Genomic DNA, 219,487 nt, shown 5'->3' with positions numbered 1-219,487 from the left:
CGTTCGGCTGCGTAGCAGTCGTGAAACCTGAGCACACGACTTTCATAAAGTACCGCATCGCCTGATTTCACGACTGCTTCGCAGCCGAACGCAGCCTCGCGCTGCTCGGCAGCTGCTACAGGGGGGCGATTGGGTTGGGGTTAAAACCGCCCGGATTCAATTTCAATCGGGTGGGTCGCCATCCATTCCTTGAGATGAGCGATAAAGCTTCGGACGGTGGGCGCGATATTTTCTCTTGAGGGGTAGACCGCATAGATGCCGCTTGATGGCTCGACGGTCCAGTCAGCGAACGCCTCCAGCAGTTTTCCAGAGCGCAAGTCATCGCCGACATGCCAGTCCGCGAGCAACGCGATGCCATGCCCGTCGAGCGCCATTTGACGCACGACTTCCCCCAGGCCTGACTCGAAACGGCTGCGCATCTTGACTGTTTTCTCAACGCCGTCCCGAGCCAGTGTCCAGCGATTCTCCTTGCCGATTATCAGTCCGTCATGCATGGGCAAGTCCTTTGGCGAAAGGGGCATGCCGTGCTTTTCCCAATACGCCGGGGCGGCACACACCAGGCGCCGGGAGGATGAAATCTTTTGTGCGATCAGGGTTGAGTCGGCCATGACGCCGTGGCGAATCGCGAGGTCAATGCCTTCGGCGACCAGATCCACCAATCGGTCCGTCGGGTCCAGATCCACGACGACTTTCGGGTAACAAGACAGGTAGCTACTGACGACGCCCGACAAGTAACCCAAGGCAAATGTTGCCGAGGCGGTGATTCTCAGGCGACCGCTGACCTCGGTTTCATCGAATAGGCCGCGTTCGGCTTCCTGGACGCTGGCGAGGATGGATTGAGCATGTTGATAGAGTTTTTGCCCATCCGTTGTCGGGCTCAGTTTTCGCGTGGTGCGATTGAAAAGTCGTCGGCCGACGCGATCCTCAAGGGAGAGCAGGCGCTTGCTGCCGCCTGCGGCCGTCATTCCGAGGCGTTCAGAGGCGGCACGGATTGAGCCTTCCTCAAAGACGGCGGTGAATAGGCGCAATTCGTCGATGGAATCCAGCATTGGATTAGCAACCATTAGGACCGAAAGATTCAATAACTATCGCCTATTGCTTTCATTTTTTCGATGATAACTTTTGACCCTCCTGCAACTGCACATCGAAATAATGAGGGTCACGTCATGAGCAATACCCATGTAGCACTGGTCGTTGGATCAAGCGGCATCATTGGCAGTGCGCTGGTTGAGGCACTGGCCGGTGCGCCAGACTGGAAGGTTCGAGCCCTGCGCAAGACCTCCGTCGAAGGCGTCGAGACAATCGATTGTGATCTGAGTGATCCTCAAGCGACCCAGGCCGCGCTGGCTTCTGCGTCCGACACCACGCATGTGTTTTACGCCGCCTTGCAAACCGACCCGGATCTGGCTCGCGAATCCGAAATCAATGCGGCCATGCTGCGCAACGTGCTGGATGGCTTGAAAGCAGTCGGCGCGCCGCTTCAGCGTGTGGTGCATTACCAGGGCGCCAAGGTCTATGGCGTTCATCTGGGTGCCGGCGTGGCGCCATTTTACGAGGACGACCCGCGCCACATTGCGCCGAACTTCTATTACGCGCAGGAAGATGTGCTGCGCGAGCGTCAAGCCAGCGAAGGACTCGACTGGACCATCCTCAGACCCGATGTGGTGGTGGGCGATATCGCCGGTAATCCGATGAATATTGCGATGGTGATCGGCGTATTCGCGGCGCTGAGCAAAGAGGCCGGTGTGCCATTGCGCTTTCCGGGTTCCATGCGCACCTACCGCGAAGTGGTTGCGCAAGTGACCGATGCCCATTGGCTTGCTCGCGCCAGCCTTTGGGCGGCCCTGGCACCGACGGCGCGCAATGAAGCGTTCAATCTGGTGGGCGAACCGTTCCGTTGGGAACGCCTCTGGCGCAAAGCGGCGCAAGCATTCGGCATGGACGTCGCGCCGCCACAACCGTTCTCCCTCGCCAGGCACATGCCCGGTAAAGCGCAGGACTGGGAGCGTCTGGCCCAAACTCATGACTTGAACACGATGCCTTTCAATAAGCTGGTGGGCTGGCCGTTCGGTGATTTCATCTTCAACACTGAGTTCGACATGATTAGCGACATGAACAAGATTCGGCGTGCGGGTTTTACCGAAGTCGTCAACAATGAGGAGATCATGATCAACGCGTTGAAACGGCTTGCACAGAAAGGGGTTATTCCCGGTTAACCCGTCACTCGGCTATCACCGACGAGAGGATGCAGCGATGACTGAACGCCATGAGGAACACAAGGAAACGCTTTCCAACGGATGCAGGATCGAGGTGAAAGCCGAAATATTGAAAGACGGCTCCCTGAAGATGTTCATCGGAGTCTACCGGCCGGACGGCTCGGTCATTGAAGAGGACAATCACCCGTCTCCCCATATGCTGGACATGGAGGCGGCTTTGGACTGGGCAATCGAAAAAGCCAAGGACATCGGCAACCAACAACATACGTTGTAAGAGCGGTGAATCACCGCTCCGATCATCGTCCTTACGGCGTGCCGAACATGGCTGTCCAGTAAATCCCCGCATCGCTCTTGGGATCAACCGCATAGGCCGCGCCCAGTTCGCGGAACTTCGGGTTCATCAGGTTGGCGCAATGACCGGCGCTGGCCAGCCAGCCATCGACGACCTTGCGTGGGGTGTCTTGCCCGGCGGCGATGTTCTCGCCGATGTCCTGATAGTTGTAACCCGCCAGCTCGGCGCGGTCGCCCGGTGTGCGGCCGTCGCGGTCCTTGTGGTCGAAGAAATTGTTATTCGCCATCGACCGGGTGTGTTCTTGGGCCGCGGTCGCCAGCACCGCATTCCAGGCCAGCGGTGTGGTCGCGGCAAACGGTTGACCACCGCACTGACGGGGTTGTGAACGCGCGGCATTGAGCATTTCCAGGAGCTTCTGGCCTTCAGCCGCGGCGTCGCCCAGGCGTGCGGTCAACAGCGGGCGTGCCAGCACGATGCGCCAGTCGCGGCCCTCGTGGCTGACACCGACGTCGATGAACTGCGGGTTCAGCACCACCTGGCAGAAGCTCTCCTTGATCGCCGTTATGGCGGACTGCGCATCACGCGGTCCGGACAAGGTGATCGCCTGCACATTGACCATCGGGTACGACGCCCGGGCCATGGCCTGCTGCAAATCGACAGGCCCGCTGGCCGATAGCACCAGACGCTGATCGTTGGTCAGCGGTGGCAATTCCGGTGACGCCTGACCGCCGCAACGCTGCACCTGGCTGCGGTAAACGTTGATCGACTCGACCAATTGCGTCTCTTCGGTCGCCATGGCCGTGGCGGCGAACACCAACCCCAGCGACAACACGACAAAACGCATAGCGGATGACAGGACGCGCATGGAAATCTCCCTTGATTTGACTGCGCCCATGATGCGCGATTCCACCCCATGCCGCGCAATGCCTTTTTGCGGTTTGTTGCCTGTCTGCTGACATGATTTGGCTACTACACTGAAGCCAAGTCGCCAAATGGGCACTTCTCTCGACGCCACACAGAGTGTCTCTATCATGTCCTTCAAATGGTCCGTTGTGTTTCTCGTGGTTACCCTTGTCGCAGGCCAGGTTATTGCCGACGACCAGCAGCAAAAAAAGGAAGTGGCTGAAGACAAGGCTCAAGTGCTTGAACACAAGGCCGCAGAGAAGGGCGGCGATCTGCCCGTACCGAAATCGGAGGCGATCACTCAGTCCGAAGTCCAGGCGGTCGATCCCGCAGGCCAGTCTCCGCTGGACGACGCGATTACCTGCATGGCCCGCTCCATCTACTGGGAAGCCAAAGGCAAAGACACTGCCGAAATGGAAGCGGTCGCCAACGTGGTGATGAATCGCCTCGGCCACGAAGGTTTTCCCGACACCGTGTGCGCGGTGGTCAAGCAAGGTTCTGAAACCAAAAGCTGCCAGTTTTCGTGGTGGTGCGACGGGAAATCGGACACGGTCCAGGAAGAAACCCAATACGCCCTCGCCAAGGAAATCGCGCGTAAGGCGCTGAACAAACAGCTGCCAGACCGCACCGGTGGCGCGATGTATTTCCATGACCGCACGGTGAAACCGGACTGGTCCAAGGCATACACCAAAACCTTTGAAACCAAGATGTTCCGGTTTTACAAACCGCGCGATGGATCGGCGAAGTAGGCCGAAAGCAATCTCCTTTTTGATCAGCGGCTGATTCCATTTTCGAGGGTATGGGGGTTTACTACGATGGCTTGAAACCCGTCATGCCACGAAATCGGACAGCCGCCATGCACACCATCGGACTCATCGTTTACCCCGGCTTCCAGGTGCTGGGCCTTGCCATGTGCGCCACCTTCGAGTTGGCAAATATGGCGGCCGACGAGCCGGTGTACAGCATCGCGTTGCTTTCCGAGCAGGGCGGTTCAGTGAAAACCTCTGCCGGATTCGGTGTGGAAACCAGCGCATTCGACCAACGCACGTTCGATACGCTGTTGGTGATGGGCGACAACCTGATCCGCCCGACATCGCCGGGCATGGTGGCGTTTTTGCGCAGTGCCAGTCTGACCACTCGACGCCTGGGTTCGATCTGCACCGGTGCGATTGCGCTGGCCGAGGCGGGTTTGCTGGATGGTCGGCGGGCGACGACTCACTGGTGTCATGCGCCGGCCTTGCAGCGTGCGTACCCGAAAGTGAAGGTCGAAGAAGACCGCATCTTCATCAATGACGGCAATATCTGGACCGCCGCGGGCATGAGCGCCTGTGTCGATCTGGCGCTGGCCCTGGTGGAAAAGGACTTGGGCGCGGACGTCGCACGGCGGGTGGCCCGGCAACTGGTGGTTTATCACCGTCGCGCAGGCGGGCAATCGCAGTTTTCCGTGATGCTCGAACTGGAACCCAAGACCGATCGCATCCAGGCCGCGTTGACCTACGCCAAACACAACCTCAAATCAGCATTGTCGGTAGAAGAACTGGCCGGCGCAGCCAATCTCAGCCCCCGGCAGTTCAGTCGTGTATTCCATGCCGAAACCGGTCAATCCCCGGCCAAAGCCATCGAAAACCTGCGGGTGGAGGCGGCCCGGCTGATGATGGAAACCGGTCGGCATTCCATCGATGTGGTGGCCATGGATACCGGTTTTGGTGATCGCGAGCGCATGCGCCGGGCGTTTATCCGCGCGTTCGGCCAGCCGCCGCAAGCGATCCAGCGCGCCCATCGCACCTGAACTCTCGGTCAATGTAGGAGCTGTGTGGGGTCTGTGTGGGGTCTGTGTAGGAGCTGTCGAGTGAAACGAGGCTGCGATCTTTTGACTTTGATCTTTTTAAAAACAAGATCAAAAGATCGCAGCCTCGTTTCACTCGACAGCTCCTACACAGCTCCTACAAGGCTTTGTCCTAAAAGGTGGTGTATTAGGCATTTGAGACGAAATATGATTGCCGTAATCTCGTTGAAACCCAACCCTCAATGAGATCACCGCCATGACCCTCGTTAAAGCCGCCGCCGTACAAATCAGCCCAGTACTCTACAGCCGTGAAGGCACCGTCAATAAAGTCGTGCAGAAGATTCTTGAACTCGGTGACCAAGGCGTTCAGTTCGCCGTGTTCCCGGAAACCATCGTGCCGTACTACCCGTACTTTTCCTTCGTGCAGTCGCCATTCGAAATGGGTGCTGAGCACTTGAAGCTGCTGGATCAGGCCGTCACGGTGCCTTCGGACGCCACAGATGCCATCGGCGCCGCCGCCAAACAGGCCGGCATGGTCGTGTCCATCGGCGTCAACGAACGTGACGGCGGCACGCTGTACAACGCGCAGTTGCTGTTCGACGCTGATGGCACGCTGATCCAGCACCGCCGCAAGATTTCCCCGACTTATCACGAGCGGATGATCTGGGGCATGGGCGATGGCTCCGGGCTGCGCGCCGCCGACAGTGCGGTAGGGCGCATCGGCCAACTGGCGTGCTGGGAACATTACAACCCGCTGGCCCGTTACGCCTTGATGGCCGACGGCGAACAGATTCACGCCTCGATGTACCCGGGTTCCTTTGCAGGTCCGCTGTTCACCTCGCAAATGGAAGTCAACATTCGCCAACATGCCCTCGAATCGGCGTGCTTCGTGGTCAACTCCACGGCGTGGCTCAACCCTGAGCAGCAGGCACAAATCATGGCCGACACCGGCTGCCCTATCGGCCCGATTTCCGGTGGCTGCTTCACGGCAATCATCAGCCCGGACGGCGTGGTGCTGGGCTCGCTGCAGGAAGGCGAAGGCGAGGTGATCGTTGACCTCGACATGAGTCTGATCGACAAGCGCAAACGCATGATGGATTCCCGCGGCCATTACAGCCGCCCGGAGTTGCTGAGCCTGCTGATCGACCGCACGCCAGCGGCCCATGTGCATGAGCGTGGTGCTCATCCGCAGTTGGCGGTGATCGATGCTGTGGAAGAGATCAGCCGCTGATTGGCTTGAGACCGCGCCGCCCCCTTCGCGGGCAAGCCTCGCTCCTACAGGTCATACGCCACATCCATGATCTGTAGGAGCGGGGCTTGCCCGCGAAGAGGCCATCACAGGCGCAAACAAAAAAAGGGACTTGTCTTTACAGCTCCTGCCCCAAAAAGATCAACGTATTGCCATGGGCCTCAGCCGCCGCGCGCTGGTTGTAGCTGTCGCGATGCGAGCAGTTGAAGCCATGCTCGGCCTCCGGGTACACGACAATTTCCACGTTGTCGTTGTTCTCGAAACGCTCGGCGATTTTTTCCACGGCTTCCAGTGAAATGTGGCTGTCTTGCTCACCGAAGTGCATCAACAACGGCACCTCGATTTCATCGGCGCGGTCCAGGTGGTTCTGGATGCCGCCGCCGTAGTAGGCGATGGCCACATCCACCAGGCCGTTGGTGGCGGTGAGGTAGGACAGCAAGCCGCCAAAGCAATAACCGATGGACGCGATCCCGCCTTCCAGGCCAGGTTGCGCATCCAGCGCGTCGATGGCCAGTTTGATGTCGGCCTGTGCCTTGTCGATGTCGGTGGCGTTCATCAGCTCGACGGCGCGTTTCCAGCCGGCTTCGTCATAAGTCAGCTCGATGCGGTGGCCGTTGCGCCAGAACAGGTCCGGCGCGATCACCAGGTAACCATCGGCGGCGTATTGCTCCGCGACCGAGCGGATGTGCTCATTCACGCCGAAGATCTCCTGGATCAGCACGATCCCCGGGCCTTTGCGGGTATGCGGAATGGCCAGGTAAGCGCCGAATTTACCGTCGTCGCTGTCGATCTCGATCCATTGGGTGGTCACGCTCATGGTGGCTCCTGTCTACACAAGTGAGAGGGGGAAAGCTTATTGCGGTGGTGTGGCCTGAAAGCTGGGCAATGCCTGAATCCGTTTCCACCAGTCATCGAAGCCGTTGACGGCAAACACCTGTGGGGCATCCGGCGTCATCGCCATGTAAGCACAGGCCGGTGCCAGGTAAAAGTCACCGAGGCTCGGATCCTGACCTGCGACGAAGGGGTCGGAGCCTTTGATTTTCATCAATTCACGCAGGACCATTTTCGAGGTTTCGATGCCTTTACGACGGGATTCTTCATTCTTCCCGCCGATGAAATCGGGGAACAAGTGATAGCCGAACACCGAGCCTAGCGCACCGTAGCCATAAGAATCATAAATTCCCATGACCATATGTGTGCGGGCGCGGTCGTGGGCATTGTCGGGAGTCAGCGAAGGCCCTGGCAGCACTTCGTCCAGATAGGCCACGATCGCGTCGGTTTCGATGATGCGGAAACCGTCGTGATCGATGACCGGCACCTTGCCGAACGGATGGCGGGCCAGGTGTTCGGGCAGGTGCGGTTCGCCTTTCATCACATTGACCTGCAACTGGTCGAAATCCGCACCTTTTTCCGCAAGCAGCATCTTCACTGTGCGCACATACGTACTGCCGTCAAAACCGTAGAGAGTGAGGCTCATGGCGAATGCTCCGTGTTTATGGGAGTGGAGGACGCGCCCGGGCTCTGGTCTGTCAACGGTTATGGCGACGCCAGGCAAAACGAGCCAGCAGTGCATCCAGGCTGAGCTTGCCGGCACCCGAGAGCAACAACGGCATAAGGGCGGCGAGGTAGATCAGCGGCAGTTTGAAGTTGCCGTGGCCCTTGTTGCTGATGGAGTAACCCTGGGCAAGCTCACTCAATGTAGACCAATCGGCCGGCCAGTGAACGGCGGCCGTCGCGACGATGGTGACGACGATCAGAATGATGGCCGAAACCCGCGTTCCGAGGCCGACCAGGATGGCCAGGGCGCAGATCAGTTCGGCCCACATCGACAGTTCCCAGTTCAGCGTGGCCGGTACGTGGTTGAACGGAAACGGGAAGGCGTCCTGGATGTCGGCGAACCAGTTATCGCCGTTCCATTTTTCCAGGCCCGACTCGAAGAATTCCCAGGCAATGAACAGCCGCAGCGTCAAAGGCGCGAGCCAGCTGCCGGCACGGTCGAGGTTCAGGTGCAGGCCTTTGACGGCCGATGAAAGTGAGGTGTTCATGAGCTTGATCTCCGTTCAGTCAGGTGTGCGGGGCAGCAATGGCCCCGCGGCAATGAATTACTCGCCGGAACCGCACTTGCCTTCGCCACATTTGCCTTCAGCGGGTTTTTCCGCGGTGTCGGCCTGTGCCTGGCTGTAGCCGTGGGCCAGTTGTTTCATGCTGAACGCCTCGGATTCGGAAGCCGAAGCCACGTTGGACAGGGCCAAGCCGCCGGCGATGATCAGGCCGAGGGTCAGGGAAGAAGTCGAGAGCTTGAACATGGTGATACTCCGTAGCGTTGAATGAGTTGAGCGCTTTGATCGGCTTGGCCGATCGACAGGCACAGTTCATCAAGCGGGTGTATCTGCGATGTGTCTTTGGTGCGGGGTTTTATGGACGGGGTGTGTCGCAGGCGGGTCTGTACACACTCCGATACACAGCCCCTGAGTTAACCCACCTGTAGGAGCTGTCGAGAGAAACGAGGCTGCGATCTTTTGATCTTGATCTTTTTAAAAGCAAGATCAAAAGATCGCAGCCTCGTTTCACTCGACAGCTCCTACAGAGAAGTTTGGGTTTCGTCAGGAGCAATCTGTGATCCAGCGCCAACCAGCAGCGTCTAGCCTCCGTGTCCCCGCAATCCCATGGGGCGAGACTTCGGAACCCGGCATGCAAGCGCTGTTGAACGAGATCCTTGACGCTGTCCGGCCGCTGATCGGTCAGGGCAAGGTGGCTGACTACATTCCTGCCCTCGGCACAGTGCCGGCCAATCAATTGGGCATTGCCGTGTATGGCAACGACGGCGAGCTGTATTGCGCGGGCGATGCCGAGACGCCGTTCTCGGTGCAGAGTATTTCCAAGGTGTTCAGCCTGGTGCAGGCCATCGATCACTCCGGCGAAGCGATCTGGGAGCGCCTCGGTCACGAGCCTTCCGGTCAGCCGTTCAACTCGCTGGTGCAGCTGGAATTCGAGCGCGGCCGCCCGCGCAATCCGTTCATCAACGCCGGTGCCTTGGTGATCTGCGACATCAACCAGTCACGCTTCGCCGCGCCGGCGTTGTCGATGCGCGATTTTGTCCGTCGGCTGTCCGGCAACCCGCAGGTCATGGTGGACGGCAAGGTCGCCGAATCCGAATACCAGCACCGCGCGCGCAACGCGGCCATGGCGTACCTGATGCAATCCTTCGGTAACTTTCACAACGACGTCGAGGCCGTGCTGCGCAGCTACTTCAGCCATTGCGCGGTGCGCATGAACTGCGTGGACCTGGCCCGGGCGTTCTGCTTCCTGGCCAACGACGGATTCTGCAAACACAGCGGCGAACAGATCCTCACCGCCCGCCAGACCCAGCAGGTCAACTCGATCATGGCCACCAGCGGGCTGTACGACGAAGCCGGCAACTTTGCCTATCGCGTCGGCTTGCCGGGCAAGAGCGGCGTCGGCGGCGGGATTGTCGCGGTGGTGCCGGGGCAGTTCACGGTGTGCGTCTGGTCGCCGGAATTGAACGCCGCCGGCAACTCGCTGGCCGGGATGGCGGCGCTGGAACTGCTGAGCCAGCGGATTGGCTGGTCGGTGTTTTAAGCCATTCGGGGCGGCGCAGTTAATGACGCTCCGTGGATTTTCCTATACATTTTCCAGCCGCTCCCTGCATGGTGAAACCGCTTCATGTCTCTTGCGCTCGAACGTCTAGTCGCTGGCACGCCGATCCCTTTTGCCGGTAATCGTGTCACTGTCGTCAGCCCCGAACTGGCCGCGCGCTTTCAGCCCGGTGACCATTTGCTGGTGGAGCAGGTCAGCGGCGAGTTGTTGCTGATTCCGGTGGCTGACCAGCAAGCGGCGGCTGTTGCGATTGAGCGTGCGGAGGCCGCGTTCACCGCGCTGTCCAGCGTCTCAGATCAGGCGATCAGCGCGTTCTTCGATCTCTTCGCTCAGCGCCTGGAAAATCCGGATTGCTGGGCCTTGATCGAGGCCGCGAACCTGGCTGACATCGAACGCGCCAAGGCTCGTGGACGATCCACCACGCGCTTGCTGGCCGACGAACGCATGCGCCGTGACATGATCGCCGGCCTGCGTGCCTGGCGTGATGCGTCGGCGACTCGCGGCAAGGTCATCAGTTGCGTCGAGCATGACGGCTGGAAAGTCGAGCAAGTGGTGTCACCGCTGGGCATCGTCGCCTTCGTGTTCGAAGGACGGCCGAATGTATTTGCCGACGCCGCCGGTGTGTTGCGCACCGGCAACACCGCCGTGCTGCGCATTGGCAGCGATGCGCTGGGCACGGCTCAGGCCATCGTCACTCACGCACTGAACCCGGCCCTCAGCGATGCCGGTTTGCCGACCGGCGCGGTGTCTTTGGTGGAAAGCGTCAACCACGCCGCCGGTTGGGCGATGTTCGCCGACCGCCGTTTGTCGCTGGCCGTGGCCCGGGGTTCGGGGCGTGCGGTCAGTCAATTGGGCAGCATCGCCCAGCAGGCGGGCACCGCCGTCAGCCTGCACGGCACTGGTGGCGCCTGGCTGATCGCCGACAAGGATGCCGACGCCCAGCGCTTCGCCGCCGTGGTGCGCAATTCTCTGGACCGCAAGGTCTGCAACACCCTGAACGTCTGCCTGATCCAGCGTGACCGCGCCGCTGAACTGGTGCCGTTGTTCCTCGACGCGCTGCAACAGGCTGGCACCGCTCGGGGCCAGGGCTGCAAGTTGCATATCGTCGAGGGCAGCGAGTCGTGGTTGCCGACTGACTGGCAAACCGGCAGCGTTGAGGTATATCGCGCCGAAGGCTACCAGACCGAAGCACTGGCCGAATCCTTGCCCGAGGATCAGTTGGGCCGGGAGTGGGAATGGGAAGAAACCCCGGAAGTCAGCCTGAAAATCGTTGATGACCTGGACAGCGCCATCGCCTTGTTCAATCGCTACAGCCCGCAATTCACCGTGTCGCTGATCAGTGAAGACGGGGCGGCGCATGAGCGTTTCTACAACGCGGTCAACGCACCGTTTGTGGGCAACGGGATTACCCGCTGGGTCGATGGACAGTACGCGCTGAACAAGCCGGAACTGGGGCTCTCGAACTGGGAGAGCGGCCGTCTGTTCGCTCGCAGCGCGATTCTTTCGGGAGATGGCGTGTTCACCATTCGTAGCCGCATGACCCAGACGGATCTGTCGGTCAAACGCTGAGCATTCCGGGCACAGGCGGCGATCGCACTATAATTAAGGGTGTGTTTGCGTCTGTGTTCTGAGTGAGGGCTGCGTCATGAAACTTCATTCTTTTCGGAATTACTCCCACGGTCTGGAAACGGTCGTGCACGACACGTGGATCACTGGCCGGGTGAAGTCGGCCCTGGCCTTGGCCGAACCGAGCCTTGGCTTGCAGATCCATGTCAAAACCCTCGCGGGGACGGTGGCCTTGAGCGGTCGCGTCAACACCCATAAACAGTGTGAGCAGGCGGTTGCGCTGGCCCGTTCGGTGCCGGGTGTCGTCGAAATCGATGCCAGGGACTTGCTGACCCACGTGTTCACGCCAGGCAGCAATCCAGCCGCCCCCAACGCCGAAGAAACCGCCGAACGTCGGCCATCATCGGAAGACCAGGACGACCACTGATCAGAGCGACCTTGTGCGCAGCGCTTCCGTGAACCGGGAGCGCTGCGACGCGGGCATTTCAGTTCAAGCAACAATGGATTGCGTTTTTTGGGTGTTCTCTCAGCTGATGCAAAGGCCGAATATCGGCCGATCCCTGAGAGGTATACCTGATGAAACGCGTCCTCATGTTGTTGGCCAACGGTGTCGAGCCGCTGGAAATGGCGGCTTTTACCGATGTGCTCGGTTGGGCCAATCTGCTTGGCGACCAACCGGTGGAATTGATCAATGCCGGCCTGCGGTCGCAGATCGTGACAACCTTCGGGCTGTCGCTCAATCCGGCTTGTTTGTTGAGCGAAGTTGACCTGGACAGCTTCGATGCCTTGGCATTGCCCGGTGGTTTCGAACCGTCGGGTTTTTATGAAGAGGCCTTGAGTGAGCCGTTTCTGGCGGTTATCCGGCACTTTGTCGCGGCCGGGAAAATCGTCGCCAGTGTCTGCGTGTCTTCGGTGTGCCTGGGCGTTGCCGGGGTACTGAAAGGCAAGGACGCCACGACCTATCACCAGGTGGGCGGCAAGCGCAAAAACCAGTTGGTGGAAAGCGGTGCCCACTTCGTCGACTGGCCCGTGGTGGTCGATGGCCGCATCATCACCTCAAGCGGTCCCGGCACGGCAACGGAAGTTGCCTTTGTGCTGCTGGAACAGCTGAGCAGCGCCGCGAACGCCGCGCATATCCGGCAGAAAATGCGTTTCCCGACGCCGTCTCGCCAGTGGTATGAAACGCCGCAAGTGCCTTGATCCGACACGCCCTTTATCTGCTCCGTACATCCGACGACCCGCCACAGGACGATACGGCGAACTACGCTTGAACGCCTGAGCCACAAACGCCAGTACAGGCTTGTGGGCAAAGACACCTGTTTACGAAGGCGTAGAGGTCGTCATGAATCAGTCGCAGGAGCAGGGCGCGTCACCCTGGCACGCGGGCGAGCGGCAGTTGCAGGAAAGCGTCGGTGTGGCCGAGCGCATGGAGGTGTTCGGGCGCAAGGTGGTGCGTGATTACCTGCCCGAGCAACATCAACTGTTCTACGCGCAGCTGCCGTATTTGCTGGTGGGCGCCGTCGATGAGCATGGCGTGCCATGGGCGACCCTGATTGAAGGGCCGCCCGGATTCGCCCATTCGCCTGATCCCCACCAGTTGTTACTCGAACGCCTGCCCGCCGAGGGCGATCCCGTCCGGCCCGCGCTCAAGGCAGGTGCCTCGGTGGGGCTGCTCGGTATCGATCTGAAAACCCGCCGACGCAACCGAATGAATGGCCGCATCAGCACCGCCAACCTGGACGGTTTTGCCGTTGCCGTCGAACACGCCTTTGGCAACTGCCCGCAATACATTCAGCTGCGTGCCGTCGAACCCGGTTCAGTGGGCCGCGCTTCGTCTGCGGTGGCGGTCGAACGTTTCGATGAGCTCGACGAAGCCGCCCGGACGAACATTAGCAACGCCGATACCTTTTTCCTTACCAGTTACGTAGACCTTGATGACGACCCGAAAAAGCGCTCGGTGGATGTCTCGCACCGGGGCGGCAATGCCGGCTTCGTGCGGGTCGAGGGCAACGTGCTGACGATCCCCGATTTCGCCGGCAACCTGCATTTCAACACCTTGGGCAATCTGATGCTTAATCCGCAGGTGGGGCTGCTGTTTGTCGACTTCGAGTCCGGTGATGTGCTGCAAATCGCAGGGCGTACCGAGATCATTCTGGAAGGCCCGGAAATAGCGGCGTTCCAGGGCGCCGAACGGCTCTGGCGAATGACCGTGGAACACGTCGTGCGTCGCGCCGGTGTGCTGTCGTTGCGTTGGCAATTCGAAGGGTTCTCGCCCAATAGCCTGATGACCGGCAGTTGGCAGCAGGCCGAAGGGCGTTTGCATGCCGACGCCTTGCGCGATCAATGGCGACTGCTGCGCGTGACCCGCATCGTTGAAGAAAGCACCCGTATCCGCTCGTTCTACCTGGAGCCGACCGACGACGCGGGCTTGCCGCGTTTCGAGGCCGGGCAGCATTTGCCCGTGCGTTTTTGCCTGGCAGAGGGGCAGGCGCCTTTGGTGCGCACGTACAGCCTGTCGAGCGCACCGTCGGACAGTTTCTTCCGCATCAGCGTCAAGCGTGACGGGTTGATTTCATCGCATCTGCACGAGCGTGTCCGCGTGGGCGATCTGATCGAGGCCCGCGCGCCTCAGGGCCGGTTCACGGTGAAAGCGGATGAGCGACGGCCGTTGGTGCTGCTGGCCGCCGGTGTCGGCGTGACGCCATTGTTGTCGATGCTGCGCGAAGTGATCTACGAAGGCGAACGCATCCGCCGCACTCGACCGACCTGGTTTATTCAAAGTGCCCGCAGCCTCGCCGAGCTGGGGTTTCGTGACGAGTTGTATGAACTGGCCACCCGTGCCAAGGACTCGGTGCGAGCGCTGCGCCTGCTCAGCCAACCTGAGGATCATGCCCGCGAGGGTGAGGATTTCGAGGTGGCGGGGCGCGTTGATATCGAGTTGCTCAAGGCGTTGCTGCCGCTGGACGATTACGATTTCTACCTGTGCGGGCCTGGTGCATTTACCCAAGGGATTTACGACAGTTTGCGGGCCTTGCGCATTGGTGACGAGCGCATTCATGCGGAGACGTTCGGGCCTTCCACGCTGGTCCGTTTGCGCGACCAACTGAGTCCGGCCCCGGCTCAAGTGCCGGCAGCGGACAGCCCGGTGAAAGTGGTGTTTTCAGGATCGGCCAAGGAGGCCCGTTGGGAACCGGGTGGCGGGAGTTTGCTGGAACTGGCTGAAAGCCGTGGCTTGAATCCGGACTTCAGTTGCCGTGGCGGCTCGTGCGGAACGTGCCGCACCCGGTTGCTCAGCGGGCAGGTGCATTATCTGAACATGCCCGCCGAGCTGCCGGCGCAAGGGGAGGTATTGATCTGTTGCGCGGTGCCGGCCAAGGGCGATGAGCCCTTGGTGCTGGACATCTAGCGCGGCCACCCATCAAGCGGCTTCGATGGCTTTGCCATACACGGCGCAGGTGGTCGGGTGTTCAGCCAGTGACACAAAGCGGCGGCTGCCGGCCTCCAGGGCGTCGATCGAACCGGTCTCAATGTCGTAGACCCAGCCATGCAGGTTCAGCTGACCCTTTTCCTGGGCCAGGCGCACGCTCGGGTGTGTCTGGATGTTGGCCAGTTGCGCGATGACGTTCTCCCGGACCATCGAACTCACCTTCGCCGCATCATCGGCGTGAGGGCGGGATTCGTTGATGACCTTGGCGGATTCCGCGTGTTGCAACCAGCCACTGACCGCCGGCAGGTGATCCATGCATTTGCACTTGGCGATGGCGGTCATGGCGCCGCAATCGGAGTGGCCGCAGATCACAATGTCCGTCACGCCCAACACCGCGACTGCATATTCAACCGTGGCCGAGACACCACCCGGGTGCGGGCTGTAGGACGGCACGATGTTGCCGGCGTTGCGGATCACAAACAGTTCGCCGGGTTCTTGCTGGGTCAGCAGTTCGGGGACCACGCGGCTGTCGGAACAGGTGATGAACAACGTGCCGGGATGCTGGGTGGTGGCCAGGTGTTTGAACAGGTCGGTGCGTTGCGGGAACGCTTCGTTCTGGAACTTCAAAAAACCTTCGATGAGCGCTTTCATGGTGACGTCCTCATAAGTGATGAACAGTGGCGACTCAGTTTGAGCAGCCGGTGCCGAATTCGCTGTATTGCAGAATGTGAGTCGAGCCTTTGGAGTCGAGGTAAGTCATCTCCACCGGAACCACGCCGCAGACATCGGCGGCCGGGGTAATTGCCACGACGTGGGCGATGTCCAGGTTCATGCCGTATTGGTAGGCAACGGCGGCGTCCTGGGCTTGAGCCTGGGCCGATACGCCCGCGATCAACGAAAGAACCAGCAGCATTTTTTTCATGGGGCATCCTCCAGACAAATGGGGTGAGCTGACAAAGTGTTTGGGTATCGGGTCTGGCCCGCACCCGAGTGCGGGCCGGTATCAACTTAGAAAGGACGCAGTGGCAGAAACTTGCCGTCGAGGGTGATGACTGCGCGGTGGCCGCCTTCCGGGTCTTCGACTTTCTTCATGTCGAGCTTGAAGTTGATCGCGCTGATGATGCCGTCGCCGAACTGCTCATGAACCAGGGCTTTGAGCGTGGTGCCGTAGATCTGGATCATTTCGTAGAAGCGGTAGATGGTCGGGTCGGTCGGCACGCCGGAGAGGCTGCCGCGCAGTGGAATGATCTGCAGACGGGCTACCGAATCGGCGTCCAGGTCGAGTTTCTCGCCAACCACTTTGGCGGCGGATTCCGGCAGCGGGTGCTGGCCGAGCAGGGCAGCGGTGACGTAGGCCAGGCTCAGGCCTGTGCCTTCTGCCATGTCTTCGAAGGACAGGTTTTTGCGCGCTTTAGCGTCCAGAATTTTGGCGGTCAGTTCGAGGTTGGTGTCGTTGTAAGCGTGGGACTGTTGCATGGTGTTTCTCCTATCGGGGTTGTGTTGCTTGGGTGTGAAGCAATCTTCTGCCGATTGATCCATAGCGTCCAAGACCGATATACAATGCTGTGCATAAGCCTTGCCTATAGATGGTGTTCCCATGCTGCTGCGACATCTGCGTTACTTGCTGGCGGTTGCCGACCATGGCGGCTTCACCCGCGCCGCCGAGGCGCTGCACGTTTCACAACCGACCCTGTCCCAGCAGATCCGCCAGCTGGAAGAAACCCTGGGCGTAAGCCTGTTCGACCGAACGTCACGCACGGTCAAGCCGACCGATGCGGGCGAGGCTTACATCGAGTGTGCACGTCGAGTGTTGGTGGAGCTTGCGGCCGGCAAACGGGCGCTGCATGACGTGAAGGATTTGTCGCGTGGCACCTTGCGCCTGGCCATGACGCCAACGTTCATGGCGTATCTGGTGGGACCGTTGGTGCGCGACTACGTGGCACGGTTTCCCAACATCCATCTGCAGGTTTTCGAGTTGTCGATGGATGACATCGAGTCGGGGCTGGCGGATGACTCGCTGGACATTGCCATCGCCTTTACTCAGGTGAGAAATGCCGACATCGAATCGATCCCGGCGTTTACCGAAACCCTGGGGGTGATGGTGGGGCGGGATCACCCGTTATATGAACGGCAGGTCGCGTTATCCGCTGAAGAGGTGGCGCAACTGGACTTTGCGCTGTTGGCCCAGGACTTCGTCACCCGCACCCGCATCGATGACTATTTTGCTCAGGAGCAGATCACGCCCAAAGTGGTGATTGAGGTCAACTCGGTGAGCACCTTGCTGGAGGTGATTCGACACACGGCCATCGCCACTATTCTTCCTGAGCCGATCGCCACTCAGGATCGGGCACTGCGCAGAATTCCGTTGCTGGGGGAGGCGCCTACGCGCGGGGCGGCGTTGCTGCGGCGCAAGAACAACTATCACAGCGCGGCGTCGGTGGCGTTTATGAATCTGGTGTTGGGCGTGGTGGTGACGGAGTCAGTCGTCCAGTGATTGGCAGACGCCATTAGGCGCCTTGCCCGTAGAACTCACGGTCACCGAGTCGTCATCGGCGAGAACGATCGAAATCGTCACGCCCGAACCCTTGGCTTCGAAGCTGCGTTCTTTGATCATGGCTTTGGTTTCGGCTTCTACGTTGTTGATCGACACCGGTCCGTCCTGATCCGCGTGAACGATGATTTTCCCGGGGCATTCCACATCGAATGAGGGAACACCTTCGATCTTGTTGGCTTGAGCAATCGTTGCGGTGGACAGCAACAGCAGAAATGCCAGGGTATTTTTCATCGCAATCTCCAAGGGCACAGCAGCGAATACGATTAAAGATAGCTGTATTTGCCGCGCACGAGACAAACAAAAAAAGGCCCCGCTCGATACTACGAGCGGGGCCTTTTTATTGATGAGCAGCAGAGGGGGTATCAGTAGAACCGGTCAATCACCCGAACTTCATTGTGGTTCTGCATCGAGGCCCACGCCTGTTTCAGCGTTTGCAGAACGTTACCGATGAAGTCCTTGTCGGCCGCGGCTTTCTTGCCGACATAGCCCTGGCCGCGACGGTACATTTTCAGTCGGGCCAGCAGGTTCTGGTTGTTCTGGTCGAACTCTGCTTCATGGGCGTGCGGCGACAGGCAGTCGATATGAACTTGGCCCGATTTGCTGATCCACAGAATGTGGCTGTCGTGGCTGTCTTTTTGCGCAGCGAAGATACGAGCCAGTTCATCGATAGTAGGTTGATTGTTCAGATTCATAATATGCCCCTTGACCATTTGGTGATCTTTCAAAGTTGATTCGCTAATACAGGTAGCCCATCGGTTAGTTGATCCCTGGCACCGAAACCAGGACGTCAGCGGTCAGCCGTCGATTCAACGGGGTCTCGCGTCTGTTGCATGTAGTCGTGTTGAATAACTGCTACGCAATAGCGTCACAACGAAGAGAAGCAGCGAAAACCTGGAGGCCACCGCCGACTTTTGAGGGTCGGCCACAAGCTTCATGAGGATTGATCGCCAGCGCTTCTCGTCCTTGTACTGGACGTTCGGGCCAGGTCAGCTTCTTCAATCTGCCTTGTGGGCAGCGTGTATCCGGGAAAAACAGCTCGGCGGTCAGACGAGCTTGCTCAAACATGTTGCCTTACTCCCGATCGGGGAGATGTCTGCATCATGCAAGGGCAAATCGGAGGCGTCAACCGTTATGTAGTGATTATTTTTAGTCACTACATATTGTCGGACAAAGCGCTTTGGAATTAAAAAGGGGAGTCGCAGCGTGCCGGTCAGGACGATGGCAAAGGGCGTTGAAAGCGATAGAAGGTGCAGGGGTAACCGTCTACCGGCAGTTGATGCAAGGTGAATCCATCGCCCGCGAGCTCGGGCATCACCTTGGCCCAGAACCGCCATGCAGGCAGGTTCGCGTCGATGTGGAAAATTTGCCATTGTCCGGGGAACCGGCTCAAGAGGGTGGACACGACAAACTTCGCGACACCTTGGCCACGAAAGCGCCGACTGACAAAAAGGTAGCCGATGTTGTGCTCGGCACCGTCGATATGAACGTCGTTGTCCACAGTCACGAAACCGGCGAGGTCACCGTCCACCTTGATCAGGAACGGTCGGGTCGCGGGGTTGCGCCAGTAATCCCGTTTTAGCTGGATGTTGAAAAAGCCGTGTTCGCCGAGCTTCAGCGGCAGCCACTCGCTGAAGTCATGCATGTAGAACTGCATCAGGTTTTCAATCGTTTCCAGTTCGTCGCGGTGTGCGGCGTGCAGTTCAATCGAAGGCATGTTGGCTCGCTCCAGATCGCAGGGCCGTCCGTGGCCCTTTCGACATCACTCAGTGGGGCGCGAAGTCGTACGTCCCACCGGTCTTCAACGCCGCCGCGTAAGCAGGACGTGCCTGGAAGCGTTCTACCCAGGCCGATACATGAGGGTAGTTGCCCAACTTGCCCTGAGCCCGGGCAATCTCGCCGATAAAACTCATCTGGATATCGGCAGCGCTGAACTCGTCACCGAGCAAGTAATCGGACTGGCTCAATGCCGTGTCGAGGTAGCCGAGGTAGTTGGCCACTTCCGAATTGATACGCGGATGCAGCGGCGCACCGGCTTCACCCAGGCGCCCGACGTACAGGTTCAGCATCAGCGGCAGCATGGCCGAGCCTTCGGCGAAGTGCAGCCACTGAACGTATTCGTCGTAGGCGGGGGTCGATGGATCGGGTTGCAGGCGGCCCTGGCCATGACGGCGGATCAGGTAGTCGATGATGGCGGAAGATTCGATTAGCTTTTGCGCGCCGTCTTCGATGACCGGCGATTTGCCCAGGGCGTTGATCGCTTTCAATTCCGGCGGTGCCAGATTGGTTTTCGGGTCACGCTGATAGCGTTTCAGCTCATAGGGAATGGACAGTTCTTCCAGCAGCCAGAGAATCCGTTGGGAGCGGGAGTTGTTCAGGTGATGCACGATAATCATAAACAAGGTTCCTGTAGCAGCTGTCGAGTGAAACGAGGCTGCGTTGCTTTTCAGAAAATGGGGCCATCGCCAAGCTTGAAGAACACTAGACCATCACAGCCCATTCGAAGTGCCCTCACGCATTGCTGGCCGGTTTCGCCGCGCGTTTGGTGCCCGTCGCTGGCTTGCGCTTGGCCGGCTTTCGTTTGTTTTTCCACGGTGTGGCGCCTCGACCGGCCGGGCTCGCCGGCCCGCTGATGGTCAGGCTGAGGCCGGCGCAACGGGCGACTTGCTTGCTCATCCACGCAGCCTGCTTGGTGACGAATTCTTCCAGGCTCATCTCGCCGCTTTGCACCATGTCCAGCGCCTGTTCCCAGATGGCCGTGGTGCCGGGGTCGGCAATCGCGCGCGGCACCGCATCGATCAGGCTGAAGGCGGCCGGGGTTGCGGCCAGGGCCTTGCCGTTCTTGATCAGATATCCGCGGTCGAGCAGGCCCTGGATGATCGAGGCGCGGGTGGCTTCGGTGCCGATGCCGGTGGTGTCCTTGAGCTTCTGTTTGAGCAACGGGTCTTCCACCAGTTTGGCGACGTTCTTCATCGCTTTGATCAGGTCGCCTTCGGTGAATGGCTTGGGCGGTTGGGTCCAGAGGTCCTTGAACTTCACGTCGGCCACCGCGCAGTCCCGCCCTTCGGCCAATGCCGGCAACGTCTGCGGTGCCGGGGCCTCACGACCCTTGGCCGGGGCGAGCGCTTCGGGCAGGGCGCGTTTCCAGCCGGGCTCGACGATCTGCTTGCCGACGGCACGCAAGGCTTCACCGGCGCAATCGAAGTCGGCCTGGGTGCGGTCGTATTCATGGTTGGGCAGGAACTGCGCCAGATAACGCGCGCGAATCAGGGTGTAGACCGCCCGTTGCTTGCCCACCAGCTTCTCAAGATGCTTGGCCGCCGCTGTCGGGATGATGCCGTGGTGAGCCGTGACCTTGGCATCGTTCCAGGCGCGTGAGCGGCGCTGTGGCTCCAGATAATCGTTCAAGGCGTTCAGGGACGGATCGGCCTGCCGGAGCGCGGCGAGGATGCCTGGGGCTTCGCTGTGCTGGCTCAACGGCAGGAAACCGCAGTCGCTGCGCGGGTAGGTGATGACCTTGTGGGTTTCGTAGAGCGCCTGGGCGATGTCGAGGGTTTCCTGGGCGCCGAGCCCGAGCTTCTTCGAACAGACTTCCTGCAAGGTGCCCAGATCGAACGGAAGGGGCGCTACTTCACGCATTCGCTCGGTGCGCAGCTTGATCACCCGGGCACTCGCCGCGCTGCTGATGGCGGCGGCCGCTTGCTGGGCCAGCGCCTGATTCAGGCAGCGATCCTGATCGTCACAGACGTCGGATGCCGCACGCCACTGAGCGGTGAACGCCGTGCCGTCGTGCAACAGCTGCACGTCGATGGCCCAATAGGCGACCGGTACAAAATCGGCAATGCTGCGATCGCGATCCACCACCAGCCGCAGGGTCGGCGTCTGCACCCGACCCACCGGCAACACGCCCTGATAACCGGACTGCCGGCCCAGCAGCGTGAACAAGCGGCTCATGTTCATCCCGATCAACCAGTCGGCCCGGGAACGCCCCAGCGCCGAATGATAAAGGCTGAAGGTCTCGGCCCCCGGTTTGAGCGCCGCCAGCGCCTTGCGGATCGACGCGTCGTCCAGTGCCGACAGCCACAGTCGCCGGATCGGCCCGCGATAGCGGCAATGCTCGACCAGTTCCCGGGCAATCATCTCGCCCTCACGGTCGGCGTCGGTGGCGATCACCAGTTCATCAGCTTCGCCGAGCAAGCGTTTGACCGCTTTGAACTGGCTGGCCGTGCGCGGTTTGACCGTCATCTTCCATTTTTCCGGAATGATCGGCAGATCGGCCAGCACCCAGCGCTTGTACTTCGCGTCATAGGCATCCGGCGGCGCGGTTTCCAGCAGATGGCCGATGCACCAGGTCACCGTGACACCCGTCCCCAGCCAGCAACCGTCGCCCCGACGCTTGGCGCCGAGTACTGCCGCGATGTCTTTGGCCTGGGAAGGTTTTTCACAGAGGTACAGCTGCATAACCACCATCGTTCATCAAGTGTGCAAGAGGCGCACAGAATGGCCGGTGATGAGCAACGGATCAATCTTTATCTGTATGGATGTACAGCGGATGCGTTGCGATTGATTGCCGGGGTGAGGGATGTTCATCGGCCACCGAGCGGATCCGCGCATGATCGGTTGTTCAGGTGGTCCACACCTCTAGCGTAACGGCGCCGTGATTGTTGAAGTACATGAACCGGGCGTCATTGGCGAAGCAGTAGAGTTGACCGGATGTCGGCGCGACCCAGCCCTGCGGCCAGCGGAGCCCATCGCCAATGGCAAAAAAGCTGTCGCGATCCTTGCCAATTGCACCCACGAGCGTGAACCAGGCGGCGTCCGCCGATTGACAGCGAATGAAGCGCTCGAAAGGTCGCAATTTTTCAATGCGCAAACCGTTGGCATCGTGCGGCTGGTTCCAGTCGGTCCAGGACCCTGACGCGCGAAAGAAATAGCGTTCTCCAGCGGTGAGCTGCACTCGTGTCTCGAACCAGGGATCGCCCGCTTCCACAGGGCCGCGATAGAGCAACTTTTCGGCCCCCGGCGGGGCAATTTGCGATTCAGGCATGGTGAAGACCCTCAGGTTGCCGAGACTCGAAACCCCATGCCACGAACGCTTATCTGCGCAGTAGGGAAGTGAACGCTGACATGCATCGTAGACGATATTTCAACGTCGCCAGGTTTCTGGTCCGCGTGCCTCACTGACAGCCGCACCGTCCCGTTCGGCTGTGAAGCAGTCGCGTCGGCGAAATTTGAGTTATACCTGACACTTCGCTGTCTCAGATTCTGGGGCCGCTGCGCAGCCCAGCGGGAGCCAGCTCCCTCGCCACATGAGCGGGGCGCAAATCTTGCCCCACAGGTCTATCACCGTCATGAGGAACGCATTCCATGAAAAGCTCCGGTCCCAGTCCTGTCATCACCATCGCCGAGGAGCCTGGCTTCCTGTTGGTGAAGTTTCACGGTATTCAGGTGGCCGCCTCCTCACGTGCGCTGGTGCTGCTCGAGGCCAATTATCCGCCGGTGTATTACGTGCCCTGGGAGGACATCGACGAACAGTATTTTGCCCGCACCGACCACACGACCTATTGCCCGTACAAGGGCGACGCCACCTATTACAGCCTGCAAATCCCCGGGCATGAGGGCGCTAACGCGGTTTGGCGCTATGAAGACCCCAAAGTGTCGGTCGATCAGATTCGCGGGTATGTGGCGTTCTATCCGGATCAGGTTACGTTTGAGATTCTCAAAGACGTTGAGTGAGGCTCGCGAAAATGCCACGGCGACCCCTGTAGGAGCTGTCGAGTGAAACGAGGCTGCGATCTTTTGACTTTGCTTATTTAAAAACAAGATCAAAAGATCGCAGCCTCGTTTTACTCGACAGCTCCTACAGGAGATGGGTGTTTTCGGCGGCCGTGTTTAGCCCATTCGTGCAGCTTCGACCAGTGTGGATTCATCGATCTGGCTGATCGACGTCACTCCGGTCAGCGTCATGGCCACGCGCATTTCCTTGGCGAAAATATCCAGCATGTTCTCCACCCCGCGTTGTCCATCGGCGGCCAGTGCATAAGCCATGGATCGCCCGAGCAATACGCCTTTCGCGCCCATGGCCAGCATCCGCACGACATCCAGCCCCGAGCGAATTCCCGAGTCGACCAGCACTGTCAAATCATTACCCACCGCTTGCATGATCGGCGGCAATGCCTTGGTGGTGGACAGCACGCCGTCCAGCTGCCGCCCGCCGTGGTTCGACACCACAATGCCGTCCGCGCCAAAACTGACCGCGTCCTTGGCATCCTGAGGGTCGAGGATGCCCTTGATGATCATCGGGCCTTCCCAGAAATCACGAATCCACTGCAGATCAGCCCAACTGATCGACGGGTCGAAATTGTTGGCCAGCCAGCCCATGTAGTCTTCGAGCGTGACGGCTTTGCCCAGGTACTTCGAGATATTGCCCAGGTCGTGCGGGCGGCCCATGACGCCGACGTTGAACGCCCAGTCCGGTTTGGTCATGGCCTGAAGCATTCGCCGCGACGACGCAAACGGCCCGGACATGCCCGAATGCGCATCCCGGTAACGGGCGCCGGGGGTAGGCATGTCGACGGTGAACACCAGGTTTTTCACCCCGGCGGCCTTCGCACGCTCCAAGGCGTTTTTCATGAAGCCCCGGTCTTTCAACACGTACAGCTGAAACCAGATGGATTGCTGGGTCTGCGCCGCGACTTCCTCGATCGAACACACCGACACCGTTGAAAGGCACAGCGGGATGCCTTTGTTCTCTGCCGCTCTGACCGCCTGCACTTCACCCCGGCGGGCGAACATGCCCGTCAGGCCGACCGGCGCCAAAATGACCGGCATTGAAAGCGGTTGATTGAAGAGGGTGGTTTCAAGGCTCAGGGTTTCGACGTTTTTCAGGATGCGCTGACGCAGGCTGATGCCCGTGAGGTCGGCACTGTTGGCCCGGAGCGTGTGCTCTGCGTAAGCCCCGCCATCGATGTAATCGAACAAGAAGCGGGGGAGTTTGCGGCGTGCTGCCTCGCGGTAGTCGGATGCGGATGAAATGATCATGGGGCCTCGGTCTGAAATGGGTCGGGGCTGTGACGGCATCGAGCCGTGGAATCAGGTTAGCGTATGCAACGAAAGGTTGTTTTATCCCGGCCTAACTCTCCAGCCGCTTGAGCCGGGAAGCCAGTGTCGTGGGCTTGATGCCCAGCAGATCCGCCGCGCCCCCTTTGCCGAAGAGCTTGCCCTTGGTCGCGGTGAGTGCGGCTTGCATGTTGCTGCGCTCCAGTTCTCGAATTTGCGCGTCGGTCAGAATGGTCTGGTGCGTGAGGTTCAGGGAAACACTTCCCTGATCGAGTGTCGATTCATCCGGCAGATCCAGGTTGAGATCAGCGCCGATCGAGGTGATCAGCGCGCGCTCGATGACGTTCTGCAATTCGCGAATATTGCCCGGCCACGAATAGCGTTGCAGGCGCTCGATGTCGCTGTTGCGCAGGCGCCTGCCGGGCATGTTCAGGCGTTTTCCGGTCTGCTTGAGGAAGTGCGCCGCCAGCGGCGCAATATCAATCGGACGGTCACGCAGCGCCGGCGACTGGATCGGGAACACGTTGAGCCGGAAGTACAGGTCTTCACGAAAATGTTTCGCCGCGACTTCCTGGCGCAGATCGCGGTTGGTCGCGGCGATGATCCGCACATCGACCTTGCGCGTGCGCTCTTCGCCGACCCGTTCGAACTGACCCTCCTGCAACACCCGCAGCAATTTGCTTTGCAGCTCCAACGGGATTTCGCCGATTTCGTCGAGAAACAGCGTGCCACCATCGGCCAGTTCAAAGCGCCCGACGCGATCCCGTACGGCGCCGGTAAAGGCGCCACGGATATGCCCGAAGAACTCGCTTTCAAACAGTTCCGCAGGGATCGCCGCGCAATTGACCCGAATCAGCGGGTGGGCATTGCGGCGACTGGCCTGGTGGATCGCGCGGGCAATCAACTCTTTGCCGGTCCCGGACTCGCCATTGATGAGCACACTGGCATCGGTGGGAGCGACCACGTCGATCTGCTTGATGATCTTCTTGATCGGCTCGCTCTGGCCGACGATTTCGCGGAAGTTGTGCTCGATGTGAATCTCTTCCTGCAAGTAGGCGTTTTGCTCCTCAAGTCGATCCTTGAGCACCTTGAGTTCTTCAAGGGCGCTTTGCAGTTGGTTTTCGGTGCTGCGCCGTTCAGTGATGTCGCGAAACACCACCACCGCGCCGACGATTCGGCCATCGGAAATCACCGGGGTACTGGTGAATTCCACCGGGAACGAACTGCCGTCCCGGCGCCAGAACACTTCCTGGCGTCCTTCATGAACCACGCCGTCGCGCACGGCTTTGTAGATCGGGCACTCTTCCACCGGGTAATGGCTGCCGTCGGCATGGGTGTGGTGGTGAATGCGATGGATGTTCTTGCCGATCATGTCCTGCGGTTCCCAGCCCAGCATGCGTGCGCCCGCCGGGTTGACGAAGGTCGCCAAACCTTCGCTGTTGATGCTGTAGATGCCGTCGCCGACCGAACTGAGCAACAGCTGGTTATCGCGTTCGCTTTCCTGGAACAGGTTGAGGATGTTGCGCCACTCGATCAGCCCGCCGCGCATGGTGCGCTCGGTGTGGGCCTGGTCGCGCTGGTATTTCTCATGGCTCAGCTCGCGCATCACCAGGATCAGCTGTTGCTCACCCTTAATCTGCAGGGTGGTGGCGGAGATTTCCAGCTCGATGCGTTCGCCGCTCTTGCAGTTGCAGCTCAGCTCTTCGGTCCAGCCACGACCTTTGTCCATCACGGCCTGGGTGAATACGATCAGGTCAGCCAGTTGATGGCCGAACAGCTTGCTCACCGGCAGCTCCAGCAACTCCTGGCGCGGGTAGCCGAGCAAGGTGCAGGCGGCGATGTTCAGGTCGCCCAGGCGATCGGAAAACGGATTGAGCAGCGCAATGGCTTCGGCGCAATGCTCGAACACCATGTGCCGCGACGAATACGCCAGATCGGCCCAGCCGCTGAGAGAGTCTGCTTCGTTCATGGTTTCGTTCATTGCTACGAAATCTCGTGATTGGCCGCTACGAATATTCGTATTTCTACGGGAATGCGTGATTCACCGATAGCCTCAGATTCGCCCTGAAAAAGCGGATCAGATGGCGATTCTCAACCTAATCAAGCACTTACCACTGCACGGAAATTAGTTTTATTTTCTGGCACGGCGTTCGCTCTATCTCCTGCAACCCGGCAGCCAAAACAGGCTTCCGTTCAAGCACCAAGCAACTGGAGAGCGACACTATGCCAACCGTGGATATTCCCCATTACAAAGACGGCGACTTCCTGGTCAATTACGAAGAGAAAGTCTTCGAGGACATCAAGGCCGAGCCCGGCGAAAAAGTCCTGATCACCTTCCACACCATCGCCTTCGAGGGCTCCATCGGCCTGGTCAATATGCTTCAGGCCAAGCGCCTGCTGCGCAAAGGCTTCGAAACCAAAATCCTGCTGTACGGACCTGGCGTGCAACTGGGCGTGCAACGGGGTTTTCCGACCCTGGGTGCCGAAGCGTTCCCCGGTCACCTGGCGGTGAACAAGCAACTCATCCAGTTCATGGAAGAGGGCGGCGAGGTCTACGCCTGCCGCTTCGCCCTGCAAGCGTTGTACGGCCAGACCGAAAAGGCGCTGATCGAAGGCATCCGCCCGATCAACCCACTGGACGTCATGGACCTGCGCCTGCTGATGCGCCGTGAGGGCGCGATGATCATCGATACCTGGACGGCCTGACAGCGAAACCTTTGTGGGAGCGAGCCTGCTCGCGATGGCGGTGTGTCTGATACACCGCGCCGCCTGAATCGCAGGCAAGCCAGCTCCCACAGGACCGCGTCGATCTTCCGAGCACAACTTACTTCAGGACCCATCATGCCCATCATTCGCGCAGCCGCCGTACAGATCAGCCCGGTGCTTTACAGCCGCGAAGGCACCGTGGACAAGGTTTGCCAACAGATCATCGCCCTCGGTCGACAAGGCGTGCAGTTCGCCGTGTTCCCGGAAACGGTGGTGCCTTACTACCCGTATTTTTCGTTTGTGCAGCCGGCGTTTGCCATGGGCGCACAACACCTCAAGCTGCTCGATCAGTCTGTCACTGTTCCATCCGCCGCGACCCTGGCGATTGGCGAAGCCTGCAAGCAAGCAGGGATGGTCGTCTCCATCGGCGTTAACGAGCGTGATGGCGGCACGATCTACAACGCGCAATTACTCTTCGATGCCGACGGCAGCCTGATTCAGCATCGACGCAAAATCACCCCCACCTACCACGAGCGGATGGTCTGGGGGCAGGGCGATGGTTCCGGCCTGCGCGCCACCGACAGCGCGGTCGGGCGCATCGGTTCGCTGGCTTGCTGGGAGCATTACAATCCGCTGGCCCGTTATGCCTTGATGGCCGACGGCGAGCAGATCCATGCCGCGATGTTTCCCGGCTCGTTGGTGGGCGATATTTTTGCCGAGCAGATTGAAGTCACCATCCGCCATCACGCTCTGGAGTCCGGCTGCTTCGTGGTCAACGCCACCGCGTGGCTGGATGCCGATCAGCAGGGCCAGATCATGCAGGACACCGGTTGTGGCCTCGGCCCGATCTCCGGGGGCTGCTTCACCGCGATCGTGTCTCCTGAAGGCAAATTACTGGGCGAGCCGCTGCGCTCCGGCGAAGGCGTAGTAATTGCCGACCTCGATCTGGCCTTGATCGACAAGCGCAAACGCATGATGGATTCGGTCGGGCATTACAGCCGTCCGGAACTGCTCAGCCTGCTGATCGACCGCACGCCGACGGCCCACGTGCACGAGCGCGGCGCGCACTTTGCGGCCGTGGCCACCGAGGAGCTCGATCATGCAAACCAATGAGTTGCTGGCCGAGCTGCAATGCCATGGCGTGCGCTGGCCGGCCGCGCAAAACGGCTTGTCTCGACAAGGTGGCGCCGGGCCTTCTGACCATAAAGCACTGAGCTTCGGCAGCCGGACCATGATGGTGCCGATCCTCAACCAGGCCTCGCAGGATTCGCCCTATCAAGCGCAGCCCAACGCCGATGGCAGCCAGGCGCTGATCTTTCGCGAAGGCTTGCAGGTCGGCCAAGTGCAGATGCCCGGTGTGCCGAAGTTCTACGGTCTGAGCACTGCGGACGGCATTCCCTATTGGAAAATCGCCACGCTGCACAGCAGCGATGTCCTCGCGACCACGGTGTTGCAACACTGCATTCGCTTCAATGATCGCGGCAGTTCGTGTCAGTTCTGCGCTATCGGCCAATCGCTTGCTGCCGGCAAAACCATCGCCCGCAAACGTCCGCAACAACTGGCGGAAGTGGCCAAAGCCGCAGTGGAACTCGATGGTGTCAAACACATGGTGATGACCACCGGCACCCCGCAAACCCCGGACCGGGGCGCGGCGATTTTGTGTGAGTCTGCGGCTGCGGTCACCGCTGCGGTCGATCTGCCGATTCAGGCCCAGTGCGAACCGCCGGACGACGATCGCTGGTTCCGACGCCTGGCCGACAGCGGCGTGGTGTCCCTCGGCATGCACCTGGAAGCGGTCACTGATGAAGTGCGCCAACGGATCATGCCGGGCAAAGCCGAAGTGCCCTTGAGTCGCTATTTCGACGCCTTCAGCGCGGCAGTCGAAGTCTTCGGACGCGGCCAGGTCAGCACCTACATCCTCGCCGGCCTGGGCGACAGCGAAGCGGCCATCAGCGCGATGAGCGAGCGTTTATGCGCGCTGGGTGTATATCCGTTCGTGGTGCCGTTCGTGCCCATCGACGGCACGCCGTTGGCCCATCACCCCAAACCCGACAGCGCGATGATGGCCCGCCTGTATCCGCAGATCGGCGCGAGCCTGCGCCGTCACGGTTTGCACTCCGATCAGATCAACGCCGGTTGCGCCAAATGCGGCGCGTGCTCGGCCCTGAAAAGCTACGAATAACCCGGAGAATTCCCATGCCGAATCTCGCCTATGCCTTGGTCGACAGTACTTTCGAACCGTTTCGCGCGGGAGAGTTGCTGGTCAAACCCGCCAGCGAACAGTGGGAGAAACAGGCCTATTTCGCCTTGCGACGTTCGGTGTTTTCCGATGAGCAACAACTGCTGATACAGGACAAGGACAGCCATGATTTCCAGGCGATCGCCATCGTCGCCCTGGCCGGTAATTGCGGAATCGCCGATCAGGTGGTGGGCGCGGTGCGCATCTATCAGCCGGAGCCGGGCCTGTGGTTTGGCGGGCGGTTGTGCGTGGCCCCGGCGTATCGGCGGCACAGCATGATTGGCAAAGCGCTGGTCAACGAAGCCGTGTCGCGGGCCAAGGAGCTGGGCTGCGAGGTTTTTCGCGCCACGGTGCAGGCGCAAAACGAAGTCTATTTTCATGGCCTGCGCTGGCAAACCCTCGAACAACTCGAGTTGCTCGGTCAGCCGCATTGTTTGATGCAGGCGGATCTGCCGAACTACCCGCTGATGCCGCGTCAGGTTTCGTTGCGCGCGCTGAAGGTGGCTCGACATGACTGATCTGACAGCGCTGCTCGATACCTTGCGCAACACCCCGGCGATGCGCTCGAAACAGGCGATCCAGCACCCTGCGGCGGTGATCGGCGGCGCCGGACAATCGCTGACCCGCGAGCAGCTTTACGCCTTGCCCGGCGATGACACCGCTGCGATTGCCTGCGGCGATCATTTTCAGCTGCTGGCCATCGAGGGCATGTTACCGGCCGTCGTCGAGGCGTCGCCGTGGTTTGCCGGATGGTCGGCGGTCATGGCCAACGTCAGCGACATCACCGCCATGGGCGGTCGCGCGACGGCGGTGGTCAATGCGTATTGGCATCACGACAACGTCGCTGCCGAGCAAATGCTCGTGGGGATTCGTGCCGCTTGCGAGGCCTATGGCGTGTTGCTGGCCGGTGGGCATACCAGCCTCACGGCGGGTAATCCGACCGCGCTGGCGGTGGCGATTACCGGCATTGCACAAAAGCTGCTGTCGACCCTGCATGTCGCCCCCGGTCAGGTCATCGCGATGGCGGTGGACCTCGAAGGCGTCTGGCATGCCGACAGCACCTATTGGAAAGCCTTCGAAGGCGTACCGGCCGAGCGCCTGCGCAGCAAGCTCGACGTGCTGCCGCGTCTGGCCGACGCGCAACTGCTGCACGCGGCGAAAGACATCAGCAACGCCGGGGTGCTCGGTAGCCTGTTGATGCTGCTGGAAACCACCGGCTGCGGCGCGACCATCGATTTGGCTGCGCTGCCGTGCCCGCAGGATGCCGACCTCGCACGCTGGCTGCAGGTGTTCCCCAGCTACGGCTTCCTGATGACGCTGGATGAACGGGACTGGGCGCAAGTGCAGACCGCGTTTGCTTTCGAAGGTGTGCGCTGTGAACGCATCGGCCAAGTCGACTCCAGTGGCGCGATGAACGTCCGGCTCGGCCAGCAGCGTGGCGAATTCTGGAACTTGCGCGAGCAAACCTTCACCGGCTTCAGCTACCGCGACCTCGACCTGACGCCCTTAACACTCACTCATCAGGAGCACTGACATGCCCGCCGTCAATTTCAGAATCCGCTGGCCCAATGGCAAGGAAGCGACCGGCTACTCGCCCTCGACCGTGATTTATCAATACGTGGAGGAGGGCGCCAGTTATCCGCTGACAGACTTTCTGCAACGCATCGAAAGCGCCTTGAACAATGCCTCGGAACGGGTCAAGCAGGTCAAGGGGTTCTATTGCAGTTCGGCCATGGACACCTTGAGTTCGCTCAAGGGCCAGGCCATTTATCTCGACGAACCCAGCCTCGTGGCCGGGCACGTGGACATTCTCAGCATGCGCACCGAAGGTGCCGGCCAAGTGCTCGGCGCTGGGTGGAGTTCATTCTGATTCATCGTTTTTTCCCTTAACTTTTTCGTGACCGAGTACCGGAGCGCGCCATGACCAGCCACCTCACCTCAATCAAACCTCCACACCACAGCGTGATCGTCGTCGGCGGCGGTCAGGCCGGGTTATCCGCCAGCTACTACCTGCAACAGCAGGGTATCGATCATCTGGTGCTGGAAAAGCACAGCCTCACCCACACTTGGCGCAATCAGCGCTGGGATGCCTTCAGCCTGGTGACACCCAACTGGCAATGCGCATTGCCGGGTTACACCTATATCGACGACTTCAAGGGCGGCGATCCTCACGGATTCATGAAGAAGGACGAGATCAACCAGTACCTGGCCGGCTTCGTCAAATCGGTGAATGCCCCGGCCCGTGAAGGGGTCACGGTGCAACGCGTGGTTCCCCGTAGCCAAGGGGGATTTGAGGTACACACCTCACGAGGCGAGTTTACGGCCGATCAGGTGATTGTCGCGTCGGGCGGTTATCACACGCCGATCATCCCGCGTCTGGCCGAACGCTTGCCGGCCGGCATTCATCAGATCCACTCCGAGCAATACCGTCATCCGCAGGCCTTGCCCGCCGGCAATGTGCTGGTCGTCGGTTCGGGGCAATCGGGCGCGCAAATTGCCGAGGACCTGCACCTGGCAGGTCGCCAGGTTTATCTGGCGGTAGGGGATGCGCCACGTTGCGCACGTTTTTACCGCGGCAAAGACGTGGTCGATTGGCTGGCGGAAATGGGCTATTACGAGATTGGTGTCGATACGCACCCGCTGCGTGAAGGCGTGCGCGACAACACCAATCATTACGTCACGGGGCGCGACGGCGGGCGAGACATTGACCTGCGCAGCTTCGCTCGCGAAGGCATGGAATTGTTCGGTCGCCTGGACGGGTTGCAGGGCACGCACTTGCAGTTTGCCGACAACCTGGGCGAGAGCCTGGACAGCGCCGATGCGGTGTACAACCGGATCAACGCGTCGATCGACAAGTACATCGAACAGCACTCGATTGACGCACCGTCCGGTACGCCTTACCAGCCGGTTTGGGTGCCGGAGCAGGAGCGCAGTGAGCTGGATCTGGTGGACGAAGGCATCACCAGCATCATCTGGTGCATCGGCTTCAGCCCGGACTTTACCTGGGTCGAAGCCCCGGTTTTCAACGGGCGCGGTCACCCTGGCCACCAGCGTGGCATAACGGCGCAACCGGGTTTGTACTTCCTCGGGCTGCCGTGGTTATACACCTGGGGTTCTGGACGTTTTTCCGGGGTTGCTCAGGATGCGCGGTATTTGGTGGATCACATCAAAGCGTTGCACATTGATCCAAGGATGCAGGCAAAGCGAACCATTGCCCTGTAATACTGTTCACTCAAGCGCGGGACCCCACATTTGTGGCGAGGGGGCTGCCCCCTCGCCACGAGGGGCTTGCTCGACTGAAGATTGTCTTAAGTGAACAACACCGCCCGCATGGCGGGCGATGTTGGTTGAGCATTGCCTTTAGTTAGTATCCAGATCCACGTTCTTGGTCTCACGCAGACAAATCATCCCCACCACCAGGCTCACCGCGGTAATCACCACCGGGTACCACAGCCCGTAGAAGATGTCCCCGGTGTACACCACCAACGCAAACGACACGGTTGGCAGGAATCCACCAAACCAGCCGTTGCCGATGTGGTAGGGCAGGGACATCGAGGTGTAGCGAATGCGCGTCGGGAACAGTTCGACCATCAGCGCCGCCAGCGGGCCGTAGCACATGGCGGAGATGATGATCAGCACCACCATCAGTGCCACGATCATGGCCTTGTTGACCTGTTGCGTATCGGCTTGCGACGGATACCCCGCCAGCGTCACCGCGCCACGCAGCGCCGCTTCGTCGAAGCCATCCAGTTTCACGTCACCGACGCTGACCTGCACGGCGCTGCCGGCAGGTGCCGCTTCGGTTTTGTAGGGCAGGCCCTGTTTCACCAGGAAGGTTTTGACCTTGTCGCACGGGCTGTCAAATTTCGCCTTGCCCACCGGGTCGAACTGGAAGGTGCAGGTGGCCGGGTCGGCCAGCACGGTGATCGGTGCCTGGCGACTGGCCTGGTCGATGGCCGGGTTGGCGTAGTGGGCGATGGATTTGAAGATCGGGAAGTACAGCGCGGTGGCCAGCAGCAGGCCGATCATCAGCACCGGTTTGCGCCCGACCTTGTCCGAGAGCCAGCCAAAAAAGATGAAGAACGGCGCGCCGATAATCACGCTGACGATCAGCAGACTGTTGGCCAGGGCCGGGTCCATTTTCAGGAACTGAGTGAGGAAGAACAGCACGTAGAACTGCGCCGCATAGAACGTCACCGCTTGCCCGGCGTTGATGCTGAACAGGGCAATCAGCACGACTTTGAGGTTTTCCCATTTGCCGAAGGAATCACGCAGCGGCGACTTGCAGAGCTTGCCTTCCTCTTTCATTTTCACGAAGGCCGGCGACTCGTGCAGGCTCAAGCGAATCCAGGTCGAGATGCCCAGCAGCACGATGGAAAACAGAAACGGAATACGCCAGCCCCAGACTTCAAACTGGTCGCCGGTGAAGTAGCGGCAACCGAGCACCACCAGCAGCGACAGCAACAGGCCGAGGGTCGCGGTGGATTGAATCCAGCTGGTGTGGAAACCGCGTTTACCCATCGGTGCGTGTTCGGCAACGTAAGTCGCGGCACCGCCGTACTCACCGCCCAGGGCCAGGCCCTGAAGCATGCGCAGCACCACGAGGATGATTGGCGCGGCGATGCCGATGCTTGAGTAGGTCGGCAGCAACCCGACGCAGAAGGTCGCCAGGCCCATGAGAATGATGGTGGCGAGGAACGTGTATTTACGCCCGATCATGTCCCCCAATCGCCCGAACACCAATGCGCCGAACGGCCTGACGATGAAACCGGCGGCAAACGCCATCAGCGCGAAGATGAACGCCGTGGTGTCGTTGACCCCGGCGAAGAACTGCTTGCTGATCACCGCCGCGAGGGCGCCATAGAGGAAAAAGTCGTACCACTCGAAAACCGTCCCGAGCGACGACGCGAAGATGACTTTGCGGGTGTCGGGGCTGGTGTCGACGCTGCGCGCGGCATCCAGCGGCTGAACATGTTCTGACATATCGGTATCCCTCACAGTGATTGTTTTTGTTGTTCCACTGTCGGCGCCGGCCTTGTGGGCTGGCGCCGCTACTGTCAATTCGACGCTACCTGCATCGATTTCCCTGCCGCCCCGATCCCTGTAGGAGCTGTCGAGTGCAACGAGGCTGCGATCTTTTGATCTTCGCGTCAGATCAAGCACCGCGTGATCAACGCTAACTGCATCAATTTCCCTACCGCCCCCACTCCCTGTAGGAGCTGTCGAGTGAAACGAGGCTGCGATCTTTTGATCTTCAAGTCACGCGGTGTTTGATCTGTCGTAAAGATCAAAAGATCGCAGCCTCGTTGCACTCGACAGCTCCTACACAGTTCATACATTGATCGCGTAGGGCATTCAGTCGTTCGTGACCAGTTCCTTCTCCGGGGTGATGTTCCTTGTGTTGGGGTTAAGGATCAGTTGCGCAGCCTTTTCGGCAATCATCAGCGTAGGCGAACAGGTATTGCCCGAGGTGATGCGCGGCATGATCGACGCATCCGCGATGCGCAGGCCGGGAACCCCGTGAACCCGCAACTCGGCATCGACCACCGCATCCCCATCATTGCCCATCCGACAGGTCCCCACCGGATGGAAAATCGTCGTGCCAATCCGCGCAGCGGCTTCGTGCAATTCTTCTTCGCTCTGCAAACTGTCACCGGGCAAGTACTCGACCGGTTTGAACGCTTGCAGGGCAGGGGCGGCGACAATGCGTCGGGTCAGGCGAATGGCATCGGCGGCCACCCGCAAATCCTCCGGATGACTCAAATAATTGGGCTGAATCAACGGCGCTTCCTGCGGGTCAGCAGAACGAATCTCCACGCGCCCCCGACTCTGCGGCCTCAGATCGCAAACCGACGCGGTAAAAGCAGGGAAGGCGTGCAACGGTTCACCGAAGCGTTCCAGCGACAACGGCTGCACATGGTATTCAAGATTGGCCGACGTCTGCTCCGGCCCCGACCGGGCAAACGCCCCGAGCTGACTCGGCGCCATCGACAGCGGGCCGCTGCGGTCATACAGATAACGCAGGCCCATGTCCATCTTGCCCCACACGCTGCCGGCGATCTGGTTCAGGGTGCGCGCATTTTCCAGCTTGTAGATCAGCCTCAATTGCAGGTGATCCTGCAGATTACCGCCCACACCGGGCAGCTCATGGGCCACACCGATGCCCAGTTTTTCGAGCAGAGGGCGAGAGCCGATGCCGGAGCGTTGCAGGATGCTCGGTGAACCGACGGAGCCTGCGCACAACACGATTTCCTTGCGCGCCTTGAAGGTTTTCGCCTGACCTTGATAACGGGTGCTGACCGCCGAGGCGCGGCCGTTTTCCAGCAGCACGCGGTCCACTTCGACATCGGTCAGCACGGTGAGATTGGCGCGGTTGCGGATCGGTTTGAGAAACGCCTTGGCCGCGTTCCAGCGAATCCCGCTTTTCTGATTGACCTGAAAATAGCCGCAGCCTTCGTTATCGCCCTGGTTGAAGTCATCGATGCTGGCGATGCCAGATTGCTCGGCGGCGCTGCGGAACGCGTCCAGAATCGGCCACGACAGCCGTTGACGCTCGACCCGCCAGTCGCCGCTGGCGCCGTGAAACTCTGAGTCGCCGGCAAAATGGTTTTCGCTTTTCTTGAACAATGGAAGGACGTCGTTCCAGCTCCAGCCCGGATTGCCGTCAGCCGCCCAGCCGTCATAGTCGCCGGCCTGGCCGCGCATGTAGATCATGCCGTTGATCGAGGAACAGCCGCCCAGCACTTTTCCGCGCGGGTAACTCAGCGCACGACCTTGCAGGCCGGGTTGCGCTTCGGTCTTGAAGCACCAGTCGGTGCGCGGGTTGCCAATGCAGAACAGGTAGCCCACGGGAATGTGAATCCACGCATAGTTATCGCGGCCGCCGGCTTCGAGCAGCAATACGCGGTGTTGCGGGTCGGCTGACAGCCGATTGGCCAGCAAACAACCGGCCGGCCCGGCGCCGACCACGATGTAGTCGAATTCATCTAGGGAAGTCTGCATCCCTGACCTCGTATTGTTGTTCTTGTTGTCGGTCATCCTAGTTGTTAGCTTTCGTCAAAAGAATGTTAGTTTTTGCGCAGCCGCTGTGCGTTTTCAGACAGCGCCTCACACAGCGTAGACCCAAGGACGACTCATGTTCGACTGGAATGACCTGCGGTTTTTTCTCGAGTTGCAGCGCAGCGGGCGTTTGCTCACCGCCGCCCGCCGTTTGAACACCACGCACGCCACCGTCGCCCGGCACATCGAGGCCATCGAAAAGAGCCTCGGCACCGCGCTGTTTGTCCAGCACGCTCAAGGCTACGAACTGACCCCGGCCGGCGAAGCGCTGCTCAAACACGCCGAAGCCATGGAAAACGTCGCGTTGCTGGCGCAAGAGGAAATCACCCAGTCCACCGCGCCACTGGGCAAAATCCGCGTCGGCGTCACTGAAGGGCTGGGCATCATGTTCCTCGCCAGCCGCATGAACGGCCTGTTCGAACGCTACCCCGGACTGGAAGTGGAATTGGTGGCGGTGCCGCGCTTCGTCAGCATCCTCAACCGCGAAGCCGAGATCAGCATCCACCTCGAACGCCCGGCTGCCGACATGCTGGTCACGCGCAAACTCACCGACTATCGCCTGGCGCTCTACGCCAGCCAGACGTACCTCGACAAAGCGCCGCCGCTGCTCAGCCGCGAAGACCTCGGTCGCCACGCGTGGATCGGCTACGTCGACGACCTGCTGTTCAGCCAGGAACTGATGTTCCTCAACAGCTTCTGCCGCAACCCGCAGGTGGTGTTCCACAGCACCAGCGTCATCGCCCAGCAACAAGCGGCGCGCTCAGGGCTGGGGATCGCGGTGTTGCCGTGCTACATGGCCAGCGCCGATCCGGAGCTGGTGCCGTTGTTTCCCGATGAAAGCATCGAGCGCAGCTACTGGATCAGCACGCGGCGCGAGCTGCACAAATCGGTAAGGCTGCGGGTGATGTGGGATTACGTGGTGGAGCTATGCGAACGCGAACAAACCTTGCTGCTAGGCCCAACCTGACCGCCCCACACAACCCCCTGTAAAACTGTGTAGGAGCTGTCGAGTGAAACGAGGCTGCGATCTTTTGATCGTGCTCTTCATCGGTCTCCCAGACACTAATGCCTCAGAGCATGCCGATACTCGTGGTTCTGAAAGCCAACTTAACGATGTTGTTGGGATCGTTCTGCCACTTCACATCTTTCGGGTCGTTCGGATCGATAGGGCCTTTCTCTTTGCGCACAATACACTTCCATTCCACGTCTTTGCCGTCGTCCTTGCCTGGAAAAAGGACCTTGCCGGTCCAGGTAGGGTAGTCGGGTTTATCGTTGAGTTTTACGGCCTTGAGCGGATCCCAGTTCCCTAAGTCCGGATGGTTGCCGACAACATAAACGCTGTAGCCCTGCGTCGTGTTGCCGTTAAGGCACTTGAATTCCACTTCGTCTGCTATGAGCGCCCACAGGCCACCTTGGGCATCGCGGAACACTGGCAGCATCGCCAACAAGCAAAGGCCTAACGACAACAGGTAACGATTGCGAAACATGATGAACCCCTCAATTCACTCCAGTGGGATCAGCGTATCCCCGGCCAAACTAAAAATGACCTGTAAGAACTGACAGTTCTTTAGAGTGCTTCGCGATAGCCATCCTCTTTGCTTATCAACCAAGCGCTTTTCCCCACTGGACCGCACCGCCGTCTGGCCTTCAATTCGTGGACAGCGACTCATTTTTTCTTCATGAAGGCCGATGAAGTTCAGACGATTTCAATGGATGCCGTTCATGAACAAGGCTGTTGTTTTACTCGCACTCATGGTCGCCCTGACAGGATGCCAGACCACACCGCCCAGTCCTCAGGAAGAACTTCAAACCAGCCTGCGTTGCAGGCTTCTTCGGGATCAAAAAACCATTACCCCGGAGCAGGTCGAATACATCCGCGAATCCGGCGAGAACGGCTTTCTCTCGTGCACGCTCATGCTCGGCGATCTGTACGAGCGTGGCCATGGCGTGCCGCAGGACCTACAAAAAGCCAGGGCGTTCTATCAGGCCGTCGCCGTCGGGAAAGCGGCAGGCTATGCACAACTCGGTCGCATGGCAGAAGAGGGCGTTGGTCAGGCCCCCGACCTTGTTGAAGCCAGAGGTTTCTATCAGCGTGCCGTCGCCAAAGACAGGGATCCCAACAATGAAGCCAAGCTGGCTGAATTCATGGAGTACGGCAAAGGGGGGCCACAAGATCTCAACGGGGCGCTGGCGCATTATCTGAACGCCGCCAAGTACGTCGACGATGCGCCATGGCAGGGCCTACAGCGGCTACGGGGCAAAGGCTTGGCCCTGACAGCTGAACAGGCAATGCAATACAACAAAATATGGATCGGTAGCCTCAAGAACAGTGTCGTCAGAAAGGCACTGGACGATCAGGCAGCCCTGGCGAAGCAGTTCAAGCCTGGCGACGCCAGCCAACCGGTCACGCTACAACTGACAGGCACCCCTGGTTCGCTTGTGCCCCAGGTCTCAGTGCTGGAGAGCTCGGGGAATAGCGCGATTGACCAAGCGGCGTTGAAAGCCATGAGCGACTACCGATTTTTAGACGAGCCAATATTGCCGGTCGGTCAGAAGACGTGGCAGGCGTCGGTCAGCGTCGAGGCGGGGGTGAAATGACGGGTTCCAGAGAGCAGGCCGCAATGGCAATGCGGGCTGCTTGAAAGCAAGGAGGGTGGTTGCCGGAATAGCACTTGGCGTCCAATCTTAGGCGTGACGACAAGGAGCGTTATCCGACACTCCGTCGCAAATAAGGGAGCTTGCAGCATGAGCGAAGATGCAAAAGTAAAAGGCCCGGCGTCGTACTTTCCGTCCATCGAGAAAAAGTATGAGCAGCCCATCAGCCATTGGCTCGATCTTCTCGGGACAGTGAGTGGCAAGAAGCATATGGAAATGGTGGCGTGGCTGAAGGATGAGCATGGGATGGGGCATGGGCATGCGAATGCGTTGGTGGCGCATTATTTGGCGAGTGCTAAAAAGTGAGTGAACTGTAAACGGCTTGCTGCGGCGTATGACTGTTAGAGGGACGCTGGATGTGCCGCCGTCTTCGCGGGCAAGCCCGCTCCCACAGGGTTTGGTGTCGTTGTTGAGTGCTGCGGTCGACACAAATCCTTGAGGGAGCTGGATGTGCCGCCGTCTTCGCGGGCAAGCCCGCTCCCACAGGGTTTGGTGTCGTTCGCGAGTGTTGTGGTCGACACCGGCCCCTGTGGGAGCGAGCCTGCTCGCGATGGCGTCAGCTGGCTCACCGCATCCTCTCCGGATCACTCAAGCACTCGGCGGCAACTCGCGCGTGGTGCGCTGTAGCGGGTCGCGCGGCTGGCTGTCGGGAATGGACAGCGTCGCGCGCAATCCACCTTCCGCTCGATTGACCAGCGTGATGCGTCCACCCAGCCGGGTCGCGATGGTGTTGACGATGGTCAGGCCCAGACCCGCTCCATGAGCATTCCCACGGCTGTAGAAACGTTCAAACAACCGCCCACGATCCGCCTCGTCAATGCCGGGCCCCTGATCCTCGACGCTCAGCGAATAGAACCCGTCCGCCTGACTCAGCTGCACCGTGATAACACCGTGTTCGGGAGAAAAGTTGGCCGCGTTGCTGATCAGGTTGTTGAGGGCGATGTCGATGGCGGCAGCGTCGGCCACCACTTCAAAAGGACGATCCGTGACGTCGAAAGCCAGCTCAAGGTTTTTACTCAGCAACCAGGGCGTCAGTTGCACAAGGCTGTCGCGCACGGTGTCGGCCAGGTCGATGCGCTGCAGCACCGGGGCCATGCCTTTGGGTTCGAGGCGGGCCATGGTCAGCAATTGATTGACCAGCCGGCTGGTGCGGTCGACCCCGGCGATCAGGAATTCCAGGGATTCTCGGCGCTCCTGTTCAGTGCCGGCCTCCAGCAGGTTTTGCGCATGCACGCGCAGCACCGCCAGGGGCGTGCGCATTTCGTGGGCGGCGTCGGCGATGAAGCGTCGTTCTCGGCCCAGCACTTCCTGAATCTGCGCGAGCATGCGGTTGAGCGCCGCTTGCATCGGCTCCAGTTCACTGGGCAACGGGGTCAGTTGCAGCGGCTCCAGCGAACCGCTGTGCCGCGCGCGCAAGGTCGCCGCCATGTCTTCCAGCGGCTTGAGGCCCCAGCCGATGGCCATCCAGATCATCGCCGCCAGAATCAGGCTGCCCAGCACGTTGGGCCACAAGGTATGCCGCACGATCCGGTCCACCAGGTCCGAGCGCACGTCGTCCCGTTCGCCGACCCAGATTCTCAAGTCATTCTGTTTGTCTTCCAGCAGGAACGCGCGCCAGTGGCGGTTGTTCAGGTCGACCACGTCGCTGAACCCGGGTTTGGTCGGCGGCGCGTTGAAGGAGGGCGCGCTGGCCGTGTGCACCAGCACTTCACCGTTGCGGTTCCACACCTGAAAGGCCAGTTTGGATTCATAGGGATGGCCGTCGACCCGAGGCTCCGCCTCACCCAGCGCCTTGTTGAAGGCCTGATACAGATCGGCGTGTTCCTTGCTCGCCATCGGCATGCGCATCACGCCCTGCAACAACCGGGCGTTTTGCGCGAGTTGAGCATCGTAGACTTCGGCGATTTCGTGATTGCTGTCGTGCAGGTTGAACAGGCTGATCACCGCGACACCCACCAGCATCAGGCCAATGATCAGCGTGAGAGTGCGGCGCCGGATCGACGTCATCGACGCTCCTCCACCAGGTAACCGACACCGCGGATGGTGCGGATCAGGTCGGTGGAGAATTTTTTGCGCAGGTGATGGATGTGCACTTCGAGGGTGTTGCTTTCGGCTTCCTCGTTCCAGCCATACAGCAATTGCATCAAGTGATCGCGGGTCATGACCCGGCCCGGCGGCGAGAGCAATTCGTGGAGCAACTGATATTCCTTGGGCGTCAGCGCCACCGGCTCGCCCTGATAACTGACTTGCTGGGTGCCGGGGGTCAGGCTGATGCCGGCATGCTCGATCAGCACCTGGGCGCGGCCGGCACTGCGGCGCAACAAGGCCCGCAGACGAGCCTTCAATTCCGCCAGATCAAACGGCTTGATCAGGTAATCGTCGGCCCCGGCATCCAGACCGGCAATGCGGTCTTCGGTCGCGTCCCGCGCGGTAAGAATCAGCACCGGCAGGTTGGAACCGCTGTCGCGCAAGCGCCGCAGCACTTCCAGCCCGTCCATGCGCGGCAGACCGAGGTCGAGCACCGCCAGGTCAAAGGTTTCACTGAGCAACGCATGCAAGGCGCTGGCGCCGTCCTTCAGCCAGTCGACGGTGTAGCCTTCGCGGCCCAGGGCCTGATGAATGCCCTCGCCAAGGGCCACGTCGTCCTCGATCAGTAATAAGCGCACACGAACTCCTGTCAGTCGAGTTTCTTGTTCACGTCCACCAGCAACGCTTCGATCTCTTTGCGCCGCCCGGCATCGGCCGTTTCCCGGCCTGGCCTTGGTGCAGCCAGCAAGGCCTTTTTCAACGCGGCTTGCGCTTCGTTGTAACGTTTTTGACGGTAGAGGTGATCACCCCAGAAGTACAGACTATCGATGCCGTTCGGGTTGAGTTGCAAGGCCTGTTTGAGCAACTGTTCGGCCTTGTCCGAGTCACCGAAACCGATCGGCCAGCCTGGGACGCGGTCATACAACGCGCCAAGGCTGGTGTAGGCCGAACCTTGCAGGGCTTTCGGGTCCAGCGTCATGGCTTTCTCCAGATCGGCTTTCGCCGCTTTCACCTTGCTCAACGCACCGAGGCCACCTTGCGCACCGGCCCAACTGCTGCTGACGATGCCGGACCAGATCCACGCTTCCGCCACCGATTGGCGTTCCTGGGTGAACGCCGACGCCTGGGCCGCCAGTTTCTCGAAGGCGGCGGTGCGTTGCGCTTCGGGGACTTCGTATTGAATGTGCGCCCAGCTTTGCTGGATGCCCTGCAGGCGTTGCTGATCGGCAGGCTCCAGCGCCCACACGCTCTGGCTCAGGGCCCCCAGCAGCAGGCACGCGATGATTTTTTTCATGGTTTGAGGTTCTCGTTGTCGGGCTTCTGACTCAGGCGACGGATCAGCGGCAATTGCTTGCGCAAGCCCCGGTCCACCAGATTGGGCAGCAGACTGTTCAGGCGCACAAAAAAGCGCTCCGGCCAGCCCAGGTACAAGTCGCGACGGTCACCGGCAATCGCATGAATCACGGCGCTGGCGACGGTTTGCGGATCATCGACGTTGGCCTTGAGCGCATCGTTCAACGCCTGCGCCGCCGGGCTGTTCATGCTGGTGCGGGTGGCGCGCGGGGCGACGTAGAGCACGCTGACCCGGGTGTCCGCCAGTTCCCGGCGCAGCGCCTCGGAAAACCCGCGCAAGGCAAACTTGGTCGCGCAATAACTGGCGTAACCGGGGTAGCCGATGGAGCCGTAAGTCGAACCGACGTTCACCACCATCGCGCTCTCGGCTTGCTTGAGCAGCGGCAGCAGGGTTTTGGTCAGGCAGATCGGCGCGCTGATGTTCACCGCCAGCATGGCGTGGATGTCGCTGTCTTCCAGCTGTTCGAGCATGGCGAAGTGATTGACCCCGGCGGCGTTGATCAGCAGGTTGACCCCGCCAATCGCTTCGGCCGCGCTCAGTACCTTGCGCCGGTCGGACAGCACGGTCAGGTCCGCGCCGACCCAGCACAAATGTTGCGGATAGCGCTCAAGCAAAGGCAGCAGCGGTTCCTGATGCCGGGCCACCGCCAGCACCCGGGCGCCACTGGCACACAGCGCGGTCGCAATCGCCAGGCCGATGCCGCCGCTGGCACCGGTCAGCACCACGCGAGCTTCATGCAACTGCATGCAGAGTCTCCCCGTCACGCGGCAAGCCACGGAACATGTCGGTGTACAGCGTGTAAACCACTTTGGACGCGTGAATCACCGCCGCCTGATCGGCCGGATCGTCGAGGGTGTTCATCAACCGGCGATAGGTCTGCATGTGCTCGATGTCCAGCGAGCCATGGGAACTCAGGTAACTGAAGGCGCTCTCCGGCAACGCCAGACGCTCGCGAATGCTGCCGGCGGCGTGGGTGGCCAGGGCGATGCTGGTGCCTTCCAGCACGTTGACCATGCCGAACAGACCGACCGGGTTGTCGCGGGCAATCAAGTCGTAGAGAAAGCTGACCATCAATTCGATCGGCAGGGACGGGCGACCATCGCGCACGGCGTTACGGTCGCCGCCGCAAGCTTCGATATCGTCCAGCACCCATTGCTCGTGACCGTATTCATCCTCGATGTATTCGCATACCGCTTCACGCAGCCATTCCAGACGCGACGGCAATTTCGCCCCGCAGGCCATCATCAACGGCACGGTGTGGCGCACGTGGTAATAGGCTTGCGCGAGAAACGCCCGATAGCTTTCGAGACTGACCTTGCCCTCAAGGGCATCGCGGATGACCGGCAGATTGAACAGTTCATGGCGTTCGTGTTGCGTGGCTTCTTGCAGCGTGTCGAAAAAACTCATGATGCGGATTCCTCGGAAAGTACAGATTCAGTCAGCTGCGCCCGGTAACGTTCGACGATGGCGTCACGGCGCGGGCGGCCATTGGCGGTGAGCAGGCCATTGGCGGGGGTGAAGGGTTGATCGAGGCGGGTCCAGTGATGGACTTGCGCATAACCGGGCAAAGCCTCGTTGGCCTGGGCGACGGCAGCGGCCAGTTCGCCGTCGGTGCATTCCGGGCGATGGGGCCAGAGCAGCGCGTGGTTGTGCGGCATGGCTTCGCCGTAGACGAAAGCCTGGGCGATATGGCGGCGCTGGGTCAGCTCGGCCTCGACCCACTCCGGGTTGACGTTGCGCCCGAAACTGGTGACGAACTGATGCTTCTTGCGCCCCTTGAGGTAGAGAAAACCGTCAGGGTCAAACTCGCCGAGATCGCCGGTCGGCCACCATTCTTCGGTGTGCGGCGCCTCGCCCAGATAACCGAGCAAGGTCGAACCCTTGACCAGCACTTCGCCGTCTTCCGCCAGGCGAATCTCGACGTGGGGCAGGGGCTTGCCAACACTGCCGGCGCGGCGTGCTTCGGGGCGATTGAGGCACACCACCGAGGCGCATTCCGACAGCCCATAACCTTCATAAACGGGTAGGCCGATCCGTTGCGCACGATGCAGCAACTCCTCGGACACCCGCGCGCCACCCACCGCGGCGAAACGCAACGCGTAGGGGCTGAAGGCTTTCTGCTCGGCGGCGCTGACCAGCATCAGCAACAACTGCGGCACCAGGATCAGACTCTCCGGCGCCCGGGTCGCCAGGCAACCCAGCAACTGCGGCACATCAACACCGCTCGCACCCTGAATGCCCAAGGTTTTCTGACTGGGCAAACTCAACGTGGCACCGGCATACAACGCTGCGTAGCACCCGAGGTTTTCCAGCAAAATCGCCAAGGGCAACAGCGCCAGGTGATGCTGCGGATCGCTGGGTTTGCTGGCCTGATTTAGCTCGCGAGCGACCGTCAACAGGCTCTCGGCGCTGAGGCACACGCCTTTGGGCGTGCCCGTGGTGCCCGAGGTGAACGTCAGTTTGGCGGTCCCTTCCGGCATACGGTTCGGGCCGCTGAACGTGCGGCGCCAGAACTCACCGCTTTTCTCGTAACCGACCGCTTGCAACTCGTCGTCCAGCGCAGGTTCGGCAATCACCCGTTCCGCCTGACTCTGTTCCAGGCAATGAGCGCGTTGCGCCGGACTGAAAAACGGCGGCAGCGTCAGGCACGTCAGGCCTTCAAACAGCGCCGCCAAGTCCCAGAGCATCGCTTCGACGCCATTCTCCAACGCCAGCGCGATCACCTTGACCTGCTCATCGCGCAGGCGTTGCTGGCGATAAACCACTTCGGCGTACAGCGTCGCGTAATCCACTTTCAACTGATCACCCCACAACGCAATGGCGCTGGTCTTGCGCTCGGCATGGCTGCGCAGCGTCTGTTTGAAACGCTCGGTTTCAGGCGACATGGCTGGATTCCTCAAGGGACGTCGGCAACCCCAGGCGATTGAACATCCCGATGTTGCGCAAATGAATGAAACCGGCGCGGATGTTGCCGACGTGCACCCAAGGCTTGCTCTCGTAATAACTGCCCCAGTGCTGGCGCTCATCCCCCAGCCGCTCGGGATCGGCCGCGCACAGCGTCACCGGTTTCAAGCCGAGGCGATGAAAGCTGTTGACCAAGCCGATGTTGCCGGTGAACGCCACCCACTCCAGGCCGCCCATGGCCAGCAAGTAAGTGATGGCGATGATGCTCATCCGCGCACTGCCGGTGTCGCTGGCGGCCAGATTGCCGACCTCGACGATGCCGGCGCGATCCACCGGACGGTCCGCCGCAGCGCTGATCAGCGGCTCGATCGACTCATCCAGATAACGTTCCAGAAACAACGATTCGGCGTTGGCCATACGCACACCGGCCACTGCGCTGAGCGTGCCTGCTGCATCGCGCATGCCGAACAGCTCCGGCATGAAATGGCGAATGTCGGCGCCGTGGGCCTTACGAAAACGTTGCTGGATAAAGGCTTCGAAGACAGGCCGCTCGACATCGTCCGGCAACGCTCTGGCCAGGTTCATCGGCGGGGTCTCGGCCTGGCCGAAGCGCAGGGGTAGAGGAATGTTCCATTCAAAATCAGGCATTGGAAGACGCCTCCCGGGTCAGTGTGGGAGGAGTATCCGAGGCATTTCTTAACGGAGTCTGAAGGTGACAAAAAGAGCGATCGGCGCAGTCTTCAGATTGCCTTAAGACTGGACGGGCAGGGTGTGGCCCGTTGGTGCGGTGACACACCGGACCCCCGGCCGCATGAATGACTTGGCAGCCGGCAATGACTTTTATGAGGCCCGTTATGACCCGCGACTCAGCAGTACAACGCTATGGAAAACTCTCAATCACCTTGCACTGGCTGATGCTGGCGTTGTTCGTGGGCGTGTATGCCTGCATCGAAATCAAAGGCCTGCTGCCCAAGGGGCACGCTTTGAGGGGAATGTTTCTCGGGCTGCACGGCCTGTTCGGCTTGAGTATATTTGCCCTAGTGTGGGTGCGACTGCTCGGACGCCTGACGCCTCGGCCACCGATTACCCCGGCACTGCCCAAATGGCAGACCGGCGTTTCGCACCTGATGCATTTGGCGTTGTACGTATTGATGATCGCCACGCCGTTGTTGGCCTGGCTGATGCTCTCGGCCGGCGGCAAGCCGATGCCCTATTTCGAGTTCTACCTGCCATCGCCGGTGGCGGTTGATCCGGACCTGGCCAAGCAATTCAAGTACTGGCACGAACTGCTGGGCAGCGCGGGTTACTGGCTGATCGGCTTGCATGCAGCGGCGGGGCTGTTTCATCACTATTGGGTCCGCGACAACACCCTGACCCGCATGCTGCCCGGCCGATCCAGTAATCCCATCAACCAGCGCCAGCGATAACCCCGAACCCGGTGCCGACCAGACACCGGACCCGCTAATTACCACCCCGAGCCCCCGGACCTAACACAATCCCCTGTGGGAGCGGGCTTGCTCGCGAAGGCGTCAGGCCAGACACCATCGATTCCAGCCGAGGATGTTTTCCCCGACTAATGCTGATACGCGTACTGGACGACTGAAACCCCTTTAGTCACGGGCTACCAACTTATTATCCAAGCCGTAGACAGCCCCCATTCAAGCTAATGCTCGATTTGCTGCGTTCAAAGGTATGAGCGGAATAGATCTGTCGGCTGGAGGTAAAACACATTCCAATCCTTACAACAAACGAGCTAACGAAAAAACAACCCCTACCAATCCCCCTTAGCTTAAACTTTTCTCAGATTTGAAACTATATCGGGCATTTCGCGCTATTAAGTTTATCGTGAATAATTATATTCGATGTTTTTTGTGTGGCTATTATAAATACATTGGATTCGTTGCTCGTGATAAAGGTGAAAGGTTATGAATAAATTAATTGTCTACTCGTTAGTTGTATTGTTCATGACAGGCTGCTCATCTTCTGGTCATCAAGCTTCAGCTGACGCTCACGCCGATGCGCCGGCAAACGCGAAACAACTAAGCGCAAGCGAGATTCACTCGACGGTAATAGGTCGCAAGCATTCGAGTGTGACGTCTACCGGTTATCCTTTTTCTCAAACGTTAAACCCTGACGGAACTGCAGTGATCCAGATATCCACCGAACAGATGCAAACCGGTCGATGGGTTATGACGGAGAATGTCATCTGTGTGAGCTATCAAAAGTATGGCAAGGAATGCAATAAAGTACTCACTGATGGGACGGTCATCTGGTTTGTCGATAGTGTGAGTAATAAAACCAATAACAAATTTACCGTTAAATAAACACTTCGGTTTTTGTCTTTGGTTTTAAGTTCTCTCAGAGTAGCGATCAGTGGAGGTGCGGTATGAGTATTGAACGTTGGAGTTGCATCTTCCTGTCGCTTGTCTTGTCCGGATGCGCTTCGTCTGGTGGCAATACAGTGAAGCCGGTGTCAGCTTCAGCGGTCGCGCTTGATGATGCACAAGTCCGCAGTACCCTGGTTGGAAACAAACTCAACAATTTCGGCACTTCGGGTTTGCCCTATTCGTTGAGTTTTAATGCTGATGGGACCGAAATATTCCAAATGTCCGGTAAACAACCCGAAACGGAATATTGGACGGTCAATGATGGGGTGATTTGTTTCACTTCTCCCAAGATTCCCAAAGAGTGTTATCGCCTGAAAAAAGACAAGGATGACTACTGGCTGGTACATCCTCAGACGGGGGCAGTCCACTATCACTACACATTGACTCCGCAGTGAGCTTGCTTTTTTCGGAGTGTTTGGTTTCAATGTTGAGAATCCTCATTGAAGAAAAAACAGAATGGTCACACTTTCTAAGGCAGAAAAAATCAAGCGCTCAAGTATTATTGATATGGCTATAACGTTCACTGCCATGACTAGAGTGTTTGAAAAAAACTCAAAGCCTGAAATTGCAAAAAAGCTAGAACAAGTCTTAGCGAAAATTGAAAGTGTCGAAACCCAGGAAGATTTTGAGACGCTTCATTCGGATTTCTGCGTTTGGTTTGTCAATACAATTCGAACAGCTGAAAAGAATTATGAAAATAACAAGGTTAAGCCAAGTATGCCTGCATCCTATGGGCATGCAGCGAAGGTGTTTGATATTGTCTCCAAGGTTTACGTGTATTACTCCTCACTTCCAAGCTGCACTGTAGCTTCAATACTAATCCCCTATTTGCATGGGGCGATCGATACCCAAATCTTGACAAGCCTAAAATCCAAGTATCCAAACGAGCTAATATCAGCGTCAAGCATTGAAATGATCGACAAAGTGGGGTACGAAAAACTACAAAAACTTATAGGCAAGCACATCATTGATGATTTTGATAACGGTATTAATCCGGTGCAGTACGATGATATACAGTGGTATGGGCTCAATCGAAAGTAATCCTGGCTAGCCATTGCGCCGGCGCACATTCATGTCTAGTCCCGAAATAGGTTTACACCTGTTTCACTCCACCAACATGCTCAAGAATTTCACGGCGTATTGGCTAACTCCCTCCGCAAAACCTCACTGGGATCACGCAAGTGGTCATGGTGGGAGCATTGGCGGTGAACCAAGCGTTGGATAACGTCGAGCCGAAGGAGTAATCGCAAACCCTCTGTGACGAGCGACTGGTCCGTCGCCACAGAGGGAGGTGTGATAGCGATGTTGAAATGCCATCACTGAAATAGTATGTTACTGAAAATCTATCTACGGTTCACAAGGAAGACACCATGTCGCTCAAAGGAAAGATCATTTCCGGCTATCTCGTCATTGGCCTGATCTACGCGCTTTACTCCTGGATGTTCACCATCTACTCCCACGCCGGCTTCGCCTACAACCTGGGCAGAGGCCTGATCTGGCCTGCCGCGATGTTCCCTGCTTTCGGTGCATTTATCGGCGTCATTGTCCTGCTCGTGGTCATCGGCGCGATTCATTTGAATCGCCGCTAAGCGACCTGCACCTCCAAACTGATCAAGGACAAATGCTCATGCGCATGAGAAAGGTAACGCTGCCTGTGTTGTTGGCAGCGGCACTGGCAGGCTGTGGGGCCAGTAAGGACAAGGCCGAGGAGCTGATCGAGACCAGCGGCTTGACCAAAAATTACAGCACCATCGTGGAAATGGCATCGGCCAGTTACGCTTCCCGCTACCCGATGCTGGAACGGGAACAGATTCGCAACGTCGTGCGGGACAAACTCGATCCGGACGAATTGAAAAGCGAGATGGTCGACATCTATGCCGATCACTTCGACAACGACGAACTCGATCTGATGATCCGTGCCAACAAGCATCCCGAGCAAGCCATGGCCATCATCCTCGGCTCCAAACAAGGCCGCGCGTTGGCCGAAAAGGTGATGGATGTCCAAAAAACCATTGCTCAAGACATGCAAGAGGCAATGGTGGACAGCGATGATGCAATCATCGATGAGTTGGATGATATGAAGGACGAGTTGAAGGGCTAGAGCTCATCATCGTGCCTGGTGTCGTGCACAGACGTCTTGCAGGATTTCCAGGCCGTGGATTCAATAGATGATCCGTCTCCCGCTCGAAGTGGCGGGGCGGATTATCAATGCCCAGTCAACGCATGCGCCTGTAGCAACTGTCGAGCCTGCGAGGCTGCGTCCGAGGGCGCGAGAATAATCCCGACCCGATGCCGCCCAGACACCGGCCATACCCATTGCCACCCCCCAAAACCTCGAATACAACCCAAATCCTCGAATTCAACCAAATCCCCTGTGTGAGCGAGCCTGCTCGCGATGGCGCCAGACCTGACACCATCAATTCCAGCCAAAAATTTTCTGCCCGACTTTTGATGCCTTAAACATGTTCAAGGGCCCACGTTTAAAGACACTCTGTGTTACGTCCTAACGGCTACAACGCCTTGCGTCATTACCTACGCGTGCGCCAGAATCCGCCGGCTTGTGCGCCTGTGGGGCTGGCTATATCGTTTCCCGGTCACTGAAAAACAGTGATTGGGTTTGGTAGCCCGGTTTCGTATCACTGCGCATAGCATCACCTTTTATGGTGGCCATGCGCGGGGTCCTTTCGAGGGCGCCGGGAACTGATACGACCGGTCTACCAACCCGCGTATGGCCGCCACCTATTCGTTGGTAGCGAGGGTGATGGCTCCCTTTTTTATAAACTCGTATCAGGAGTTTTATTTATGATCAAACCAACGCCAAACCCACCGGACACCGATCCGGCATCCCCCTACGAATCGCTCGATTCCAAAAAATTCCACGAAGCCGCCGAACGCGCCCTCGACCACTACCTCAACCCAGGTGCCAACATCATGGCCAGCACCCACGAACCCGAACCCATGTTCCTCGCCAACCCCAAATACGACACCGAATCCCTGCTGGCCAACGCCAGCGAATCACTGGGCTCGGCGACGACCATGCTCAGCAATTTTGCGGCGTTGCTGGACAACTCGCACCGCAAGACGCTGCTGGGGATTACGCAGGTGGTGATGTTGGGGGAATTGGCGGTGAATCAGGCGTTGGATAAGGTTGAGGTGAAGGAGTAATTTCAAACCTCTGTGGCGCTGGATGAGTTCTTCGTCACAGAGGGAGCCATGATTTATTTTCCAGAAGTAGACGGACTAAAAAATCCGTCTTCTTTTTCCGCGCAAATTTTAAAAGAGCCTGCGCATGAAATTACTCAAGTATGTGATTACGAATGACTCTGGTTTGGCCCCTAACCCCTTCTTCGGCGTATGTTCGCTCGCGCTTTGCACCCCTAATCACATGAATGCAAATCTGTCGCCGGGAGATTGGGTTGTTGGTCATTCGTCCAAAGCCACTGGTCATCGGCTGGTTTACGCCATGCAACTGACAAAGGTGTTCGGCATGGATGAGTATTTTAATCAATTCCCGGAGAAGCACCCGAATCCCTATGGCAGTAATGAGCAACAGTGCGGCGACAACATGTACTTTCGCAAGGATGGACGCTGGTTGCGATTGCCGTCGGCTGAGCACAATAGCGTGGAGTCATTTCGGCAGGATCAGGGGCGTCGAGTTTATCTGGCGGAAGGTGAGGATCGCTTTTGGTATTTTGGCGCAGCTAACCCGATGCCGACACTCCTGGAGTTTATCGATCAGTTTCCGTGGCTAATTCAGGGCCGGCGGGGCTTTGAATATTTCCGTGATATAGAGCGTATACAGGCGTTTAGTAAAAGGCTGACATCATTGGGGCGAAGCGGTCTGCTGGGTAAACCCCGCGATCAAGTAGCGACTCCGACTGATCGACACTTGATATCAATTTATCCCACGCCTGTCTGGCGTGATGCGGAGTCGAATGCGGATCATAGCCAACCGACCCTAGCACGCTGCACGCGCAGTGTGGATCGAGCATGTGACATCAAGCGGGGCTGTTGAGCAAAGGCAAAAAGGGGACGAGAGATGAATTTTTCCCGTTTTTTCGTTCTTTGTGCAGTCCACTTCGAATCGAGTGCAGGGCTCACGACAGACAGCAATCGTTCAAAAGTTGCCTAACGTTCTGAGTGGAAAGCAGCCAGAAATGGTCGGCGGGTTTTTAATAATGTTCAGCAAGTCTCTTGAACCTCGTGCATTCGGGTTCAAAGCCTGCTGGAGATCTCTTTCCAGATGTAGGCGTAGTTGTATTTCAGCCAACGAACCAGCACTTTATCGAACTGCCGGCGAAACCAATTACGTTCTCTTGCTGCCAGTCTTGTCTCTATCGATTCCCTGAGTATGTCGGGATCGAAGCCGGTCCACACCGGTGGTACAGCGGCCACTAGATTGGTGAAACAGACCGGTGCGACTTCTGAATAGAGGATTTCGTACAGAATGTCAGGGTCAACGCCTCTGACCTTCTGCGCTACAAAGTCATACTCGACTGGAAAATCGTTGAATGGCTCGGAGAGTGCGGCTCTGACCTTTGTCAGTTGCGGTTCAGTCAGAAGATGTCCCAATGCGAAAACTCCTCCAGTTCTTCATCCAGTGAGCTCGCAACCGCTTCACCCGCGAAACCGCCAGCGACTGTTCCAGCCAAGACGATCGCAATCGCGCAAATGGGCATGGCAGGGCGGCAAAACGTGCTGACGCCCATCCCGGCGAAGATACCGCCCAACGCACCCACACCCGCACCCACAATGATGCCTTGGCGCGCCGTTTCTTTGGGTTTGTTTTCAGCATCCATGGTGGTCAGTGATAACGAGTACCAGGTCGTGTAGCTCTCGTTTGGGAATTGCCCGGAGATCGATCACGCTAGGATGTGTCATGGACATTTATGTCCCTGTGGCTTGGCTAAATCCTACTTGCAAGCTTTCAATCGCTCTCCATCAGTGCCACTGCCTTCACTGGTGTCAATCTCGCCGTTACGGTCGAGATGTATTTCCGTTGTGGGCCATTGGGGCGTAATGCTGATGCAACGGTTCAGGCCCTTCGCGTTCCACCAGTCGAGACGCATGAAGAACTCATCGTCAGGAAAGATATGTCCTGCATCACCCATTGTCTTTCCGGGCAGCAGTTCACCGCGAACGATGGTGTGCTGTGTGTTCAGGACGTAACTAATTTTCTTGGTGCCGTCTTTTGAGTAGAAAATGACAACTCGCGGGATAGCGACGTACCAACACGCCACAGCACCAATAAGAACTAGCCCTATCCACCGCCCAATATGCCGTGGTCGCTTTTCACTTGCAGACATGTTTTTGAACCCCTGTACCCCAGTCAGCGATTGGCACTGCCAACACTTTTTCCATGATGATTTGTGCAGTGACACCGCCGTTCGGATACTCCTTGTAAAGCTCCATTCCCAGGATGATCGACACCCTATCTGGAGCATCGTCCCATGCTCGCATCCCTTCGACTCCTTCCGTCTTTCGTGGGCCATCAAACCTATTGGGGTCTTTGAGGAAGCGCCAACTGTCTGAGCCTATTTGCTCAACACCAGCGCCGTCCAATTGCATGCTGTCGGAGAGTCCACCGGCTAAGCCGACATACCCATAATGGATGTTCGACCAGATGTCGTAGTAGAAGTCATACGCCCCTTGTTTGTGCCAAGGTGCACCAAACAATTTGGCCAATTTGGGCTTGTGATCCCAATCCTGACCCTGACCCACCTGTTTCGTCCAGATGGCGAAAGCCATCGCCTTTTTTCCAAGTGCCATATTGTAAAACTGGGGATCTTGCCCTAGGCGCAGGTAGAGCGGAAGCTCCATGAACTTCTTGGTTTCCGCCTCAGGATCGAAGCTGTTTAGTTCTTTCATTTCCAAGACTGCTGGGTCTTTGATATTGCGGTTCATCTCATCGGCGATGTAATCGGCCAGTTGCTCCATCATGTCAGGGTCTTTGCACGTAGAAGGTGCTTCAGGCTCTGTCTTCGCTTCGGGTTTTTCGGTGCTGGCTTGCGGATCTACCAAGGCATTCGCCGCCAGAGCCTTCTCTTTCAAATTTGGATCAGAGAGCAAGGTCGCCATCTTCTCATCGTCCACGGTGCCATCTGGACGGAACGCTCCCAGCGCCATGAAGTTGATGATAGTTGCACCGCCAGCATCGCCCATTACAAACCCGCCACCTACATCGCCTGACCCGGTGATGATGGTTCCGCCATGGCTGGTAGGGCTGCCAAGGTGAGCCATAGGACGGCCATTCACTTGAATCGATGGAAACCCTGTGGTGATTACGGCGCCACAACCACACGTATCACCAACACGTGCGGAGCCCATAAAGTTGATATTTACGTCGCCACTTGCGGAGGCAATCGGGGTGGTGCCATGGCCAGGCAAAGGACAGACATGCTTGTCACCCAGTCGTGCAGAAGAAATCATGTATCGTCCTTGAGTCTTTGCGAGGTGTTCCAGCTTGGAGCTGGGTAGTCTGACTTTATCGGGAAGCTCAAACAATGGCTGCAAGACAAATCCGAAAAGACTTGCTGAAAACCTTCCGCGTTCCGTGTCAGTTGCTTTCTAAAAACGATACCGGGTCGTGGTAATCGCCCCTAGTTCGTAAACACATCCGACTGACTCCTTTTGGCCAGTCGCTGCCAATCGTGAAGGGCAGCAACCGGCCAGAAGCAGACAAAACCGTGGCAAATGGATGGCATGGGCCGCTATGCTGAGTCTTTGCAAAGTACTGAGCTTGCCGTCACCAATAAGAATGTCAGTAATTAGGATAGTCACATGCATCACATCATCGGTTTATACACCTCGAAAAAAACAGAGCAATTGTGGCGGCTAGAGTCTCAAGACCAAATTGTTTTCAGATCTGATTGCTTTCATTCCCTTGGTTATTTTTACCTGATAGCTCCTGCTTTTGAACAATATGCTCAAAGAGATGCAAGGGTAAGCATTACGTCAATGAACGTAAGATTTTGCCTCAGAGGTGACGATCTAAATAACGCGGTGGAAATTTTGAATAATTTCGAAATGGCGCTATATCAGCGACCCACAAGCTGGCGGGAATATCTAGGTGAAATTCAGTACCCCAGGCAACCACGGCGGCCAATTCAACCGCTGTTATTCAGGGAGCGACTATCTCGACTCGTCCACAAGCTGCGAGCGTTAGTGCTTAAAGCTCAAGCCCAGGATGCGGGCCTTGTGTATGGGAACGGGGTCTGTTACCGCTCTCTGCGCGGTATAAAATTGCCGTCCGGTACTGTTGTGTATTCTTAGATCCTGGTTAACGGTACAAGCCTTTCTTTTTGCTTGGGACGTGATAGAGCTCGCCCTTCAATCAAACCAGAATATTTACTACGAAAAATTATATGAAAAAGCTAAGTAACGATTTCAGTGGGGCACTCCGAACATTTGCATACTTCATGGCAAGTGGAACCCACTACATGCTAAAAAACGTGGAGTACCTAGACGTTTATGGCTCAGAACCAAGTGCAATTGAGATGGTGTTCGCAATATTTGCGAACGTGATAGAAATGGACAGTGAAGGGAATGTGCTCAATTTCACCCACGCCCAAAAGAGAGCGACTGACTACCTAAGGTCCTACTGCGACTCATCTTTCAAAGTGACGCCACCTCTTGAAGACTGGGAAACCGAACTTTATGGGCCGCCCCCACTCGGACGCTAAGAGCGGGCTTTAATCTGTTGCGAAAAAAACACATATTGGAAATTTCTCCCTCTTTACTGAACGACCGCTTTTGGCCAATTGCTGCCTGTCGCAGAAAGGCAGTATCCGACCCATAGGCGCCGTTCGTCGATTGAACAACGGGATTGATGACGGGGCCGTTGAAAGTCAAGGGCCTGAAACCTGGGTCGAGAGCTACCCGCTATGATAGATAGCTCTAGGCCATGGAGGCATTTGTATCGGAAGCCGCTAGCGAACATTCACGCTACGCCTGCTAGCGGAATTCGCGCTATGGACTATTGTTTGTGCCAGCATATTGGAATCACGATCTGAAGCGCAGGTTGATTTCGAGCCAATAAGGATGGGCTGCGGTGTTTTCAAAAGCTGATGGCTCGGTACAGCCACTGCTTAATCATCTTTTGGGCGAGCAGGTACAACGGAAGGTTTACGACATGTCTAGATGTACAGCACCGGTACATGGTCATCGTTCGGCAAGTGCAAGAGCAGCGTGTCCCGCATGTGGCAGCGGATATAGCGGGTACGGATCGCGATCGTATTCATCCTCGTCCTACGCACCATCCTATTCGTCCCCGTCTCATGGCGGGGGTGGTCGCAGTAGCGGCGGTTCATCCAGCAGCGCAAAGCCGCGCTGGTCGAAAACCGGATCCTCTGTGGCCTACACCTCCGCCGAGGTAAGAACGCTCACACCGGTACGCGAAAATGTCGAGAGGCGTGCGACAGTACCTGATCTACGTGACGTCTTTCTTTGTCACGCCTGGGACGACCGGAAAGGATCCGCGAAGGAGCTGCATGATGTACTCGAGTCGCTCGGTGTTTCCGTTTGGTTCAGCGAGAAAGATGTCCTTCTAGGCTCTTCCTTACTGCGTGAAATTGATAAGGGATTGGCGAAGTCTCGAGTAGGAATTGTGCTGGTGACCCCTGCTTTGCTGCGGCGCCTAGCAGCCGAAGGCATCGCTGACAAAGAGCTTTCCGCGCTCCTCGCAAGGGATCTGCTGGTTCACATCATTCACGACACCACATACGAATCGCTGCGCGAAGTCAGTCCTCTACTCGGTTCGAGAAGCGGCCTGAGCACTGCTGAAGATACGTTTGCAGATATCGCAGCCAAGCTCGCCGAGTTGGTCGCCCCGTAGCTTCACTGTCCATGCGTAAGGCTTTACTTACAGACCCGTTATCAATCGAAGGAGTTGAACACATGAGTATTAAACCCGGCCCCAAACCGATCGCTGAATCCACCGGCAAAAAGGACCAGCGCCGTAGTGTTACTGAAGAAAACAAACCCAAACATCCTGATCTGGAAGTACATAAACACAAAAAAGGTGATTGACCTTAAAAGCGGTGAGAGGGGGGGGGAGTACGTAGGCTTGCCCCCTTCTGGCCGTATTCCGCCTATCGCGTCCGACTGAAAACGGCCATTAGCTGTCATTCCTGACGTGCAACAATCAGACGTAAGCAGTCGGTCACGAGAGTTTGCTTCTGGCCGATTGATGCCTTTCGCGTCCCCTTGCCACGAGGCAGCGCCCTCAGGTTATGCGAGGATTTCGAAGGAGGTGCTGGCGAGGCGTTCCCCGTTCACCAGGATGTGCACTGCGTGTTTCCCCACATAGTGCTTCCGAGTAGTCAGCTCCTTGATCTGCTGCCCACGGCTAACCCGTTCAATCGCCTCACCAGCCAACGTCAACACCTTCAGCTTGAACACCTTCGCCGAAGTGCTGCCATTGGCTTTCACATAGTCAATCGCATAATCAATCACCAACCGCTGACTCTCCGCCACCGTGGATTTCACCGCAAACGACAACGTAATCTTCTCCCCCAACCGAATCACCGCCGGCTCCACCTTCACCCCAACAATCTCAACCTCCGCTTTCCCACTCGCCCCAATAATCGCCAACGCCCGCTGATTCCCCTGCTTAATCAAACTACGCAACGCATGCTTGGCAATCCACGCGGTGTGTTTGTTCTCCAGCGACCACCCCTCGATCAAATCCAGCACCCACTCCGGATGGTCCTTGGTAATGTCATTCAGGTGATTGGCCACCGACTTGCGCACGTAAAGGCTGTCATCTGCCTTGAGGTTGTCCAGAATCGCCGCCGCCAACGTCGGATCACTCTGAATCTGTTCCAACCGAAACGACCACGGCAATCGCGGTCGACTGCCTTCACTGGCCAGGCGCCGAACATGCTCATTCTCATCCCGGGACCATGCCTGCATCAGCGCCAATGACCGTTGCAGATCGCTGCGCAGAAAATACCGGATCGCAAATTCCGCAGACCCAAACGCGGTGAAGTATTTGAGCGCGTCCATCGAGCGCTCGAAATCATGCGCGCCATACATCGCGACGTAATGCGGCAGGGAGATGCTGACGAAGCCGCTGTTCAGGCGGGGGGCGAGGGCGCGCAGGACTTCGAGGGATTCGTCGTAGTCCAGCGGCAGCACGGCGTGCAGGCATTCGCTGACGCGGGCCATGCGTTGCATGATCGACAGGTCGGCGAGGCCGTCGTTGGCCAGTTTCAGGAAGGCTTTGGCGTTGAAGGCCGGGTAGACCGCCGTCATTTCGGTGGCGATGTGTTTGAGGCGTTCGGCGTTGAAGATTTCCTTCAGCGCCGGGGCAGGTTGTTCGGCGGCGGTCATGGTCGGGTCCGTTCGAGGGGGCCGGTCAGGTTATCGGGGTACTGATGAAGGCCTCAAGCTTTTCTGCTTGCGCGGTGAATTCCGCGATATTTGCAGGCTCAGGGGCCAAATCATTCCCCCGGTGGACCGACGTTATATTCCTCGTCGGTGACTTTTTCCATCCAGACGACACTCACACCGTCCAGCGCTTCCTGGACTCCAATGTGGGTCATGGCGGTGGTGGCGCTGGCTCCGTGCCAGTGTTTGTGGCCCGGCGGGCACCAGATGACATCTCCGGCACGAATTTCTACGATCGGTTCGCCTTCACACTGCGTCCAGCCGCAGCCTGCGGTGACGATCAGCGTCTGACCCAGCGGATGGGTGTGCCAGGCGCTACGAGCGCCGGGTTCAAAGGTGACGCTGACGATGGACGCTCGGGCCGGTTCAGGAGGGGAGTTGAGTGGGTCCATTCGGACGGTGCCTGTGAAGTACGCTTCAGGGGCTTTTATCGAGGGTTGCGAGCCTGCGCGCTTGAGGATCATGATCCGGTCCTATTGATAAATGAACAGGAAATTTTATGGGCCTCATGCTCCGCATACACTCTCTGCATGTCCTGGAGTAAAGCGACCCATGGAAGCCAACCGTTTTGGTGACATCGCTGCATTTGTCTGCGCCGTAAAGGCTGGAAGCTTTACCGCGGCGGCGGCCTCTCTCGGTCTGACCCGGTCGGCGGTGGGAAAAAGTATAGTTCGCCTGGAAAGTCGGATGGGCGCACGGCTTCTCAATCGCACGACGCGCAAACTGAGCCTGACTGACGAGGGGCAGGTGGCCTTTGAGCGCTGGCGTCAGATTCTCGAAGACCTGGATGAAGTGGAAGCGACCATGGCCTTGCGCCGCGGGCGACCCACCGGGACCTTTAAGCTCACGGCACCGCTGTCCTTTGGTCAGCGCCACATTCTGCCGATTCTGGATGCTTATCTGAAGCAGTGGCCCGAACTGCGGGCGGATGTCTGGTTTACTGATCGCTTTGTTGATCTGGTCGAAGAGGGCATCGACATCGCCATACGAATTGGCATGCCCAAAGATGACTCACAATTGTTTACCCGTACCGTGGCGTGGCAGCAATTCGCGACGTGTGCATCGCCTGCTTATCTGGCCCAACGCGGCGTGCCGCAAACGCCCGCTGAACTGGTCGGGCATGACACCATCGCTTTATTCAGTGGCGAGCGGCCGACCGTCTGGCGTTACCAGACACCTGCCGGCGTTCATCTGTACGAACAGCCGGGGCGACTGAACATCGACAGCTCAGAAGCCACGCGAGAAGCGGCGCTGGCAGGCATCGGCCTGATTCATCTGCCGACCTACATTACGGGGAACGACCTGCGCGATGGAACGTTAGTGGAAGTGTTGAAACCCTATCGCGCACCTCCTGATCCCATCAGAGTCGTCTACACCAGCAAGCGTCACCTGTCCCCCCGCGTTCGCAGGTTTATTGACCTGTTGATCGAGCGTTGGGAAGCAGGAGTGCCTTGGGAAAGATAGCGATATTGGGGACTCAGAGGACCGTGTAAGGGGCGCGAACTGCTGTTTATCCAGCCTGAGGAATCAATAAATATGTCAGTCATCGTCACTCACGGGACTGCCATTATGACTACCGCCACACACTTCTCGCCGCCAGCTCAACCTGCCACGTTACCGACCGCGCATCCTTCGCTTGAGCGCCATCCCGGGTTTCAACGCTTGTTTAAACCGCAGGCGCTCACGATTGGCTTGATCTTGCCGCTCGAAACCCACCCGGGCAGACCGGCGCCGACCATGCGTGATCACGTGGAGATGGCGCAACGCGCCGAAGCGCTGGGCTTTGGTGCCTTGTGGATGCGCGACATACCTTTCTACGACCCGGATTATGGCGATGTGGCGCAGATCTTTGAGCCACTGGTCTACATCGGTTACCTGGCCGCCGCCACCCGCAGCATTGTCTTGGGCACCACGGGTATTGTGCTGCCGACCCGTGATCCGATGTATCTGGCCAAGCAAGCGACGTCCCTCGATCAACTCAGTGAAGGTCGACTGGTGTTGGGACTGTCCTCGGGCGATCGATACAGTGATTACCCGATGCTGGGCATCGATTATGAATCCCGTGGCGATCGCTACCGTGACGCCTTTTCGGTGTTTCGAACCCTGATCGAGCAGAGCTTTCCGCGTTTCCGCTCCGAGCGATTCGGTGGCTCATCGGGAAACCTGGACCTGGTGCCGAAAGCGCCGTATGGCCGCGTCCCGTCAATTGCTGTCGGCCAGGCGCAACAGAGCGTTGAATGGTTGGCTCAGCACCTCGATGGCTATCTTGCCGGCGTCCAAAGTCCGGAGCGGTTGGCATTGTTGGGCGAAAGCTGGCACGCCGCCGTGCAGGAGGCCGAGAACCGCAACGCCTTTAAGCCGTTGGGCCTGGGTGGCTATTTCGACCTCAGCGACAACCCGGATCAGCCATTTCAGCGCATTCAGGGCGGCTTCCGCGCAGGGCGCAACGGCCTGCGCAATTACCTGGAGCAAGCGCAATCTGCCGGCGTTTCGCATATCGCGCTCAACCCCAAGGTCAGCCGTCAACCCTATGGCGAAATCCTCGACGAACTCGGCGAGCACGTTCTGCCGTACTTCCCGTCACATGCCTGAGATCACGCGGAGGAATCACTCATGTCATCACTTTTTGAATCTTATGTCCTCGCGGATCAGTTGTTGCCGAATCGCATCGTCATGGCGCCGATGACCCGCGCTCGCGTCGAGGGCACCGTGCCGTCTGAAGACATGGCGACCTATTACGCCCAGCGCGCCGGAGCCGGCCTGATCATCAGTGAAAGCGCGCAGGTTTCTCCACTGGGACGTGGCTACCTGTACACCCCGGGGATCCACAGCGCAGCGCAAATTCAAGGCTGGAAGCGCGTGACTGATGCGGTTCATCAAGCCGGGGGGCGCATGTTCCTCCAGCTCTGGCATGTGGGGCGTGTCTCGCATTCTTCCTTGTTGGAAGGACGCTCACCTGTCGCGCCTGTGGCCATGCCGGCCAGTCAAACGTTGGTGCATGCCTACGACAGCGACGGCAAGCCTGCGCAAGTTCCGGTGAGTGCGCCCGTGGCGTTGGATGCCGAGGGGATTCGGCAGGTCATTGCAGACTTTCGCCTGGCCTCGGCCAATGCAATGTCGGCAGGTTTTGACGGCGTTGAAATTCACGCCGGCAACGGGTATCTGTTTGAACAGTTCATCAACGGCGGCTTCAACACACGTGAAGACCGCTACGGTGGTGCACCGATTGCGAATCGTCTGCGATTGCTGCTTGAGACGGTCGATGCGGTGAGTGCGCAGATCGGCAGTTCGAAGGTGGGTGTGCGCGTGTCGCCTTTTGCCCACCTGGCGGATCTGCACCCGTTCGATGGCGAAGAGGCCACTTGGCTCGCTCTGGCCGGAGCACTGTCCCAACGCCAGATTGCCTACCTGCACGCCAGCCATCTCGACACGCCGGACTTTCAAAAAAACTTCCGCGCAGCTTACGACGGCACCTTGATGGTGTCGGGCGGGTTCACCCTTGAAACCGCGCAGCAGGCCATCGAAGAAGGATTAAGCGACCTGGTGGTTTTTGGCCGACCGTTTATAGCCAACCCCGATCTGGTCAATCGCTTGCGCCATGGCTGGCCACTGGCCGAAGCGGGAAGGGAGGCTTACTACGGCGGGGGAGCGCATGGCTACATCGACTATCCCGCGTACTCGTCGCAAGTCGCAGAAAGTGCCTAGCGGACCCGTAGGTGTTCGGCGTTGAAGATTGCCTTCAGCGCCGGGGCAGGTTGTTCGGCGACGGTCATGCTCGGGTCCGTTCGAGGGGGGCGGTCAGGTTATCGGGGTGCTGATGAAGGCCTCAAGCTTTTCCGCCTGCGCGGTGAATTCGGCTATACGCGGGAAGCGTGAGGCATCGACCTGATCCGGGGTCACGAGGTTGGTGAAGCTCCAGGCGACAGCGAGGGTGATGCCGTCTTGTCCGATCAAGGCACCGTTTGCCAGAGGCTGTTTTTCCAGCTCGCGCTCAAGCGCTGAATAGGCTGCGGCGAGTTGGCCTTCGACGCGTTCAACCCAAGGCTGGTATTGATTCTCGGCGGGGCGCAGGTTGCGTTCGTAGTAAAGCTGCACGGACTTTTCGCACGCCGCCAACCCGAGCCCAATCAGGCGCCATGCGCGCAGTCGCTGCTTGAGGTCGGCGGGCATCAGGCTTTTGTCGGGGCCGGCGAGGGCTTCGAGGTAGTCGATGATCAGCGTTGAATCGATCAACACTTCGCCGTCATCCAGCACCAGGGTCGGCGCCTTGACCACGGGGTTGATCTGCTGGAAGTGTTCGAAGTGGCGGAACACCGACACCGATTCGTGCTCCAGGTCGATGCCCAAATGCTTGGCGGAAATGGCCACGCGCCGCACGTAGGGCGAATCCAGCATGCCGATCAGTTTCATTGAGCCGCTCCTTCAGGTGTCCATGTCGGGATGGACTACCTTAGCTGAGGTTCGGCGACCTGCAAACGGCGCCGGGCTAATCCTCGAAACCGACCTGCTCGTGGATCTCGTCCACCTTCAATTCCAGTCGATAGGCCACGGCGATAAACAGCGCCTGGCACAGGCACAACGTCGCACTCAAGGAGCGGAAGGCGAACGAGCTGCCTTCGTTGACCAGCAGCACGGTGTTGGCACGTTTGGCCAGCGGCGACAGGTTGCTGTCGGTGATGATCAGGGTTTTCGCCTGGTTGTGCTGGGCGATTCGCAGGCAGTGTTGGGTTTCCTTGCCGTACGGGGTGAAGCTGATGGCGATCACCAGGTCATTGGCGCGCACGCTGCGCATCTGCTCGCGGTAGCTGCCGCCGAGGCCTGAAACCAGGTGGATGCGCTTGTTGGTGTGTTGCAGGTTGTAGACCAGATAATCGGCCACGGCGAACGAGCGGCGCACGCCGACCACGTAGATGTTGTCGGCATTCACCACCAGGTCGACGGCTTTGTCGAAAGCTTCGTCATCGAGTTCCTGCCCCAGCCGCTCGATGCCGGACAAGGTTGCGTCGATGCACTCGCGGGCGAGGTCGCCGCCGCTGGCTTTCTGCGACTTGTTGGCGATCATGCTGCGAATGCGCTGCTGGTAGTTCTGCACCGGCGTGGTCTTGTGCGTGTACGCCTCGCGGAACAGGGCCTGCATTTCGCTGAAACCGCTGAAGCCGAAACGCTGGGAAAACCGCACGATGGCCGACGGGTGCACTTCGCACTCGCGGGCGATGTCGCTGATGCGGTCGACCATGATCCGGTCGCTTTGCTGGCTCATGTAGCTGGCGATGCGTTTGAGCTGGCGCGGCAGGCTTTCGTATTCATTGGTGATCAGCTGCAGCAGACGCTCGGCATTGATCGGGGGGCTGACGAGATCGCTGTCGGGCGTGCTCTCGGTCGTAGCCGGCTGATCGGTGCGGGACATAGGGAATCCTTCTGGCTTGTTCTTATAGGGCTGACTTGTGTGTAGGCCCCTGACAATAGGTTGGCTGTGCGCAGTCTACAGGGTAGGCCGGAATAAAATCTTGAGCTTGCGGCCGGCGTGAGGTTTGCTGAAACGATGCACTGTGTCTGGAATGCTTTTGTAAAAGTTTATTGGAAAAAATATTCCAAGTAAAAATTATTTGGAATAATTATTGATTGTTCGGCCCCGGTCGTTTTAGTCTGCATCCCACCAAGAGCGTTCGGCGCCTCCATCGCCCCGAACGCAGGCTGATAAAAATAACAGGAGCCAGCATGGGCCAGACTCGTTTTGCCAGTGGGCGTCAATTGGATCTGATTTGCCTGGGGCGCCTTGGCGTCGACCTCTATGCGCAGCAAGTCGGGGCGCGGCTCGAGGATGTTTCAAGCTTCGCCAAATACCTTGGGGGATCGTCCGCCAACATCGCGTTTGGCACCGCTCGGCTGGGCCTGAAATCGGCGATGTTGAGCCGGGTAGGGGACGACCACATGGGCCGGTTCCTGCTGGAATCCCTGGCGCGTGAGGGCTGTGACGTCAGCGGCGTCAAAGTCGATCCGGAACGCCTGACCGCGATGGTCCTGCTCGGTCTCAAGGACCGCGAAACCTTTCCTTTGGTCTTCTACCGCGAAAACTGTGCCGACATGGCACTGCGGGCCGAGGACATCAACGAAGCCTTTATTGCCTCCAGCAAAGCCTTGCTGATCACCGGCACCCATTTCTCCACCGACGGCGTCTACAAGGCGAGCATCCAGGCGCTGGATTACGCCGAGAAGCACAACGTCAAACGGGTGCTGGATATCGATTATCGGCCGGTGCTGTGGGGGCTGGCGGGCAAGGCTGATGGGGAAACCCGCTTCGTTGCCGATCAGAACGTCAGCCAGCATGTGCAGAAAATCCTGCCACGTTTCGACTTGATCGTCGGCACTGAAGAAGAGTTTTTGATTGCGGGCGGCTCGGAGGATTTGCTCACGGCGTTGCGCAATGTCCGCCGTTTGAGCGATGCAACGTTGGTGGTCAAGCTTGGCCCGCAGGGTTGCACGGTGATTCACGGGGTGATTCCGGTGCGTCTTGAAGACGGGGCGATTTACCCTGGCGTTCGGGTGGAAGTGCTCAACGTGTTGGGGGCCGGCGATGCTTTTATGTCGGGCTTCCTCAGCGGTTGGCTGGAGGATGCCAGCGATGAGCGCTGCTGCCAGTTGGCCAATGCCTGCGGCGGTCTGGTGGTGTCGCGCCATGCCTGCGCCCCGGCGATGCCGACCCGCGCCGAACTCGATTACCTGTTCAACAGCCCGGTGCCGATTACCCGGCCGGATCAGGACGCGGTGTTGCAGCGTTTACATCAGGTCAGCGTGCCGCGCAAACAGTGGAGGCAGCTGTTCATCTTTGCCTTCGATCATCGTGGGCAACTGGTGGAGCTGGCGCAAAAGGGTGGTCGCGACCTCAACGCGATCTGTGAACTCAAACAACTCTTTATCAAAGCCGTGGAGCGGGTTGAAACCGATTTGCGTGAGCAGGGTATTGACGCTGATGTTGGCTTGCTCGCCGATCAACGCTTCGGACAGGACTCGCTGAATGCCGCCACCGGTCGTGGTTGGTGGGTGGCTCGGCCGGTGGAAGTGCAGGGCTCACGGCCGTTGGCGTTTGAACATGGGCGCTCGATTGGCAGCAACCTGATTGCCTGGCCGCAGGAACAGATCATCAAGTGCCTGGTGCAATTTCATCCTGACGACGAGCCGTTGCTGCGTTTGGAACAGGAAGCGCAGATCAAGGGTTTGTATGAGGCGTCCCAGGTCAGCGGCCATGAACTGCTGCTGGAAATCATCCCGCCCAAGGATCATCCGTCGACCCATCCGGACGTTTTGTATCGCGCGCTGAAACGCCTCTACAACCTGGGGATTTACCCGGCGTGGTGGAAGATCGAAGCGCAAAGTGCCGAGGAGTGGAAACAGCTGGATGAGCTGATTCAGGAGCGTGATCCGTATTGCCGTGGCGTGGTGTTGCTGGGCTTGAATGCTCCGGCGTCTGCGCTGGCCGAAGGGTTTCAGCAGGCGAGCCAGAGCCAGACATGCCGAGGATTCGCCGTGGGCCGCACGATTTTCCAGGAACCGAGCCGCGCGTGGCTGGCCGGTGAAATCGACGACGAAGCGCTGATCCGTCAGGTGCAGGACACCTTCGTCGAACTCATCAACGCCTGGCGCACCGCCCGCGCCTGAGGATTTAACGCAAATCCAATGTGGGAGCGGGCTTGCTCGCGAAGACGGCGGCACATTCAACGTTGATGTCGCCTGACACACCGCTTTCGCGAGCAAGCCCGCTCCCACAGGGTTTTGTGTCGCTCTTACTGGTTAGGTACAACAACAAAAGGTGCAGCCATGCCCGCTATTCCGCGCTTGATGGTTTGACGCAATTCAAAATGTGGGAGCGGGCTTGCTCGCGAAGACGGCGGCACATTCAACGTTGATGTCGCCTGACACACCGCTTTCGCGAGCAAGCCCGCTCCCACAGGGTTTTGTGTCGTTCTTACTGATGTGTGTACAACAACAATAGGTGCAGCCATGCCCGCTATCCGAATTGGCATCAACCCGATCTCCTGGAGCAACGACGACTTGCCGTCCCTCGGTGGCGAGACGCCGCTGAGCACCGCTTTAAGCGAAGGCAAGGAGATCGGTTACGAAGGTTTCGAACTCAACGGCAAATTTCCCAAGGATGCCAAAGGCGTCGGCGACGTGCTGCGGCCTTACGATCTGGGGCTGGTATCGGGCTGGTATTCCAGCCGTCTGGCCCGCCGTTCCGTGGCGGAGGAAATCGACGCCATCGGCAGCCATGTCGATCTGCTGGCGAAGAACGGCGCCAAGGTGCTGGTTTACGGTGAAGTGGCGGACTCGATCCAGGGCCAGCGCATTCCCTTGGTGGAACGCCCGCGTTTCCACACCGAACAGGCGTGGCAGGAATACGCCGACAAGCTCACCGAGCTGGCGCGTTTCACCCTGTCCCAAGGTGTGCGCCTTGCCTATCACCACCACATGGGCGCTTACGTCGAATCCCCGGCCGACATCGACAAGCTGATGGCGTTGACCGGCAGCGAAGTCGGTCTGCTGTTCGATTCGGGCCATTGCTACATGGGCGGCGGCGAGCCGTTGCAGGTGCTGCGCAAACACATCAATCGCATCTGCCACGTGCATTTCAAAGACGTGCGCAAACCGGTGGTGCAACTGGCGCGCAACAACCTGTGGAGCTTTCCGGACTGCATCATTAACGGCACTTTTACCGTGCCCGGCGATGGCGACATCGACTTCGCCGCGCTGCTCGATGTGTTGCTGGCCAACGATTATCACGGCTGGCTGGTGGTCGAGGCCGAGCAGGATCCGGCCGTGGCGCCGAGCTACGTCTACGCGAAAAAAGGCTACGACACCTTGCGTGCGTTGCTCGATGAGAGGGTTAAGCGATGAGCCTGCTGGTCAAAAGCAATACCCACGGCCGGACGATGGTCGAGTTGGGCAAAGGTGAATTGGAATACGTCGGCTTCGCCGCTTACCGCTTGAGCCTCGGCGAAACCTTGCCGGTGGCGGCGGGCGATAAAGAACTGTGTCTGGTGCTGCTCAGCGGTCGCGTCAGCATCAAGGGCGAAGCGCCGGGGCAGGGCGCTTTCGACTGGGACAACCTCGGTGATCGCCAGTCGGTGTTCGAAGACAAATCACCCTTCGCCGCGTACTTGCCGCCGGGCAGTCAGGCCCAGATCGTCGCGTTGAGCGATGTGCAGATTGCCGTCTGCGCCGCACCGGGCTCAGCCGAAAAGGGCCTTGGTCCAAGGCTGATCAAACCCGACACCATGAAGCGCAGCGTGCGCGGCAAGGGCGCCAACACCCGTTACGTCTGCGACATCCTGCCGGACACCGAGCCCGCCCATTCGCTGCTGGTGGTGGAAGTGCGCACGCCGTCGGGACACTCGTCGAGCTACCCGCCGCACAAACACGACACCGATGATTTGCCGCACCAGAGCTTTCTCGAAGAAACCTATTACCACCAGATCAACCCGCCCCAGGGCTTCGTGTTCCAGCGCGTCTACACCGACGACCGCAGCATCGATCAAGCCATGGCCGTGGAAAACAGCGACCTCGTGGTCGTGCCCAAGGGCTATCACCCGGTCAGCGTGCCGTACGGCTACGAGTCGTATTACCTGAACGTGATGGCCGGCCCGAAACGCGTCTGGCAGTTCCATAACGATCCGCAGCACAGTTGGCTGCTTGATCTCTGAACTAAAAAGCCTGATTTCACTTTCTGCACGGAGAACAAGAACAATGAGCGACGCCCCGGTCATCGGCCATTACATCGACGGTCAAGTGCAAGACAGCGGCAGCGAGCGGTACAGTAATGTTTTCAACCCGGCGACCGGCGAGGTGCAAGCGCGCGTCGGGCTGGCCAGCGAGAAAACCGTCGACGCCGCCGTTGCCTCGGCCCTGAAAGCGTTCGCGGCCTGGTCCGAGCAATCGTCCCTGCGCCGTTCGCGGGTGATGTTCAAGTTCAAGGAATTGCTCGACCGTCATCACGATGAACTGGCCGAAATCATCAGCCGCGAACACGGCAAGGTGCTCTCTGATGCCAAGGGCGAAGTCACCCGTGGCATCGAGATCGTCGAATACGCCTGCGGTGCGCCGAACCTGCTGAAAACCGAGTTCAGCGACAACATCGGCGGCGGCATCGACAACTGGAACCTGCGCCAGCCACTGGGCGTGTGCGCCGGCGTCACGCCGTTCAATTTCCCGGTGATGGTGCCCCTGTGGATGATCCCGCTGGCGTTGGTCACCGGTAATTGCTTCATCCTCAAACCCTCCGAGCGTGATCCGTCCGCCAGTTTGCTGATGGCCCGCCTGTTGACCGAAGCCGGGTTGCCGGACGGCGTGTTCAACGTGGTCCAGGGCGACAAGACAGCGGTCGATGCGCTGTTGCAACACCCGGACATCGAGGCGATTTCCTTTGTCGGTTCGACGCCGATTGCCGAGTACATCCATCAGCAAGCCACCTCGCGCGGCAAGCGGGTTCAGGCGCTGGGCGGGGCGAAGAATCACATGATCGTCATGCCGGACGCGGATCTGGATCAGGCCGCAGACGCCTTGATCGGCGCGGCTTTCGGCTCGGCCGGCGAGCGCTGCATGGCGATCTCGATTGCCGTCGCGGTGGGCGATGTCGGCGACTCGTTGATTGCCAAGCTGCTGCCGCGCATCGATCAGCTCAAGGTCGGCAACGGCATGCAGGGCGACAGCGACATGGGGCCGTTGGTGACAGCCGAACACAAGGCCAAGGTCGAAGGCTTCATAGATGAAGGCGTGGCCCAAGGCGCGCAGCTGATTGTCGACGGTCGCGGGTTCAAGGTGCCGGGCGCGGAGAATGGCTTCTTCGTCGGCGCGACGCTGTTCGATAACGTCACCACCGAGATGAGCATCTATCAGCAAGAGATCTTCGGCCCGGTGTTGGGCATCGTCCGCGTCCCGGATTTCGCCAGTGCCGTCGCTTTGATCAACGCCCACGAATTCGGCAACGGTGTGTCGTGTTTCACCAGCGACGGCGGCATCGCCCAGGCGTTCGCTCGCACCATCAAGGTCGGCATGGTCGGTATCAACGTGCCTATTCCGGTGCCCATGGCCTGGCACTCATTCGGCGGCTGGAAGCGCTCGCTGTTCGGTGATCATCACGCCCATGGCGAAGAAGGCATCCGCTTCTACAGCCGCTACAAAAGCGTGATGCAGCGCTGGCCCGACAGCATCGCCAAGGGCCCTGAGTTCAGCATGCCGACAGCCAAATAATTCACCTGTGCGGAGAACAACAATAATGAGCAAGCCCTTGCGTTTCGCCCTGAACCGTATGGTCGCCCCACGTTTGTCCCTGCCCGCGTTCATCAACCTGGCGGTGGCGCTCAAGGCCGATGCCATCGAGATTCGTAACGACCTCAAGGGCATCGAAATCGAGAACGGTACGTCGGCCGAGCAGGTCCGTGAATTGTGCGAGGCCCAAGGCATCACCGTGCTGTCGATCAACGCGTTGTATCCGTTTGATGTGTGGAATGACGAGCGTCGGGTACAGGCCTTGAAACTGGCGGCCTATGCGCGTGATTGCGGTGCGCAGGGTTTGGTCATGTGTCCGCTGAATGATCGCGCCGATACGCGCAATGAAGCCGAACGCGCCGCCGGGTTGCGCACCGCATTGACTGAACTGGCGCCGATCCTGCGCGATTACGGCATTCTCGGTTTCATCGAACCGCTGGGGTTTGAAGAATGCTCGCTGCGCCTCAAACGCACGGCGGTGGAGGCGATCAAGGCTGTCGGTGGGCTGGATGTGTTCCGGCTGGTTCACGACACCTTTCACCATCACCTTGCGGGCGAGTCCGGGTTTTTCCCCGAACTGACCGGGCTGGTGCACATCTCCGGTGTCGAGGAGGCCGAGGCGCCGCTGGCGACCATTCGTGACGGCCATCGCGTGCTGGTGGGCGAGGGCGACATCCTCGGCAACGCAACGCAAATCGAAACCTTGCTCAGCAGCGGATACAACGGCTACCTGTCATTCGAGCCGTTCGCTGACAGCGTCCACGGCCTGACCAATATCCAACAGGCCCTCGGCGCGAGCATGGAACACCTACAAAAATCCCTGACCTGACCCACCCTCTGTAGGAGCTGTCGAGTGAAACGAGGCTGCGATCTTTTGATCTTGTTTTTTAAGATCAAGATCAAAAGATCGCAGCCTCGTTTCACTCGACAGCTCCTACAGGGAATCGGGTTTGAATTTGAAAGGTATGGTTATGACCACAACAAGACTGACCATGGCCCAGGCCCTGGTGAAATTCCTCGATAACCAGTACATCGAGGTCGATGGCGTCCAGAGCAAATTCGTCGCCGGGATCTTTACCATTTTCGGCCACGGCAACGTGCTGGGCCTGGGCCAAGCCCTGGAGCAGGACAGCGGCGACCTGATCGTCCATCAGGGCCGTAACGAACAAGGCATGGCCCATGCCGCCATCGGTTTCGCCAAGCAACACCTGCGGCGCAAAATCTACGCCTGCACCTCATCCGTCGGCCCGGGCGCGGCGAACATGCTGACCGCCGCCGCGACGGCCACCGCCAACCGCATTCCCTTGCTGCTGTTGCCCGGCGATGTCTACGCGTGCCGCCAGCCGGACCCGGTGCTGCAACAGATCGAGCAGTTCCACGACCTGAGCATCAGCACCAACGATGCGTTCAAGGCCGTGAGCAAATACTGGGACCGCATCAACCGCCCCGAGCAGCTGATGACCGCGGCGATCCACGCCATGCGCGTGCTCACTGACCCTGCCGAAACCGGCGCCGTGACCCTGGCCTTGCCGCAAGACGTGCAAGGCGAGGCCTACGACTATCCCGATTACTTCCTGCAAAAACGCGTGCACCGCATCGAACGTCGTCCGGCCACCGAAGCGATGCTCGGCGATGCCTTGGCGCTGTTCAAAGGCAAGCGCAAACCGCTGATCATTTGCGGCGGCGGGGTTCGTTATTCCGGTGCCAATGCAGCGTTGCAGGCGTTTGCCGAGCGCTTCGATATTCCCTTCGCCGAAACCCAGGCCGGCAAGAGCGCGGTGGTGTCCAGCCATCCGCTGAACGTCGGCGGGATTGGCGAAACCGGGTGTCTGGCGGCGAATCTGCTGGCCAAAGAGTCGGACCTGATCATCGGCGTCGGCACCCGCTACAGCGATTTCACCACCGCGTCGAAATCCCTGTTCCAGCATCCGGACGTGCAATTTCTCAACCTCAATATCAGCCCGTGCGATGCCTTGAAACTGGACGGCGTGCAACTGCTGGCGGACGCGAAAACCGGTTTGCTGGCACTGGCCGAAGCGCTGGGCGATTACCGCTCGGCGTGGGGCGATCAACCGCGACAGGCCAAGGCGCAACTGGACGAGGAGGTCGATCGGCTTTATCAGATCGAGTACCAGACCCAAGACTTCGCCCCGGAAATCAACGACCACATGGACCCGGCAGTCCTGCGCGAATTCATCGAGCTGACCGGTTCCTGCCTGACCCAGAGCCGCGTCCTCGGCGTACTAAACGAAACCCTAGACGACGACGCGGTGATCGTCGCTGCCGCTGGCAGCCTGCCGGGTGACTTGCAGCGCAGCTGGCGCAGCAAGGGCGTGAACACTTATCACGTCGAGTACGGTTATTCCTGCATGGGTTACGAAGTGAATGCTGCGCTGGGCGTGAAGCTCGCCGAGCCCGAGCGCGAGGTCTATGCGCTGGTCGGCGACGGCTCCTACATGATGTTGCACTCGGAGCTGGCGACCTCGATTCAGGAGCGCCGCAAGATCAACGTGGTGCTGCTCGACAACATGACCTTCGGCTGCATCAACAATTTGCAGATGGGCAACGGCATGGACAGCTTCGGCACCGAATTCCGTTTCCGCAATCCGGACACCGGCAAGCTCGATGGCGGTTTCGTGCCGGTGGATTTCGCCATGAGCGCGGCGGCCTACGGCTGCAAGACTTACAAAGTGAACACCGCTGACGAGCTGAAAGCCGCGCTGGTGGATGCGCGCTTGCAGACCGTGTCGACACTGATCGACATCAAGGTTCTGCCCAAAACCATGATTCATGGCTACCTGTCGTGGTGGCGGGTCGGCGTGGCGCAAGTCTCCACCAGCGCCCGCACCAATGAAGTAGCCAAGACCCTGAATGAACGACTGGCCAAGGCCCGTCAGTACTGATTGCCCTGAATCGAACACCAAGGAGTCCTTACATGTCATTAAAGTTAGGTGTCATCGGCACCGGAGCCATCGGCCAGGATCACATTCGTCGTTGCAGCCAGACCTTGCTCAACAGCCAGGTGGTCGCCGTCACCGACATCAATTTGCAACAAGCGGCCAAGGTCGTTGCCGACCTGAAACTGACCGCCGAGGTCTACCCGGACGGCCACGCGCTGATCAACGCGCCGGAAGTCGAGGCAATCCTCGTCACCTCCTGGGGCCCGAGCCACGAAGCGTTTGTGCTGGCAGCGATTGCCGCGGGTAAACCGGTGTTCTGCGAGAAGCCGCTGGCCGTCACCGCTGAAGGCTGCCGCAACATCGTCGAGGCCGAAGTGGCTCACGGCAAGCGCTTGGTTCAGGTCGGTTTCATGCGCCCCTATGACGAAGGTTATCGCGCACTTAAAAAAGTCATCGACAGCGGCCAGATCGGCGAACCGCTGATGCTCCACTGCGCCCATCGCAACCCGACCGTGGGCGAGAACTACAAGACCGACATGGCGATCACCGACACGCTGATCCATGAACTCGACGTGCTGCGCTGGTTGCTCGACGACGATTACGTGTCCGTACAAGTGGTGTTCCCACGCAAGAGCAGCAAGGCCCTCGCGCATTTGAAAGACCCGCAGATTGTGTTGCTGGAAACCGCCAAGGGCACGCGGATCGATGTGGAAGTGTTCGTCAATTGCCAGTACGGCTACGACATCCAATGCGAAGTAGTGGGGGAGACCGGTATCGCCAAACTGCCGGAGCCATCCCAGGTTCAGCTGCGCAGCGGGGCGAAGCTGTCCAACGCGATTCTGATGGACTGGAAGGATCGGTTTATCGCGGCCTATGACGTGGAGTTGCAGGCGTTTATTGATGGCGTGCGCGCCGGGCAAGTCGGCGGCCCATCAGCATGGGATGGCTTCGCCGCCGCCGTCGCCGCAGACGCCTGCATCGAAGCCCAAAACAGCGGGGCAATTGTAAAAGTCTCCCTCCCAGACCGCCCCCACTTCTACGCCTGACCCCAACCCCTGTAGGAGCTGTCGAGTGAAACGAGGCTGCGATCTTTTGATCTTGTTTTTAAAAATCAAAGATCAAAAGATCGCAGCCTCGTTTCACTCGACAGCTCCTTCAGGGGCAGAGGTGATAACAATAAGAAGGAGTTGAATCATGCGCATCGGACTTGTCGGTTACGGCCATGGCGGCCGCTTTTTCCATGCTCCGCTGATCAGCAGTCTGCCAGCGGCGAAGTTCGTGGGCGTGGTCACCCGTTCCCCGGAACGCCGACAACTACTGGCAGCCGAGTACCCGGGCGTGCCGGCCTTCGACAGCATCGGCCAACTGGTGGAAGCCGGCGTCGATGTGCTGGTGATTTCCACACCGCTCAAAGGTCGCCCGGCGTTGGTGCTCGACGGCATCGAACACGGCGTGGCGGTGGTCAGCGACAAGCCGTTCGCCGCCGATGCGCAGCAAGCCCAGACCCTGATCACCATGGCCGAGCGCCAGGGCGTGCAGCTCAGCGTCTACCAGAACCGTCGCTGGGACTCGGACTTCCTCACCGTGCGCAAACTCATCGAGTCCGGTGCCTTGGGCCACGTCACTCGCTTCGAATCGCGGATCGAACGTTATTCGCCGCAATCGGTGAACAACGGCAGTGGCGGTGGCTTCCTTCGCGACCTGGGCAGTCATCTGGTGGATCAGGCGCTGCTGCTGTTCGGCCCGGTGAGCCGTGTCTACGCCGAGCTGGATCACCTGGAAAAAGGCCAGGTCTTCGACAACGGCTTCTTTATGTCCCTGACCCACGCCAACGGAGTGATCTCGCACCTGGGCGGCAGTTGCCTGCAAAACACCCCGGGCCCGCGTTTCCGCGTGACCGGCACTCAGGGGTGTTACAGCGTCGATGGCCTGGACGGGCAAGAAGTGTCGGCGCTCGCCGGGCTCTCGCCGAAATCCGAGGGTGAGCGCTGGGGCGTGGAAGAGCATCGGCGCTGGGGCTGGTTCGAACAGGGCGAAGTGCGCGAACGCGTTCCGTCGGAGCGTGGCTGCTGGAACCAGTTCTATTTGCAGCTACAAACCGCGTTACAGAGCGGTGGCCCACTGCCTGTGGACGCCCGTGATGCACTGGCGACCACCCGCGTTCTAGACGCTGCGCGGCTGAGTTTCGAGCGGCGTCAGGTGGTGGAATTGGGGCCGTTTGAGAGCCATGGAGCAAAATTAGAATAAAATTCTAAAATGAGTTGATATAGAAATAATATTCCAATAAAGTCATTTCCAGCGAACTGCCTCTCGCTCGTTTTCACAGCTTTCCCGCTTGCCTGCTTACTGAAAATCGTCACGCCTCATCCATAAAACCAACAAGAATGTGGAGAAAGACTTTTCATGAAGACCAAGATCCGTTTTGCCTCACTGGCCTTGTCCCTGATGTTCGCCAGTGGTGCTGCCCTCGCCGACATGAAGATCGGCGTCAGCATGTCTCAGTTCGATGACACCTGGCTGACCTACCTGCGTGAATCCATGGACAAGAAAGCCAAGTCCTATCCCGACGGCGTGCAGCTGCAATTCGAAGACGCCCGCAGCGACGTGGTCAAGCAGTTGAGCCAGGTCGAAAGCTTCATCAGCCAGAAAGTCGATGCCATCGTGGTCAACCCGGTGGACACCGCCGCCACCAGGAAAATCACCGAAGCCGCCGTCAAGGCCGGCATCCCGCTGGTCTACGTCAACCGCCGCCCGGATGACCTGAAGCTGCCCAAAGGCGTGGTCACGGTAGCCTCCAACGACCTGGAGGCCGGTGAAATGCAGATGCAATACCTGGCCGACAAGATGGGTGGCAAGGGTGACATCGTGATTCTGCTGGGCGACCTCGCGAACAACTCCACCACCAACCGCACCAAAGGCGTGAAAGAGGTGCTGGCCAAATACCCGAACATCAAGATCGAGCAAGAACAGACCGGCACCTGGCTGCGGGACAAAGGCATGACCCTGGTCAACGACTGGCTGACCCAGGGCCGCAAGTTCGATGCGGTCGTGGCCAACAACGACGAAATGGCCATTGGTGCCGCGATGGCCCTACAACAGGCCGGCGTCGACAAGGGCAGTGTGCTGATCGCTGGCGTCGACGGTACGCCGGACGGCTTGAACGCGATCAAGAAAGGCAGCCTGGCGGTCTCGGTATTCCAGGACGCGAAAGGTCAGGCCGACGGCTCCATCGACACCGCTGTGAAAATGGCCAAAAACGAGCCGGTTGAACAGGCTGTGTGGGTGCCATATCGCTTGATCACTCCGCAAAACGTCGACACGTTCAAATAGCCGTCCGCCCCATAACAACAATAAGCACGCAAGGTTGCCACCGCGACCTTGCTGATGGAGTACCTGATCATGTTCGCTTCAGCGACTGCTTCGAGCACCCCGTTGGTGGGTATCCAGCCAACCGCAACATCCGTCGATGAGCCGTACCTGCTGGAGATCATCAACGTCAGCAAGGGTTTTTCCGGTGTGGTGGCGTTGTCCGACGTGCAGCTGCGGGTTCGTCCCGGTTCCGTGTTGGCGCTGATGGGCGAAAACGGCGCGGGCAAATCGACCCTGATGAAAATCATCGCCGGCATCTACCAGCCGGACGCTGGCGAACTGCGCCTTCGCGGCAAGCCGGTGGTGTTCGACACGCCGCTGGCCGCGCTGCAGGCCGGGATCGCGATGATCCACCAGGAACTCAATTTGATGCCGCACATGAGCATCGCCGAGAACATCTGGATCGGCCGCGAGCAGCTCAACAGCCTGCACATGATCGACCACCGCGAGATGCACCGCTGCACTGCGAAACTGCTCGAACGCCTGCGGATCAACCTCGACCCGGAAGAGCAGGTCGGCAACCTGAGCATCGCCGAACGGCAGATGGTCGAGATCGCCAAGGCGGTGTCTTACGACTCCGACATTCTGATCATGGACGAACCGACCTCGGCCATTACCGACAAGGAAGTTGCGCACCTGTTCTCGATCATTGCCGACCTCAAGAGCCAGGGCAAAGGCATCATCTACATCACCCACAAAATGAACGAAGTGTTCGCCATCGCCGATGAAGTGGCGGTGTTCCGCGACGGCGCCTACATTGGCCTGCAACGGGCCGACAGCATGGATGGCGACAGCCTGATTTCGATGATGGTCGGCCGCGAGCTGAGCCAGTTGTTCCCGGTGCGCGAGAAGCCCATCGGCGATCTGCTGCTGTCGGTGCGCGACCTCAAGCTGGACGGTATTTTCAAAGGCGTGTCCTTCGACCTGCATGCGGGCGAGATCCTCGGCATCGCCGGGTTGATGGGCTCGGGCCGCACCAATGTCGCAGAAGCGATTTTCGGCATCACCCCGAGTGACGGTGGCGAGATTCGTCTGGATGGCGAAGTGGTGCGCATCAGCGATCCGCACATGGCGATCCAGAAGGGCTTCGCGTTGCTGACCGAGGATCGCAAGCTCAGCGGCCTGTTCCCGTGCCTGTCGGTGCTGGAGAACATGGAAATGGCGGTGCTGCCGCATTACGCCGGCCACGGCTTCATCCAGCAGAAAGCCTTGCGCGTGTTGTGCGAAGACATGTGCAAGAAGCTGCGGGTGAAAACCCCGTCGCTTGAACAGTGCATCGACACCTTGTCCGGCGGTAACCAGCAGAAAGCCTTGCTGGCGCGCTGGCTGATGACCAATCCACGGATCCTGATCCTCGACGAGCCAACCCGCGGCATCGATGTCGGCGCCAAGGCCGAGATTTACCGGCTCATCTCATACCTCGCCAGCGAAGGCATGGCGGTGATCATGATTTCCTCGGAGCTGCCGGAAGTGCTCGGCATGAGCGACCGGGTGATGGTCATGCACGAGGGCGACCTGATGGGAACCCTCGACCGCAGCGAAGCGACCCAGGAACGAGTCATGCAACTGGCCTCGGGCATGTCCGCGGTTCACTAAGGCAAGCTCCCTCGCCACACAGATTTCTATTGAAGGTGGGTTATGAACGCGATACTGGAAAACAAGCCAGCAACGGCACCGGTCAAGAGTCGCCGGCGCTTTCCGACCGAGTTGAGTATTTTCCTGGTGCTGATTGGTATCGGCCTGGTCTTCGAAGTGTTCGGCTGGATCGTGCGCGACCAGAGCTTCCTGATGAACTCCCAGCGCCTGGTGCTGATGATCCTGCAAGTGTCGATCATCGGCCTGCTGGCGATTGGCGTGACCCAAGTGATCATCACCACCGGTATCGACCTGTCCTCCGGCTCAGTGCTGGCCTTGTCGGCGATGATCGCTGCCAGCCTGGCGCAGACCTCGGACTTTGCCCGGGCGGTGTTTCCGTCGCTGACTGACTTGCCGGTATGGATACCGGTGATCGCCGGGCTCGGCGTCGGACTGCTGGCGGGCGCGATCAACGGCAGCATCATTGCCATCACCGGGATTCCGCCGTTCATTGCCACCCTCGGCATGATGGTCTCGGCGCGTGGCCTGGCGCGTTACTACACCGAAGGCCAGCCGGTGAGCATGCTTTCGGATTCCTACACGGCCATCGGACATGGCGCCATGCCGGTGATCATTTTCCTGGTGGTCGCGGTGATCTTTCACATCGCCCTGCGTTACACCAAGTACGGCAAGTACACCTACGCCATTGGCGGCAACATGCAGGCGGCGCGCACCTCGGGGATCAACGTCAAGCGGCATCTGGTGATCGTCTATAGCATCGCCGGGTTGCTGGCCGGGCTGGCGGGGGTGGTGGCCTCGGCGCGTGCCGCGACCGGGCAGGCCGGGATGGGCATGTCTTATGAGCTGGATGCGATTGCTGCGGCCGTGATCGGCGGCACCAGCTTGGCCGGCGGCGTCGGGCGCATCACTGGCACCGTGATTGGTGCGTTGATTCTCGGGGTGATGGCCAGCGGGTTTACCTTTGTCGGGGTGGATGCGTATATTCAGGACATCATCAAGGGACTGATTATTGTGGTGGCGGTGGTGATCGACCAATACCGCAACAAGCGTAAACTCAAGCGCTGAGTCGTAGAACAGACAGCCAATGCGCCACGCCTGACCCGCGTGGCGCAGCCGTTTGTCTTCTCTATACAGCCGCTCGATTGAATTTCTTGCTATAAACGCACTCCGATAATCACCGCAAAGGCTGCCATAGAGCACTTTCCGGGCTTTGTCGGACAAATTCGCTGTCTTTTCAGTTGCTGAGGCCTCAAGTCGGCCTTAGACTGCCGGCCCTCGTAAATTGAGTGCCGGGTGGCGCTTGGAATAAACGGCGCCTTTGCGACGGCCAGACCTGGTCCGCCGGAACGCTCCCTAATTCGCCTTAATGCACGTTTTTTTATAGAGATATCAATGACAAAGGACAAGTTGCTGGCCATGCCGGCGGATGACTACATGAATGCCGAGCAACATGCTTTCTTCTCCGAGCTGTTGCAGAACATGAAAGTCGAAACCCATGAGCGCATCGAACAGAACCGCATCGCCATCGAGAGCCTGGACACCCCAGCCGATCCGGCCGACGCAGCTTCCGTCGAAGAAGAGCGCACCTGGCTGGTGAACGCGATCGATCGCGACCAGCGCATGCTGCCTCAGTTGGAACAGGCTCTGGAACGCATCAAAGAAGACAGCTTCGGCTGGTGCGACGACAGCGGCGAGGCCATCGGCCTGAAACGCCTGCTGATCAGCCCGACCACCAAGTACTGCATCGAAGCTCAAGAGCGTCACGAACAGATCGACAAGCACCAGCGTCAGGCCTGATTTCGTAGCGCCCCGCATCGCGGGCAATCCCGCTTCCACGGTTCACGATGAACCTGTAGGAGCGAGGCTTGCCCGCGATGCTTTTTTGCGTCTGCAAAATCTTGCGAACTTCTATTGATCTGCTGCAACGCCCACTACTAATGGACCATAGATAATGGCCTTGTAGTGGCGTTTAATGCATGCACAACAATTAGAAGAACCTTGGGGTGACGAAGATGACGAGAGACGGATCTCTGGTTGCGGCAGTGCCTGCACCAGTGTTTTTGCCGAAAAACCTTTGGCTGGCGCCAACCCTGCAAAGCATCGCCTTGATGCTCTTGCTGTGCGGCATGGCGCTGGGTGGCTGGTCGCTTTACCTTTGTTTGCCATTGGCGGTGCTGGTGATCTGGCTGCCTCGCCTGCGCACGCGCGCCAATCCCGAAGCAACCCCGGCGGACGGCGCCAGCGCCATCGCTGAGTTGACTCGCGATCTTTCCTACACCACCAGTCATAACGCCTTGTCGGCCGCAGGCGTCGCCTTTTCGGTCAAGCAACTGGCGGACAAACTGCAATCACAACTCGACGCGGCGGCGCAAATCGTCAGCAACGCCGAAGTAATGATCTCGACCGAACAAGCCACTTCCAAGCTCAGCCGCGAAGCCCTCGGTGCCGCCAGCGAAGCTCATCAGAGCAGCGCAGCAGGGCGCACGGAACTGATCGAGTCCATCAGCCGCATGCATCAGCTCAGCCAGCGCGCTAGTAACAGCCGCGAACTGATTGAGGCCCTGAGCCTGCGCAGTGACGATATTCAACGGGTCACCCTGGTGATTCAGTCCATTGCCAGCCAGACCAACCTGCTGGCCTTGAACGCCGCAATCGAAGCGGCCCGGGCCGGGGAACATGGCCGTGGGTTTGCGGTGGTGGCGGATGAGGTTCGCGGTCTGGCGGCGCGCACGGCGACGGCGACTGGCGAAGTCGGGGAGATGGTCGCCGATATCCAGCAACGTACGGCGCAGGTGGTGGAGCAGATCCGCCAACTGTCCAGCGACCTCGACATCGGCGTCGAGCAGGTCGAACACACCGGCCAGCACCTGGAAAACATTGCGCGTCTGGCCGCTGGCGTTGAGCATCAAGTCGGGGAGATTGCCAAGGGGGCGGACACCAACCGCGAACAGCTCGACAGCCTGTTTCATGCCATCGAACAGATGCGCAGTGACCTGGCGGTCAGTGACCAGCAGACAAAGCGTCTGGCTCAGGCTGCCGTGCAAATGGAAGGTCAGGCCGAAACCATCAGCGAACGCCTCGCCGAAGTCGGGCTGGATGACTACTACCAAAGGATTTATGACCTGGCCCGCGAAGGCGCGAGCCAGATTGCGGCGCGCTTCGAAGCGGATATCGACCAGGGTCGGGTCAGCCTCGATGACCTGTTCGATCGCAATTACCAGCCAATTCCGAACACCAGTCCGGCCAAGTTTCAGACGCGCTTCGATCGCTACACCGATCAAGTCTTGCCGGCCATTCAGGAACCGCTGCTGCCACGCCATGAAGGCTTGGTGTTTGCCATCGCCTGCACCCAGCAGGGTTACGTGCCCACCCATAACACCATCTTCAGCCAGCCGCTGACCGGCGATGCGCAGATCGATACGGTGCAAAACCGCACCAAGCGCAAATTCGCCGACCGCACCGGCATCCGCTGCGGCAGCCATCAACAGCCGGTGTTGTTGCAGACCTACACGCGCGACACTGGCGAACTGATGCACGACCTCTCGGTGCCGATCATGCTTAAAGGCAGGCATTGGGGTGGATTGCGGTTGGGGTACAAACCCGAGAGTCCGCGCTAGAGGTGAACCTGTAGGAGCTGTAGAGTGAAACGAGGCTGCGATCTTTTGATCTTGCTTTTAAAAGCGAAGATCAAAAGATCGCAGCCTCGTTTCACTCGACAGCTCCTACAGGGGAATGCGGGTGCTGGTCGCCCGAACACCAGTCCCGCCAAGTTTCAGACGCGCTTCGATCGCTACACCGATCAAGTCTTGCCGGCCATTCAGGAACCGCTGCTGCCACGCCAGATACGGTGCAAAACCGCACCAAGCGCAAATTCGCCGACCGCACCGGCATCCGCTGCGGCAGCCATCAACAGCCGGTGTTGTTGCAGACCTACACGCGCGACACTGGCGAACTGATGCACGACCTATCGGTGCCGATCATGCTTAAAGGCAGGCATTGGGGTGGATTGCGGTTGGGGCACAAACCCGAGAGTCCGCGCTAGAGGTGAACCTGTAGGAGCTGTCGAGTGAAACGAGGCTGCGATCTTTTGATCTTGCTTTTAAAAGCGAAGATCAAAAGATCGCAGCCTCGTTTCACTCGACAGCTCCTACAGGGGAATGCGGGTGCTGGTCGCCCGAACACCAGTCCCGCCAAGTTTCAGACGCGCTTCGATCGCTACACCGATCAAGTCTTGCCGGCCATCCAGGAACCGATGCTGCCACGCCAGATACGGTGCAAAACCGCACCAAGCGAAAATTCGCCGACCGCACCGGCATCCGCTGCGGCAGCCATCAACAGCCGGTGTTGTTGCAGACCTACACCCGCGACACTGGCGAACTGATGCACGACCTATCGGTGCCGATCATGCTTAAAGGCAGGCATTGGGGTGGATTAAGATTGGGTTACAAGCCCGAGAGTCCGCGCTAGAGATGACCCTGTAGGAGCTGTCGAGTGAAACGAGGCTGCGATCTTTTGATCTTGCTTTTAAAAGCGAAGATCAAAAGATCGCAGCCTCGTTTCACTCGACAGCTCCTACAGGGGGATGTGAGCGCTGAACGGGATGCTGGCTAGTGAACCTGATGCATACGCAGGTTCAGGTCGTCGACCACCCGCGCCCAATCGGCGTCTTCACGTAATTGTTCTTTGAGGAAGCCGGCTTGTTGCGGCGTCCAGAACTCGGCATCGATCAATTTCTTGTCGTCGGCCAAAGGCGAATGGCGGGCGATGAAATCGTCGATGGCTTTCTCGCTGGAATCCAGGCCGAGCTGGTCGAACAAACCTTTCAAGTCGTGTGTAGGTGAATCCATCTTTATCTCCTTGCGGTCGCGATCTGAGGTGCGGCTTCATTGCATCTGAGGGGGCCGCGCGTCAGGAGTTCGAAAGCGATTTGGAAAGCAGGAGAGAGCATAGACGGCAAATCCGTGGATCAGGCTTTCAATGCACCGTTATCGACGGCAAGTTTCAGCGCTTTGGCAGCTTCCTGGGCGGCAACGGCGGCTAATTCCGAGGTCTTGAACCAGCGATCCTTCTCGATTTGGTGATACGTCTCCTTGGTCAACGGCGGTTTGGGGCGCATGACAATGACAGCCTGGAATTCGCCTTCAACCTCTTTGGCTTCGCCCCGGATAAAAAACTCACCGATATCAAATTCCGTCACGTAGCTGCCTTCCCTTGGAAATATGTTGTTGTATTGAACGCCGTCCGTCATGAAGACGGATTTCATTGGCCGGGCAGTATGGCAGTAGTTGCCTGCCGGCGGCTGAGTTAAGTCGCCGGTGTGACGAAACGTCTATAGGCATGAGCGCGGATGTATACGTCAGTCGCATGACTCAAGTGAGCGGGCGAGGGCGCAGGCTTCGTTATGGCAGCCACGGAAACCTCTTACACGACCCGTGGAAATTTCCTTGATATGAAAGAAGGCATTACCCGCCAGCACCACCTGAAAGCGCGGCAACGGAAGGCTTTCAGGCTGCAACTCTTGGGCCTGGAACATCGCCGGGTGTATGGGGTCGGAGCTGTTTACGCGCGTTGCCTGGGAGGAAGCGAAGTGAGTCATGGTGCACATGTGAAGTCCTTTTCATTGTTTTGCCGACGTGTGTACGTCGTTTTGGGTAGTCTCGGTGAGCATGGCTGCTCTAGAATCACCAACACCGGTTGGCGAATGGTGTTCATCTAAAGCAATTTTTTACTGGCGATATGTCGGAAAAGTGCTTTTTTTAGAGAGAATTTTCCCTAAAGTTGGTAATCCGGTTTCCTCTGGCTGCAAGAAGGGCGTTTTCCTTCAACACCTGACGACTTTCACAGAGGACGGCGCGAGGGGTATTCCAGTAATCTCACTGACCTCGCGAGGCATGAGCACTCTGCTCGGCTCAGGATTTCAATTCGGGTCTTACGGTAAAACTTCGGCATGGCCGCTTTTTTCTGCTGTGCGCTTTTTCTGCGTGCGGCATCAATTTCAGATGTGGGGATGTTTCCTTGGCAGTAAGTAATCTCGATATGCATGCTTTGTTCGTGCTGGGTGATTTGCGCGCAAAGCTGGTTAAACAGTTCCAGTCACGTTTCGTTTACATCACCGAACAAAACGCCGAAGGCATTTACATTGCCGAGATCGATACCGAAGAGGCGTTGGTCGTCGATGACAAGCCAGGGCTCAAGCTCAAGGTCGGTGATCATTTCAGCGCTTCGGTATTGCCCAGTCGTGAAGGTGGCAAACTCGACATCAAGTTCCGTGAAATCAAACTGACGGTGTACGGGCTGGGCGATTACGCTTTTGTCACCACCGCAGACGGTCACGCGATTGTGTTCAAGGAAGGTCATAGCGTGGTGATGGTCTTCGCCGCCCACCAGCAATTGCAGGAAGGCCTGACCAAAACCCTGAAAGCCGTGACCGCCAAAGCCGCCAAGTGGCGCAAGGGCGAACTGGTCACGTTCAAGGCCAGCGAGTAATGACCCTGACCCGCGCCGATTTCCACGAACAGAATCAGGCCAGCGCGCAAGTCGAAGCGCGGCGGCTGTTCGAGCAGAAGGCTGTTCTGCAGGGAGGCTGGCTGAGTTGGGTCGCGTCACAGATCTACACGCTGCGCCCGGCGGCGTACGCCAGCATGGTAAGAAGAGAGCTGGCACGTTTGCAGGAAACTTCCGAAAATTAAATCACGCCCCTCGAAAGCAGGAACCTCTACTACAGTCAGTTGACTGAGTATTCAGAGGCTTGCGGTCTTCTGTCAGGCCATCCTGCTATTGCTGTGAACAGCACGAGGTGCAAAAGCATGAAAGGATTTCGACGGTTGCTGGCCGTTGCCCTGGCCACGTTGGGTGTTTTGAGTTCGCCCGTTTCGGTATCCGCAGCTCAGGCGCCGATCCACTTCGCCGACCTGAACTGGGAAAGTGGCAGCCTGATCACCGACATCCTGCGGATTATCGTCGAGAAGGGCTACGGCCTGCCTACCGATACCTTGCCTGGGACCACCATCACCCTGGAAACCGCACTGGCCAACAATGACATTCAGGTCATTGGCGAAGAGTGGGCCGGTCGCAGTCCGGTCTGGGTCAAGGCTGAAGCCGAGGGCAAAGTCGTGAGCCTGGGCGATACGGTCAAGGGCGCGACTGAAGGCTGGTGGGTGCCCGAATATGTGATCAAGGGCGACCCGGCCAAGGGCATCAAGCCGCTGGCCCCGGGTTTGCGCAGTGTCAGCGATCTGCCCAAGTACAAGGATGTGTTCAGCGATCCGGAAAGCCCGGGCAAGGGACGCTTTCTCAACAGCCCGATTGGCTGGACGTCGGAGGTGGTGAACAAGCAGAAACTCACCGCCTATGGCCTGAACGACAGCTACGTGAATTTCCGCAGCGGTTCCGGGGCAGCGCTGGATGCAGAGATCAGTTCGTCGATCCGTCGTGGCAAGCCGGTGCTGTTTTATTACTGGTCACCGACGCCGTTGCTCGGGCGCTTCAAGCTGATTCAGCTGGAGGAACCGCCGTTTGATGCCGAAGCCTGGAAAACCCTGACGGACGCTGATAATCCCAATCCGAAACCGACACGCTCGCTGGCCTCGAAGCTGTCGATCGGCGTGTCCACGCCATTCCAGAAACAGTATCCGCAGATTGCCGATTTCTTCAGCAAGGTCGATTTTCCGATCGACCCGTTGAACAAGGCACTGGCTGAAATGAGCGAAAAACACACCCCGCCACGGCAAGCGGCGGAGGCGTTCATGAGGGCGCACCCGGAGGTGTGGCAGGCGTGGTTGCCGAAGGATGTGGCGGATAAAGTTTCTGCTGAGCTGAAGTGATACATGGGCGCTGATGCCGCCTTCGCGAGCAAGCCCGCTCCCACAGGAGTACGCGGTCCACTGTGGGAGCGGGCTTGCTCCGGGCGGCGTTCCGACGAAGCTTTTGCTTTTGCTTTTAAAACCTCGTCTGCACCGCCACTTCAAAAGTCCGCGGTGTCCCGAGGTAGTACGCCGGCGACACATGCGCAAACTCGGCATACACCTCATTGGTCAGGTTTCGCACCCGGCCGGTGACGGTAGTGTGCCGGTCGACCTTGTAACTGAGGAACGTGCCGAAGAGCGTGTACGACGGCACAGTCATGGAGTTCGCGCTGTCGGCAAACACCGAGGCCACGTAACGCGCATCGACACCCCCTTGCCATTGCGGCGAGAAGTCATAGGTCAGCCACAGATTGCCTACCCGGTCCGGCACGTTGGTCGGCGTGTTGCCCTTGCGTGAAACCACCACGCCTGCCGCATTCTTCTCGGTGAATTCGTCGTACTGCGCATCGACCCAGGCGAAGTTGCCCTCGACCAACAGCTTGTCGGTGATCCGCAACGAACTGGCCAATTCAATCCCCTTCGATGTCTGCTGACCCACGGGAATGCTGAGGGTCGGGTCCAGCGGATCGGTCACGGCGAAATCCTTGCGCTCGATCGTGTACGCCGCGACTGTTGCTGAACCGCGCCCGTCCAGATAATCGAACTTGCTGCCGACCTCCCATTGCTTGCCGGTCGACACGTCGAAATCCTGCGTGCCGTTGGGCTGTTCCGCGGCGGTGCTGTATTGCACGTAGACGTTGGCGGAAGGAATGAACTGGTAGGTCAGGCCGAGCCGTCCGGTCACTGGCTCCCAGCTACGTTTCAAATGCCGTGGATTGCTGGCGGTCACGACCCGGTGATTGGTCACGTCCAGGTCGATGTCGTCGTAACGCAGGCCGCTCAGCAACGTCAGTTTGTCGGTCAGCGCCAGACGGTTTTCGGCGAACAGGGCTTTGGTCGTCACCTCGTTGGTCTTATCGCTGACAAACCCCGGGTTGGTGCCGGGGATGTCATAGAAGTGCCCCGGCTGGAAGTTGTTCGGGTCGACGGTGCTGGCGCCTTTGACGTTCAACGGCGAGTTGGTGGTCTGGTTGACCTTGTACTCGAAACCGCCGGACCAGGTGGTGTCCAGGCCAAACAGCGTGTTGTCGTGGCGCAGCTCGAACTGGTTGCCGTTCTGTTCGCCTTGATGCCGGACCTGATACGCCGTGGACCGGTTCACCGCGCTGTTGTCGGCGTTGTACTGATAGGTTTCGAGGTTGCGGTAATCGCGCTGGCTGTCGAGGTGGTACAGGGTGTTGCGCAGGGTGGTGCTGTCGTTGATTCGGTAGTCGATGATCGAGCGAACCCAGATCGTGCGCTGCTCGTAGCGGCCGTCCTCGACGTTGTAGTTGTTGAAACGGTTGTGTTTGTCGATTTTCAGTTCGCCGGCCTTGGGGTTGAGAACGGGTGTGCCCCAGTAAGGACTGTCTTCGTGCTCATCCTGATATTCCAGCGCCAGGGTGTGGGACAGGTTGGGCGTCAGGTCGCTGAGCAGCGAGAACGCGACACTCCAGGCATCGCGCTCCTGACGGTCAATGTAGCCATTGCCGGTGTTGTGGCTGACGTCGAGCCGCGCGTAGTGCTGCACATCAGCGCCGGCCTCGCTGAGCGCGTGGTTGAGGCCGAACGCGGTCTCGGTGGTGTCATAAGTCCCGTAGCTGACACGACCTTCGACCGCTTGCTCTTCGCGGGTCGCGAGTTTGGTCACGTAGTTCAATGATCCACCCACGGAGCCGGCGCCATTGATCAGCGACGACGGACCGCCCACCAGTTCGACCCGGTCATAAATCCACGCATCCACTGGCCGGGCGAGGCCGCCGGAGACGTTGATGCAGTTGAACATCTGGGTGATCTGGCTGCTGGTGAACCCGCGATAGGAGACGAATCCGCCGAATCCTGGCGGTGCGCTGGCATTGACGCCGGGCAAGGTGTTGGCAGCGTCCTGGAAGTTTTGCGCGCCGTGGCGCTCGATGTCGTTGCGGTTGGCAATGGCCACCGACGCCGGGGTTTCCCGCACGCTCAACCCCAGGCGCGAGGCCATGCCGCTGGATTGATCGAGGCTCAGCCCTGGCTCGGTCGTCGCTTCGCCATCAATGGTAATCGGCGCGAGGTCGACGGTGGATTGTGCCCAGGCATTAACAGAGAGGCAGCCGAACAGGCTCGCCAGTAACGGGTTTACTAACAAAGAGACGTGTTTCATCGATGAATCCTGAATGCTTGACTAGGAAACAGCGCACAGGCGAACGCCACGCGTTGGCGCAGTGGGCTGATCGGAAAAGGCTAAGAAATTCAGGCGAGCGGCGGGGCGCGGGGATTGGCCGAGGGCCAGGTGAAGCGGGAAGGGAGGTCGGCGTTGGCGACAACGGCCAAGGGCGGGCTGTGTTGCTCCGGGAGGATCGCCAGGGTCAGGCTGGAGTTGAGCGCCGGGCCCATGCCTCCGGTGGAACACAGCGGGCAACCGAAGGCCTTGGACAGGGTCGGCAGGTTGTCGTCGGAGGAGTTCGGGGAGACTGGCGCCTGGGTGGCGGGATCCACCGTACAGAACTGGCCGCCGATGCCGTTGAGCTGCATCCCGACCATTTGCCCGTGACCGATACTGCACGCGAACACGTTGAACAGGACGCAGCAATAAAGCATCCAGGCCATCAATGTGCGATCAGTTCGGGCGATTTTCATGGAGCGGCACTTTATCACCGTCGATGACAAATACCCTTACAAAAACGTTCAAGGAGGTTCATCCTGCTGCGACATTTCACGCTGGATGTCTGAATATGAGCCTGATGATCGCGCAAGGGATGGCTTCCATCTTTCTGTTGATCAGCCTGATCCACCTGTACTGGGCGGCGGGTGGCAAGTTGGGAAGCGAGGCGGCGGTCCCGCGAATATCGCCAGAGGGTGGCGGGGAACCCAGACCGGCGTTCAAGCCGTCGGGTTTTGCCACGTTACTGGTCGCGGTGGGATTGCTGTTGATTGCGATGCTGGTGTGTCTGCGGGTCGGGCTGTACTTGCCGGCGGTGCAGCACTGGGCATTGCAATGGGTGATCAGCGCCATTGCGATGCTGATGTTTGCCCGGGCGATCGGCGATTCGAATCTGGTCGGGTTCTTCAAGCAGGTCAAGGATTCGAAGTTTGCCCGGCTCGATACGTGGGCGTATTCGCCGTTGTGTGTGGTGTTGGGGGCTGGATTGTTGGCAGTTGCCTGGATCTGAAAAGCTTCGCGGGCAAGCCTCGCTCCTACAGGATCGCGCAAAACCTGTAGGAGCGAGGCTTGCCCGCGAAGAGGCCCTGACATCCAACACAAACCTCTGAATTAACTCCCGCTTTCCGTGCGCCGGCTACTTACTTCCGCTGGCACATCATCTCCTGCCATGCGCTTGCGAAACAGCGCCGCCCGCGCCAGCAGCAGCGTGGTCACCGGCACCGTGATCGACAACAGGATCGGAATCAGCCAGGCATGCAGCACCGGCCCAGACTTGAGTGCCGAAAAGTAAATGATCGACGCCAGTGCCACACACCACGCACCCAGGGTCGAAGCCAGCGCTGGCGGGTGCATGCGCTGAAAATAATCCTTCATGCGCACCAGGCCAATGGCGCCGATCAGCGCAAACACGCTGCCAAGCACCAGCAGGATCGCCACGGGAATTTCAACCCACAAAGACAGTTCCGCGTTCATTCGATCACCTCGCCACGCAGCAGGAATTTGGCCAGGGCAAACGAGCCGACGAAGCCGAACAGGGCGATCAGCAGCGCCGCCTCGAAGTACGTGTCACTGGCATAACGAATGCCCAGCGCCAGCATCATCAGCATTGCAATGATGTACAGGTAGTCCAGCGCCAGAACCCGGTCCTGGGCCGACGGGCCTTTGAACAGGCGAATCAGGGTCAGGATCATTGCCAGGGAAAAAATGAACAGGCTCAGCAGGATCGCGTTCGACAGCAATTCGCTCATTCGAAGATCTCCATCAAGGGGCGCTCATAGGTCGCCTTGAAGTGCTCGATGAACAGCGCTTCATCGTCCAGATCGAACACGTGCAGCAACAGGATGCTGCGGTCCAGCGCCAGTTCCGACCAGACCGTGCCGGGCACCACCGTGCAGATCATCGACAGCGCCGCGAGGCCGTTGGCATCGCGCAAGTTCAGCGGCACTTTGACGAAACGCGAGCGCGGTGGGCGGCGACCGGCGTTGAGTACGCCCCAGGCCACGACCAGGTTGGACACCAGCACGTCGCGACCGACCAGAAAGAACAACCGCAGGATTACACCGGGCCGACGAATGCGGATCGGCAGCGGCCGCAGCTTGCGCATCATCAGCGGCGCGCAGAACCCCAATACCGCGCCGAGCAACAGGTTGCCGGGGCTCATCGACAGGTTCAGCACCAGCCACAACAGCCACAATGCCAGCGACAACCACGGTGCCGGAAACACACGCTTCATGGCTGCACCTCCAGCATCGCCGCCCTGGCTTCAGGGCTCGGCACCACGCGCGTACCCAGCACCGCCATGACGTATTGCTGCGGATTGTTCAACGCATTAGCGGCCGCTTGGGTGTAACGCAGCAGCGGTTCGGCCTTGAAGGTCAGTGCAACGCTCAGCCCCAGCAGGACGATGATCGGCACGCATTCGAAGCGGCGCAGCAACGGTGAAGGCCGTTCTTCGGGTGTCCAGAAACGCTGGATCCCCAGGCGCGAGAAGGCAATCAGCGACGCCAGCCCGGACAGGATCAACAACGCCAGTAAACCCCACGCTGCGTTCGACACTGGTTCATCAGCGCCGTTGCCCAGCCCCAGCGGATTGAGCAGGGCGCTCAGCAGGCTGAGTTTACCGATAAACCCGGACAGCGGCGGCATGCCGATGATCAGCAGCGCGCAGGCAATGAAGCTCAAGCCGAGGAACGCCACGGTCCAGGGAATCACCTGACCGACCACGGCTTTCTGTTCGTCGTCGAGGTTGATGCCTTTGGGCGGTTGCAGGGATTCCATCGGACGTGGCAGCAGGTCGCCGTCGTCGAACAGCGGCATTTCATTGGCCGAACGGGAACGCTCGATCAGCTCGGCGAGCAGGAACAACGCGCTCAACGCCAGGGTCGAGCTGACCAGATAGAACAGCGCCGCGCCGATCAGGTTCGGCTGGGCAAAACCGATGGCCGACAGCAGGATCCCCGCCGACACCAGAATGCTCAGGCTGGCCATGCGCTCCAGCCGTTGTGCGGCGAGGATCGCCACGCCGGCACAGACGATGGTCGCCATGCCGCCGTAGATCAGCCAGTCGCCGCCGAAGTACGCCGATGCCCCGGCCTGGCCGGAAAACAGCAGGGTCCACAAACGCAGCAAGGTGTAGACGCCGACCTTGGTCATGATCGCGAACATCGCCGCCACTGGTGCGCTGGCCGCCGAATAGGCCGGCACCAGCCAGAAGTTCAGTGGCCACATCCCGGCCTTGGCCAGGAACGCTACCGCAAGAATCCCCGCGCCGGCATGCAGCAGGCCGCGATCGGCTTCCGGGACCAGCGGGATTTTCAGCGCCAGATCAGCCATATTCAGCGTGCCGGTGACGCCATAGATCAGCGCCGCGCCGATCAGGAACAGCGAGGAAGCCAGCAGGTTGATCGAGATGTAATGCAAGCCCGCCGACACCCGCGACCGGCCCGAACCATGGAGCATCAGGCCGTAGGAGGCCGCCAGCAGCACCTCGAAGAACACGAACAGGTTGAACAGATCCGCCGTCAGGAACGCGCCGTAGAGGCCCATCATCTGAATCTGGAACAGCGCGTGGAAACTCGAGCCGGCGCCGTCCCAGCGCGCCATGGCGAACAGCAAGGCGCTGACGCCGATGATCCCGGTCAGCACCAGCATCAATGCCGACAAGCGATCGACCACCAGCACGATACCGAATGGCACCTGCCAGTTGCCCGGCAGGTAGACGCCGATCGAGCCGGGCACGCCCGTGGTCTGCGTCCATTGCAGCAACAACACGGAAATCCCCAGGCCCAGCAGGCTGGAGAACAGGTTGATCTTGGCCTTCAACGGGCGATGCTTCTCGCCGAGCATCAGCATGAGGGCGGCGGTCAGCAGCGGCAGCAGAATCGGTGCGGCGATCAGGTGCGTCATCGCAGTCATTCTTTAGGCTCCCGGCCATCGACATGGTCGGTCCCGGTCAGGCCCCGGGAGGCGAGCAACACCACCAGGAACAGCGCTGTCATGGCGAAGCTGATCACAATGGCTGTCAACACCAGCGCTTGCGGCAGCGGGTCGGTGTAGTGCAACAAATCCTGCGGCACGCCGTCCTTGATGATCGGCTCCTTGCCGATAAACAGGCTGCCCATGCTGAAGATGAACAGGTTGACGCCGTAGGACAGCAGGCACAGGCCCATCACCACCTGGAATGTCCGTGGTCGCAGGATCAGCCAGACGCCGGACGCGGCGAGTACGCCGATGGCGATTGCGATGACTTCTTCCATCAGACGGCTCCTTTGGTGGCGACGGATCTGGGCAGGGCCGCAGTCTTGTGACCCCGTACCGATTGGTGGGCGAGGGCGGTGAGGATCAACAGCGTCGAACCGACCACCACGGCGTACACGCCGATGTCGAAGAACAGCGCACTGGCGACGTGAATGTCACCCAGCACCGGCAGTTCGAAATGCCAGGTGTGGGTGGTCAGGAACGGATACCCGGCAGCCATTGCGCCGAGCCCGGTGACCGTGGCGAACAGCAGGCCGGTGCCCATCCAGCGCAGCGGCCGCAGGCTCATTTGCGCCTCGACCCACTGGGTGCCGGCGACCATGTATTGCAGGATGAACGCGACCGACATCACCAGCCCGGCGACAAAACCTCCGCCCGGTTGGTTGTGCCCGCGCATGAACAGGTAGAAAGACACCACCACTGCAATCGGCAGCAGCAAGCGCACCAGCACCGCCGGGACCATCATGAAGCCGAGCGCGGTGTCGCTGGCCTGACGCGGGTTGACCAGGTCGGTGACGACGTCGGGCGCGAGCAGGCGCTGCTGGGCCGGCAATTGCAGGCTTTCTTTCGGTGGGCGGAAGCGTCGCAGCAGGGCGAAGACGGTCAGGGCCACGGCCGCCAACACGGTGATTTCACCGAGGGTGTCGAAGCCACGGAAGTCCACCAACATCACGTTGACCACGTTGCTGCCGCCGCCCTCGGGCAGGGCGCGGCTGAGGTAGAACGAGGAAATATCGTTGGGCGTCTGGCGCGTCAGCATCGCGTAGGCCAGCAACGCCATGCCGCCACCGACGACGGTCGACAACAGCAAGTCGCGGATACGGCGGATGCGTGCCTTGCGCAGGGTACTCGGCAGCGGCGACACCTCTTCGATCCGGCGCGGCAACCAGCGCAGACCGAGCAGGATCAGCACCGTGGTCACCACTTCGACCACCAGTTGCGTCAACGCCAGGTCCGGCGCCGAGAACCAGACAAAGGTCACGCAGGTCATCAGGCCGCAGACGCTGACCATGGTCAGGGCCGCGAGCCGGTGATACTTGGCCTGCCACGCCGCGCCGAGGGCACAGGCAATCGCCAGCAGCCAGAGGGTCACGAACACGATCGACCCCGGAATCTTCGGCCGGTCGCCCCAGCTCAGGCTGCTGTGCAGCATCGGGATCAACCCGGCAAACACCGCCGCGAGGACCACCAGGAACAATTGGGTTTGCAGGCGCTTGGTGCTGACCCGCCGCTCCAGCCGACGGGCCAGGCGCATCATGATCACCAGGCTGCGTTCGAACTGGCGCTTGCCGTTGAATCGGCCAATGATCGGCGGGTATTTGAAACGCCCGAGTTTGAGCTGATTGCGCAACAGCAGATACAGCACGATGCCGCACGACATGGCGATCAGGCTCATGATCATCGGCGCGTTCCAGCCGTGCCAGATCGCCAGGCTGTATTCGGGCAAGGTTCCGCCGACCACCGGCAGGGCCGCCGCGGCCAGCAAGGGGCCGACCACTTGCGCCGGGAAAATCCCCACGATCAGACACGCGAACACCAGCAACTCAACCGGTGCGCGCATCCAGCGTGGCGGTTCGTGCGGGGTGTGGGGCAGGTCGGTGGCGGTCGGGCCGAAGAACACGTCGACGGTGAAGCGCAGCGAGTAGGCGACGCTGAAGGTGCCGGCGATGGTCGCCACGATCGGCAAGGTCATCTCGACCCAGGCCGTTGCATTGATGAACACGGTTTCGGCGAAGAACATCTCTTTCGACAGGAAGCCGTTGAGCAGCGGTACGCCGGCCATCGAGGCACTGGCGACCATCGCCAGGGTGGCGGTGAACGGGATTAGCTTGATGAGGCCGCTGAGCTTGCGAATGTCCCGGGTGCCACTTTCATGGTCGATGATCCCGGCAGCCATGAACAGCGACGCCTTGAACGTGGCGTGGTTGAGGATGTGAAACACGGCGGCCACGGCGGCCAGCGGGCTGTTCAGGCCCAACAGCAGGGTGATCAGGCCGAGGTGGCTGATGGTCGAGTAGGCCAGCAAACCCTTGAGGTCGTTCTGGAACATCGCGCAGTACGCGCCGAGCAACAGGGTGCAAGCCCCGGCACCGCTGACGATGTAGAACCATTCTTCACTGCCGGACAGCGACGGCCAAAGTCGCGCGAGCAGGAACACTCCCGCCTTGACCATGGTCGCCGAGTGCAGATAGGCCGAAACCGGTGTCGGCGCCGCCATCGCGTGGGGCAGCCAGAAGTGAAAGGGGAATTGCGCGCTTTTGCTCAGGGCGCCGATCAGGATCAGGGGCAGCAGAATAGGATAGAGGTGGTTCGCACGAATCAGGTCGCCGGCGGCCAGGACCTTGTCCAGGTCATAGCTGCCGACGACATGGCCGAGCAGCATGACCCCCGCCAGCAAGCACAGTCCCCCGGCGCCGGTGACCATCAGCGCCATATAGGCGCCGCGTCGCGCATCGGCGCGGTGGTGCCAATAGCCGATCAACAGGAAGGAAAAGAGGCTGGTCAGCTCCCAGAAAAACACGATCTGGATCAGGTTGCCGGAAATCACCAACCCGAGCATCGCGCCCATGAACGCCAGGAAAAACGCAAAGAACCGCGGCACCGGATCGTCCGGCGACATGTAATAGCGGGCGTATAAAGAAACCAGCGTGCCGATGCCCAGCACCAGCATCGAGAACAGCCAGGCGAAGCCGTCCATGCGCAGGACGAAGTTCAAGCCCAGGCTGGGCAGCCAGAAGAACTCTTCACGAATGACGCCGCCATCGGCGATTTGCGGGTACAGGAGGGCAACCTGCACGGTGCCTATCAAGGCAACCAGGCCAGCCAACAAAGATTCGGTGTTACGCGCGTTGTGTGGCAGCAAAGCCGCCAGACAGCTGCCGATAAAAGGCAGAAGCAGTAGAACTATCAGGGACATAGGCTTCTAATCTGCGGAAGTTTGTGAAGCATCATACGTGCCAGCTCCCGGATCACCAAACGCCCAGCTGTCGCAGAATCCTTCAAGGTAGACGCAAAAACCCTGATTCACATTGTTTCAAAGGACTGTTTCAGCAGCAGGTCCGGCCTCTTCGCGAGCAAGCCCGCTCCCATACTGGATCTGCTGTGTTCACATAACCTCGGCACAACACAGATCCAGTGTGGGAGCGGGCTTGCTCGCGAAGGCGATCTACCATACTCCACAGATACTGCGGCTTAACCCTGAGTTTCGCGCTCCAGCTCTTCCTCAGCCGCAGCAGTCTTACCCTTGGTCTTCAACTCACTGACAATCACCGTCGCAACAATCAACCCCGCACCCACCAACGCAATCGCCGGTAACCGCTCCCCGGCAATCCGCCCGACAATCCCGGCCCACACCGGCTCCCCCGCATAAATCAACGTCGCCCGGGTCGGCGAAACGCTTTTCTGCGCCCAGTTCATCGCTACCTGAATCGCCGCACTCGCTGCACCCAGGCCCAACGCGGTGCTCAACAGCAACCAGGAAAAATCCGGAATCACTTCCTGGGTCGGCACCACCATCAGGAACGCCAGTACCGACGTGGTCGCCAGTTGCACCACCGTCACCCGGCGCACATCGACCTGGCCGGCATACGTGCTGATCAAAATGATCTCCGCCGCAATCGCCACAGCGCTGATCAACGTGGCGATTTCACCCGGACTGAAATTGAACGAAGCGCCGGAAGGTCCCGACAGCAACATCAACCCGGTAAACGCCAGCATGATGCCGATGCTCGGCATCAGCCCCGGACGCCGCCCCAGCACCAGCCATTGCAGCAACGGTACGAAGGGCACGTACAACGCGGTAATAAACGCCGACTGACTGCTGGGAATGCTCTGCAAACCCACAGTCTGCAAGCCGTAACCGAGCATGATCGCCACGCCGATAAACGCCCCGGCCTTGAGTTCGAACAGGGTCAGTTCCCGCAGATGACGCCAGGAGAACAGCGCAACAATGATTGCCGCGGCGGCAAAGCGCAGGCCGACAAAAAACATCGGCCCGCTGACGGTCATCGCATGCTGCACCAGCAAGAATGTCCCGCCCCAGACCATGGTGATCAGCACCAGCACGCACTCGGCCTTGCTGAACCGCGAGAAACGGGAAGAAGTGTGAGAGGCATTCACAGACGTCATGACCTTGCGCGCTACCTGAGGGGGACGCACAATGCGCCGAATGTTGCGCAGTATACTGCCCAACCCCACCGAGTGAGCAATATAGTGCACAAAGATTCTACCCCGCGGGCTTCGGTCCTCCAGCACGTCAGCCAGAACGTCCGACGCCTGCGCCATGCCGCCGACATGAGCCAGACCGCGCTGGCCGAAAAGTCCGGGGTCAGCCGCCGCATGCTGGTGGCGATCGAGGCCGGCGAAAAGAATGTGAGCCTGACCACCCTCGACCGCGTCGCCGAAGCGCTGAACGTGGCGTTCAGCGATCTGATCCAGGCCCCGGATGCCCGCGACCCGAGCCGCATCAACGAAGTGGCCTGGGCCGGTAAAATTCCTGGGAGCAAAGCCGTTCTACTGTCCAAAGCCACCGCCACTCGTGAAGTGGAACAGTGGGAATGGTGTCTGCAACCCGGGGAGGTTTACCCGTCGCAGCCGGATGCGGAGGGCTGGAGCGAACAGATCTACGTGTTCGAAGGCTGCCTGACGTTGATGCTGGGCGATACGCCGCAGCACATTGCGGCCGGTGAGTTCTACATGTTCCCCAGCAACCAGCCCCACGCCTATCGCAACGATGGTCCGGTGGCGGCGCGGTTTGTGCGTAATGTGGTGATTTGATTTCTGGCTGGATGCGATCTCTGAAAGTGATACAGACCTGTTAGTTCTGACAGTAGACAGGTCCTGTGGGTGAGCGCTCAATTCAATCGAGCGCGCGTCATTGCCAATCGCGGTAATGACGTAGCCCAAACTAAGGAGAGTTTAGATATGACTTATGAATTGAAAGAAATCTCCACGACTTCGCAATTGCCGGCGGCCGCAATCCTTCAGGCAGAAGGGTCGGTTATTTACAGAGAAGCGGTAAAAAATGGAGGTACGTTCCGGGTGCCCGCCATCCCACAGGCTCGAGTCGGTGACACTCTATCCGTTAAATTGGTGGCTAACGGCACCTGGTTTACGGATCTGGTATTTAACGCAGTTAACCTGGGCAAACCACTGGATTTTAACGTGCAGTACCGTTCTTTTTCTCAAGGGAACTCAGCCGTTGCCAGTTATTCGTTGCAGCAAGGTGAAGACAAGTTTTTTTCACCAGAGACGAGTTATGAACTGAAAGACTGATCGTCCCCTCAGGCGATTGGCCGCACCCTTTGCCGATCCAGCACTTAACAGGGAACCTGATGACAGGTTCTGTCCGGAGAGTGCCGACTTGCTATCGAGTCATCTGGATCGGCTTTTCGTTGATTTCGATATTGCCAGGCACGACTGTCCGCCTATCAACAGTTAACAAACAGTTTGTTTCCTTTCAATGGGTACAAAGGTTCAATGTTGTCACTTAACCTTTTGAAAAATAAGTAATTCAGTTTCAGGCACGACTTCTGCAACAGGCTTTGGGCACTCACCCGGAACCAAGGAGTCGGCCCATGACAGCCCAACCCCCTCGCACCGCCCACGTCATCCACTCTGACGCCGAAGCCATCGCCGTCGCGCACAAGCTCGCCGCACGCTTCGCCGTCGAGGCCAGTGTCCGCGACCGCGAGCGACGCCTGCCCGTCGCCGAGCTCGACGAGTTTTCCGCCAGTGGCCTCTGGGGCATCACCGTTCCCAAGGCCTACGGCGGTGCTGGCGTGTCCTACGTGACGGTCGCCGAAGTGATCAAGATCATTTCCGCCGCCGACTCATCCCTCGGCCAGATTCCGCAAAACCACCTTGGCGTGCTCGACATCCTGCTGCAAACCGCCACCGAAGAGCAGAAGCGCTATTACTTCGGCAAAGTCTTGCAGGGTTACCGCTTCGGCAACGCCTTCTCCGAATCCAAAAGCAAAAACGCCGGGGCCTTTGAAACCCGTATTCGTTTCGACAAAGACACCGCGCAAATCGACGGCGAGAAGTTTTACTGCACCGGCGCCTTGTTCGCGCACATCGTGCCGGCGGTGGCGGTCAATGAAGAGAACAAGGCCTTCATCGCCTTCATCGAGCGCGACAACCCCGGCCTGACGGTGATCGACAGCTGGGACGGTTTCGGTCAGCGCACCACGGCCAGCGGTGGCGTCACCCTGAATGCGGTGAAGGTGCCGGTGAGCGCCGTAATCCCGGCCCACAAAGCCTTCGACGAACCCACCGCCGACGGCCCGATCTCGCAAATCATCCAGGCCGCCGTGGACACCGGCATCGCTGTCGGCGCCCTGGAAGAAACCAAACGCTACGCCCGCGAATCCCGGCCATGGATCGACAGCGGGCAGGATCACGGCTGGCAGGACCCGTTCAGCATCGCCGCGATTGGCGACCTCGAATGGCGCGTCCACGGTACCGAAGCGATCCTCAAGAAGGCCGGGCAAGCCATCGACGCCGCGTTGCTCAACGCCAATGAAGACACCGTCGCCCACGCTTCGGTGGTGGTCGCTCAGGCCAAAGTCCTGTCTGCCGAGATCGCCTTGCTCGCCAGCAGCAAACTCTTCGAACTGGCCGGCACCCGCTCGGTGCTGGGCAAGTACAACCTCGACCGTCACTGGCGCAACGCCCGGACTCACACGCTGCACGACCCTGCACGCTGGAAATACCACCTGATCGGCAACTACTTGCTCAACGGCGTGAAGCCTGCGCGCCACGCCTGGAACTGAGGAGCCCACCATGAATGCCCTAACTCAACCGATTGTTGCCGACCAGCCGCTGGCCAAGAGTCAGCATGACCTGCACAACGCCCGCAACCTGCTCGATGCGACCCTGCGTTTCGTTCGTCAGCAAAAACTACCTGCGGATGACCCTTACGTCATCAGCCGTTTCGGCGATCTGCACATCCGCATCGAAGTCGCCGCCGCGCTGCTCGAACGCGCCGAAGCGTTTCTTGACGGTCATGAAGACGATACGGAAATCAGCGTCGCGATTGCCGAGTCGCATCTTGCCAGCGCGGAGGCGCTTAACGCCGTCAGCAACGCCGAATTCGAACTCACCGGCCAACGCACGGCGTTGCATGGATCACTGCACGATCCGCTGCGCTGGAAACTTCACCTCATTGGCAACTTCCGCCTCAACGGCATCCATCCCCCAAGCTTCAGGAGCGTCGTTTGATGGCCCGTGAAATTCGTCTCAACGCCTTTGACATGAACTGCGTGGGCCATCAGTCGCCGGGTTTGTGGGCGCATCCGCGGGATCGCTCTTGGCAGTACAAGGACCTCGAATACTGGACCGATCTGGCGAAAATCCTCGAGCGCGGCAAGTTCGACGGTTTGTTCATCGCCGATGTGCTGGGCATCTACGACGTCTATAACGGCAACGGGGATGCAGCGATTCGTCAGGCGGCGCAGGTGCCGGTCAACGATCCACTGCAACTGATCCCGCCGATGGCGCTGGTCACCGAGCATTTGGGGTTCGGGCTGACAGCGTCGTTGTCGTTCGAGCATCCGTATCCATTCGCCCGGCGTTTGTCGACGCTGGATCACCTGACCAAGGGCCGTGCGGGCTGGAACATCGTCACCTCGTATCTGGAAAGCGGCGCGAAGAACCTCGGGCAGAAAGCACAGACCGAACACGATGCGCGTTATGACTTCGCCGAAGAATACCTGAAGGTTTGCTACAAGCTCTGGGAAGGCAGTTGGGAAGAGGGCGCGATCCTGCGCGACCGTGAGCGGCGGATCTTTAGCGACCCAAGCAAGATCCATGAAATCCAGCATGTCGGTAAACACTTCCAGGTGCCGGGGATTCATCTCTGCGAGCCTTCGCCGCAACGCACTCCGGTGCTTTATCAGGCAGGCGCCTCTAGCCGCGGCAAGCAGTTTGCGGCGGAGCATGCCGAGTGCGTGTTCGTCGCGGCGCCGTCGAAAGTGCTGCTGAAGAAAACCGTGGCCGACATTCGTCGTCGCGCCGCCGAAGCGGGGCGCGATCCGTCGAAGATCCTGATCTTCAACCTGCAAACCGTGATCCTCGGCGAGACCGATGCCAAAGCGAAGGCCAAGTTTGAGGAATACAAGACCTGGGTCAGTTACGAAGGCGCGATGGCGTTGATTTCTGGCTGGACCGGGATCGATTTCAGCCAGTTCAAACCGGATGAGCCGCTCAAGCATGTGCACACCAATGCGATTCAGTCGGCGGTGGATGCGTTCTCGACGGCGGATCCGAACAAGGTCTGGACGCCTAACGAACTGGCGGATTGGGTCGGCATCGGCGGGTTCGGGCCGTTGTTTGTCGGCAGCCCCGAGACGGTTGCCGATCTGTTGCAGGAGTGGGTCGAGGAGACCGACGTGGACGGGTTCAACCTGGCTTATGCACTGACCCACGAAACCTTCATCGACGCCGTGGAGTTGCTGGTGCCGGAGTTGCAGAAGCGCGGGGTGTACAAGACCGAATATGCGCCGGGGACCTTGCGCGAGAAGTTGTTCGGGGAAGGGCCGAGATTGCCGGAGATTCATCCGGGGAGTGGTTATCGGGACCTGGCGGGGTTGCGGCAGCAGGAGAAGAAAGTGGTGTCGGCGTAGGCCCCTTCGCGGGCAAGCCACGCTCCCACAGGGTTTTATGTCGCCGGCGATATTTGTGATCAACACAAAACCCTGTAGGAGCGATGCTTGCTCGCGAAGAGGCCTGCATATTCAACAGGGATGTTGCCTGATCCACCGCCATCGCGGGCAAGCCACGCTCCCACAGGGTTTTATGTCGCCGGCGATATTTGTGATCAACACAAAACCCTGTAGGAGCGATGCTTGCTCGCGAAGAGGCCTGCATATTCAACAGGGATGTTGCCTGATCCACCGCCATCGCGGGCAAGCCACGCTCCCACAGGGTTTTATGTCGCCGGCGATATTTGTGATCAACACAAAACCCTGTAGGAGCGATGCTTGCTCGCGAAGAGGCCGGCACATCCAGCATTGATGTTGCCTGATCCACTGCCATCGCGGGCAAGCCACGCTCCCACAGGGTTTTGTGTCTTCCGCAACGATCGCTGGCAACACGAAACCTGTAGGAGCGATGCTTGCTCGCGAAGAGGCCGGCACATCCAGCATTGATGTTGCCTGATCCATCGCCATCGCGGGCAAGCCACGCTCCTACAGGGTTTTGTGTCGTCCGCAACGATCGCTGGCAACACGAAACCTGTGGGAGCGTGGCTTGCTCGCGAAGAGGCCATTACATTCAACATTGATGTTGCCTGATCCACCGCTTTCGCGAGCAAGCCCGCTCCCACATTGGGACGGTGGTGTTTTTAAGATTTTGGCCCGGCGGACCACCGCACGCTTTTGCCCATGAACAGGAGGTCAAACCCATGAGCGTGCATGAACTCAAGCGTCCGCCAGTCGCGGATTCTGCCCAATGGCGGGTCGATGTGCCCAAGGCGTTGGAGCAACTGCGCCACTGGGCGCAGGTCAGTCCTTTGCAGCCGGCGTTGCGGCACAAGCGCCACGGTCAGTGGTTTGTCTGGCGCTGGATCGATGTCTTGCGCGATGTCGAGCGCTTGGCCGACGGTTTGCGTCAGCACGGCTTCACCGAAGACTCGCGGCTGGCGCTCAGCGGTGCCTTCGAACCCGATCTGTTGTTGCTGGCACTCGCCGCTCAACACATCGGCGGCGAGCTGCTGACATTACCGGACAACCTCGACGCCGAATCACTGCACAAAACCCTGTGGCGCAGCCGCCCGACCCATGCCTTCGTCCAGGGGCGGCAGACGCAGCAACTCTGGCTCAACCACGGCCAGACACTGCTGGATTTCGCCGCGCTGCTCGGCCCGACAGAGCCCCCGCAACGCCTGAACCGCTGGGCACAAGGCGCGCAACTGTGGAGCGAAGAGGGCACGCAATGGCAGGTCGGCCTGACCGTCGTGCTTGATCAATGGCTCAACAGCGGCCACTCCCTGGCTTTCCCGGAAAGCCCCGGCAGCGCCAGCCGCGATCGCCGTGAAGTCGCGCCGTCGGGGCTGGTGCTGTCGGCTGAACGCCTGCAACGGCTGGCCGCTGAAATCGACAGTCGTCTGGCCCCCCAAGGCACTTGGCGTCGACGCCTCTGCGACTGGGCCATCGCCCACCCGCAAAAGCCGCTGCAACGCCTGATCAAAAACCGCGTCCGTCGTCTGCTGGGGTTCCACAACCTGCATTTCATCTGGCAAGCCACGCGCACCCCGGACGTTCAACCCGCGCCGACCTGGCTCAACGAATTCAAACGGGACATCGCATGAGCTCGACCGATTCCATCCTGCAAGTCAGCGGCATTTCCCTTTCCTTCAAAGGCGTGAAGGCGATCAACGGACTGTCCTTCGACGTGCGCCGTGGCGAGATCTGCGCGTTGATCGGCCCCAACGGCGCGGGCAAGAGTTCGCTGCTTAACGTGCTGAACGGCGTCTACCGGTTTGACGCCGGCTCGATCATCTTTGAGCAGCAACCCTTCAAGCGCATCGACCCGTTAACCGCCGCGCGGCGAGGCATCGGCCGCACCTTCCAGAACAACGCACTGTTCAAAAAGATGAGCGTGATCGACAACATACTCACCGGCCTGTCCCGGCACCTGCGCAGCAACTTCATCGAGCAGGCGCTCAATCTGCCGCGCGCCCGCCGTGAGGCTGAGGACTTCCGTCGACAAGCCCAAGGCATCCTCGAATTCCTCGAACTGCAAGCGCACCGCGATGTGCCGGTGGGCAACCTTTCTTACGGCCTGCAAAAACGCGTGGAGCTGGGCCGCGCCCTGATCGCCCGCCCGCGGCTGTTGCTGCTCGACGAACCGATGGCCGGCATGAACGCCGAAGAGAAGCAGGAAATGGCCCGCTTCATCGCCGACATCAACCGCGACCTCGGCACCACCGTGGTCTTGATCGAGCACGACATGAGCGTGGTCATGGGCCTCTCCGACCATGTGGTGGTGCTCGATTACGGACGCAAAGTCGGCGACGGCACACCCGCGCAAGTACAGGCCGATCCCGAGGTGATCGCGGCGTATCTGGGAGTGGTGCACTGATGACGTTCTTCTTCGAAACCCTGCTCGGCGGCTTGCTCGCCGGGACCATGTATTCGCTGGTCGCCATCGGCTTCGTGCTGATCTACAAGGCCAGCGGCGTGTTCAATTTCGCCCAGGGCGCGATGCTGCTGTTCGCCGCGCTGACCTTCGTCAGCCTGCACGATCAAGGCGTGCCGTTTGCCTTGGCGCTGTTGCTGACCGTGGTGGTGATGATCGTCGGTGCGCTGCTGATCGAACGGCTGGTGTTGCGGCCCTTGGTCAATCGCTCGCAGATCACCCTGTTCATGGCCACGCTCGGCCTGTCGTTCATTATCGAAGGACTGGCCCAGGGCTTGATGGGTTCACAAGTGCGGGCGCTGGATCTGGGCATCGACGACGTGCCGCTGTTTATCGGCGGAATGATGGTCAGCCAGTTCGACCTGATCGCAGCGGCGGCCGCCATCGTGCTGGTGACGGTGTTGGCGCTGCTGTTCAACAAGACCCGCATCGGCGTGTCGCTGCGCGCAGTGGCCGATGACACCACCGCCGCGTTGTCGATCGGCATCAACCTCAATTGCATCTGGCAGATCGTCTGGGCGGTGGCGGGCATTGTCGGCCTGGTGGCAGGGTTGCTCTGGGGTGCGCGCCAAGGTGTGCAGTTTTCCCTGTCGCTGGTGGTGCTCAAAGCCTTGCCGGTGCTGATCATCGGCGGCTTCACCTCGATAGGCGGGGCAATTGTCGGCGGCTTGATTGTCGGCGCGGCGGAGAACCTCGCGGAGGTCTACATCGGCCCGCTGATCGGCGGCGGCATCACGCCGTGGTTCGCCTACGTCCTGGCTTTGGCCTTCCTGTACATCCGTCCCGCCGGCCTGTTCGGCGAGCGCGCCATCGAGCGAGTCTGAAACCATGTCGATTTCCCTTACCCGCGAAACCGCGCCGTCGGTGTTGATCCAGCGGCGTGTGCCGATTGGACTCAGCGCTTTGCTGTTGATCGCCTTCGTCGTGGTGCCGCTGACCGGCAACGACTATTGGCTGAACGCGATTCTGATCCCTTTCCTGGTGCTGTCCCTGGCCGGGCTCGGCTTAAACCTGCTCACCGGCTACACCGGCCAGACCTCGGTTGGCGCGGCCGGATTCATGGCCGTTGGCGCCTTTGCGACCTACGGTTTTTTGCTGCGTTTACCCGAGCTGGGCTTGCCAGTGGCGCTGCTCGGCGGCGGGCTGATCAGCGCCGTGGTCGGCTTCGTCTTCGGCCTGCCGAGTTCGCGGATCAAGGGTTTTTACCTGATGGTCACGACGCTGGCGGCGCAATTCTTCCTCGAGTGGCTGTTCGTCAAATTCCCCTGGTTCTACAACTACGGATCCTCCGGGACCATCTCCGCGCCGAAACTGGCGTTGTTCGGCCATGACCTGAACACGCCGCTGGGCCGCTATCTGCTGACCCTGACCACCGTGCTGTTGCTGACCTGGGTCGCGGTGAACCTGGTGAAAAGCCAGATCGGCCGCAACTGGATGGCGATCCGCGACATGGACACCGCCGCTGCCGTGATCGGCATTCCGGTGGTGCGCTACAAACACCTGGCGTTCGCCGTCAGCTCTTTCTATCTCGGCATTGCCGGGGCGCTGTGGGCCTTCGCCTATCTGGGCACGGCCAGCGCCAGCAGTTTCGACATCAACCGGTCGTTCCAGATCCTGTTCATCATCATTATCGGCGGCATGGGCAGCATTGCCGGCAACTTCGTCGGCGCGGCATTCATCAGCCTGTTGCCGATCCTGCTCAGTCACGCCGGGCAAGCCTTGTTCGGCGGTTCGGTGGACGCCGGGCAATTGCAGAACCTGCAAAAAATCATCTTCGGCGTGCTGATCATCCTGTTCCTGATCAAGGAACCGGAAGGCCTGATCCGCCTGCTGCGCAACTTTCGTGAGCGGCTGGGCCACTGGCCGCTGCGCTTTTGAATTCCTCCCACTATCAGAGAGACAACATGCGTGCATCCTTGAAACGTTCCCTGGCCGGCGCCGCGTTGACGCTGGCGGTTTTCAGCAGTGCGGTGCCGATGGTCCAGGCTTCGCCGGATCAACAGTTCTTCCCCTTGGCGACGTACCGGGTCGGCGCCTACGCCTCCAGCGGCGTGCAGGTTTGGGCCGGCATGCTCGATTACCTGAACTACATCAACGAGGTGGAAGGCGGGATCAACGGCGTGAAACTGGTCTGGCAGGAATGCGAAACCGAGTGGACGGCGGAGAAGGGCATCGAGTGCTATGAGCGCTTCAAGAAAGGCCTGGATGGCGCGCCAGTGGCGATCTATTCACCCAACGGCGCCCCGGCGGCCTATGCGCTGAGCGAGCGCGCCGAAGTCGACAAGATCCCGTTGATCACCCTCGGCTACGGCCGCACCGAAGCCACCGACGGCACGGTATTCCCCTACAACTTCCCGGTGATGTTGACCTTCTACAGCGAGGCCTCGAGCCTGATTAACTACATCGCCCAGCGCGAGGGTGGTTTCGACAAACTCAAGGGCAAGAAGATCGCCACGGTCTACCACGACTCGGCATATGGCCGCGAAACCCTCGGTCCGCTGAAGTTGCTGGCGGAGAAGTACGGCTTTGAAAACATCCAGATCCCAGTGGCCGATCCCGGCAACGAACAATCGTCGCAATGGCGGCAGATTCGCCAGGTCAATCCGGACTGGGTGTTCCTGCGCACCTGGGGGGTGTCGACGCCGGTGGCGGTCAAGACCGCGGCACGGTTCGGCTTCCCGGTGGACCACATCGTCGGCGACATCTGGGCCAGTTCCAGCGAGGACGTATTGCCCGCCGGCGACGCTGCCAAAGGTTATCTGGCGCTGACGCCATACCCGGCCGGCACGGATTTCGAGATCCACAAACGCCTCAAGCAGCACATCCTCGACAAGGGCAAAAGCGACCTCAAGGACCTGAAGAATTTCGGCAGCGTCTACTACAACTCCGGGCTGGTGAACGCCGCCGTGATGGTCGAAGCGATCCGCACCGCCCAAGGCAAATTCGGCAAGCGCCCGCTCAACGGCGAGGAAGGGCGCTGGGGCCTGGAACACCTGAACATCGACGACGCGCGGCTCAAGGACATGGGCTACTTCGGTTTGATGCAGAACCTCAAACTGTCCTGCAAGGATCACGAGGGTGGCGGTTCGGCGCGGGTTCAACAGTGGGACGGCGCCAACTGGACGCTGATCAGCGACTGGATACCGGCTGATCGTGCACTGTTGCGGCCATTGATCGATGAGAAATCCGCAGCGTTCGCCAAGGAAAAAGGCCTGACGCCACGCACCTGCACCGGGGATGAATAAGCCATGAGCCAAGCCGCCAGCGACATTGCTGTCCAGGACCTTTTGCTCGTCAAAGACATCGAGGTGATTTACGACGGCGCGATCCTGGCCGTGGCGGGCGTGTCGCTGACGGTGCCCAAGGGTGGCATCGTGGCGTTGCTCGGTGCCAACGGCGCGGGCAAAAGCACCACGCTCAAGGCGATTTCCGGGCTGGTGCGCGCCGAGCGGGCGCAGGTCAGTCGCGGGGTGATCGAGTTTCTCGGACGCGATACGGCAGGTGTCGATCCAAGCCTGCGGGTGCGCCAGGGCATGGTCCATGTGCTGGAAGGTCGCCATGTGTTCCCGCAACTGACGGTCGAGGACAACCTGCGCAGTGGCGGGTTTGTCCGGCGGTTGAGTCGGCAGGACATGGCCCGTGATCTGGAGCGCATCTACGCGTGGTTTCCGCGCCTGAAAACCAAGCGCAAGACCCAGGCCGGGCTGACCTCCGGCGGCGAGCAGCAAATGGTCGCCATCGGTCGGGCGTTGATGACGCGTCCTACTTTGGTACTGCTTGATGAACCTTCCATGGGTTTGGCGCCTATTATCGTCCAGGAGATTTTCGAGATCGTCGCGCAACTCAATCGCGACGAGCAGGTGAGCTTCCTGATTGCCGAGCAAAACATTAACGTGGCACTCAAATACGCATCGACGGCCTACGTGTTGGATACCGGTCGAGTGGTGCTGTCCGGGAGCAAAGAGGCGCTGCTGGCGCGGGGCGATCTGCACGATTTCTATTTAGGTAAACATTGACCAGTGAGAACGCCATGACTCAAACCCAACGCGGACAGGCGACCGACGCCATCCGCCACGCGGACATCCTGATCGTCGGCGGCGGCCTCAGTGGCGCGATGCTGGCGGCGCAGTTGCTGCGATTGCCTGGCAAGCGTTCGCTGCTGGTGATTGAACCGCGTGCCGAACTCGGCCGGGGCGAGGCGTACAGCGCGGTCGAGCTGGGCCATACGCTCAACGGCAATGCGGCGCGCATGAGCGTCGACCCGGACAACGCCGATGACCTGACCCAATGGCTGACCGAACACATCGCGGCCGGTGGCTGGCCGGAGTCGGATGAGCAGCATGTGCCGGTCAGCGAATTGTTTCCGCCTCGGGGGCTGTTCGGGGTGTATGTGCAGCAGCGTCTGGCCGAAGCGCAAGCGGTGGGGGCGGTGCACGGTTCGACGGTCGAGCATGTGCGGGCCGAAGTGGTGGATCTGCAAGCCGGCGACGATTCGGTGCTGCTGACCTTGAGTGACGGGCAACGTTTGCAAGGCGCTTACGCGGTGCTGGCGACGGGGATGTTTCCTGCGGCGCGCACGCCGCAGACCGAGTCCAGTGGTTTGAACGCGGCTGCGCTGGATCCGTGGGATGTCGAGGCCATGCGCCGGTTGGACCCGCAGTCGACGGTGTTGATCATCGGTTCGGGCCTGACCATGGTCGATGCCGTGGTGTCGCTGGAACAGGCCGGCCATCGCGGGCCGATCGAAGTGTTTTCCCGTCACGGCTTGCTGCCACACGTGCGTCGGCAGCCACCGGCCTGGGTGGATTTTCTTGCTGAGGATCCGAGCATTCGCACGCCTCGACAGCTGGTGCGCGAACTGCGCCGGCATTGCCGGGACGCTGTCGCTCAAGGCATCGACTGGCAGGCGCCGCTCGACACGGTGCGGGCGCATATTGGCCGGTTGTGGAATCAGGCGACGGACCTGCAGCGGCGGCAATTTGTGCGGCATGTGCGGCCCTGGTGGGAAAGCCATCACCACCGCTCGCCACCGTTGAGTGCGGAACTGGTGGAACGGCTGCACAACGAAGGCAGGTTGCGGATTCAGGCGGCGTCGTTCAAAGGGCTGGAATCGACGGTTGAAGGGCGGGTGAGTATTCGCATCCGTCGTCGTGGCGAGGTTGAAACCACGGTTGTCAGCGGCGCGGCGTTGATCAATTCCAGCGGTATCGAATATGACTGGCGCCGGGTGGCTCGACCGTTGCCGCAGCAACTGCTGGCGCGTGGGCTGATTCAACCGGGGCCGTTGGCGTTGGGGATTGCGGCCGCCGTTGATGGCGCGGTGCTGGACGCCGACGGGCAGGTCGCACGACGATTGTTCGCCATGGGCCCACCGTTGCGCGGCATGTGGTGGGAAAGCACGGCTGTCACCGACGTGGCCAGCCAGGCCAAAAACCTCGCCGCCCGCCTGGCCAAAACATAGCCCGTGTAGGCGCTGTGTAGGAGCTGTGTAGGAGCTGTGTAGGAGCTGTCGAGTGAAACGAGGCTGCGATCTTTTGATCTTGCTTTTTAAAAGATCAAGATCAAAAGATCGCAGCCTCGTTTCACTCGACAGCTCCTACACAGCTCCCAGATGCAAGAAACCCCGGATCTAGCCGGGGTTTCCTGTTTCAAGCGGCCCAAAGCCGTTAATCAATAACGCTGATACTTCGAACCAAACTCAGGGCGGTTTTCAGCGACGTAGAGTTTGCTGGCCTGGCTGACTTTGTGATCAACGCCGACAGTGTTCACGTTCACTGTTGCCGGTTGGCTGACTTTAGCGGCTGCGACAACTTGCGAGGTGGCGTGTGGGGCGGCGATGGCGGAAGTAGCGCCAAGGACCGACAGGGCGAAACCAAGACCGATGATGCTTTTCATGATGTTGCTCCAGTAGGGTGGGGAGAAGATGTGGCCACTGTAGGGCTGGAGCGTCGCGATGAGAAAACACCATTGCGCATAGTTGTTATCACGCGCGTTGATCCACGGTCAGCGGGGCAGGTTATCGCTGAGCCAACGTTGCTTGAGTTGTTCGAGGCGTCCGTCGCGGTTCATTTCCTCCAGCGCCTGTTGCCAGCGCGCCACCTGACGGGCATCGGTCAGCGGAGAAAAAGCGATGTAGGTGCCTTGCTTCATCAGCGGCATCTGGTAATGCAATTGACTCGGCGCCAGGCCTTCTTCCCGCGCCAGGGTGGTGATGGAGAGGGTGTCCGCCACCACGAATTCGGTACGGCCCAGGCGCGCCAGGCGCATCATTTGTTCGGGTGTTTCCACGCCGTATAGATTGTTCAGACCCTGCTTCTGCAAATAGCTGTAGACCAGCCATTTTCGCGGGACAACGATGCGGCCCAGGCTGCCGGCATCCTGCAAGTTGCGCACCGGTTGTTGGGCGTCATTGGCGGAATAGAGCGCTGTTTCCACTTCCATCAACGGGCCGACCCACTGGTACTGGCCATCGCGCTCGGCGGTGCGCAACACGGTAAACACCGCGGTGGCCGGCTCGGTGGTGGCGACCCGCAAGGCGCGCAGCAAAGGGACTTGTTGAAAATGCACCTGGTCGCCGGCGCTTTCGGCCAGCGCCTGGACCACATCCACACCGAATCCCACCAGTTGATTACCTTGCTGGAAATGCAGAGGCGGATGGTTGTCGGTGAGCAGGTTCAGATCGGCCGCCACCGCAGTGAATGTCAGGAAAGACAGCAGGCAACCGGCAATGCGCTTCATGAATCGTCCTTGATTGAATGAGGTGCAAATCTTAGTACGGGCTCACTTAACTGTCTCCAGAATTTGTCGGACTATTTCGTCAGATTTGAGGATTTTTTGGTGTCGTGCATGGGCCATCGGCAAAGCACAATCAAAATGTGGGAGCGGGCTTGCTCGCGAAGGCGGTGCATCAGACGGCAATGAGGTCGACTGACACTCCCTCTTCGCGAGCAAGCCCGCTCCCACATTTTGATCTCTGCTGTGCTGTAGATTTTGCTCAGTAACGCTGATATTTCGAACCGAACTCAGGGCGGTTTTCCGCGACGACCACTCCCCCTTGTACGGCATTCTTCGGGCTGATCAGCGCGACACGTTCACGCAGTTCTTGCAGGCGATCAGCACCGCCTTCGGCGACGCGGTTCTCGATCAGGCGATCGGAGCCACCTTCAGCCACACGATTTTTTTGCAGGTTTTCAGAGCCATATTCAGCGACGCGATTCTGTTGCAGCCGGTCCGAACCACCTTCTACCAGCAGCTGCTGGACCTGGCTCTGGGATGCAGCGCTTGAGGTATTCGCCGACGCCAGGTTCGACAGGCCGAGACCGCCTACCAGTGCCAGACCGAGTGCCAGGGACGAGACTTTCGAGAAGTTGAACATGGTTGATTCTCCGTGCGCTTGAGTTTTGTGTGGGTCGGTAGCTGCTGCTATCCGGTGAACACAGTTAAACGCCGGGGTGTATCGGTGATGTGTGCTTGAACGCGCTGAAATCGGCTTCTACGTATCTGCTCGGGGTTCTTATACAGACCGATACAAAACCCTTCGATTTTCTACAGGGGTTGTGGCGGGAGGGTGAGTTCGGCGCACAAGCCGCCGCCTTCGCGATTACTCAACGTCAGCGAGCCGCCGATGGCCAGGGCCAGTTGCTGGGCGATGGCCAGGCCCAGGCCGGTGCCGCCAGTGTTGCGGTTGCGCGAGTTTTCGACGCGGTAGAACGGCATCAGCACCTGCGCCAATTCTTCTTCGGCAATGCCCGGCCCGCGATCCAGCACCTTTATTGAATGACTGCCATCGGCCTTCGTTACCACCTGCAACTCGGCAGCACCGGCGAACTTCAGCGCGTTATCCGTCAGATTCACCAGCACCCGACGCAAGGCATGGGGGCGAGTGTCGATGACTCCGGCGTTGTCGCCGTTCAGCTCCACGGCCTTGCCCATGTCCTGATAGTCGTAGACCAGGCTGTGGAGGAAGGAATCCAGATTGATCCGGCAACTGGCTTCAGTAGAACCGTGAACGCTGCGGGCATAGGCCACGCCTTCGCGCACCAGGTGCTCGATTTCGCTGAGGTCGTTCGAGAGTTTTTCTTTTTCGCTGGAATCGTCCATGAATTCGGCCCGCAGCTTCATACGGGTGATTGGGGTTTGCAGGTCATGGGAAATCGCCGCCAGCAATTGCATGCGCTCTTTCAGGTAGGCGGCAATACGCGCCTGCATGGCATTGAACGCCTTGGCGGCATGGGCGACTTCGGTCGGGCCTTTTTCGTCCAGATGCACCGCGTGGGTGTTCGGGTCGAGAGTGTCCACCGCCTGAGAGAGGCGGGTGAGGGGGCGGATGGCGACCCGCACCGCGAGCCAGGTGCAGATCAATAAAAGGGTCAATTGCACCAGCAACACCATCGGTAACCATGAAGACAACGGCATCACCGACGGCCGGACGTCGATGGTCAGCGGGCTGCCGTCGGCGAGTTTCAGGTGGGCCTGGAAATGCTGCTGCGCGCCTTCGATGCGAGTGAACGACAGGACATATTGCCCGCCGACAGCGTCCTGGATGGACTGCACCGCGTCGTGGGCATCCTTGGGATTGATCGGCGTGCCCGGCAGGCCTTCGCCCAGCGAGTAGCGATAGGTGCGGCGTTCGAAGCGTGGCACCCAATCAGCGCGTTCAGCGGCCGGCAAACGATCGAGGATCGAGACCGCGATCGACACGTCGTTTTCCAGATTACCCAGCAACATCGCCTCGGCGCTGCGATAACGTTCGTAGAACTGCACGCCGAAGGACAGGCCGTGGGCGACGATCAGGCCCGCCAGGAAAATCAGCGACAAGCGGGAGGCCAGCGTCCGCGGCCAATGCAGTGCGAGACTCATGATTCTGCGCCGAGCAATTCCACAGGGTATGAGAACACGTAGCCTTCGCTGCGCACGGTCTTGATGTAGGTCGACTCCCGGGAGTCATCCATCAACCGTTGACGCAGGCGGCTCACCAACAAGTCTATGGAGCGGTCGAACAGGTCAGCGTCGCGGCCCTGGGTGAGGTTGAGCAACTGGTCGCGACTGAGCACGCGCTGCGGGTGATCGAGGAACACCCGGAGCAAGCGGTATTCGGCGCCACTGAGCGCAACCATCGTGCCGTCTTCGTCCAGCAAGTGGCGGGCGGTGGTGTCGAGGCGCCAGCGGCCGAAGCCCAGCAACCGACCGCTTTCGGTGATGAGCAGGTTGGGCGGCAGCATCCGGGTACGGCGCAGCACGGCGTTGATCCGCGCCAGCAGTTCGCGGGCGGCGAACGGTTTGGTCAGGTAGTCGTCGGCGCCCATTTCCAGGCCGAGGATGCGGTCGGTTTCGTCGTTGCGGGCGGTGAGCATCAGGATCGGCGTGGCCTTGTGCTTGCCCGAGCGCAACTCGCGGCACAGCAGCAGGCCGTCATCGCCGGGCATCATGATGTCGAGCACGATCAGGTCCACGGTGTTGGTTTCCAGAAAGCTGCGCATCTGCCGGCCGTCGGCGACCACCGTGGTGCGCAGGCCGTTCTTTTTCAGGTAATTACCGACCAGTTCGCGGATCTCACGATCGTCGTCAACGATCAGGATGTGGTTCACGTGTTCCATTGCTCAACCCTCTTGTTATTCGCACGTCGCGCATTCTAGGGAGCCGCTTCGCACCTGCCTGCCGGCCTTTGTATCTCACTGTATCTGGAGGTGACTTTGATACATGGGCATACAAGACGGCTTTTTTCAGGTGCGGGTGTATCGAATTGTATCGGGTGCCTTGTGTGACACCTTACGCCTTAATAGTCCCGGTTTTACGACACATGGCAGATACCTCGGGCCGGTTAAATGGGTTCCATCGAGACAGGATGACTTGCCTCGCTCCACTGCCCATTACGACTCTGAGGACACGATCATGAACTGGAACAAATTGGTTGCCGCTGGCTTCTTTGCTGTCCTGAACGTTGCGGCGTTTTCGGCGCATGCGGATGTTCAGGCTCGCAGTAGCCACCTGGATATCAAGCAGGTGATTTCTACTGTAGAAGACGGCGGGGCGAATTGCGGGATTGTGAACGCGCGGATGACGTATCTGGATTCGAGCGGTACGCAGAAGGTGCTTGATTACAGCAAGTTCGCGGCGTGTGGGAATCAGGGCGGTTGACCTTGGCGGCCTTCGGGCCGACCAGGTGCCCCCTGGGTCTACACCGTCCCAATGTGGGAGCGGGCTTGCTCGCGAATTCGGTCTTACATTCAACATTTACGTCGGATGGCACACCGCATTCGCGAGCAAGCCCGCTCCCACAAGGGGGCAGTGTCGTGCACAAAACCGGCGTTCGACACCGCTTTACTGTGGGAGCGAGCAAGCTCGCTCCTGCAGTGGATTGGGTGCTGGTCAGGCGCTGTTTATCACGCGACCACCTGGTAACACGGAACATACGCCGCGCCACCCGGCAGTTTCATCCGGTGCTGTGCGACAAAGGCCTTGAGCAGTTGATCCAGCGGGTGCATGACCGCTGCATCGCCACGGATCTGGTACGGCCCGTGTTCTTCGATCAGGCGGATGCCCTTGTCCTTGACGTTGCCGGCAACGATGCCGGAGAACGCGCGACGCAGGTTGGCGGCCAGTTCGTGGGGAGGCAGGTCGCGGCTGAGTTTCAGGTTGGCCATGTTTTCGTGGGTCGGGTCGAACGGGCGCTGGAAACCTTCGTCGATCTTCAGCAGCCAGTTGAAATGGAACGCGTCGTTGCGCTCGCGGCGGAACTGTTTGACTGCCTTGAGGCCTTGAGTCATGTGGCGCGCGACTTCGGCGGGGTCGTCGATGATGATTTCGTAGTGTTGCTTCGCGGCGTCACCCAATGTCGCGCCGACGAACGCGTCCAGTTGCTCCAGATACGGCGCCGCATGTTTCGGCCCGGTGAGGACGACCGGGAAAGGCACCCCCGCGTTGTCCGGGTGCATGAGGATGCCGAGCAAGTACAGGAACTCTTCGGCCGTACCGGCGCCGCCCGGGAAAATGATGATGCCGTGGCCCACGCGCACGAAGGCTTCCAGGCGTTTTTCGATGTCCGGCAGGATCACCAGTTCGTTGACGATCGGGTTCGGCGCTTCGGCGGCGATGATGCCGGGCTCGGTCAGGCCGAGGTAGCGGCCGCCGTGGATGCGCTGCTTGGCGTGGGCGATGGTCGCGCCTTTCATCGGGCCTTTCATCACGCCGGGGCCGCAGCCGGTACAGATGTCGAGGCTGCGCAGGCCCAGTTCGTGGCCGACTTTCTTGGTGTATTTGTATTCTTCGGTGTTGATCGAGTGGCCGCCCCAGCACACCACGATCTTCGGCTCGACACCCGGGCGCAGGGTGCGGGCGTTGCGCAGCAGGTGGAAGACGTAGTCGCTGATGCCCTGGGAGGTGCTCAGGTCGATGCGCTGGGCGTCGAGTTCGTTTTCGGTGTAGACGATGTCGCGCAGGGCGCTGAACAGCATTTCTCGGGTGCTGGCGATCATTTCGCCGTCGACGAAGGCGTCGGCCGGGGCGTTCAGCAGTTCGAGGCGCACGCCCCGGTCCTGCTGGTGGATGCGGATTTCGAAGTCTTTATAGGCTTCGAGGATGGTCTTGGCGTTATCAACGTGAGCGCCGGTATTGAGGATGGCCAGGGCGCACTGGCGGAATAAGGTGTAGGTGCTGCCGGATCCGGCTTCGCTCAGTTGCTGTACTTCACGTTGAGAAAGGGTTTCCAGGCTGCCTTTAGGGCTGACGGAGGCGTTGATTACTTGTCGTTGGGTCATTCAATGATCCTTAAAACGATGTCATTCATACCGGCAAATGACATCCGAATAGTGTGTATCCATGAAAGAAGATGGCACGAACTGCGCGGTATCGCCATGTTCCCCGATTGACGATGAAAAGATGAAGAGGCGCCCAGCATAGCTAAATCCTGCGCAGGGGCGATAATGCCCCGCAGTCTTTTCGCTCACCGAACCTTTTACCATTGATGCAAGGAACCCCGTCACGATGTTCGAAATCCAGCCGATGAACGCCGAACGCTTTCGACAACAGACGCGACGCAGCACGGTGATTATTGCCCTGATATTCCTGGCCCTGGCGATGGTGCTGTCCACCACGGCGGTGGCGTTGTTTGGTGAGCCCGGGGGCGACAACCTGCGGTTTAACGTCGGCGGCGTGTTTGTCGCGGTGCTGGCGATGGCGGCGCTGATGCGCGGTACGTTCTGGTCTCAGGCGTGGATGGCGCCGGCGGTGTACGGCTGGCAGCTCAAACGCAGCCTTATGAGCATCACCAATGTGATGCATCAGGTGACGGCGGCAGTGGAGGCGGGTGATCCGACGGCCATGAAGCTGCTGCGTTTCTACCACCTGGGCCTGAGCCAGATGCACGAACTGGATGGCAACTCCAGCGATCATGGCCAATTGAGCCGGGAAATGGAGCAACACAAGGCGCGGATGGAAGCGCTGGGCCTCGACACTGAACAGACGCAGTTGGATCCTGCCTGGCTTGAAGCGGTGAAGCAGACGCCGAAGTAAGATCCGTGGTGTGGCTCGTCACCCCGACATAAACCCTTCACAACGGTAACAGATCGCCTATCTTGTTTCTGATGGGGCACCGCGATCCACGATTGGATGGCGCTAAAAGGGCGAACGGGAAAAGTCGCCATGTCATAACGATTCAGGGAGCGTCATGGGACATCCGTCCATCAACGACCGAATTGAACACTCCCGGCCCATTGCGCCTTGGGAGCCCGAGCCGATTGAGTCCGGGCTCAGGGTCCGCTACGCGGTTGTTTTGCTGGTGGCCGTGTGCCTGTCGATGACGGCCATCGTGATCTGGGAAGCCTGGACCTCGCGTCAGTACCATTTGCATGACAAAGAAGTGGCGATGTCCAACCTGGCCCAGACTTTGGCATCGCAAGCGCAATCGTCGATCAAACAGGCCGATACGCTGCTGTTTACCCTGGTGGACCGCATCGAAAACGACGGCGTGAACCCGGCGCAGTTGCCCAGATTCAGACGTTTGCTCGCCACCCAGCGCAGTGAGCTGGCCCAGCTCCATGGCTTGTTCGTTTTTGACGAAAAAGGCGGGTGGATCGCCAATTCCAACGGCGCGGACATGCCCGGTGCGAACAATTCCGACCGTGAATATTTTATCTACCATCGTGATCATCCTGACCGAGGCCCCCATATCGGTCCGTCGATCAAAAGTCGGTCGACCAGCGAATGGATCATGACCGTGTCACGGCGGATCAACCGTCCGGATGGCAGTTTCGCCGGCGTGGCGCTGGCAACGATCTACCTCAACCATTTCCTCGGGCTGTACGACAGCATCGACATGGGCAAGAACGGTGTGATCAACCTGATCGCCGACGACGCCAGCATCATCGTTCGCCGGCCATTCAACGAAGCAGAAGTGGGCACCAGCGTCGCCAAGGGGCCGCTGTTCATGCAGCTGTTGCCCAAGGGCAATTCCGGCACAGCCACCGTCAAGTCTTATGTGGACGGTGTCGAGCGCGTGGTCGGGTTCCGACGGGTCGATGGTTATCCGCTGATCGTCTTCGCCGGCCTGGACAAGCAAGACGTCCTGGCCGTCTGGCGCGAGGAGTCAATCCTCAGTGCTGGCATCGTGTTGCTGCTTCTGGTGTTTCTGGGAGGGCTGGGCTTTCGTCTGATTCGTTTCATGAAACAGCAGAATCACATTCAGAGCGTGCTGCTCGATGCCCAGGAAAAGCTCATAGAGGTCAACCGCAGCCTTGAATTGCTGGCACTTGAAGACGCACTGACCGGGCTGTCCAACCGGCGCCAGTTCGATCTGTTCATCCTCGCGGAAATGGGCCGTGCCCGACGCACGGTGACCCACCTCGCGATGCTGATGATCGATGTCGATCACTTCAAGAGCTTCAACGATCGATATGGGCACGTGGCCGGCGATGAGTGCCTGCGCAAAATCAGCGCGATCATCAAGGACAACATCAAGCGCCCCGGCGATCTGGCTGCCCGCTATGGCGGCGAGGAGTTTACGGTGGTGCTGCCCGGGACCGATTATGTGGGGGCGTTTCTGGTCGCTGAAAAAATCCGCCGCGCGGTCCAGCAGGCCGGCATCGAACACAGCGAATGCCCGGAAGGGATGGTGACCGTCAGCGTCGGGGTGTGCGCCTACAACCCGGCCTCGCAGGATCAGCCCGACGACCTGGTCAGCGCTGCGGACAAGGCCTTGTATGTGGCCAAGGCCAGTGGGCGGAACATGAGCGTCATTTCCAACTGAATTCAAACGAAGCGGTCGCTGCCCTGGACCAGTTGGGTGGACAGGTACGATTGCTTGAGTTTTTCCAGCCACCAGCCCAGTGCGCGACCGTCATGATCGCCACGCCAGCCGGCGTAGAGAATGTTCGGTTCGCGCGGATCGGCCATCTGTTTTTCCACCAGCGTGCCGTTTTTCAGTAACGCGCTGACCCGATGCCTGGGCAACCAGCCCACGCCCAGTCCGTCGCACTGGGCAAGAATCTTTGCGCGCATGGTCGGCACCGCGAGGACCGGTTGGCCACCGGAAACACCATACGTGCTGCCCTCGGTAGCTCGGGATGAATCGGCCACGACAATCGCCCGGTGCTGCGCCACCATGGCCCGTGAAATAGGTTCTCTGTACCTGGCCAGCGGGTGTTTGGGCGAGACCGCGAACACCCATTCCATTTGCCCCAATTGCATCCAGCGCAGGCTGGGGATGGCCGGCGGTTCATTGGTGGCGCCGATGATCAAGTCCGCGCGGCCTTCACGCAGGGCTTCCCACACGCCTTTGAGTACTTCATGGGTGATGCGCAGCGGCACGCCGGACTCCAGCGCATCGAACTCGTGAATCACCGGGATCAACGCTTCGAATTCAAGCAATTCGTCGGTGACGATCCACAACCGGCTCTCCCAGCCGTTGGCCACTTGTTGCACCCGTTGCGTCAGCCGGGCGACATCCTGCATCAGCCGCGCCGCTTCGTTCACCAGCAACTCACCGGCCGGGGTCAGCTGCAAGCGGTAACGGCGCCGATCAAAGAGCAGCGCATCGAAGCGCTCCTCCAGTTGACGCGCGGCGTAGGACACCGTTGACGGCGCCTTGCCCAAGTGCGCGGCGGCTCGTGACAGGCTGCCGGTTTCGCGGATGGCTTCGAGCAACGACAGGTCTTCAATCGACAGCATTCTCTATCCTCGGCGAGTGTTTCAGGCGGCCCGGCGTAACTTCCACAACCTGATCAGCCGAAGATAGACCACGACGTTGATCGCCAGCACCACGCTGCCCAGCGCCAGTTGAATCGTGGGGGTCAGCCCGGCCGGGTAAATGACCGGCCAAACATAGTGCTCGATGAAACCACCACCGTAACCGGTTTGCCCGGCGGCCTGGCGCATGAGGTTTTCCCATTGCGTCAGCGGGCACGTCAAGTGGAAGACTTCCACGCTCACACCCCACGCCGCCGCAGGCAGGTGCCACCAGATCAGGGGGCGCCATTTGAGCACCAGCAGCCCGCCGAACAACACGAACAGAATGAACAGCAAGTGAAACAGCACCAGCCCATCGGCGGCGATCCGGTAAAGCATGTCGACTCCCTGACGCGTTAGGCGAATGGCTCCATGGTACTCGGGTTCACTTCATTTCGGCTGTTCAGAACCCTTCGGCGAGCATTGCCCGCAAGTGCGCAAGATTGTTCAAGCCATCGACCGCAACTGCTGGCACAGTCTGGCGTCTTTCCCTGGTTGTAGAGCGTTATGTCGAACTCACTCATGCCGCGCAGTGCCTTTCTTCGCGGCGCCGCAGCGATCATGCCGTTGTCCCTGGCGACGGCGCCCTGGGGGCTGTTGGCCGGGTCCATGGCCATCGAGGCCAATCTCACGCCGCTGCAAGGTCAGGGCTTGTCGAGCATCGTGTTTGCCGGTGCCGCGCAACTGGTGGCCATCGGCATGCTCAAGGGCGGTGCCGGGATCTTTTCGATTCTGCTGACCACGTTGCTGCTGACCTCCCAGCATTTGCTGTACGGCATGAGCATGCGTTCGGTGATTTCACCGCTGCCGGGTCGCTGGCGCGTGGGTTTGGGCTTTTTGCTCACCGATGAGCTATTCGCCCTGACCAGCCAGCATGACAAACAGCAGTTCAATCGCTGGTACGCCTTGGGCGTGGGCCTGACGTTCTACATCGCCTGGAACCTGTTCACACTCGCGGGCATCGTTCTGGGCAGCAGCATTCCCGGCCTCGAACACCTGGGGCTCGACTTTTCCATCGCCGCGACCTTTATCGCCCTGATCACCCCGGTGGTGCGCAATGTTCCCACGGTGGTCTGCGTTGCGGTTTCGCTGTTTTGTTCGGTGCTGTTCAGCTACTGGCAATGGGGCTCGGCGCTGGTACTGTCGGGGTTGGCGGGCATGACCGCCGGTTTCATCTGCAACAAATTCCATGAGGGGCGCACATGATGGTCTGGGCTGTGATTATCGGGATGGGCGTGCTGGTCTTCCTGAACCGCTACGTGTTCCTCGAACCTCGATTGCCGGTGCGCTTGAGCAGCAATGCCCGGCAGTTTCTTGGTTTTGCCGTGCCGGGGATGTTGACCGCGATCTGTGGGCCGATCGTGTTCATGCCTGAAAAACAGCTGAATCTGCAGTGGGACAACCCGTACCTGATCAGTTCGCTGGTGGCGGTGGGATTGGTGCTGTACACCCGCAATACCTTGCTCAGCATGTTGTTGAGCATGGGGTTTTTCTTTTTGCTGCGTTGGTGGCTTTGAGCTGTCCTTTGGAAATTGTTCTACGCTTAATGGGTACTCCTTCAGGAAGAGAGGTGAGCATGGCTAACGAACCCAAGCGTACGGACCTGGATGAAGAAGAGGATGAACCCACCGAGGAAGAGCTTGAGCGGCAAAGGCGTTCAACTCAGACTTGGAAGCATGACGACAGTCGAGACCTGTCAGACCGGGACGAAGAGCGTCCGCTGAAGCCCTGACTGATCTTTGTATAATCGGACATCCACGGCCGAGGGCGGCTACCGCGGCATCCCAGTCGCACCGGTCCCCTGTAGGACCTGTAGGAGCTGTCGAGTGAAACGAGGCTGCGATCTTTTGATCTTGATCTTTTTAAAAGCAAGATCAAAAGATCGCAGCCTCGTTTCACTCGACAGCTCCTACAGGGAATGGGGGCGCAGTTTTTAACCACTCATCAGATCGCTTCATTCCAGCGAACCTTCGTGATGCCCAATTGTTGAGCGGTCAAGCGCGCCGCTTCAAGGGAGGCGTGTGCGGCGATCTTTCGGTCCGATTGCGGAAAGGCATGCGCAGACGCCGAATGAATCGCGTCCACGTCGGAGAACTGTTCGGCCAGTTTGAAAAAGTGCTGACGAACGCCGTAGAGCAAATAATGCACGGCATAGGGAACGAGTTCGCTCATGTATTCCTCCTTAAATCCGCAAGGCTTTGCTTCTGTCTTCGAATGGGGCAATGAAAAAGTCTGCGGTGTCATCCGTGCGCAGAGAATGAGGGTTGAAAAAAAAGAGGCCCGGTCGGGCCTCTTCTTCAGAGTGCAACGATGTCCGGTTCGTTCAGTCTTGAGCTGAACTGAGCCGGGCATCACTTCAAAGATCTTCCAGTGGCGGAAAATCCGGGTGGGAGGCCCGATAGCCCAACTTCTTGTCGATCCAGGCATTCAGCTCGTTGACCATGACCGGCGGTTTGCCGGAGTAGGCTGCGAGGGTTGAACGCAGGACGTCGTTGATATTGGGGATGGAACGCAGGTTTCGGGTTTTTATGTATTGCCCGATAAAGCAGTCAAGTTGATAGCGTTCTGTCATCGACAGGTACACGCACTCAAGACCGCTGACTTGATTAATTACAAGATCGTCGCGCAACTTAGTTCTCTGCAAGGCTTGTTAAATTTAGGAATTTCCTTAGTTATTGACTCTTTGGTCAACTGAGTACTGCCGAGGGAAATGCGGCGCGCATGCTATCTGTAGCGTTACTAAATGTATGTACGATGATTCAATTGTCGGACAAGCGGTTAATGCGTCCTTTTGCCGCATTCGGGCGAGTGTTTCTACTATGAAACAGTCTGTGTAACGTTTATGTCGTTTGGTTATTTAGGCGCAGGAATGGATCCACTTTAAATAAGCCTATTAATCAACATCTCACCCTGGTTCCTGACATTTCCCACTGCCTTGTCGACCCTGTACCACTCGAACACTTCGCTGGCTTCACCCTGCATCAGCACCATCTGCTCGGCGCGCTCTTTGGGTGTAGCCGGGTCCAGCCATTCGCGCGCCAGTTCCGCTGACAACACCACCGGCCGCCGGTCATGAATGTCGAGCATGCCGCCGACGCTGTCCGCCGTGATGATGACAAAACCGTCGTCTTCCTTTTGCTCACCCCCGGCAGAGGGAAACTGGCCGATCGCCGCGCAGCAGATCGGCGCCCGATCCCGTCGACGAATCAGCCACGGTTGCCTCGTTGAATCACCGGCATCCACCCATTCGAACCAGTTGTCGATCGGCACAATCGCCCGGTGTGGCCAGATCGCCCGGAAGAACGGGCCGTGAGCGACTTTCTCCACCCGCGCATTGATCGGCGCCGCGCGATCCTTCGCCCAGTGCGGACGCCATCCCCAGCGCACCGAGTCGGCATGCAGCCCGTCGGGCTCAAGGTGCAGCAGGGCGAGCTGGGTGGTGGGCGCGGCGTTGTAGCGGGCCAGCGGTTCATCCCCGACATGGTTGATCAGCGCGTCGGGAATGCTCAGCACCGCGACAAAGTCGTGAATGCCACGGTACTGCGACAGGCGTCCGCACATCGGCTGATCTCCGGCTGGAAAAAGCGCTGGCTGGAGCGTTGAGCTTAGTCCTCAAATCACATGGGCACGCTGCAACTCGGTCAACGACAACGCCTTCAGTTGCGCGAGCAGCGGGTCTCGTCGGTCACGCGGATGGGGCAGCTCCACGGCCAGTTCCTGACGAATGCTGCTCGGGCGATTGTCCATCACCAGGACGCGATCGCTGAGGTACAGCGCTTCATCGACATCGTGGGTCACCAGCAACAGAGCAATCGCGTGACGCTCGGCCAGTTGCAGCAGCAGGTCCTGGAGTTTCATCCGGGTAAAGGCATCCACCGCGCTGAACGGCTCATCAAGCAACAAGACCTGCGGTCGCGAGTAGAGGCCGCGGGCAATCGCCACCCGTTGCGCCATGCCGCCGGACAAGGCTTTGGGCAGGGCCTGAGCAAATCCGCCGAGGCCGACTTCTTCGATCAGTTGCGCGACCCAGGCCTTGTCGTAGTGACTGTCGGCGCTGAAACCGATGTTTTGCTCAACCGTCAGCCAAGGCATCAATCGGGGTTCCTGAAACACGAACGCGACGTCTCCTGCGTTGTTGCGCAGCTCACCCTGGAAGTCTTTTTCCAGGCCGGCGACGATCCGCAGCAACGTACTTTTGCCGCAGCCGCTGGGGCCCAGCAGGCTGACGGTTTCCCGGGGCTGCAATTGCAAATGGACGTTCTTGAGGACCGTGATGGCGGCGAAGGTTTTGCGCTCGACGCGAATGTCCAGCAGGTGGTCGGTCATGGCTCAATCCTCTGCGCTTTGGCCGTTGAAGGTGTCGCGCCAGGCCAGGAAACGTTTCTCCAGGCCGGCGAGGAGGCCGTCGCTGAGTTTGCCCAGCAGCGCCAAAACGATGATCGCGGCCAGGACGATGTCCGGGCGTGACGTTTCGCGTCCGTCGCTGAGCAAATAACCCAGGCCCTTGGTGGCGGCGATCAGCTCGGCGGCCACCAGAAACATCCAGGCCAGGCTCATGCCGCTGCGCAATCCGGTGAACAGGCCGGGCAGGGCGGCTGGCAACAGGATTCGCCGGACCAGGCGCCGCCGGCTGAAGCCGTACATTTGCCCGACTTCCACCAGTTTGCGGTCGATGTCGCGGATCGCCGCGACGCCGTTGAGGTACACCGGAAAGAACGCGCCGATGGCGATCAGGACGATTTTCGAGGTCTCGTCGATGCCCAGCCACAGCAGCAACAGCGGCACCCAGGCCAGGCTCGGAATCGAGCGCAAACCGGCGAACGTCGGTTCCAGATACGCTTCGGCTTCTCGGCTCAAGCCGACCCACGCGGCAAACACCAGGGCGAGGCTGGCGCCGATGGCGAAACCCAGCAGCACCCGCAGCAGACTGGCGCTGATGTGTTTCCACAGCGCGCCCTCGGCCAGGTCGCTGAGGGTCAACGCGACCTCGCTTGGGGCCGGCATTTGATAGGACGGCAGCCAGCCGATGCGCACGACGAATTCCAGCACGAGGATGATCAGCACCGGCAGGGCGAGGGCCTTGAGGCGCAGTTTCCAGGCGTTGTTGAGGCGTCGGGGGGCGGGTAATGCCAGGAGGGCGGGCAGGTCTTTGGTTTTGCTGGTCATTGGGTTCTCCGGTTACGGAAAATCAAGATCAAAAGATCGCAGCCTCGTTTCACTCGACAGCTCCTACAGGGGAGAGGGTGTGCGGATCCATCCGCATTTATCCGATCCATGTAGGAGCTGTCGAGTGAAACGAGGCTGCGATCTTTTGCTTTCGTTTTATTGACGCGCCACGGTTTCCTTGAAGCCGGTGTCGATCAACTGATCGATCACCTGGTCGACATTCACCCCACGGCGAACCAGTTCTTCAGAGACCAGGATCGGTGCCGCAGCCTTGGAGGCAATCACATCCCTGGCGGTCAATTGCGGGCTGCTCAGGTCCGTGCGCGACAGTTGCAGCTTGGCCACTTCCAGCGGCAAACCGGATTCATTGGCGAGCAACTTCGCCAGTTCTTCAGGGTTTTTCACTGCCCAGTCACGAGCCTTTTCATAGGCGCTCAGCACGGTTTCGATGGTCTGCGGATGTTCCTTGGCGTAGGTGTCGGTGACGCTGACCACACCGTAGCTGTTGAAATTCGTGTTGCGGTACAGCAGGCGCGAACCGGCCTGGACTTCGCTGGCCGCCATGTGCGGATCAAGACCAGCCCAGGCGTCGACATCACCTTTTTCCAGCGCGGTGCGACCGTCCGGGTGCTGCAAATGCACCAGCTCGACATCGTCCTTGGTCAGGCCAGCCTGTTGCAGGCTGCGCAGGGTGAACAGGTACGGGTCGGTGCCTTTGGTGGCGGCGATTTTCTTGCCCTTCAGATCCGCCACGGTTTTGTACGGCGAATCTTTGCGCACCACCAACGCGGTCCATTCAGCGCGGCTGTAGACGTAGACCGATTTGATCGGACTGCCGTTGGCGCGACTGAGCACGGCGGCCAGGCTGGCGGACGATGCGAAGTCGACACCGCCACTGTTGAGGTATTCCAGCGAGCGGTTGCTGCCCTGGCTCAGCACCCAGCTGACCTTGGTCTGTGGCAGGGCCTTTTCGAGGAAACCGAAATGCTTGAGCACCAGGCTAACCGGCGAGTAATAGGCGTAATCCAGATGCACTTCGGCTGGCGCGGTGTCGGCTGCCTGCGCCACGGGTTGCAGGGTCAGGGCGAGGGCGCAGGCGCTCAGCAGGAACCTGAGGTCAGGAAAGCGGAAGGTCGGTTTCATGGAACGGCTCCGGGCAAGGCGGCGAGATTCTTATATCCAGATAATTATTTTTTACGAATGCTTCCTGCATAAAAGGAATATTGCAGGCTCTGTGCCATGTCGCGGATTTGCAGGTTTTTCGGGGCTTTGGCGGCGTGGGTGTCGCTTGGGAATGTCTCGGTAAAAACAGTCTGTTGAGTCACTGTTGCTGGGCGGACAGTTATTTTTGCGGGTCATGAGCTTATGCATAAATCGAATTTATAAACGGTGCTGCAAGAGCGTTAGGGTCTATAAAAATACGTTCCTGGAGCCTTCGATGAACCTGTCCCGATTCGTGCGCGGTCTGCTGACCAGCGCGTTGTTTGCCGCGCCACTGAGCTACGCCGCAGAACCCGTCGTGTTGCACGTCGGTGATCAGAACTACTACAACGTGCGCGCCTCGGTGGAGGCGTCGGGTGTGCTGGAAGGGGCGCCCTATACCGTCGACTGGAAGCATTTTCAGGCTGCCGCTCCGCTGGCCGAAGCGCTGAACACCGGCGCCCTGGATGTGGGCTTTCTCGGGGACTCCGGCTTCCTGTTCCTGGCGGCCAAACAGGCGCCGGTGAAGTTGATTGGCGTGTCGCGGCAGAACCCCGACACCATCGCGTTGCTGGTGCCCAAGGATTCTCCGGTGAAGACCATTGCTGATCTGAAGGGCAAGAAAGTCGCCTATTGGCCCGGTGCCTGGAGCCAGCAACTGACCCTGCGCGCCCTGGAGAAAGCCGATCTGCCGGAAGACTACGTCGACTTCATCAAGCTGATGCCCATCGATGCCGCTGCCGCGTTGCCGCAAGGCAGCATCGATGCGTTCCCGGTGTGGGAACCGTACATTTCCCAGCAGATTCTGTTCTCCGGCGCGCGGCCGATTCTGACGGCGAAAAACCTCATGCCGGGCCTGAGCGCCATCGCCGCGTCGACACCGTCGATCGACAGCAAGCGCGAAGCCATTGCCGACTTTCTGGTGCGCCTGAAAAAAGCCCGGGCCTGGGTCGACAACCATACTGACGAATACGCCGACCTCTGGGCGAAGAAGGCCAACCTCGACCAGAACGTGTCGCGCCATTGGCTGCGGCAGGCGCACATGACCGTCGGCCCGGTAGATGCGCAGGCTGCCAAGGATCTGCAGAGCACCGCGGACTTCCTGTTCAAGGTCAAGGCGCTGCCGACGGCATTGGCGACCGCGCCGATTATCGACAACTCGTTCCAGCAGTCGCTGGCGCAGTAAGCCACGCGGGTGAGCGCTGGAACCAAACACTGTGTACCCTGATCCAACTTCGGCCTGCAGCCACCTGCGGGCCGACAATGGATCAATGGGCGAAGGGTTTTTGCCGTTTAACGTGATGACCGTAAAGGTCTGGCCCAAGGCAAACCATGAAACAGCTGTTCAAGGTTCTCACTGCGCTCGCCATCGCTGTCGGGTTGGCGGGCTGCATCGCCGCACCGATCGAACTGACCCCGCAGACCGAACAGCGTCTGCGCGAGCAGCCACCGATCCGCTTTCTGCTGACCTTCGACGACGGCCCCAGCGCGTCGAGTTTCTGGAACCCGAGCATGACCGTGCTCGACAGCCTTGCGCAGAACCCGGTGCAACCGGGGATCAAAGCGGTGTTCTTCGTGCAGACCGGCGCGCCACGGGCCGGCAATAGCGACATCGGACGCGGGGTCATGCGCCGGGAACAGGCAGAAGGGCATGTGCTGGGTTTCCACACCGCGACCCACTCGCACACCAATCACCGCTCGCTCAGCCCGCAAGCGCTGGAGCAATCGCTGAGCAAAGGCAGTGCCGACATCGCCGCGATCACCGGCGTGCCGACCACCCTGGTGCGTCCGCCGTTCTGGAATTACGACAAACGTGTGTTCGCCGCCTACCAGCGCCACGGCATGCACGTGTTGCTGACCGACCTGAGTGCCAACGACGGCAAGATCTGGGGCTTCAACGCCAGCCCCCGACGGCGGGCCAACATGCTGCTGCAACTATCTGAAGTTCGCGAGCGCATTGCGCTGGGTGAATTGCCGACGGTGGACGGTGTGGTTCCGGTGGTGGTGACTTTCCACGACCTGAATCGCTATACCGCCCGGCATGCCCGCGAATACCTGCAAATCCTCCTCGACAGCGCTCGTGCCACTGGGGTGACGGTGGCGCAAAAGCCGTTTTACGACGAGACGGCGGCGCTTCGGCGGGCGGCGATTGCGCGGACCGTCACCGACAGTTCCGAGCCCGTGAAATTACCGGGGATCTGGAACTGGCTGTGGGATGGGGATTCCCACTGAGCATCCGCCAGACACTGTAGGAGCTATGTAGGAGCTGTGTAGGAGCTGTCGAGTGAAACGAGGCTGCGATCTTTTGATCTTGCTTGTAAAAAAACAAAGTCAAAAGATCGCAGCCTCGTTTCACTCGACAGCTCCTACACAGCTCCTACACAGCTCCTACATAAGCATCATGGCTTTAGATGGGGGGCAGGAGTTCATCAATCATCTTCAAGCAATGATTCAACCCCGGCGTCACATCGCCCACGCGTCGGCTGAGGATGATCGGTGAGGTTGCGTTGTCTTCCAGCAATGGGGTGAACCCAATGTCGTCGCGGTGCAGCAACTGCACGGACGCGGGCACCAGCGTGACGCCGATTCCAGCCCCGACCAATCCAATCGCTGTCTGCAGTTCATTGGTCCATTGCGCCACGTGGATGCTCACGCCATAGGATTCGAACAGTGCAATCACATGATCGGCGTAGCTGGGGCGCGGATTGCCGGGGTATAGCACAAAGGGTTCCTTGGCCAGTTGGCGAAGGCTGATCGGCCCGGCCAGCAGCGGATGGCCGGCGGGCAGGGCAGCGACCAGGCGGTCTTCGGTCAATACTGTCTGAATGATCGCCGGGTCGTCGATGCGAATTCGCCCGAAACCGATGTCGATACGCCCGGCCTTGAGCGCCTGCACCTGTTGCAGCGTGGTCATTTCCGAAAGCCCGAGTTCAAGCTCCAGGGGCTCGCCACTGCGCAAACGGCGGATCAGTTCCGGCAGCACGCCATACAGCGTCGAGGGCGCAAAACCGATGCCCAGCCAGGTCTTTTCACCCAGACCGATCCGCTTGGTGTTGTCGCTCACCTTGGCCAGTTGTTCGAGCAGGGCGGTGGAGTGTTCATGGAAAAAACGCCCGGCGTCGGTCAACTTCAGCGGGCGGCCGCGTTCGAGCAATAACACCCCGAGTTCATCTTCCAGTTGCTGGATCTGCCGGCTCAGGGGCGGCTGGGCAATGTGCAGCAGCTCGGCGGCGCGGGTGAAGTTGAGGGTTTGAGCCAACACCTGAAAATACCGCAGGTGACGCAGTTCCATGAGGCCTCCAGGCATCGATCAGTTTAATACCTTTAAGGTATCGAGCCAGACCAATTCTATATTGGCCGTGGGCAAAAAGCCGTACGAGAATCCATTTCAGAACTTCAAGAACCTGACGGGTATCGACATGCGTGCAACTGCCATTGAATCGATCGAGACGATCATCGTCGATCTGCCGACCATTCGCCCGCACAAACTGGCCATGCACACCATGCAGAACCAGACCCTGGTGATCATCCGCGTGCGCTGCGCCGATGGCATCGAAGGCATCGGCGAGTCCACCACCATCGGTGGCCTGGCCTATGGCAACGAGAGCCCGGACAGCATCAAGACCAACATCGACAGACACTTCGCGCCCCTGCTGATCGGTGAGGACAGCGGCAATGTGAACGCCGCGATGTTGCGCCTGGAGCGCAGCATCCGTGGCAACACCTTTGCCAAGTCCGGTATCGAAACCGCCTTGCTCGACGCCCACGGTAAACGCCTTGGTCTGCCGGTCAGCGAGTTGCTGGGCGGCCGCGTTCGTGATGCGTTGCCGGTGGCCTGGACCCTGGCCAGCGGCGACACCGACAAGGACATCGCCGAAGCGGAAAAAATGCTCGACCTGCGACGCCACCGGATCTTCAAACTGAAAATCGGTGCCGGCGAAGTCAATCGCGACCTGGCTCACGTGATCGCCATCAAGAAAGCCCTGGGCGACCGCGCCAGCGTACGGGTCGATGTCAATCAGGCCTGGGACGAGGCGGTCGCACTGCGCGCCTGCCGGATCCTGGGCAGCAACGGCATCGACCTGATCGAACAGCCGATCTCGCGCAACAACCGCACCGGCATGGCGCGCCTGAATGCCGTGAGCCCGGCGCCGATCATGGCCGACGAATCCATCGAGTGCGTGGAAGACGCCTTCAATCTGGCGCGCGACGGGGCCGCTTCGGTGTTCGCCCTGAAGATCGCCAAGAACGGCGGGCCCCGCGCCGTGCTCAGGACCGCCGCCATCGCCGAGGCCGCCGGTATCGGTCTGTATGGCGGCACTATGCTGGAAGGAGGGATCGGCACGCTGGCCTCGGCCCATGCCTTTATCACCCTGAATAAACTGGCCTGGGACACCGAGTTGTTCGGCCCGTTGCTGCTGACGGAAGACATCCTCAGCGAACCGCTGGTCTACCGCGATTTTGCGCTGCACGTGCCGCAAACACCGGGCCTTGGCCTGAGCCTGGATGAAGAGCGCCTGGCGTTTTACCGCCGCGACAAAACATCCACTTCCGTTCATCAAGCCTGAGGAGAGCATCATGCTATTCCACGTAAAAATGACCGTGAACCTGCCGGTCGACATCAACCCGGATCTTGCCACCCAGCTGAAAACCGATGAAAAAGCCCTGGCCCAGCGCCTGCAAGAGCAAGGCAAATGGCGTCACCTGTGGCGTATCGCCGGGCACTATGCCAATTACAGCGTTTTCGACGTCGACAGCGTTGAGGAACTGCACGATCTGCTGATGCAATTGCCACTGTTCCCGTACATGACGATCGAGATCGACGGGATGTGCCGGCATCCTTCTTCCATTCGAGACGATGACCGCTGAACCCAGCCTGTTCAGTTCGCTACGCTAATAATTACAAGATGAGGAACCGCCAAAAATGAACGTCAAGATTTCCCACACTGCCAGCGCCCAGAAGTTTCTCGAAGATGCCAGCGGCTTGCTCAACGATGCTGGCGATCCGCGGGTCAAAGCCCTGATTTACCGCATTCTGCGTGATTCGGTGAACATCATCGAAGACCTCGCCGTGACCCCTGAAGAGTTCTGGAAAGCGGTCAATTACCTCAATGTACTGGGCGCGCGTCAGGAAGCCGGTTTGCTGGTGGCCGGGCTTGGTCTGGAGCATTACCTGGACTTGCTGATGGACGCCGAAGACGAGCAGGCGGGGAAGGCGGGCGGTACGCCGCGGACCATCGAAGGCCCGTTGTACGTCGCGGGTGCGCCGATGTCTGAGGGTGAAGCACGACTGGATGATGGCGTCGATCCGGGCGTGGTCCTGTTCATGCAGGGCCAGGTGCGCAACACCGCGGGCGAACCGTTGGCCGGCGCGGTGGTGGATGTCTGGCACGCCAATACCGGCGGCACTTACTCTTACTTCGATACCACGCAAACGGAATTCAACCTGCGCCGCCGCATTGTCACCGATGCCGAGGGTCGCTATCGCTTCCGCAGCATCGTGCCGTCGGGCTACGGCTGCCCGCCGGACGGTCCGACCCAGCAATTGCTCAATCAACTGGGCCGTCATGGCCAGCGTCCGGCGCACATTCACTTCTTTATCTCCGCGCCGGACCATCGTCACCTGACCACCCAGATCAACCTCGACGGTGACCAATACCTGCACGACGATTTCGCCTACGCCACCCGCGACGAGCTGATCGCCCACATCACCTTCAGCGACGATCCGCAACGTGCGGCGGCCCATGGCGTCAGCGGCCGGTTTGCCGAGATCGACTTCGATTTCACCTTGCAGACCTCTGCGCAACCGGATGAGCAACAGCGTCACGAACGGCTTCGTGCGCTCGAGGATTGATAACCTCGACCCGCAGAACCTTTGTGGGAGCGGGCTTGCTCGCGAAAGCGGACTGTCAGTCAACGTTGATGTTGAGGCTGATGACCCCTTCGCGGGCAAGCCCGCTCCCACAGTGGACGGTGTTCGGCCTGAAGGAATGCGGTCAAAATGTGGGAGCGAACTTGCTCGCGATAGGGCCGGAACCTTCCACAGGTCAGCCCACTGACACACCGCTGCAGGCTCTGCCTTAGAATGACCCGACGCAGCTCATAACAACAACGAGAGTGACCCGATGATGCACGCGCAACTACTGAGTCAGCGCAGCAGAATTTTCGACCATGCCGACCCTTACGCGGTGTCGGGTTACGTGAATCAGCATGTCGGCAACCATTGCATCCTCATGCCCAGGGCCGGTCGTCCGCTGGCCAGTCTCGATCATCGCAAATTCGCCAGCCTCGACCTGTGCCGCATCAGTTACGGCGCCAGCGTACGGGTGACCTCGGGTGCGCTGGAAACCATCTATCACCTGCAAGTGCTGCTGCGCGGCAACTGCCTGTGGCGGGGTTACGGTCAGGAGCACTATTTTGCGCCGGGTGAATTGCTGCTGATCAACCCCGACGACCCGGTGGACCTGACTTACTCCGACGATTGCGAAAAATTCATCCTCAAAGTGCCTGTCCGGCTGTTTGAGTCGGTGTGCGAGGAGCAACGCTGGCGCTATCCGGGGCAGGGCGTGCGGTTTCTGGAGAACCGTTATCAGCTCGATCAGCTGGAAGGGTTCGTCGGCCTGCTGGCGATGATCTGCCAGGAAGCCGAAGCCACCGAGCAGATCCCCCGGGTGCAGGAACACTACACGCAGATCATCGTCAGCAAGATGCTCAGCCTGATGAAAACCAACGTCATCCGCAGCAGCCTCGGTTCGTCGTCGGCGACGTTCGAGGGGATTGCCGATTACATCGCGCGCAACCTCAAGCAGGACATCGACAGTGAAGAACTGGCGCGCCAGGCCAGTATGAGCCTGCGTTCGCTGTACGGCTTGTTCGAGCGCAACGCCGGCACCTCGCCGCAAAACTACATCCGGCAGAAGAAACTCGAACGCATCAACCTGTGCCTGAGCGACCCCACCTGCAACGTGCGCAACGTCACTGAAGTGGCCATGGATTACGGCTTCCTGCACCTGGGACGGTTCTCCGACAACTACCGCAAACAATTCGGCGAATTGCCGTCGGATACCCTCAAACGCCGGCACTGACCCAACGGCTTCCCCCAGTCTCTGTAGGAGCTGTCGAGTGAAACGAGGCTGCGATCTTTTGATCTTGATCTTTTTAAAAGCAAGATCAAAAGATCGCAGCCTCGTTTCACTCGACAGCTCCTACACAGCTCCTACAGGTGGAGCTGGAGTCTTGCAGTAAACGGATACACGTCTGCACCCATCGGATAGTCCCCCGCATCCCCCCGACCTAGCATGGTCCTGCCTGAATAAAAACAATGGAGGCGGCGGCCATGTCCCTGCGACCCGAATACCTTCACGCCCTGCTGGAAGATGACAAAGAACAAGGCATCTACCGCTGCAAGCGCGAGATGTTTACCGATCCACGGTTGTTCGACCTGGAGATGAAACACATCTTCGAAGGCAACTGGCTGTACCTGGCGCACGAAAGCCAGATTCCCAATATCAACGATTTCTACACCACCACCATGGGGCGCCAGTCGATCTTCATCGCGCGCAACAAGGAAGGTGTGCTGAACGCCTTCATCAACGCCTGCAGCCATCGCGGCGCGACGCTGTGCCGGCACAAGACCGGCAATAAAAGCTCGTACACCTGCCCGTTCCACGGCTGGACCTTCAACAACTCTGGCAAGCTGCTCAAGGTCAAAGACCCGGCGGCTGCGGGTTACCCGGCGAGTTTCAACTGCGAAGGCTCCCACGACCTGACCAAAGTCGCGCGTTTCGAGTCCTATCGCGGCTTCCTGTTCGGCAGCCTCAACGCCGATGTCGTGCCGTTGGTTGAGCACCTGGGCGAGTCGGCCAAGATCATCGACATGATCGTCGACCAGTCCGCCGATGGCCTCGAAGTGCTGCGTGGCTCCTCGAGCTACATCTACGAAGGCAACTGGAAACTCACCGCCGAAAACGGCGCCGACGGCTACCATGTCAGCTCCGTGCACTGGAACTACGCAGCCACCCAGAATCAACGCAAGCAACGCGAAGCCGGTGACAGCAACCCGACCATGAGCGCCGGGACCTGGGCCAAGCAGGGCGGGGGTTTCTACTCGTTCGACAAGGGCCACATGCTGCTCTGGACCCGCTGGTCCAACCCAGAGGATCGCCCGCTCTACGAGCGCCGCGACGAACTGTCCCGAGACTTCGGCCAGGCCCGCGCCGACTGGATGATCGAGAACTCGCGCAACCTGTGCCTGTACCCGAACGTGTACCTGATGGACCAGTTCAGCTCGCAGATCCGTATCGCCCGGCCGATATCGGTCGACCGCACGGAAATCACCATTTATTGCATCGCCCCCAAAGGCGAGAGCGATCACGCCCGTTCGAGCCGGATTCGTCAGTACGAGGATTTCTTCAACGTCAGTGGCATGGCTACCCCGGATGATCTGGAAGAATTTCGTTCGTGCCAGACCAGCTATCAGGGCAGCGTCACGACGTGGAACGACATGTCCCGCGGCGCCGAGCACTGGGTCGAAGGCGCCGATGAGGCGGCCAAGGAAATTGATCTGCATCCGCTGCTCAGCGGCGTGCGTACCGAAGACGAAGGCCTGTTCGTGCTGCAACACAAGTATTGGCAGCAAACCATGCTCAAGGCCCTGGCCGCCGAACAGTCCGGATTGATCGCCGTGGAGGCCGTGCAATGACCATTACCTATGACGCCGTGCGCGATTTCCTCTACCGCGAAGCGCGCTACCTCGATGACAAGCAATGGGACGACTGGCTGGAAATGTACGCCGCCGATGCGTCGTTCTGGATGCCGTCCTGGGACGACAACGACGAGTTGACCGAAGACCCGCAGCGCGAGATTTCGCTGATCTGGTACGGCAACCGCACCGGCCTGGAAGACCGCGTTTTCCGCATCAAGACCGAACGCTCCAGCGCCAGCGTTCCGGACACCCGGACCTCGCACAACATCAGCAACATCGAGCTGCTCGAACAGGCTGACGGGCTGTGCAAGGTGCGCTTCAACTGGCACACCCTGAGCTTTCGCTACAAGACCGTCGACAGCTATTTCGGCAGCAGTTTCTACACCCTCGATGTGCGTGGTGAAAACCCGCTGATCAAGGCCAAGAAAGTGATCCTGAAGAACGATTACGTTCGCCAGGTCATCGATGTCTACCACCTCTGAGGCGGCCGTCATGACTCATTCCATTGCATTCAATTTTGAAGACGGCGTCACCCGGTTCATCGACGCCAATGTGGGCGAAACCGTGGCCGATGCCGCGTATCGCCAGGGCATCAACATTCCGCTGGATTGCCGCGACGGCGCGTGCGGCACCTGCAAGTGTTTTGCCGAGGCCGGTCGCTATGACTTGGGCGAGGAGTACATCGAAGACGCGCTCAGCGCCGAGGAGGCCGAGCAAGGTTTTGTCCTGACCTGCCAGATGCGCGCCCAGAGCGATTGCGTGGTGCGCGTGCCGACTTCATCGCAGGTGTGCCGTACCCAGCAGGCCAGTTACGACGCCACCATCAGCGCCGTGCGGCAGCTGTCCGACAGCACCATCGCGCTGTCGATCAAGGGCGAATCGCTGAGCAAACTGGCGTTCCTGCCGGGGCAATACGTGAACCTCGGAATTCCCGGCAGCGAGCAGACTCGCGCGTATTCGTTCAGCTCGTTGCAGCGTGACGGCGAGGTCAGTTTCCTGATCCGCAACGTGCCCGGCGGCTTGATGAGCAGCTTCCTCACCGGCATGGCCAAGGCTGGTGACAGCATGCGTCTGGCCGGGCCGTTGGGCAGTTTTTATCTGCGTGATATCCGCCGGCCGTTGTTGCTGCTGGCTGGCGGTACGGGCCTGGCACCGTTCACCGCGATGCTGGAAAAAATCGCCGAGCAGGGCAGTGAACATCCGCTGCATTTGATCTACGGCGTGACCAACGATTTCGATCTGGTGGAACTGGATCGGCTCGAAGCGTTTGCCGCACGAATCCCGAACTTCAGCTTCAGTGCATGCGTCGCCAACCCCGACAGCCAGCACCCGCTCAAGGGCTACGTGACCCAGCACATCGAACCACGCCATTTGAACGATGGCGACGTCGACGTCTACCTGTGCGGCCCGCCGCCGATGGTCGAAGCGGTCAGCCAGTTCATTCGCGAACAGGGCGTCGCGCCGGCGAACTTCTACTACGAAAAATTCGCCGCCAGCGCGGCATAAGTATTTGTCAGCAGTGATTCAAATTCCCTGTAGGAGCCAGGCTTGCCGGCGAAGGCGTCCTCAAGTGCGCCTTCGCCAGCAAGCTTGGCTCCTACGAAAAGCGACTCACCGCGAAAGCGATCTTCGCCACGAGGTATGTATGAACAGATTCAAAGACAAAGTCGCGCTGATCACCGGTGCGGCGCAAGGCATCGGTCGGCGGGTGGCGGAGCGGATGGCCGCCGAGGGTGCACGGTTGATTCTGATTGATCGCTCGGACCTGGTGTTCGAGGTGCAGCAACACTTGGGGCAGGGCAGTCAGGTGCTTGCCTTGACCGCCGACCTTGAGCAATACAGCGAATGCACCCGCGTGATGCGTACCGCCGTCGAGCGCTTTGGCCGTCTGGATGTGCTGGTGAACAACGTGGGCGGCACGATCTGGGCCAAGCCTTTCGAACATTACGAAGAGCAGCAGATCGAAGCTGAGGTCCGTCGTTCGCTGTTTCCGACATTATGGTGCTGCCATGCCGCGCTGCCGTTCATGCTGGAACAGGGCAGCGGCGCCATCGTCAACGTGTCTTCCATCGCCACCCGCAGCATCAATCGCGTGCCGTACGGCGCAGCGAAGGGCGGCGTCAACGCGCTGACTGCTTGCCTGGCGTTTGAAACTGCCGGTCGTGGGGTTCGGGTCAATGCCACCGCGCCCGGCGGCACCGAAGCACCGCCGCGTGTTGTCCCGCGTAACAGCGCAGAGCAGAGTACCGAAGAAAAGGTCTGGTACCAGCAGATCGTCGACCAGACGCTCGATAGCAGTTTGATGAAACGCTACGGCACGCTGGATGAGCAGGCAGGCGCTATCCTGTTTCTGGCCAGCGACGAAGCGTCGTACATCACCGGCATGATCATGCCGGTGGGCGGCGGCGACCAGGGCTGAGACGACTGCACAAACCTACAGGCGACGCTGAAAGGCTCTGACAATCTTGAGCGTGGCGTCGCTTGTGTTCAGGTTCTGAACCGCGTCCAGCGGATACCACATGCAATCGAAGATCTCATTTTGTGGCCGTGCTTCGTCCGAGTTGAGCACCGACGCCTCATAGACATGGTGCCGGGTGCTGCCCGTTTCCAGCTCCATCAGGTACAGCAAGCCATTAACTCCCAGCCCAGTTTCTTCCTGGAGTTCGCGCATGGCTGCGCCCGCAGTGGTTTCACCGCGTTCGACTTTTCCTCCGGGCAAGGTCCAGCGACACCTGGGTTTGCGCACCAGGAGAACATGCCGATCCTGCTCGCAAATGACTGTTGCCCGTACTTTCATGTGTTACTAAACCGCCGCTTGTCATAAAACAGTCATAAAAATGCAATATTCAGGCCGAGGCCCGTGTTTCAAGGGTTGGAGTCATGGGGGCTGCAAAAAGTGCAAAGGGATGTCGTAAACCCGGCGCGACGTCTGGTCGGCACTTGGGCAAGGGGCGGGTGTAAGGTAGCCAAGTCAATCGTGGCTTATCACTGCCGAAAAGGAGGTGACTATGAGCGTTCCGATGCTGAATAAGATGCACATGAACGGTTATGACGTACTCAGCGTAAACAACGGCCCCTGGCGGGTATGCACCAAAGGCGACCGGCTCGGTGCTTTTGGCAGCAGAGAGGAGGCACTGGCGTTTGCGGCTGCTCTTCCTGCCTACAGAGCAAGAGCGGGTCGATCGACTCCAAGCCAGAAATCAGAATGAGCGAACGTTTGAAGCCCTGGTACGCCGGGGCTTTTTTTGTGTTGAAACCAGGGCCAGGAGGATTTTAAGCGCGACTTTTGAGTGATAGTGTGGCCGCTTTGAATTCAAGGAAGAAAGCATGTTGAAAGGTCACTGGGCTGCTCTGGCAATGTTGTCTGCTTTTTCCCTCGTGGGTGTCAGTCAGGCTCACGCCCAGACGCAAGGCGAGATCCACACCAATCAAAAGGTCTGCGATGTATTCCGTACATTGGCCGGATCGATCATGCAGTCCCGGCAAAATGGCGAATCGAAAGAAAGCCTGCTGGCGGTGAAGTCGGGTAATCCTGATCATGACAAGTTAGGCGCCATGTTGATCAACGAAGCGTACAGCCAGCCCGTCCTCGATTCTCCAGAACTCAAAAGCAACGCGATCACCACTTTCGCGGATAAATGGCGCGATACCTGTAATAAGCCGGTGTCTGGCTAGTAACCGCCACCGCCGGAACTGTGTGAGGGTTCCCTGGCTTTCTGCTGTGCATGACTCCATTCCGCGCAGGTCATGAAACTTTTGTGGTCGACTTTGCCCCGATCATCGAAGCTGATGTTGTACGGTTTCTGTTGGCCGGCCTGCTTCAGCTTGTAGTCAAAGCAAGTACCAGGCACGACCGTGCGCTGGGTTATCGATAAAGGCTGGCCGCCAATCTGCTGAACCTGATCCTTGCTCATGCCGGTCTCGACTTTCGCGACCAGCGGCTGGTCACGATAAACGTGCGAATCCGTGCTGCAGCCACCCGTCGCCGCCAGCACGACGACTAGCGCGAATAGAGGCTTGTTCATGACAGGGCTCCCGTCAGTGAGCTTTGGTACGACTGATGATCTTGGCTTTCACTTCTTCGGCATAACCCGCCAGTCTCTGTTCATCGCCCTGAAACAACTCACACAGTCTAAGCGTTGCTTGCGCATCCACATCATTGCCCGCCAGCCGTAGCTGCTCTGCGATGCGCAAGAGTTCAACCGCCGACCACCTCAAGTCCGACGCAACGCCTTGCAGGTCACGCCGCAGTTCGTTTTCATCTTCGTTAAGCCACATGATGACCTCCCGCTAATAGCCCGCTACAAAAGAGTAGTCCCAATTAACGGTCGGGGCGTTTGTTCGTCTGCTGCTCAAGGGATAGAAGGTGTGCCGCTTGTCGGGAGGATGAGCGCGAATGAACAGGCGTGGTGTCGTACTGAGGTGGCGAATTTCCGCTGGGGCGAGGCAACTTCAAATGACCAGTACCGATGATTTCAGATTCCATGCACATGAGCTGATGGTTGATCTGGACGCAGCAACTACGGAGATGATGAAGCTCATTTCGGCTCATCAGTTGAGCGGGGCGGAGTGGGAGCGGGTCACACAATGGCAGCATGAAGCGTATGAACGATGGATGTCGTATTTGAATGAAAGGTCCTATCCAGCCCATGGTGACCCTGAACCGACCCCCTGAGCGTGATTCAAGAGATGGATGTCTAGACCGCTACGCGCTACATTTCCCGTTTTTCAGGATAAGGAAGCGTCATGCGGATGTTGATTGGGGGAGTAGCGATGGCGATGCTGGCGGGTTGTTCATTGCCGGCATCCCTGGTTCCAGGAGAGCCTAACGTCAGCAAGTACAGTGACAAGACACCCAAAGACTACGCAGCGTGTCTTTTGCCGCTATGGCAGAAGGAGGTCTCCAGAACGACTCAGACTGCGATTTCCAATGGCTACCGGATCAACGCGCCAAGCATCATTACGGCTGACGAGATTCTGGACATCGTGAAATACAAGGACGGCAGTCGAGTCTCGCTGTATCAGGGGCCCCCATGGGCCAAGTCGGACGCGATGCGTAAAGCGGTTCGCAGCTGCTTGTAACTCCTGCTTCATATGAGTTACGTGGATAAATACCGTACGTCGGAACCGAGGAACGGTCATTCATTCGAAAACTTCCAACTGAAAACGGTCCACGGGAGTTTGGCGATGAATGATGATCACAAGAAAAAAGAAGCCCTGGCGGCCTGGCACAAGCTCCTGAACGAGCCGGAAATTCGCATGGATTGTGAAGAACAGTACGACGAGTTGCTCAAGGCGGCTGATGAAATGGAGCGTACCGGGCTGATCAACGCCGTGGAATGGCGCAAATTGGTGCAGGAAGCGGGCAATGCCTTTTCAAAAGCGATAGAGGGCGTGGGCGGCGGCACGTAGCCGGCCGCACACTTGTACTTACGGCAACTCCTCCCAACTGACCTGTATCAAGCCATTTTCCTGTGCGTGGCTTCGCAACGCATTGAAGTCTTGTTGATCGTGATTGTCCCCATACGAAAGCCCGATCCCGGAATGGAGGCAGGCGTAGTACCAAGCGTCTGCCTCGGTCATGTGGGAGTCGGGTTGAACAAAAATATGCCGAGTCTTGTTGAAGCCATACGTAATTTGAAAATGTCGAGGGCGGGTCATCCGAATCTCCAGGTGCTGCCACTACGACATTGATGGCTTAGTGCCAGTTCCCTCTGTTTTCGGACTTTTGTCAGCGTTAACAAAAAGCGAAGTCTTTTACTCAATCGTCATGCATGCGCTCATGGCGCGTTCTCGCGAGGGCGCCCTGCCAGCATGCACTGGAGGCATTCAGCATTGAGCTGCGAACATTCGTTATCGGCCTCTGTTCGTGTCGGGTAGGTCGTCGGCAGCCTCCGCTTTTCTTCATTGTCATAAAGGTTGAACCCGATGGGGGCGGTTTTGCAGTAGAAGCGCGTTCCGTTGCGCGTTGATCCCGTTTCCGTGGGTATTGCAGGAACAACAACGAATCTTGGAATCATCCTCGCGTACTCCTTCCGAATTCACCTTAACGTGTAGCGGCTACTGGCCATCACCGCAAGGGAGCGTTTGAAGTATCCGATGAACAGGCCGGTCTACCGTCAGGCATTCGGGCGGCGGCGATCGACGCCAGAAGGGTTGCCGGTGTTTATCAGCCTTCGCTCTGCCAGGACGTTATGAAGTGCCTGGCGAGCGTCAGGGTCCAGTTGATGTTCTCTTTCCTTGAGTTCAAGGAGGATAGGGCTGGACCAAGTGCGGTAGGTTTTTTCGGCTTTGTGAATGGACGTCATTTATCCTCCTTGATCACGCGCCCGCTGGGGTAACAGGGCCATTCGAGTCGGTAGAAACCCTAGTCGAGGAAACACCATTGCGCCAGTGAATTGCACTGCAATGGTGCGCCGGTTCGGGCATGACGATTCAAGGAGAGCCACATCAAGGGTGGCCTTTGTCGGATCAAGGAGATCGATCACCCTGAGGGTGGCTTTCTCCGAGCCCGATCGCCGCGCACTTGAATGGCGGCGGCGACATCAGGCTGGTGGAATCTCGCTCGGTTAACCCTTGAGCTCGCTCGGATCGCTGACCAACATCACCTTGCCCTGAACAGCGGCCAAGGTGTATTCGAGCAATGACCTGCCCCGTCCCAGTGTCGCTGCCTTGTCCTGCTCCAGCGCCTGTTGCAGAACGACGAGGAAATTCTGCGTCTTCGAGGACGAAGCAGGGATCACATTGTCCTCTTCCAAATGCCCCTTTATGTATTTGGAAATGCGCGTGGACTGGCTTGCCGAATGGCTGACGGACGCTTCGACCAACTCACCGTCGACGTAACCAATGCGGCTCGTGCTGCTGGCCTGATCGTTGATCTGGTAGTACCGGTAATTCTGCGATTCCGAGTCAGTGGTCAGTTCCAGCTTTTGCCCGGCATACAGTGGCTTGTGGTACTGGGCTGTCAGATGAGATTGCTGGTTCTGCACAAGGGTGCGGTTGAGCCGATTCAGACCTTTGGATTGCGTGGCTTGGGATAAGTCGTAGCTAAACGAATCGAGCTCGGCAGGCCGCGCAGGATTGCCGTTTACAGTCTTCTCGCTGACCGTCGCGCTGAAATCGGCCAGGCCGGAGAGCAAGCTGCGGTCGGTGTCTGTGAGAGTGTTCGAACCTGCCGGCTGCTGAGCGGTAGCGGCGAGGCTTTCCGAGTAATTTGTGTGAACGGTCTTGAACGCACTCTCGAACATCGACAGCAGTCGTGAGTCGCCGTCGCCTCGATCGCGCGCCGCTTCTATTTGACGCAGGTAACTCTCGAGCGCCTTGGCCTTCTGAGTGCTGTTGCCGAGAATCGCAGCATTTTTCAAGTCCACGGCGATGTTGAGATCGCCTGCCGCGCCGCTCATGCGTACCTGGCGCTGGCTTGCATCGGCATGCAGATCAAGGGTCTGCGTGTCGTTATCGCTGAGCTTGAACCGTGTGACCAGGTCGACTGAAGAAAACACCTTGGAGTCGAACTGAATCAACGAGTCCAGCTTGAGTTGCGGTGGCACCGCAGTGAGCCCTTGAATGGCCGATTCAAAGCCATCCGCCATTGCGCCCAGCGCAGCCAGTTCTTCTTTGCTCAGATCACCACCCTCGACCTGCGCCTGCACCGCCAGCGCATTGTCCTGACTGGACAGAGTCAATTGGACGGTTTTGCCACTCGCTGTTTTCAGCGTGAAGCTGATGGAGTTGTCCGCGACACCACTGTGAAGTTTGGCTTGGGCAGCCGCCAACTCCCCGGCTTCAAGAGGCCTTCCAGTCGATGAGCGAATCACTGACTGGGAAATGTTCTTGCCGGTTTCCGCCAACTGCAAAAGCAGTGACGCGCCGAGGTTCTGGAACCGGCCGGCAGTCGACGAATTCCCGAAATTGCCCCGCATGTGCAAAGACACTTTGTCATGCTGCGTGTATTCCCAGGAAAGCGGCGCGTCAAGCTCCGCTATCACACCCCGAGAGGTATACGTCTGTGCATCGATGGCTTTGTTGTCTTGCAGCAAGGTGACGATCGACGACGGCGAAGACACGGTGATTGTCGATTCGGCGGGCTGGCCGACGGGCACGGAGGCCGCCACTTTCGCGACCACCAGTGGCTGTGTGGCGGAGATAGAAGATATTACGGTCACGGGCGCTCCATGCGGATTAGGTCATGGGTAATTTGTCGGCGGTGGGTGTGACAACTTGAGGTTTGGGCTCTTTCGTTTCCGCCGTTCGTCCAGCGCTTGGCACTTGCGCTGCTCCTGTCGTCTCTCAAGTACAAGCACGGACATCCCGCGCGTCAGAACGGAGAGTGAGCATGGACATTGATGAAAATGCACCTGGAAACATTTCCCAGGCGGGCGTAACGAGGGGTACGGATAACGAAACAGGCCATGATCCCAAGGGGAAGGAATCGGACGTTCCGCTGCCTGCGGACGACGAGGCACCTGTCGATGAAGAGAGGGTAGAGGTGAATGCCAACAACTCGATGTCGGGCGAGCATCCCAGACCGTAATGATTGATTTGAGTTAATGAGCCCGGCCAATGAGTCGGGCTTTTTGTTTTTTTGATGTTGATGCGTGGATTGCGCTCTAGCATCGAAATGGCATGCAACTATCAATGGCGGAGGATCAAGTTGAACCATGACAGTCATGGAACACATGCCGAACAGAGCCGGTTTCTCCAAACCCCAGAAACGACAAAGCCCTGAATATCAGGGCTTTGTCAGTACAAATATGGCGGAGGCGATGGGATTCGAACTTCTGGACCTGTTACAGTCGACGGTTTTCAAGACCGCTATACAGACGTAATCAGGCCGCCGCACTTAGCGATTTATCGTTCCATTACTTTCATTTTTCAGCACCTCTACAGAGCGCATTCTGCAAGGGGGCTGCTTTGAGTTATGGAACGGTTTTTAGGGTTATTTTGAGGGCCTTGCAATGGCGCCAATCCGACGATAAACACGCTCGGTGATGTCGCCTTTGGTGTAGCCCAGCAGCAAACTCGCCTCGCCGACTTCCATTGCCGCCAGTTGCGCTTTCTCTCGCGCTATGTCCCAGCGCTTTCGCAGCATCGTAGCGGTCATCCGTTTCCCGTGCCGACTCACAATCAGGTAGTTCGAGACGTGCCGGGCGTTTCGCTCGGTTATCTCGGCGATCAGCCGGCCCAGGCTGTTCGCTTTGCCGTCAGTGGTCATCTGGATACGCAGCTTCTTGTGCGTCTTGTTCTGCTGAACTCCCAAATATCCCCCCTCTGCATCATCCTTTCGCATCACCAGGACGTCTGCCGGTCGCTGCCCGGTCAGATAGGCCAGGTCCATCGCGTCTTTCAGCTCTTGAGCTGCCTTCTTGTAAACCGCATCCCACACCACATCATTCGCGTAATAGTCCCGTGGCGTTTCCTTGTTTTTGCGCACGCCCTGGCACGGGTTTTCCTTGGTAGTCAGCCCCCACTCCCGGGCGATGTTGAACACATGTGAAAGGGTGGCTATCTCCCGGTTTGCCCGGACCTTGGCCGTCCGCGCATCCCGATACCCGGCAATCGTTGCCGGGGTTATCGAGTCGATCGGGGCACTGTCGAACATCGGCCGGAGCTGCTTGATCTCCGACAGGTTGTCCTTTTGAGTTCGTGGCGCCTTTTTCGAGACGACGTCGCGGATATATCGGTCGAAGATGCCCTTCATGGTGCGCAAGTCGAGCGGTTTTTCCTTGGCTTCGAGTTCGGCCCATTTGATCCTGGCCTTGTCGAGGTCCTTGCCCAGCGGAATATCTTTACCGAGCAGGTCCCGGTAGTAGTAGGCCGTCCAGGTACTACCGTTTTTGCGTTTTCGAGATCGTTTATACATCCGAGGGGGCAGGTGGTGATGCTCAGTCTTGCGGGGGCGCATATCAGTTCACTCGCGAAAAATCAGGCGTCCATGTTCAGATGATGTCTATCCCGGTCGAACTCATTGGAAGCGCTAAGTGGGAGGAAGCCGCCGGCAGGCAGTACCAAGCCTTTAAAAAATGGCGTGAGTACCTTCATTGCATGGCTGATGGGCGGGCACGTGTTGAGACATTGAAAGTCGCTTGACCTTATGACCCCGAGTAGATGAGCCAAGCCATGTAGGCAAGGGCGGGGAGGATCATGGCGTCACCTGCTTGAATGAGATTGCCCAGACCCACGGATTTGCGTCCCAGTTGCCGCCGGTTGAGTTCCAGAGATTGGCGAAGGCCCAGCGTGGCGCGCCCAGGCATTGTTCATGGCTGGTGGTCTTGTCCCACATCCAGCCATCTCGCTGCTGGTGGGTGGATTTCGGCGCCGGGCAAGTGCCGACATCAGTCCAGCCCGTTCCGGAGTGACCGCACTGGCGGCCGTAGTCGGTGAAGAAACATCCCTCGGCAATTGCTTGCTCATCGCTGATGTCCTGCAACCGCTCGACGCGGACGTCGGTGATCTCTAGCAGGATACGGCTGTCGCGGCGGAACATATGGATGCTCGGCTTCCAGTAGCTGCGATCGGACCCGAACCCATCATCATCACACCAAGCCCATGGACCGTCCGCCCGGTAAATTGTTACGAGATCAGCGCCTTCAATAAATTGTTACGAGATCAGCGCCTTCAATCGCAATGTGCGGGCGTCCGGGCCAATTGTCTTGCCCGTTGGCGTTGTAGGTACGACCCCAGGTCTCGCGCACACAGCCGGTCGCCGCGAAGGCCATACGGGCAGGGTGCGTATTCTTCCAGCTCCTTGGCGCACTCTTCTTCGGTCGATCCAAATACGCAGAAGCCGTAGCGCGGGTCACGCTGGCCGATTGCGCTCCAGCGCTGGCGATCGCCGACCGGAATTGAGGTGTCCTCGGTAGGGATCTGACCGCCTTTCACTGGCCGGCGCGTGACCGTCTTCCAGCCTTCCTGGATGGCGCGCACCATCGGGGCCGAGAACAAGATCGGCCGTTCCTTGATCGTGTTCATACCTCCACCTCGCGGCGAGCCCACTGCACATACGGGCCGTCTTCGGTGTCGAAAATACCGAGCAAGAACCAGTCATCCGTCGGTGCTTTCGGCTCCCACCCAAGGCAGTGACAGGCTTCATCATCCCAGTAAGGATGGGCTTCCAAGTCCGATTCCATGTGCCAGCCGACCACTTTCAGACCCTGGCCATCGAGCCACGCTTTGTAGGCTTCGTGGTCTTCGTCGAATTCTGGGATGCCCGGGTGGTAACAGTACCCGTCCTCGTCGCGCACAACATCAACGGGGCCAATCAACTTTTCTTCAGGCATGACTATTCCTTTGCCGCTATAGCGGCTGACTATGAAGGGGGGAGATTTTGCTTATGTGTAATGTATTGATATCATTTTGAGATCGAGCCGTGCGGCGCAACGTTGAAGGCAGGGAGCTTCAAGTGAGTCTCTTAGAGAAAAGTTTGATCGTTTTACTGATATTTACGACTGTACTCGCCTTCTATTTTTTTGCTAAAAGCAGGCGGAGCGGAGATGCAGATGAGCTGAGTCCACTTGATAGTGGTTTGATCTCATGGTTCGCATTGCTATTTGTGTTCGTTATTTTTTGTGCGTTTATCTATTTTGGTGAGAATAAATACAACGTTCCGGAAAATATTGGGCAGATCGGAGATTTTATTGGTGGGTTAACAAATCCAGTGTTGAGCTTTCTTGCATTGCTAGTACTTCTCCGCACCACATCGATCCAAACTAGAGAGGCAAGGAAAACAACGAATTTCATGGAAAAGCAGCAGGTTATTTTAGAGAAGGAAAAATTCGAAAGCACATTTTTTCAGCTTTTGTCACAGTTGGAGTCATATTGCGAAAGTCATTTTAGGGTTATGACTGATGGGAGTAATACTGCTCAGAGGCTGTCACGTAAGATACGTTCAAAGTCAGCAGAATTTAATAAGCTTGATGTTGATGTCCAAATTTCCAAGGCGAAGCTGCACGTTCGCGAAGTAACTGCAACTACAGAGTGCGCGATTCTTTATAATCGTGCTATGCGAGTTGTCAGGTTTATTGATCGATCTGATTTTTCTTCAGGCTTCAAAAGGAGTTATGCAAGTATACTTAGAGATACGATATACCCAGCAGAGTGTATCGTTATATCAAGTATGGGCTATCAGCTAGATGACGAAAAAGAACTGCTGAAGGAATGGCGCATTGTCGATTTGAATGAGGGTTTTTTTGCCTGTACAGAGATTGAAAAATATTTTCTAGGAGATCGTTAATCGAAGGATAGCTCCTGCTTGGGTAGCTTCTTATTCATCCTGCAATCTCCATCGATATCAGATCATGGGCATTCACAACCGTCATGCCGAGGCGTTCAGCGATCAGCACTTCGAGCCGGGCGCCCTTTGAATGCTCCCAGCCCGGGAGCGTGGCCACGGTGTCGCAGTCCATCAGGGCGGCGATGTTGCGGCGCATGCAGTCGTTCCAAGAGCCGCCGTCAGGGTTGAGTTCGGCGGGGTTAGTGACGGCGTGACCGGCATCGCGCAGGTTGGCGGTCATTGCGGCGAAGGCGGGGAAGTTGAGGGCGGGCAGGCCGGTCATTGGCCCGCTGAAATGGCTCGCCGTTGCGGCTGGCCGTTTCGAAGTCCACCAGCTTGTACCAAGGCGCGTCATCGGGCTGGCCGTACACGCGGCACCACTCCATCCAGACGATGTTGACGCTCCAGCGCTTGGCGATCTCATCGATGAAGACCAGAGTTTCATCGCGCTCCTTTCCGGTGTTCTGGAAGAACAGGTGAACGTCCGGCGGCAGAACTCCGCCATGCGCCTCGAGGATTTTGTAGACCATGTGCCCGCTGGTGCGACCACCGCTGATGCCGATCTGGGCCGGGCCCGTGATCAGGTAGGGGTTCATAATTGCTCCAGACAGCCGATTGCCTCGCCGGCTGGCGTGATTCGTTGAAGTGGGGTATTTGTGTTCGGCCCGGCATGGGGCCGGGCTCAACTAAAAGGGGCTTAGCTTGAAAACCATCATCAATTTGCTCAAAGATCCTGAGCTGCGTAGCGCGACTTTGGAGCTAGTCGAAACCGTTGTCGGGATGGCCGTATCGAACACCTCCACGCTTACCCGCTCCGAGCGAGTTGGCTATGTCGACGGCATAGTGCCCTATGGCATTCCCAAGAAAAATGGCAGCCACAATCACACGTACAATAAAGGTGAGGACAGAACCCCTGCCCAAAAAGCCGCAGACATCCTCCGCCGAAAATCTTGATACCTTCCCAGTCCACGTGCTGCAGATTGATGCGCCGCCCTCCGTGATCGGATGCGCCAGTGAGAGGGTGGGTACAACTATTGATTTGTGGCATGCTGCTGCGCCAAACAAACACGGGTGTCAAATGGATTCGATTACTTCAGTTTTACCCATTGCCGGTCCTATTACCGCGGCTTTAATTGGCGGGGCGATTTCTTTCATAGTTACAATTATTGCGAAAGATCAAAAAACTTCAGAGTTTCGCCAGGCTTGGATTGACGGGCTCCGAGAGGATGTCTCTCTTCTTGCTGGAAATTGGTTTTGGATCATGGATGCGGCAGAGTCGTCTCGAGATAATGGTATCGATGCGTCCACTTTCATGGATTCTAAGCATGACAAAATCGCGGATATGGAAACAAGGGCAGCTCGGATCGTCTTGCGTTTAAATGTGAAAGAACACCAAAAAATGATTGGCTTGCTTAAAGAAGTTCGGGACAGCGAAAATAACTTAAATAATGATCATGAAGAGCGGATGCAGGCGCTCATTGCCGAAACTCAAGTGATCCTAAAAAAGGAGTGGGCTCGAGTAAAGCGCGGTGAACTCTCTTTTCAGCTTCTGAAGTGGATCTCTTTGTCGGGGGCAGTAGCTGGAAGCGTTGGGGTTTGTTGGCTATATTTTGGATCTTAATGCTCTAGCTTATCTTCGACTTGATAAGAAAGGCCAAGCCTTCACGGGGCTCAATAATCTCGTCACCCGGGTCGCGCTTAAGCTCGGCCAAACTATCACTCCGAAACATCCGCGCCACGTTTTCGCTGATCTGCACTTTGTGGCGCGGACTTTCCATCGCTTGGAATGAGAGGGTAGGCCCGAGCGCATGAGCGTTCAGAATCAGGTTCTGCACCGCCTCGTTGATTTCCTCGATGCCGTTCCAGGCCATCAGTTCATCAAGCTTCTGCCGGGTGCCGAGCCTGACCCGATGCCGCAATTCCCTCTCGTCGTACTGCGTCCGCTTCTCGGCGGCCTTCGCCGATCGTTCTCGTCAACTCTTGGCCATGGCCTGCTTCTTCAATTCCGTGGGCCGGTAGACCCAGCCATGTCTGTCGTCGGCGCTGGCGCACCTGGTTGTTGAATCGTCTCACGCTGCAACCTTGACCTGATTCCAAGCCCCGACCGCTTCAAATATCCGAGCCGCGTGAGCCTCGTCGAGCGATAACGAGTCGGGAATAGCGATCCAACCGGAAGCTACCATCTGGCTTTGATTGGCTGAGTCGCGCAGCTTCTTGTAGCAATGCTCGATCACCTCTTCCAGATGGTCGGAGAGGTTGACGCCGTCGGGCGCCACCTCAATCGACTTGCTGTAGCGATCGCCGCGAGCATCAATACAAAGTGCGCTGAGGTAGATCGTCCACCGGTGAGAAATGCCGCACACGGCTTGGCCAATCTTCCCGGGAGCGATGTTCTTCAGCGACTTGTAATTGATCGTGCCCTGGTGACCGCAGGGATCGATGTTCACCACGGCGACGTGGTTGGTGGCCAGCAGCGAACGACACGAACGGTCGTTGCGGGCCTTGAGGTTGCCTGAGCCCGGACACTGAGCCGGGCTTTTTCGTTTGCGGAATTCAATCTTCCCAAGATATCCGTGTAATATCGCTTTGGCATCATTTGGCCGGCTTAGCATGATAGGGATATGGGTATGAACAGAGCTGCAATTGCGATTTTGCTTTCTTTGACTTGCGCTTCAGCAACAGCCGCAACCAACGAATGGCAAACTGGCTGGGGCCAAGGGAAGACAGAGTTTTTTGCTGGCGATGAGGCAAAGAGTTATCTAAACTTCGCCTGTGACGAAAATGACGAGATGAGCCCGGTAAGCGGCTCGGCAACTATTTCGGGTAAGGAGTTCTACTCGCACAACGATAAAGGCGGTTTCGACGTTATCGTTGACGGTGTCGAGTACAGCAATCCATTTTATGTTGAGTGCAACGCCTGTTCCGGGAACTTTCCTGGGTTTTGGGCTGCAATGCGTAAGGCAAAAACAATTGAGTTGAAGGCTGAAGGCTTGACCAGTTCGATCCCAACCAAAGGGCTCAGCAAATTGACCAAACCTTATGCGTTGAAAGAGAACCCTTGCGGGACTGGTGCTTGGTAAGTCATCTGTATGTGAGAACCCGGCCATTGAGCCGGGTTTTTTATTGCTTGCTATGAGTTGCTTATTTGGCAAGTGTGCTAATTGCTTGGTATTTAACTAGTTTCGTAACTATATCCCAGTAATTTACTGCACCTCATCGACAACTCATTTTTGTACTATTACCAAAACTTGAAGGCGACGTTCTCGTACTGTTGATAAATTACTGATCCCGCGGTTGCGATCGTGATTCCGGCCAGTACGAAGAAACTGAACCAATGGAAAGGTGCAGACCAAGGTTTGGACTTGAAGCTAAGTGCTAACCACTTAAACGCGTAGTACGTGAGCAACAAAATCAAGCAAACCATGACCATGTTGAAATATGCACGCCCGCGATACAAAAGCCCTAGTTCAGTCATAAGGTCTTGTAGGTAGGGTATACCTAGCGCGAGTGATACAACGAGAGCGAGATGTTTGATTCCATCAAAAAGCGTCTTGATATCGTCTAGGTGGTTTTTGCGTTCAGTTTCATCTTTACACATTACTTCTTCCTTAGATGCGGTTATACGCCTGGCAATGATAGCTAAAAGCCATCTGGAGGTCATGTGCGGATTTAACCCAACCTCAGCATATGCTTGGCCTTTTACAATTTTGGCTCCACCACACCCATAGCACTGAGCTGGGAGTGCTGCTGGGGCTGATTCAATTCACGTCATGCCAACGGAGTCGAGCGCATGGAGTATTTGCAGCGCCTGTTCGACAAGATCGACAGGTTCGAATTACTGATCGCAGGATTGGTCGGCGCCATTGTTGCCAGTTGGTGGCACAAGGACGATCTATCGGACTGGCATGCCTGGCTGGTGTTTCTTACTACTGGTGTTGCCTGCTCGCTCTATCTGACGAGCATGGTGAGCGCGTACCTGAATGTCACCGAGCCGAAGATCGTGGCCGGGATTGGCTTCCTGCTAGGCACTTTCGGTGGCTCGCTCCTGGCAGCCATCAATCGCGCCATCAAAGCCGCAGACCTCTGGGCACTGATTCGCCAGCGGTTCGGCGGAGGTAATCCACCATGAACCTTGAACTTATCAACTCGATAGCCTGTGGCCTGATTTCGCTATGGGCGACCTGGTGCGTACTGAGCGGGAAGGTGCGGGACGGCATCCTCGGCAAGCTGATTTATTCGACGATCGCCATCAGCGGCTTTGTCGTAATGGCTCGTAGCAAGAACATATTCTTTGGCCCGACCTCTGCCGGTCTGACGCTGCATGTGTCCTTGGCCCTGGCTGGCGCCCGTCACATCTTTATGGTCACGTACTGGCAGCCGGTGAAAGCCTGGCTCTGCCGCACGCTGAACTGCGAGCACTGCATGGCCTGCGACAAAATCGGAAAAGCATCCGAGAGAAAAAGCCCATGACGCTTCTTCGGCTGGTTCCGACGTGGTTGTGGGTCGTCCTCTTTGCGCTGGTATCCATCGGCTACCTCTCCTGGCGGCTGGATACCGTGAAGGCTGATCGCGCAATCGTAGCGGCCGAGCGCGACACAGCCAACGCTAGGGTGACTTCTCTCGGCAACACTCTACGCCTGCAGCGCCAAATAACTGATGACATCAACCGAGTCTCCGACGATGCGAAAGCAAAGGCTGAACATGTTACGGCTGCCGTTGTTGCTGACGGCCGCGCTCGCAGCTTGCAGCAGCAAATCACCGATCTGCTCGCCGCCCGAAAGTCCTGTGCTGCCAAGGTTGCCAGCGGAAGCAAGGCAAGAGCCGACCTTACCGTTCTGCTCGCGGACTTGCGTAGAGGCGCTGACGAAACAGCGGGAAGCCTGGCAGAAGCGCTTGATCGAAGCCGAATAGCTGGCTTTGCGTGTGAGGTGTATGTAGACGCCCTAAGCAAGCAGTAACTCTCGGCACGTTTCGCGAATGCTAGACGGCCAGGATGGTGAGCTGATTTGTGGGTTAATCGGAGCGATTCGGCCTCTCCATCTTGTAGAGCAGGTACTCCTGAGTACGATCGGTGAGCTGTCTGGTGGCGCGATGAGAGAGGTACCCGCCGATTTTTTCCATGGCTCGCTGAGATCGAATGTTTTGACTGTCTATGTGAAACCAAACAGTGTCCACCAATTGAAATGCATGAGCCAGCATCAAGTGTTTCAACTCTTTATTGGTTTCGCCTCCCCATTTATCGCGAGCTAGAAAGGTGTATCCGATAGCAACTTCTCGTTTTTTTTCATCGAACTCGTAATAGCGAGAGGAACCAATCACCTGGTTGTTGCTGCGATCGACAACGATAAGCGCGCACTTTGAAGCAAGCGCCTCTTTAAACCATTCGCGAAACACTGGTTCTTGATAGCGCATTGGGCTTGGATGCTGAACCCAAATCAGGGGATCGGATGCGACGCTGTACAGCGATGCGAAGTCATCAGCCTCTAGTGGGCGAAGCACAAGCGACTCACCAACGATTGAAGGAGAGATTGGTAGCGATTGCATCATTTTTTGCCCAGAAGGTTCGAATATGCCAAATCGTAGCTTGAGGTTCAGCAGATGAGCAACGTCACCCGCCTGCGCCATGTTCTTCCGATGAGCCCGGACATCAGCAAAGCCGTAGCCGATCTTGATAGCGCCATCGCCAAAGCGGTTGGCGATGCCAAGGCTGCCGGCCTACCTCAGGGGTTGGTCGTGTCTCTCTTGCACGGGCATGCCCAGGTGCAGACGAACATCATGGTGAGCTGAATGACGACCATTGCATACAAAGACGGCGTGATCGCCTATGACTCTCGGATCACCGCCAACACCACCATCACGAATGACGACTACGAAAAGTGCCATGAGGTGAAGGGCGTCAAGTTGGTCCTGTCTGGCAAGACGTCCGATTACGCCAAGCTGATCGACGCTTATTTTGGCGGGGCTGTATCTGGCGACCTTCAGGCTTCGGCGTTCATCGTCGATGCACAGGGGCTGTGGTATGCCGGACGCAACAACGAAGATGGCTTCTGGAAAAGCCCGATCGTTGGCGACGGGCCTTATGCCATTGGAAGTGGTGGCGATCACGCCTTCACCGCAATGGATATGGGCGCCACTGCCTGCCAAGCCGTCGAGATGGCCATGAAGCGTGATAGCTGCACTGGCGGCAAGATCAGAACGCTGACAATCCAGCCTGCCGAACCTGCCGCTGGATGAATTAGCGTTTAGAGGGGGCCGACAGCTTCAGGCAAAGCAGGGAACCAGAGCCAATCCTCTTCCTGGAGCGGACTGTTGAAGTTTCGTTTCACAACGAACACTAGGTCGGTGCCTTTATTTCCAGTCACAGAAATTACATGAGCCGACTGCCAGCCTTTGAATGGTTCGACTTGCAATCCCAGCCAGCCAGCGCGCAGCACGACTCCACCTGTGCCGTCCGCGCCAGTGTAGAGAGAGCGCTCACCAGGGCTGAAGTGAAATGGTACTGTCGAAAGTCGGACGTGGTCGTCTGACGGAGGCAGCAATGCATTACGTTTACAGCCTCTACGATCCCTCAATTTCTACCAATCTCCTGGAAGAGGTATTTCGAATCATGACAGCTCTTCAGTCGCGGGCTCTGGAAGGGTGAGCATCGCGTCTTTTACCTTCTGAGATATGCTATCGAGGTTAGCGAGCACTTGCTTTAGATCGGCAGATGGCGACGTGAGAGGGATTAATCCTGAGACCAGTTTAAGGGCTGAGTAGGTGATGATAAGGCTCACTGACAACTGCTTCAGATTGTGAAGGGTGAATTCTTTTATAACTTGGGAATCGTCGCTGTTTCGCCTCATCACGTTGGAAGCATTGGCTGTTTCTACACCTTGTTCGGATGGGTACCACTGCCAATGCGCTACCTCGTTGCGTAATTGAGATAGCTTCCGATAATCACCGATCGCCAAAGTCAGACGAGAATTGAGGTCGGGGTTGATCGCTGGGGATCTTGTATTGGCGAGATCCAAAATGGCTTTCGTCATTCCTCCAGCCTTTAAATTCAGCGAATGCACAAGTATGTACGCGGTTGACCGGGATGTTCCGGAGAGAGTCATAAATAACTCAAGAAGCGGGTCGTCACAGAGCGCATGATTGATAACGATCTGTCCGATTTCCTGCTTCATAGCATTGCTAGGCCCAGCCTCGTATCCCCATTTTTCGCCGTCTTCGCTCACATTGACCTCCAGGTCATAAACGCGCCGAAATTGGCGCAATCCCAGTCCTTGGGCTTGCAGGCGAAGGACTGGGAAATTCTTTCTATTTGTTCAATCTGCGAATAGCGTCTTCTAATCCAGATAATGCTGCCAGCGACCATGAGTAATGCTGAGCTGAACTGTGATTATTTGTAATGTCGTAACCCAGCATCGCTGCCGAATGCCAACGAAGTCGGCTTACGTTTTCACCCGCGTGAGGCGCTTTTTCTTCAAAGAAACGATCTAGCTGATCTACCAATACTGAGATTGCAGCAAATGCTGCCGCGCACGCGAAAAGTTCGTCCGTCTCCCGAGAAGCTTTCATGAGCTCGGCGATCTTGGCGAGTACAAGTTTCGGGTCGTTCATGTTCAGTCCTTTTTTTGGGGGGGCTCCAATGAATGCCGGAAGCTACTACTGAAAGCACGCCCCGCGTTACTGGGGATTCGTACAGTCGGGAGCCCAGCTTGCCGAGTTACGCCTGGATGACTTCAGACTGCTTATCGAGAAGTGCGAGAAGCATCTGGTCGTGTGACGCCCGTGTTGCCCTATAGAACATGCACCGATCTAGAAGAATCCGTTTCATGCTCCGAGCCGACACAAGGTGTCTGGGCTCAACAGAGATCGTCGCGGTCTTGCCGCTGCTACTGTCGGTCACTTCTAAATGGTATCGCCCAATCAAGCCGTCGTCGCGTGTGGTGTGGCCGAGGCATTTAAAGCTGAAAGTGGTGTCTGTCATGCCGTCCTCCGAATTCAGGGTGTGGATGGTAGCTACCTTCGGCTCGCAAAGAACTTGAGTTTCCGCTGCATGAAGGCAGGAGGCTACTACGGAGGATGGTGGGGCGTTACTGTCATTCCATCCACACTAGATACCCGAACAGGATGGAGGTAGGCTCGCTGGCTTCTAAGTGAGGGAACACCATGGTCAACGCAGTGTCATTCAGCTTGTCGGAGTCGGAGTTCGCATCTATTCCGGCCACCAGGCGCCTTGAGAGGGGCGCGCGGGCGCACGAACATGGTTCATGGATTGGAGTCGATTTTCTTATTTTATGCTCTCAGCATTGCCCAATTTGGGTGGCGAAAATTGAGGATATCGTTCTTTCCAGAGAAGACGGCGGTCCGCTGAGTTTCAGGTTTTCTGAGATCAGATCTGTAGCAGGAAAAAGCGCGGCGTCTGAATACGGGTCAGCTTTCAAATCATATCGTTTCGACGGATATAGCCCCAAATTGACAGCATTTGAAAATGACTCGTTCTTTACGATTGGTGACCCTGTCCCTTTCATTGCGGAACCAAGCACATACGGGCCGCTGAGCATGGAAAAGGCAGTTGCTGACCTGGCGAAAACATACGGCGTCAGCCCAGAGCAGATAGAAATCACAATTCGCTCCAAGCCCTCCATGGCTAACGCAAAGACGTAGGATTTATTAGGTGGCCCAGCCCTCCCGCTGGGCTTTTTCGTTACTGGCACCCCGGTGCTACAGTGCTCCACTTTCAGGACGAGGAAGAATAATGCGGATTTTCAGAATCGCCGCCGCTGCCGTTCTGGTGTTGGTGCTTTCAGGATGCGCCGGAACAAGTTTTTCGTATGACGAGGCCAGGAAGGTAAAGGTCGGCATGACTGAGGATCAGGTTACCCAGATCATGGGCCCACCGTACTCAGTGGTTTCCCGGGCCGATGGCCAGATGTGGATTTGGAGCCATGCAAACGGGATGACAGGTGCGAGCCGCGTGATTTCCTTCAGAATGGTGGACGGGAAGGTCATTGAGGTGCCAACCATTCCGTCGAGCTTCAAATAAAGCAGCTTCAACCAAATAAAATGAGGGAACGACATGCGGATTTTGATAGGCGCTGCGGCTGTGATGCTGTTGGCGGGGTGTTCGACATCACCAGTTCCTTCTTCCCAAGCATCGCAGGCACCAGCCCAGCAGCTTCTGAAATTTCAAAGCAAGCCTACGGGTAGCTTCGGAACAGTGCAGGTGATACGCGACTCGGGGCATACAGGTAGTTTCTGCTCGATGGCTGTCTTTATCGACGGTGAGAAGGTTGCTTTGCTTGACCCGGGGCAGAAAGCAGCATTTTTTGTACCGCCAGGTCCGTTGACTTTGGGTGCCGCATATTCTGGAGCAGGAATGTGTGGGATGGGCGCCGAGCGTATCGAGCGAGATGCGGTAGCAGCGCAAAACTCAGTGAAGAAGTACCGAGTGTTTACTGGTGGCGATGGGCAGATAGATATTTTGCCTACGACGCTGTGAGATTTAAAAACCGTCCGTGAGGCGGTTTTTTATTGCCTGGAGAAAAGCATGGGCGCAGCACAGCAGCTTGATATCTAAGGCGCAAGGGCGGATCGGACAAGCCGAAAACCCCAACCGTGGCACCCGACAGTCTGCGCTCGGTGGCCATGGCCAAGATTCTGATTGCTATCGGCGAGGGCGAGTTCGCAGAGAATCCGACCGCTCAGGACATCTATCTTGACAACACACCGCTGCAAGATCCCCAAGGCAATATGAACTTCCCCAACTTGAAGTAGGAGTTTCGCAACGGGTCGGTCGAGCAAGGCTACATCCAGGGCATCCCGTCGGTAGCGAACGAGTTGATGCCAGCGGCAACGTGAATGGCTATCGCATTGAATACAAGGTTGAGCTGGCTACCGATGGTGGCGCCTATCAGCAGGCGCTGAGCGAAGCCGTCGACGGTAAAAGAACACATGCCATGCGGCACTGATTTCTTCAAACCCCAGAAACGACAAAGCCCTGAATAATCAGGGCTTTGTCGTATCAAATATGGCGGAGGCGATGGGATTCGAACTCATGGACCTGTTACAGTCGACGGTTTTCAAGACCGTTGCCTTAAACCACTCGGCCACACCTCCGTTTGCGTTGCGGGCGCCATAATACCTGAATGAAACACACTGTCAAACTCTCTGCATGGCTTGTTACAGAGCGTCTGTTATGATCTTTGCGACTGAACGTTTCAAACCAACAGGAGTGTCGCCATGCGCGAACAGGATTACGCAGTTAATAACAGCGTGCAGGCTGAGCAGCTAGAGGTTAGCCGCGTCCTGCGCAACACATACGGCTTGCTCGCTCTCACCCTCGCATTCAGCGGCGTGATGGCGTTCGTGGCTCAGCAGATGCGTGTCGGCTACCCGAATATTTTCGTGGTGCTGATCGGTTTCTACGGGCTTTTCTTCCTTACCAACAAACTTCGTGACTCGGCCTGGGGCCTGGTGTCGGCATTTGCCCTGACCGGTTTCATGGGGTTCCTCCTCGGCCCGATCCTCAACCGCTACCTGGGCATGCAGGGCGGCGCTGAAGTCGTCAGTTCGGCTTTCGCGATGACCGCGCTGGTGTTTGGTGGTCTGTCGGCTTACGTGCTGATCACCCGCAAGGACATGAGCTTCCTCGGTGGTTTCATCACGGCAGGCTTCTTCGTGCTGCTGGGCGCGACGCTGGCGAGCTTCTTCTTCCAGGTCAGCGGTCTGCAACTGGCGATCAGCGCAGGTTTCGTGCTGTTCTCCTCGGTCTGCATTCTGTTCCAGACCAGCGCCATCATTCACGGCGGCGAGCGTAACTACATCATGGCGACCATCAGCCTGTATGTATCGATCTACAACCTGTTTATCAGCTTGTTGCAGATCTTCGGCATCATGAGCCGCGATGATTAATCGCAGGCTTTAAGTAAAAAACCCGCTTCGGCGGGTTTTTTATTGCCTGAAATTCGGGCTCATTCCGTGACGATAATGCTGCCATCGGCCTGCTGGCGGTAGATGGTATAGGGCAGGAGCAACGTATCGAGGGCGCCGGAAATAACGACATCGATGAGGACAATGGCCGGAGCATTGCCATGCTCCTGTGCATCCCGTCCTTTTTCCAGGGGAGCATTGAGTATGCAGAAATCGTAGGTCACGCCGCTGTAGATGCGGGGAACGGCACCGCAGTAACTTTTGTGCTCCTTGAGACTTTTCGAAGCCACTTCATCGCCGCGAACCACTGTTTGAACCGTGCCGCAACCCGCCAGCATGACTGCCGCGAGTAAAACCACCTGAATTTTCATACCGCCAATCCTTCGCCGGAAAACTGTCAATTTACGCGTTTCCTGGCAAAACCGCACTCATGCCATCGGTGGCAAGCGGCGTTTGACCGGGGTTTTCTTGACGATGGCGGTGTTGGTTTCGGCGTGGGTGTTGAGGCGATCGAGCAGGGTGTCCAGTTGTTCCATCGAGCGCACATGCAGGCGCGCGATGAAGCAGTCGTCACCGGTGACTTTGTCGCACTCGGTGAATTCGGGGATGGCCTGAATCTGCCGCTCGACTTCCTGCAACTGGCCCGGCAGCGGGCGGATCCGTACGATGGCCTGGAGTTGATAGCCGAAGCACTTGGGGTCGATTTCGACGGTGTAACCTTTAAGCACCCCACGCTCTTCGAGTCGACGCAGGCGTTCGGCAACACTGGGCGAGGACAGGCCGCTGATCTGTGCCAGGGCCTTGAGCGAACGGCGTGAATCTTCCATTAATGCGCTGATGAGCACTTGGTCGATGTCGTCGGTCATGGAAATCCCCTGTTAGGCAGTTGACGGAATACGCCTTGATAAAAAAGGCAGAAGGCGAGTTTAGCCTGCTTTTTGCGCTGGAGAAGCCCTTCGGTGGATTGGCATAATTTGGGCTCAATCACAGGAGTCTGATGATGGACAAAACCATACGTCGCGGTTCTTTCGAAATGACCGCCGCCATGCTGATTTCCGGGACCATCGGTTGGTTTGTGCTGGTGTCCGGGCAGCCCGTGCTGGACGTGGTGTTCTGGCGGTGCGTGTTCGGCGCCGGCACGCTGTTGCTGATCTGCGCGGCATTCGGCTTTCTGCGCCCGGGCATCCTGACCCGCACCACCTTCCTGCTGGCGGTGCTCAGCGGCGTGGCGATTGTCGGCAACTGGGTGTTGTTGTTCGCCTCTTATTCCCGTGCGTCGATTGCCATCGGAACGGCGGTTTATAACGTCCAGCCGTTCATGCTGGTCGGGTTGGCGGCGCTGTTCCTGGGCGAGAAAATCACCCTGCAGAAGCTGTTCTGGCTGGGAGTTTCGTTTCTCGGGATGCTGGCGATTGTCAGCGCGCATGGCGAGCAGGGCGCAGGAGGCAACGATTACCTGATGGGCATCGGCCTGGCGTTGGGCGCTGCGTTTCTGTATGCGATTGCGGCGTTGATCATCAAACACCTGACCGGCACGCCACCGCATTTGATTGCCCTGATCCAGGTCAGCACCGGCGTGCTGCTGCTCGCGCCATTTGCGCACTTTTCAGCGTTGCCGCAAGCGCCAAGTGCCTGGGCCAGTCTGGTGACGCTGGGCATTGTCCACACCGGCGTAATGTATGTGCTGCTGTACGGCGCGATTCAAAAACTGCCGACTGCACTGACCGGCGCGCTGTCGTTCATCTACCCGATTGCAGCAATTTTTGTTGACTGGTTTGCCTTCGGCCATCGCCTGGAGCCGCTGCAATGGATCGGTGTTGCCGCGATTCTGCTGGCCGCCGCTGGCATGCAGCAGGGCTGGGGCCTGAAGCTTCGCCGGGCAGTCACACAATAATCAGATGTTCCAACGCGGTGCTGTCTTGGCCAGTCGCTGGCGCATCTCGCCGATGTTCGACGCGAACTGGCGGATCAACAACCGATAGCCGTCCAGCGCGTTGTAGACCGGCGCGTCAAGACTTGAATCAACCGGCACTTCGACGGGGCGACTGAGCCGCTGCGAGGCGCCGGTTTTCAACGCCCTGGCCATGCCGATCAGTTGCACGCGAATCTGCCGGTGTTCGGCTTTGAAACTCGATTGCAGATGCGCCATGGCGTCGCGGTCGTTGGCATCCGGCCGGGTGTTGCCGAGGATCTCCAGGGTGCTGACGCACATCCGCAAATTGCGCTGGATGGCATCGAGTTCGGTCATGGAAATCTTCACTTCCTTGGACACCGACGGCATCAGCGAACGCAGCTGCACCATCGCTGTGTTGAGGCGATTCATGATCTTCAGGTGTTCGTCATCGGAGACGGACTGACCCTCGATGATACGTCCGTAAATCGTCGCGCAATCGCGCAACGAGTTGGCCAGGTTGTAGCGCCAGGAATAAACCGCATACGACGGCAGCGCGAACGAAAAGGCCATGGCCAGGGCCACGCCAATCAGAATATCGACACCGCGCCACAGTCCGTCAGAGATCGGATTGTCGCCATGCCCGGCGACGATAAACACCGTGATCCCCGCCAGCAGCGCCGTGTAACCGCCCTTGCCGATGGCGTGATACGAGAAAAAACCGCACACCACCGACATCACAAAATAAGTCAGCCAAGGCATTCCGAGCCAGGCCTGTTGCGCCACCAACAACAAGCCGATCGTGGCGCCGATCAATGTGCCGACGGCGCGCTCGGCGGCCTTTTTGCCGATGTTGCCGTGGTGCTGCAAGCCGCCGATCACCACCAGCATCGTTACCGACGCCCACTCACCGTGAGGCAGGTTGATGCCGGTGGTCAGCATGATCGACGCCAGTAACCCCAGCGACACGCGGACCGCGTGGATCAGTTTGGCGTGGCGGTAGCGCCGGTACGGGTCCAGCAACGGACGCAGCAGCCGGCGCAGCAGTGGTGGCAGTCGATGGGCTCTGAACGTGTTCAGGCTCGGTGTCCTCAGAAGATGTAATCGGTGGTCAGGAAACTCGAACTGCGTCCGCTGATGATCTCGCTGATGAGTTCCTTGTTGGTTTCCTGGAATTTGGTCGCCACCAGCGTCCTGATCGAGAACACCCGCAACGCGTCATGCACCGACAGCGTGCCTTCGGCGGAATTCTTGCGGCCGTTGAACGGGTAGGTGTCCGGGCCGCGCTGGCACTGGGCGTTGAGGTTGATCCGGCCGACCTGGTTGGCAAAAGTGTCCACCAGTCGACCGACCGCCACCGGGTTGGTGCCGAAGATACTCAACTGCTGGCCGAAGTCCGATTCCAGGACGTAGTCGATCACTGTATCCAGATGCCGGTAAGGCACGATCGGCACCACTGGGCCGAACTGTTCTTCCTGGTAGACGCGCATCTGCGGCGTCACCGGGAACAGCACGGCCGGGTAGAAGAACGACGCCCGCGCTTCACCGCCATTCGGGTTCACGACCTTGGCGCCTTTGCTGACCGCATCGGCGACCAGCGAGTGCAGGTAATCGACCTTGCTCGCTTCCGGCAGCGGCGTCAGCGCCACGCCGCTTTCCCACGGCATGCCCGGTTTCAGGGTGGCCAGTTTGGCGTTGAATTTCTCGATGAACGATTCGACCACGTCTTCATGGACGAAGAGGATTTTTAGGGCGGTGCAACGCTGGCCGTTGAACGACAGCGAGCCGGTCACCGCTTCGTTGACCGCGTTGTCCAGATCGACCTCCGGCAGCACGATGCCCGGGTTCTTCGCATCCAGGCCCAGCGCCGCGCGCAAGCGGTGGGGTTTCGGGTGGAGTTTTTTCAGGTCGCTGGCGGCTTTGTTGGTGCCGATAAACGCGAAGATATCGATCTTGCCGCTGGCCATCAGCGCGCTGACGGTCTCGCGGCCGCTGCCGTAGATCACGTTGATCACCCCGGCCGGGAAGCTGTCGCGGAAGGCTTCCAGCAGCGGACGAATCAACAGCACACCCAGCTTGGCCGGCTTGAACACCACGGTGTTGCCCATGATCAGCGCCGGAATCAGCGTGGTGAAGGTTTCGTTCAGCGGGTAGTTGTAAGGGCCCATGCACAAGGCGACGCCCAGTGGAACGCGGCGGATCTGCCCGAGGGTGTCCTGTTCCAGCTCGAAGCGGCTGGAGCGGCGGTCGAGTTCCTTGAGGGCGTTGATGGTGTCGACGATGTAATCGCAGGTGCGGTCGAACTCTTTTTCCGAGTCCTTGAGGTTCTTGCCGATCTCCCACATCAGCAGCTTGACCACCGCCTCACGCTGTTCGCGCATGTGGCCCAGGAACGTTTCGACGTGCTGGATGCGTTCGGCCACGCGCATGGTCGGCCACAGCCCCTGGCCCCGGTCATAGGCGCGGACGGCGGCGTCGAGTGCGGTCAATGCGGTTTCAGCGTCGAGCAGTGGCGTGCTGCCTAGGATCACTTGTTCGTCGCCGTTTTCGCCGGTCAGGTACACCGGGCTGCGGACCTGGGCGAGGGGGCCGGACCAGGTTTTCAGTTCGCCATCGACCAGGTATTCACGCTGCTCGGTCTGGCCGTCGAGGCGGTATTTTTCCGGGATGTCGCTTGAGTCGGGAAACAGGTTGCCAAGGATATGTGCTGTGGTCATGTCGCTACCCCGTCTGGAATGGGTGATGAACTGATGAATCGTTTTAGCAGACCTCGGCCTCGCTTGTCATGACTCATCTCATCGTTCGGCGATTCAGGGTTTTCGATTGTGCAACTGCAGTCACCTTCGGTCATGGCCTCAGATGCCCCCCTTGTTGGCCCCCAATGCCCTCAACCCGTGCGCGTCGGTGCCTTAGTGTTGACCTGTGCCTGATCACAATAAAAAAGGTGCTCCCGCGAGGGATGCCAACGAGAGGACAACCATGCGGGCCAGTCGAGTCTCTGAAAAGCCTAGCCTTTGTTTGGCGTTGATGGGCGGCGTCTTCGCCGCGCTGCTCAGCGGTTGTGGCGATGAGCCGAAAAGCCCGGCCACCCACAACGAAGCGGCCGCCTCCATGCCTGCCGACGCCGCACTGGCGCAGGTCTACGACAACAGTTGCAAGCTCTGCCACGCCAACCCGGCGGCCGGCGCGCCGATGACCGGCGACATAAAAGCCTGGGAGCCGCGGGTGCAGCAGGGCGCCGACACGCTGCTCGACCATGCGATCAACGGTTACAACGGCATGCCGCCGATGGGGATGTGCATGCAGTGTTCGCAGGAAGAGTTCATGGCGCTGATTGCCTTTATGTCCGGCCAGACCATCCCACAATAAGAACGGCAGGGTGCGATTCATGACGATGGACTTAACACGGCGTCAGTTGCTGCAACGGGCAAGTGTCATTGGCGCCTTCACCGCGCTGGGCTCAACCTCCGCGTTGGCCGAGTTCCTCCGTGCACCGCGGCTGATTCCCTGGCGCAACTGGTCCGGCGGCCAGAGTTGCCTGCCGGCCGCGCGTCTGGCGCCCAAGACTTTGGACGAGCTGACTCAGGTGATCCGCCAGGCCCCGGGCAAGGTTCGTCCGGTCGGCTCGGCGCATTCCTTCAGCGCATTGGTGCCGACTGACGGCACGTTGCTGTCCCTGAGCTATTTCACCGGGCTGCTCGATCACGATGCCCAAACCCTGCAGGCCGAATTCGCCGCCGGCACACCGATGTCGCGCATGGGCACGCCGCTCAAGGACATCGGCCAGGCCCTGCAGAACATGGCCGATATCGATTACCAGACCCTGGCCGGCGCGATCGCCACCTCGACCCATGGCACCGGCAAAAACTTTCAGTCCTATTCGGCCCACGTCTGCGGCCTGCAACTGGTGAACGCCAACGGTGAAGTGCTGGACTGCGACAGCACGCGCCATCCCGAGGTATTCAGCGCTGCGCGGGTGTCCCTCGGCGCGCTCGGCGTGGCCACCAAAGTGCGGCTGCAAAACCGCCCGGCGTATCGCTTGCGGGAGCGCCAATGGATCGCCAAGACCGAAGAGCTGCTCGAAGACCTCGACAAGAACACCCGGGAAAACCAGCACTGGGAAATGCTCGTGGTGACCCATTCCGACTACGCCTTGTCGATCGCCCTCAACGAAACCACCGACCCGGCCACACCGCCGATCCCGCCGGATGAAGAGGGCGGCAACGAGTTCGTGACGCTGATCGAGAAGATCGACAAATACGCCAGCGACTTCCCCGATCTGCGCCGCACGATGCTCAACAACCTGCGTCACCTGGCCAGTTTTGATGACCGGGTGGGCGACTCGTTCGACATCTACGCCAACGTGCGCACGGTGCGATTCAACGAGATGGAGTATTCAGTGCCAGCGGAGCACGGCCCGGCCTGCTTGCGCGAGATTCTGAAGCTGATTCAGGACAAGGACCTGCGCACCTGGTTTCCCATCGAATACCGCTATGTCAAAGCCGATGACATTCCGTTGAGCATGTTTGAAGGCCGCGACAGTTGCTCGATCTCGGTCCATCAGCATTACCAGATGGATCACCACAACTTCTTCGCCGCCATCGAGCCGATTTTCTGGAAGTACAACGGCCGGCCCCATTGGGGCAAGTTGCACACGCTCAACGCGAAAAGCCTGCAACCGTTGTACCCGCGCTGGCAGGAATTCATTCAGGTTCGACAGGAACTCGACCCCAGCGGCAAATTTCTCAACGCGCATTTATCGTCGATTCTGGGGGTGAGCTGATGGCCGTCAATCGTCGTAATTTTCTGCTCGGAACCGTCGGTGTCGGCGCCTTGATGGCGGGGGTTGGCGCGTGGCTGCGACCGGGGGACCGGGGCGGTCCGTACAGCGACTATTTCCGCGCGCTGAACGATGAACTCAAGGCCTACGGGCCGATGCGGCCGGTGATGCTGATCGACCTGGATCGGCTCGACCACAACATCGATGTCGTGATGCTGTCGGTGAAGCGCGGTGGCAAGAACCTGCGTCTGGTGGAGAAATCACTGCCATCGCCGGGGCTGCTCAGGTATATCGCTAAGCGCACCGGCAGCCAGCGCTTGATGTCGTTTCATCAGCCGTTTCTCAACCATGACGCGGTGCAGTTTCCCCAGGCCGATATTTTGTTGGGCAAGCCGCTGCCGGTGCGTTCGGCCGAGTTGTTTTACACCTCGCACACCGGGCCGTTCGACCCGTCGAAGCAATTGCAATGGCTGCTCGATACGCCGGAACGCTTGCAGCAGTACCTTGCATTGGCCAAGGGTTTGGGCACGCGATTGCGGGTGAACATTGAACTGGACGTGGGTTTGCATCGCGGCGGTGTGGGTGATCTGACAGTGCTCGGGCAGATGCTGACGCTGATCAGCGCGAACCCGCAGCACCTGGAGTTCGCCGGGTTCATGGGCTACGACCCGTTCGTGGGCATGGGTGTGCCGGGGATTCTGGGTTCGCCCGAGGAACTGTTCGCCAAGGTCATGCTGATTTACAACCGCTGCGTCGACTTCACCCGTCAGCAATACCCGGGGTTATGGCGTGAAGGGCTGACGCTCAATACCGCCGGCAGCCCGAGTTATCGCATGCACGAACAGGAAAGCCTGAGCAGCGAAGTGTCGGTGGGCACGGCGATGCTCAAGCCGACGCACTACGATTTGCCGTCGCTAATCGAACATGTGCCGGCGGCGTTTATCGCGACACCGGTGTTGAAAAGCACTGGCCCGGTGAACATTCCGGCGCTGGATGACAAGTCGAGATTGTTTTCGTGGTGGGACGTTAATCAGCGCGAGACGTTCTTTATCTATGGCGGTAACTGGATGGCGGAGTTTGAATCGCCACAGGGTTTGCAGAGCAATGGGGTGTATGGCCGCAGCTCGAATCAGGAGATGGTCAATGGTTCGGCGGCGGTGGGGCTCAGGGTTGAGGATCAGGTGTTTTTACGGCCGACCCAGACCGAGTCGGTGTTGTTGCAGTTTGGGGATTTGTTGGCAGTTCGGGGCGGACGAATCGTCGACGCCTGGCCCGTCTACACCTGACCCCCCCTCGACCCCCCCAACACCCAAACCCAAACCCGTCCCCCAACCCCAATGTAGGAGCTGTCGAGTGAAACGAGGCTGCGATCTTTTGATCTTGCTTTTAAAAAGATCAAGATCAAAAGATCGCAGCCTCGTTTCAATCGACAGCTCCTACACAGCTCCTACAGGGGCGGGGGTGTTAGTCAGAACGCATACGGAATACTGACTTTGGCCCAAAGCATCTCGCCCTCAGGCCGGTTCTCCACATCGAATTCCTTGGCCCAGCGTATCTCCGCGCTGGCGTACTTCAAAAAGGTCAGGTGCAACGCCGGCCCGATCGCAAACACCTGCCCGCGCACGCCGTCATTCACGTCCTCGCCATTGAACTGCACGGTGTGGCCGAACTGTTTGTCGTCAGTGGTCTGCTTCAAGTAGTAGCCGTTCAGCCCCAGCATCAGGTTGTCGGTGATCTTGTAGCTCGCGGAATAATCGAAGTGAAAAATCTGCCCCGACTTGTAATCGGTGTCCTTGTTTTTTTCGTTGAAGCTGTACGTCGTCTTCATCGACACCTCGGTTCTTTCCGTCGGCAGCCAAGTGAAGGAAAACAGCGGTTTGTAGGTGTAGAAATTGTTGCTGGTGTTGGCCAGGCGATCGACGCTGTATTCGCCGGTGGGCACGGTGATTTCCACGGCAGCACCGAGGGTCAGGTTCTTGCCCATGTCCCAGAGAATGATCGGCGCGAAAGTGGTGTCGCCCATGCCTTCGCGGGTGTCCTGCAAGCCGAATACCGAGACTTCCTGTTTCAGCCACGGCTGCCCGATGTAGCCGGCCAGCCGCCCCCCGAAAACCCGCACAGGGCTGAGGTAATCCAGGCGCGGAACGACTGCCGTGGATTCGATCTCGACATTTGGCACCTTGCCGCCGAGTGAGCTGATGTTGAGCTTCGTGGATTTGTAGTGGTTGTAGTAGAGATTGAACACAACCATGTTGTCCGGAAGGCTGTCGACCTCCAGCGGCAGCATGAAGAAACCGTCGGTGCCTGGGCCGATGTTGTCGACGCCGGCCTCGGTGGCCAGGGCTGGTTGAATGGCGCAGACGCCGGCCATGCTCAGGGCCAGCAGGGGAAATCTCGTGCGGGTCGGGTTCATGTGTGTACTCATTATTATTGTTAGCGGGCGAACCGGCGGCCACACGCAGGCCGCCCCATAGAAATAAGCTGTCTGCGCCATACGGGGCAGGGTATTGGCGGCCATTAGGGGGACTTCTGCGGACAGGCTTTAAACCCTGTGCTACTTTCTTTCGACATAACCGGTAACAAAAATAAGAATGCAGCCTGATCCGGAATGTCTAGCCCCATGCAGATGAAAGTTATCGATCCCACCTTTGAACTGGCGCTGGTGTCGCCATTTCTGCTGCAAACCCTGGCCGAAGTCGCCGAGCAAAAAGGCGTCGATCCCGACAGCCTTTGTCGAGGCCTGGGTTTTACCCTTGAAGACCTTCAGGACCCGGCGCAACGCATTTCCTATCGGCAAGCCGTGGCCATGATTCAGCGCGCCCTCAAGGTCTTGCCCAATCAGGGGCTGGGTTTGTGGGTGGGCGCGCAGAATGTGCTGGGCACGCTCGGGTTGCTCGGGCATGTGCTGTCGTTGTGCAAGACCTTGCGCGATGCCTTTGCGCTGGGCATTCGGCATCAGCACACCTCGGGTGGCATCGTAGTGTCGAGCGTGGAGGAGGCGGGCGATCGGGTGTTTGTCGACGTCGAATGCCGCTTGCCGTTCGCTGACGTGCAGTTGTTTGCGGTCGAGGAGTTTTTCGCCAGCCTGTTGGTGTACGGCCGGGCGCTGGCGGGCGCCGATTTCAAGCCAATGGCGGTGGAATTCATGCACGCGGCGCCAGACTATCTCAGCGAATACCAGCGGCTGTTGGGGCCGGACGTGCGTTTCGGTTGCCGGCAAAACCGCATGGTGATCGCCGCCCATTGGCTGGACGTGCACCTGCCCAATCACCATTCCCTGGCGTTGCGTCAGGCGGTCAAATTGCTTGAGCTGGAAGCCGCGCAGGTTCATCAGAAGATGGACTTGATCCAGGCGGTGGAGCGGGCGATTTCCCGGGACTTGACCGAGGGCAGTCACATCGAGAAGATCGCCAGCGACCTAAACATGAGCAGCCGCACCTTGCGCCGCCGTTTGACCGAACACGCGCTGACCTTCGAGACGCTGCTGGAGCAAGTACGCCAGGCCCGCACCCTGAGTCTGCTGGCCAACCCGAACCTGTCTATCGAGCGCATCACCGAAGAAGTCGGCTACAGCGACGTGCGCAGCTTTCGCCGGGCGTTCAAGCGCTGGACCGGCATGAGCCCGAGCGCGTTTCGCAACGAACCCCCACTCTCACTAACAACCAATCCCTGGTAGCAGCTGCCGAGCAGCGCGAGGCTGCGTTCGGCTGCGAAGCAGTCGTAAACCCTATGTGCAAAGTATTCCTGACGCACCGCAGTGCCTGATTTCACGACTGCTGCGCAGCCGAACGCAGCCTCGCGCTACTCGGCAGCTGCTACGGGGAGTGCACACAAAGGCTCATCCCCGGTTAAACTCCGCGCTCTTTTTCAAGGAGTTCATATGAGTTACTACCAGCCGGGCATTCTCGCCACCCCCGTTCCGCCTCAAGCCCGTCATATGTTCTTCGCCCTCGAGTCCGCCGAAGCCTTGCCGGCCGCGCTCGATAACTTGATGCAGCTGGTGGATGGAAAGTCGGTGGTAGTTGGCTTTGGTGAATCCCTGGTCAAGGCGCTGCACGCGCAGATCGATGGCTTGCGACCGTTTCCGGCGCTGACCGGTGTCGGCGTCGATAACCCGTCGACCCAACACGCACTCTGGTGCTGGTTGCACGGCGTCGACCGTGGTGAGTTGCTCAATCGCAGCCACGCCATCGAAGCCGCACTGGCACCAGCGCTGCGCCTGGTACAGACGAACGAAACCTTCCGCCACATAACCGGCCACGACCTGACCGGCTACGAAGACGGCACCGAAAACCCGCACGACGAAGCCGCCGTGGCCGCTGCGCTGTTGGGCGAAGGCGCTGAAGGCCTGGTCGGTGGCAGCTTCGCCGCGATCCAGCAGTGGCAGCATGACCTGAAGGGTTTCCACGCGATGCCGTCCCATGAAAAGGACAACATCATGGGCCGTCGCTTGAGCGATAACGAAGAGCTGGATGATGCGCCGATTTCCGCCCACGTCAAACGCACCGCCCAGGAAAGCTTCGCCCCCGAAGCGTTCGTGGTCCGTCGCTCGATGCCGTGGATCGAAGGTGATCGCGCCGGCCTGATGTTCCTGGCGTTCGGTTTTTCCCTCGATGCTTTCGAAGCTCAGCTGCGACGCATGTGCGGGCTGGAAGACGGCATCACCGACGGTTTGTATCGCATCAGCCGCCCGATCACTGGCGGCTACTACTGGTGCCCGCCGCTCAAGGACGGTCATCTGGACCTGCGCGCGTTGCGCATCGGCTAAGGATCAAGGAGAGAACATGGACGTCGTACGCTGGGGCATGATCGGTTGTGGCAGTGTCGCTGAACGCAAGAGCGGACCGGCCTTTTACAATGCGCCCGGCTCGGCGCTGGTGGCGGTGATGGGGCGGCGTCTGGAAGCGGTCACCGACTACGCCGCACGCCACGGCATCGCCCGGGTCTACACCGACGCGCAAGCGCTGATCGATGATCCCGAGGTGGACGCGGTGTACATCGCCACGCCCCCCGACAGTCACCACACCTATAGCTTGATGGTCGCTGCGGCGGGCAAGCATTGCTGCGTCGAAAAACCGATGTCGCTGAATGCCGGGCAAAGCCGCGAGATGCAAAAGGTTTTTGCCGACGCCGGATTGCACCTGTTCGTGTCCTATTACCGACGCTCGCTGCCGCGTTTTCAGCAAGTGCGGCAGTGGCTGGAGGAGGGGCGGATCGGCGAGGTGCGGCATCTGACCTGGACGCTGACCAAAGCACCTTCGCCTAACGATCTGGGTGGCGTCGACAATTGGCGCACTGACCCGGTGATTGCCGGTGGTGGCTACTTTGCCGACCTGGCCAGCCATGGCTTGGACCTGTTCCAGTATCTGCTCGGCGATATCGTCGAAGTCGCCGGTTTCACCGCGCGGCAGGCGGGTTTGTATCCCGCCGAAGACGCCGTCAGCGCCAGTTGGCGGTTCGCTTCGGGGGCCCTGGGCATGGGCTGCTGGAATTTTGTGGCGGATCGCCGTGAAGACCGGGTCGAGCTGATCGGCAGCAGAGGTCGGATCAGTTTTTCAGTGTTCGATGAGTACCCGGTGCAACTTCAAGCCGATGAACAAATCAGCTTGCACATCGAGCATCACGAACACATTCAGTGGCATCACGTGCTGGGCATGAACGCTCACATCCGTGGCGAGTCGCAGCATCCGGCGGTAGCCGAACACGCGCTGAAAACCGATTGGGTGATGGACCAGATCCTCCAGCGCACCTGAAATCTCCCGAATTCACTCACGAAACGGGATTCGCCGGAGCCGCCGACCACCGAGAGGCGGCGTCGTGGCGAAGTGCCGGTTATCAGCCATTGCGATGCGGTCCGCCGAGCGGTCTATGCTTGCCAGTGCGCCCATCGTAATGGGAGAACTCTGATGATCAACGTACGCACTGCCCGCATGCTTGCCGATTACAAGCAATGGGCCGATCAGCGCCTCTTTGACAGCCTGGCCGCTTTACCACCGGGAGAGGTCAACAAAGAGCGTGTGTCGGTGTTCAAGAACATGATCGGCACCCTGAACCACATCTACGTCGTGGACTGCATCTGGCAGGCTCACCTCGAAGGCCGAGGGCACGGCTTCAAAACCTCACACGATCTGCTGCATCCCGACCTCGCTGATTTGCGCATGGCGCAAAAGGAGATCGATCACTGGTATTGCAACTGGAGCGCCCGGCAGACCGAAAGATCGCTGGATAAACCCGTCGAGTTCACGTTTGTCTCGGGCGAGAGCGGCACCATGAGCGCCGGGGCGATGCTGCTGCACGTGGTCAATCACGCCAGCTATCACCGTGGCTGGGTGATCCAGATGTACTTCGACATTCCCGCCATGCCACCGATGACCGACATGCCGATCTTCCTGCGCGAGACCGATCCGGATTTCAACTCGCTCAGAGCACCGGCAGTTCAGCCGACATGTGTTGGGCAATACGCGAGCGCAACCAACGTTCTGCCGGATCGTTATCGTTGACCCCGTTCCAGACCATGGACAGCTCGGACAGCACGATGTCAAACGGCGGGTCGTCGGCACGCAACTGGTTGCTGCCCTCGATCAGTGCACACGCCGCGTAGTCCGGCACCGTGGCCAGCATATCGGTGCCGGCCAGCAAGGCGCGCAGCCCGGAGAACTGCGGCACCGCCAGCACCACCCGACGCGAGCGGCCGATGCGCGCCAGATCGTTGTCGATGGCACCCGTCAAATCCCCGGAAAACGACACCAGCGCATGCGGACGTTCGCAATACTCATCCAGCGTCAGCGTGCCCGGACGGTTATCGCCACGCAGAATCTTCACGCTCAAATCCCGCAACTTCTTGCGCTTGGCATTCGCCGGCAGCTCGGTGGTGTAGCTGATCCCGACGGAAATCTCCCCGGAGGCGAGCATCGGTGACATCAACAGGTAATTCACCCGACGCACCACCACCACGACGTTCTGCGCCTCTTCGCGTATCTGCTTGAGTAGCGGAGGAAACAGACCGAACTCGGCGTCGTCGGACAGGCCAATGCGAAACACATCACGGCTGGTCGACGGATCGAAATCCTTGGCCCGGCTCACCGCACCGGAGATGGTGTCCATCGCCGGCTGCAACTCCTGAAGAATCGCCAACGCACGCTGGGTCGGCTCCAACACCCGGCCGTTGCGCACCAACAGCGGGTCGTCGAACAGATCGCGCAATTTGGCCAGAGATGCGCTGACAGCAGGTTGACCGAGGAACAGCTTCTCCCCGGCCCGGGTCAGGTTCTTCTCGAACATCAACGTTTCGAAAATCACCAACAGGTTCATGTCCACGCGGCGCAGGTCGTTGCGGTTCATGTCCGGGTACTCGCAGGGCTTTGGGGTCTTTTCAGTAAAGCACCAAACGGATCAAAAGATCGCAGCCTCGTTGCACTCGACAGCTCCTACACGGTTTCGCGTACACCTGTAGGAGCTGTCGAGTGCAACGAGGCTGCGATCTTTTGATCTTAAATAGGCGAACAACGCATTGCATTGGATGCCAGCAGCCCGGCAATTTCATCCTCGGAAAACGCAAACTCACGCAGCACTGAACACGAGTGCTGGCCATTGTCCGGCGCCGGTGCATACGGCGTCTGCGCCGCCTCCAGGCTGTTGACCGGAAACCCCGGCACCCGCACCACGCCATGCTGCGGGTGGTGCAGTTCCACCAGCATGCCGTTGCTGGCGATCTGCGGATGGGCCAGCACGTCGTTGTAATCGCTGACTTTCGAACAAAGGATGTCGGCCTCGCGCAGCACCTCAAGCCAATGCGCAACAGGCCGGGTGCGGAACACGTCGGTCAGTGCCGCGCACATGGCTTCACGGTGAATGACGCGTTGCGCCGAGCTGGCGAAGCGCGGGTCGTCGATCCACTCTGGATGCCCGAGCACACCACACAAGGTCGGCCAGCGATTGCCGTTGTACGCGGCGACCATCAGCCAGCCATCCGCCGCTTCAAAAGCTTCGTTGGGGGCGGAATAGGGCGCGGCGCTGCCGATGCGGGTTGGCAGTTTGCCGTCGCAGAGGAAGCTCGCCAGCGACGCCTGCTGCAGCGCCAGTGCCGAGTTCATCAGGCTGACGTCGAGGTGGCCGCCCAAACCATCCCTTTCCCGGGCATGCAGCTTGGCCAGCACGGCCATGCACGCCATGTAACCAGTGACGACATCGACCACCGGCGCTTGCACCTTGGACGGCGCCGAGTTCGGCGTGCCGATCAGGCTCATCAGGCCGGAATCGGCTTGCAGAATGCCGTCGACCCCCGCGCGGTCTGCATACGGACCTTCTTGTCCGTAAGCGGAAATCGAGCAGTAGATCAGGTCTGGTTTCAGCGCGGCCAGGTCCTCATAACCCAGCCCCAGTCGAGACATGACGCCGGGGCGCATACTTTCGACCAACACGTCGGCTTGCAGCACCAGGCGTTTGATCACCGCCGCACTGTCCGGGTGTTTCAGGTCCAGGCTCATTCCGAGTTTGCCGCGATTGAACGCGTGATACAGCGCGCTATCCTCGCCAACCCACGCCGGGCCGAGGGTGCGGCCCAACTCGCCTTCGTGGGATTCGATCTTGATCACCCGTGCGCCCATGTCGGCCATCAGCATGGTTGCCGTGGGGCCGGCGGCGATCTGGGTGAAATCGAGGACGGTCAGGCCGTCCAGAGCTGTGCGTAACATGTTCGCCTCCTCGGACTCTTCAGCGGCCCGTGTAATGCGGTGCGCGTTTTTCGGCAAACGCCTGCCGGCCTTCGAGGCGATCTTCGGTGTCGCGCAACACGCCCCAGTACAGTTCGGTCAACCGCTGGGCGTCGCTGTCGCTCAAGTGCGCGGTGCTGCGGGCCAGGGTTTGCAAGGCCTGGATCGCCAGTGGCGCCTGACGGGCAATCTGCTCGGCGAGGACCATCGCCCGTTGCAGCAGCGCTTCGTGACTGTCCAGACGCTCCGAAATCAGGCCGATGGCCTGGGCCTGCCACGCATCGATACGCGCCCCGGTCAGGGCCATTTGCATCGCGTGGGCGGGCGGCACAGCGCGCATCAAACGATGCAGACCACTGACCGCCGGAATCGAACCGACGGCCGCTTCCGGCAGACCGAACGTTGCGCTGGCGCTGGCAATGCGCAGGTCACATTGCAGCGCCAGTTCCAGACCGCCGCCCAGGCAATGACCATTGATGGCGGCAATCAGCGGCTTGTGCAGGTCGAGGTCGGCGAGGTCCATTTTGCGGATGTAGAGCCCGGCGTCTGCGGCGGGCTCGTTGGCCAAAAACAATGCCTCGGCGTACGAAGCTGACGAGGCGCGTGTACTTTTCAGGTCGGCGCCGACGCAAAACGCGCGATCACCGCTTCCAGTGATCACGGCTGCACGCAGTTCCTTGCGGTCGCGCACTTCACGCAGATGGCCGCGCAGGGCCTGGAGAGAATCCAGGTCCAGTGCGTTCAGCGCTTGCGGGCGATTAAGGGTGATCAGCGCCACGGCGCCGTGTATTTCCAGAGTGACTGACATGGCGTTCACCTCACACACTGGCCGAGGACAGACTGCGTCCGCCGCACACATACAGGGTTTGCCCGGTAACGTAGCTGCTGGCCGGGGCGAGGAAAAACTCCACGGCATTGGCGATGTCGTCCGGGGTGCCGATACGTTTTACCGGCACCGTGTCCTTGAGTTTTGCCTGCACCTCAGGCGCGAAACTCTGGAACAGCGGCGTGTCGACGATGCCGGGTGCGATGGCGTTGACGGTGATGCCCTTGGCTGCGAATTCGATGGCCAGGCTGCGGGTCAGGCTGACCACGCCACCCTTGGCCGCCGAGTAGTTGGCCTGGCCAAAACCGCCCAGCCAGGCCCGGGACGACATGTTGACGATGCGCCCGAAGCCTTTCTCCAGCATCAGCGCAAGGGCCGCTTTGCAGCAGAGAAATTGCGCCCGCAGGTTGGTGTCGACCACCAGGTCCCAGTCCTGTTCGGTCATGTTCAGGAAGCGTTTGTCGCGCACCACACCGGCGTTGTTCACCAGGAAATCCAGACGGCCATGGGCTTCGCGAATCTGCGCGAAAGCGGCGTTGACGGACTCGCCTTCGGTCAGGTCCAGCGCAATCCCGGCGACCTTCAAGTCCTCGGCGTGCAACGCGCTGACGCTGGCGTTCAGCGCCTGTTCGTCGCGATCCAGCAGGTAGACAAACACGCCCTGGTGCGCCAGTCGTTGGGCAATGCTCAGCCCGATACCGCGAGCGGCACCGGTGACCACGGCGACTTGGTCGACCGCAAAATTTTGATTGTTCATGGCTTCAGACTCCCAGGATGTGCACGGCCGACGCCGCGTGGTCGACCCCGGCGATGCCGCCGCCGGTGCATTGCGCCAGGCCCAGGCGCGGTGTGCCGGCTTGGCGGCTGCCGGCGCGGCCTTGCAACTGCCAGAGCAACTCGACCATTTGCGCGACACCGGTGGCGCCTAATGGATGCCCCTTGGCCAACAGGCCGCCGCTCGGATTGACCGGTACACGACCACCGAGTGAAGTAGCGCCCGAGTGCAACAGCGCGACCGCTTCGCCCGGTGCGGCCAGCCCCAGCGCTTCGTAATACAACAGTTCGGCGATGGTGAAGGCGTCGTGCAGCTCGACCACGCCGATATCGGCGGGTGCGACACCGGCCTGTTCATAGGCCAGGCGTGCGGCGCGTGCGGTGATTTCGGCATCGAGAATGTCTTCGTCACCGCTCTCGCGCAGGCCCGAGACAATGATCGAACCCAACACCTTGACGTCTTTGGCGTGAGGGCCGGGTTTGTTGCCGAGGACCAGCGCGGCGGCACCGTCCACTTGGGATGGGCAGCATTGCAACAGGGTCAGCGGGTCGGCAATCATGCGCGAGGCGAGCACTTCTTCGAGGCTGACTTCGGTGCGTTGCTGGGCGTATTCGTTGAGCGAACCGTGACGGCGATTCTTCACGGCTACAGCGGCCAGATCGGCAGGTTTGGCGTCACGCTCGTGGAGGAAGCGGGTGGCGCGCATGGCGTAGACCGCCGGCAGCACCATGCCGGCTGTGGCGTAGAGGTCGGTCATGCGGTCATTGCGCTGCATCGGGATCATGCCGCCGCCCAACGCGGTCAACTGCTCGATGCCGAACACCAGCACGCGTTCGTATTGACCGGCGAGCAAGGCGTGACGCGCCAGATGCACCGCCGTCGCGCCGCTGGCACAGGCGTTTTCGATGTTGTAGACAGGAATGCCTTTAAGGCCCAGATCGCGCACGATCACTTGCCCGAGAATCATCCCGCCCAGCACGTTGGCGCAGTAGACGGCCTGAATGTCGCCGAGTTGCAGACCTGCATCGGCCACTGCATCAAGGATCGCCCGTTGCGCCAGTTCCGGGGCCATGACACCGGGGTGACGGCCGAAGACGGTCATGGCGCCGCCCATTACATGCATCTGGCTCATGGACGGGCCTCCTGGGATTGGAACACGTAGCCGAAGGTGTCGTCGGCAATGACTCGGCATTTTTCGCCGATGGCGGGGATGCCGGGGCTGCCAATCAGGCGCCCGAACAAACGCACCGTGCCGGGCAGGTCGACATAAGCGAGTACGAACGGTGGCAGGCCGCTTTTCGGGCTCGGGTGCATGATGGTGAAGCTGTAGACCTGGCCTTCAACGTCGAGCACGGTGTCGTCGAACTGGCTGCTCAACGGAGACTCGGCCGGTACGCACGGGAAGAAAATTTCGCCGCTGTGATGATGGCGCGAGGCATGAAGACCGGGTGGCGTGGTAGGTGCCCAAATGGACGCGGAAAAACTCATGATGACCTCCTGTTGTTATGGGCTTGCGAACAAGCTCTGGAGGTCATGGTCGGGCAGGGCACAAGGCCCGACAAACGATATAAAAACCCGGTTTGGTTGAGAAAAAATCAAACCATCGGTCAGACAATCAACCTGTGTGTCTGATTGGAATGCAAACAAAACTGTGGGAGCGGGCTTGCTCGCGAAGGCGGTGTATCAGGCAGCATAAATGTTGACTGACACACCGCCTTCGCGAGCAAGCCCGCTCCCACAGGGATTGGTGGCGTAAATGAAACTCAGCCTTGCAGCGTGACGCCCGCCATCTGCTCCAGCACCTGCACCACATGGGTCATGTCCCGCGCCGGATCACCTTCGCTCAAGGCCTGATCAAAGAACTGCTTCACCACCGAAGAGGTAAAGGCCGGCACTCCAGAGCTTTCCGCCTCGGCCAGAAACAACCGCACATCCTTGCGCATCAGATCCAGGCGGAAACCGAAATCGAATTCCCGGCGCATCACGGTGCCCGCCAGGATCTGTTCGCTGGTGAAACTGCGCGCGGTGCTGGCGTTGAGCATCTCCACCATCTGCCGTGGATCGAGCCCGGCCTTGACCCCGAACAGCATGGCTTCGCTGGTGGCCACCAGGGTCGCGGCGACGATCATGTTGTTGACCAGTTTCAACGTCTGGCCCAGCCCCGGCTCGGTGCCGATGTGTTCGACCTTCTTGCCGAAGGCCGCAAATACCGGCGCACAGCGCTCGTAGGCTGTGCGATTACCACCGACCATCACCGACAGCGTGCCGTTTTGCGCACCCGCGACACCCCCGGCCAGTGGCGCATCAAGGGCGTCGATGCCACGCTCGGCCAACGCCGCGTGCAGGCATCGGGCCAGGCTCGGGCCGGTGGTGGAGTGGTCGACCAGAATGTTCACTTTCTGGCCGTGGATCACGCCGTCGACACCGAGTACCACGCTTTCGACGATGTCCGGCGTTGGCACACACACCAACACGATATGCGCGTGGTCCGCCACTTCCCGAGGCGTGGCATGGCTGCGCGCACCGCGTTCAAGCAACGGCGCGAGGGCCTGGGGATTGGGATCGAACAGGTCAAGATCAAAGCCTTTGTCGAGCAGATGGCGAGCCATTTTCTGGCCCATTGCACCGAGGCCGATGAAGCCGACGGAAAACGTATTGAGGGTGGTCATGGCAGGTCTCTTTTTTATGGAGGGAGACCTCATGCTAGACACGTCGACAATTGACCGACAAAGCAGTTTTACGCCGCGGTGCGTTGACTAAAGCTCAAGCCAGATCGCGGGTGATGCGCGCCTGTTCAAGGACCCATTCACGGAAAATCCGCAGGTCTTCGCTTTCCTCGCGGTGCTTGGGAATCAGCAGGTAATAGGTGTACACGCCCATGTCCACCACCTGCTCGAACGGCCGAATCAGCGTGCCATCCTGCAGTTCCTTGCTCACCAGAAACAGCTGCGCCATGGCGATGCCCTGACCGCCGACAGCGGCGGCGTACACCATCGACGAGCTCTGGTAAGTCATACCGGCGTGGGCATCTACTTCGCGACTGACCCCGCAGGCTTCCAGCCAATACCGCCAGTCTTCGAGGCGGGCAATCGAGTGCAGCATCGTGTAGTTGGCGATATCGGCCGGCGTCTGCAGCCCCGGGCCATGCTGCAGCAACGACGGGCTGCACACCGGGGCGAGCTGGTTATCGCTGAGGACATGACAATTGCAGTTGGGCCACTCACCGGAGCCGAGGCGGATGGCCGCGTCGATGTCTTCCTTGTAGAAGTCCACCGGCTCGAGGGAGGCGGTCAGCAACACTTCGATCTTCGGGTTCTGCGCGTGGAAACTCGCCAGGCGCGGGATCAGCCACTGCATCGCAAACGTGGTGTAGGCGCGCACCTTGAGTTGACGGCGCAGTGGCGGAGACATGAGTTTTTTGGTGGCCCCGCGCAGGTCTTCGACCACTCGGGCCACGGCGCGAAAGTATTGCTCGCCGGCGGCGGTCAGGGTGATCTGGCGGTGCCCGCGCACGAACAGATCGAGCTTGAGGAATTCTTCCAGCGTGCGGATCTGCCGGCTGACTGCGCCGGGGGTGACGTTCAATTCATCGGCGGCCAGGGTGATGCTCAAATGCCGGGCGACAGATTCGAACGCACGGATGGCATTCAGTGGAGGCAGACGTTCCATGGTAAGCAACTCTTGTTCTTATGGGAGGAGCGGCGCGCAGTGTACGTAACCCAGAGCCTAAACCCACTTGATTAAAACTCAAGGCAAGGGCGTGTTTTTCTCGATTGTCGGTCAGCAGCGCGGCTTTCAGGATCGACCGTCACGCGCCGGTCTGGCGCGTGGCCGAACCTGACAACAATAAGAGAAACACATCCATGAAAAGCCCCTTTTCCAACGCCCGGAAGGGCTTCCCGCTGGTGTCGGAACTGGCGTTGTGCAGCGCCGCCAGCACCCTGATGAACCCGGCGTGCGCCGATTTCCTTCAGGACAGCAAAAGCAGCCTGGAGCTGCGCAACTATTACTTCAATCGTGATTTCCGCCAGTCCGGCGTCGCTCAAAGCAAGGCCGAGGAATGGGCGCAGGGGTTCATCCTGCGGCTGGAATCGGGTTACACCGACGGCATGATCGGGGTCGGTTTTGACGCCATCGGCTTGGTCGGGATCAGGCTGGATTCATCGCCGGATCGCTCCGGCACCGGACTGCTCAATACCGCGCGTGGACCGGGCGGGCGAGCCGAGGATGACTACGGCGAACTGGGCCTGACCGGCAAATTGCGCATGGCGCGCAGCACCCTTAAAGTCGGCACCGTGCTGCCGCGGATGCCGGTGGTCATGTACAACGATACACGCCTGTTACCACAGACCTTTCGCGGCGCCTGGCTCAACAGCGCGGACATCGACAAGCTGTCGCTGGACCTTGGAAGGCTCGACCAGACCAACCTGCGCAACTCCTCCGACAATGAAGACATGAGCGTTTTCAACGGTGGCTCGCGCAATATTCGCCTGGGTCGCCACGCCACCAGTGACCGTTTCGACTTTGCCGGGGCCACTTACCGCTGGGCGCCGGCGCTAAGCACGGCCTATCACTACGGTGAACTGGAGGGGATTTATCAGCAGCATTACCTGACCCTGAACCACAAGTGGACGATCAGCGAAGGGCAGACGTTAAGCTCTGATTTACGCTGGGCGCGCAGCCTCGACGAGGGCGGCAGCAATGTCGATAACTCGGCGCTGGGTGCGATGTTTACCTATAGCGCCCGAGGCCATTCAGTGGGCCTGGGGTATCAGCGCATGAGTGGCGACACCGGTTTTGCCAATATGAATGGCACTGACGGTTATCTGGTCAACCTGGTGCTGATCAACGATTTCGGTAATCAGGACGAACGCTCATGGCAGGCGCGCTACGACTACAACTTCGCTGCCGTGGGGATGCCCGGGCTGACTTTCATGACCCGCTACCTGTCGGGTGACGACGTCACTGTGCGCACTCGCGCGGATGGCGGCAAGGAATGGGAGCGGGATTCGGAGTTGGGCTATGTGATTCAGAGTGGGCCGCTGAAGGACCTGGGGTTGAAATGGAAAAACGCCAGCGCGCGGAGCAATTTCTCCAGTGATATCGATGAGAACCGGTTGATCGTTACCTACTCGTTGGCGCTTTGGTAACCGCCAAACAAAACGCGACCGAAAGGTCGCGTTCCTTGCTCCGGATTCACTCGGCCCTGTAGCAGCTGCCGAAGGCTGCGTTCGGCTGCGAAGCAGTCGTGAAATCAGAAAACGCGGTGTTTCAGAATGACCGCGTTCTCAGGTTTTACGACTGCTGCGCAGCCGAACGCAGGCTTCGCCAGCGGCTACAGATCGCGGGTTTCTTATAGGCGGATAATCACCGATTTGAGCTGCGTGTAATGCGACAACGCATCCACTCCCTGCTCACGCCCATACCCGCTTTGCTTGAACCCGCCGCACGGGGTCTGGACAAATCCGCCGCTGTATTCGTTGACCACAATTCGCCCAGCCTCAAGGTTGCCGGCAACCCGATGCACGCGGCCAATGTCACGACTCCAGATCCCGGCGCCCAGGCCGAACTCGCTGTCATTGGCGATACGCAACGCGTCCGCTTCATCCTTGAACGGAATCACGCACACAATCGGCCCGAAGATTTCTTCCCGGGCCAGGGTCATGTCATTGGTCACGCCGGTGTAGACGGTCGGCTCGATGTACCAGCCGTTTTCGAAACCGGGATGGCTCGCCACCTTGCCGCCGATCGCCGGGGTCAGGCCCTCGCGTTCGGCGATTGCAAAGTAACTCTGGATTTTCTCGAACTGGGCGTGGGTGGTGATCGGGCCGGAGGTCGCATCGTCCTGCGGACCGACGCGCAGCTTGCCGACCTCGGCCACCAGTTTGTCGACGAAGCGATCGTAGATCGATTCCTGCACCAGCAGCCGTGTCCCGGCGGCGCACCATTGGCCGCTGTTCCAGGTGAACGCGAGGGTCGAGCCTTTGGCGGCGGCGTCCAGATCAGCGTCGTCGAACACGATGTTGGCCGACTTGCCACCCAACTCCAGGGTCAGCGGCAGGATCCGCTCCGCTGCAATATGCCCCAGCTCCTGACCGGCACGAATACCGCCAGTGAAGGAGATTTTGCGAATGTGCGGGTTATGCGCCATGGCCGGGCCGATGATGCTGCCCTTGCCGACGATCACGTTGAACACGCCCGGCGGAATGCCGGCCTCGATGGCCATGCGTGCCAGTTCCACCAGCGATGCCGAAGTATGCTCGGACGGTTTCGCCACCACCGTGTTGCCGGTGGCCAGCGCCGGGGCAATCGCCCGGGCCGCCTGATGCAGCGGGGCGTTCCACGGCAGAATCACGCCGATCACGCCGAACGGATCGCGGCGGGTGTAAACGTGGTAGTTCGGGCCCTGGTTGATCACTTCACCGTCCATGACATTGACGATGCCACCGTAGAACTCAAAGTACTGCGCCGTGAGGTCCATCAGTGTCGCCATCTCGCGCCCGGGCTTGCCGGTTTCGGCCCGTTCCAGCGCGCCGAGGGTGCTTTCGCTGGCACGGATCAGACGCCCGAAATCGTTGAGGATGCGCCCGCGATCAGCCGGGCGCATGTCGCGCCAGGCTTGCAGCGCCGCGGCGGCGGAGTCGATGGCGATGGCCACGTCCGCCGGGCCGCTGCTGGCCACTTCGTTGAGTTTTTCGCCGGTGCGTGGGTCGATTTTGTCTTCGTACTGGCCGTCCAGCGGCGGCACGGAGCGCCCATTGATGAAGCTGTTGGTCTGCTCAAACATTGCGGGGTTCTCCTCGCGAAACTTTTGTTGTCGATGCGGTGCATGGGGGAGGTCGTGGGCAGCCCCATGATTGCCTGCATTTACCCTCGCTCGCCCGGGCGCCTTCAACCGAGTTTTACAGGGGCATGCGTTGAGAAAACCTCAAGGCAGTGGGTTGATATTTAGTCAACCGAACCGCCCTGAAAACTCGCTACACGAGAAGCTGACGGTGCTGGATATTTCTCCCGTAGCAACACTGAGGCCGCGTCTAAAGGTCAACAATAATAGCGCCCACGGGAGCCATAACCATGAGCAACTACCCTACGGTGGACAGCGAACTGCCGTCCGCATCCAACGCCACTGCCACCTCCGCCACACAAGGTCGACAACTCAACAGTGCCGAGAAAAAAGCGATTGTCGCCGCCACCCTGGGCACCATCGTCGAGTACACGGATTGGGTCATCTACGCGACCTTTTCCTCCATCCTGGCCAAGCAGTTTTTCCCTGCCGGTGACGGGGCAACCGCCTTGCTGTCGGTGCTGGCCGTGTTCGCGGTCGGCTTCATCATGCGCCCGATCGGTGGGGCGGTGCTGGGTCAACTGGCTGACCGCTACGGTCGCAAGAAAGGCCTGACGCTCTCCATCCTGCTAATGTCCGTCGCCTCGCTGGTGATCGGTATCTGCCCCAACTATGAAAGCATCGGCATTGCCGCGCCGATCATCCTGGTGCTGGCGCGGTTGGTTCAGGGCTTTTCGGCGGGCGGTGAATTCGGTTCCGCTTCGGCGTTCCTGATCGAGTCGGCCCCGGCACATCGACGGGCATTCGCCGGGTCGTGGCAGTGGTTTGCAATCAACGCTGGCACGCTGGTGTCGTTCCTGCTCGGCTTCGCCCTGGCGTCGATGGGCAGCGACACTGCGCTCTATGATTGGGGCTGGCGTGTAGCGTTTGTGATTGCCGCGTTGATGGGCTTGATCACGCTGTGGATTCGCCTGTCGGTACGCGAAACCGAAATCTTCAAATCGCGCATCGCCAGCCACGGCAAAAAACGCCCGATTCGTGAACTGCTGTTCAGCCATCGCCGCGATGCCATGCGCGTGATCGGCATCGCCATGGCCGGCAACCTGCTCAACTACGTGTGGATGGTCAGCTATCCGAACCAGGTGCACCTGATCACTGGCATGTCGATCCGCGACACCTTGCTGGCCGGGGTGATTTCGGTGGGCGTGTCGCTGGTATTGCTGCCCTTCGCCGGCAAACTGGCGGACCGCGTCGGGCGTCGTCCGGTGCTCATCGCCTTCGCCATCGCCTCGATCCTGTGGGCCTGGCCGAGCTTTGGGCTGCTGCATGTCGGCATCAGCCTGATGGAAGTGACGCTGATCCAGACCGTCTCGATGGTGATCATGACCGGCTTCGGCGCCGCCTCGGCGGTGACCATGGCCGAACAGTTTCCGGCCGAAGTTCGGGTGACCGGCATCGCCTTGCCGTACGCCTTGTCGGTGACCTTGTTCGGCGGCACCGCGCCGTACCTGATGGCCGCGATGGCGGGTTGGGGGTATGGCGGGTTGTTCTGGATTTACCTGGCGGTGATCAGTGCGATCAGTGCCGTGGTTTACTTGCGGATGCCAGAGACGCGGGGGCAGCCGTTGCGCTGATCACGCGCACAATCAAAAGATCGCAGCCTCGTTGCACTCGACAGCTCCTACACGGGTTTCGCATTCCCCTGTAGGAGCTGTCGAGTGAAACGAGGCTGCGATCTTTTGATCTTTTCAATGGGCGCTCTCAGCACGTCCGGAATGAAAGATCGAGATCAATCCACACACCGCAAACAATGCGCCCACCGCCGCCAGCCCCGGCCAACCGTGATACTCGGCGGCACTTGAACCCAGTGCCGATCCCAACGCGCCGCCGGTGAAGTAGGTAACCATGAACACCGTGTTCAAGCGGCTGACTGCCTCTGGAGCCAAGGCCAGGATCCGTGCCTGGTTGGCCAGTTGGTTAGCCCGATTACCGATGTCCAGCGCAGTGGCACACGCCAGGATCAGCCACCAGAAACCGGCTGAACCGCCCAGATACAAAGCGATGAAGGCCAGCAGCACCGCGCCGGTTCCCAGGTAGCTGAGCTTGATGCCGTAGTGTTGCGTGAGTCGTCCGAGCCAGGAGGCGGCCACAATCCCGACAATCGCCGAGAGCCCGAACAACCCGGCCTGCCCGCTGGAATAGTGATAAGGCTCAAGCGCCAGCAACGATGCCATCGAACCCCAGAACACGTTCAACGCCCCGAAAATCAGGCCGCCGCTCACTGAGGAGCGACGCAACGTCGGGTGATCGCGCACCAGTTTCCACATCGATTTCATCAGGTCCAGATAGGGCAGGGCGCTGGACGGCGCGGTCACCGGCATGCGGATCAGGATCGCCATAAACAGCAGGACGTTCATCGCGGCGGCGGCGAAGAACATGCCGCGCCAGCCGATCCAGGTGCTGACAGCGCCGCTCAAGGCCCGCGCCAACAGACCGCCGGCCGACAAACCACTGACCATCATGCCCAACACGCTGCCGCGTTGCTCCGGGCGCGCGAGGGCGGTGGCGGCGGGGATGATGATTTGTGCACTGACGGCAGACAGGCCGAGCACGACGCTGGCCAGCAGCAAAAAGGAGTAGGTCGGCGCGATGGCTGAGGCGATCAGGCTGAGAAAGTTAAGGCTGAGCATGCCGAGGATCAGCGAGCGCCGGGTCACGCGGTCGCCCAACGGCACAAACAGCAACAAGCCGAGGGCGTAACCGAGTTGAGTGAGCATGGCGATCTGGCCGACATGCGCGCCGGAAATGCTGAACGTCGCGCCAATCAGCGGCAGCATGGTCTGGTTGTAATAGATGGTCGCAACCGAAAAGCCGCAACACAGCGCCAGAGTGATTGCCAGGCTGGCAGGCAATGCGGTTTTACTGTCAGGCATCTGGTGTTCCCCCGTGAATGACAAGCGAGTCGCTGTTGTAGTCGGCGGAAGGGAAACGGGTCAAAGCACAAAACCGCAGGCCCGCTTGAGCAAATCTCATGCGTGATAGATCAAAAGATCGCAGCCTCGTTGCACTCGACAGCTCCTACAGGAAATACGCATTCCAATGTAGGAGCTGTCGAGTGCAACGAGGCTGCGATCTTTTGATCTTAAGCGCCCGGCTCCGTCAGCACCTTCCTGAACGTCTCCACCAACGGTCGCAAATTGATCCGGTGCCATGCCGCCCAAAGTGGCGTGGTAAACGAAATCCACGGCACTTCCCGCAGCACCACGCCAGGCGGTGCGTTGCGGCTCAAGCCGTTCTGAATCATCGCAATCCCCAACCCCGACGCCACCAGCCCCAACGCAGTGAAAGGCTCGGTGGCTTCCATGCGAATGTCCGGGGTGAAACCGGCGCGGATGCAGGCGCTGACGAAGTCTTCGCGGCTGGCGCAGTTCTGACGGTGTTGCACGCCGATCCATTCCTGATCGGCCAGGTCGCTCGGCGTCAATACAGGCTGTTTAGCCAAGGGGTGATGTTCGGGCAGGGCCAGCAGCATCGGGTCGTCCAGCACTTGAAAACCCAGCAGGTCCGGGTCGTCGGCGACGGGCGGTTCGCCAACAAGGGCGATGTCCAGACTACGCTGACGCAGGCCCTCCAATTGTTCGGCGGAGCTCAGGTTGTACAACGCAACGTGCACGCTCGGTCGGTCGACGCGTAGCACCCGCAAGGCATTGGGCAGCACGCCGGCGTGCATGGCGTTTTCGATGTAGCCGATGCACAAGCCGCCTTCTTCGCCGCGCCCGAGGCGTTTGCCCAGGGATTCGAGGCGGCTGGCATGGGTCAGCAGGGCGCGGGTTTCGGCGAGGAACGTCTGGCCGTCGCGGGTCAGGCGGATGCGCTGTTGGCTGCGCTCGAACAGGGTCAGGCCCAGGCGTTCTTCGAGCTGGGCGATCTGCCGGCTCAGGGGCGACTGGGAAATGTGCAAGCGTTCGGCGGCGCGACCGACGTGTTCTTCTTCGGCGACGACGACGAAGTAGCGCAATTGGCGAATGTCGATCATGTCAGACCTGTCAGGACTTAAGTGCTGCACATTATGTCTTGGACGGTCCGACCATCGCAATCTAGGATCTGCTCAACGGTCAGGCAACTGACCACTGAAACTGACGAGGATTGAATCATGAGCTTGAAAGACAAACTGCCCGGCACGCTGGGTTTCGGTACCGCGCCATTAGGCAACATGTTCCGCGCGATTCCTGAAGACGAGGCGCAAGCTACCGTGCACGCCGCCTGGGATGCCGGCGTGCGTTACTTCGACACCGCGCCGTTCTACGGCTCGGGCCTGTCGGAGATTCGCCTCGGCACCGCCCTGGCCCAATACAACCGCGACGACTACGTGCTGAGCAGCAAAGTCGGCCGGGTCATTCTGGATGAAGTCGAAGACGCCGCGGCCCGCGACCTGGGCGAAAAGAGCGGCGTGTTCGAACACGGCCGCCCGAACAAGATCGTCAACGACTACAGCGCCGACGCGACGATGCGCTCGATCGAAGACAGCCTCAAGCGCCTGCAAACCGATCGCCTGGACATCGTCTGGGTGCATGACATCGCCCAGGACTTCTACGGCGATCAGTGGCTGGAATACTTCAACCAGGCCCGCACCGGCGCGTTCAAAGTGCTGACCCGTTTGCGCGAAGAAGGCGTGATCAAGGGGTGGGGCCTGGGCGTGAACAAGGTCGAACCTTGCGAACTGACCCTTGATCTGACCGAAGCCCAGCCGGACGGTTTTCTGCTGGCGGGTCGCTACACTCTTCTCGACCACGACCGGGCCTTGCAACGTCTGATGGACGCGGCCCTGGCGCAGAACGTTGAAATCGTGGTCGGCGGTCCTTACAGCTCGGGCATTCTGGCCGGCGGTACGCACTTCGAATACCAGAAAGCCAGCCCGGCGATCGTCAACAAAGTCGAGCAAATCAAACGAATCGCGGCTGCCCACGGTGTCGACATCAAGGCTGCTGCGTTGCAATTCTCGCTGGCCAACCCGGCCGTGGCGGCGGTGATCCCGGGCTCCAGCCGTCCAGACCGGATTGCTGAAGACGTTGCCGCACTGTCGGCGGTGATTCCCACTGCTTTCTGGCAGGCGATGCGAGACGCGAAACTGGTGAGCGAACGCGCTCCATTGCCAATCTGAGGAGTTTGAGCATGAAGATCGATCTGACTGGAAAACTCGCCATTGTCAGCGGCAGCACCGCCGGCATTGGCCTGGGCATCAGCAAGGCGTTGGCCGAGTCCGGCGCCACGGTGGTGGTGATCGGCCGCGAGACGGCCAAGGTCGAACAGGCGCTGGCGAGCATTCGCCAGAGCGTGCCGGGCGCGCAACTGCGTGGCCTGACCGCCGACCTCGGCACGGCCGAAGGGGCCGAGCAGCTGTTCGTCGCCGAACCACGCGCTGACATCCTGGTGAACAACCTCGGGATCTTCAACGAGGTGGATTTTTTCGACACGCCGGACAGCGAATGGACGCGCTTCTATGAGGTCAACGTGATCTCCGGTGTGCGCCTGTCCCGGCATTACGTACCGGACATGGTCAAGCAAGGCTGGGGCCGGGTGATTTTCCTGTCCTCGGAATCCGGCATCGCGATCCCGGCCGACATGCTCAATTATGGCGTGACCAAAAGTGCCAACCTCGCGGTGTCCCACGGTCTGGCGAAACGGCTGGCGGGCACAGGCGTGACGGTCAACGCGATCCTGCCGGGTCCGACGCTGACCGATGGCCTGGAGCAGATGCTCAAGGACGCCACCGCCGAATCAGGACGCAGTGTCCGCGAAGAGGCCGACGCATTTGTGCGCAAGGCCCGGCCGACGTCGATCATCCAGCGCGTGGCCAATGTCGAGGAAGTCGCCAACCTGGTGGCCTACATCGCCTCGCCGCTGTCCTCGGCCACGACAGGCGCGGCATTGCGGGTCGACGGCGGTGTCGTCGACAGCATGGCGATCTGAATTTTATTGATTGAGAGAGAGCATTACATGGCAAAGGCATCAGCGTTTATCGATATTCCGGCTTCGGCCGATCAGGTGTGGCAATTGATTGGTGGCTTCGACACGCTGCCGGACTGGCTGCCGTTTATCCCGAAAAGCGAATTGAGTGAAGGCGGGCGAGTGCGCAGCCTGCAAACGTCGGACGGCGCGGTGGTGGTTGAGCGGTTGGAATCGTTTGATAACGCCGGCAAAACCTACAGCTACTCGATTTTGCAGGCACCGTTTCCGGCGACCGAGTACTTGGCGACGATCAAGGTCGAGGCTCAGGGGCAGGGCGCTCGGGTGACGTGGTCGGGTCGGTTCTTGCCGGTCGGGGTGAGTGAGGCCGAAGTCGAAGCGTTGTTTACCGGGATTTATCAGGGCGGACTTGAGGCCCTGCGGGCCAATTACCCAACCTGAAAACACCACAATTCCCCTGTGGGAGCGGGCTTGCTCGCGAAGGCGGTAGATCAGGCGACATCATCGTTGACTGAAAGACCGCATTCGCGAGCAAGCCCGCTCCCACAGGGGATCTTCTTTGTCTGGGAGATTGGGTCAGGTTTGGGGAATCAGATCCTGTCCGCAATCGAGCACCAACCGTGCACCCCCCAGCTCACTGGTGCCCACTTCAAGCGCAAAGCCATGCAGGCTGACAATCGCCGCAACGATCGACAACCCCAGCCCGAACCCGCTTTTCTGATTGCCACCCTCGGCACGGTAAAAGCGCTGGAACACCGCTTCACGCTCGCTTTCCGGAATGCCGGGCCCTGAATCAAGCACTTCGATCCGCGTGCGCCCACCTTCATTGATCCCCCGCAAAATCACCTCGCCACCGGGCGGGGTAAATTTGATCGAATTGCTCAGCAGGTTCGCCACCGCTTCAAACAACAACGCCCGATCGCCGTTCAACATCGGCAGCGACGCCGGCAGTTGCAGCGTGAACACCAGCTCACCTTCTTCCGCCAGCGGCAGGTAAAAGTCGTGCAACTCTTGCAACAGCGGCACCGGGTCCAGCTGCACAAAACCGGAACGTCGCTGGCGATCCTCCAGCTCGGAAATCCGCAACAACCCGCGAAACCGCGCCATCAAGGTGTCCGCTTCACCCAGTACGGAGTCGAGCTGCACGGCCAGGGTCGAGCCGTCATCCGCCTGTTGCTGAATCCTGTATAACTGCGCCCGCAAGCGGGTCAGCGGGGTGCGCAGGTCATGGGCTATGTTGTCGCACACCCCCTTGACCTCGTTCATCAGGCGTTCGATGCGTTCGAGCATGGCGTTGACGATGGCGGCGAGCATGTCCAGCTCATCGCGGCGGTTGGACAGCGGCAACCGCCGGGTCAGATCACCGGCGACGATGGCCTCGGCGCTGGCCTGAATCGCCCGAATCCGCCGCAACGGCCGCCGGCGCAACAGGTGCCAACCGGCGATGCCGGGCAGGATAGTCAGCGTCACACCCCAGAGCAACGCGTGCAGAATGATCCGGGTCACGGCAAACAGCGAACCGTTATCGCGCACCAGCACTAGCCAGCGGCCGTCCTTGGTCTGGGTCGCGACGGCGTCGCAACTGTCGGCGGGCAGGCTGGGGTCGTCGGATTCGGCGCAGTCGCCGAGCATGTGGATCTTGCCATCCAGCGGCAGGCCTTCGGGCATGTGCCGCAGCGCGCCGCTGAGGTAGCGGTGCTGCGAATCGAACAGGCCGTAGGCGTCGATGCCACGAATGTCGAAGGTCATGCTGACGGCGAGGGCGTCGGCCAGTTGCTCGCCCTGAAAGTGCGAAAACAGATGCTGACGCTGCATCAGCGAGTGTTTGGCCAGGTTGTCCAGGTACGCGGACACTTCGTAGTACATGACCCCCATCAGAATCCCGCTCCAGATCACGAACAGCGAACTGTAGAGCGCGAGCAAGCGGCTGCTGGAAGAGCGCCAGCCGTTAGAGGGGTTCAGCAATGACATAACCCGAGCCTCGCACGGTCCGAATCAGTGGGACTTTGCCAGGCGGGTCGATCTTCTTGCGCAGCCGACCGATGTGCACGTCGATCAGGTTGGTGCCGGGGTCGAAGTGATAACCCCAGACCTCCTCGAAAATCATCATCCGCGACAGGATCTGCCCGGTGTTGCGCATCAGGAATTCCAGCAACTTGTACTCGGTGGGCAACAGCGTCAGCAGCTGATCGTCGCGGCTGGCTTCGTGGCTGATCAGGTTCAGTTCCAGATCGGCGACCCGCAGCGTGGTCGCCTGGGCGGTCACGGTGTTCTGGCGACGCAGCAGCACCTCAACCCGCGCGGCCATTTCATCGGTGGCAAACGGCTTGGTCAGGTAATCATCACCGCCGGCCCGCAAGCCGCGTACTCGCTCATCGACGTCGGAGAGGGCGCTGATCATCAGGATCGGCGTCGCCACGCCCATCGTCCGCAGCGTGGTGACGATGGCCAGGCCATCGAGTTCCGGCAACATGCGGTCGAGGGTGATCAGGTCGTAGTTGCCGCTGACCGCACGCTCCAGGCCTTCGCGGCCATTGTTGACCCAATCGACGTCGAGGCCGTGGCTGCTGAGTTCGGCGACGATTTCCCGGGCGGTCACGGCGTCGTCTTCGATGGTCAAGATGCGGGTCATAGGGCTGGCCTGATAATCAGTTCATGGCAGAGTGTGGGGGCATTTTGCCAATAAATGCTTGCGGACTTTCTAAATAAAACTTCACGTAGAGAAAAGATCAAAAGATCGCAGCCTCGTTTCACTCGACAGCTACTACAGGGAAACGCATTCCAATGTAGGAGCTGTCGAGTGCAACGAGGCTGCGATCTTTTGATCTTCAATGCATAAAACCCGCTGTGATAGACCTTTCCTTGCAAATTGCATGGAATCTGGAAGTTCAAAATTAATAAGTCATTGAAATACAAAGATTTATTTAAAGTTGGCGACTGGCACGGTGACTGCACTTCCTCCTTCGAAGAGTTGTAACACCATCTTTCCTGCCTGGAGCGATACAACAATGAATAGATCCTCTGATGGTTTCTATCCTGCCGCAGAAGAATCAAGCACGCTCTCGGGTGTGTCATGGGGAGCGATCTTCGCCGGTGCCGCTGCAGCGGCGGCGTTGTCGCTGATTCTGGTGCTGCTGGGTTTTGGTCTGGGATTCTCGGCCGTTTCGCCTTGGGCCAACGAAGGCGTGAGTGCCAAGGGCCTGGGGATTTCAACGATTATCTGGCTGGCCGTTACGCAAATCGTCGCGTCCGGACTCGGTGGTTACATCGCCGGTCGCCTGCGGGTCAAATGGGCCAACATGCACGGTGATGAAGTCTATTTCCGTGACACGGCGCATGGCTTCCTGGCTTGGTGCGTTGCAACGTTGGTGACCGCGACGCTGGTCGTTGGCTCAGTCAGCAGCATCGTCAGTGGCGGCGTGCAAGCCGGGGCGAGTGTGGTCGGTGGCGCTGCCAGTGTGGCGACTCAAGCTGCTGGCACTGCCGCAGCCAATACCAACAGTGACCAGTATGGTTACTTCGTTGACAGTCTGTTCCGCGATGATCGTCCAGCCGCCGTCAGTGATGACGCTGCCCGTAGCACCGTGACGCGCATCTTCGTTCGCTCCCTGAGCAACGACGGTCAGCTGTCTGCCGAAGACCGGACTTACCTGGCCCAGTTGGTCGCCCAGCGCACCAACCTGACCCAGGCCGATGCCGAACGCCGTGTCGATGAAGTCTACGCCCGCACCCAGAAAGCTGTGGCCGACGCCAAGCTCGCTGCACAACAAGCGGCTGACACCGCTGCCAAAGTTGCTGCCTGGACTTCGCTGTGGATGTTCATTGCACTGCTGATCGGTGCGTTTTTCGCCAGCCTCGCCGCTACCTTCGGCGGTCGTCGTCGGGATGCCGTGGAGTATGTGGAAATTGACGCTTATGTGACCACCACTTCGGTGCCACCAGTTCGCTAACCCAGGAGAATTACCATGCGCTCATTACTGCTGTTCTTTCTTGGCGTGCCAATCCCGATCATCATCCTGATCGCCCTGTTCATGCATTGATCTTCTGAGGCTCATGCCTCTGCCGCTTCCGCCTTCGGGTGGAAGCGGCGTTTTGCTTTCTGGGGCTCTCGGTCCCTGTAGGAGCTGTGTAGGAGCTGTGTAGGAGCTGTGTGGGAGCTGTGTAGGAGCTGTCGAGTGAAACGAGGCTGCGATCTTTTGACTTTGATTTTTTAAAAAACAAGATCAAAAGATCGCAGCCTCGTTTCACTCGACAGCTCCTACAGGGGCCGAGGTGTTTGTTGGATCTGGATCAATATTCTCTTCTGCAATATCGCCTACCGTAAACGATCCAAGCCCCTCCTGCGGCTTCGGCTACAGTGCATCGACGCGCACCCTGTTGCGCTGTCGAAGTACCAGTGCGAGCTTTTTATGTAGCCGTTGGCCCGCAAGGTGTAGTGCAGCAAGGAGCTGTGGAACCTCACCTGAACTCATCATGGATGAACATCGCAATGCCTCGTTTAGACAGAACGTTTGATATCCAGCCGCTGCTGCGCGCGGATATGACTGTGCTCATCAATGGCCAGGCGGTCAGCGCCGCCCTCGGCGAAACCGTCCTCTCGGTCATTCAATCCCTTGGCTTGCGCCAGGTGGCCCGTAACGATCACGACCAAATCAGCGGCGCCTATTGCGGCATGGGCGTGTGCCAATGCTGCCTGGTGAAAATCAATGGCCGGCACAAACGTCGGGCCTGCCAGACCGTGGTGCGTGACGGCATGAAGGTCGAAACCCAAGTCAACCGCATCGCTGAGCAGGAGGGCGTATGAGTCTGCTTCCGGTGATCGTCGGCGGTGGGCCGGCGGGGATGGCCGCAGCCATTGAACTGGCCCGACACGGCGTGCGTTGCACCTTGCTTGAAGAAGCTTCGCGACTGGGCGGCGTGGTTTATCGCGGACCGTTGCGCGATGGTGTGCAACTCGACTATCTGGGGCCGCGTTACTCGGAAGCGCTGGCCTCCTTGCATGGCGAATTTCAGGACCACTCGGCGCTGATCGACGTGCGCGTGAACCACCGGGTGATCGGCGCCGAAGGCACGCGCGCGTTGGTGGTGCTGGACAGCGAGGAGCAGTTGCAGGAAATCGACTACCCGCAACTGTTGCTCGCGGCCGGCTGCCATGAACGCAGCGTGCCGTTTCCGGGCTGGACCTTGCCCGGCGTGATCCTGCTGGGCGGTCTGCAATTGCAGATCAAAAGCGGTGTGGTCAAGCCGCAAGGCCCGGTGGTGATTGCCGGCACCGGGCCTTTGTTGCCGCTGGTGGCGTGTCAGTTGCACGCGTCCGGCGTGACCGTCGCCGGTGTTTATGAGGCGTGCGCGTTCGGCAAGATCGCTCGGGAAAGCCTGTCGCTGCTGAACAAGCCGCAGCTGTTTCTCGATGGCTTGAGCATGCTCGCGTTCCTCAAACTGCATGGCATCCCGATGCATTACGGCTGGGGCGTGGTGGCGGCGCAGGGTGAGGGCGAGTTGAACTCCGTGACCGTGGCGCCGTATTCCAGCACTTGGGTGCCGGACCTGAGCCGTGCCGAGCAGATCGCTGCGCAAACCCTGGCGGTTGGCTACGGTTTCATCCCGCGCACCCAACTCAGTCAGCAGATGGGCCTGAACCATGGCTTCAGCGACGACGGTTACCTGCGAGTCAGCGCCAATATCTGGCAGCAAAGCAGTGAGCCTCACGTGCACCTGGCCGGCGACATGGGCGGAATTCGCGGTGGCGAAGCCGCGATGCTCGCGGGACGGATCGCGGCCACGTCGATCCTGTTGCAACGGGACGTGCTGGACGCGGAACTGGCCCTGGTACGGCGCAACCGCTATTTGTCGAAACTCAAGGCCATCGTGCGTTTTCGCGTGGCGGTCGACCGCTACACCGAGCGCGGCGCCGGGCAAACCGCGCTGCCGGCCGCCGACACGGTGATCTGCCGCTGTGAACACGCAACCCGCGCCGACATCGACCGGGCGCTGGAGCAGGGCGTGCAAGACCTGGCCAGCCTGAAAATGCGCACCCGTGTGAGCATGGGCGATTGTCAGGGGCGGATGTGCGTCGGCTATTGCACCGACCGCTTGCGCGAAGTCACAGGTCGGCAGGACGTGGGCTGGTTGAGGCCGCGCTTTCCGATCGATCCGATTCCCTTTTCTGCGTTCCACTCCGTCGGCACGGAGGCCGCACATCATGAGTAAGTTCTATGACGTGGTCATCGCCGGTGGTGGTGTGATCGGGGCGTCCTGCGCCTATCAGTTATCGAAACGCAAAAACCTCAAAGTCGCGTTGATCGACTGCAAGCGCCCGGGCAACGCAACCCGCGCTTCCGCCGGCGGCCTGTGGGCGATCGGCGAGTCGGTTGGGCTGGGCTGCGGGGTGATTTTCTTTCGCATGATGTCGGCCAATCGCAAGCGCGAAGCCCAGGGTTCGGCTGTGGTGGTGGATTCCAGTACGCCGCACATTTTGCCGCAGTCGTTCTTCGATTTTGCCTTGCAGTCCAACGCGATGTACCCGGCGCTGCATCAGGAGTTGAAAGACAACCACGGGATGGATTTCAAGTTCGAAAAGACCGGCCTGAAATTCGTGATCTATGACGATGAAGACCGCCTCTATGCCGAGCACATCGTCGCCTGCATTCCGCACCTGGCGGACCAGGTGCGCTGGCTCGATCAAGCGGCGTTGCGCGAGGCCGAACCGAGCGTCAGCCATGAGGCGAGCGGGGCGCTGGAGTTTCTCTGCGACCACCAGGTCAGCCCGTTCCGGCTGGCCGACGCCTACACCGAAGGCGCGCGGCAGAACGGCGTCGATCTGTACTTCAACACCAACGTCACCGGGGTTTTGCATCATGGTTCCCGCATCAGCGGTGTGCAAACCGCCGAGGCCGGGGTGTTTCACTGCAACACGCTGATCAATGCGGCGGGTGCCTGGGCGGCGGATCTGAGCGAGCAGGCCACCGGGATCCGGATTCCGGTGAAACCGGTGAAGGGGCAGATTCTACTCACCGAACGCATGCCGAAAATCCTCAACGGGTGCCTGACCACCAGCGATTGTTATGTGGCGCAGAAGGACAACGGCGAGATCCTGATTGGCAGCACGACGGAGGATAAAGGCTTCGACGTGACCACCACCTACCCGGAAATTGCCGGGCTGGTGCAGGGCGCGGTGCGGTGTATTCCCGAGTTGGCGGATGTGAACCTCAAACGGACCTGGGCGGGGTTGCGGCCCGGGTCGCCGGATGAGTTACCGATTCTTGGGCCGATGAAAGGGGTAGAAGGTTATCTGAACGCCTGTGGGCATTTCCGCACAGGGATTTTGACGTCGGCGATTACCGGGGTGTTGCTGGATAAGCTGGTGAACGGTGAAGCGTTGCCGTTGGATATCACACCGTTTTTGGCGGATCGGTTTGGTGGCGAGAGGGTTGAACTGAAGAAGTTGGCCTGACGTCAGACCGCGTTATCGTTCTTCGCGAGCAAGCCCGCTCCCACATTAGACCGTGCCTGTCCGGACAACTCGGTCAAGTGTGGGAGCGGGCTTGCTCGCGAAGACGAACTTAATGTCACCAGAAAACTTAAACCTTACCCGCTTCCCGCTCCTCCAGCTGATCCGACTCAAACAACCGCGCCAATTCCGCCCGGGCTTCCTGCGCCGTCTGCAGCACTTTGGCCGCATCGTCATACACCGCATGCTGAGCCTCCAGCACCTGTTCATCGTGATGCTTGAAGCGCTTGATCCGCGCATCGGCCTGCGCCTGGGTCAACCCCAGCCCGACCAGCGTACGACGGCTCATTTCCAGGCTTGAGTAGTAGGTCTCGCGAATCGCCTCGGCGCCCAGATCCACCAAGCGGTGCACATGCTGACGGTTACGTGCCCGGGCGATGATCTTGATGTGCGGATAGAGCTTGTGCACGATCTCGGCGGTCTTGATATTGGTGTCCGGGTCATCAGTGGCAATGATGAAATATTCCGCCTGCTCGACCTTGGCCGCGCTGAGGATTTCCGGGCGCATCGGGTCGCCGTAGAACACCGGCACGCCGCCGAAACTGCGGGACAGTTCGATGGTTTCCACCGAAGTGTCCAGCGCCACGAACTTGATGTTCTGTGCCCGCAGAATCCGCGCCACGATCTGGCCCATCCGGCCCATGCCGGCGATCACCACACGCGGTGCGTCGGTGTCGATTTCGCGGAATTTCTCCGGCACCACCACGGGCTGCACTTTTGGCGAATACAGACGTGCGCACAGCAGCAACAGCAGCGGCGTGACGGCCATGGACAGGGTGATCGTCAGCACCAGCAAGTCGTACAGGCGCGGTTCGAACAAACCCTGGTCGCGACCAATCTTGAATACGACAAACGCGAATTCACCGCCGGCCGCCAGCACGATGCCGAGGCGAATCGCGCTGACCTTGCCCAACCCACCGGCCAATCGACCGACCACAAACAGCAGCGGCAACTTGATTGCGATCAGCAGCAGGGTCAGTCCCAGCACCGCGATCGGCGCGCTGAGCAACAGGCTCAGGTTGGCGCCCATGCCGACGCTGATGAAAAACAGCCCCAGCAACAGACCCTTGAACGGTTCGATCTGCGCTTCCAGTTCGTGACGGTATTCAGAGTCCGCCAGCAGCAACCCGGCGAGGAACGCCCCGAGCGCCATCGACACGCCGACCAGGTCCATCAGCCACGCCGTGCCAATCACCACCAGCAACGCAGTGGCGGTGGACACTTCCGGCAAACCGGATTTGGCCACCACGCGAAACACCGGGCGCAGCAGATACCGCCCGCCGATCACCACCACCGCGATACTGCCCAGCACCCGCAAGCCGTGATTCAAATCCTCGGCCGCCGTGCTGGTGTGATCGCCGCCCGCCAGCAGCGGCACCATGGCAATCAACGGGATCGCGGCGATGTCCTGGAACAGCAGAATCGCAAACGCCAAGCGCCCGTGTGGGCTGGTCAGCTCCTTGCGCTCGGCCAGGCTTTGCAGGCCAAACGCGGTGGACGACAGCGCCAGGCCAAGGCCGAGCACGATGGCGCTGTTCAACGACTGGCCGAAGACAAACAGCGCCAGCACGCCAATCACCGAACCGGTCAGCAGCACCTGCGCCAGGCCCACGCCAAACACCGATTTGCGCATCACCCACAAGCGACGCGGCGACAATTCCAGACCGATGATGAACAGCAGCAACACCACGCCGAGTTCGGAAATATGGCTGACGCTTTGCGGATTGCCGATCAAACCCAGCACAGACGGACCGATGATGACCCCGGCAAACAGATAACCCAGCACCGCCCCCAGTTGCAGACGTTTGGCCAAGGGCACGGTGAGCACCGCCGCGAACAGAAAAACGACAGCGGCTTGCAACAGGTTGCCTTCGTGGGGCATGACAAAAACTCCATTAACTCAGCACGGCGGGGGCGACAGGATAAAGGTTGGAACCAGACGCGTCAGCAAAGAGCTGGAGTCATGCTGTTACAACTTGCATCAATTGGTTACATTTATAAGATAATCTGATCAATCTGTCTGTCCCCCCCGAGTGCACGCAATGGCGATCAACTTTGACCTTAACGATCTGCAAGCCTTCCGAGCCGTGGTCGAGCAGGGCAGCTTTCGCAAGGCCGCTGATACTGTGCGCATCTCTCAGCCAGCACTCAGCCGGCGCATCGAAAAACTCGAAGACGCTCTCGGTGTGCGCCTGTTTGAGCGCACCACACGCAAGGTCAGCCTGACGCAGGCCGGACGCGGTTTTATGCCCAGTGTCGAGCGCTTGCTCGATGACCTCGACATCGCATTGCTGGGCATCAGTGAAGTGGCTTCGACCCGGCTCGGTCATGTCACGGTCGCCTGTGTACCGTCGGCGGCTTACTACTTCATGCCGCGCGTCATTGCCCATTACCACCGCCAGTTTCCTCGGATCAAAGTCAAGGTGCTGGATTCCAGCGCCCACGACGTGCTCAGCGCGGTGGTCAATGGCGAGGCGGATTTCGGTCTGAGTTTCATGGGCACGCTGGATGCCGAGGTCGAGTTTGAGCCGCTGGTGCAGGAGGGTTACGTGGTGGCCTGTCGGCGCGATCACCCGTTGGCCGGGCGCAGCAGCGTGACCTGGGATGAGTTTTATCAGCAGGATTACATCTCGCTGGACAAGACGTCCGGCAATCGCTTTCTGCTCGATCAGGCACTGACCGGTATCGTGCCGCAGCGGCCGAGCATCTGCGAAACCCGCCATGTCACGACGATGATCGGACTGGTGGAAGCGGGGTTGGGTGTGGCAGCGGTGCCGTTGATGGCGATGCCGGCCGCCGATCATCCGCTACTGACGCGGGTGCCGCTGACCGACCCGCAGGTGATGCGCAGTGTCGGTCTGATCAAACGCCGGGGACGAACCCTGACCCCGGCAGCGTTGGAGCTGGAACGGCTGGTGGTGGAAATGAAAGTGCAGCCGCTCGTTATCAGCGGCTGACCGAGTCCAGCCCGGTTGCTTTCACGTCCGGCTGAGCGGCGGTGGAGGCCATATAGTCAAGCAGTGCCTTGGCTTCGGCCGGGTGTTGTGCATTCATCGGGATGCCGGCTGCAAAACGTGTCACCGACTGTACCGACTCCGGAAGCTTCGCCACAAAACTGACCCCCGGTACTGGCAGCAATTCGCTGACTTGCTGGAATCCCAACTGGTAATCGCCCGTGGCAACCACCGAACCGACCGGAATTCTGGGGATCATGGTTGATTTGGGTTTCAGTTGATCTTCGATGCCCAGACGCTTGAACAGTTGATCCTCGATGTAAACGCCGCTGGCGCTGTCGGAGTACGCCACCGACCGAGCGTCGAGCAAGGTCTTTTTCAGGCCGTCGACAGAACTGATGTCTGGCTTCGACGCGCCTTCGCGCACCACCAGGCCGATCCGCGAGTCCGCCAGTTCCACCCGTGAAGCGGGGTCGACTTTGCCTTGCTTGATCAAGTCGTCGAGGGCGTAGCCGACCATGATCACGACGTCGGCCTTTTCACCTCGGGCGAGTCGATTGGGGATCGCTTCCGGCGCCTTGCCCATCGACGGGCCCAGGACGGTGTTGAGCGTGTTGTCGGTGGATGCGGCGAATTTAGGGCCGAGGATCTTGTAGGCCGCGGTAAAACCGCCGGAGGTCATCACGCGAATCTCTTCCGCCTGCGTGACGGTACTTAGACCAAGGCTGGCCACCAGGGCCAGCGCGGCAATATTGAATAGCTTCTTCATGGGTATTTTCTCGAAAAGGGCAGGTTCAAGACATCGCCGGTTGCAGGCGACCGGTCGAGCGACGATAGAGATACAGCGTCGCGCACAAGGCGCAGAGCGCGGCAAAACTCATCCAGTAGCCAGGCGCAGCCTTGTCGCCGGTGTACTGAATCAAAAAGGTCGACATCGCTGGGGTGAAACCACCGAATACCGCCGTGGCCAGGCTGTAGGCCAGAGAGAAACCGGCAACCCGTACCTCGACCGGCATGATTTCCGTGAGCGCTGCGATCATCGCTCCGTTGTACAAGCCGTAAATGAATGACAGCCACAGCAACACCAACAGCATGTGCATGAAACTCGGCGCGTTCACCAGAAAGGTCAGCGCCGGATAGGCGGTGGCAAGGGTCAACAACGCCATGGCGATCAGCACCGGACGCCGACCGATACGGTCGGACAAGGCTCCGCCAAGCGGCAGCCAGAAGAAGTTCGACACACCCACCAGCAACGTCACTAACAGCGCATCGGACGTGCTCAGATGCAGCACGGTTTTGCCGAACGTCGGTGCGTATACGGTTATCAGGTAAAAGGCGGCGGTGGTCAGCGCGACCATCATCATGCCGGCGAAGACGATCACCCAGTTTTGCGCCAGTGTGCGGAACACATCGCCCATGCTCGGACGGTGCTTGCGTGCGGCGAACTCTTCGGTTTCTTCCAGGTTACGGCGCAGGAAGAAAATGAACGGCACGATCATGCACCCAACGAAAAACGGAATTCGCCAGCCCCAATCGGCAATCATCGCCGGCGCCATCCACTGGTTCAGACCATACCCGAGCGCGGCGGCGACAATGATCGCCACTTGCTGACTGGCCGACTGCCAACTGGTGAAGAAGCCTTTATTGCCGGGCGTGGCGATCTCTGAGAGGTAAACCGAGACACCCCCCATTTCCGCACCCGCCGAGAAGCCCTGCAGCAATCGACCGATCAGCACAATGGCCGGTGCAAACAACCCGATGGTTTCGTAGCCGGGCACCAACACAATCAGTATCGTGCCGCTGGCCATGATCGACAGCGTCACAATCAATCCTTTGCGCCGGCCCACATCGTCGATGTACGCACCCAGCACCACCGCACCCAAGGGGCGCATGAGGAAGCCCGCGCCGAACACTGCGAAGGTCATCATCAGAGAAGCGAATCCACTGCTGGCCGGGAAAAATACGGCGGCGATTTGCGTGGCATAAAAGCCGAAAAGGAAGAAGTCGAACTGTTCGAGGAAATTGCCTGAAGTGACCCGGAATATTGCACTGGCGCGAGAGCGCCCGGAAGGTATTGAGGTTGTCATTGAGCTGTACTCCACCGCTTTTATGACGTGCATTGCCTGGACGCAGTGCACGGTTCTTATTGAGGCGAATGGTGGAACAGGGCGATCGATATGATAAGTGCATTGTTGGCATGCATTGATGCGTGAAGCGGATCAATGAATGCTGAAGGAATGATTCACCGTACGCGCAGTCGGAGTTTGGGTATGCCATCAACGGAGGATCACCCATGAACAGCAAAACCCTCATCGCCGCCTTGGCCATTGCCGCTGGCTTTGCCGGTATCAGCCCCATCGTTCAGGCGGATGACCCACCACAAAAAACTGTCCAGCCCGGGGTCAACAACTCCCGTGAGCTGGTGGTCGGCGACCGCGCCCCGGACGTGTACCAACGCACCGACAAGGCACTGCGCAACTGGAAAGCCAAAGGTCTGAAAGCACCGGAGGAACAGGCGCAGTGGGTGCAGATCAATGACAAGTACATGATGGTGATGATCACTAATGGCACGATTGTGGACATCACGCCGGTGGAGCGTTAGTCCACCGAAAGACTATTCGCTGTGAGCCCGCGCGGGGCTTTCAGTGCCCAACCGATACTGATTATTCCCGCTGCGTTTCGCCTCATACATCGCCAGGTCCGCAATGTGAATCAACCGGTCCATGCTCGGTGCGTGGTCCGGGAACACCGCCACCCCCAGGCTGGTGCCGATGTGGCGCTGGTCGTTGCCGATGGTGATCGGCGGTGACAGTTCGACGAAGATTTTCTGGCAGATACGGCGAGCCTCGTCTTGCAGGCTGACGTCTTGGGACAGCCCCTGAAGAATAACCACGAATTCGTCGCCGCCGATCCGGGCGACGGTGTCGGTTGAGCGCAGGATGGTCTTCAACCGCGTAGCCGTCGTGATAAGCACCCGGTCGCCGGCCGCATGTCCGTAGTGGTCGTTGATTGCCTTGAACCCATTCAGGTCGACAAACACCAACGCCACCCGCGTGGCGCTGACGCGGGCCTGTTCAAGCGCTTCGCAAAGACGCTCTTCCAGCACCAGGCGATTGGGCAGGCCGGTCAACGGGTCGTAATGCGCCAGGTGTTGCAGGTAACTGGCCGAGGCCTTTTCTTCGGTGATGTCACGCACGACGCCCATCATCTTGATGGTGGCGTCCTGGTCGTTCTTGACCACGTTGCCGGTTTCCCGCAGCCAACGAATGCTGCCGTCGGGCCAGACCACGCGGTATTCCTCGTCATGGTTTTCACCGGTTTCCAGGCAGCGCAGTTCCCCGGCCCGGACTTTGGCCCGGTCATCCGGGTGCACGCAGGCGCAGAAAAGGGCGTAGGAGGGTGTTACCTCGCCGGTCTTGAAGCCGAACATCCCGTAGATCGCGTCTGACCAGTAGAGCTTGTCGGTGTCGACATCCCAGTCCCAGGTGCCGATGCGGGCGAAGTATTGACTGCGTTTGAAACGTTCGGCGTCGCCGTCCTGGCGGATGTGCAGGCCTTCGGACAGGCTGGCGATCAGTGCGCGTTGCTCAGTCAACTGCTTCAGCAGCGAGCGTTCGCGGCAGATCAGCGTGACGATCAGGGCAAGCATCACCGAGCCGATGGCTGCGCTGGTCCAGACGTCATTCATTCAGAAATTGCCATCGTGTCGTATTGTTCCGTGTGCCTTGGTGTTGCTTATCTTAGTTGAGGTTAATACCGAAAACCGTTCCGAATGGGTTGCCAATGGCGCACATTTCTGGGAAAACGGCGCCCATTGGGCCCTATCGTGTGCGCGAACAATAGAGTGAACGTGATGAATGATGAACTGCAGGTAATCGATCTAGAAGTGGGCGAGGGCAAAGCCGCCGTCAAAGGCGCGCTGATCACCACCCAATACCGCGGCTGGCTGGAAGACGGCACTGAATTCGACTCTTCCTACAGCCGTGGCAAACCTTTCCAGTGCGTGATTGGCACGGGGAAAGTGATCAAGGGGTGGGACCAGGGAATTATGGGTATGCAGGTTGGCGGCAAGCGTAAATTGCTGGTGCCGGCGCATTTGGCTTACGGCGAGCGCACGATGGGCAAGATCACGCCGAATTCGAACCTGATTTTTGAGATTGAATTGCTGGAAGTGCTGATGCGGGATGATTGATTGGCGCGCGGGCTGAAGGGGCATGTGCAGCGAGGGGGCAAGCCTCTCGCCGCATTTAAACGGTTTTCCTCACTACTCCCGCACACCGATGAAGAGGTCCAGGTCAGTCGGTAGCTGCACATCGATTGCCATGGCTATTTGCTGGATTTGCTCGGCGGTCAGCAAGCAGTCCCCGTATACGCTTTCTTCAAGATTTTTCCAGCCGAGTACACGCATCATTGCGTTTTCAAACTCAGGTAGAACGGTCAATTCGTACTTTAAGACGTCACCCTCGTGATCACCTTTTGAAAATCCACTGATCCAAAAAACATAGTGGGTCTCCTGATTTGTTCCCGGAAAGTCCTGCGGAGTGTCGCGGGCGGGGTGCCCGTCGCGTGACGATAGGGTTTGAATCGGAGGTATGTTTGTTTTGCTAGCCATGAGCGTCCTTGTTTCAACTTTTTGAAAGCGAGGCGGACGCTATCTCAATGGGCGTTAAATGGATGTAGGCATTTTCTGAATGTTGAGTTGTTGTTGCAAAAGGTTCTGCTCGCTAAGGCGCTTGTGGTGAGGGATTCCCCCTCACCACAGATCCCCGTTAGCCTTTCGGATCGATGTTATCCAGCGCCCGGTTTACGGCGAGTTCTCCCAGCATGACGACTTGCGCAATCCCCAGCGCCTTGTTGCGATGCGGGCCTTCCAGCAGGTCGGCGAAGTCGCTGAGCATGACGCTCGCGGAGGCCATGGATTCGCAGGCATTGGCCAGCAGGCTTTCGCTGTCCATGTCGGGGGCGACCATGAACATGGTGCCGGGTTTGCGCGGGGTTTTGGCGTCTTTGAGGGCGGCGGGGTTGAGGTAGTGATCGAGGGCGCGCTCGGCGGCTTCGTGGAATTTTTTTGAATCGAGGGATTCGTAGGGGGAGGCCGGATCTGTATCGGTTTCTGATTCAGGGGGATTTGGAGTGTGCTTAATCATTTGCTTAGGTGCCTTAGTCGATGCTGAAACCACCTCGCGACTAAACAAAGGGGGTGGCAGCTGTAGGCAGGTTAGTCGACCGGGACACCAAAGCTTTAACCGGCGCACCCGAAGGTGCCCTGCGCACAGCTGCCATTAAGCGCAGGCGTGGGAATACCTGACTGAACGGAGTGCGTGCTGCTTTGGAAATCACCGGGCGACTAAACCCGATCACTGATGAGCAGTGACAGGAATCAAGTTACCGACGAGCCCCAAGGCGCACAAGCCGGCGGATTCTGGCGCAGTTGTAGGCAAAGGCGCAAGGTGACGTAGCCTCTTGCGACAGTTACAAATGATGTAGTGATCAAGCGGCTAAACACCCCGCAATGACAGACGTTCAGACCTGAAACGTCTCCCGATACGCATACAACCCCGGCGTTCCCCCGGTCATCACAAACAGCACATTGTCACCGCGCTGGAAACGTCCTTGCCTGAGATCACCAAGCAACCCGGCAAACGCTTTTCCGGAATACACCGGATCAATCAACAAGCCTTCGGCGCGAGCCATCAGGTGCACCGCGTCGAGCATGGCGGGCGTCGGCAGGCCGTAACCGTCGCCCAGCTGACTGCCATCAATGACAATCTCCGAAGCCTGAACCACGGCGTTGCTGCCCAGCAACGTCAGTGCGTCCTGAGTCAACTTCACGGTCCTGTCCGCTGACGTGTCCCGGTCAGACAAGACTGAATACGACTTGACGATCGACGTCCCCCGATCCAGCAAATGGAACCCTGCCGCGAGCCCGGCATGGGTGCCAGCGCTGCCATTGGGCACGACCACCTGATTAAAGATGACGCGCAGTTCCGTTTCCTGCTGTGCGATCTCCGCTGCGCAGCGGGCGTAACCGAGACTGCCCAGCGGCGTTGAGCCCCCAGTCGGTATTACCAGAACGGTGCGCCCGGTCTCCCGAAGTTGCGCGGCGCGTTTCTCGGCTTCGGCGAGTGAGTCACTGCCACCCGCAAGCACCCGTATGTCAGCGCCAAACAACTGGTCGAGCAGGACGTTGCCGTTCAGCTCGTAGTCCACTTCGGATTTTGGCACCGACCGGGTCAGGATCAGTTCGCAGGCGATGCCCAGGCGGGCACACACAGCGGCGGTCAGGCGCGCATGGTTGGACTGCAGGCCGCCGATGGTGATGACCGTATCGACCCCGGCCGCGAGCGCCGCGCCGAGGTGAAATTCGAGTTTGCGCAGTTTGTTGCCGCCACCGCCGATCAACATGTGATCATCGCGCTTGAGAAACAGGCCGATGCCTTGCGCCTTCAAACCCAGCAGCTGTTCCAGGCGTTCGGCCCGCTGAATCGGCGTGGGGCCTTGCAACAGATCGGCCCGCGCAAAAGAATTCAGTGACGTGTCCAGTAGGGTTTGCATCAATGGCGCCTCGTTATGCACTTTATTAAAGTGACTCTAGGGGCAAAGTCCCGGGTGATAAACGCATCGCCGGTTATTACTCCTTTAACCTGATGTATTGAATGCAAGGCAGGGTGATGAGCAAACTCAGGCAAATGGAAGTCTTCGTCGCCGTCGTCGAGGCGGGCAGCTTCGCTGATGCGGCCAGTGAAGTCGGCATGTCGGCGGTCATGGTCGGGCGGCATATCCAGGGCCTGGAAAAAAGCCTAAATACCAAACTGATTCAACGCACCACCCGGCGGCAATCCATCACCGGTGAGGGGCGTTTGTTTTATCAGGAAGCCAAATTGGCGCTGGAGCAAGTGAACTACGCGTTCAGTCGAGTGGAAGCGTCCAGCCCGGAACCGAGCGGCCTGTTGCGGATCACCGCGCCGATGAGTCTCGGCGTTTCCCTGGTCGGGCCTCTGGTGGCCGAGTTCATGCAACGTTATCCGCAGATCCAGGTCGAGCTGATTCTGAGCAATGAAGTGGTCGATTTATACGAAACCTCATTCGATCTGGCGTTCAGGATTTCCGAACTGATCGGCGTCAACCTGCTGGCCACACCGTTGCCGCCGTATCGAATGGTGATCTGCGCCTCGCCCCGGTATCTGGAAAAATGGCAGGAACCGCAGTCCCCGGAAGACCTGCACCGACACCGGATTCTCACCCACACCTCCTGGAACAACCGGTTTGCCTGGCCGCTGCGAAACGGCGCCAGCGAAGTGCCCTGGCCTGAAGGCGCGGTGTTGAAGAGCAATGATGGTCAGGTGCTATTGCAGGCGGCCGTGGCCGGTGAGGGGATCTTGATGCAGCCTGATTTCCTGGTGTCGGCGGCGTTGGCCAGCGGTGAGTTGGTGCGGATTATGGACGCTTACGTTCCGCCGCCAAAACCGGTGCAGATGGTGTATCCGCGCTCCAGGAAGTCGCTGCCCAAGTTGCAGGCTTTTATCGACTTTGTGGCGGGTCGACTGGCGTCCTGAAGCGCAGATAAATGCAAGGGCTAGCGCACGGTGTAACCGCTGTCGACTACCCAATCCTGACCGTAAACGTTACGTGCGCCACGGCTCAACTGGAAAAGGATGACGTCTGCCACGGCACCCGGTTCCAGAAACTTTCCATCGAGCAGCCGCTGGTTGACGGTGTTGGCGACATCGCCCAGTTCCGCAGGCTTCAAGCCAAGGGTCGACCAGATCGGGGTGGCCGTGGGGCCGGGCGATACGGTGTTGATGCGGATGCCGTGAGGCGCCAATTCTACGGCCAGGGTCCGCACATGGGCCATCAGCGCTGCTTTCGAGGCAATGTAGGCGGCCAGTCCGGGGAAGGTCACATTGGCCAGGAATGTGCCGATGAACACCACCGAAGCGGACGCCGCCAGGTGGCCGCGCAGGCAGGCCAAGGTGTTCAGCGCACCGGCGCCGTTGACCGCCCACTGTCGGTCGAAGGCAGCTACATCCAGGCCATCGGCCAGTTGCGCGATGCCGGCATTGGGCACCACGAAATCCACGGGCCCCAAGGCTTTGGCGCGAGTACTCAATCGGGCGAGGTCTTCTTGACGGGTGATGTCTCCAGCCACCCAGATGAGTTGGTCATTGAAGCGTTCCGCCAATTCGCCCAAGCCACCGAGCTGGCGTGACATCGCCAAGACGCGAGCACCTTGCTCCAATAGTCGTTCGGTCACAGCCAGGCCAATGCCGGAACTCGCGCCAGTAACAACGGCCAAGCGATTGTGAAATTCGTTGAGCATGCAGCAATCCTCTTCCTGATAATCCAGCCTGTGTTTTAGGGTGCGATCTTTGGTTGATCGAAAGCGTAAGCATGGGTTAAAAAAACGGGCCAGTCAGGGATGTCAGGCAGGACGCGGGTTGTGGGTGGTCTGTTGTTAATTTGACTCTTTTGAAAAATGGTCATAACGACTGCGATGTAGTCATAAAGACTTGAGCAGTGGGTCGCTAAAGCCCGGAATCCGCCCGTTGAGTGAAGGCCGGTACTTCCAGGCCAATCGATCAAGCGCAGGCTGATGCAGCAGAATCTCGCTCAATGTGGCGCTGGCAATCCCCAATGCCAGCAGTTGCCCGGGACATTGATGCCGCCCCGCGCCAAACGTAAAACTCTGCCGATGCGGGCGATCCAGAATAAAGGCGTCGGGACTGTCATTGAGCTGCGGATCCCGATTGGCCGACGCCAGCAACACCAGAATCACATCGCCTGAATTGAGGTGTACACCCTCGATTTCACACGGGGCCGCGACAAACCGGCGGGTGTTCTGCACTGAGGGATCGAAGCGCTGAACTTCGGCGATCAAGTCTTCAACCGGCGTCGAATCGCGCAGTAACGACGGGTTCCGGATCAACGCCACGATCGCGTTTCCAATCAATCCGGCGGTGGCTTCATAGGTTTGAGAAAACAAGCCAATCAGATTGGCAATCAGCGCGTCGACGTCGGCCGTGAAACGCTGGCGAATCCCGGTGAGCAATGCGCTTTTGTTGTCCGGATCATCCAGTAATTCAACGAAATAACCCTGCAACTGTTCCGCCGCGGCATGGGAAACCTTCAGTTGTGCCGGATCACTCAGCGGCGACAGACACGCCACGAAATCCGCCGTCAGCTCACTGATCGCCCGACCCTGAGCCGGCGAAAACCCCAACAACGCCGCCACCACGCAAACCGGGCCGCGAAACATCGCGTTGTACAGTCCATCGGCATCCGGCGTGATCAACCGCGCGCCCACCAGTGCATTGACCTCTTCTGCATCAATCAGCGCCAAACCCGGCTGAATCGCCGACCTCGGGCAACGCTGTCGCTCACCCTCATTCATCCGCATCAATTGGCCAAACACCTTGCCGGCCATGCCGTCGGCAATCGATTTGGGCACCGGGTCATTGGACGGCCGAACGTGACAATCCGGATGCGCCAGCACCGCCGCAACGGCTTGGGCGCTGCTTGCTACCCATAATTTCAGTCCTTGGTGAAACACCAGACCACCCTCGGCGCGCAGCCGGGCGTAATAGGGATAGGGATCGGCATGAGTCGCAGCGATGATCGGGTCCATGGGTCGCAGCCTTGTTCGTGGTGGGAGAAGTGTTGCTACTATCTCCAGTTCGAAAGGGCCTTGATTCGTCCGGGAGCGAAATATGAACGCGGAACAACACGACATCGGCGTCTCTCAAGTGGCCGCAGCCATCGCGGAGCCGGCCCGGACGAAAATCCTCTGTTCGCTGATGGATGGCCACGCCCGCACCAGCACCGAGCTGGCGGCGATTGCCGAAGTCAGCGCCTCCACCGCCAGCGCGCACCTGGCCAAGCTCAAGGAGCTGGCGCTCCTGCGTTTGCACGTGCAGGGTCGCCATCGCTATTACAGCCTCGCGGACAAGCGCGTGGCCCAGGCATTGGAAGCGCTGATGGTGATCGGCCAGAACACCGCGCCGACCTTCAACTCGCGAACTCCGGATCGCCTGCAATTTGCCCGCACCTGCTACGACCACATGGCCGGGACGCTGGCGGTGTTGCTGCATGACCGGATGCTGGAAAAAGGCTGGTTGCTGGAAACCGACGAGCAGGTGTATTGCCTGAGCGAGAGTGGCGAGGCGTTGATGCAAGGGCTGGGTATCGAAGTCAACGACCTCAACACCTTGCGCCGCCGCTTTGCTTGCCCGTGCCTGGACTGGAGCATGCGTCGGCCGCATTTGGGCGGTTCGCTGGGGGCGGCATTGCTGCAAGCGGCGATCAAGCGCAAATGGGTGACGCAGGATCTGGACAGCCGGGCGCTGGCGTTGACCGCGCTGGGGCGCAAGGAGTTTGGCGCACGCTTCGACCTGACGCTGGCGCAGCCAACTGTGCAATCCAACCGCGAGCAACGCCAACAGCTACCTGCTCAGGATGTGATCTGACCCGACCAAGGGTTCGCTGATGGCTTGTGCCTTGGGGATCGACCCTATACTGTATATCCACACAGTAAAAGGCGTGCCCCATGGAACTCATCGACAAGCTCAGCATTCTCGCCGACGCCGCCAAGTACGACGCGTCGTGCGCCAGCAGTGGCGCGCCGAAGCGCAGTTCCGAGGGCAAGAGCGGCCTGGGCTCGACCGACGGCATGGGCATTTGCCACAGCTACACGCCGGACGGCCGCTGCGTGTCGTTGCTGAAGATTCTGCTGACCAATTTCTGTCTTTACGACTGCCAGTATTGCGTCAATCGACGTTCCAGCGACGTGCCGCGCGCACGCTTCACGCCGGAAGAAGTGGTGACGCTGACCATGGATTTCTACCGGCGCAACTGCGTCAGCGGGCTGTTTCTCAGTTCCGGGATCATTCGCTCGGCGGACTACACCATGGAGCAGCTGATCCGCGTGGCCAAGCTGCTGCGTGAAGACCACGAGTTTCGGGGTTACATCCACCTCAAGACCATTCCCGAAGCCGATCCGGCGCTGATCGAGGAAGCGGGGCGCTACGCTGATCGCTTGAGCGTGAACATTGAATTGCCCACCGACGCCAGCCTGCAAACCCTGGCCCCGGAGAAACAGCTGGGCTCGATCAAGCAAGCGATGCAAACCATCTACACCGGTGTCCAGACCGTACTCAACGAACCGCGCGCACCGAAATTTGCCCCGGCCGGGCAGAGCACGCAGATGATTGTCGGCGCCGATGACACCGATGACAGCACCATTCTCCACAGCGCCCAGGCGCTTTACGGCAACTTCAGTTTGCGGCGGGTCTATTACTCGGCATTCAGCCCGATCCCCAACAGCCCGAAAAGCGTGCCGCTGGCCGCGCCACCGCTGATGCGCGAACACCGCTTGTACCAGGCGGACTTCCTGTTGCGCAGCTACGGCTTTACGGCTAGCGAGTTGTTTAAGGGGCCCGGGCACCTGGCGCTCGACATCGACCCGAAGCTGGCGTGGGCGCTCGAGAACCGCGAGGTCTTCCCGCTGGACCTCAATCGCGCCGAGGCCTCGTTGATCGCGCGCATTCCCGGTATTGGCCTGCGCACCACTGAGCGGCTGGTGGAGTTGCGCCGTCAGCGCCGCATTCGTTACGAAGACCTGGCCCGAATGCGTTGCGTGCTGGCCAAGGCCAAGCCGTTCTTCATCACCAGCGACTATCACCCGCAGCAGGCCGAAGTCACCAGCCATTTGCTGTATCAGCAGTTGCGCGACCGGCCGCAGCCGCAACAAATGGGGTTATGGGGATGATCAGTCTGGATTGCGATGACCTGTTCGACACCTGGCGCCAGCAGGCACGCTGGCTGCTCAGTCATGAGGTGGACCCGAGCCGGGTGAGTTGGGCCAGTGAAGGCGTCTGCGATCTGTTCGCCAGCGACGATGCGCCACCTCAAATCCAAGGGCCGTTTCACGCACGAATACCGCGAACGCTGTTGGACACACTTGAACGAGCGTCCCGATATCGGGGTGATCAGCGCTGGAGTCTGCTGTACGAAGTGCTGTGGCGGGTCAGTCATGGTGACCGCACCGCGATGCTGGCCGGTGACCAGCTAGGCAGCGAATTTCATAGAAGAATCAAACAGGTACAGCGTGAAGCTCATCACTTGCATGCATTCGTGCGATTCGTGGCGATGCCTGAAGGTGAGGGGCCGCAATACGTTGCCTGGCATGAACCGGCCCACGACATCCTGCACAGTGCCAGCGAGCATTTTATCGGGCGCATGGGCCGGCATCGCTGGCTGATTGCGACGCCCAGGGACGGGGTTTACTACGACGGCGAACAGTTGATCCATCAACGCCAATGCCCGATCGAATGGCAGCAGCTGGCACAGAACGTCGACGATCCGCACAGCGACATGTGGTTGACCTATTACAGCCACATCTTCAATCCGGCGCGCCTGAACCCGAAAGTCATGCAAGGGCATTTGCCGGCCCGATTCTGGAAAAACCTGCCGGAAGGCGCGTTGATTCCGGGGTTGATTACCCAGGCCCGCACGGGTAAGCAACAGGATGGTCAGGCGAGCGGAATCAAGGGCAGGGGAGGCAAACGTATTGCGCGGGGAGAAGCCGAACGTCGCTCATAAAAAAGCCCCCCATCGCCAAGCGATGGAGGGCTTCGATGCTGCTGGGGTCAGATCAAACCTTGACGATCCAGCCTGCTGGCGCTTCGACGTCACCCGTCTGTACACCGGTCAGCTCTTTGTAGAGCTTCTGGGTGACCGGGCCGACTTCGGTTTCGCTGTGGAACACGTGCAGGTGGTCGTTGTAGCTGATGCCGCCGATCGGAGTGATCACGGCTGCGGTACCGCAAGCGCCGGCTTCCTTGAAGTCGGACAGCTTGTCGATGAACACGTCACCTTCAACCACTTCCAGGCCCAGACGGGATTTGGCCAGTTCGATCAACGACAGACGGGTGATGCCCGGCAGTACCGACGGCGAGTTCGGCGTGACGAACTTGTTGTCGTGGGTGATCCCGAAGAAGTTGGCCGAGCCGACTTCTTCGATTTTGGTGTGGGTCATCGGGTCCAGGTAGATGCAGTCGGCAAAATGCGCCTTCTTGGCCTGGGAACCTGGCATCAGGCTGGCCGCGTAGTTGCCACCGACCTTGGCTGCACCGGTGCCTTGTGGGGCAGCGCGGTCGTAGCTGGAGATCAGGAAGTTGTGCGGGGTCAGGCCGCCCTTGAAGTAGGCGCCGACCGGAATGGCGAAGATCGAGAAGATGAACTCGGGTGCTGTACGCACGCCGATGTTGTCACCCACGCCGATCACGAACGGACGCAGGTACAGCGCGCCGCCGGTGCCGTAAGGCGGGATGAAACGCTCGTTGGCACGAACCACTTCCTTGCAGGCTTCGACGAACTGCTCGGTGGACACCTGTGGCATCAGCAGGCGGGCGCAGCTGCGTTGCATGCGAGCGGCGTTCTGATCCGGGCGGAACAGGTTGATCGAACCGTCCTTGCAACGATAGGCCTTCAGGCCCTCGAAGCATTGCTGGCCATAGTGAAGGGCAGTGGAGCCTTCGCTGATGTGCAGCACGTTGTCTTCGGTCAGGGTGCCTGTGTCCCACTCGCCATTACGCCAGTGCGACAGATAGCGCTTGTCTGTCTTGATGTAGTCAAAACCCAACTTGTCCCAATTGATGCTTTCGTTACCCATGACACCCTCTATCACTTAACAACCGCCGAAACGGTTCAAGGCTTCTGACGTTTTTCTGGATGGGGACAACAATACTTCATTCCGGGCCTAAATCGCAGCCCAGATTGCGATCCCTGTGGGAGCGAGGCTTGCCCGCGAAGAACGATGAAGCGGTGTTTCAGATACACCGTGGTGTCTTGTTCGCGGGCAAGCCTCGCTCCTACAGGTTCGGTTTACAGGTCCGGTTTACAGGTGCAGCGCGTGGCCAAGGGCGCGCAGCGCAGCTTCTTGCACCGCCTCGCCGAGCGTCGGATGCGCATGGATGGTGCCGGCAATGTCTTCCAGCCGTGCGCCCATTTCCAGGCTCTGGCCGAACGCGGTCGACAACTCCGAAACGCCCACACCCACCGCTTGCCAGCCAACAATCACATGATTGTCACGCCGGGCCACGACACGCACGAAGCCGCTTTTCGATTCCAGGGTCATCGCCCGGCCATTGGCCGCGAACGGGAAGCTGGAAACAATGCAGTCCAGACCGGCAGCCTTGGCTTCGTCCGGCGTTTGACCGACCACCACCAGTTCCGGGTCGGTAAAGCACACGGCAGCGATGGCAGTCGGGTTGAACTCGCGGGACTTGCCGCTGGTCAGCTCGGCAACCATCTCGCCCTGGGCCATAGCCCGGTGCGCGAGCATCGGTTCGCCGCTCAGGTCGCCGATGGCGTACACATTGCGCATGCTGGTCTGGCAACGGTTGTCGATCTTGATCGCCGAGCCATTCATGTCCAGATTCAACGCTTCAAGGTTCCAGCCCTGGGTGTTCGGTTTGCGACCGACGGCCACCAGCACCTGATCCGTTTCCAGGTTCAGGGTGTCGCCACCCGGCTCCAGAACTTGCAGCGTATTGCTAGCCGAATCAAAGCCTTGGACGCTGTGCTTCAAGTAGAGCTTCACGCCGAGTTTTTTCAGTTCTTCGTGTACTGGCTGGGTCAGTTCGGCATCGTAGGCCGGCAGAATACGCTCCTGCGCCTCGACCACACTCACGTCAGCGCCAAGTTTGCGATACGCAATCCCCAGCTCCAGACCGATGTAACCACCACCGACCACGACCAGGCGTTTCGGCACGGACGTCGGCGCCAGCGCTTCGGTGGAGGAGATGATCGGTCCGCCAATCGGCAGCATTGGCAGGTTCACGCTTTTCGAACCGGTGGCCAGCACCAGGTGCTCGCACTGGATCCGCGTGTCGCCCACATCAACGGTCTTGCCGTCGATCACTTTGGCCCAGCCTTGAATGACCTGGACTTTGTTCTTTTTCAGCAGCGCCGCGACACCGGTGGTCAGGCGATCAACGATGCCGTCCTTCCACTCGACGCTCTTGCCGATGTCGAGGGTCGGCGCCGACACGCTGATGCCCAATGCCGAATGCTGGCTGTGATGCTGCGTCTGGTGGAACTGTTCGGCGACGTGAATCAACGCCTTCGATGGAATGCAGCCGATGTTCAGGCAGGTACCGCCCAGCGATTCGCCTTCCACCAGAATGGTCGAGATGCCCAGCTGGCCGGCACGGATCGCCGTCACATAACCGCCAGGGCCGCCGCCGATAATCAGCAGCGTGGTGTTCAAAGTTTGCATGCCTGCTCCAGTTAAAAAGAGTCCACAAACAGGGTGGCGGGTTGTTCGAGCAGGCCACGAACGGCCTGGATGAATTGCGCCGCGTCCATGCCATCGACCACGCGGTGATCGAAGGAGCTGGAGAGGTTCATCATCTTGCGAATCACGATCTGGCCTTTGACCACCATCGGGCGTTCGACGATTTTGTTGACGCCGACGATCGCCACTTCCGGCAGGTTCAGCACCGGGGTGCTGACGATACCGCCCAACGCGCCGAGGCTGGTCAGGGTGATGCTCGAGCCGGACAGTTCATCGCGGGCAGCCTTGCCATTGCGCGCGGCAGTCGCCAAACGGGAGATTTCGGCGGCGTTGTCCCACAAGCTGCGGGCTTCGGCGTGACGCACCACCGGCACCATCAAGCCGATGTCGGCTTGCGTGGCGATGCCTACGTGGACGGCGCCGAGGCGGGTGATGACCTGCGCTTCGTCGTCGTAACGGGCGTTGATCTGCGGGAAGTCGCGCAAGGCGACGACCAGGGCGCGGACCAGGAACGGCAGCAAGGTCAGCTTGCCACGGGTCGCACCGTGTTTTTCGTTCAGGTGTGCGCGCAGCTCTTCCACGGCAGTGACGTCGATTTCTTCGACATAACTGAAGTGAGCGGCGCGTTGCGTGGCGTCCTGCATGCGCTGGGCGATCTTGCGGCGCATGCCGATCACCGGGATTTGTTCTTCGTCGTTACGCTGGGCGTAAGCGGCAGCCACGGTCGATTGCGGCTGCTGACCCTGGGCCAGGTAGGCGTCGAGGTCTTCGTGCAGAACGCGACCGGCAGGCCCGGTGCCACGGACCAGACGCAGCTGGATGCCGAGGTCCAACGCATGTTTGCGTACGGCCGGAGACGCCAGCGGGCGTTCATCGGCTTCGCGAGCGACCATCGGGCCTTGGCAAACGGCGGCTCGTGGCGCTGCAGCCGCGACCGGTTTGCTGGCCACCACGGCTTCAGCTTCAGGCGCTGCAACCGGGGCTTCTTTAACAGGTGCAGGCTGGGCCGACTCTTTAACGTTGCCCGCGCCTTCGACTTCAATGCTGATCAGAATGCTGCCAACCGCCATGACTTCGCCCGGCTGTCCGCCCAGCGCAATCACCTTGCCGTGCACCGGCGAAGGGATGTCGACCATCGCCTTGTCGGTCATGACATCGGCCAGCACCTGATCTTCGACAACCATGTCGCCGACCTTGACGTGCCACACCGACAATTCAACTTCCGCAATGCCTTCACCAATGTCCGGCATCTTAATAACGTGCGTGCCCATTCAGACCTCCATAACCCGTTTCAAAGCCGCGCCCACTCGGGACGGACCAGGGAAATACGCCCACTCTTGCGCGTGCGGGTAGGGGGTGTCCCAACCGGTGACGCGTTCGATCGGCGCTTCCAGGTGGTGGAAGCAATGCTCTTGCACCAGGGCGACCAGTTCGGCGCCGAAGCCGCAAGTGCGGGTCGCTTCGTGAACGATCACGCAACGGCCGGTTTTCTTCACTGACTTGACGATGGTGTCCAGGTCCAGCGGCCACAGGCTGCGCAGGTCGATGACTTCAGCGTCGATGCCGGTTTCTTCGGCAGCAACTTGCGAAACATAGACGGTGGTGCCGTAGGTCAAGATGGTCACTTCCTTGCCGGGACGGGCGATGGCGGCAACGTCCAGCGGCACGGTGTAGTAACCGTCCGGCACTTGCGCGGCCGGGTGTTTCGACCACGGGGTTACCGGGCGGTCGTGGTGGCCGTCGAACGGGCCGTTGTACAGGCGTTTTGGCTCGAGGAAGATCACCGGGTCATCGTTTTCGATGGAAGCGATCAGCAGGCCTTTGGCGTCGTACGGGTTGGACGGCATGACCGTGCGCAGGCCGCAGACCTGGGTGAACATCGCTTCAATACTTTGGCTGTGAGTCTGGCCGCCGTAGATGCCGCCGCCGCAAGGCATGCGCAGTGTCATCGGTGCGGTGAACTCGCCGGCCGAGCGATAACGCAGGCGCGCAGCTTCGGAAATGATCTGGTCCGAGGCCGGGTAAACGTAATCGGCGAACTGAATCTCGGCCACCGGACGCAGACCGTAGGCGCCCATGCCCACGGCGACGCCGACGATGCCGCTTTCAGAGATCGGGGCATCGAACACCCGGGAGGTGCCGTACTTGTTCTGCAGGCCTTCGGTGCAGCGGAACACGCCGCCGAAGTAGCCCACGTCCTGGCCGAAGACCACGACGTTGTCGTCACGCTCAAGCATCACATCCATGGCCGAGCGCAGGGCCTGGATCATGGTCATGGTGGTCGTGGTCATGGCGGTTTCCAACTCGATATTATTGTTGTGATCGTTCATGTCAGATCCCCAACTCTTGACGCTGGCGCTTCAAGTGCTCCGGCATCTCTTTATAGACGTCTTCGAACATGGTCGCGGCGCTCGGAATCTGGCCGCCGGCGAGGGTGCCGTACTGCTCGGCTTCTTTTTGCGCGGCAATCACTTCGGCTTCCAGTTCGGCGCTGACGGCGACGTGTTCCTCTTCGGACCACTGACCGATCTTGATCAGGTGTTGCTTGAGGCGCGCAATCGGGTCGCCCAACGGGAAGTAGCTCCAGTCGTCGGCAGGACGGTATTTGGACGGATCATCGGAGGTCGAGTGCGGACCGGCGCGGTAGGTGACCCATTCGATCATGGTCGGGCCGAGGTTGCGGCGGGCGCGTTCGGCGGCCCAGGCAGAGGCTGCGTAGACCGCGACGAAATCGTTGCCGTCGACCCGCAGGGAGGCAATGCCGCAACCGACGCCACGACCGGCGAACGTGGTGGCTTCACCACCGGCAATCGCCTGGAACGTCGAGATCGCCCACTGGTTGTTGACCACGTTGAGGATCACTGGCGCACGGTAAACGTGGGCGAAGGTGAGGGCGGTGTGGAAGTCGGATTCAGCGGTGGCGCCGTCGCCGATCCAGGCCGAGGCGATTTTGGTGTCGCCCTTGATCGCCGAGGCCATGCCCCAGCCCACGCCCTGTACGAATTGGGTGGCGAGGTTGCCGGAAATGGTGAAGAAGCCATAGTCCTTGACCGAATACATGATCGGCAGCTGACGGCCCTTGAGCGGATCGCGCTCGTTGGACAGCAGTTGACAGATCAGGTCCACCAGCGGCACGTCTCGCGCCATCAGAATGCTTTGCTGGCGGTACGTCGGGAAGCACATGTCATCGACGTTCAGCGCCAGGGCCTGGCCGCTGCCGATGGCTTCTTCGCCAAGGCTCTGCATGTAGAACGACATTTTTTTCTGGCGCTGGGCGACCACCATGCGGTTGTCGTAGATCCGCGTCTTGAGCATGGCGCGCATGCCTTTACGCAGGATCTCGGAAGGAACGCCTTCAGCCCATGGACCGAGGGCATTGCCCTGGTCATCAAGCACGCGGATCAGGCCCTTGGCCAGATCGGCAGTGTCGGCCGGTTCAACGTCGATTGGGGGTTTGCGCACCGTGCCGGCGTCGGTCAGACGCAGGTAGGAGAAGTCGGTTTTGCAGCCAGGACGGCCCGATGGTTCGGGAACGTGCAGGTGCAGCGGTTCGTACGCTTGGTTCATGGCTTCTACGCTCGATCTTGTGAATTTCTTGTAGTGAGCTGACCGTCATTCTTCGATAAAAGAAATCTTGTCCTACAACAATCATAGGCCCGGCGCAGAAGAATATTTATCTCTGTTTCGTTGCGTTGGAGATCATTTGAGGATAAAAAATCTGCATAAACATAAAAAGCAGGTGGTTTTGTCTCATGCGCAAACTGGACCGTACCGATATCGGCATTTTGAACAGCCTTCAGGAGAACGCCCGTATCACCAACGCCGACCTCGCACGCTCGGTCAACCTGTCGCCGACCCCGTGCTTCAATCGGGTCAAGGCAATGGAAGAACTGGGGCTGATTCGCGAGCAAGTGACGCTGCTGGACGCCGACCTGCTGGGGCTGCACGTGAACGTGTTCATTCATGTCAGCCTGGAGAAACAGGTGGAGGAGGCGTTGCAGCATTTCGAGGAGGCGATTTCCGATCGACCGGAAGTGATGGAGTGCTACTTGATGGCCGGTGACCCGGACTATTTGATCCGGGTGCTGGTGCCGACCATTCAGTCGCTGGAGCGCTTCATGATGGACTTCCTGACCAAAGTGCCGGGCGTGGCCAACATCCGTTCAAGTTTTGCGCTTAAACAGGTGCGCTACAAAACTGCGCTGCCGTTGCCGGCGAATGGGTTGACGCTGGCTTAAGGGCCGGATCAAAAGATCGCAGCCTCGTTTCACTCGACAGCTCCTACAAGGGTTTGCGTATACCTGTAGGAGCTGTCGAGTGAAACGAGGCTGCGATCTTTTGACCTCAAAGCTTATTGATCGGGATCTTCAGGTACACGACACCATTGTCTTCCGCCGGCGGCAAATTCCCCGCACGCACATTCACCTGAATCGCCGGCAGCAGCAACGTCGGCATGCCCAGCCCGGCATCGCGCTGGGTGCGCATGGCGACGAACGCCGCTTCATCGATGCCGTCATGAACGTGGATGTTGCTTCTGCGCTGTTCGCCCACCGTGGTCATGCACCGGGATTCGCGACCTTCGGGCGGGTAGTCGTGGCAGACGTAGAGCCGAACGCTGGCGGGGAAGGCCAGCAGCTTGTGGATCGAGGCGAACATCTGGTTGGCGTTGCCGCCGGGGAAGTCGCAACGGGCCGTGCCGACGTCCGGCATGAACAAGGTATCGCCCGCCAGGATCACATCACCGTCGATCAAATAGGCCATGTCCGCTGGTGTGTGCCCGGGCACATGCAGGGCCGTGGCCTTGAGGTTGCCGATCTTGAACGATTCGTCCGGCGCGAACAGATGGTCGAATTGCGAACCGTCGCTGCGAAATTCCGGCTCAAGGTTGAACAGGGTCTTGAACACGCCCTGGACTTTGCTGATCGACTGGCCAATGGCGATTTTCCCACCCAGCTCCCGACGCAGATAAGGTGCGGCGGACAGGTGATCGGCATGGGCGTGGGTTTCCAGCAACCATTGCACTTGTAGTTGATGTTCGCGAACGAAGGCGATGATTTTATCGGCCTGCGTGGTGGCGGTGCGCCCGGCGGCGGGGTCGTAGTCGAGCACCGGATCGACAATGGCGCATTGACCGCCAACCTCTTCGTAAATCACGTAGCTGTAGGTCGATGACGCGGGGTCTAAAAAAGCTTCAATCAAGGCGGGCATGGTGGCCGTTTCTTTCAGGACAAGCCATGAGGGTAGTGTCATTTTCCCTGCGCTGACCAGCCCCGCGTTAATTGATGAAGGAAAAAATCCGCACGGGCTCTATCCTGTCAGTCATCGATACCGGGCGTACCCGGCTTTTTTTCGCGGATCACGAGCGTTTTATGTTGTTGGCAAGTTTCTTTGGGATGGTGATGGGCCTGGTCCTTGGATTGACCGGGGCTGGTGGTGGAATTCTCGCAGTACCGGCCCTCGTGCTGGGGCTGGGTTTGACCATGACCCAGGCCGCGCCGGTGGCGTTGTTTGCGGTGGGCAGTGCGGCGGCGGTCGGCGCGATTGATGGTTTGCGCCATGGCCTGGTGCGCTATCGCGCGGCGTTGCTGATTGCGCTGCTGGGGGCGATATTTTCGCCGGTCGGCATCTACTTCGCCCATCAGTTGCCGGAAAAAATCCTGATGATTCTGTTCAGCCTGCTGATGGTCATGGTGGCCTGGCGGATGCTGCGTCGCGAGCGTCAGGAAGAAGGCCCGAGCGACCACGGCCACGCCAACTGGGGCCAGAAAAACTGCATGCTCGATCAGCAGACCGGGCGTTTCTCCTGGACCGCCAAATGCACCGCGACCCTCGCGGCACTCGGCGCGGTGACCGGCGTTGTCTCTGGCCTGCTCGGGGTCGGCGGCGGCTTTTTGATCGTCCCGGCCTTCAAGCAACTGACCGATGTGCAGATGCGCGGCATCGTCGCCACCTCCTTGATGGTGATCAGCCTGATTTCGGCCATCGGCGTGATCGGCGCGTTTCATGCCGGGGTCAGGATTGACGCATTGGGCGCGGCGTTCATTCTCGCCAGTGTCGTCGGCATGATTGTTGGCCGAAAGCTCTGCGCACGCGTCCCGGCCCGGGCTCTGCAAATCGGTTTCGCCAGCGTTTGTGTGGTGGTTGCCGCTTACATGCTGTTCCGAGCGAGCGCCTAGGAAGTACCGCTTCCTGTGGCCCGCCAGTCTGGCGGGCAGGCGTACATCCTAAGTTCCGGGTCTTGACGCGGCCCGGTCTTACACCGAATTTGCCGCGCTTGACCGGCCACTCCAAAGCACTTCAAAACCGCCCCCAAGGCAGCGTATGCCGCCGCCGGTCACCTTTCGATAATCGCCTCCGACATCCAGTCCCCCCGCTGCGGAGCGCGTCATGCCCAACAATAAGAACTTCAAGCATCGTTACTTGCCTGCCTTCATCGCCAGTTTGTCGACCCTCGGTTTGAGCTCAATGGCCGAGGCCGAGATTGTGCTGTACGACAAGGACCAGACCACGTTCTCCACCGACGGCTACATCAACGCCTTCTACGTGAACAGCGATGTGGACCGCGCCGGCGACCAGTACGACCGGAAACAGGCGCGGGTGAAAATGGGCTATCTGCCCAACTACCTGGGTTTCAACATGGGCAAACAGATCGATGACCTGAAACTCGGTGCGCGGGCCTCCTTCTGGGTGACCATCAACGACAGCCAGACCAATGGCACCGACACCGCCATCGACGTGCGGCAGTTCTACGGCACCGTGGCCAATCCGGAATGGGGCGAAGTGCTGATCGGCAAGGACTTCGGCCTGTTCGCCCGCTCCAACATCTTGCTCGATGAAATGCTCGCCGGTTATGGCCAGGTCAGCGATACCTTGGGGCTGGTGGACGGTGGCGGGGTGTCGTTCGGCAACATCGGCACGGGTTATCCGTACCCGTTCCCGACCTCGCAGATCACCTATCGCACCCCGGTGATGGAAGGTTTGCGGGTGGCCGTAGGGATTCTCGACCCGGTCGACACCAACGACAGCAGCCCTTTGGGCAAGGCCTATCAGGAGAATCCGCGTACCGAGAGCGAGGTTACCTATCAGTTCGACGTCGCCGGCGCGAAGATTTACAGCTGGGTCAACGGCAGCTACCAGACCTCGGAGAATACCGATTCCACGGTGCAGTCCGTCACCTCCAAAGGTGTTGGCTATGGCGTGCAGGCGAAGATGGGTGGGTTGTCGCTGACCGGTTCCGGTTTCCAGGCCAAGGGCATCAACCCGTTCTTCACCAACAACGCCGGCGAGCCGACCCTGCGCAATGTCGACAGCGACGGTTACCTGCTGCAGGGCTCGTACAAACTGGGCAAGAATCGCCTGGCCTTGTCCTATGGCAAGACCAACGATGACGGCAACGGCGTGGTCGGTAGCGGGGCGGATTATGAAACGCGCGGGATTGCGTTATTCCATGACGTCAATGACAACCTCAAGCTCGTGGCCGAGTACAACCAGTTCGAAATCAATGGCCACGACACCAG

The 219,487-nt window shown here is 59.3% G+C and carries 236 protein-coding genes, 1 tRNA gene and 6 pseudogenes (1 of these 243 cut by a window edge); 130 read left to right on the top strand and 113 right to left on the bottom strand.

Going from position 1 to position 219,487, the window contains the following annotated elements; all coding sequences use genetic code 11:
* Window positions 1-140 precede the first annotated feature (140 nt).
* Complete coding sequence (locus ACA049_RS18915; RefSeq protein WP_497328824.1) at window positions 141-1,049, bottom strand: LysR family transcriptional regulator; 909 nt, start codon at window positions 1,047-1,049, stop codon at window positions 141-143.
* Window positions 1,050-1,166: 117 nt separating this feature from the next.
* Here ACA049_RS18915 and ACA049_RS18910 point away from each other — a divergent pair, with 117 nt between their 5' ends.
* Together ACA049_RS18910 and ACA049_RS18905 are read left to right on the top strand one after the other, a co-directional pair.
* Window positions 1,167-2,216 carry an SDR family oxidoreductase gene (locus ACA049_RS18910; protein ID WP_497328822.1) on the top strand — a complete coding sequence of 350 codons (1,050 nt, stop codon included), beginning with the start codon at window positions 1,167-1,169 and terminating at the stop codon, window positions 2,214-2,216.
* Window positions 2,217-2,253: 37 nt separating this feature from the next.
* On the top strand, window positions 2,254-2,490 hold the full coding sequence (locus tag ACA049_RS18905; protein ID WP_497328820.1) for a hypothetical protein: 237 nt from the start codon (window positions 2,254-2,256) through the stop codon (window positions 2,488-2,490).
* A 31-nt stretch (window positions 2,491-2,521) separates the two neighbouring features.
* Here ACA049_RS18905 and ACA049_RS18900 read toward each other — a convergent pair whose 3' ends face one another.
* Window positions 2,522-3,373, bottom strand: coding sequence for a CAP domain-containing protein (locus tag ACA049_RS18900; protein WP_497328818.1), 852 nt, complete (start codon window positions 3,371-3,373; stop codon window positions 2,522-2,524).
* 166 nt (window positions 3,374-3,539) lie between these two features.
* On the opposite strand from ACA049_RS18900, the gene ACA049_RS18895 reads away from it, so the two are divergent.
* The 3 genes from ACA049_RS18895 to ACA049_RS18885 all read left to right on the top strand — a co-directional run bounded on the left by ACA049_RS18895 (window position 3,540) and on the right by ACA049_RS18885 (window position 6,428).
* On the top strand, window positions 3,540-4,160 hold the full coding sequence (locus ACA049_RS18895; protein WP_497328816.1) for a cell wall hydrolase: 621 nt from the start codon (window positions 3,540-3,542) through the stop codon (window positions 4,158-4,160).
* 107 nt (window positions 4,161-4,267) lie between these two features.
* A complete protein-coding gene (locus ACA049_RS18890) occupies window positions 4,268-5,200 on the top strand; it encodes a GlxA family transcriptional regulator (protein WP_497328814.1) in 933 nt (310 codons plus the stop codon).
* Window positions 5,201-5,453: 253 nt separating this feature from the next.
* A complete protein-coding gene (locus ACA049_RS18885) occupies window positions 5,454-6,428 on the top strand; it encodes a nitrilase-related carbon-nitrogen hydrolase (RefSeq protein ID WP_497328812.1) in 975 nt (324 codons plus the stop codon).
* Window positions 6,429-6,564: 136 nt separating this feature from the next.
* On the opposite strand, the gene ACA049_RS18880 is transcribed toward ACA049_RS18885, so the two are convergent.
* The 4 genes from ACA049_RS18880 to ACA049_RS18865 are packed head-to-tail and all read right to left on the bottom strand — an operon-like array spanning window position 6,565 to window position 8,752.
* Window positions 6,565-7,263: a dienelactone hydrolase family protein gene (locus tag ACA049_RS18880; protein ID WP_497328810.1), complete on the bottom strand. Its 699-nt coding sequence runs from the start codon at window positions 7,261-7,263 to the stop codon at window positions 6,565-6,567.
* Window positions 7,264-7,299: 36 nt separating this feature from the next.
* Window positions 7,300-7,923: a glutathione S-transferase family protein gene (locus ACA049_RS18875; protein ID WP_403096981.1), complete on the bottom strand. Its 624-nt coding sequence runs from the start codon at window positions 7,921-7,923 to the stop codon at window positions 7,300-7,302.
* Between the two features lie 52 nt (window positions 7,924-7,975).
* On the bottom strand, window positions 7,976-8,491 hold the full coding sequence (locus ACA049_RS18870) for an HvfX family Cu-binding RiPP maturation protein (protein ID WP_497328808.1): 516 nt from the start codon (window positions 8,489-8,491) through the stop codon (window positions 7,976-7,978).
* 57 nt (window positions 8,492-8,548) lie between these two features.
* Window positions 8,549-8,752 (bottom strand): HvfA family oxazolone/thioamide-modified RiPP metallophore, encoded by a 204-nt coding sequence (locus ACA049_RS18865; protein ID WP_461981326.1) that lies wholly within the window; start codon window positions 8,750-8,752, stop codon window positions 8,549-8,551.
* A 385-nt stretch (window positions 8,753-9,137) separates the two neighbouring features.
* Here ACA049_RS18865 and glsB point away from each other — a divergent pair, with 385 nt between their 5' ends.
* From glsB to ACA049_RS18840, 5 genes are all read left to right on the top strand, one after another.
* The gene (glsB, locus tag ACA049_RS18860; protein WP_497328806.1) at window positions 9,138-10,046 is read left to right on the top strand and encodes a glutaminase B; all 909 of its coding nucleotides are present in this window, start codon (window positions 9,138-9,140) and stop codon (window positions 10,044-10,046) included.
* A gap of 84 nt (window positions 10,047-10,130) precedes the next feature.
* The gene (locus tag ACA049_RS18855; RefSeq protein ID WP_497328804.1) at window positions 10,131-11,633 is read left to right on the top strand and encodes an aldehyde dehydrogenase family protein; all 1,503 of its coding nucleotides are present in this window, start codon (window positions 10,131-10,133) and stop codon (window positions 11,631-11,633) included.
* 76 nt (window positions 11,634-11,709) lie between these two features.
* Window positions 11,710-12,057 (top strand): BON domain-containing protein, encoded by a 348-nt coding sequence (locus ACA049_RS18850; protein ID WP_497328802.1) that lies wholly within the window; start codon window positions 11,710-11,712, stop codon window positions 12,055-12,057.
* Window positions 12,058-12,206: 149 nt separating this feature from the next.
* The gene (locus tag ACA049_RS18845) at window positions 12,207-12,830 is read left to right on the top strand and encodes a DJ-1/PfpI family protein (RefSeq protein ID WP_497328800.1); all 624 of its coding nucleotides are present in this window, start codon (window positions 12,207-12,209) and stop codon (window positions 12,828-12,830) included.
* A gap of 142 nt (window positions 12,831-12,972) precedes the next feature.
* On the top strand, window positions 12,973-15,036 hold the full coding sequence (locus ACA049_RS18840; protein WP_497328798.1) for a 2Fe-2S iron-sulfur cluster-binding protein: 2,064 nt from the start codon (window positions 12,973-12,975) through the stop codon (window positions 15,034-15,036).
* A gap of 12 nt (window positions 15,037-15,048) precedes the next feature.
* Here ACA049_RS18840 and ACA049_RS18835 read toward each other — a convergent pair whose 3' ends face one another.
* The 3 genes from ACA049_RS18835 to cynS all read right to left on the bottom strand — a co-directional run bounded on the left by ACA049_RS18835 (window position 15,049) and on the right by cynS (window position 16,533).
* A complete protein-coding gene (locus ACA049_RS18835; RefSeq protein ID WP_497328796.1) occupies window positions 15,049-15,708 on the bottom strand; it encodes a carbonic anhydrase in 660 nt (219 codons plus the stop codon).
* A 34-nt stretch (window positions 15,709-15,742) separates the two neighbouring features.
* Complete coding sequence (locus tag ACA049_RS18830) at window positions 15,743-15,979, bottom strand: DUF2790 domain-containing protein (protein WP_497328794.1); 237 nt, start codon at window positions 15,977-15,979, stop codon at window positions 15,743-15,745.
* 86 nt (window positions 15,980-16,065) lie between these two features.
* The gene (gene cynS / locus ACA049_RS18825) at window positions 16,066-16,533 is read right to left on the bottom strand and encodes a cyanase (protein WP_497328792.1); all 468 of its coding nucleotides are present in this window, start codon (window positions 16,531-16,533) and stop codon (window positions 16,066-16,068) included.
* Between the two features lie 121 nt (window positions 16,534-16,654).
* Between cynS and cynR the strand changes: the two genes are divergently transcribed.
* Window positions 16,655-17,551, top strand: a complete 897-nt coding sequence (gene cynR, locus ACA049_RS18820) for a transcriptional regulator CynR (protein ID WP_497328790.1) — start codon at window positions 16,655-16,657, stop codon at window positions 17,549-17,551.
* Here the strand turns inward: cynR and ACA049_RS18815 are convergent.
* The 6 genes from ACA049_RS18815 to ACA049_RS18790 all read right to left on the bottom strand — a co-directional run bounded on the left by ACA049_RS18815 (window position 17,537) and on the right by ACA049_RS18790 (window position 22,655).
* Window positions 17,537-17,842, bottom strand: a complete 306-nt coding sequence (locus ACA049_RS18815) for a hypothetical protein (RefSeq protein WP_497328788.1) — start codon at window positions 17,840-17,842, stop codon at window positions 17,537-17,539. The two genes, cynR and ACA049_RS18815, sit on opposite strands and share 15 nt — an antisense overlap.
* A 131-nt stretch (window positions 17,843-17,973) precedes the next feature.
* The gene (locus ACA049_RS18810; protein WP_463852225.1) at window positions 17,974-18,303 is read right to left on the bottom strand and encodes a hypothetical protein; all 330 of its coding nucleotides are present in this window, start codon (window positions 18,301-18,303) and stop codon (window positions 17,974-17,976) included.
* 518 nt (window positions 18,304-18,821) lie between these two features.
* The gene (locus ACA049_RS18805) at window positions 18,822-19,325 is read right to left on the bottom strand and encodes a GNAT family N-acetyltransferase (protein ID WP_497328786.1); all 504 of its coding nucleotides are present in this window, start codon (window positions 19,323-19,325) and stop codon (window positions 18,822-18,824) included.
* A gap of 49 nt (window positions 19,326-19,374) precedes the next feature.
* A complete protein-coding gene (locus ACA049_RS18800) occupies window positions 19,375-20,004 on the bottom strand; it encodes a glutathione S-transferase family protein (protein WP_497328784.1) in 630 nt (209 codons plus the stop codon).
* Between the two features lie 115 nt (window positions 20,005-20,119).
* Window positions 20,120-22,069: a DNA topoisomerase III gene (locus ACA049_RS18795; protein WP_497328782.1), complete on the bottom strand. Its 1,950-nt coding sequence runs from the start codon at window positions 22,067-22,069 to the stop codon at window positions 20,120-20,122.
* Between the two features lie 163 nt (window positions 22,070-22,232).
* Window positions 22,233-22,655, bottom strand: coding sequence for a hypothetical protein (locus ACA049_RS18790; protein ID WP_497328780.1), 423 nt, complete (start codon window positions 22,653-22,655; stop codon window positions 22,233-22,235).
* Window positions 22,656-22,975: 320 nt separating this feature from the next.
* Here ACA049_RS18790 and ACA049_RS18785 point away from each other — a divergent pair, with 320 nt between their 5' ends.
* Window positions 22,976-23,344, top strand: a complete 369-nt coding sequence (locus tag ACA049_RS18785; protein WP_497328778.1) for a DUF427 domain-containing protein — start codon at window positions 22,976-22,978, stop codon at window positions 23,342-23,344.
* 156 nt (window positions 23,345-23,500) lie between these two features.
* On the opposite strand, the gene lldD is transcribed toward ACA049_RS18785, so the two are convergent.
* Both lldD and ACA049_RS18775 read right to left on the bottom strand, forming a co-directional pair.
* On the bottom strand, window positions 23,501-24,649 hold the full coding sequence (lldD, locus tag ACA049_RS18780; RefSeq protein ID WP_497328776.1) for an FMN-dependent L-lactate dehydrogenase LldD: 1,149 nt from the start codon (window positions 24,647-24,649) through the stop codon (window positions 23,501-23,503).
* A gap of 91 nt (window positions 24,650-24,740) precedes the next feature.
* The gene (locus ACA049_RS18775; protein ID WP_497328774.1) at window positions 24,741-26,636 is read right to left on the bottom strand and encodes a sigma 54-interacting transcriptional regulator; all 1,896 of its coding nucleotides are present in this window, start codon (window positions 26,634-26,636) and stop codon (window positions 24,741-24,743) included.
* 254 nt (window positions 26,637-26,890) lie between these two features.
* Between ACA049_RS18775 and ACA049_RS18770 the strand changes: the two genes are divergently transcribed.
* From ACA049_RS18770 to ACA049_RS18740, 7 genes are all read left to right on the top strand, one after another.
* Window positions 26,891-27,373 (top strand): MSMEG_0572/Sll0783 family nitrogen starvation response protein, encoded by a 483-nt coding sequence (locus tag ACA049_RS18770; protein WP_007969977.1) that lies wholly within the window; start codon window positions 26,891-26,893, stop codon window positions 27,371-27,373.
* Between the two features lie 135 nt (window positions 27,374-27,508).
* Window positions 27,509-28,486 (top strand): Nit6803 family nitrilase, encoded by a 978-nt coding sequence (locus ACA049_RS18765; RefSeq protein ID WP_497328771.1) that lies wholly within the window; start codon window positions 27,509-27,511, stop codon window positions 28,484-28,486.
* Window positions 28,473-29,555: an MSMEG_0568 family radical SAM protein gene (locus ACA049_RS18760; protein WP_497328769.1), complete on the top strand. Its 1,083-nt coding sequence runs from the start codon at window positions 28,473-28,475 to the stop codon at window positions 29,553-29,555. Before ACA049_RS18765 ends, ACA049_RS18760 begins: the two co-directional genes overlap by 14 nt.
* Before the next feature lie 14 nt (window positions 29,556-29,569).
* A complete protein-coding gene (locus tag ACA049_RS18755; protein ID WP_497328767.1) occupies window positions 29,570-30,130 on the top strand; it encodes an MSMEG_0567/Sll0786 family nitrogen starvation N-acetyltransferase in 561 nt (186 codons plus the stop codon).
* Window positions 30,123-31,145: a sll0787 family AIR synthase-like protein gene (locus ACA049_RS18750; protein WP_497328765.1), complete on the top strand. Its 1,023-nt coding sequence runs from the start codon at window positions 30,123-30,125 to the stop codon at window positions 31,143-31,145. Before ACA049_RS18755 ends, ACA049_RS18750 begins: the two co-directional genes overlap by 8 nt.
* Window position 31,146: 1 nt before the next feature.
* Entirely contained in the window at window positions 31,147-31,482 is a 336-nt protein-coding gene (locus ACA049_RS18745; RefSeq protein WP_497328763.1) for an MSMEG_0570 family nitrogen starvation response protein, read from the top strand.
* A 50-nt stretch (window positions 31,483-31,532) separates the two neighbouring features.
* A complete protein-coding gene (locus tag ACA049_RS18740) occupies window positions 31,533-32,834 on the top strand; it encodes an MSMEG_0569 family flavin-dependent oxidoreductase (protein WP_497328761.1) in 1,302 nt (433 codons plus the stop codon).
* A 138-nt stretch (window positions 32,835-32,972) separates the two neighbouring features.
* Here ACA049_RS18740 and ACA049_RS18735 read toward each other — a convergent pair whose 3' ends face one another.
* Window positions 32,973-34,595: an MFS transporter gene (locus ACA049_RS18735; protein ID WP_497328759.1), complete on the bottom strand. Its 1,623-nt coding sequence runs from the start codon at window positions 34,593-34,595 to the stop codon at window positions 32,973-32,975.
* A gap of 372 nt (window positions 34,596-34,967) precedes the next feature.
* Window positions 34,968-36,614 (bottom strand): GMC family oxidoreductase, encoded by a 1,647-nt coding sequence (locus ACA049_RS18730; RefSeq protein WP_497328757.1) that lies wholly within the window; start codon window positions 36,612-36,614, stop codon window positions 34,968-34,970.
* 133 nt (window positions 36,615-36,747) lie between these two features.
* Between ACA049_RS18730 and ACA049_RS18725 the strand changes: the two genes are divergently transcribed.
* Entirely contained in the window at window positions 36,748-37,638 is an 891-nt protein-coding gene (locus ACA049_RS18725; protein WP_497328755.1) for a LysR family transcriptional regulator, read from the top strand.
* A 103-nt stretch (window positions 37,639-37,741) separates the two neighbouring features.
* On the opposite strand, the gene ACA049_RS18720 is transcribed toward ACA049_RS18725, so the two are convergent.
* The gene (locus ACA049_RS18720; RefSeq protein ID WP_497328753.1) at window positions 37,742-38,158 is read right to left on the bottom strand and encodes a carbohydrate-binding module family 20 domain-containing protein; all 417 of its coding nucleotides are present in this window, start codon (window positions 38,156-38,158) and stop codon (window positions 37,742-37,744) included.
* Window positions 38,159-38,393: 235 nt separating this feature from the next.
* Here ACA049_RS18720 and ACA049_RS18715 point away from each other — a divergent pair, with 235 nt between their 5' ends.
* Window positions 38,394-39,269: a tetratricopeptide repeat protein gene (locus ACA049_RS18715; protein ID WP_497328751.1), complete on the top strand. Its 876-nt coding sequence runs from the start codon at window positions 38,394-38,396 to the stop codon at window positions 39,267-39,269.
* A 147-nt stretch (window positions 39,270-39,416) separates the two neighbouring features.
* The gene (locus tag ACA049_RS18710) at window positions 39,417-39,632 is read left to right on the top strand and encodes a DUF4287 domain-containing protein (protein WP_497328749.1); all 216 of its coding nucleotides are present in this window, start codon (window positions 39,417-39,419) and stop codon (window positions 39,630-39,632) included.
* Between the two features lie 282 nt (window positions 39,633-39,914).
* Here ACA049_RS18710 and ACA049_RS18705 read toward each other — a convergent pair whose 3' ends face one another.
* Genes ACA049_RS18705 through ACA049_RS18675 form a run of 7 tightly spaced genes read right to left on the bottom strand, consistent with a single transcriptional unit; the run spans window position 39,915 to window position 46,260 of the window.
* A complete protein-coding gene (locus tag ACA049_RS18705) occupies window positions 39,915-41,333 on the bottom strand; it encodes an ATP-binding protein (RefSeq protein ID WP_497328747.1) in 1,419 nt (472 codons plus the stop codon).
* Window positions 41,330-41,992 (bottom strand): response regulator, encoded by a 663-nt coding sequence (locus tag ACA049_RS18700; protein WP_497328745.1) that lies wholly within the window; start codon window positions 41,990-41,992, stop codon window positions 41,330-41,332. Before ACA049_RS18700 ends, ACA049_RS18705 begins: the two co-directional genes overlap by 4 nt.
* Before the next feature lie 11 nt (window positions 41,993-42,003).
* Complete coding sequence (locus ACA049_RS18695) at window positions 42,004-42,648, bottom strand: tetratricopeptide repeat protein (protein WP_497328743.1); 645 nt, start codon at window positions 42,646-42,648, stop codon at window positions 42,004-42,006.
* Window positions 42,645-43,454 carry an SDR family oxidoreductase gene (locus ACA049_RS18690; RefSeq protein ID WP_497328741.1) on the bottom strand — a complete coding sequence of 270 codons (810 nt, stop codon included), beginning with the start codon at window positions 43,452-43,454 and terminating at the stop codon, window positions 42,645-42,647. The genes ACA049_RS18695 and ACA049_RS18690 overlap by 4 nt, the downstream gene beginning before the upstream one ends.
* Window positions 43,441-44,115, bottom strand: coding sequence for an iron-containing redox enzyme family protein (locus ACA049_RS18685; RefSeq protein WP_497328739.1), 675 nt, complete (start codon window positions 44,113-44,115; stop codon window positions 43,441-43,443). The genes ACA049_RS18690 and ACA049_RS18685 overlap by 14 nt, the downstream gene beginning before the upstream one ends.
* A complete protein-coding gene (locus ACA049_RS18680) occupies window positions 44,112-45,593 on the bottom strand; it encodes an AMP-binding protein (protein ID WP_497328737.1) in 1,482 nt (493 codons plus the stop codon). The genes ACA049_RS18685 and ACA049_RS18680 overlap by 4 nt, the downstream gene beginning before the upstream one ends.
* Entirely contained in the window at window positions 45,583-46,260 is a 678-nt protein-coding gene (locus ACA049_RS18675) for a thermostable hemolysin (RefSeq protein WP_497328735.1), read from the bottom strand. Before ACA049_RS18675 ends, ACA049_RS18680 begins: the two co-directional genes overlap by 11 nt.
* Before the next feature lie 206 nt (window positions 46,261-46,466).
* Here ACA049_RS18675 and ACA049_RS18670 point away from each other — a divergent pair, with 206 nt between their 5' ends.
* From ACA049_RS18670 to ACA049_RS18635, 8 genes are all read left to right on the top strand, one after another.
* Complete coding sequence (locus ACA049_RS18670; protein WP_497328733.1) at window positions 46,467-47,039, top strand: cytochrome b; 573 nt, start codon at window positions 46,467-46,469, stop codon at window positions 47,037-47,039.
* A gap of 498 nt (window positions 47,040-47,537) precedes the next feature.
* A complete protein-coding gene (locus ACA049_RS18665) occupies window positions 47,538-47,936 on the top strand; it encodes a hypothetical protein (RefSeq protein WP_497328731.1) in 399 nt (132 codons plus the stop codon).
* A gap of 62 nt (window positions 47,937-47,998) precedes the next feature.
* Window positions 47,999-48,394, top strand: a complete 396-nt coding sequence (locus ACA049_RS18660; protein WP_497328729.1) for a hypothetical protein — start codon at window positions 47,999-48,001, stop codon at window positions 48,392-48,394.
* A gap of 61 nt (window positions 48,395-48,455) precedes the next feature.
* Entirely contained in the window at window positions 48,456-49,040 is a 585-nt protein-coding gene (locus ACA049_RS18655) for a hypothetical protein (RefSeq protein ID WP_497328727.1), read from the top strand.
* A gap of 329 nt (window positions 49,041-49,369) precedes the next feature.
* A complete protein-coding gene (locus tag ACA049_RS18650; protein ID WP_461986940.1) occupies window positions 49,370-49,588 on the top strand; it encodes a hypothetical protein in 219 nt (72 codons plus the stop codon).
* 38 nt (window positions 49,589-49,626) lie between these two features.
* Complete coding sequence (locus ACA049_RS18645) at window positions 49,627-50,100, top strand: DUF2059 domain-containing protein (RefSeq protein WP_497328725.1); 474 nt, start codon at window positions 49,627-49,629, stop codon at window positions 50,098-50,100.
* A 701-nt stretch (window positions 50,101-50,801) separates the two neighbouring features.
* Window positions 50,802-51,164: a DUF6124 family protein gene (locus tag ACA049_RS18640; RefSeq protein WP_497317338.1), complete on the top strand. Its 363-nt coding sequence runs from the start codon at window positions 50,802-50,804 to the stop codon at window positions 51,162-51,164.
* A gap of 124 nt (window positions 51,165-51,288) precedes the next feature.
* Window positions 51,289-52,014 (top strand): Nmad2 family putative nucleotide modification protein, encoded by a 726-nt coding sequence (locus ACA049_RS18635; RefSeq protein ID WP_497328723.1) that lies wholly within the window; start codon window positions 51,289-51,291, stop codon window positions 52,012-52,014.
* Between the two features lie 200 nt (window positions 52,015-52,214).
* Here ACA049_RS18635 and ACA049_RS18630 read toward each other — a convergent pair whose 3' ends face one another.
* The 4 genes and pseudogenes from ACA049_RS18630 to ACA049_RS18615 all read right to left on the bottom strand — a co-directional run bounded on the left by ACA049_RS18630 (window position 52,215) and on the right by ACA049_RS18615 (window position 54,428).
* Window positions 52,215-52,571, bottom strand: coding sequence for a DUF7079 family protein (locus ACA049_RS18630; RefSeq protein WP_497328721.1), 357 nt, complete (start codon window positions 52,569-52,571; stop codon window positions 52,215-52,217).
* Window positions 52,556-52,798 (bottom strand): annotated as a pseudogene (locus ACA049_RS18625) (hypothetical protein); the annotation flags it as partial. The pseudogene ACA049_RS18625 and the gene ACA049_RS18630, both read right to left, overlap by 16 nt.
* Before the next feature lie 114 nt (window positions 52,799-52,912).
* A complete protein-coding gene (locus ACA049_RS18620) occupies window positions 52,913-53,305 on the bottom strand; it encodes a hypothetical protein (protein WP_497328719.1) in 393 nt (130 codons plus the stop codon).
* Window positions 53,292-54,428: a polymorphic toxin type 44 domain-containing protein gene (locus ACA049_RS18615; RefSeq protein WP_497328717.1), complete on the bottom strand. Its 1,137-nt coding sequence runs from the start codon at window positions 54,426-54,428 to the stop codon at window positions 53,292-53,294. The genes ACA049_RS18620 and ACA049_RS18615 overlap by 14 nt, the downstream gene beginning before the upstream one ends.
* Before the next feature lie 935 nt (window positions 54,429-55,363).
* Between ACA049_RS18615 and ACA049_RS18610 the strand changes: the two genes are divergently transcribed.
* The 3 genes from ACA049_RS18610 to ACA049_RS18600 all read left to right on the top strand — a co-directional run bounded on the left by ACA049_RS18610 (window position 55,364) and on the right by ACA049_RS18600 (window position 57,026).
* Complete coding sequence (locus tag ACA049_RS18610) at window positions 55,364-55,681, top strand: DUF7677 family protein (RefSeq protein WP_073638595.1); 318 nt, start codon at window positions 55,364-55,366, stop codon at window positions 55,679-55,681.
* A 668-nt stretch (window positions 55,682-56,349) separates the two neighbouring features.
* Window positions 56,350-56,832, top strand: coding sequence for a toll/interleukin-1 receptor domain-containing protein (locus tag ACA049_RS18605; RefSeq protein WP_497328715.1), 483 nt, complete (start codon window positions 56,350-56,352; stop codon window positions 56,830-56,832).
* 62 nt (window positions 56,833-56,894) lie between these two features.
* Window positions 56,895-57,026, top strand: a complete 132-nt coding sequence (locus ACA049_RS18600; RefSeq protein WP_263596536.1) for a hypothetical protein — start codon at window positions 56,895-56,897, stop codon at window positions 57,024-57,026.
* Between the two features lie 201 nt (window positions 57,027-57,227).
* Here the strand turns inward: ACA049_RS18600 and ACA049_RS18595 are convergent, their stop codons facing one another.
* A complete protein-coding gene (locus ACA049_RS18595; RefSeq protein WP_497328713.1) occupies window positions 57,228-58,331 on the bottom strand; it encodes a DNA alkylation repair protein in 1,104 nt (367 codons plus the stop codon).
* Window positions 58,332-58,441: 110 nt separating this feature from the next.
* The gene (locus tag ACA049_RS18590; protein ID WP_497328711.1) at window positions 58,442-58,852 is read right to left on the bottom strand and encodes a (R)-mandelonitrile lyase; all 411 of its coding nucleotides are present in this window, start codon (window positions 58,850-58,852) and stop codon (window positions 58,442-58,444) included.
* Window positions 58,853-58,940: 88 nt separating this feature from the next.
* Between ACA049_RS18590 and ACA049_RS18585 the strand changes: the two genes are divergently transcribed.
* The 3 genes from ACA049_RS18585 to ACA049_RS18575 all read left to right on the top strand — a co-directional run bounded on the left by ACA049_RS18585 (window position 58,941) and on the right by ACA049_RS18575 (window position 62,093).
* On the top strand, window positions 58,941-59,852 hold the full coding sequence (locus ACA049_RS18585) for a LysR family transcriptional regulator (protein WP_497328709.1): 912 nt from the start codon (window positions 58,941-58,943) through the stop codon (window positions 59,850-59,852).
* Between the two features lie 105 nt (window positions 59,853-59,957).
* A complete protein-coding gene (locus ACA049_RS18580) occupies window positions 59,958-60,980 on the top strand; it encodes an LLM class oxidoreductase (protein WP_497328707.1) in 1,023 nt (340 codons plus the stop codon).
* Window positions 60,981-61,001: 21 nt separating this feature from the next.
* Complete coding sequence (locus ACA049_RS18575) at window positions 61,002-62,093, top strand: alkene reductase (protein WP_497328705.1); 1,092 nt, start codon at window positions 61,002-61,004, stop codon at window positions 62,091-62,093.
* A 93-nt stretch (window positions 62,094-62,186) separates the two neighbouring features.
* On the opposite strand, the gene ACA049_RS18570 is transcribed toward ACA049_RS18575, so the two are convergent.
* A complete protein-coding gene (locus tag ACA049_RS18570) occupies window positions 62,187-62,798 on the bottom strand; it encodes a glutathione S-transferase (RefSeq protein WP_497328703.1) in 612 nt (203 codons plus the stop codon).
* 76 nt (window positions 62,799-62,874) lie between these two features.
* On the bottom strand, window positions 62,875-63,795 hold the full coding sequence (locus ACA049_RS18565; RefSeq protein ID WP_109629879.1) for a MurR/RpiR family transcriptional regulator: 921 nt from the start codon (window positions 63,793-63,795) through the stop codon (window positions 62,875-62,877).
* A 311-nt stretch (window positions 63,796-64,106) separates the two neighbouring features.
* On the opposite strand from ACA049_RS18565, the gene ACA049_RS18560 reads away from it, so the two are divergent.
* From ACA049_RS18560 to ACA049_RS18490, 15 genes and pseudogenes are all read left to right on the top strand, one after another.
* A complete protein-coding gene (locus ACA049_RS18560) occupies window positions 64,107-66,044 on the top strand; it encodes a bifunctional 5-dehydro-2-deoxygluconokinase/5-dehydro-2-deoxyphosphogluconate aldolase (RefSeq protein ID WP_497328702.1) in 1,938 nt (645 codons plus the stop codon).
* Window positions 66,045-66,386: 342 nt separating this feature from the next.
* Complete coding sequence (gene iolE / locus ACA049_RS18555) at window positions 66,387-67,280, top strand: myo-inosose-2 dehydratase (RefSeq protein ID WP_497328701.1); 894 nt, start codon at window positions 66,387-66,389, stop codon at window positions 67,278-67,280.
* Window positions 67,277-68,086: a 5-deoxy-glucuronate isomerase gene (gene iolB / locus ACA049_RS18550; RefSeq protein WP_497328700.1), complete on the top strand. Its 810-nt coding sequence runs from the start codon at window positions 67,277-67,279 to the stop codon at window positions 68,084-68,086. The genes iolE and iolB overlap by 4 nt, the downstream gene beginning before the upstream one ends.
* 43 nt (window positions 68,087-68,129) lie before the next feature.
* Complete coding sequence (locus ACA049_RS18545; protein ID WP_497328699.1) at window positions 68,130-69,632, top strand: CoA-acylating methylmalonate-semialdehyde dehydrogenase; 1,503 nt, start codon at window positions 68,130-68,132, stop codon at window positions 69,630-69,632.
* A gap of 25 nt (window positions 69,633-69,657) precedes the next feature.
* A complete protein-coding gene (locus tag ACA049_RS18540; protein WP_497328698.1) occupies window positions 69,658-70,479 on the top strand; it encodes a TIM barrel protein in 822 nt (273 codons plus the stop codon).
* Between the two features lie 142 nt (window positions 70,480-70,621).
* Entirely contained in the window at window positions 70,622-72,553 is a 1,932-nt protein-coding gene (gene iolD / locus ACA049_RS18535; protein ID WP_497328697.1) for a 3D-(3,5/4)-trihydroxycyclohexane-1,2-dione acylhydrolase (decyclizing), read from the top strand.
* A gap of 32 nt (window positions 72,554-72,585) precedes the next feature.
* Window positions 72,586-73,596 (top strand): bifunctional inositol 2-dehydrogenase/D-chiro-inositol 1-dehydrogenase, encoded by a 1,011-nt coding sequence (iolG, locus tag ACA049_RS18530; RefSeq protein WP_497328696.1) that lies wholly within the window; start codon window positions 72,586-72,588, stop codon window positions 73,594-73,596.
* A 148-nt stretch (window positions 73,597-73,744) separates the two neighbouring features.
* Window positions 73,745-74,797 carry a Gfo/Idh/MocA family protein gene (locus ACA049_RS18525; RefSeq protein ID WP_497328695.1) on the top strand — a complete coding sequence of 351 codons (1,053 nt, stop codon included), beginning with the start codon at window positions 73,745-73,747 and terminating at the stop codon, window positions 74,795-74,797.
* Between the two features lie 156 nt (window positions 74,798-74,953).
* Window positions 74,954-75,880, top strand: a complete 927-nt coding sequence (locus tag ACA049_RS18520) for a sugar ABC transporter substrate-binding protein (RefSeq protein WP_497328694.1) — start codon at window positions 74,954-74,956, stop codon at window positions 75,878-75,880.
* A gap of 69 nt (window positions 75,881-75,949) precedes the next feature.
* Entirely contained in the window at window positions 75,950-77,515 is a 1,566-nt protein-coding gene (locus tag ACA049_RS18515) for a sugar ABC transporter ATP-binding protein (protein WP_497328693.1), read from the top strand.
* Between the two features lie 42 nt (window positions 77,516-77,557).
* Window positions 77,558-78,580 (top strand): ABC transporter permease, encoded by a 1,023-nt coding sequence (locus ACA049_RS18510; protein WP_008153855.1) that lies wholly within the window; start codon window positions 77,558-77,560, stop codon window positions 78,578-78,580.
* A 327-nt stretch (window positions 78,581-78,907) separates the two neighbouring features.
* On the top strand, window positions 78,908-79,312 hold the full coding sequence (locus ACA049_RS18505; protein WP_007907888.1) for a TraR/DksA family transcriptional regulator: 405 nt from the start codon (window positions 78,908-78,910) through the stop codon (window positions 79,310-79,312).
* Window positions 79,313-79,527: 215 nt separating this feature from the next.
* Complete coding sequence (locus tag ACA049_RS18500; protein WP_497328692.1) at window positions 79,528-81,132, top strand: methyl-accepting chemotaxis protein; 1,605 nt, start codon at window positions 79,528-79,530, stop codon at window positions 81,130-81,132.
* A 132-nt stretch (window positions 81,133-81,264) separates the two neighbouring features.
* A pseudogene (locus tag ACA049_RS18495) lies at window positions 81,265-81,557 on the top strand (methyl-accepting chemotaxis protein); the annotation flags it as partial.
* 132 nt (window positions 81,558-81,689) lie between these two features.
* Window positions 81,690-81,982 (top strand): annotated as a pseudogene (locus ACA049_RS18490) (methyl-accepting chemotaxis protein); the annotation flags it as partial.
* A gap of 140 nt (window positions 81,983-82,122) precedes the next feature.
* Here the strand turns inward: ACA049_RS18490 and ACA049_RS18485 are convergent.
* The 3 genes from ACA049_RS18485 to ACA049_RS18475 form a co-directional block, all read right to left on the bottom strand.
* Window positions 82,123-82,362: a DUF2789 domain-containing protein gene (locus ACA049_RS18485; protein WP_282377837.1), complete on the bottom strand. Its 240-nt coding sequence runs from the start codon at window positions 82,360-82,362 to the stop codon at window positions 82,123-82,125.
* Between the two features lie 119 nt (window positions 82,363-82,481).
* Complete coding sequence (locus tag ACA049_RS18480) at window positions 82,482-82,712, bottom strand: hypothetical protein (protein ID WP_497336906.1); 231 nt, start codon at window positions 82,710-82,712, stop codon at window positions 82,482-82,484.
* A gap of 159 nt (window positions 82,713-82,871) precedes the next feature.
* Window positions 82,872-83,120: a hypothetical protein gene (locus ACA049_RS18475; protein ID WP_497337025.1), complete on the bottom strand. Its 249-nt coding sequence runs from the start codon at window positions 83,118-83,120 to the stop codon at window positions 82,872-82,874.
* A 410-nt stretch (window positions 83,121-83,530) separates the two neighbouring features.
* On the opposite strand from ACA049_RS18475, the gene ACA049_RS18470 reads away from it, so the two are divergent.
* The 3 genes from ACA049_RS18470 to ACA049_RS18460 all read left to right on the top strand — a co-directional run bounded on the left by ACA049_RS18470 (window position 83,531) and on the right by ACA049_RS18460 (window position 85,338).
* Window positions 83,531-84,001, top strand: a complete 471-nt coding sequence (locus ACA049_RS18470; protein ID WP_109629923.1) for a hypothetical protein — start codon at window positions 83,531-83,533, stop codon at window positions 83,999-84,001.
* On the top strand, window positions 84,001-84,204 hold the full coding sequence (locus ACA049_RS18465) for a hypothetical protein (RefSeq protein ID WP_497328691.1): 204 nt from the start codon (window positions 84,001-84,003) through the stop codon (window positions 84,202-84,204). Before ACA049_RS18470 ends, ACA049_RS18465 begins: the two co-directional genes overlap by 1 nt.
* 117 nt (window positions 84,205-84,321) lie before the next feature.
* On the top strand, window positions 84,322-85,338 hold the full coding sequence (locus ACA049_RS18460) for an ABC transporter substrate-binding protein (RefSeq protein WP_497328690.1): 1,017 nt from the start codon (window positions 84,322-84,324) through the stop codon (window positions 85,336-85,338).
* Window positions 85,339-85,453: 115 nt separating this feature from the next.
* Here ACA049_RS18460 and ACA049_RS18455 read toward each other — a convergent pair whose 3' ends face one another.
* Both ACA049_RS18455 and ACA049_RS18450 read right to left on the bottom strand, forming a co-directional pair.
* The gene (locus ACA049_RS18455) at window positions 85,454-87,601 is read right to left on the bottom strand and encodes a TonB-dependent receptor (protein WP_497328689.1); all 2,148 of its coding nucleotides are present in this window, start codon (window positions 87,599-87,601) and stop codon (window positions 85,454-85,456) included.
* Window positions 87,602-87,690: 89 nt separating this feature from the next.
* On the bottom strand, window positions 87,691-88,077 hold the full coding sequence (locus ACA049_RS18450) for a DUF2946 domain-containing protein (RefSeq protein WP_497328688.1): 387 nt from the start codon (window positions 88,075-88,077) through the stop codon (window positions 87,691-87,693).
* A gap of 95 nt (window positions 88,078-88,172) precedes the next feature.
* Between ACA049_RS18450 and ACA049_RS18445 the strand changes: the two genes are divergently transcribed.
* Window positions 88,173-88,610, top strand: coding sequence for a DUF3995 domain-containing protein (locus ACA049_RS18445; protein WP_497328687.1), 438 nt, complete (start codon window positions 88,173-88,175; stop codon window positions 88,608-88,610).
* A 101-nt stretch (window positions 88,611-88,711) separates the two neighbouring features.
* Here the strand turns inward: ACA049_RS18445 and ACA049_RS18440 are convergent, their stop codons facing one another.
* The 7 genes from ACA049_RS18440 to ACA049_RS18410 form a co-directional block, all read right to left on the bottom strand.
* On the bottom strand, window positions 88,712-89,074 hold the full coding sequence (locus ACA049_RS18440; protein WP_497328686.1) for a Na+/H+ antiporter subunit G: 363 nt from the start codon (window positions 89,072-89,074) through the stop codon (window positions 88,712-88,714).
* A complete protein-coding gene (locus tag ACA049_RS18435; protein ID WP_007935991.1) occupies window positions 89,071-89,349 on the bottom strand; it encodes a K+/H+ antiporter subunit F in 279 nt (92 codons plus the stop codon). Before ACA049_RS18435 ends, ACA049_RS18440 begins: the two co-directional genes overlap by 4 nt.
* The gene (locus ACA049_RS18430; RefSeq protein ID WP_497328685.1) at window positions 89,346-89,834 is read right to left on the bottom strand and encodes a Na+/H+ antiporter subunit E; all 489 of its coding nucleotides are present in this window, start codon (window positions 89,832-89,834) and stop codon (window positions 89,346-89,348) included. Before ACA049_RS18430 ends, ACA049_RS18435 begins: the two co-directional genes overlap by 4 nt.
* A complete protein-coding gene (locus ACA049_RS18425) occupies window positions 89,831-91,516 on the bottom strand; it encodes a monovalent cation/H+ antiporter subunit D (protein ID WP_497328684.1) in 1,686 nt (561 codons plus the stop codon). Before ACA049_RS18425 ends, ACA049_RS18430 begins: the two co-directional genes overlap by 4 nt.
* Window positions 91,513-91,857 (bottom strand): Na+/H+ antiporter subunit C, encoded by a 345-nt coding sequence (locus ACA049_RS18420; protein ID WP_007986256.1) that lies wholly within the window; start codon window positions 91,855-91,857, stop codon window positions 91,513-91,515. Before ACA049_RS18420 ends, ACA049_RS18425 begins: the two co-directional genes overlap by 4 nt.
* The gene (locus tag ACA049_RS18415) at window positions 91,857-94,775 is read right to left on the bottom strand and encodes a monovalent cation/H+ antiporter subunit A (RefSeq protein ID WP_497328683.1); all 2,919 of its coding nucleotides are present in this window, start codon (window positions 94,773-94,775) and stop codon (window positions 91,857-91,859) included. The genes ACA049_RS18420 and ACA049_RS18415 overlap by 1 nt, the downstream gene beginning before the upstream one ends.
* A 275-nt stretch (window positions 94,776-95,050) precedes the next feature.
* Window positions 95,051-96,076 carry a DMT family transporter gene (locus ACA049_RS18410; protein ID WP_497328682.1) on the bottom strand — a complete coding sequence of 342 codons (1,026 nt, stop codon included), beginning with the start codon at window positions 96,074-96,076 and terminating at the stop codon, window positions 95,051-95,053.
* Here ACA049_RS18410 and ACA049_RS18405 point away from each other — a divergent pair.
* From ACA049_RS18405 to ACA049_RS18350, 12 genes are all read left to right on the top strand, one after another.
* Entirely contained in the window at window positions 96,071-96,634 is a 564-nt protein-coding gene (locus tag ACA049_RS18405) for a helix-turn-helix domain-containing protein (RefSeq protein ID WP_497328681.1), read from the top strand. The genes ACA049_RS18410 and ACA049_RS18405 overlap by 6 nt on opposite strands.
* A gap of 147 nt (window positions 96,635-96,781) precedes the next feature.
* Window positions 96,782-97,132, top strand: a complete 351-nt coding sequence (locus ACA049_RS18400; RefSeq protein WP_497328680.1) for a hypothetical protein — start codon at window positions 96,782-96,784, stop codon at window positions 97,130-97,132.
* Between the two features lie 302 nt (window positions 97,133-97,434).
* The gene (locus tag ACA049_RS18395; protein WP_497328679.1) at window positions 97,435-98,631 is read left to right on the top strand and encodes an SfnB family sulfur acquisition oxidoreductase; all 1,197 of its coding nucleotides are present in this window, start codon (window positions 97,435-97,437) and stop codon (window positions 98,629-98,631) included.
* Window positions 98,632-98,641: 10 nt separating this feature from the next.
* A complete protein-coding gene (locus tag ACA049_RS18390) occupies window positions 98,642-99,079 on the top strand; it encodes an acyl-CoA dehydrogenase family protein (protein ID WP_497328678.1) in 438 nt (145 codons plus the stop codon).
* A complete protein-coding gene (locus ACA049_RS18385) occupies window positions 99,079-100,482 on the top strand; it encodes an LLM class flavin-dependent oxidoreductase (RefSeq protein ID WP_497328677.1) in 1,404 nt (467 codons plus the stop codon). The genes ACA049_RS18390 and ACA049_RS18385 overlap by 1 nt, the downstream gene beginning before the upstream one ends.
* 779 nt (window positions 100,483-101,261) lie before the next feature.
* The gene (locus ACA049_RS18380) at window positions 101,262-102,167 is read left to right on the top strand and encodes an AMP-binding protein (RefSeq protein ID WP_497328676.1); all 906 of its coding nucleotides are present in this window, start codon (window positions 101,262-101,264) and stop codon (window positions 102,165-102,167) included.
* Window positions 102,164-102,940 carry an ABC transporter ATP-binding protein gene (locus tag ACA049_RS18375; protein WP_497328675.1) on the top strand — a complete coding sequence of 259 codons (777 nt, stop codon included), beginning with the start codon at window positions 102,164-102,166 and terminating at the stop codon, window positions 102,938-102,940. The genes ACA049_RS18380 and ACA049_RS18375 overlap by 4 nt, the downstream gene beginning before the upstream one ends.
* Window positions 102,940-103,821 (top strand): branched-chain amino acid ABC transporter permease, encoded by an 882-nt coding sequence (locus tag ACA049_RS18370; RefSeq protein ID WP_497328674.1) that lies wholly within the window; start codon window positions 102,940-102,942, stop codon window positions 103,819-103,821. The genes ACA049_RS18375 and ACA049_RS18370 overlap by 1 nt, the downstream gene beginning before the upstream one ends.
* Before the next feature lie 4 nt (window positions 103,822-103,825).
* On the top strand, window positions 103,826-104,875 hold the full coding sequence (locus ACA049_RS18365; protein WP_497328673.1) for a branched-chain amino acid ABC transporter permease: 1,050 nt from the start codon (window positions 103,826-103,828) through the stop codon (window positions 104,873-104,875).
* 26 nt (window positions 104,876-104,901) lie between these two features.
* Entirely contained in the window at window positions 104,902-106,242 is a 1,341-nt protein-coding gene (locus ACA049_RS18360; protein ID WP_497328672.1) for an ABC transporter substrate-binding protein, read from the top strand.
* A 3-nt stretch (window positions 106,243-106,245) separates the two neighbouring features.
* Window positions 106,246-107,013, top strand: a complete 768-nt coding sequence (locus ACA049_RS18355) for an ABC transporter ATP-binding protein (RefSeq protein ID WP_497328671.1) — start codon at window positions 106,246-106,248, stop codon at window positions 107,011-107,013.
* A gap of 14 nt (window positions 107,014-107,027) precedes the next feature.
* Window positions 107,028-108,458 (top strand): FAD/NAD(P)-binding protein, encoded by a 1,431-nt coding sequence (locus ACA049_RS18350; protein WP_497328670.1) that lies wholly within the window; start codon window positions 107,028-107,030, stop codon window positions 108,456-108,458.
* Window positions 108,459-108,667: 209 nt separating this feature from the next.
* On the opposite strand, the gene ACA049_RS18345 is transcribed toward ACA049_RS18350, so the two are convergent.
* The 5 genes from ACA049_RS18345 to ACA049_RS18325 all read right to left on the bottom strand — a co-directional run bounded on the left by ACA049_RS18345 (window position 108,668) and on the right by ACA049_RS18325 (window position 112,593).
* Window positions 108,668-108,892 carry a hypothetical protein gene (locus ACA049_RS18345; protein WP_497328669.1) on the bottom strand — a complete coding sequence of 75 codons (225 nt, stop codon included), beginning with the start codon at window positions 108,890-108,892 and terminating at the stop codon, window positions 108,668-108,670.
* A 108-nt stretch (window positions 108,893-109,000) separates the two neighbouring features.
* Entirely contained in the window at window positions 109,001-109,735 is a 735-nt protein-coding gene (locus ACA049_RS18340; RefSeq protein WP_497328668.1) for a substrate-binding periplasmic protein, read from the bottom strand.
* A 256-nt stretch (window positions 109,736-109,991) separates the two neighbouring features.
* Window positions 109,992-110,372 (bottom strand): hypothetical protein, encoded by a 381-nt coding sequence (locus ACA049_RS18335; RefSeq protein ID WP_497328667.1) that lies wholly within the window; start codon window positions 110,370-110,372, stop codon window positions 109,992-109,994.
* 170 nt (window positions 110,373-110,542) lie between these two features.
* Window positions 110,543-111,856 carry an ATP-binding protein gene (locus tag ACA049_RS18330; protein ID WP_497328666.1) on the bottom strand — a complete coding sequence of 438 codons (1,314 nt, stop codon included), beginning with the start codon at window positions 111,854-111,856 and terminating at the stop codon, window positions 110,543-110,545.
* Complete coding sequence (locus ACA049_RS18325; RefSeq protein WP_219094804.1) at window positions 111,853-112,593, bottom strand: response regulator; 741 nt, start codon at window positions 112,591-112,593, stop codon at window positions 111,853-111,855. The genes ACA049_RS18330 and ACA049_RS18325 overlap by 4 nt, the downstream gene beginning before the upstream one ends.
* A gap of 295 nt (window positions 112,594-112,888) precedes the next feature.
* Here ACA049_RS18325 and ACA049_RS18320 point away from each other — a divergent pair, with 295 nt between their 5' ends.
* Window positions 112,889-113,134, top strand: coding sequence for a DUF2790 domain-containing protein (locus ACA049_RS18320; protein WP_497328665.1), 246 nt, complete (start codon window positions 112,889-112,891; stop codon window positions 113,132-113,134).
* A gap of 245 nt (window positions 113,135-113,379) precedes the next feature.
* Here ACA049_RS18320 and ppnN read toward each other — a convergent pair whose 3' ends face one another.
* A complete protein-coding gene (ppnN, locus tag ACA049_RS18315) occupies window positions 113,380-114,753 on the bottom strand; it encodes a nucleotide 5'-monophosphate nucleosidase PpnN (RefSeq protein WP_497317411.1) in 1,374 nt (457 codons plus the stop codon).
* A 226-nt stretch (window positions 114,754-114,979) separates the two neighbouring features.
* On the opposite strand from ppnN, the gene ACA049_RS18310 reads away from it, so the two are divergent.
* On the top strand, window positions 114,980-115,507 hold the full coding sequence (locus ACA049_RS18310) for a DUF3087 domain-containing protein (RefSeq protein WP_497328664.1): 528 nt from the start codon (window positions 114,980-114,982) through the stop codon (window positions 115,505-115,507).
* Window positions 115,508-115,661: 154 nt separating this feature from the next.
* Window positions 115,662-117,239 (top strand): sensor domain-containing diguanylate cyclase, encoded by a 1,578-nt coding sequence (locus tag ACA049_RS18305; protein WP_497328663.1) that lies wholly within the window; start codon window positions 115,662-115,664, stop codon window positions 117,237-117,239.
* 2 nt (window positions 117,240-117,241) lie between these two features.
* Here the strand turns inward: ACA049_RS18305 and ACA049_RS18300 are convergent, their stop codons facing one another.
* A complete protein-coding gene (locus ACA049_RS18300; RefSeq protein WP_497328662.1) occupies window positions 117,242-118,159 on the bottom strand; it encodes a LysR family transcriptional regulator in 918 nt (305 codons plus the stop codon).
* Between the two features lie 21 nt (window positions 118,160-118,180).
* Window positions 118,181-118,555, bottom strand: a complete 375-nt coding sequence (locus ACA049_RS18295; protein ID WP_497328661.1) for a DUF2784 domain-containing protein — start codon at window positions 118,553-118,555, stop codon at window positions 118,181-118,183.
* 168 nt (window positions 118,556-118,723) lie between these two features.
* Here ACA049_RS18295 and ACA049_RS18290 point away from each other — a divergent pair, with 168 nt between their 5' ends.
* The 3 genes from ACA049_RS18290 to ACA049_RS18280 are packed head-to-tail and all read left to right on the top strand — an operon-like array spanning window position 118,724 to window position 119,948.
* Window positions 118,724-119,422, top strand: a complete 699-nt coding sequence (locus ACA049_RS18290; protein ID WP_497328660.1) for an AzlC family ABC transporter permease — start codon at window positions 118,724-118,726, stop codon at window positions 119,420-119,422.
* A complete protein-coding gene (locus ACA049_RS18285; protein ID WP_162130447.1) occupies window positions 119,422-119,733 on the top strand; it encodes an AzlD domain-containing protein in 312 nt (103 codons plus the stop codon). The genes ACA049_RS18290 and ACA049_RS18285 overlap by 1 nt, the downstream gene beginning before the upstream one ends.
* A 59-nt stretch (window positions 119,734-119,792) precedes the next feature.
* Window positions 119,793-119,948: a hypothetical protein gene (locus ACA049_RS18280; protein ID WP_497328659.1), complete on the top strand. Its 156-nt coding sequence runs from the start codon at window positions 119,793-119,795 to the stop codon at window positions 119,946-119,948.
* A gap of 212 nt (window positions 119,949-120,160) precedes the next feature.
* Here ACA049_RS18280 and ACA049_RS18275 read toward each other — a convergent pair whose 3' ends face one another.
* The 6 genes from ACA049_RS18275 to ACA049_RS18250 form a co-directional block, all read right to left on the bottom strand.
* A complete protein-coding gene (locus ACA049_RS18275) occupies window positions 120,161-120,388 on the bottom strand; it encodes a DUF6555 family protein (protein WP_497328658.1) in 228 nt (75 codons plus the stop codon).
* Window positions 120,389-120,572: 184 nt separating this feature from the next.
* Window positions 120,573-120,845, bottom strand: coding sequence for a hypothetical protein (locus ACA049_RS18270; RefSeq protein WP_497328657.1), 273 nt, complete (start codon window positions 120,843-120,845; stop codon window positions 120,573-120,575).
* Window positions 120,846-121,096: 251 nt separating this feature from the next.
* Complete coding sequence (locus tag ACA049_RS18265; RefSeq protein ID WP_497328656.1) at window positions 121,097-121,777, bottom strand: SOS response-associated peptidase; 681 nt, start codon at window positions 121,775-121,777, stop codon at window positions 121,097-121,099.
* A 51-nt stretch (window positions 121,778-121,828) separates the two neighbouring features.
* Window positions 121,829-122,542, bottom strand: a complete 714-nt coding sequence (locus ACA049_RS18260; RefSeq protein ID WP_403098477.1) for an ABC transporter ATP-binding protein — start codon at window positions 122,540-122,542, stop codon at window positions 121,829-121,831.
* Between the two features lie 3 nt (window positions 122,543-122,545).
* Window positions 122,546-123,382 (bottom strand): ABC transporter permease, encoded by an 837-nt coding sequence (locus ACA049_RS18255; protein ID WP_497328655.1) that lies wholly within the window; start codon window positions 123,380-123,382, stop codon window positions 122,546-122,548.
* Window positions 123,383-123,538: 156 nt separating this feature from the next.
* Window positions 123,539-124,525: an aliphatic sulfonate ABC transporter substrate-binding protein gene (locus tag ACA049_RS18250; protein WP_497328654.1), complete on the bottom strand. Its 987-nt coding sequence runs from the start codon at window positions 124,523-124,525 to the stop codon at window positions 123,539-123,541.
* Between the two features lie 295 nt (window positions 124,526-124,820).
* On the opposite strand from ACA049_RS18250, the gene ACA049_RS18245 reads away from it, so the two are divergent.
* Complete coding sequence (locus tag ACA049_RS18245) at window positions 124,821-125,768, top strand: ABC transporter substrate-binding protein (protein WP_497328653.1); 948 nt, start codon at window positions 124,821-124,823, stop codon at window positions 125,766-125,768.
* Between the two features lie 146 nt (window positions 125,769-125,914).
* Window positions 125,915-126,814, top strand: coding sequence for a polysaccharide deacetylase family protein (locus ACA049_RS18240; protein ID WP_497328652.1), 900 nt, complete (start codon window positions 125,915-125,917; stop codon window positions 126,812-126,814).
* A gap of 175 nt (window positions 126,815-126,989) precedes the next feature.
* On the opposite strand, the gene ACA049_RS18235 is transcribed toward ACA049_RS18240, so the two are convergent.
* Window positions 126,990-127,874: a LysR family transcriptional regulator gene (locus ACA049_RS18235; protein WP_497328651.1), complete on the bottom strand. Its 885-nt coding sequence runs from the start codon at window positions 127,872-127,874 to the stop codon at window positions 126,990-126,992.
* Window positions 127,875-128,001: 127 nt separating this feature from the next.
* On the opposite strand from ACA049_RS18235, the gene ACA049_RS18230 reads away from it, so the two are divergent.
* The 8 genes from ACA049_RS18230 to ACA049_RS18195 all read left to right on the top strand — a co-directional run bounded on the left by ACA049_RS18230 (window position 128,002) and on the right by ACA049_RS18195 (window position 135,705).
* The gene (locus ACA049_RS18230) at window positions 128,002-129,150 is read left to right on the top strand and encodes a muconate cycloisomerase family protein (RefSeq protein WP_497328650.1); all 1,149 of its coding nucleotides are present in this window, start codon (window positions 128,002-128,004) and stop codon (window positions 129,148-129,150) included.
* Window positions 129,151-129,160: 10 nt separating this feature from the next.
* Window positions 129,161-129,451: a muconolactone Delta-isomerase gene (catC, locus tag ACA049_RS18225; protein ID WP_497328649.1), complete on the top strand. Its 291-nt coding sequence runs from the start codon at window positions 129,161-129,163 to the stop codon at window positions 129,449-129,451.
* A gap of 55 nt (window positions 129,452-129,506) precedes the next feature.
* Window positions 129,507-130,436: a catechol 1,2-dioxygenase gene (catA, locus tag ACA049_RS18220; protein WP_497328648.1), complete on the top strand. Its 930-nt coding sequence runs from the start codon at window positions 129,507-129,509 to the stop codon at window positions 130,434-130,436.
* A 271-nt stretch (window positions 130,437-130,707) separates the two neighbouring features.
* Window positions 130,708-131,667 carry an AraC family transcriptional regulator gene (locus ACA049_RS18215; protein WP_497328647.1) on the top strand — a complete coding sequence of 320 codons (960 nt, stop codon included), beginning with the start codon at window positions 130,708-130,710 and terminating at the stop codon, window positions 131,665-131,667.
* 251 nt (window positions 131,668-131,918) lie between these two features.
* A complete protein-coding gene (benA, locus tag ACA049_RS18210) occupies window positions 131,919-133,283 on the top strand; it encodes a benzoate 1,2-dioxygenase large subunit (RefSeq protein ID WP_497328646.1) in 1,365 nt (454 codons plus the stop codon).
* Window positions 133,280-133,768 carry a benzoate 1,2-dioxygenase small subunit gene (gene benB / locus ACA049_RS18205; RefSeq protein WP_497328645.1) on the top strand — a complete coding sequence of 163 codons (489 nt, stop codon included), beginning with the start codon at window positions 133,280-133,282 and terminating at the stop codon, window positions 133,766-133,768. Before benA ends, benB begins: the two co-directional genes overlap by 4 nt.
* A 10-nt stretch (window positions 133,769-133,778) precedes the next feature.
* Window positions 133,779-134,792, top strand: a complete 1,014-nt coding sequence (benC, locus tag ACA049_RS18200) for a benzoate 1,2-dioxygenase electron transfer component BenC (RefSeq protein ID WP_497328644.1) — start codon at window positions 133,779-133,781, stop codon at window positions 134,790-134,792.
* Window positions 134,793-134,931: 139 nt separating this feature from the next.
* Window positions 134,932-135,705, top strand: coding sequence for a 1,6-dihydroxycyclohexa-2,4-diene-1-carboxylate dehydrogenase (locus tag ACA049_RS18195; RefSeq protein ID WP_497328643.1), 774 nt, complete (start codon window positions 134,932-134,934; stop codon window positions 135,703-135,705).
* 15 nt (window positions 135,706-135,720) lie between these two features.
* Here the strand turns inward: ACA049_RS18195 and ACA049_RS18190 are convergent, their stop codons facing one another.
* On the bottom strand, window positions 135,721-136,083 hold the full coding sequence (locus ACA049_RS18190; protein WP_497328642.1) for an NUDIX hydrolase: 363 nt from the start codon (window positions 136,081-136,083) through the stop codon (window positions 135,721-135,723).
* A 211-nt stretch (window positions 136,084-136,294) separates the two neighbouring features.
* Here ACA049_RS18190 and ACA049_RS18185 point away from each other — a divergent pair, with 211 nt between their 5' ends.
* Window positions 136,295-136,495 (top strand): DUF2188 domain-containing protein, encoded by a 201-nt coding sequence (locus ACA049_RS18185; RefSeq protein ID WP_497328641.1) that lies wholly within the window; start codon window positions 136,295-136,297, stop codon window positions 136,493-136,495.
* Window positions 136,496-136,613: 118 nt separating this feature from the next.
* On the top strand, window positions 136,614-136,961 hold the full coding sequence (locus ACA049_RS18180; protein WP_497328640.1) for a hypothetical protein: 348 nt from the start codon (window positions 136,614-136,616) through the stop codon (window positions 136,959-136,961).
* Here ACA049_RS18180 and osmE read toward each other — a convergent pair.
* The gene (gene osmE / locus ACA049_RS18175; RefSeq protein ID WP_497328639.1) at window positions 136,958-137,311 is read right to left on the bottom strand and encodes an osmotically-inducible lipoprotein OsmE; all 354 of its coding nucleotides are present in this window, start codon (window positions 137,309-137,311) and stop codon (window positions 136,958-136,960) included. The two genes, ACA049_RS18180 and osmE, sit on opposite strands and share 4 nt — an antisense overlap.
* A gap of 13 nt (window positions 137,312-137,324) precedes the next feature.
* Window positions 137,325-137,564 (bottom strand): hypothetical protein, encoded by a 240-nt coding sequence (locus ACA049_RS18170; protein WP_497328638.1) that lies wholly within the window; start codon window positions 137,562-137,564, stop codon window positions 137,325-137,327.
* Window positions 137,565-137,742: 178 nt separating this feature from the next.
* On the opposite strand from ACA049_RS18170, the gene ACA049_RS18165 reads away from it, so the two are divergent.
* The 3 genes from ACA049_RS18165 (at window position 137,743) to ACA049_RS18155 (ending at window position 138,698) form a co-directional block, all read left to right on the top strand.
* Window positions 137,743-137,961, top strand: coding sequence for a hypothetical protein (locus tag ACA049_RS18165; RefSeq protein ID WP_497328637.1), 219 nt, complete (start codon window positions 137,743-137,745; stop codon window positions 137,959-137,961).
* A gap of 71 nt (window positions 137,962-138,032) precedes the next feature.
* On the top strand, window positions 138,033-138,368 hold the full coding sequence (locus tag ACA049_RS18160) for a hypothetical protein (RefSeq protein ID WP_497328636.1): 336 nt from the start codon (window positions 138,033-138,035) through the stop codon (window positions 138,366-138,368).
* A 105-nt stretch (window positions 138,369-138,473) separates the two neighbouring features.
* Window positions 138,474-138,698 (top strand): hypothetical protein, encoded by a 225-nt coding sequence (locus ACA049_RS18155; RefSeq protein ID WP_497328635.1) that lies wholly within the window; start codon window positions 138,474-138,476, stop codon window positions 138,696-138,698.
* An 18-nt stretch (window positions 138,699-138,716) separates the two neighbouring features.
* Here ACA049_RS18155 and ACA049_RS18150 read toward each other — a convergent pair whose 3' ends face one another.
* The 3 genes from ACA049_RS18150 to ACA049_RS18140 all read right to left on the bottom strand — a co-directional run bounded on the left by ACA049_RS18150 (window position 138,717) and on the right by ACA049_RS18140 (window position 141,451).
* Window positions 138,717-138,947, bottom strand: a complete 231-nt coding sequence (locus tag ACA049_RS18150) for a DUF6555 family protein (protein WP_497328634.1) — start codon at window positions 138,945-138,947, stop codon at window positions 138,717-138,719.
* 458 nt (window positions 138,948-139,405) lie between these two features.
* Complete coding sequence (locus ACA049_RS18145) at window positions 139,406-139,594, bottom strand: hypothetical protein (RefSeq protein ID WP_497328633.1); 189 nt, start codon at window positions 139,592-139,594, stop codon at window positions 139,406-139,408.
* Between the two features lie 261 nt (window positions 139,595-139,855).
* Entirely contained in the window at window positions 139,856-141,451 is a 1,596-nt protein-coding gene (locus tag ACA049_RS18140; RefSeq protein ID WP_497328632.1) for a lactate dehydrogenase, read from the bottom strand.
* 170 nt (window positions 141,452-141,621) lie between these two features.
* Between ACA049_RS18140 and ACA049_RS18135 the strand changes: the two genes are divergently transcribed.
* On the top strand, window positions 141,622-141,819 hold the full coding sequence (locus ACA049_RS18135; protein ID WP_497328631.1) for a hypothetical protein: 198 nt from the start codon (window positions 141,622-141,624) through the stop codon (window positions 141,817-141,819).
* Window positions 141,820-142,224: 405 nt separating this feature from the next.
* On the opposite strand, the gene ACA049_RS18130 is transcribed toward ACA049_RS18135, so the two are convergent.
* The 3 genes and pseudogenes from ACA049_RS18130 to ACA049_RS18120 all read right to left on the bottom strand — a co-directional run bounded on the left by ACA049_RS18130 (window position 142,225) and on the right by ACA049_RS18120 (window position 144,565).
* On the bottom strand, window positions 142,225-143,190 hold the full coding sequence (locus ACA049_RS18130) for a tyrosine-type recombinase/integrase (protein ID WP_497328630.1): 966 nt from the start codon (window positions 143,188-143,190) through the stop codon (window positions 142,225-142,227).
* 237 nt (window positions 143,191-143,427) lie between these two features.
* Window positions 143,428-144,257 (bottom strand): annotated as a pseudogene (locus tag ACA049_RS18125) (hypothetical protein).
* Window positions 144,254-144,565 (bottom strand): hypothetical protein, encoded by a 312-nt coding sequence (locus ACA049_RS18120; protein WP_497328629.1) that lies wholly within the window; start codon window positions 144,563-144,565, stop codon window positions 144,254-144,256. The pseudogene ACA049_RS18125 and the gene ACA049_RS18120 overlap by 4 nt, the downstream one beginning before the upstream one ends.
* 122 nt (window positions 144,566-144,687) lie before the next feature.
* On the opposite strand from ACA049_RS18120, the gene ACA049_RS18115 reads away from it, so the two are divergent.
* Window positions 144,688-145,518 carry a hypothetical protein gene (locus ACA049_RS18115; protein ID WP_497328628.1) on the top strand — a complete coding sequence of 277 codons (831 nt, stop codon included), beginning with the start codon at window positions 144,688-144,690 and terminating at the stop codon, window positions 145,516-145,518.
* Window positions 145,519-145,552: 34 nt separating this feature from the next.
* Here the strand turns inward: ACA049_RS18115 and ACA049_RS18110 are convergent, their stop codons facing one another.
* Window positions 145,553-145,798, bottom strand: a complete 246-nt coding sequence (locus ACA049_RS18110; RefSeq protein WP_497328627.1) for a DUF4406 domain-containing protein — start codon at window positions 145,796-145,798, stop codon at window positions 145,553-145,555.
* Window positions 145,758-146,153 (bottom strand): hypothetical protein, encoded by a 396-nt coding sequence (locus ACA049_RS18105; protein ID WP_497328626.1) that lies wholly within the window; start codon window positions 146,151-146,153, stop codon window positions 145,758-145,760. Before ACA049_RS18105 ends, ACA049_RS18110 begins: the two co-directional genes overlap by 41 nt.
* 106 nt (window positions 146,154-146,259) lie before the next feature.
* Between ACA049_RS18105 and ACA049_RS18100 the strand changes: the two genes are divergently transcribed.
* Both ACA049_RS18100 and ACA049_RS18095 read left to right on the top strand, forming a co-directional pair.
* On the top strand, window positions 146,260-146,511 hold the full coding sequence (locus ACA049_RS18100) for a hypothetical protein (protein ID WP_497328625.1): 252 nt from the start codon (window positions 146,260-146,262) through the stop codon (window positions 146,509-146,511).
* Window positions 146,512-146,635: 124 nt separating this feature from the next.
* Window positions 146,636-147,178, top strand: a complete 543-nt coding sequence (locus ACA049_RS18095) for a hypothetical protein (RefSeq protein WP_497328624.1) — start codon at window positions 146,636-146,638, stop codon at window positions 147,176-147,178.
* 4 nt (window positions 147,179-147,182) lie between these two features.
* Here the strand turns inward: ACA049_RS18095 and ACA049_RS18090 are convergent.
* Window positions 147,183-147,545 (bottom strand): annotated as a pseudogene (locus tag ACA049_RS18090) (hypothetical protein).
* 81 nt (window positions 147,546-147,626) lie between these two features.
* Window positions 147,627-148,169, bottom strand: a complete 543-nt coding sequence (locus tag ACA049_RS18085; RefSeq protein ID WP_497328623.1) for a hypothetical protein — start codon at window positions 148,167-148,169, stop codon at window positions 147,627-147,629.
* Between the two features lie 15 nt (window positions 148,170-148,184).
* On the opposite strand from ACA049_RS18085, the gene ACA049_RS18080 reads away from it, so the two are divergent.
* Window positions 148,185-148,637: a YfjT/YkfB family phage-associated protein gene (locus ACA049_RS18080; protein ID WP_497328622.1), complete on the top strand. Its 453-nt coding sequence runs from the start codon at window positions 148,185-148,187 to the stop codon at window positions 148,635-148,637.
* A 158-nt stretch (window positions 148,638-148,795) separates the two neighbouring features.
* Here ACA049_RS18080 and ACA049_RS18075 read toward each other — a convergent pair whose 3' ends face one another.
* Window positions 148,796-149,155 (bottom strand): hypothetical protein, encoded by a 360-nt coding sequence (locus tag ACA049_RS18075; protein WP_497328621.1) that lies wholly within the window; start codon window positions 149,153-149,155, stop codon window positions 148,796-148,798.
* A gap of 192 nt (window positions 149,156-149,347) precedes the next feature.
* On the opposite strand from ACA049_RS18075, the gene ACA049_RS18070 reads away from it, so the two are divergent.
* From ACA049_RS18070 to ACA049_RS18060, 3 genes are read left to right on the top strand one after another with little or no spacing between them, the layout of a single operon-like run.
* The gene (locus ACA049_RS18070; RefSeq protein ID WP_497328620.1) at window positions 149,348-149,686 is read left to right on the top strand and encodes an MFS transporter; all 339 of its coding nucleotides are present in this window, start codon (window positions 149,348-149,350) and stop codon (window positions 149,684-149,686) included.
* Window positions 149,683-150,027, top strand: coding sequence for a hypothetical protein (locus ACA049_RS18065; RefSeq protein ID WP_497328619.1), 345 nt, complete (start codon window positions 149,683-149,685; stop codon window positions 150,025-150,027). Before ACA049_RS18070 ends, ACA049_RS18065 begins: the two co-directional genes overlap by 4 nt.
* The gene (locus ACA049_RS18060; protein WP_497328618.1) at window positions 150,024-150,515 is read left to right on the top strand and encodes a DUF2514 family protein; all 492 of its coding nucleotides are present in this window, start codon (window positions 150,024-150,026) and stop codon (window positions 150,513-150,515) included. The genes ACA049_RS18065 and ACA049_RS18060 overlap by 4 nt, the downstream gene beginning before the upstream one ends.
* A gap of 55 nt (window positions 150,516-150,570) precedes the next feature.
* On the opposite strand, the gene ACA049_RS18055 is transcribed toward ACA049_RS18060, so the two are convergent.
* Window positions 150,571-151,182, bottom strand: coding sequence for a GNAT family N-acetyltransferase (locus ACA049_RS18055; protein WP_497328617.1), 612 nt, complete (start codon window positions 151,180-151,182; stop codon window positions 150,571-150,573).
* Between ACA049_RS18055 and ACA049_RS18050 the strand changes: the two genes are divergently transcribed.
* Window positions 151,156-151,344 carry a hypothetical protein gene (locus tag ACA049_RS18050; protein WP_497328616.1) on the top strand — a complete coding sequence of 63 codons (189 nt, stop codon included), beginning with the start codon at window positions 151,156-151,158 and terminating at the stop codon, window positions 151,342-151,344. The two genes, ACA049_RS18055 and ACA049_RS18050, sit on opposite strands and share 27 nt — an antisense overlap.
* Window positions 151,345-151,791: an Ntn hydrolase family protein gene (locus ACA049_RS18045; protein WP_497328615.1), complete on the top strand. Its 447-nt coding sequence runs from the start codon at window positions 151,345-151,347 to the stop codon at window positions 151,789-151,791.
* Between the two features lie 371 nt (window positions 151,792-152,162).
* Here the strand turns inward: ACA049_RS18045 and ACA049_RS18040 are convergent, their stop codons facing one another.
* The gene (locus tag ACA049_RS18040; RefSeq protein ID WP_497328614.1) at window positions 152,163-152,777 is read right to left on the bottom strand and encodes a hypothetical protein; all 615 of its coding nucleotides are present in this window, start codon (window positions 152,775-152,777) and stop codon (window positions 152,163-152,165) included.
* An 82-nt stretch (window positions 152,778-152,859) separates the two neighbouring features.
* Entirely contained in the window at window positions 152,860-153,162 is a 303-nt protein-coding gene (locus ACA049_RS18035) for a hypothetical protein (protein WP_497328613.1), read from the bottom strand.
* A gap of 552 nt (window positions 153,163-153,714) precedes the next feature.
* Between ACA049_RS18035 and ACA049_RS18030 the strand changes: the two genes are divergently transcribed.
* The 4 genes and pseudogenes from ACA049_RS18030 to gpJ all read left to right on the top strand — a co-directional run.
* Window positions 153,715-154,212: a hypothetical protein gene (locus ACA049_RS18030; RefSeq protein WP_497328612.1), complete on the top strand. Its 498-nt coding sequence runs from the start codon at window positions 153,715-153,717 to the stop codon at window positions 154,210-154,212.
* 91 nt (window positions 154,213-154,303) lie between these two features.
* On the top strand, window positions 154,304-154,591 hold the full coding sequence (gene bamE / locus ACA049_RS18025; protein WP_497328611.1) for an outer membrane protein assembly factor BamE domain-containing protein: 288 nt from the start codon (window positions 154,304-154,306) through the stop codon (window positions 154,589-154,591).
* 33 nt (window positions 154,592-154,624) lie between these two features.
* On the top strand, window positions 154,625-155,047 hold the full coding sequence (locus ACA049_RS18020) for a hypothetical protein (RefSeq protein WP_497328610.1): 423 nt from the start codon (window positions 154,625-154,627) through the stop codon (window positions 155,045-155,047).
* A gap of 48 nt (window positions 155,048-155,095) precedes the next feature.
* Window positions 155,096-155,498 (top strand): annotated as a pseudogene (gpJ, locus tag ACA049_RS18015) (TipJ family phage tail tip protein); the annotation flags it as partial.
* A 78-nt stretch (window positions 155,499-155,576) separates the two neighbouring features.
* On the opposite strand, the gene ACA049_RS18010 reads toward gpJ, so the two are convergent.
* A tRNA-Ser gene (locus ACA049_RS18010) sits at window positions 155,577-155,664 on the bottom strand.
* Window positions 155,665-155,787: 123 nt separating this feature from the next.
* Between ACA049_RS18010 and ACA049_RS18005 the strand changes: the two genes are divergently transcribed.
* A complete protein-coding gene (locus ACA049_RS18005) occupies window positions 155,788-156,459 on the top strand; it encodes a Bax inhibitor-1/YccA family protein (RefSeq protein ID WP_007915443.1) in 672 nt (223 codons plus the stop codon).
* 59 nt (window positions 156,460-156,518) lie between these two features.
* On the opposite strand, the gene ACA049_RS18000 is transcribed toward ACA049_RS18005, so the two are convergent.
* Together ACA049_RS18000 and ACA049_RS17995 are read right to left on the bottom strand one after the other, a co-directional pair.
* On the bottom strand, window positions 156,519-156,848 hold the full coding sequence (locus tag ACA049_RS18000) for a YceK/YidQ family lipoprotein (protein WP_497328609.1): 330 nt from the start codon (window positions 156,846-156,848) through the stop codon (window positions 156,519-156,521).
* Window positions 156,849-156,905: 57 nt separating this feature from the next.
* A complete protein-coding gene (locus ACA049_RS17995) occupies window positions 156,906-157,343 on the bottom strand; it encodes an Lrp/AsnC family transcriptional regulator (protein ID WP_054046539.1) in 438 nt (145 codons plus the stop codon).
* A 134-nt stretch (window positions 157,344-157,477) separates the two neighbouring features.
* On the opposite strand from ACA049_RS17995, the gene ACA049_RS17990 reads away from it, so the two are divergent.
* On the top strand, window positions 157,478-158,371 hold the full coding sequence (locus tag ACA049_RS17990) for a DMT family transporter (protein WP_497328608.1): 894 nt from the start codon (window positions 157,478-157,480) through the stop codon (window positions 158,369-158,371).
* Here the strand turns inward: ACA049_RS17990 and ACA049_RS17985 are convergent, their stop codons facing one another.
* Window positions 158,372-159,391: an FUSC family protein gene (locus tag ACA049_RS17985; protein ID WP_497328607.1), complete on the bottom strand. Its 1,020-nt coding sequence runs from the start codon at window positions 159,389-159,391 to the stop codon at window positions 158,372-158,374.
* Between the two features lie 68 nt (window positions 159,392-159,459).
* A complete protein-coding gene (locus ACA049_RS17980) occupies window positions 159,460-161,085 on the bottom strand; it encodes an NADP-dependent glyceraldehyde-3-phosphate dehydrogenase (RefSeq protein ID WP_497328606.1) in 1,626 nt (541 codons plus the stop codon).
* 310 nt (window positions 161,086-161,395) lie between these two features.
* Here ACA049_RS17980 and ACA049_RS17975 point away from each other — a divergent pair, with 310 nt between their 5' ends.
* The 3 genes from ACA049_RS17975 to ACA049_RS17965 all read left to right on the top strand — a co-directional run bounded on the left by ACA049_RS17975 (window position 161,396) and on the right by ACA049_RS17965 (window position 164,434).
* Window positions 161,396-161,737: a c-type cytochrome gene (locus ACA049_RS17975; protein WP_497336903.1), complete on the top strand. Its 342-nt coding sequence runs from the start codon at window positions 161,396-161,398 to the stop codon at window positions 161,735-161,737.
* A gap of 19 nt (window positions 161,738-161,756) precedes the next feature.
* The gene (locus tag ACA049_RS17970; RefSeq protein ID WP_497328605.1) at window positions 161,757-163,151 is read left to right on the top strand and encodes a D-arabinono-1,4-lactone oxidase; all 1,395 of its coding nucleotides are present in this window, start codon (window positions 161,757-161,759) and stop codon (window positions 163,149-163,151) included.
* Window positions 163,152-163,225: 74 nt separating this feature from the next.
* Window positions 163,226-164,434 (top strand): DSD1 family PLP-dependent enzyme, encoded by a 1,209-nt coding sequence (locus ACA049_RS17965; RefSeq protein ID WP_497336901.1) that lies wholly within the window; start codon window positions 163,226-163,228, stop codon window positions 164,432-164,434.
* 182 nt (window positions 164,435-164,616) lie between these two features.
* Here the strand turns inward: ACA049_RS17965 and ACA049_RS17960 are convergent, their stop codons facing one another.
* Window positions 164,617-165,561, bottom strand: coding sequence for a SphA family protein (locus ACA049_RS17960; protein ID WP_497328604.1), 945 nt, complete (start codon window positions 165,559-165,561; stop codon window positions 164,617-164,619).
* 207 nt (window positions 165,562-165,768) lie between these two features.
* Between ACA049_RS17960 and ACA049_RS17955 the strand changes: the two genes are divergently transcribed.
* The 4 genes from ACA049_RS17955 (at window position 165,769) to ACA049_RS17940 (ending at window position 169,648) form a co-directional block, all read left to right on the top strand.
* A complete protein-coding gene (locus ACA049_RS17955) occupies window positions 165,769-166,824 on the top strand; it encodes an AraC family transcriptional regulator (protein ID WP_497328603.1) in 1,056 nt (351 codons plus the stop codon).
* Between the two features lie 204 nt (window positions 166,825-167,028).
* Window positions 167,029-167,916: a Dyp-type peroxidase gene (locus tag ACA049_RS17950; RefSeq protein ID WP_497328602.1), complete on the top strand. Its 888-nt coding sequence runs from the start codon at window positions 167,029-167,031 to the stop codon at window positions 167,914-167,916.
* Between the two features lie 16 nt (window positions 167,917-167,932).
* Window positions 167,933-168,901, top strand: coding sequence for a Gfo/Idh/MocA family protein (locus tag ACA049_RS17945; protein ID WP_497328601.1), 969 nt, complete (start codon window positions 167,933-167,935; stop codon window positions 168,899-168,901).
* A gap of 153 nt (window positions 168,902-169,054) precedes the next feature.
* Entirely contained in the window at window positions 169,055-169,648 is a 594-nt protein-coding gene (locus ACA049_RS17940; protein WP_497328600.1) for a DinB family protein, read from the top strand.
* Here the strand turns inward: ACA049_RS17940 and ACA049_RS17935 are convergent.
* The 8 genes from ACA049_RS17935 to gcvA all read right to left on the bottom strand — a co-directional run bounded on the left by ACA049_RS17935 (window position 169,569) and on the right by gcvA (window position 177,129).
* A complete protein-coding gene (locus tag ACA049_RS17935) occupies window positions 169,569-170,489 on the bottom strand; it encodes a LysR substrate-binding domain-containing protein (protein WP_497328599.1) in 921 nt (306 codons plus the stop codon). The two genes, ACA049_RS17940 and ACA049_RS17935, sit on opposite strands and share 80 nt — an antisense overlap.
* Window positions 170,490-170,638: 149 nt before the next feature.
* Window positions 170,639-171,841 carry a CaiB/BaiF CoA transferase family protein gene (locus tag ACA049_RS17930; RefSeq protein ID WP_497328598.1) on the bottom strand — a complete coding sequence of 401 codons (1,203 nt, stop codon included), beginning with the start codon at window positions 171,839-171,841 and terminating at the stop codon, window positions 170,639-170,641.
* Between the two features lie 19 nt (window positions 171,842-171,860).
* Window positions 171,861-172,667, bottom strand: coding sequence for an enoyl-CoA hydratase/isomerase family protein (locus ACA049_RS17925; RefSeq protein ID WP_497328597.1), 807 nt, complete (start codon window positions 172,665-172,667; stop codon window positions 171,861-171,863).
* A gap of 10 nt (window positions 172,668-172,677) precedes the next feature.
* Window positions 172,678-173,442: an SDR family NAD(P)-dependent oxidoreductase gene (locus ACA049_RS17920; protein WP_497328596.1), complete on the bottom strand. Its 765-nt coding sequence runs from the start codon at window positions 173,440-173,442 to the stop codon at window positions 172,678-172,680.
* 4 nt (window positions 173,443-173,446) lie between these two features.
* A complete protein-coding gene (locus tag ACA049_RS17915; RefSeq protein WP_497328595.1) occupies window positions 173,447-174,592 on the bottom strand; it encodes a thiolase family protein in 1,146 nt (381 codons plus the stop codon).
* Window positions 174,589-174,948, bottom strand: coding sequence for a Zn-ribbon domain-containing OB-fold protein (locus ACA049_RS17910; protein ID WP_497328594.1), 360 nt, complete (start codon window positions 174,946-174,948; stop codon window positions 174,589-174,591). The genes ACA049_RS17915 and ACA049_RS17910 overlap by 4 nt, the downstream gene beginning before the upstream one ends.
* 275 nt (window positions 174,949-175,223) lie before the next feature.
* The gene (locus tag ACA049_RS17905) at window positions 175,224-176,129 is read right to left on the bottom strand and encodes an NAD(P)-dependent oxidoreductase (protein ID WP_497328593.1); all 906 of its coding nucleotides are present in this window, start codon (window positions 176,127-176,129) and stop codon (window positions 175,224-175,226) included.
* 94 nt (window positions 176,130-176,223) lie between these two features.
* Entirely contained in the window at window positions 176,224-177,129 is a 906-nt protein-coding gene (gene gcvA / locus ACA049_RS17900) for a transcriptional regulator GcvA (RefSeq protein ID WP_497328592.1), read from the bottom strand.
* Between the two features lie 194 nt (window positions 177,130-177,323).
* Between gcvA and ACA049_RS17895 the strand changes: the two genes are divergently transcribed.
* Entirely contained in the window at window positions 177,324-178,610 is a 1,287-nt protein-coding gene (locus ACA049_RS17895; protein WP_497328591.1) for an OprD family porin, read from the top strand.
* 203 nt (window positions 178,611-178,813) lie between these two features.
* Here ACA049_RS17895 and ACA049_RS17890 read toward each other — a convergent pair whose 3' ends face one another.
* Entirely contained in the window at window positions 178,814-180,247 is a 1,434-nt protein-coding gene (locus tag ACA049_RS17890; RefSeq protein WP_497328590.1) for an aldehyde dehydrogenase family protein, read from the bottom strand.
* 287 nt (window positions 180,248-180,534) lie between these two features.
* On the opposite strand from ACA049_RS17890, the gene ACA049_RS17885 reads away from it, so the two are divergent.
* Window positions 180,535-181,878: an MFS transporter gene (locus ACA049_RS17885; protein ID WP_497328589.1), complete on the top strand. Its 1,344-nt coding sequence runs from the start codon at window positions 180,535-180,537 to the stop codon at window positions 181,876-181,878.
* A 114-nt stretch (window positions 181,879-181,992) separates the two neighbouring features.
* Here the strand turns inward: ACA049_RS17885 and ACA049_RS17880 are convergent, their stop codons facing one another.
* Entirely contained in the window at window positions 181,993-183,177 is a 1,185-nt protein-coding gene (locus tag ACA049_RS17880) for an MFS transporter (RefSeq protein WP_497328588.1), read from the bottom strand.
* Window positions 183,178-183,386: 209 nt separating this feature from the next.
* Window positions 183,387-184,280, bottom strand: a complete 894-nt coding sequence (locus ACA049_RS17875; protein WP_497328587.1) for a LysR substrate-binding domain-containing protein — start codon at window positions 184,278-184,280, stop codon at window positions 183,387-183,389.
* Between the two features lie 117 nt (window positions 184,281-184,397).
* On the opposite strand from ACA049_RS17875, the gene ACA049_RS17870 reads away from it, so the two are divergent.
* The 3 genes from ACA049_RS17870 to ACA049_RS17860 are packed head-to-tail and all read left to right on the top strand — an operon-like array spanning window position 184,398 to window position 186,652.
* Window positions 184,398-185,405, top strand: coding sequence for an aldo/keto reductase (locus ACA049_RS17870; protein WP_497328586.1), 1,008 nt, complete (start codon window positions 184,398-184,400; stop codon window positions 185,403-185,405).
* An 11-nt stretch (window positions 185,406-185,416) separates the two neighbouring features.
* Window positions 185,417-186,214, top strand: coding sequence for an SDR family NAD(P)-dependent oxidoreductase (locus ACA049_RS17865; protein WP_497328585.1), 798 nt, complete (start codon window positions 185,417-185,419; stop codon window positions 186,212-186,214).
* A gap of 27 nt (window positions 186,215-186,241) precedes the next feature.
* Window positions 186,242-186,652, top strand: coding sequence for an SRPBCC family protein (locus ACA049_RS17860; RefSeq protein WP_497328584.1), 411 nt, complete (start codon window positions 186,242-186,244; stop codon window positions 186,650-186,652).
* Between the two features lie 135 nt (window positions 186,653-186,787).
* Here ACA049_RS17860 and ACA049_RS17855 read toward each other — a convergent pair whose 3' ends face one another.
* Window positions 186,788-188,182 carry a sensor histidine kinase gene (locus ACA049_RS17855; RefSeq protein ID WP_497328583.1) on the bottom strand — a complete coding sequence of 465 codons (1,395 nt, stop codon included), beginning with the start codon at window positions 188,180-188,182 and terminating at the stop codon, window positions 186,788-186,790.
* Entirely contained in the window at window positions 188,160-188,843 is a 684-nt protein-coding gene (locus ACA049_RS17850; protein WP_010455216.1) for a response regulator transcription factor, read from the bottom strand. Before ACA049_RS17850 ends, ACA049_RS17855 begins: the two co-directional genes overlap by 23 nt.
* Window positions 188,844-189,219: 376 nt before the next feature.
* Between ACA049_RS17850 and ACA049_RS17845 the strand changes: the two genes are divergently transcribed.
* The 4 genes from ACA049_RS17845 to hcnC all read left to right on the top strand — a co-directional run bounded on the left by ACA049_RS17845 (window position 189,220) and on the right by hcnC (window position 193,664).
* Window positions 189,220-190,161, top strand: a complete 942-nt coding sequence (locus tag ACA049_RS17845; protein WP_497328582.1) for a hypothetical protein — start codon at window positions 189,220-189,222, stop codon at window positions 190,159-190,161.
* 539 nt (window positions 190,162-190,700) lie between these two features.
* Window positions 190,701-191,015: a cyanide-forming glycine dehydrogenase subunit HcnA gene (hcnA, locus tag ACA049_RS17840; protein ID WP_497328581.1), complete on the top strand. Its 315-nt coding sequence runs from the start codon at window positions 190,701-190,703 to the stop codon at window positions 191,013-191,015.
* Window positions 191,012-192,421 (top strand): cyanide-forming glycine dehydrogenase subunit HcnB, encoded by a 1,410-nt coding sequence (hcnB, locus tag ACA049_RS17835; protein WP_497328580.1) that lies wholly within the window; start codon window positions 191,012-191,014, stop codon window positions 192,419-192,421. The genes hcnA and hcnB overlap by 4 nt, the downstream gene beginning before the upstream one ends.
* The gene (hcnC, locus tag ACA049_RS17830) at window positions 192,414-193,664 is read left to right on the top strand and encodes a cyanide-forming glycine dehydrogenase subunit HcnC (RefSeq protein ID WP_497328579.1); all 1,251 of its coding nucleotides are present in this window, start codon (window positions 192,414-192,416) and stop codon (window positions 193,662-193,664) included. The genes hcnB and hcnC overlap by 8 nt, the downstream gene beginning before the upstream one ends.
* 127 nt (window positions 193,665-193,791) lie before the next feature.
* Here hcnC and ACA049_RS17825 read toward each other — a convergent pair whose 3' ends face one another.
* Window positions 193,792-195,603 carry a monovalent cation:proton antiporter-2 (CPA2) family protein gene (locus ACA049_RS17825; protein ID WP_497328578.1) on the bottom strand — a complete coding sequence of 604 codons (1,812 nt, stop codon included), beginning with the start codon at window positions 195,601-195,603 and terminating at the stop codon, window positions 193,792-193,794.
* A 160-nt stretch (window positions 195,604-195,763) separates the two neighbouring features.
* Here ACA049_RS17825 and ACA049_RS17820 point away from each other — a divergent pair, with 160 nt between their 5' ends.
* Window positions 195,764-196,678 (top strand): LysR family transcriptional regulator, encoded by a 915-nt coding sequence (locus tag ACA049_RS17820; protein WP_497328577.1) that lies wholly within the window; start codon window positions 195,764-195,766, stop codon window positions 196,676-196,678.
* On the opposite strand, the gene ACA049_RS17815 is transcribed toward ACA049_RS17820, so the two are convergent.
* Window positions 196,668-197,444: a substrate-binding domain-containing protein gene (locus ACA049_RS17815; protein WP_497328576.1), complete on the bottom strand. Its 777-nt coding sequence runs from the start codon at window positions 197,442-197,444 to the stop codon at window positions 196,668-196,670. The two genes, ACA049_RS17820 and ACA049_RS17815, sit on opposite strands and share 11 nt — an antisense overlap.
* 25 nt (window positions 197,445-197,469) lie before the next feature.
* The gene (locus ACA049_RS17810; RefSeq protein WP_497328575.1) at window positions 197,470-198,762 is read right to left on the bottom strand and encodes an MFS transporter; all 1,293 of its coding nucleotides are present in this window, start codon (window positions 198,760-198,762) and stop codon (window positions 197,470-197,472) included.
* 206 nt (window positions 198,763-198,968) lie between these two features.
* Here ACA049_RS17810 and ACA049_RS17805 point away from each other — a divergent pair, with 206 nt between their 5' ends.
* On the top strand, window positions 198,969-199,277 hold the full coding sequence (locus ACA049_RS17805) for an RcnB family protein (protein ID WP_497328574.1): 309 nt from the start codon (window positions 198,969-198,971) through the stop codon (window positions 199,275-199,277).
* Window positions 199,278-199,289: 12 nt separating this feature from the next.
* On the opposite strand, the gene ACA049_RS17800 is transcribed toward ACA049_RS17805, so the two are convergent.
* Window positions 199,290-200,363 carry a diguanylate cyclase domain-containing protein gene (locus ACA049_RS17800; RefSeq protein ID WP_497328573.1) on the bottom strand — a complete coding sequence of 358 codons (1,074 nt, stop codon included), beginning with the start codon at window positions 200,361-200,363 and terminating at the stop codon, window positions 199,290-199,292.
* A gap of 165 nt (window positions 200,364-200,528) precedes the next feature.
* Here ACA049_RS17800 and ACA049_RS17795 point away from each other — a divergent pair, with 165 nt between their 5' ends.
* Window positions 200,529-200,867, top strand: a complete 339-nt coding sequence (locus tag ACA049_RS17795) for an FKBP-type peptidyl-prolyl cis-trans isomerase (protein ID WP_497328572.1) — start codon at window positions 200,529-200,531, stop codon at window positions 200,865-200,867.
* A 72-nt stretch (window positions 200,868-200,939) separates the two neighbouring features.
* On the opposite strand, the gene ACA049_RS17790 is transcribed toward ACA049_RS17795, so the two are convergent.
* The 3 genes from ACA049_RS17790 to ACA049_RS17780 form a co-directional block, all read right to left on the bottom strand.
* The gene (locus tag ACA049_RS17790) at window positions 200,940-201,287 is read right to left on the bottom strand and encodes a pyocin S6 family toxin immunity protein (RefSeq protein WP_497328571.1); all 348 of its coding nucleotides are present in this window, start codon (window positions 201,285-201,287) and stop codon (window positions 200,940-200,942) included.
* A 157-nt stretch (window positions 201,288-201,444) separates the two neighbouring features.
* Window positions 201,445-201,822, bottom strand: coding sequence for a DUF6124 family protein (locus tag ACA049_RS17785; RefSeq protein ID WP_497328570.1), 378 nt, complete (start codon window positions 201,820-201,822; stop codon window positions 201,445-201,447).
* A gap of 376 nt (window positions 201,823-202,198) precedes the next feature.
* Window positions 202,199-203,230, bottom strand: a complete 1,032-nt coding sequence (locus ACA049_RS17780) for a D-cysteine desulfhydrase family protein (RefSeq protein WP_497328569.1) — start codon at window positions 203,228-203,230, stop codon at window positions 202,199-202,201.
* Window positions 203,231-203,346: 116 nt separating this feature from the next.
* On the opposite strand from ACA049_RS17780, the gene ACA049_RS17775 reads away from it, so the two are divergent.
* Complete coding sequence (locus ACA049_RS17775) at window positions 203,347-204,231, top strand: LysR family transcriptional regulator (RefSeq protein WP_497328568.1); 885 nt, start codon at window positions 203,347-203,349, stop codon at window positions 204,229-204,231.
* 20 nt (window positions 204,232-204,251) lie between these two features.
* On the opposite strand, the gene ACA049_RS17770 is transcribed toward ACA049_RS17775, so the two are convergent.
* Window positions 204,252-204,995 carry an SDR family NAD(P)-dependent oxidoreductase gene (locus ACA049_RS17770; RefSeq protein ID WP_497328567.1) on the bottom strand — a complete coding sequence of 248 codons (744 nt, stop codon included), beginning with the start codon at window positions 204,993-204,995 and terminating at the stop codon, window positions 204,252-204,254.
* A 180-nt stretch (window positions 204,996-205,175) separates the two neighbouring features.
* Window positions 205,176-206,300: a cytochrome P450 gene (locus tag ACA049_RS17765; RefSeq protein ID WP_497328566.1), complete on the bottom strand. Its 1,125-nt coding sequence runs from the start codon at window positions 206,298-206,300 to the stop codon at window positions 205,176-205,178.
* An 82-nt stretch (window positions 206,301-206,382) separates the two neighbouring features.
* Here ACA049_RS17765 and ACA049_RS17760 point away from each other — a divergent pair, with 82 nt between their 5' ends.
* The 3 genes from ACA049_RS17760 (at window position 206,383) to ACA049_RS17750 (ending at window position 209,272) form a co-directional block, all read left to right on the top strand.
* Window positions 206,383-207,138, top strand: coding sequence for an ArsR/SmtB family transcription factor (locus ACA049_RS17760; RefSeq protein WP_497328565.1), 756 nt, complete (start codon window positions 206,383-206,385; stop codon window positions 207,136-207,138).
* Window positions 207,139-207,218: 80 nt separating this feature from the next.
* Complete coding sequence (locus ACA049_RS17755; RefSeq protein WP_497328564.1) at window positions 207,219-208,439, top strand: putative DNA modification/repair radical SAM protein; 1,221 nt, start codon at window positions 207,219-207,221, stop codon at window positions 208,437-208,439.
* A complete protein-coding gene (locus ACA049_RS17750) occupies window positions 208,436-209,272 on the top strand; it encodes a TIGR03915 family putative DNA repair protein (RefSeq protein ID WP_497328563.1) in 837 nt (278 codons plus the stop codon). The genes ACA049_RS17755 and ACA049_RS17750 overlap by 4 nt, the downstream gene beginning before the upstream one ends.
* A gap of 52 nt (window positions 209,273-209,324) precedes the next feature.
* Here the strand turns inward: ACA049_RS17750 and ACA049_RS17745 are convergent, their stop codons facing one another.
* The 5 genes from ACA049_RS17745 to ACA049_RS17725 all read right to left on the bottom strand — a co-directional run bounded on the left by ACA049_RS17745 (window position 209,325) and on the right by ACA049_RS17725 (window position 215,537).
* Window positions 209,325-210,344 (bottom strand): branched-chain amino acid aminotransferase, encoded by a 1,020-nt coding sequence (locus tag ACA049_RS17745; protein WP_109630208.1) that lies wholly within the window; start codon window positions 210,342-210,344, stop codon window positions 209,325-209,327.
* Window positions 210,345-210,569: 225 nt separating this feature from the next.
* Window positions 210,570-211,952, bottom strand: coding sequence for a dihydrolipoyl dehydrogenase (gene lpdA / locus ACA049_RS17740; RefSeq protein ID WP_497328562.1), 1,383 nt, complete (start codon window positions 211,950-211,952; stop codon window positions 210,570-210,572).
* 11 nt (window positions 211,953-211,963) lie between these two features.
* Window positions 211,964-213,241, bottom strand: a complete 1,278-nt coding sequence (locus tag ACA049_RS17735; protein ID WP_497328561.1) for a dihydrolipoamide acetyltransferase family protein — start codon at window positions 213,239-213,241, stop codon at window positions 211,964-211,966.
* Entirely contained in the window at window positions 213,242-214,300 is a 1,059-nt protein-coding gene (locus ACA049_RS17730) for an alpha-ketoacid dehydrogenase subunit beta (protein WP_109630216.1), read from the bottom strand. It lies immediately after the preceding gene.
* Between the two features lies 1 nt (window position 214,301).
* Window positions 214,302-215,537 (bottom strand): 3-methyl-2-oxobutanoate dehydrogenase (2-methylpropanoyl-transferring) subunit alpha, encoded by a 1,236-nt coding sequence (locus ACA049_RS17725; protein WP_497328560.1) that lies wholly within the window; start codon window positions 215,535-215,537, stop codon window positions 214,302-214,304.
* A gap of 185 nt (window positions 215,538-215,722) precedes the next feature.
* On the opposite strand from ACA049_RS17725, the gene bkdR reads away from it, so the two are divergent.
* Window positions 215,723-216,208, top strand: a complete 486-nt coding sequence (bkdR, locus tag ACA049_RS17720) for a Bkd operon transcriptional regulator BkdR (RefSeq protein ID WP_008149727.1) — start codon at window positions 215,723-215,725, stop codon at window positions 216,206-216,208.
* A 106-nt stretch (window positions 216,209-216,314) separates the two neighbouring features.
* Here the strand turns inward: bkdR and ACA049_RS17715 are convergent, their stop codons facing one another.
* Window positions 216,315-217,178 (bottom strand): MBL fold metallo-hydrolase, encoded by an 864-nt coding sequence (locus ACA049_RS17715; RefSeq protein WP_497328559.1) that lies wholly within the window; start codon window positions 217,176-217,178, stop codon window positions 216,315-216,317.
* Between the two features lie 161 nt (window positions 217,179-217,339).
* Between ACA049_RS17715 and ACA049_RS17710 the strand changes: the two genes are divergently transcribed.
* Both ACA049_RS17710 and ACA049_RS17705 read left to right on the top strand, forming a co-directional pair.
* Window positions 217,340-218,146, top strand: a complete 807-nt coding sequence (locus ACA049_RS17710) for a sulfite exporter TauE/SafE family protein (RefSeq protein WP_497328558.1) — start codon at window positions 217,340-217,342, stop codon at window positions 218,144-218,146.
* A 211-nt stretch (window positions 218,147-218,357) separates the two neighbouring features.
* Window positions 218,358-219,487: the 5' portion of a porin gene (locus ACA049_RS17705; protein WP_497328557.1), read on the top strand. 55 nt of this gene lie beyond the right edge of the window; only the first 1,130 of its 1,185 coding nucleotides appear in the window; it begins with the start codon at window positions 218,358-218,360; its stop codon lies off the right edge, out of view.

This window comes from Pseudomonas sp. LBUM1662, from assembly GCF_059695915.1.
This window is presented reverse-complemented; position numbering and strand designations above follow the sequence as displayed.

Bases quoted from the DNA above. Each gene is read 5' to 3' on its own strand.
- iolG (WP_497328696.1), top strand. From the start codon at position 72,586: ATGTCATTAAAGTTAGGTGTCATCGGCACCGGAGCCATCGGCCAGGAT.
- ACA049_RS17785 (WP_497328570.1), bottom strand. From the start codon at position 201,822: ATGATTAAGCACACTCCAAATCCCCCTGAATCAGAAACCGATACAGAT.
- ACA049_RS18660 (WP_497328729.1), top strand. From the start codon at position 47,999: ATGAGTATTGAACGTTGGAGTTGCATCTTCCTGTCGCTTGTCTTGTCC.
- ACA049_RS18705 (WP_497328747.1), bottom strand. From the start codon at position 41,333: ATGACGTCGATCCGGCGCCGCACTCTCACGCTGATCATTGGCCTGATG.
- ACA049_RS18855 (WP_497328804.1), top strand. From the start codon at position 10,131: ATGTCTCTTGCGCTCGAACGTCTAGTCGCTGGCACGCCGATCCCTTTT.
- ACA049_RS18045 (WP_497328615.1), top strand. From the start codon at position 151,345: ATGACGACCATTGCATACAAAGACGGCGTGATCGCCTATGACTCTCGG.
- ACA049_RS18095 (WP_497328624.1), top strand. From the start codon at position 146,636: ATGGATTCGATTACTTCAGTTTTACCCATTGCCGGTCCTATTACCGCG.
- ACA049_RS18375 (WP_497328675.1), top strand. From the start codon at position 102,164: ATGAGCTCGACCGATTCCATCCTGCAAGTCAGCGGCATTTCCCTTTCC.
- ACA049_RS17905 (WP_497328593.1), bottom strand. From the start codon at position 176,129: ATGACCACCCTCAATACGTTTTCCGTCGGCTTCATCGGCCTCGGTGCA.
- ACA049_RS18460 (WP_497328690.1), top strand. From the start codon at position 84,322: ATGAAAGGATTTCGACGGTTGCTGGCCGTTGCCCTGGCCACGTTGGGT.
- ACA049_RS18170 (WP_497328638.1), bottom strand. From the start codon at position 137,564: ATGTGGCTTAACGAAGATGAAAACGAACTGCGGCGTGACCTGCAAGGC.
- ACA049_RS18475 (WP_497337025.1), bottom strand. From the start codon at position 83,120: ATGTGCACCATGACTCACTTCGCTTCCTCCCAGGCAACGCGCGTAAAC.
- ACA049_RS18865 (WP_461981326.1), bottom strand. From the start codon at position 8,752: ATGTTCAAGCTCTCGACTTCTTCCCTGACCCTCGGCCTGATCATCGCC.
- ACA049_RS18350 (WP_497328670.1), top strand. From the start codon at position 107,028: ATGACTCAAACCCAACGCGGACAGGCGACCGACGCCATCCGCCACGCG.
- ACA049_RS18395 (WP_497328679.1), top strand. From the start codon at position 97,435: ATGACAGCCCAACCCCCTCGCACCGCCCACGTCATCCACTCTGACGCC.
- ACA049_RS17780 (WP_497328569.1), bottom strand. From the start codon at position 203,230: ATGCAAACCCTACTGGACACGTCACTGAATTCTTTTGCGCGGGCCGAT.
- ACA049_RS18760 (WP_497328769.1), top strand. From the start codon at position 28,473: ATGCAAACCAATGAGTTGCTGGCCGAGCTGCAATGCCATGGCGTGCGC.
- ACA049_RS17825 (WP_497328578.1), bottom strand. From the start codon at position 195,603: ATGCCCCACGAAGGCAACCTGTTGCAAGCCGCTGTCGTTTTTCTGTTC.
- ACA049_RS17775 (WP_497328568.1), top strand. From the start codon at position 203,347: ATGAGCAAACTCAGGCAAATGGAAGTCTTCGTCGCCGTCGTCGAGGCG.
- ACA049_RS17755 (WP_497328564.1), top strand. From the start codon at position 207,219: ATGGAACTCATCGACAAGCTCAGCATTCTCGCCGACGCCGCCAAGTAC.
- ACA049_RS18390 (WP_497328678.1), top strand. From the start codon at position 98,642: ATGAATGCCCTAACTCAACCGATTGTTGCCGACCAGCCGCTGGCCAAG.
- ACA049_RS17895 (WP_497328591.1), top strand. From the start codon at position 177,324: ATGAAAAGCCCCTTTTCCAACGCCCGGAAGGGCTTCCCGCTGGTGTCG.
- ACA049_RS18060 (WP_497328618.1), top strand. From the start codon at position 150,024: ATGACGCTTCTTCGGCTGGTTCCGACGTGGTTGTGGGTCGTCCTCTTT.
- ACA049_RS18895 (WP_497328816.1), top strand. From the start codon at position 3,540: ATGTCCTTCAAATGGTCCGTTGTGTTTCTCGTGGTTACCCTTGTCGCA.
- ACA049_RS18155 (WP_497328635.1), top strand. From the start codon at position 138,474: ATGAATGATGATCACAAGAAAAAAGAAGCCCTGGCGGCCTGGCACAAG.
- ACA049_RS18545 (WP_497328699.1), top strand. From the start codon at position 68,130: ATGAGCGACGCCCCGGTCATCGGCCATTACATCGACGGTCAAGTGCAA.
- ACA049_RS17860 (WP_497328584.1), top strand. From the start codon at position 186,242: ATGGCAAAGGCATCAGCGTTTATCGATATTCCGGCTTCGGCCGATCAG.
- ACA049_RS18465 (WP_497328691.1), top strand. From the start codon at position 84,001: ATGACCCTGACCCGCGCCGATTTCCACGAACAGAATCAGGCCAGCGCG.
- ACA049_RS18300 (WP_497328662.1), bottom strand. From the start codon at position 118,159: ATGCTGTCGATTGAAGACCTGTCGTTGCTCGAAGCCATCCGCGAAACC.
- ACA049_RS17800 (WP_497328573.1), bottom strand. From the start codon at position 200,363: ATGAATGACGTCTGGACCAGCGCAGCCATCGGCTCGGTGATGCTTGCC.
- ACA049_RS18370 (WP_497328674.1), top strand. From the start codon at position 102,940: ATGACGTTCTTCTTCGAAACCCTGCTCGGCGGCTTGCTCGCCGGGACC.
- ACA049_RS18070 (WP_497328620.1), top strand. From the start codon at position 149,348: ATGGAGTATTTGCAGCGCCTGTTCGACAAGATCGACAGGTTCGAATTA.
- ACA049_RS18330 (WP_497328666.1), bottom strand. From the start codon at position 111,856: ATGAGTCTCGCACTGCATTGGCCGCGGACGCTGGCCTCCCGCTTGTCG.
- gcvA (WP_497328592.1), bottom strand. From the start codon at position 177,129: ATGGAACGTCTGCCTCCACTGAATGCCATCCGTGCGTTCGAATCTGTC.
- ACA049_RS18525 (WP_497328695.1), top strand. From the start codon at position 73,745: ATGCGCATCGGACTTGTCGGTTACGGCCATGGCGGCCGCTTTTTCCAT.
- ACA049_RS18695 (WP_497328743.1), bottom strand. From the start codon at position 42,648: ATGAAAAAAATCATCGCGTGCCTGCTGCTGGGGGCCCTGAGCCAGAGC.
- ACA049_RS18620 (WP_497328719.1), bottom strand. From the start codon at position 53,305: ATGTCTGCAAGTGAAAAGCGACCACGGCATATTGGGCGGTGGATAGGG.
- ACA049_RS18720 (WP_497328753.1), bottom strand. From the start codon at position 38,158: ATGTTTCGCAATCGTTACCTGTTGTCGTTAGGCCTTTGCTTGTTGGCG.
- ACA049_RS18035 (WP_497328613.1), bottom strand. From the start codon at position 153,162: ATGAACGACCCGAAACTTGTACTCGCCAAGATCGCCGAGCTCATGAAA.
- ACA049_RS18000 (WP_497328609.1), bottom strand. From the start codon at position 156,848: ATGAAAATTCAGGTGGTTTTACTCGCGGCAGTCATGCTGGCGGGTTGC.
- bkdR (WP_008149727.1), top strand. From the start codon at position 215,723: ATGCGCAAACTGGACCGTACCGATATCGGCATTTTGAACAGCCTTCAG.
- ACA049_RS17995 (WP_054046539.1), bottom strand. From the start codon at position 157,343: ATGACCGACGACATCGACCAAGTGCTCATCAGCGCATTAATGGAAGAT.
- ACA049_RS17920 (WP_497328596.1), bottom strand. From the start codon at position 173,442: ATGAACAATCAAAATTTTGCGGTCGACCAAGTCGCCGTGGTCACCGGT.
- lpdA (WP_497328562.1), bottom strand. From the start codon at position 211,952: ATGCAAACTTTGAACACCACGCTGCTGATTATCGGCGGCGGCCCTGGC.
- ACA049_RS18675 (WP_497328735.1), bottom strand. From the start codon at position 46,260: ATGCCTGATTTTGAATGGAACATTCCTCTACCCCTGCGCTTCGGCCAG.
- ACA049_RS18610 (WP_073638595.1), top strand. From the start codon at position 55,364: ATGAAAAAGCTAAGTAACGATTTCAGTGGGGCACTCCGAACATTTGCA.
- ACA049_RS17960 (WP_497328604.1), bottom strand. From the start codon at position 165,561: ATGAACCCGACCCGCACGAGATTTCCCCTGCTGGCCCTGAGCATGGCC.
- ACA049_RS17770 (WP_497328567.1), bottom strand. From the start codon at position 204,995: ATGCTCAACGAATTTCACAATCGCTTGGCCGTTGTTACTGGCGCGAGT.
- glsB (WP_497328806.1), top strand. From the start codon at position 9,138: ATGCAAGCGCTGTTGAACGAGATCCTTGACGCTGTCCGGCCGCTGATC.
- ACA049_RS18510 (WP_008153855.1), top strand. From the start codon at position 77,558: ATGAACGCGATACTGGAAAACAAGCCAGCAACGGCACCGGTCAAGAGT.
- ACA049_RS18485 (WP_282377837.1), bottom strand. From the start codon at position 82,362: ATGGATTCACCTACACACGACTTGAAAGGTTTGTTCGACCAGCTCGGC.
- ACA049_RS18585 (WP_497328709.1), top strand. From the start codon at position 58,941: ATGGAAGCCAACCGTTTTGGTGACATCGCTGCATTTGTCTGCGCCGTA.
- hcnB (WP_497328580.1), top strand. From the start codon at position 191,012: ATGAGTCTGCTTCCGGTGATCGTCGGCGGTGGGCCGGCGGGGATGGCC.
- ACA049_RS17850 (WP_010455216.1), bottom strand. From the start codon at position 188,843: ATGACCCGCATCTTGACCATCGAAGACGACGCCGTGACCGCCCGGGAA.
- ACA049_RS18615 (WP_497328717.1), bottom strand. From the start codon at position 54,428: ATGATTTCTTCTGCACGACTGGGTGACAAGCATGTCTGTCCTTTGCCT.
- ACA049_RS18520 (WP_497328694.1), top strand. From the start codon at position 74,954: ATGAAGACCAAGATCCGTTTTGCCTCACTGGCCTTGTCCCTGATGTTC.
- ACA049_RS17970 (WP_497328605.1), top strand. From the start codon at position 161,757: ATGACGATGGACTTAACACGGCGTCAGTTGCTGCAACGGGCAAGTGTC.
- ACA049_RS17910 (WP_497328594.1), bottom strand. From the start codon at position 174,948: ATGAGTTTTTCCGCGTCCATTTGGGCACCTACCACGCCACCCGGTCTT.
- benC (WP_497328644.1), top strand. From the start codon at position 133,779: ATGACTCATTCCATTGCATTCAATTTTGAAGACGGCGTCACCCGGTTC.
- ACA049_RS18360 (WP_497328672.1), top strand. From the start codon at position 104,902: ATGCGTGCATCCTTGAAACGTTCCCTGGCCGGCGCCGCGTTGACGCTG.
- ACA049_RS18425 (WP_497328684.1), bottom strand. From the start codon at position 91,516: ATGACTGCGATGACGCACCTGATCGCCGCACCGATTCTGCTGCCGCTG.
- ACA049_RS18515 (WP_497328693.1), top strand. From the start codon at position 75,950: ATGTTCGCTTCAGCGACTGCTTCGAGCACCCCGTTGGTGGGTATCCAG.
- ACA049_RS18005 (WP_007915443.1), top strand. From the start codon at position 155,788: ATGCGCGAACAGGATTACGCAGTTAATAACAGCGTGCAGGCTGAGCAG.
- ACA049_RS18420 (WP_007986256.1), bottom strand. From the start codon at position 91,857: ATGGAAGAAGTCATCGCAATCGCCATCGGCGTACTCGCCGCGTCCGGC.
- ACA049_RS17990 (WP_497328608.1), top strand. From the start codon at position 157,478: ATGGACAAAACCATACGTCGCGGTTCTTTCGAAATGACCGCCGCCATG.
- ACA049_RS18290 (WP_497328660.1), top strand. From the start codon at position 118,724: ATGTCGAACTCACTCATGCCGCGCAGTGCCTTTCTTCGCGGCGCCGCA.
- ACA049_RS17710 (WP_497328558.1), top strand. From the start codon at position 217,340: ATGTTGTTGGCAAGTTTCTTTGGGATGGTGATGGGCCTGGTCCTTGGA.
- ACA049_RS18680 (WP_497328737.1), bottom strand. From the start codon at position 45,593: ATGTCGCCTGAAACCGAGCGTTTCAAACAGACGCTGCGCAGCCATGCC.
- ACA049_RS17890 (WP_497328590.1), bottom strand. From the start codon at position 180,247: ATGTTTGAGCAGACCAACAGCTTCATCAATGGGCGCTCCGTGCCGCCG.
- ACA049_RS18795 (WP_497328782.1), bottom strand. From the start codon at position 22,069: ATGCAGCTGTACCTCTGTGAAAAACCTTCCCAGGCCAAAGACATCGCG.
- ACA049_RS18160 (WP_497328636.1), top strand. From the start codon at position 138,033: ATGCGGATGTTGATTGGGGGAGTAGCGATGGCGATGCTGGCGGGTTGT.
- ACA049_RS18365 (WP_497328673.1), top strand. From the start codon at position 103,826: ATGTCGATTTCCCTTACCCGCGAAACCGCGCCGTCGGTGTTGATCCAG.
- ACA049_RS18805 (WP_497328786.1), bottom strand. From the start codon at position 19,325: ATGCCTTCGATTGAACTGCACGCCGCACACCGCGACGAACTGGAAACG.
- ACA049_RS18595 (WP_497328713.1), bottom strand. From the start codon at position 58,331: ATGACCGCCGCCGAACAACCTGCCCCGGCGCTGAAGGAAATCTTCAAC.
- ACA049_RS18105 (WP_497328626.1), bottom strand. From the start codon at position 146,153: ATGAACCCCTACCTGATCACGGGCCCGGCCCAGATCGGCATCAGCGGT.
- ACA049_RS18030 (WP_497328612.1), top strand. From the start codon at position 153,715: ATGGTCAACGCAGTGTCATTCAGCTTGTCGGAGTCGGAGTTCGCATCT.
- ACA049_RS17760 (WP_497328565.1), top strand. From the start codon at position 206,383: ATGAACGCGGAACAACACGACATCGGCGTCTCTCAAGTGGCCGCAGCC.
- ppnN (WP_497317411.1), bottom strand. From the start codon at position 114,753: ATGACCCAACGACAAGTAATCAACGCCTCCGTCAGCCCTAAAGGCAGC.
- ACA049_RS18725 (WP_497328755.1), top strand. From the start codon at position 36,748: ATGTTCGACTGGAATGACCTGCGGTTTTTTCTCGAGTTGCAGCGCAGC.
- benA (WP_497328646.1), top strand. From the start codon at position 131,919: ATGTCCCTGCGACCCGAATACCTTCACGCCCTGCTGGAAGATGACAAA.
- ACA049_RS17915 (WP_497328595.1), bottom strand. From the start codon at position 174,592: ATGAGCCAGATGCATGTAATGGGCGGCGCCATGACCGTCTTCGGCCGT.
- ACA049_RS18240 (WP_497328652.1), top strand. From the start codon at position 125,915: ATGAAACAGCTGTTCAAGGTTCTCACTGCGCTCGCCATCGCTGTCGGG.
- ACA049_RS18150 (WP_497328634.1), bottom strand. From the start codon at position 138,947: ATGACCCGCCCTCGACATTTTCAAATTACGTATGGCTTCAACAAGACT.
- ACA049_RS18905 (WP_497328820.1), top strand. From the start codon at position 2,254: ATGACTGAACGCCATGAGGAACACAAGGAAACGCTTTCCAACGGATGC.
- ACA049_RS18075 (WP_497328621.1), bottom strand. From the start codon at position 149,155: ATGTGTAAAGATGAAACTGAACGCAAAAACCACCTAGACGATATCAAG.
- ACA049_RS18380 (WP_497328676.1), top strand. From the start codon at position 101,262: ATGAGCGTGCATGAACTCAAGCGTCCGCCAGTCGCGGATTCTGCCCAA.
- ACA049_RS18130 (WP_497328630.1), bottom strand. From the start codon at position 143,190: ATGCGCCCCCGCAAGACTGAGCATCACCACCTGCCCCCTCGGATGTAT.
- iolB (WP_497328700.1), top strand. From the start codon at position 67,277: ATGAGCCTGCTGGTCAAAAGCAATACCCACGGCCGGACGATGGTCGAG.
- ACA049_RS18285 (WP_162130447.1), top strand. From the start codon at position 119,422: ATGGTCTGGGCTGTGATTATCGGGATGGGCGTGCTGGTCTTCCTGAAC.
- catA (WP_497328648.1), top strand. From the start codon at position 129,507: ATGAACGTCAAGATTTCCCACACTGCCAGCGCCCAGAAGTTTCTCGAA.
- cynS (WP_497328792.1), bottom strand. From the start codon at position 16,533: ATGCAACAGTCCCACGCTTACAACGACACCAACCTCGAACTGACCGCC.
- ACA049_RS18145 (WP_497328633.1), bottom strand. From the start codon at position 139,594: ATGACGTCCATTCACAAAGCCGAAAAAACCTACCGCACTTGGTCCAGC.
- ACA049_RS18670 (WP_497328733.1), top strand. From the start codon at position 46,467: ATGACCCGCGACTCAGCAGTACAACGCTATGGAAAACTCTCAATCACC.
- ACA049_RS17885 (WP_497328589.1), top strand. From the start codon at position 180,535: ATGAGCAACTACCCTACGGTGGACAGCGAACTGCCGTCCGCATCCAAC.
- ACA049_RS18890 (WP_497328814.1), top strand. From the start codon at position 4,268: ATGCACACCATCGGACTCATCGTTTACCCCGGCTTCCAGGTGCTGGGC.
- ACA049_RS18830 (WP_497328794.1), bottom strand. From the start codon at position 15,979: ATGAAAAAAATGCTGCTGGTTCTTTCGTTGATCGCGGGCGTATCGGCC.
- ACA049_RS18875 (WP_403096981.1), bottom strand. From the start codon at position 7,923: ATGAGCCTCACTCTCTACGGTTTTGACGGCAGTACGTATGTGCGCACA.
- ACA049_RS18310 (WP_497328664.1), top strand. From the start codon at position 114,980: ATGTTCGAAATCCAGCCGATGAACGCCGAACGCTTTCGACAACAGACG.
- ACA049_RS18560 (WP_497328702.1), top strand. From the start codon at position 64,107: ATGGGCCAGACTCGTTTTGCCAGTGGGCGTCAATTGGATCTGATTTGC.
- ACA049_RS17945 (WP_497328601.1), top strand. From the start codon at position 167,933: ATGGACGTCGTACGCTGGGGCATGATCGGTTGTGGCAGTGTCGCTGAA.
- ACA049_RS17810 (WP_497328575.1), bottom strand. From the start codon at position 198,762: ATGACAACCTCAATACCTTCCGGGCGCTCTCGCGCCAGTGCAATATTC.
- ACA049_RS18870 (WP_497328808.1), bottom strand. From the start codon at position 8,491: ATGAACACCTCACTTTCATCGGCCGTCAAAGGCCTGCACCTGAACCTC.
- ACA049_RS18570 (WP_497328703.1), bottom strand. From the start codon at position 62,798: ATGAAACTGATCGGCATGCTGGATTCGCCCTACGTGCGGCGCGTGGCC.
- ACA049_RS18120 (WP_497328629.1), bottom strand. From the start codon at position 144,565: ATGCCTGAAGAAAAGTTGATTGGCCCCGTTGATGTTGTGCGCGACGAG.
- ACA049_RS18110 (WP_497328627.1), bottom strand. From the start codon at position 145,798: ATGACCGCCAACCTGCGCGATGCCGGTCACGCCGTCACTAACCCCGCC.
- ACA049_RS18655 (WP_497328727.1), top strand. From the start codon at position 48,456: ATGGTCACACTTTCTAAGGCAGAAAAAATCAAGCGCTCAAGTATTATT.
- iolD (WP_497328697.1), top strand. From the start codon at position 70,622: ATGACCACAACAAGACTGACCATGGCCCAGGCCCTGGTGAAATTCCTC.
- ACA049_RS18450 (WP_497328688.1), bottom strand. From the start codon at position 88,077: ATGAAAATCGCCCGAACTGATCGCACATTGATGGCCTGGATGCTTTAT.
- ACA049_RS17820 (WP_497328577.1), top strand. From the start codon at position 195,764: ATGGCGATCAACTTTGACCTTAACGATCTGCAAGCCTTCCGAGCCGTG.
- ACA049_RS18540 (WP_497328698.1), top strand. From the start codon at position 69,658: ATGAGCAAGCCCTTGCGTTTCGCCCTGAACCGTATGGTCGCCCCACGT.
- ACA049_RS18400 (WP_497328680.1), top strand. From the start codon at position 96,782: ATGACTTATGAATTGAAAGAAATCTCCACGACTTCGCAATTGCCGGCG.
- ACA049_RS18245 (WP_497328653.1), top strand. From the start codon at position 124,821: ATGAACCTGTCCCGATTCGTGCGCGGTCTGCTGACCAGCGCGTTGTTT.
- ACA049_RS17870 (WP_497328586.1), top strand. From the start codon at position 184,398: ATGAGCTTGAAAGACAAACTGCCCGGCACGCTGGGTTTCGGTACCGCG.
- ACA049_RS18810 (WP_463852225.1), bottom strand. From the start codon at position 18,303: ATGAATCTGAACAATCAACCTACTATCGATGAACTGGCTCGTATCTTC.
- ACA049_RS18440 (WP_497328686.1), bottom strand. From the start codon at position 89,074: ATGAACGCGGAACTGTCTTTGTGGGTTGAAATTCCCGTGGCGATCCTG.
- ACA049_RS18165 (WP_497328637.1), top strand. From the start codon at position 137,743: ATGACCAGTACCGATGATTTCAGATTCCATGCACATGAGCTGATGGTT.
- ACA049_RS18345 (WP_497328669.1), bottom strand. From the start codon at position 108,892: ATGAAAAGCATCATCGGTCTTGGTTTCGCCCTGTCGGTCCTTGGCGCT.
- ACA049_RS17815 (WP_497328576.1), bottom strand. From the start codon at position 197,444: ATGAAGAAGCTATTCAATATTGCCGCGCTGGCCCTGGTGGCCAGCCTT.
- ACA049_RS18320 (WP_497328665.1), top strand. From the start codon at position 112,889: ATGAACTGGAACAAATTGGTTGCCGCTGGCTTCTTTGCTGTCCTGAAC.
- ACA049_RS18755 (WP_497328767.1), top strand. From the start codon at position 29,570: ATGCCGAATCTCGCCTATGCCTTGGTCGACAGTACTTTCGAACCGTTT.
- ACA049_RS17930 (WP_497328598.1), bottom strand. From the start codon at position 171,841: ATGTTACGCACAGCTCTGGACGGCCTGACCGTCCTCGATTTCACCCAG.
- ACA049_RS17750 (WP_497328563.1), top strand. From the start codon at position 208,436: ATGATCAGTCTGGATTGCGATGACCTGTTCGACACCTGGCGCCAGCAG.
- ACA049_RS18355 (WP_497328671.1), top strand. From the start codon at position 106,246: ATGAGCCAAGCCGCCAGCGACATTGCTGTCCAGGACCTTTTGCTCGTC.
- ACA049_RS18790 (WP_497328780.1), bottom strand. From the start codon at position 22,655: ATGCCTGAATCGCAAATTGCCCCGCCGGGGGCCGAAAAGTTGCTCTAT.
- ACA049_RS17790 (WP_497328571.1), bottom strand. From the start codon at position 201,287: ATGGCTAGCAAAACAAACATACCTCCGATTCAAACCCTATCGTCACGC.
- ACA049_RS18305 (WP_497328663.1), top strand. From the start codon at position 115,662: ATGGGACATCCGTCCATCAACGACCGAATTGAACACTCCCGGCCCATT.
- ACA049_RS17955 (WP_497328603.1), top strand. From the start codon at position 165,769: ATGCAGATGAAAGTTATCGATCCCACCTTTGAACTGGCGCTGGTGTCG.
- ACA049_RS17940 (WP_497328600.1), top strand. From the start codon at position 169,055: ATGATCAACGTACGCACTGCCCGCATGCTTGCCGATTACAAGCAATGG.
- ACA049_RS17805 (WP_497328574.1), top strand. From the start codon at position 198,969: ATGAACAGCAAAACCCTCATCGCCGCCTTGGCCATTGCCGCTGGCTTT.
- ACA049_RS18050 (WP_497328616.1), top strand. From the start codon at position 151,156: ATGAGCAACGTCACCCGCCTGCGCCATGTTCTTCCGATGAGCCCGGAC.
- ACA049_RS18710 (WP_497328749.1), top strand. From the start codon at position 39,417: ATGAGCGAAGATGCAAAAGTAAAAGGCCCGGCGTCGTACTTTCCGTCC.
- ACA049_RS18065 (WP_497328619.1), top strand. From the start codon at position 149,683: ATGAACCTTGAACTTATCAACTCGATAGCCTGTGGCCTGATTTCGCTA.
- ACA049_RS18135 (WP_497328631.1), top strand. From the start codon at position 141,622: ATGGACATTGATGAAAATGCACCTGGAAACATTTCCCAGGCGGGCGTA.
- ACA049_RS18580 (WP_497328707.1), top strand. From the start codon at position 59,958: ATGACTACCGCCACACACTTCTCGCCGCCAGCTCAACCTGCCACGTTA.
- ACA049_RS18750 (WP_497328765.1), top strand. From the start codon at position 30,123: ATGACTGATCTGACAGCGCTGCTCGATACCTTGCGCAACACCCCGGCG.
- ACA049_RS18230 (WP_497328650.1), top strand. From the start codon at position 128,002: ATGCGTGCAACTGCCATTGAATCGATCGAGACGATCATCGTCGATCTG.
- ACA049_RS18385 (WP_497328677.1), top strand. From the start codon at position 99,079: ATGGCCCGTGAAATTCGTCTCAACGCCTTTGACATGAACTGCGTGGGC.
- ACA049_RS17745 (WP_109630208.1), bottom strand. From the start codon at position 210,344: ATGGGTAACGAAAGCATCAATTGGGACAAGTTGGGTTTTGACTACATC.
- ACA049_RS18590 (WP_497328711.1), bottom strand. From the start codon at position 58,852: ATGATCCTCAAGCGCGCAGGCTCGCAACCCTCGATAAAAGCCCCTGAA.
- ACA049_RS18665 (WP_497328731.1), top strand. From the start codon at position 47,538: ATGAATAAATTAATTGTCTACTCGTTAGTTGTATTGTTCATGACAGGC.
- hcnC (WP_497328579.1), top strand. From the start codon at position 192,414: ATGAGTAAGTTCTATGACGTGGTCATCGCCGGTGGTGGTGTGATCGGG.
- ACA049_RS18835 (WP_497328796.1), bottom strand. From the start codon at position 15,708: ATGAAAGCGCTCATCGAAGGTTTTTTGAAGTTCCAGAACGAAGCGTTC.
- ACA049_RS18845 (WP_497328800.1), top strand. From the start codon at position 12,207: ATGAAACGCGTCCTCATGTTGTTGGCCAACGGTGTCGAGCCGCTGGAA.
- ACA049_RS18335 (WP_497328667.1), bottom strand. From the start codon at position 110,372: ATGTTCAACTTCTCGAAAGTCTCGTCCCTGGCACTCGGTCTGGCACTG.
- ACA049_RS18785 (WP_497328778.1), top strand. From the start codon at position 22,976: ATGAAAAGCTCCGGTCCCAGTCCTGTCATCACCATCGCCGAGGAGCCT.
- ACA049_RS17725 (WP_497328560.1), bottom strand. From the start codon at position 215,537: ATGAACCAAGCGTACGAACCGCTGCACCTGCACGTTCCCGAACCATCG.
- ACA049_RS18740 (WP_497328761.1), top strand. From the start codon at position 31,533: ATGACCAGCCACCTCACCTCAATCAAACCTCCACACCACAGCGTGATC.
- ACA049_RS18255 (WP_497328655.1), bottom strand. From the start codon at position 123,382: ATGACCAGCAAAACCAAAGACCTGCCCGCCCTCCTGGCATTACCCGCC.
- ACA049_RS18645 (WP_497328725.1), top strand. From the start codon at position 49,627: ATGCGCATGAGAAAGGTAACGCTGCCTGTGTTGTTGGCAGCGGCACTG.
- ACA049_RS18815 (WP_497328788.1), bottom strand. From the start codon at position 17,842: ATGAAAAATACCCTGGCATTTCTGCTGTTGCTGTCCACCGCAACGATT.
- ACA049_RS17880 (WP_497328588.1), bottom strand. From the start codon at position 183,177: ATGCCTGACAGTAAAACCGCATTGCCTGCCAGCCTGGCAATCACTCTG.
- ACA049_RS18635 (WP_497328723.1), top strand. From the start codon at position 51,289: ATGAAATTACTCAAGTATGTGATTACGAATGACTCTGGTTTGGCCCCT.
- ACA049_RS18445 (WP_497328687.1), top strand. From the start codon at position 88,173: ATGAGCCTGATGATCGCGCAAGGGATGGCTTCCATCTTTCTGTTGATC.
- ACA049_RS18435 (WP_007935991.1), bottom strand. From the start codon at position 89,349: ATGAGCGAATTGCTGTCGAACGCGATCCTGCTGAGCCTGTTCATTTTT.
- ACA049_RS18900 (WP_497328818.1), bottom strand. From the start codon at position 3,373: ATGCGCGTCCTGTCATCCGCTATGCGTTTTGTCGTGTTGTCGCTGGGG.
- ACA049_RS18280 (WP_497328659.1), top strand. From the start codon at position 119,793: ATGGCTAACGAACCCAAGCGTACGGACCTGGATGAAGAAGAGGATGAA.
- ACA049_RS18295 (WP_497328661.1), bottom strand. From the start codon at position 118,555: ATGCTTTACCGGATCGCCGCCGATGGGCTGGTGCTGTTTCACTTGCTG.
- ACA049_RS18250 (WP_497328654.1), bottom strand. From the start codon at position 124,525: ATGAAACCGACCTTCCGCTTTCCTGACCTCAGGTTCCTGCTGAGCGCC.
- ACA049_RS18770 (WP_007969977.1), top strand. From the start codon at position 26,891: ATGCCAACCGTGGATATTCCCCATTACAAAGACGGCGACTTCCTGGTC.
- ACA049_RS18685 (WP_497328739.1), bottom strand. From the start codon at position 44,115: ATGAGTTTTTTCGACACGCTGCAAGAAGCCACGCAACACGAACGCCAT.
- ACA049_RS18910 (WP_497328822.1), top strand. From the start codon at position 1,167: ATGAGCAATACCCATGTAGCACTGGTCGTTGGATCAAGCGGCATCATT.
- ACA049_RS18265 (WP_497328656.1), bottom strand. From the start codon at position 121,777: ATGTGCGGACGCCTGTCGCAGTACCGTGGCATTCACGACTTTGTCGCG.
- osmE (WP_497328639.1), bottom strand. From the start codon at position 137,311: ATGAACAAGCCTCTATTCGCGCTAGTCGTCGTGCTGGCGGCGACGGGT.
- ACA049_RS18505 (WP_007907888.1), top strand. From the start codon at position 78,908: ATGACAAAGGACAAGTTGCTGGCCATGCCGGCGGATGACTACATGAAT.
- ACA049_RS18415 (WP_497328683.1), bottom strand. From the start codon at position 94,775: ATGTCCCTGATAGTTCTACTGCTTCTGCCTTTTATCGGCAGCTGTCTG.
- ACA049_RS18500 (WP_497328692.1), top strand. From the start codon at position 79,528: ATGACGAGAGACGGATCTCTGGTTGCGGCAGTGCCTGCACCAGTGTTT.
- ACA049_RS18275 (WP_497328658.1), bottom strand. From the start codon at position 120,388: ATGAGCGAACTCGTTCCCTATGCCGTGCATTATTTGCTCTACGGCGTT.
- ACA049_RS18020 (WP_497328610.1), top strand. From the start codon at position 154,625: ATGCGGATTTTGATAGGCGCTGCGGCTGTGATGCTGTTGGCGGGGTGT.
- ACA049_RS17950 (WP_497328602.1), top strand. From the start codon at position 167,029: ATGAGTTACTACCAGCCGGGCATTCTCGCCACCCCCGTTCCGCCTCAA.
- ACA049_RS18080 (WP_497328622.1), top strand. From the start codon at position 148,185: ATGAACAGAGCTGCAATTGCGATTTTGCTTTCTTTGACTTGCGCTTCA.
- benB (WP_497328645.1), top strand. From the start codon at position 133,280: ATGACCATTACCTATGACGCCGTGCGCGATTTCCTCTACCGCGAAGCG.
- ACA049_RS18730 (WP_497328757.1), bottom strand. From the start codon at position 36,614: ATGCAGACTTCCCTAGATGAATTCGACTACATCGTGGTCGGCGCCGGG.
- ACA049_RS18745 (WP_497328763.1), top strand. From the start codon at position 31,147: ATGCCCGCCGTCAATTTCAGAATCCGCTGGCCCAATGGCAAGGAAGCG.
- ACA049_RS18235 (WP_497328651.1), bottom strand. From the start codon at position 127,874: ATGGAACTGCGTCACCTGCGGTATTTTCAGGTGTTGGCTCAAACCCTC.
- ACA049_RS18915 (WP_497328824.1), bottom strand. From the start codon at position 1,049: ATGCTGGATTCCATCGACGAATTGCGCCTATTCACCGCCGTCTTTGAG.
- ACA049_RS18455 (WP_497328689.1), bottom strand. From the start codon at position 87,601: ATGAAACACGTCTCTTTGTTAGTAAACCCGTTACTGGCGAGCCTGTTC.
- ACA049_RS18765 (WP_497328771.1), top strand. From the start codon at position 27,509: ATGCCCATCATTCGCGCAGCCGCCGTACAGATCAGCCCGGTGCTTTAC.
- ACA049_RS17980 (WP_497328606.1), bottom strand. From the start codon at position 161,085: ATGACCACAGCACATATCCTTGGCAACCTGTTTCCCGACTCAAGCGAC.
- ACA049_RS18565 (WP_109629879.1), bottom strand. From the start codon at position 63,795: ATGTCCCGCACCGATCAGCCGGCTACGACCGAGAGCACGCCCGACAGC.
- ACA049_RS17855 (WP_497328583.1), bottom strand. From the start codon at position 188,182: ATGTCATTGCTGAACCCCTCTAACGGCTGGCGCTCTTCCAGCAGCCGC.
- ACA049_RS18600 (WP_263596536.1), top strand. From the start codon at position 56,895: ATGAGTATTAAACCCGGCCCCAAACCGATCGCTGAATCCACCGGCAAA.
- ACA049_RS18340 (WP_497328668.1), bottom strand. From the start codon at position 109,735: ATGAAGCGCATTGCCGGTTGCCTGCTGTCTTTCCTGACATTCACTGCG.
- bamE (WP_497328611.1), top strand. From the start codon at position 154,304: ATGCGGATTTTCAGAATCGCCGCCGCTGCCGTTCTGGTGTTGGTGCTT.
- ACA049_RS17935 (WP_497328599.1), bottom strand. From the start codon at position 170,489: ATGAACCGCAACGACCTGCGCCGCGTGGACATGAACCTGTTGGTGATT.
- catC (WP_497328649.1), top strand. From the start codon at position 129,161: ATGCTATTCCACGTAAAAATGACCGTGAACCTGCCGGTCGACATCAAC.
- ACA049_RS18085 (WP_497328623.1), bottom strand. From the start codon at position 148,169: ATGCTAAGCCGGCCAAATGATGCCAAAGCGATATTACACGGATATCTT.
- ACA049_RS18640 (WP_497317338.1), top strand. From the start codon at position 50,802: ATGATCAAACCAACGCCAAACCCACCGGACACCGATCCGGCATCCCCC.
- hcnA (WP_497328581.1), top strand. From the start codon at position 190,701: ATGCCTCGTTTAGACAGAACGTTTGATATCCAGCCGCTGCTGCGCGCG.
- lldD (WP_497328776.1), bottom strand. From the start codon at position 24,649: ATGATCATTTCATCCGCATCCGACTACCGCGAGGCAGCACGCCGCAAA.
- ACA049_RS18430 (WP_497328685.1), bottom strand. From the start codon at position 89,834: ATGAAGCGTGTGTTTCCGGCACCGTGGTTGTCGCTGGCATTGTGGCTG.
- ACA049_RS17925 (WP_497328597.1), bottom strand. From the start codon at position 172,667: ATGTCAGTCACTCTGGAAATACACGGCGCCGTGGCGCTGATCACCCTT.
- ACA049_RS17765 (WP_497328566.1), bottom strand. From the start codon at position 206,300: ATGGACCCGATCATCGCTGCGACTCATGCCGATCCCTATCCCTATTAC.
- ACA049_RS18840 (WP_497328798.1), top strand. From the start codon at position 12,973: ATGAATCAGTCGCAGGAGCAGGGCGCGTCACCCTGGCACGCGGGCGAG.
- ACA049_RS17795 (WP_497328572.1), top strand. From the start codon at position 200,529: ATGAATGATGAACTGCAGGTAATCGATCTAGAAGTGGGCGAGGGCAAA.
- ACA049_RS17975 (WP_497336903.1), top strand. From the start codon at position 161,396: ATGGGCGGCGTCTTCGCCGCGCTGCTCAGCGGTTGTGGCGATGAGCCG.
- ACA049_RS18215 (WP_497328647.1), top strand. From the start codon at position 130,708: ATGATGCACGCGCAACTACTGAGTCAGCGCAGCAGAATTTTCGACCAT.
- ACA049_RS17875 (WP_497328587.1), bottom strand. From the start codon at position 184,280: ATGATCGACATTCGCCAATTGCGCTACTTCGTCGTCGTCGCCGAAGAA.
- ACA049_RS18260 (WP_403098477.1), bottom strand. From the start codon at position 122,542: ATGACCGACCACCTGCTGGACATTCGCGTCGAGCGCAAAACCTTCGCC.
- ACA049_RS18195 (WP_497328643.1), top strand. From the start codon at position 134,932: ATGAACAGATTCAAAGACAAAGTCGCGCTGATCACCGGTGCGGCGCAA.
- ACA049_RS18190 (WP_497328642.1), bottom strand. From the start codon at position 136,083: ATGAAAGTACGGGCAACAGTCATTTGCGAGCAGGATCGGCATGTTCTC.
- ACA049_RS18735 (WP_497328759.1), bottom strand. From the start codon at position 34,595: ATGTCAGAACATGTTCAGCCGCTGGATGCCGCGCGCAGCGTCGACACC.
- ACA049_RS18775 (WP_497328774.1), bottom strand. From the start codon at position 26,636: ATGAACGAAGCAGACTCTCTCAGCGGCTGGGCCGATCTGGCGTATTCG.
- ACA049_RS18690 (WP_497328741.1), bottom strand. From the start codon at position 43,454: ATGCAGTTGCATGAAGCTCGCGTGGTGCTGACCGGTGCCAGCGGCGGC.
- ACA049_RS18885 (WP_497328812.1), top strand. From the start codon at position 5,454: ATGACCCTCGTTAAAGCCGCCGCCGTACAAATCAGCCCAGTACTCTAC.
- ACA049_RS18575 (WP_497328705.1), top strand. From the start codon at position 61,002: ATGTCATCACTTTTTGAATCTTATGTCCTCGCGGATCAGTTGTTGCCG.
- ACA049_RS18180 (WP_497328640.1), top strand. From the start codon at position 136,614: ATGTTGAAAGGTCACTGGGCTGCTCTGGCAATGTTGTCTGCTTTTTCC.
- iolE (WP_497328701.1), top strand. From the start codon at position 66,387: ATGCCCGCTATCCGAATTGGCATCAACCCGATCTCCTGGAGCAACGAC.
- ACA049_RS18880 (WP_497328810.1), bottom strand. From the start codon at position 7,263: ATGAGCGTGACCACCCAATGGATCGAGATCGACAGCGACGACGGTAAA.
- ACA049_RS18850 (WP_497328802.1), top strand. From the start codon at position 11,710: ATGAAACTTCATTCTTTTCGGAATTACTCCCACGGTCTGGAAACGGTC.
- ACA049_RS18650 (WP_461986940.1), top strand. From the start codon at position 49,370: ATGTCGCTCAAAGGAAAGATCATTTCCGGCTATCTCGTCATTGGCCTG.
- ACA049_RS18185 (WP_497328641.1), top strand. From the start codon at position 136,295: ATGAGCGTTCCGATGCTGAATAAGATGCACATGAACGGTTATGACGTA.
- ACA049_RS17730 (WP_109630216.1), bottom strand. From the start codon at position 214,300: ATGAACGATCACAACAATAATATCGAGTTGGAAACCGCCATGACCACG.
- cynR (WP_497328790.1), top strand. From the start codon at position 16,655: ATGCTGCTGCGACATCTGCGTTACTTGCTGGCGGTTGCCGACCATGGC.
- ACA049_RS18055 (WP_497328617.1), bottom strand. From the start codon at position 151,182: ATGGCGCAGGCGGGTGACGTTGCTCATCTGCTGAACCTCAAGCTACGA.
- ACA049_RS17865 (WP_497328585.1), top strand. From the start codon at position 185,417: ATGAAGATCGATCTGACTGGAAAACTCGCCATTGTCAGCGGCAGCACC.
- ACA049_RS18325 (WP_219094804.1), bottom strand. From the start codon at position 112,593: ATGGAACACGTGAACCACATCCTGATCGTTGACGACGATCGTGAGATC.
- ACA049_RS17735 (WP_497328561.1), bottom strand. From the start codon at position 213,241: ATGGGCACGCACGTTATTAAGATGCCGGACATTGGTGAAGGCATTGCG.
- ACA049_RS18715 (WP_497328751.1), top strand. From the start codon at position 38,394: ATGAACAAGGCTGTTGTTTTACTCGCACTCATGGTCGCCCTGACAGGA.
- ACA049_RS17845 (WP_497328582.1), top strand. From the start codon at position 189,220: ATGAATAGATCCTCTGATGGTTTCTATCCTGCCGCAGAAGAATCAAGC.
- ACA049_RS18800 (WP_497328784.1), bottom strand. From the start codon at position 20,004: ATGATTATCGTGCATCACCTGAACAACTCCCGCTCCCAACGGATTCTC.
- ACA049_RS17715 (WP_497328559.1), bottom strand. From the start codon at position 217,178: ATGCCCGCCTTGATTGAAGCTTTTTTAGACCCCGCGTCATCGACCTAC.